Genomic DNA, 229,916 nt, shown 5'->3' on the forward strand with positions numbered 1-229,916 from the left:
CACCAGCGCCGGCACCAGCACCGGCGGCGGTGGCACCCGTACCGGTCTCGGCATCGATGTCGGCATCGATGTCGGACGACGGGCGCGGAGCCGGGACCTGGCCACCCGTCGTCCGGGCGCGGTACGCCGTCACCAGGTCCTCGGCGAGGATCCGGCTGGACCAGCCGTCGGAGACGATGTGGTGCATCGTGACGGCGAGCAGCGCGCCGCCCTCCCCGGCCAGCAGCGTCGCCCGCAGCAGCGGCGCGGTGGCCAGGTCGAAGGGCGCGCGGCCGGCGACGACCGCGCGGGCGAGGGCCTGCGCACGGTCGTAGCGGCCGGGGAGCCGGTCGGTGACGAACGCCATCGGCGGGTCGGTCTCGGCGGTGCGCCACAGCTCGCCGCCCTCGGTGGCGAAGGCGCAGCGCAGGGCCGGGTGGGCGGTCAGCACATCGCCGAGTGCGGCACGCAGCGCCGGTATGTCGACGGTCGGGGTGAACTCCAGGTCGACGGTGACGTTGTAGCGGTCGGACTCCGGTTCGCGCTGGCAGGCGAGCCAGACGTCCATCTGCTCGGAGGAGGCGGGTTCCCTCACTGCGGGACCGCCAGGTGCTCGCCGGCGGTGCCCGTACGCAGGGTGCGCACCAGGTTGGCCACCGTGCGCACCGAGTGGAAGTGGAGCGGGGTGAACTCGGCGTCCGTGATGGCCACGCCGAAGCGCTGCTCGCACTGGGCGCGCAGCTCCACGAAGCCGAGGGAGTCCAGGCCCAGCACGTCCTGGAGGCCGTCGTCGTCCCCGATGCGTTCGGTGGGCACGTCCAGGAAGAGGTCCTCGACGAGGATCTCCTTGAGGGTCGCTTCCAGGGTTTCGTCCAGTGTCTCGCCCGAACCGACTGTCATGACGTTTCTCCCTTGCGATAGGTGGATCGGTGCGGTGCGGGAACTTCCGTCGGCCGCTCCCGCTCCGCGGCCCTGCGGGCCAGTTCGGTCAGCGCGGGTACGGCCACGTGGTGGTCCCGGGCGCGGCGCAGCACCGGCTCGGTGAGCGCGGCGAGTTCGGTCGGCCGGACCCCGGCGGCGACGTCCCGGTGCAGGGAGGTGTCGGTCCGGCCGGGCAGGGTGTCCAGGGTGTGCAGCAGGTTCCGGTCGTCGACGACGACGGTGTCCGCGGCGGCGACGGCACAGGCTTCCCGGGCCGCGTCGCGCAGCAGGGCGGACAGCTCGGGCCGTCGGCGGACGATGCCGAGGGGGCCGTCGGCCGCGGTGGTGGCCAGCGCCAACGGCAGCAGGAGGACCAGCTTGCGCCACAGGACGCTCGCCGGATCCCGCTCCGGGGTGCAGCCGAGACCGGCGTCGGCGAGGACCTCGGCGAGCCCGCCGAGCCGCCGGCCGCCGGTGCCGGCACCCCTTTCGGGACCGTCCCCGGCGCGGTCGGGGTCGGTGGTGGCGAGGCTGACCTCCGCGTACAGGGAGTTCCAGGTGACCCGGCCGGGCGCGGTGCGTTCCGCCTCGATGAGGATCGCGCCGACGAGCTGGCGGGGCCCGAACCTGGTCCGCAGCGATCGCGGATGGTCGAGTCCGTTGAGCAGGGGGACGACCGAGTCCGGGGTCAGCCGTGGGGCGACCCGGGCCAGGGCGGCGTCCAGCGCGGGCGCCTTCACCGTCACCCACAGGACGTCGACCGGCTCGTCGAGCCGCTCCACCGCGCGCGCCTCGACGGCGAGGTCGCCGTGCAGTTTGCTGTGGACGTCGATCACGCCGCGGTAGCGGGCTCGTGAGGACTCCCGCATCACCAGCACGACCTCGTGGCCGGCACGGGCCAGCGCCGCTCCGAGGGCGAGCCCGACTCCCCCGGCGCCCAGAATCGCATGCCTCAACGCGCTTCCTTGATGCATCTCGTGACGAATGCCGCTGCCCGTCCAGCGGTGCGCGCACGGGTGTGCGCACAGATGTGCGCCGTGCGGCGGGCAGCGGTAGACAACACCGTGTGAATGATGGAAAAAGGCCGGCTACGGCCTTTGAGAGATCAGGCGGCCACGGGTCAGGTGGTCACCGATCCAAGGATCATCGGAGTTCGAAAAGGACTCTGACGGAATATGGAACCGGTTGGTCGACCGGTTCTGTCTCCCCCGTTGCGGCGTACATCATTCCCCCTGTCACGCCGGTTGATGTCGGCCTCGAACGCAACCCTTGAAATACTGCGTTCACAATCGACTCATCGACCGTAGAGGTGCCGAGTTTCGGCCGTCAACCCGCTTTTCGGCCAACCGGATGGCCGATGCAAGTGAATCGCGGGGCGGGTTTACACCCAGCGTTGAAGTGTTGGCCAAAGGTCATCCCGGTGCTGGCTGGCCGACATTCGACCCTTGACTGGCTCGATGGCCGCTGCCTACTCTCCGATATCGGCAGTCTGCCGCCAGGTGAGCAATCACCTCAGGGACCGAACCGGTTTGACCCGCCGGTGGAGCGTCCGTTTTTACGGGGGAAAACAATTGAAGCTTCACCTAGCCACGCCCATGGGCGTGGCCGTTCCACGGCTGCTCCGCATCCGGGGCGATCGACCGTGATCCGTCATGACACGGGGGAATTCTCTTGAGCGACGACGGCGTGAAAACACGTCCGGATCCGTATGCCGGGCCATCTTCGGGGCTGCCTTCCGGGCGGCATTCCGGACTGCCTTCCGAACCGCCCGTGACACCGTCTGCGCAGGCCATGGAAGACCAGGTCAGAGCCGCGTGGACCGAGGTCCTCGGGCATGACGACTTCGATGACGACACCCCCTTCATCGAGGCGGGCGGTCATTCCCTGAAAGCCACGCAGGTGCTCATGCGGCTGCGCCGGAAGCTCGGTGTCCGGCTGCCCAACCGGTTGTTCTTCGACCACCCCACCGTGCGCGAACTGGCGGTGGCGGTGGAACGTATCGCCGCCACCTCGCCCCGCGTGTAACCGGTCGCCGCCGATTCGACTCGGCATCGGCTCAACGTCAGCTCAATGCAGGCTCGACGTCGGCTCGACCGGAGCTCGGCATTCGACCGAAACAAGGAAGGCACTTCTCGTGACTGCTCCCCTTTCCCGTGACGGCCTCCAAGAGTTGGGTGAAAGCGTTTTCCGTCCCGCCGAATGGCAGGGCGCCGCGAACACCCCGCTCGATGCCGACACCGCCTTCAACGGATTCATCTCCACACATGTCGTTTTCGCCCTGGAGCAACTGGGGCTTTTCGCCTGGTTCGATGCGACCGACCGGCTAGACGTACGCGAGTACTGTTGGCGCCGACAGCTGGACGAAAGGGTTTTCCGCCAGTTGTTGTCGGCGGCGGAGGCTTTCGGGTATCTCGACGTCCTCGACGACCGGGTGACACCCACGCCGGCCTGGGGCGACCTCCGCCGGAAAATAGGGTTCTTCACCTGGGGCGTGGGCGGCTACCACGACGTTTTCGCCAACGCCGCGTCCATCGCGCGAGGGGAACGCGCTTTCGGCAAGGACGTGTTGCGCGACGAGGCCATGGTGGCGCTCGGCTCGGCCCAGGCCGACATGGCCCTGATGCGGAACCTGCTCGACGAGCAGATCGCCGCACTCGACTTCTCCGTCATCGCCGACCTCGGCAGCGGGATCAGCGAACGCGTGTGCCGCCTCGTCAAGTCCCGCCCCGGCGCCCGCGGTCTGGGCCTGGACATCAGCGCCTCGGCCACCGCGCTGGCGGCCGGCACCGTCGAGCGGCACGAGCTGGCCGACCGCGTCCAGCCGATCTGCGCCGACGTCCTCGACATCCTCTTCCGGGGCCGCCGCATCGAGGGCGCCGACCAGGTGGACGTCGCGATGAGCTTCATGTTCCTGCACGACCTGCTCGTCGACCCCACCACCCGGACGGACGTCATCCCGGCGCTGCGCAAGGCGTTCCCCCGCGCGCACACCTTCCTGCTCGCCGACACCACCGTCCGCCCGCGCGGGGAGAAGGACACGCTGCCCGTCTTCTCCAGCGGCTTCGAGCTCGCCCACGCGCTGATGGGCGTCCCGGTCTACACGCGCGAGGAGTACGAGGACCTCTTCCACGAGGGCGGGCTGCACCTGCGCCGCACGGTTCCCTTCGGCGCCCCCCACACCTACCTGTTCGTCCTGGAGGCCCAGTGATGAGCGAGCGATGTCCCGCCGGCCCCGAGATCGTGGAGGATCTGCCCATCCCCCTCGCCGTGGCCGGGCATCACCAGCCCGCGCCCTTCTACCTCACCGCCGACATGTTCGGCGGCCTGCCCGTGCAGCTCGCCGGCGGTGAACTCAGCGCCCTGGTCGGCAAACCGGTCGCCGCACCGCACACCCACCCGGTCGACGAGCTCTACCTGCTGGTCTCCCCGAACAAGGGCGGCGCCCGCATCGAGGTCCAACTCGACGGCGGACGCCATGAACTGCTCTCCCCGGCCGTCATGCGGATCCCGGCCGGCAGCGAACACTGCTTCCTGACCCTCGAGGCGGAGGTCGGCAGCTACTGCTTCGGCGTCCTCCTGGGGGACAGCCTGTGACCCCGGCCGCGGGACAGGCCGCCCCGGCCGCCGGCAAGGCGTTCAACACGAGTGTCCCCGGCGCCGACGACCTGATCCGGCTGCACCTGAGCGAGAGTCCCCACGGCGCCAGCAAGGCGGCCGTGCGGGCGGCCGAGCGTGAACTGGGGCGGGTCAACGTCTACCCGGACCCCGAGCGGCAGGAACTGGTGCGGGCGCTCGCCGCGCACTGGGGTGTCGGCCCGGACCACATCGCCGTCGCCAACGGGAGTGACGAGCTGGTCCTCGCCACCGCCCTCACCCTCGGCGACCGGAGCCTGCCCGGGCTCGTCACCGACGGGACGTTCCCCGGCTACCGGGCCTGTCTGGAGCTCACCGGGCGCGGCTGCACCGCCGTACCGCTGAGCGGCACCGCCGTCGACGCCGCCGCCTTCGCCGCGCGGCTGCCCGGACACGGGATCGGCTATCTGTGCAACCCGCACAACCCCAGCGGCGCGGCCCTCACCCGGCGGGAACTGGCCGCGCTGGTCGACGCCTCCGGCCGCAGCGGGGTCCCGCTGGTCTTCGACGAGGCGTACATGGAGTTCGCCGACCCGGACACCCCGCAGACCCGCGAACTGCTGGACGAGGGCGCGCCCGTCGTCGCGCTGCGCACCTTCTCCAAGGCCTACGGCCTGGCCGCGCTGCGCGTCGGCTACGCCGTCGGCCGGCCCGAGCTGATCGCCGGGCTGCGGGGGACCCTGCGCGCCCTGCCCTTCAGCGTGAACCGGCTCGCCCAGGCGGCCGCGACCGCCGCCCTCGGCGACCGCGACTTCGTCGACGGGGTACGCCGGTCCACCGCCGAGCGGCGGAGCTGGTTCATCGGCGAGCTGGACCGGCGCGGGCGCGCCCATCTGCCCTCCGTGACCAACTTCGTCGCCGTCGCGGCCCGGGACTGTGCCCGCGCGCAGGATCGTCTCGCCGCCGATTTCGGCATTCTCGTTCGCAATGCGGGACTGTTCGGATTTCCCGGCTACCTGCGTACATCGCTCGGCGAACAAAAGGACCTCGTACGGTTCCTCGACGCCCTGGACGAGATCGAAAGCACTCCCTGAATTTCCACCGGAACGCCCGGCGAAACGACCGACCGAACGAGAACGACTGGAGGCTTTTGGTGTTCCGCCAAGACCCGTTGAACACGATCCTCGCCCTGGGCTCCGGGTTCACCCCCACCGCCGTGCGGGTGACCGCGACCCTCCGCCTGCCCGACCTGGTCGAGCAGGGGCACCGGACCGCGGCCGCCCTGGCCGCCGAGACCGGCACCGACGAGCAGTCCCTGGGCCGCGTCCTGCACTACGTCAGCCTCCTCGGCCTCTTCGAGGAGACGACCGACAGCGCGTCGCGGCAGCGGACGTACGAGCTCACCGACGTGGGCCGGGTGCTGCTCGGCGACCACCCGAGCAATCTGCGCCGCTGGCTGGACTACGAGGACCCCAGCCGGCCCATGGAGGCCCGCTTCGAACCGGCCGTCGGCCGGCTCATGGACGCCGTGCGCACCGGTCTGCCGGTGTACGAGCAGGCGCACGGGCGGCCCTTCTGGAAGGACCTGGAGGCGCACCCCGACATCGAGAAGTCCTTCAACACGGGCATCGCCCGGATCGCGGACCGGCTCGTGCCGGAACTGGCCCGTATCTACGACTGGGCGTCGGTGGGGCACGTCGTGGACGTCGGCGGCGGCAACGGCTCCCTGCTGCTGAAGCTGCTCACCGAGCACCCGGCGCTGCGCGGCACGCTGCTGGAGCTGCCGAGCGTCATCGACGAGGCCGGCGGGGTCACCGCCCCGGTGTCCGACCGCTGCGAGCTGGTCGCGGGCAGCTTCTTCGAGCCGGTTCCGGCCGGCGGCGACGTCTACCTGATCGCCAACACCCTGCACAACTGGAGCGACCGGGACGCCGCCCGCATCCTCGGCCGCTGCTCGGCGGCGCTCGCCCCCGGCGGGCGGGTCGTGGTCGTCGAGCGGCTGCTGGACAGCGGCAAGGACCCCGTGATGGCGAGCTATGCCGACCTGCTGATGCTGGTCCTGCTCGGCGGCCGTGAACGCAGCATGGACGACCTGCGCGACCTCGGCGCCGGCGTCGGACTCACCCTCACCGACTCCACGAAGTTCGAGCTGCCCGGCCACTGGCTGGTCGAGTACACCAAAGAGGAGACCCGGTGAAGCGCTCGCTGAACCCGGACGAGCCCAACGCCCTGCTCTCCTACGACTTCGACCGGGGCAGCAACTACGAGAACGTCCTGCATCTCACCGACGCTCTCGGCGCCCTCGTCCCGGAGAGCGAGACGGAACACCCCGACCAGCGGTTCTTCCAGGTCACCCACCTCATCACCGAGTACGCCTGGGTACAGGTCCACTACGAGCTGCGCCGGGCCATCGGCCACCTGGACGACGACCGGTACCACCAGGCGGTCCGCATGTTCGACCGGGCCACCGGGCTCAGCGAGGTCACCGTCCAGGCGGTGCGGCTGCTCACCGACCACCTGCCGCAGCACAGCCTGCTGATGATGCGCAACGCGCTCCCCGAGGACGCCACCGGCCTGGACTCGCCCGGCTACCGCAACCTGCGGCGGGTGGCCCGTCCGGTCTGGAAGGCCTACGAGCAGGCGGTGGAGCGCGCCGGGCTGTCCCTGCAGGACGTGATCGCCCAGCAGGACGACGGCTACGACGGCCCCCGCTCGTCCGGGTCGCAGTCGCTGGCCCTGGTGCGGGAGGCGATGCTGCGGCTGGACGGCAGTGTCCTCGGCTGGAAGCAGCACCACCTGATCATGGTCTGGTCGCAGCTGGGCGGCCAGCCCGGGCTGCGCAAGGGGAACGAGGAGGGCGACGACGAGCTCGAGCTGCCGCAGAGTCTGGGCGGCCGGTCCCTGGCGACGCTGGAGGCCCGCTCGCAGCTGGCGCTCTTTCCGGAACTGTGGCGGGCGGCGGAGGACGCGTACTGGCTGCTCGGCACCCGGCACGACACCGACGCCCCGGTGCGCGGCGGCGGGAACGGCTGTCCGGTGCAGCACTGACCAGCACTGACCAGCCCTGACCCGTAGTGACCGGCACTGACCAGTGCTGACGCCGCTTCTCCGGCATCCCCCTCCTGGCACCGCCTCTCGCGAGCGGGCCGCCGACCGGTCTCGGTCAGCGGTCCGCTCGCTGCTGCGCGGCCAGGCCGAGCAGCCGGGCCGCGACCTCCTCGAAGCGTTCATGGAGGAAGAAGTGGCCGCCGGCGAAGGCCTCGCCGACGTGCGTGCGCCGGGTGTAGTGCCGCCAGCCGGCCATCACCTCGGGCGGGGTGTCCGCGTCGCCGTCGCCGTACCAGGCGACGAGGTCGCTCGGCAGGGGCCACGGCTCGGGGTCGGGGCGGTGGCCGGCGAGCAGCGCGAGGTCGCCGCGGATGACCGGCACGAACTGGTGCCGCATCGGTGACCGGCGCACCTCCATCGGGATCCGGCCGTTCTCCGCGAGCGCGTCGAGCAGGGCGTCGTCGTCCAGGGCGAGCAGGGGGCCGTAGGAGGAGGTACCGAGGAGGTGTGGCGGCCGGGCGGCGGCGACCACGACGAACTCGGGCGCGGGCCGGCCCAGGCCGTGCAGGGCGAGAGCCGTCTCGTAGGCGAGCAGGCCGCCCATGCTGTGCCCGAGCAGCGCGTACCGGCCCGGCGGGTCCAGCCGGAGGGCGAGGTCGGCGGCGGCCGCCCGCAGGGTCGCCGCCCGCGGCTCACGGGAGCGCAGGCCCTTGCCCGCGATCTCCAGCGGCCGGGCGCGCAGCCCGGCCGGCAGTTCGCGCCGCCAGCGCACGAAGCTGCGCGCGGAGCCGCCGGCGTGCGGCACGCAGTACAGGGTGAGCGGTTCCGGGCCCGTCACTTGTGGTGCTCGCCCGCGCGCAGCGACCGGATCCGGACCGTCAGCGGCAGTTCGTTGCGGGTCAGCAGGGACCGCAGGTGCCGCCGCATCTCCGCCTCGGAGGGCGGTACGGCGTCGTCGACGAAGACGTCGAGTTCGAGGACGGCGGAGTCGTCGTCCACGACGGCGATCCTGGTCGCGGCACGGACCACCCCGGGCAGCGACTCGGCGGCCCGGCGCACCGTCGCCGTCGACACCTTCTCGCCGCGCACCATCGCGAAGTCCGACGAGCGGCCGTGCACGTACACGTACCCGTCGTCGTCGACGTGTCCGATGTCGCCGGTGGCCAGCAGGCCGGGCTCGATCAGATCGCCGCGCTTGGACGGCGCGGGCTCGCCGACCCGCCTGCGGTAGACGGTGTCGGAGCGCACGAGCAGCTCCCGCTCCCCGGTGTCGGTGGGCCGGGTGAGCACCTCGACGCCGTCCAGCGGCAGCCCCACCGAGCCGTGCCGGTGCGGGGGCTCCCGGTGGGCGGCGAGGGTGGACACCCGTGGTCCGGCCTCGGTCAGCCCGTAGGTGATGTACAGGCCCAGCTCGGGGTTGAGTTTGAGCAGGCGGGAGACGTACGACGGGTCGAGGGCCTGGCCGCCCACGGTCAGCGTGCGCAGCGGCGCGGGCAGTTCGCCGCCCGCGGTGACCACGGACTTGATCAGGCTGGGGGTGAGCGAGGAGAGGGTGACGCCCCGGCCGGCGACCGTGGCCAGGTAGTCGGCCACCGAGAACGGCGGTCCCGCCATGACCAGCCGCGAGCCGTGCGCGAGGCCGCCGAGGACCTGGGCGACCAGCGCGTAGGAGTAGTAGACGGGCAGGCTGACCAGGGTGGTGTCGGCGGCGCGCTGGCCGAGGGAGCGGCCGTGGCGGCGGGCGTTGCGCAGCAGGGCGTCGATGCCGTGCAGGCATCCGGTGGCCATGCCGGAGGTGCCGGAGCTCATCAGGATCACGTGGCCCGGCCCGTGGTGCAGATACGGCCGGCCGGTGAAGAGGCCGACGTCGGCGCCGCCGGTGCGGGTGACGTCGGTGACGCCGTACGCGTCGGCCCGGACGGCCGCCCTGACCAGCGCGCAGGCGCCCAGTTCGCGCGCCACCTCGCGGACCCGGGACACCGGGGTGGACGGGGAGAGCAGCACGGGGGTGTGTCCGGCCAGCGCGACGGCGAAGAAGAACCGCAGCGCCCGGATGCCGTTCGGCAGCGCGATGACGACGACGGCGCCGGGCGGGGCCGGCAGGGCCGCGAACCGGTCGATCAGGGCGGGCAGCCCGGCCGGGCCGCCCGGATCCTCGGTGGGGGACAGCTCCTCGACACGGCCGAGGAAGTCGCCGACGACGGCGGGGTCGAGGAGCGGATCGGCCAGGTGCGGTGACGCCGCGCTCGGCGAGATCGCGCTCGGCGGTGCCGTGATCGGTGACGTCGCGCTCGGGACGGTCGTGTTCCGTGGGGTGGTGTTCTGCGAGGTCATGTTCTCCGGGGCCTCCGCGTGGGCGTCGGCCCACTGACGACCAGGCAGTGCGCCCGGTGCTTGCCTTCGTCGTCGACTTCGTGGGTGACGACCAGGACGTGTGCGGCGCTCGGCGGGTCGCCGAGCAGCCAGTCGCCGCACAGTGCTCTGGTGAGCGGCACGGCCGGGGTGAGGGGCATGGGCAGCATCGACACCGGCCCGTGGAAGCCGAACGCCGAGCAGACGACTCCGACGAGCGAGCCCGCTCCGGCGCCCGCGAACCGCATGGGGGAGATCCGGCCGCGGGGGACGGACTCGGCGAGCGCGCGCAGGGTGTGGCGCGTGGCCCGCTCGCTCACCCCGATGACCCCGACCTCCTCGGGACGGCTCGGCGCGGCGTCGCCGCAGTTCTCCAGGGCGGCCGCCACGGTCTCGGCCATCAGCCAGGCCACGGGGTCGGCGTACACCCCGGGGACGCGGCGCCCGACCGTGCCCGGGTCGTCGGTCTCGACCAGGGCGGAGCCGGTGATCACGGCTCCCGCGGGGCACCACTGCGCCGGGTTCACGCGGCGCCCCCGACCGCGGGCCGCGGCTCGTCGGCCGCCAGCAGCAGGCAGGTGTTGAAGCCGCCGAAGCCGAGGGTGAGGCTGATGCCGAGGGAGCCGGTGAACTCCCGGGGGCCGTCCGCGGCCAGCGGCAGGGCCAGTTCCGGCATGACGGTGCGGGTGTGCGGGAGCGGGGGCACGCTGCCGTGCCGCAGCGCGAGGAGCAGGGCGATGGCCTCCAGGGCGCCGGTGGCGCCGAGGGTGTGGCCGAAGGCCGGCTTGGTGGCGAACACCACCGCCTCCGACTTCGGGCCGAAGACGGTGCCGTAACACGCCGCCTCCGCCGTGTCGTTGGCGCGGGTGCCGGTGCCGTGGGCGTTGATCACCGCGATGTCCCGGGCGTCGGCCCCGGCCCTGGCCAGGGCGCGCCGGACGGCGAGGACCGCGCCGGCCCCGGTCTCGTCGGGGGCGGTCGGCCCTGTGCCGTCGTTGGACGCGCCCCAGCCGCGCAGCTCGCCCAGGATCCGGGCGCCGCGCGCGGTGGCCGCGGCCCGGGTCTCCAGCAGCAGGAAGCCGGCGCCCTCGCCGAAGAGGGTGCCGTCCCGGTCGGTGTCGAAGGGGCGGACGGTGCCGGACGCGGAGAGGGTGCCGAGCGCCCGGTGTCCGAGGAGCTTGCCCTCGGTGAGCAGGTCGATGCCGCCGCACAGACAGCGGTCCGCCTCGCCGCCGGTGAGCAGGGCCGCACCGGCCAGCACGGCGTCGGCGCCGGAGGAGCAGGCGGTGCTCACCGACGCGGACCGGGCCACGCCCAGCCGGTCGGCGACGGCGGACGTCAGGGTGTGCGGCGAGGTTCCGGCGGCGTCGTCCAGGTGCGGGCCGAGGCTGCTGCCGAGCACCAGCGTGTCGACGTCCCCGGCCGGGCAGCCCGCGTCGCGCAGGGCGGCGGACGCGGTGGTCACGGCGAGCGAGATCTGCCGCTCGGACGGAGCCTTGGTCGGCCCGCCGGTCGGCCCGCCGTCCGGACCTCCGTCCGTCAGGAGGGCGGCGGGCGGTCGGCCGTCACCCGCCGACTCCCGGATGCCGACGCGCCCGCTCGTCAGCTGCTGCCACACCTCGTCGAGACCGTCACCCAGCGCTGTGGTCCAGCCCATTCCGGTGATGCACACGGCCCGATCGCGGTCGGCTCTGCGGAAACCCCCCAATTAAATCCCCCCGGTGTTCCGATAAACGCTCTGAGCGAAGCTCTGCGGGACCCGCGTAACCCCGATTTGCCGATCGAAATTCTATTTGCATACAGCAATCGTATTTTAACGAAGGAGTTCTGGGGTGGCAAGGGACGCAGGTCGCGCTCACACCGGCGCCTGCCACGTCACGGTCGTCCCGTCGTCCCCGGTGCCCCCGGCGCTCCCGTCGTCGTGCACCGTGAGCCGTACGCCGGCCCGGCCGTCGGGCAGGGCGGCCGTCGCGTCGATCGCCACCTCGACGCGGGAGACGTCCGGGCGGCCGGACGCGGCGGCCAGCGCGCGGCGCAGGGCGGTGAGGAGATGCCCGGCGGTCCGCTCCGGGATCCGGCTCTCGACCGGACCGGTGAACCGGGTCGACGGCTGGAAGCCGAGGAGGGCGGCCGCGCCCGCCGTCTCGCGCAGCACCCGGCCGCGGAAGGTCGTCGGTGCCTCGGCGGGCGGCTGCTGGAGCGCGAAGATCGCCGTACGGACCTCCTGGATGGTCGACTCGAGTTCGTCCACCGCCCGGCCGAGGGTCTCGTCGACCTGTCGGTCGGTCTCCCGCGCGGTCCCGCGCCGGGCCGCCTGGAGCATCATCCCGGTGGCGAAAAGCCGTTGGACGACCAGGTCGTGCAGGTCACGGGCGATGCGGTCGCGGTCCTCGAAGACGGCGAGACGCTCGCGGCGGTGCCGGGCGTCGGCGAGGACCAGGGCGACGGCGGCCTGCGAGGCGAACTGGACGGCCAGCAGCTTCTCGACCTCCGTGTACGGGAGGTCGCCGCGCCGGCGGGGGAGCGCGAGCGTGCCGATGAGCTGTCCGTCGGCCTGGAGCGGCAGCATCATGCTGGGGCCGAAGCGGTGCCGGACATGGGTCGTCATCCGGGGGTCGGTCGCCGAGTCGTCGATGAACACCGGCTCACCGCCCAGGAGTTGGACGAGCACCGGGCTGCCCGGCCGGATGGTGGCGCCGACGATGTCACCCGCGTCACCGGGGTCGGCGATGCCCACACGGGCGTCGGGGTCGGCGGGCGTTTCGTCGGTGGCGGCGACGACGATCTCCATGCCGCCGTCCTCGGTGCGCTGCAGGACGACGCCCGCGGCGGCGTCGGCCAAATGGCGGGCCCGTTCGGCGACCGTCAGCAGCGCGTCGGCGGCGCTCCCGCCGGTGAGCAGCGCGGTGGTGACGGCGGCGGCACCCTCGATCCAGCGCTCGCGCCGGCGGGCCGCCTCGTACCGGCGGGCGTTGCCGATCGCCAGACCCGCCCGGGCGGCGAGGACGTGCAGCAGCCGGACGTCCTCGGCGGTGAACTCCCGCCCCCCGCCCTCCTTTTCGGCCAGGTGGAGGCGGCCGAACGGCTCGCCGTCCACATCGATCGGCAGCTCCCACGTGCCCGGCCCCTGGGGGACGTGCGGGGCCCGGGACGGACCGGCGGTGTGGACGCCGGTGCGGTCCTCGCGGCCGGGGCCGGTCGTGGTGAGGGTCGCGTACCGGGCGCCGGTCAGCTCGGCGGCGGCGTCCACGACGCGCTGGAGGGTGGCGCGCAGTTCGAGCTCGGAGCCGACGCCGAGGACGGCGCGCAGCGGGGGCGGCGGGCCGGTCACGGTGCCCGGTCCCCGGGCTCAGGCGCCCAGCGGGTCCAGGGTCAGCGGCTCGATCTTGCCCTCCAGCATGGCGCCCAGGCCCTGGGCGGCGCAGATGTCGGGCCGTTCCGCGATGTGTACCGGCATCCCCGTGGCCTGACGCAGCATCTGGTCGAAGCCCGGCAGCAGGGCGGAACCGCCGACCATCATGATCCCGCGGTCGGCGAGGTCGGCGACCAGGTCGGGCGGGCACTCGCGCAGCACCCTGCCGATGCCGTCGAGCACGGCGGTCAGCGGGGTCTCGATCGCGTCCCGTACGGCCGCGGTGTCGACCTGCACGGAACGGGCGAGGCCGGTGGCGACGTCCCGCCCGTGGATCTCGGTGGACGCGGGGCCCTGCGGGGTGAGGCCGTTGCCGGAGAGGGCGACCTGCAGGGGCCGGACGGACTGGCTGGGCAGCATCAACTCGTGCTCGTGGCGCAGGTGCTGGACGATCGCGTGGTCCACGGCCTCACCGCCCACCGGGATCCGCTCGGCGGTCACGATCGAGCCGAGGGAGAGGACGGCGACCTGGGTGGCGGCCGCCCCGCACACCATGATCATGGTGGCCTCGGGGCGTTCGACGGGCAGCCCGCAGCCGACGGCGGCGGCGATCAGGGTGTCGACGAGTTCCACCCGGCGGGCGCCGAGGCCCACCAGGGTCTCGATCGCGGCGCGCTGGGCGAGCGGGTCGGCGTCGTGCGGGGTGCAGGCGGCGGCGCGCAGGAACGGCTTGCGGCGCAGCTGACGGCGGACCTTGTCGCCGAGCAGATGGCGCAGCATGCGCTGCGCCATCTCGATGTCGACGACCGTGCCGCCGGAGACCGGTCGCACCACGCGGATGTAGTGCGGCGTGCGCCCCGTCATCTTCTCGGCGAACTCGCCGACCGCGATCAGCGCACCGGTGCGGGTGTTCACCGCCGCGGCGGACGGCTGGTCGACGACGAGCCCGGCCCCCTTCACGTAGACCCGCGTCCGCGCCGCTCCCAGGTCGACGGCGAAGTGGCAGCGGCGCAGCTGCTCCAGACTGGCGGTCATGGCAGGTCCTCCCGAGAGCACAGACCGTGGGGGCTCGCCGGGCCGGCGGGCCTCTCGTGCGTGGGCCGCCGGGCGGTCGGCCTCCTTCGCATAGTGCGGGGGCGGGGAGGGGGCCGCCTCTTCTGGTGGGCCGGGCGAGGCGCGCCCGGATGGGGGTTTTGTCTCACCTGTCCAAAGTAAGTATGAAATACAGTCAGGTCGGGGAGGCGCGCGGCCGGATCAGCCGATGATGCCCTGCCCCGGGATGGGGTCCGGGATCCCCTGCGGGTCGTACGTCTGCTTCACCGGCTCCGGTCCCGGCCGGACCGGACCGGACCGGGCCGGGCCGCACGGTTCGGCCTGACCTGCAGCGCGCGGCTGCCTACAGCGCGCGGGCCGCTTCCAGCACCGGGGTGAGGGAGGGGACCACCGCGTCACAGCCCGCCCCGAGCAGCGCCTGCTCGACGGTGGGATTGCGCGCGAGGCCGAGGAAGCGCAGACCCGCCGCCCGGGCGGCGGCGAGCTCGGCGGGCGTGGAGCCGATCAGGACGCCGGTCGAGGCGGGCGCGTCGAGCGGCCGCAGGGCGCGCAGCAGCCGGTCCGGGTTCGGCGTGAGCAGGCCGAGGTCGTCGTCGCGGCCGTGGACGCCGGCCGACAGCGGAAGCCGGTAGGACTCCAGACAGCGGTGGACGGCCGCCTCGCAGACGTCCGTGGCCACCCCGACCCGGCGCCCGGTGTCGTGCAGGGTGCGGACGAGGACCACGGAGTGGTGCGTCCTGGGCGCGTCCGGAACGGCGCTCAGCTCCAGCCGGTCGAGACGGTCCCGCAGCAGCGGGCCCAGCCGGTCCTGGGCGAAGGCCCGCAGTACGTCCAGCGGATGCACGAACAGCTCCCGGCCCGCGGCGCCCGGGTCGCCCGGCGGGCGGCCCGCCAGGGCGTCCTCGGGGTCGCGGTGCTCGGCGACGATCCCGAGCAGGTCGAGCGCGGCCGCCCGCGCGGTCGTCGCCGTGAACAGCCGGGCCAGCGGGCCGTCGAAGCCGAACAGCACGGTCTCGGCGTCGGCGAGCAGGTCCTGGAGCGGGCGCCCGGCACGGCCGGCCGGCCGGCGCACCTCGGGGGGCGGGGCGTAGTCCGGCGCGAGCGTGACCGCGCAGGTCACCGCCAGACCCGGTACCGGCCACCTGCCGAGCTGGGAGTTGACCGCCCGCTGCGCGCCGGCCGCCCGGCGGACGGAGTGGTGGCGGGTGATGCGCGAGCCCGCCGCCAGCAGATGCGCCAGCAGCCGCTCGCGCACGCCCGTGGTCTCCGCCCGCACGAACGCCACCGGGTCGTCGACCCGCCAGGTCAGCTCGACGGCGGCGATGAAGGCGCCCTTCCCGGAGCTCGGCAGGGAGATCCGGTCGACGGCGTGCTGCGGCGTCAGGTCGACCTCGTAGTACGTCGCCGGACGCGGCGGGCGGCCCTCGTAGGGCAGGACGGGGTCGAGGAGGGTGAGCGGGCTGTCGGGACGGGTGTGCACGATCGCGGTGCGGCCCGGCGCGGGGATGCCCAGCTGGCGGAGGTCACGGGTGAGGAAGGGCCCGCGCACCGGCTCCCGTACGTCGTTGCGGTCGTCCGCCGCGTCCCCCGCGCGCTCCTCCGGCGGCGGCAGCGGGCAGTACCAGGCGAGCGGCGGGGCGTCCGGGGCGTCGCCGAACAGGGGCCGGAAGCGATGCGGCCCGGAGGCGGCGGAGCTGTCGGCGAAGGCCGCGTAGAGGGCCGGGGGGACGGTGAGGAGAACCGGGGCAGCGCCCTGCGGGGGCGCGGGGGTCTCGGCCCCGTCCTGGAACGTCACCCGCAGACGCGGCGGTTCGGCCAGCTCGGCGAGCGGCCCGGGGAGTCCGCGCAGCGCGGCGGCGAGCACCGGGAGCAGATACGCCTCGGGCTGGATCCGCACGACATACCCGTTCGGGCGGACCCGGACCTCGTACTGCTGAGGCGTGAGATCGCCACGGGCGAGGACTTCGTGGACCGCGTATTCGAGGGTGATCCGAGCTTCGGGGCGCGCGATGAGATCGGCGCCGGCCTCGAAGAGAAGAGCGTGCCGCGCGCCGGTGCCTGTGCCTGTGCCGGTCACCGGCGGCTTGGCCCTGGGTGTGCCGGCCGCCGCCGGTTCGGCTGCCGGTGTGTCGATCACCGGCAGTTCGGCCACCGGTGTGCCGGTCTCCGGTCGTTCGGCTGCCGCTTGTTCGGTCTCGGGTCGTTCGGTCGCGGTGTGTTCGGCCTCGGGGGCGTCGGGTGTCAACCGTGGTGGCATCGGCTGGAGTTCGTCGGGCAGAGGGGTGGTCGGCAGGGCGGCGGCCGGGGCCTCGGGTTGGGGCGCGGGGGGCTCGATGCTTCCGCCCAGCCTGCGTACCGTTTCCGCGCTCACCGTCGCGAAGGCACCGGCCGTGCTGTCGGTCCCGCCTGTCTCCGCGCGGAACTCGCCCGTCGTGCGGCCCGCGCGTTCGTCGATCAACCCGCCGATCCGGTCCAGGAGTTCGCGGGTGCGGCCGCGTGTCGTGCGCGGCAGGGTGCGCAGCAGCAGGTCGCGTACGCCGGGGCGGAAGTCGTACGAGCCGGGCGGACCCGGGACGGTGGTCAGCATGCCGCTGAGGATCACCTCGGCCAGGTGCTGGGGGCGCGGGTCGCGGTTCACCGCACGCTGGACGAGGCGCATCACCGGAACCGAGGGGACGGCCAGGGCCAGATGGCCGGCCAGCCGGAACGCCTCCCGGGAGGCGGTGGCGCGGAAGCGCAGCACCAGGTCCTGGGCGGGCAGGGAGGCCGGGTCGGCGGCCTGTGGCCCGGTGGTCCCGGGCGGGGCGGGCGCCGGTGGCAGCCAGGCCACCGCACCCGGGGTGCGCGCGCCGCCCGGACTCGCGACCAGCGCCGCCCAGTTGGCCAGCCAGGGCGCGCCCGGCTCCAGCACGGGGATCGGGAGGGCCGCACCGGGCCGGGGCGCGGTCTGCGGGTCGTACGGGGTGAACGTGAGCGCGGAGAGCGGGGCCGCCCGGGTTGCGGAGAAGAGCAGACCCGGCTCGGCCGGGAGGGCCGTCGTGGACCACAGATGTTCCGGGAGCGGCTGGACGACGGCCAGCGGCATCCGGGTCGCCCAGTGCCGCAGGGTCCGGTACCAGCGCTCGCCCGCCGGTCCCGGTCGCCACTGCGGGCCCATGCAGTCGCTCACGATCAGGGTGACCGTCCGGCCGTCCGCGGGGTGGGGAACCTGCCGGGCCTCGCCGTCGGGCGTGGCCGGGTGCGGGGTGACCGTGCGGAAGACGCCCGACTGGGCGAGGACGGTGTGCAGTTCACGGATCAGGGGCCGCCAGACCGGCATCGTCGGGCCGGTGTCGTGGACGAGGTTGAGACGCAGCCAGCGGTCGCGCGCGGGACGCAGCACGGGCAGCCAGACGTCCGGGTGGGCGCCCAGCCGGGCGATGCGGTCGGCCGTCGCCCGCTCGTCGAGGAGGCGGGCCCGCGCCGAGGGCACCGTGCGCTTCAGCGGGCGCAGGGCCCGCTGGAGGGCGAGGGGATGCGGGAGCATCGCGGGCGCGGGCGCGAGGACGGGCCGGCTCCCGGCGCTGCCGCCGCCGGAGCCGTCACCCGGATCGGCGGCGGGCGCGGGCGTGGGGAGATGGAGCGAGACACGGTCGGCGGGGTCGCCGGGCGTGGATGTCGGCGACGTACTCCCCGCCGTACGGTCGGCGTCCGCAGGGTCGGGCCTGCTGCCGGTCCAGTCCTCGGGCGTACCGTCGGTATCCCGCTCGGCCCGTGCGGCCGCCGCGGCCGCCGCGTCCGGCCCGGTCGGCTCTGTCCGCCCCGATGCCTCCTCCGGGTCGCTCGACAGCCCTGCGAGCCACAGCAGTTCGGCCAGCTCGCGGGGGGTGGGCGCGGTGTCCGCCGCGGCCGTCAGCAGTGCGGTCAGCCGGTCCAGGGCGGACACGTCACCCCCCGGTGTCTCCTCAGAAGCCATCGCCGTCCGCCGTGGCGCCGAGGTACGGCATCAGTCGCTCCGCCAGTGCGTCGCGGGAGTCGGCGTCCAGACCGGCCACTCCGGTGAGGTAGAGCGCGTTCAGCAGCTGGTCGGTGGCGAGTTCGCCGTCGGCCGCGCGGGTCAGGAAACGGTCGATGAGGTGTTCCGCCTCGCCCGGCGGGGTGTCGAGGTGGGCCCGGACGATCTCGGTGAGCTGCTCGCGGCCGGGGCGGCGCAGCTTCAGCCGGACACAGCGGCGCAGGAACGCGGGCGGGAACTCACGCTCGCCGTTGCTGGTCAGGACGACGAACGGGAAGGCACGGCAGCGGACCCGGCCCCGGGTGACGGCGACCGGGTCGTCCGAACCGTCGGCCAGGACCCCGGCGGTGACCTCCTCGGCGGAGTGCCGGGCCGCGCGCATGAGTTCGGGGATCTCGTACTGGCCCTCCTCCAGGACGTTCAGCAGGTCGTTGGGCAGGTCCAGGTCGCTCTTGTCGATCTCGTCGACGAGGAGCGCGCGGGGGCGTTCGTAGGGCAGCAGGGCCGTGCCGAGGGGGCCGAGGCGCAGATGGTCCTCGACCCCGCCCCCGGCGTCCCCGTCCCGTTCGCGCCACGCCGCCTGCCGGGCGGCGTACAGCCGGGACAGCGGGTCGTACTGGTAGAGGCCGTCGGCCAGCGTGGAGCGGCTGGTGATGTTCCAGCGCAGCACCGGGCCGAGCCCCAGCTCGCGCGCCACCGCGTACGCCAGGGAGGACTTGCCGGTGCCGGGCGGACCGGTGACCAGCAGCGGGCGGCGCAGCACCAGGGCCGCGTTGACGAGTTCGACGCTCTCCGGGGTGGCGACGTACGAGCGGGCGCGGTGGACGCGGTCCGGGGAGACGGCCGCCTCGTCGTCGGTGTCCCGGGGTGGCGGCACGACGGGTTCGCCGTCGAACGCCCGCCAGGGCGGCGGCTCGGGCAGCCGGTCGATGCCGTGGTGCGGCTCGCTGTTCCCGGTGTAGACGGACCAGTGCGGCATGGTTCTCCGAAACTCTGGTGTGACTCGTGGGGCTCGTGTGACTGGTGCGGCTCGTGGCTCGGTTGTGGGGGCGGGGGGCGGGGCGGCTCAGGTCAAGGGGGAGTGGGGGTGGCCGGCCGCGTCGCCGTGCGGGTCGGCGAAGAGGCGCGGGTCGTCCCACAGCAACTGGATGTCGTGCGCCCAGTGGCCGTCCTCCGCGTCGGCCTCCTCGCGCAGTGCCAGTACCCGGCGCGGGAGTTCGACGGGCGACACACCGGAGACACAGGTGTCGAGCTCGTCCAGGAACGTCTTGCCCGCGCAGCCGTCCCCGCCGGCGCAGGACGCGTCGGGACCGCCCGCGCAGCCCTCGCGGGACCAGATGACCATCGGCGCGGGCGCGTTGAGCGAGGTGTCGAAGTGCGGGCGGGTGTGGGACGCGGCCGGGGCGGTCGCGAAGCCGGCGAGACAGGCGTCGTCCTGGCGCAGCCGCACCCGGAGCCGGCGGGGTTCCTCGGGGCTGCCGCACTCGACCCGGTGCACCCGGGCCCCGGGCGCCGCGTCGAGCCGGTTCCACACCCGGGTCAGCTGGTGCCGGACACCCGCCCTGCGGCGCGCCTGATCGGTGACGACGAGCGGGTACACACAGCCGAGCGGGGTGTCGTCGTCGGGCGTGCTCGCCCAGCGGTCGACGGGCAGGTCGATCCAGTCGCGGGGCAGCGCGAACGCGAGCAACTCGTCGCAGCCGGGCGTCAGATACCGGAAGGCGGCCTCGATCCGGTCCTGCACGAAGGCGCGCAGCCCGGCCTGCGGGACGGTTCCGGAGCCGACCGGATGCCGGCGCCCCCCGCTGTACGCGGACACCTCGACCCGGACGTGTCCGTCGCCCGCGCCGCTGTGCTGGAGGTCGACGAGGATGGGCGACCAGTCGGGTGCGGCGGCCGTCTCGGCGGCCGTCTGGACAGGCGCCCGGAACAGGGCCTCCACATGCGCGGTGAAGCGGGCGACGGTGGCCGCCGCGTCGCCGCCGTCGACCTCGCACAGCACGAACAGGGCCGCCGACCACAGCGAGTCGAAGCCCTCCTCGGGCGCGTCCGGGTCCAGCGGGCCCCGGGCGGACTCGTAGAGCCGCACGCGCCGCCCCGGATCGCCGTCCAGACCCGCGCGCACGGCACGTTCGACCAGTTCGCGCAGCCGGGCGCGGTCGGCGGTGCGGTGGTCCGAGGTGGGGACCAGGCCCTCCAGGTCGGGCCAGTAGCGGGCCATGACCTCGGTGGGCATCATCCGCCCGTTGTGCACACCCCGGTCACCGGCGGCCGCGGTGACCATGCCGACGACCTCACCGGTGTCCGCGAGGGTGACCGCGGCGCCGCTGAAGCCGGGGGCGAGCGGCTGGCCGCCGGGCTGCCAGGCCTCCAGCTGGATCCACTCGCGGTTGAGCAACTGCGTGGCGGTGATGCGGTATTCGGCGAGGGTGCCCTCGTCGAAGCCGACCGGGAAGCCGTAGACGACGAGCTTGCGGGGCCGGTCGGGCCGCCGGTCGTGGGCGGCGTCCACGGGGGCCAGCGCGGCCGGCGCGACCGGGACCTCGTGCGCCAGCTCCAGGACGGCCAGGTCGCCGAGGTCGGTGGTGCCGCCGCCCCAGCCGCCGTCGGCGACCACCCGGGCCGGTACGGCGGGGGTGCCGGGGCGTTCGGTGAACGTCACCGTCAGGGTCTCGGGATCGGCCTGCCGTACGACATGGGCGCAGGTCAGCACCCGGCGCGGGGTGACGAGGAAGCCCGCGCCCGCCACCTGGCCCGCGCTCTCGATCCGGGCGTGCCATTCGGCGCTGTTCATGTGGTGGGGGAGGCGGCGGGGGAGGAGGGCGACCAGGTCAGCCGCACCACGAGATGGCCCTCCGCCGTGCCCTTGGCGATGATCGCGCCGGTCTCCGCCGACAGCTTCACCCCGAACTCGATCTCCACCCCGTCGGGCCGCAACGTCCCGTCGCGGAACACCCGCAGCGCGGACTCGGCGGCCGCGCGCACGCCCTCCAGGGCGCCCTCGAAGGTGCGGGCCGCCTGGACGGTCCCGTCGCGGGCCACCAGCCGGGAACCGGGCCGCCCCTCCGTGACCGCCTCGACGGCGACCACGGCACCGTCGTCGGTCCTGAACTCCACCAGTCCGTCCACGGTGCCCCCGTAACCCCTCACCCATGTAGTCCTGCGGCTCTGCGCGCATCCATTGTCACGGACGGTACTGGAGATTGTCCTGCGTTCAGCGCGCCTCCGTGATCCGGATCACCCCCAGCTCCGCCAAGTCCTGCGGCCGGATCCGGAGTTGATGGGCCGTCGCCTCCACCTCCGCCGGGGGCCGCTTGAGGATCGCCGCCGCCGACTCCGGCGCGATCACCGAGAAGTAGCTGTCCGGGGTGGCCCAGGTGCGGCCGGGCGCGGCAAGGGCCAGCGCGCCGCCGGAGCCGCCCTCGCCGATGACCAGCGTGGTGATCGGCGTGCGGGCGGTGGCGACCACGCCGAACAGCTCCGCGATCGCCGCGCCGGCCCCCTGCCGTTCGGCCTCGGCGTCGTTGGCCGCGCCCGGGGTGTCCACCAGCGTCAGCACCGGGATGCCGAGCCGGTCCGCGAGGCGGATCAGCCGGGCGGCCGTGCGGTACCCGGCGGGCCGGGTGGCCGCCCCGGTCTGGGCGGCGTAGCCGACCGTACGGCCCCGGTGGACGCCGAAGCCGCACAGCATCCCGTCCGGATCGACCCCGCCGCACCGGTCCCCGGAGATCGCGAGCCGGTGGCTGAAGTAGGCGTCCAGGTAGGCCCGGGCGCGCGGCCGTTCCACCGCCCGAGCCCGCCGAACCGCCTCCCACCCGGTACGAGGCAGATCCGCGACACCGAGAGCGACGGGAACGGGCGCGGGTTCGCGAAGCGACCCCGACGGGGGCCCGGCCGGGGAACCACCCGCGCCGGGCACGGCGCGTGCTGCGTCGGTCAGCAGACGCAGCCATCGGCCCAGTACCTCCCGCAGTTCCGCCGGGGGCACCACCGCGTCCGCCGCTCCGGCCGCGACCTGCGCCTCGGCCGTGTAGGCGGCCGGGTCGGCGTCCGGCGGCCGGACCCGTGAGCCCGCGAAGCCGACCTGGGCGTCCGGCAGCGCGAGCACCACGTCGGCGCCCGCGCCCAGGGTGGCCCAGCCGCCGCCGGTCGTCGGGTCCCGCAGGACCGCGATCTGCGGCAGCCCGGCCTCCCGGGTGAGCGCCGACTGCCGGGCCACCCGCTGGAGTTGGGTGAGGGCGAGCATGCCCTCCTGCATCCGGCTGCCGCCCGTGGCGACCAACGGCACGACCGGCAGCCGGTGTTCACGGGCGTACGAGTACGCCGCCTCCAGCCGGTCACCGGTGCGCTCGCCCAGCGATCCGCCCAGGAAGCCGAACTCGAAGGCGATCAGCACGGCCCGCGTGCCCTCGACGCTGCCCGTGCCGCAGACGACGGACTCCGACTCACCGGTACGCCGGGCGGCGCGCTCACGCGAGGCGTCGTAGCCGGGCCAGCCGAGGGGCCCGTCGGGAGTGGACGCCCGCTCCCCGCCGGGCGGGTCGGGGAACCGGGTGAAGTCGTCGGCGACGAGGGCGACGACCTCGCGCGCGCTCGCCCGCCGCGTCGTCATGACGGCAGCGCCCGCTTCATGATCTTCCCCATGTCGTTGCGGGGCAGCGCGTCGAGATAGCGCACCACGCGAGGCCGCTTGTGCGGCGCCAGCCGACGGGCCACGTGGTCGGCCAACTCGCCCTCGGACGGCAGGGCTTCGGGATCCGCCGGCACGACCCACGCGACGATCCGCTCCCCGAGGTCCGCGTCCGGCTCCCCGGTGACGGCGGCCTCGCGCACTCCCGGATGCTCCAGCAGCGCGTTCTCGATCTCACCGGCCCCGATCTTGTACCCGCCGCTCTTGATGAGGTCGGTCGCCTTGCGCCCGACGATCCGGACATAGCCGTCGGGGTCGCGCACGGCCACATCACCTGTGCGGAACCAGCCGTCGGAGGTGAAGGCGGCGGCTGTCGCGTCGGGCCGGTTGAGGTACGCGGTGAACAGGTTCGGCCCGCGTACCTGGATCTCCCCGACGCTCTCCCCGTCGTACGCCTCGACGGCCGACCCGTCCTCGTCCACCAGCCGCAGCTCCACGCCGGGCAGCGGCACCCCGACGGTCCCCGCCCGCGCCTCCCCGTCCGCCCGGACGCTGGTGTTCATCAGCGTCTCCGTCATCCCGTACCGCTCGATCACCCGCCGCCCGGTCGCGGCCGCGATCCGCTCGTGGTCGTGCACGGGCAGCGCGGCCGAACCGGACACCAGCAGCCGCGCCCCGGCGAGCGCCTTGGCCAGTGCGGGGTCGTCGGGCAGCGCCTCGGCGATGCGGTGGTACATCGTCGGCACCCCGAAGAGCATGCTCGCCCCGGTGCTCAGCTCCCGCGTCACGCCCTCCGTGCCGAACCTGCCGAGATGCCGTACCGACCCGCCGCGCCGCAGCGGCCCGAGGATGCCCAGCACCAGCCCGTGCACATGGAACAGCGGCAGCCCGTGCACGAGGACGTCCTCCCCGGTCCACTGCCAGGCGTCGGCGAGCGCGTCCAGGGTCGTGGCGATCGCGCGACGCGGGATCACCGCGCCCTTGGGCGGCCCGGTGGTGCCGGAGGTGTAGACGACGAGGGCGGGATCCTCGTCACCGACGGCCGCCCCGACGCCGAGTCCGCCGACCTCGCCTGCCTCGCCGTCCACCTCGACATCGATCCGCTCCAGCTCCCGCAGCGCGGCGGGCAGTTCGTCGCCGGGGGCCGCCAGAACCACCCGCGGCGCGCTGTCGCCCAGGATGTGCCCGAGCTCCTTGTCGCCCGACTTCGGGTTCAGCGGCACGGCGGCCACCCCGGCGAGCAGGGCGCCCACCACCGCGACGGCGGTCTCCAGCGACGGGGTCGCCCACACGGCGACCCTCCCCTCCTCCCGCACCCGCGCACCGACGGCTCCGGCCGCCGAGGCGAGCTGCGCGTACGTCAGGGAACGCTCACCGAAGCGCAGGGCGGGGCGCCCGGACGGGTCGTCCGTCAGGGCCGGGAAGAGAGAGGACACGGAACGGGCTCCTTGAGTGGCTGCGGGACACGACAGGTCCGTTCATACCCCACGCGCCCAGCCCTCACCTGTCAGGCCGCCGCCTCCACCACGTCCGCGACGACGCAACTGACGTTGTCCGGCCCGCCGGCGCCGTTCGCGGCGCTCACCAGCGCGTGCACGGCGGCGTCCGGGGCCGGGGCCGTGCCGAGGAGGGCGCGGATGTCGTCGTCGGGGACGACGGTCGAGAGGCCGTCGGAGCACAGGAGGTAGCGGTCGCCGGGGCGGGCGTCGTGCAGACGCAGGTCGGGGGTGCCGGGGCTGCCGCCGGACAGGGCCTTCAGGAGCAGGGCGGGCCGGGGGTGGCTCAGGGCCTCCTCGGGGGTCAGCCGGCCCTCGTCGAGCAGTGACTGGACGACCGTGTGGTCGTGCGTGATGCGGAACAGGCCGCCGTCGCGCAGCAGGTAGGCGCGGGAGTCCCCGATGTGGACGAGGGCCAGGCGCGATCCCGTCCACAGCAGCGCGGTCAGCGTGGTGCCGGTCTCGTCGGTGCCGTCGGACACGTCCCGCACGGCGTCGCTCGCGCCCCGCACCGCGTCCTCCAGCAGGTTGAGCACCCCGCCCGCCGGTGCCTCCTCGGTGTCGAGGAACTTCAGCGCCTCGACGGCGGCGGTGCTCGCGGGCCCGCCGCCCGTCCCGAATCCGTCGGCCACGGCGAGGAGGCGGGCGCCCGCGTAGGCGGTGTCCTGGTTGGCGGGCCGGACCAGGCCCCGGTCGGAGAGGGCGCAGTAACGGAGTTCGAGCATGGCGGTGTCCCTTCGTGCGGTGTCCGAGAGGTGCTCCACGAGGAACGCGGCGAGATCCCGTCGCGCGGCCGTCTCCGCCTCGACCCGCGCCCAGTACGCGCGGATCTCCCGGGCGGCGGCCGCCGGGTCGTCGAGGGCGCGGATCTCACGGATCCGGGCCAGCGGCATGCCGAGGCGTCGCAGCCACGCCACGAGCCGGGCCTGCTCCAGCTGCTCCACCGCGTAGTGGCGGTACCCGGTGTCCGGGTCGACCCGGGCGGGCCGCAGCAGGTCCAGCTCGTCGTACAGACGCAGTGCCTTCGGCGACAGCCGGCAGGCCCGTGCGAAGGCGCCGATCGTCAGCGTCCGTATGCCCATGCCGGTCTCCCCGTCGCTGCCGCTGCCGCTTTCGTGTTCCCGCCACCGATGCTGGGGCTTCCCCGAGGGGGAAGGTCAAACGGGTTGTCCCGGTCGCGGGGACGGCCGTTAACCTGCGGAGGTACTACACAGACGTACGAATGCATCCGTACGTCTGTGCATCCATACGGACGTGCGGATGTGCAGGCGTACGAGAACGGAGTCCCGTCGTGCCCCGAGTCGCCCTCGTCACCTACGACCCCCGGCCGGAGCCGAGCAAGGACCGCGACCTTCCCGGGCTGCGGGCGGCGCTGGCGGCGGCCGGTGCCGAGGCGGACGTCGTGTGCTGGGACGACGCCGATGCCGACTGGGCCTCCTACGACCTCGCCGTCATCCGCTCGACCTGGGACTACAGCTGGCGTGCCGCCGAGTTCACGGCGTGGGCGGAGCGGTGCGGCAAGCTGACACGGCTGGCCAATCCGGCCTCCGTCGTGCGCTGGAACACCGACAAGCGGTACATCGGGGAGCTCGCGGCGGCCGGCGTGCCCACGGTCCCCACCCGCTATCTCGCCCCGGGCGACGCCGACGCCCCCGCGGGGCTGCCGGGCGACCACGAGTACGTCGTCAAGCCCACCTCCGGCGCCGGCGCCCGGTACGCCGCCCGCTACACGCCCGACCAGCACGAGGCGGCCGTACGGCACCTCGCGCGGATGCACGCCGAAGGGCTGACGGCGATGGTGCAGCCGTACATGCGGAGCATCGACACCGGTGGGGAGCGCGCCCTTCAGTTCTTCGGCGGGCGCCTGCTGCACGCCAGCCGCAAGCGGGCCGTCCTGGCCCCCGGCACCGCCTTCGACGCGGACAAGGTCGCCCACCCCGGCCTGGAGCCCTGGACCCCGACCCCGGCCGAGCTCGCCGTCGCCGAACGCGCCCTGGCCGCCGTACCGGACGCGCCGGAGCTGCTCTACGCCCGGGTCGACCTCGTGGACGGCGACGACGGGGAGCCGCGCGTGATGGAGCTGGAACTGGTCGAGCCGAACCTGTTCCTGTTCCTGCACCCGGAGTCGGTGCCGACCGTCGTGGCGGCGATCCTGGCGGCGGCCGCCACCCCCTGATCGCCCCCACTCCCGCGCCACCACCGGCCGTCGCTACTCCCGGACCCCCGTCCGTTGCAGCAGCCCCCAGGTGAACTCGGCGACGACCTCCCGTCGTACGCCCCAGCCGTCCGGGGCCGTGAAGGCCAGTCCCCAGCGGGTGGGGGCGGTGCCCTCCAGCGGGCGGGCCGGGGCGAAGGCGTGCGCGGCCTCGTCGACCGTGCAGGACCAGGGGGTGAGGTCGTCGAGGCTCGTCAGGCGCGGCGGCGCGGCTCCCGGGGCGCGGACCAGCCACTCGTTCCAGACGCCGCCGTTCGGCGCGAGGAGCACCTCGAAGCGCAGGTCGGGCCAGAGGGGCAGCGGCCAGAGCCAGGCCTCGCAGTCGAGGTCCCCGACGCGGCGGGGCGTCCGGGACTCCGGTTCGCCGAGGACCGAGCGGTAGCGGGCCAGCGAGCCCCGGGCGTGCGGGGAGTGGAGCATCGCCTGCCAACGCTTGTTGGCCTCCCGCATCTGCGCGAGGGAGATGCCCAGCGCATGGCGGGCGTCCTCCACCAGGTCAGGGTTGTGATCGGCCATGCGGCGCAGCAGGACCTGTTGAAAATCGAGCGCCGTGAACGAGCCGGTTAGGCGTTTCTGGGTCGGCATGCTCCCCATCCTGGCCCACCCGGCGCCCTGCTCCGGGCCACTGTGCGTTTCCCGACCATTGCCCGGCGCAACGCCGTATGACAGCCTGTGTTCGTCATGCCGATCGCCTGTTGAAATCTCGAACACAGGCACTGAGACGACTAACTAAGGGAGGGGGCCGGTTGTGGGACGACTCGTACCTGCCGTGACCCGAGCTCTCGACATTCTCGAGCTCTTCCTCGACGGGGACGGTTCGCTCTCCGCCCCCGACATCGTGCGCAAGCTCCAGCTTCCGCGCACCACCGTGCACGAATTGGTGACCACACTCTCGGCACGGTCGTACATCGTGGCCGTACCGGGACAGCCCGGACGCTACCGCCTCGGCGTACGTCCGTACCAGCTCGGCAGCCGCTACGCCGAGCAGCTCGACCTCGCCGCCGAGGGTCAGCAGGTCGCGCGCACCGTCGCTGAGACGTGTGACGAGACGGTCCACGTGGCGATCCTGGAGGGCACGGACGTCATCTACATCGCCAAGGTCGACTCCACGCACGCGGTCCGGATGGTGTCGGCCGCCGGCCGTCGTCTTCCGGCCCACTGCACGTCCGTCGGCAAGATGCTGCTGGCCTCGCTCTCCGAGCCGGAGCTCAGCGCGCGCATCCCCGACGACGCCGACCTGATCCGGATGACCCCGAACAGCATCACCGAGCCCGGGGCCCTGCGTGAGGCACTGGCGGAGATCCGGGAGCGGGGCGTCGCGGTGGAGAGCCGCGAGTCCAACCCGGACGTCAGCTGTGTGGCGGCACCGGTGCGCGACCGCACGGGCCAGGTCGTCGCCGCCCTGTCCATCTCCGTGCCGATGATCCGCTGGAGCGACGAGCGCCTGGTGGAACTGGAGCAGCTCGCCGCGAAGGGCGCCGCCGAGCTGTCCGAGCTGCTGGGCTACCGGAGCGTGGCATGACGACGTCGTCGTACGAGGTGGCCGTGCGGGCCGAGGCCACCCTCGGCGAGGGGCCGACCTGGGACCCGGTCACCGGCCGGCTGCTCTGGCTGGACATACTCGGCTCCCGCCTGCACGGGTACGACCCCTCGACCGGCCGCCGCACGGTCCGGGCGACCGACCAGCACGTGGGCGCGGCCAAGCCGCGCGCCGGGGGCGGCCTGGTCCTCAACCTCCGGGACGGCGTGGGCCTGCTCGACCCGGACGACAGCTTTCGCTGGCTGCACCACGAGCCGGTCCCCGGCCGCCGTGCCAACGACGCCGCCGTCGCGCCCGACGGCTCCCTCTGGTCCGGCACCATGCGCTACGACGAGGCCCCGGGCGGCGGCACCCTGTCCCGGGTCACCGGCGACGGCCCGCCCGAGCCGGTCCTCGACGACGTGACGGTCAGCAACGGCACCGGCTGGAGCCCGGACGGAACGCTGATGTACTACATCGACTCGCCGACGCGCCGGGTCGACGTCTTCGCGTACTCGGCGGACGGGCGGATCGGCGACCGCCGCACCCTCGTCGAGATCGAGGACGGCGCCGGCTTCCCCGACGGCCTCACGGTCGACGCCGACGGCTGCGTGTGGGTGGCGCTGTGGGACGGGGGAGCGGTACGCCGCTACACCCCGGCGGGCGATCTGGACCGGGTGCTCACCCTCCCGACCCCGAGGGTCACGGCCTGCGCGTTCGGCGGGGCCGACCTGACCGACCTGTACATCACCACCGCCCGGGTGGGCCTGGAGTCACCGCACCCGGTCGCCGGCTCGTTGCTGGTGATACCGAGTGCCGGGAAGGGACTGCCACAACCGGCGTTCGCGGGCTGAACGCGAACCCGGCAGGCGGCCGGACGAGGCGGGGCGGTCGGCCCGGCGCAGTGCGGGCTGTCGGGTCGGCGCAGGCGGGTGGACCGCCCCGCGCCACCCCCTCCGCCCGGGACTGCGCGGCACCGTCCGCTCGCCCCGCCCTCGCCCGCCCGTCCGCCCCGGGCTACTCCAGTCCCGCCCGTTTCAGCTCGTCCCCGGTCAGCGGTGGTCCGGTCAGGGCCGGTTTCCACGGCCCCAGCGCGGCCGCCAGCAGCACCGACGGAGCCAGCAGGACCTCGGGCCCCCGCTCCAGCGACGTCACGTCCGTCACCCGGCGGGCGATCCGGCCGTTGCCGGTGGCCGTGAGCATCAGGCGGCCGACATACGCGGCCACGAGCCGGTCCCGGAGCGTGGGTCCGCCCTCCGTCGCGCCCGGGCAGAACACGTCCTGGCCGACGGCGAGGTCCCACGCGGTGCTCACGGGCCGGGCCACCGCCTTCTGCACCCGCCGGGACAGCCCGGCGGAGCCCCATCCCCGCCGGCGCACCACGTCCCGCAGGATCACCGCGCTCTGGGCGGCGACGGCCAGACCGTGGCCGTAGAGCGGGTTGTAGGCGGCGAGGGCGTCGCCGACGACGGTCAGGTTCTCCGGCCAGGCCGGCATCCGCTCGTAGAAGTGGCGACGGTTGACGGTGGCCCGGGTGTATGCCACGTCAGACACCGGCTCGGCCTGCTCGAGGAGATCGCCGATGACCGGGTGGCGCAGTTCCTCGCGGGCGAAGCGGACGAAGTCGTCGTTCTCGGTGGAGGGTTCGCCGCCCCGGGTGCCGTTGAGGGTGGCGATCCAGTGTCCGTCCTCGATGGGCAGCAGGAATCCCGCCCGTCCCGGCCCCCCGGCACGCGGGTCGGGCTGCACGTTGACGATCGGATACCCGGACCGGGCCTGCTCCGGCGCGCGATAGAGACGACTGGCGTAGGCCAGCCCGGAGTCCACCTCGCGCCGCTCCACCTCGGGCAGCCCGAGCTCGGTCAGCCACCGCCCGACCCGTGACCCGCGCCCGGTCGCGTCGACCACCAGCCCGCCGGAAACCACCCACTCCGCGCCCGCGTCCGGGGTCGGCCCCGCGCCCGTGGCCGAGCCGGAGTCCGATGCCGGGCCGGAATCCGATGCCGGGCCGGAGTCCGGTGCCGGGCCTGCGGTCGAACTCGTCGTCGAGCGGGATACCCCGGCCGCCCCCGCTCCCGCTCCCGCCCCCGCTCCCGCTCCCGCCCCCGCCCCCGCATCCGCGCCCAGCGCTGCGGCAGCGGTCGGCGCCGGGCCGCCCCGGGCCCTCACCCGTACCCCCGTGACCGCCCCCGCGTCGCCCGCCAGGCCCAGCACCTCGACGCCCGAGAGCAGTTCGATCCGGTCGTCGGCGAGAACCTGGGCCCGGATCGTCGCGTCCAGGAGGTCGCGGCCGGCCAGGATCACGTGGTGCGACTCGGGCCACCGTCGGAACCAGCCCCGTGCGCCCATGACGACCATGTCCGTGGTGACCGGCGCCCGGCGTGCCCCGGCGGCCAGGAGGGCCGCGGTCACGCCCGGCAGCAGTTCCTCCACCGCCCGCACACCACCCGACCACAGCATGTGGGCGTGGCGGGCCTGGGGCAGGCCCTTGCGCGGGGCGGGGCCGTCGGGCAGGACGTCCCGCTCGACGACCACGACCCGGTCGGCGAGGCCGGCCAGGGCGCGTGCCGCGAGCATGCCCGCATGGGATCCCCCCAGGACTACGGCGGTTCTGGCGGGGTTGGAGGGTTCACTCATGCGTGGACATGCTCTCTGCCGGGGCGGCCGCGTGGGCGCGGACCGCCTGGAGGTCGACGGGGTGGCGAAGGACGCGGGACACGGCCTGGATCTCCCGCAGGAGGTAGGTGGTGTCCGGACGGGAGGACCCGGACGGGTCCGCCGAGGTGGTGGGGGAGGTGGCAGAGGCCGCGGAGGCGGCCGAGGGGGCGGCCTCCGGGGGCTGAGGCTGCCGCAGCGACCGCTCCCGGGCCTCGACCGCGTCCAGGAGCGTCACGGCGGCGGCGAGGGCCTGCGCCCGGCCGCGCTCGAAGCCGAGGGCGACGCCGGCGTCGTAGGACCGCGCGCGCAGGTCGTCGTCGAGGTACCGGGCGAGCTGCAGCAGCGCGTCGCGGATGAACGTCTCGCGCCGGATCAGCCGCAGTTCCGGCGTGGCGCGCAGGTCGAAGGGTTCGCGGGCGCCGGTGACGCTCCGCATCAGCCGGGACAGGGGCCGCAGGCTCCGGTGCCGGCGGCGGATCCGCCACCGCTCCTGGAGGTACTGCCCGGCGTGCGGGACGATGAAGCCGATCGCGACCAGGGTGGCGGCGATGCAGGCGGCCGACGGCGCGATGTTGGTGTTCAGCCAGTCCAGGTCGTGGCCGGTCCAGCGGGCCCCGACGGCGGTCAGTTTGGCCGCGCTGAACAGCAGGTTCGTCACATAGCCGGCCCCCAGGAACCGCAGTCCCCAGCGCAGCCAGGCGTCGAGGCCCTCGGTGCGGCTCCAGTTCCAGACGAGCCGGGCGGTGACCGAGCAGGCCACCGTGTGCGCGAGCAGGTAGAGCAGGATCTCCTCGCGCATGAAGGGCGTGTTGGCGTAGTACGTGTCCAGGTCCCGGATCTGTTCCACGGGGACGTCGGCGAGCGCGAAGAGCACCCACAGCGCGACGACCACCCCCGCGTAGACGGAGACCACCCAGCGGGTCGCCCGCCGGGTCTGGGCCGAGCGCTCGGTACGGCCGTTGCGCCAGGCGATGATCAGCAGCAGCCAGGACGCGGAGAGCGCGGTGAGCAGCGAGTACACCCAGGGCGCCGCGATGTTCGGCACGCCGGTGACCCGGTTGGTCCAGGCGATGGTCTTGGGGGCCGCGAACACGAACACGGCGCAGGCGAAGACCAGCAGACCGCCGACGGCGCGCAGCAGCGGGTCCCGCCAGAGCTTGAGGATGCTGGGCAGCTTGATGGCGAGGGCCGCGCCCAGGACCACGGTGGGCAGCCAGAAGGAGACGTACAGCCCGTGGCTCACCGCGCGGTGCCCCTGCGTCCGCGGTAGCCGAGGGTCCGCTGGACCGCGGCCGTCTCCCCGCCCGGCCCGGCGGCGGCCGGCCCCGAGTCGGACAGGTAGCGCCGGAAACGGGCCGCGAGACGGTGGCCGAAGTCGTCCGCCTCGGCCTCGTCGTCCTCCCGTGAGCCGTTGCGGGCGGCGACGGTCAGCGCGAGGGAGTCCCAGCCGGACCGTCCGGCCAGCGCGCCCGCGGCCATCGTGCCGACGCCGTGGTGGTGATGCCGGTGACCGGCGTGCAGGTGCCACAGCTCATGTCCGAGGATGACCAGCTGCTGCACGTCCTCGGCCCGTTCCTCGACGATGACCAGGTCGAAGTCCTGGAACTCCACCCACAGTCCGGTCACCTCGATCTCGTCGGGGAACCGCTCGAACCGCACCTCGACGGGCCGCCCGCCACGCCGTGCGGACATCTCCTCGCACAGCGCCCGGCACACGTCCCGTACACCGGCCGGCCGGCCGGGGCGGGCCCGCAGCGCGGCGGAGAGATCGCCGGTCAGCTCGCGCATGGCCGGTCCGGTTCTCGCGCGCCGCAGCGCCGAGCCGATCCGGGCCGCCCTCCCGCGCGCGCCCGCGATGTCCATCCGCTCCCCCTTCTCAACCGCCGTACGGCAGCGCGTTCGAGCCTACGCGGCCGGTTGTGCCCACGTCACGGGAAGTTTTCACGGGGCCGTCGGGGGCCATCGGGAAGCCATCGATAGAAAGCGCTGTCATAGATCCCGTCAAAACCATTGACGCGCGGGCGCATCGATTTTACGGTCCCGTTCGAAGTTACGAGCAGAATTCGAAATGTCGAACCGGTAGAACGACAGGGGCAAGGTATGGGACAACCTGGCCTGAATCGCAGGCAACTTCTCGCCGCCGCCGGCGGGTTGGCGGTGGCGGGCAGTTTCGGCTTCGCCGCCCTCGGCACGGGAGCCGACGCGCTCACCGCCGGGACACAGACCCGGGTCCGCTACTGGAACCTCTTCCAGGGCGGCGACGGCGCCAACCAGGTGGCGATGGTGGACGCCTTCCGCGACGGGCACCCGGACATCGCCGTGAAGGACTCCACCCTCGCCTGGGGCGGCCCCTACTACACCAAGCTCGCCATGGCCGCCGCCGGCAACCGCGCACCCGACCTCGGGGTCATGCACCAGGGCCGCATCCCCGGCTTCGCGCCCGGCCGCCTCCTGGACCCCTGGGACGTGGACCTCCTCGCCAAGCACGGTGTACGCGAGGCCGACTTCAACCCGGTGCTGTGGCAACGAGGGATCGTCGACGGCGAGCTGTACGCGCTGCCGCTGGACATCCACGTCCAGCTGAACTTCTACCGCAAGGACGTCTGCGAGAAGGCGGGACTCCTCGACACCGCCGGCCGCCTCCCCGCCGCCGGCTCCACCGACGAGTGGTTCGACATCCTGAAGGAGGCCAAGGGGCAGCTGAGGAAGGGGCAGCAGACACTCGGCCTGCACGCAGGCGACCAGAACTTCTGCTGGTGGTTCTTCGTCGCCTTCTACCAGCAGCTCGGCGGCACCTACTTCGACGACGACCACACGACCGTCACCTTCGACACCGACAAGGCCACCCAGGTCCTGGAGTTCTTCCGCAAGCACGTCACCGACGGCTACGTCACCGTCGGCGAGGCGGACGGCGAGGCGTTCCTCGCCGGTTCGCCGTTCACCTGGGAGGGCAACTGGTCGGTGCCGTACTTCAACGGCGAGAAGGTCGAGTACGGCGCCCAGCCGCTGCCCCCGGTATTCGGCACCCCGGCCACCCACGCCGAGTCGCACTCCTTCGTCCTGCCCCACCAGGCCGACCGCGGCGGGGACGCCGACGAGGGCGCCTACCGGCTCGCCGCCTACATGGTCACGCACGCCACCACCTGGGCCAACGGCGGCCATGTCCCGGCCTATCTGCCCACCTTCAAGGACCCGGCCTACCTGGAACTGGCACCGCAGAGCGAGTACTCACGCCCCGCCATGGACCACCAGGCCAACGAACCGCACATCTGGTTCGCCGGCTCCACCGGCGTCCTCGCCCAGCGCGTCGGCCCGATCGTGGCCGCCTCCAACCTGGGCTCGGCCGCCCCGGACGCGGCGGCCCGCCGGATGAAGTCCGCGCTGGCGCAGCTGCTGGCCATGAAGAACCCGATGGACGGCCGCACGGCAGCCCAGGAGCTGAAGGGAGCCGGCGCATGAGCACGCTCGCGCCCGCCCGGACACTGCCGCCGCGTACCGCGGTCGCCGCCGAATCCGCCCGCGCCCGCTGGGGCCGCCGCTTCCAGCACGGCGGCTGGTTCGTGGCCCCGTTCTTCGTCCTGTACGGACTGTTCGTCGTGCTGCCGGTCGTCCGCGGGCTCTACCTGAGCTTCACCGACGCCAACATCTCCGGCGACCACACCGGCTTCGTCGGCCTCGACAACTACCGCGAGGCCCTGAAGGACGACCTGGTCTGGGACTCCCTCTGGCACAGCGTGCAGTTCACGCTCTACGTCGTCCCGGTGATCGTCGTCGTGGCCCTGCTGATGGCGCTGATCGCCCACCACACCGTGCACTTCAAGTGGCTGTGGCGGCTGTGCTTCTTCGCGCCCTTCCTGCTGCCCTCCGCGGTCATCGGCAACCTGTGGTGGTGGCTGTTCCAGCCCACCAACGGCATGGTCAACCACGTCCTCGGCCTGGACACCCCGTGGCTAACCCAGAAGTCCACGGCGATGCTCGCGGTCGTCGTCGCGACCCTGTGGTGGACGGTCGGCTTCTCCTTCCTCCTCTACCTGGCCGCCCTCCAGAACATCCCCCACCACCTCTACGAGGCAGCCGAGCTGGACGGGGCGAACGCCTTCCAGCGGATGCTGCACATCACCGTGCCCAACCTGCGCAACATCACCGGCCTGGTCTTCGCCCTGCAGATCCTCGCCTCGCTCCAGGTCTTCGACCAGGCCGTGGTGATGTACCAGTTCGGACCGGGACCGGAGGAATCGACCCGCACCTTCGTGCAGTACACCCTCGAACAGGGCTTCACCAGCTACCGCGTGGGCTACGCCTCCGCGATCTCCTTCATCCTCTTCATCATCGTCGCGGCCGTCGCCCTCGGGCGGATGTGGCTGCTGCGCAACCGCGAGGAGGTCGCGACCCGATGACGACGCCGACGACGCCGACCACGCCGACCGTGCCCCCCGCGCCGCCGACGTCCCCGACTCCCGCGCTGCGCAAGCCGCGCGGCACCTGGACCCCGGCCCAGATCGCCCTCACGCTGGTGGCGGCGGCCCTCTCCCTGGTCTGGCTGGCCCCGCTCGCCTGGGCGCTGTCGACGTCACTCAAGACCCCCACCGAATCGGTGACGTCCCCGCACTGGATCCCGCAGGACTTCACCGCGGAGTCCTGGAAGGCGGTGATCGAGGCCGGCAACATCCCCAACTGGTTCGTCAACTCGGTCGTCGTGTCCGTCTGCGTCACCTTCATCGTCCTCGCGGTCGCCTCCCTCGCGGGATACGGGTTCGCGCGCACGGAGTTCCGCGGCAAGTCGGCGCTGATGGCGCTGACGATGGCGGGCCTGATGTTCTCCCCGGCGATCCTCGGCGTCCCGCTCTTCACCACGGTCCAGTCGCTCGGCATGGTGGACACCTACTGGGGCATGATCCTTCCGCAGTGCGCGCCGGCGGCGATGGTCTACATCCTCTACAAGTTCTTCCAGTCCCTGCCGAAGGAGCTGGAGGAGGCGGCCTTCATCGACGGCGCGGGCCGCTGGCGGATCTTCTTCACGATCGTCCTGCCCCTGTCGAAGCCGTCCCTCTCGGCGGTCGGCATCTTCACCTTCATCGCCTCCTGGAACAACTTCCTGTGGCCCTACATGGTGACCAACAACCCCGACCTGATGACCATGCCGAACGGCATCGCCACCGTGCAGAACGCCTTCGGCATCGTCTGGCCCCAGCTCATGGCCGGCGGACTGCTGGCCGGCCTTCCGCTGATCGTCGTGTTCGTCTTCTTCCAGAGCCAGATCGTGCGGGGCGTGGCCCACACGGGTCTGGCGGGCCAGTGATTCTCGGCCAGTGATTCCGGGCCGGTGAATCCGGGCCGGTGATTCCAGGACAGACCCGCCGCCGCCGACGGACGCAGCCGTCGGCGGACCGGCACCCTCACATTCGAAAGGCGTACATGCACACCGCACGTCTCACCCTCGACCCCGCCTTCACCATCGGCGAAGTCAACCCCCGCCTCTTCGGCAGCTTCGTGGAACACCTCGGCCGCTGCGTCTACACCGGCGTCTTCGAGCCCGGCCACCCGTCCGCCGACGAGGCCGGACTGCGGACCGACGTCCTGGAGCTGGTCCGCGAACTCGGCGTCACCGCCGTCCGCTACCCCGGCGGCAACTTCGTCTCCGGCTACAAGTGGGAGGACTCGGTCGGCCCGGCCGAGGACCGCCCGCGCCGCCTCGACCTGGCCTGGCGCTCGACGGAGACCAACCGCTTCGGTCTCTCCGAGTACATCGCCTTCCTGCGCAAGATCGGCCCGCAGGCCGAGCCGATGATGGCGGTCAACCTCGGCACCCGAGGCGTGGCCGAGGCCCTGGAGCTCCAGGAGTACGCCAACCACCCGTCCGGCACGGCCCTTGCGGAGCAGCGCATCGCGCACGGCGACAAGGACCCGTTCGGCATCCGGCTCTGGTGCCTGGGCAACGAGATGGACGGCCCCTGGCAGACCGGCCACAAGACGGCCGAGGAGTACGGCCGGCTCGCCGCCGAGACGGCCCGCGCCATGCGCCAGATGGACCCGTCCGTGGAACTGGTCGCCTGCGGCTCCTCCAGCCAGTCCATGCCGACCTTCGCCGAGTGGGAGGCGACGGTCCTCGCGGAGACGTACGACCTGATCGACTACATCTCCCTGCACGCCTACTACGAGCCGCAGGACGGCGACGTCGACTCCTTCCTGGCCTCGGCCGTGGACATGGAGTCGTTCATCGAGAACGTCGTCGCCACCTGCGACCACATCGGCGCGAAGCTCAAGTCGAAGAAGAAGATCAACCTCTCCTTCGACGAGTGGAACGTCTGGTACATCTCGGGGTGGCACGCGATCGAGAACTCCGGCGCGCGGGACTGGGCGGAAGCGCCCCGGCTGCTGGAGGACAACTACAGCGTCATGGACGCGGTCGTCTTCGGCTCGCTCCTCATCGCGCTGCTGCGGCACGCCGACCGGGTGACGGTCGCCTGTCTCGCCCAGCTCGTCAACGTCATCGCGCCGATCCTCACCGAGCCGGGCGGCCCGGCCTGGCGGCAGACGACGTTCTTCCCGTTCGCGCAGGCGTCCAAGCACGGCCGGGGCACGGTTCTCGACGTGCGGGTCGACTCACCGACGTATGTGACGGCCAAGTACGGCGAGGCGGACCTGCTGCACGCCACCGCCGTCCGCGCCGACGACGGCACGGTCACCGTGTTCGCCGTCAACCGCAGCCGCACCGAGGCGCTGCCGCTCCACATCGGGCTGACCGGCCTCGACCTGACCTCCGTCGTCGAACACAGTGTGCTCGCGGACGCCGACCCGGACGCCCGCAACACCCTCGCCGACCCCGAGCGGGTCGCCCCGCACCCGGCCGAGGGCACGGCGCTGACGGACGGCGCGCTGACGGCGACGCTGGAGCCGCTGTCCTGGAACGTGATCAGGCTCGCGTGATCGGGCCGGCCTGACCGGAAGCGGCGGAGCGCGGCCGGGCGTACGAGAGGGACCGGCGCCCGGCCGTCCGCGGGTGTGGGTAGTGGCGGTACGGAAAGAGGACGACGCGGATCGACGGCGGCGCACCCGGCCCGCTGGGCCTGCCGTGCGCCGGCTCGACCACCTCGCGGAGCCCTAAAGGGCACGCTCCTGAACGGAATCCCGGGATTCCGAGTGATCCCGATCATCGGCGGGGGCAGCCGCACACAGCGCCGCCTCGACCCGGCGGTTGCTGGTCATGGTCGCGGTGATGGCGGTCATGGTGAGGAGCAGGCCGGCGGCGGTGTAGAGCGGGGTGCGTACGTCGTAGGTGCTGGCCAGCCAGCCGCCGAGGAAGGCGCCGAACGGGGCGGCGCACATGGCGAGCATGCGGGAGGTGGAGGCGACCCGGCCCATCAGGTGGGCGGGGACGATCGTCTGTCGGAGGGAGGGGCCGAGCACCATCGTGGCGCCCATGCCCGCTCCGCAGACGGCGAGCGCGAGGCCGGCGACATACGGGTTCGGGGCGGCGGCAAGGCCCAGGATGGCGAGTCCCTCGACCGCGGCCGTGCAGGTCAGTGCGGTCCCGGTGCCGAGTCGTCGGCCGAGGAAGGAGGCGATGCCCGCGCCGAGCAGACCGCCGGTGGCCTCCGCCGTGAGGAGCAGGCCGAAGCCGAAGGTGTCGATGCCGAGACGATCGTGCGCGAAGAGGGCCAGTACGGTCTCCACGGCGAGGAAGGCGATGTTGCCGACCGCCGGACGCAGCGCGAGCCCGAGCAGCAGCTGATCCCGGAACACGTAGGAGGCGCCGGCCCGCGCCTGCCGCAGCAGCGACTCGCGGGCCTGCGGTGCGGGCCGGGGTGCGGCGGGCAGCGACCGTACGAGCAGCGCGGAGAGCGCGAACGAGACCGCGTCGGCGAGCAGCGGAACCGCCCGCCCGAGCGCGAGCAGGGCACTGCCCGCGGGCGGCCCGGCGAAGCCGGACGCGGCGGTCTGGGTGCCGCGCAGGCGGGAGTTGGCGCGCTCCAGGAGCGCGGGGTCGCGGCCGAGCAGATCCGGCAGGTAGGCCGTGGCGGCCGTGTCGAAGAAGAGTCCGCCGAGGCCGAGGAGGAAGGCGACGGCCGCGAGCAGTGGAATGCTCAGCACGTCGAGCGCGGCCGCTGCCGCCGGTATCGCGAGCAGCACGGCACGCGCCGCGTCCGTGACCCACATCGTGCGCCGGCGGTCCCAGCGGTCCACCAGCGCACCGCCGAGCACCCCGAAGAGCAGCCACGGCAGCGTTCCGGCGGCCGTGACGACGGCGAGCGCCATCGGATCCCGCGTCAACGTCAGCGCGAGCAGCGGCAGCGCGGCATGCGACACCCCGTCACCGAGCGAGGACACCGTCTGCGCGGTCCACAGCCGTCCGAACCCGGTCGGCAACTTCCGTGCTTCTGAGGTCACTTGGCGTTCCCTTCGGCCTGCTCGCGCGATGCCGGGTGGAACAGTGCGAAGACGAGTGACGCGTCCGGCAGCGACGGATCGGACAGCTCCCGGTATTCGTCCGCCAGTGCCTGCAGCCGCGCCCCCAGCTCGGCGAACTGCTCCTCGGTGAGCCGCAGATGCGCCATCCGTACGTGCCGCTCGGCATCCGCCGGCGCTGCCTCCAGGTCCGCCACCGCGTGCCGCATCAGCACATCCGGGCCTCCCTCGCCCGGATCCGGCAGCACGATCGACCGTGCGGCCATCGCGTAGTACCGCTCGGTGACCCCCCGGACCTTGCGCGTTCGTACCACTTTCACCAGGCCGGCCCGTTCGAGCAGCCGTACGTGGTAGCTGGAACTCCCCTTCGCGAGGCCCACTCGCTCGGCGATCTGCGTGATCGTCGCGGGCTCGAAGCGGAGCACGGCCATGATCCGGTGGCGCGTGAGACTGGAGACGGCGCGCAGCTGCTCGTCCGTGGTGACGTGGAGCGTCTCGGGAACATCATCGGTAGGCATGCCCCCAATGGTCAACACTTCTTGACCATTGCGCAAGGGGTTCTGCTCGGGCGTTCGGAATCGCCAGAAACCTTCGCTTCCCGGCCGGGCGCGCCCGACCGGCCGACCGGTCGCGCCCGTCCGGCGCCGGGCACCGGGTCACGCCCGACCCGTGACGGCAGGCGGCTGACGGCACAATGGGCCCATGAGGATCTCGGCACGGGCGGACTACGCGGTGCGGGCGGTACTGGAGCTCGCCGTACGGCAGGGCGGCGACCCGGTGAAGGCCGAGTCGATCGCCGCCGTGCAGGACATTCCGCACAAGTTCCTCGAGGGGATCCTCGGCGACCTGCGACGCGGTGGGATCGTCGACAGCCGGCGCGGCGGAGGCGGCGGCTACCGGCTGGCCCGCGATCCGGCGGCTATCACGGTCGCGGACGTGATCAGGGCGGTGGACGGCCCGATCGTGTCCGTACGCGGCGAGCGCCCGACCGGCCTGACGTACACGGGCTCGGCGCAGCCCCTGCTGCCGCTCTGGATCGCGCTGCGGGCGAACGTGCGGCGGATCCTGGAGGGCGTCACGATCGCCGACATCGCGGCGGACGCCCTGCCGGACCCGGTCCAGGCGCTCGCCGAGGAACCGGCGGCCTGGGAGAACCCGTGAGTCACGGCCACCACCCGCATCGCCCGACCCCGGGCGGCCGGCAGGGGCCCCGCCCGGCCCAATGCGTACAGATCTCCTATTTTCGAGCTTCGAAGAACCCGGAGCGGCCGCGATTCACCGCGTGACACGATCCTGGCCTGCCGGAGCGACAGGGCGAAAAGTCGCGACTCCGGCTGCACGGAAGGGGAGGGTCACATGGGCAGGTCGATCGTGCGCAGAGCGCGGCTGTGGGCCGCGGGGGCGATGACGGCGGCCGGTGTCGTCGGTCTCGCAGCGGCACCCGCGAGCGCGTGGACCGGTGGGAACGTCTGGGTCAACCTGGGCAGTTGGAACTGTCCGGCGGGCGGTTCCGTCGTGGGCGTGTACTGGGCGGTGGACGCCTACTCGAGCGGGCCGGCCGGCGGCGACTGGGGCGACAACGTCATCTATCCGCGGGTCCGGGTGGGGGCCGGTGCCCACAACACACTCAGCTACCAGACCATCTGCAAGAAGTGGGGCTGGTACACCTACCGCGGAGTCGTCGGCCAGCGGTCCCTCACGCCCTACAAGTCGGGTCTGAGCTACACCTACTAGGACCCGGCCCGCACCGGCGTGACAACCGCGGCCCGCACCTCGTACGGGTGCGGGCCGCGGTCGTCGGCGCCGTCCGGGCGGCGCGTCGGTCAGGCGGGGTGGCGGTCAGGCGGAGTCGACGCCGACGGTGATCGTCGCCTTGTAGCCGTCGGACACGCCGGAGCCGAGGGCGGTCAGGGTGAGCAGGCCGGAGGAGGCGCCCCCGTCGTCGTAGATGCTGTCGTCGGCGAGGGCCGTCTCCTTGGTGGTGTTCGCGGAGTACGGCGAGGTCGCCTGGATCTCCTCGTTGATGTCGGGGTCGAAGAACAGCTGACCGGTGTGGATGACCTCGCCGCCGGTGTACGAGTCGTCGGTGAGCGTCACCTCGGTGTGCACCCGCATATGGACGTGCACGGCCCGGGAGACGTAATGGCCGGGCCAGATCGAGGTGATGCTGCACTGCCCGTTCGCGTCGGTCAGCTGCCCGCCGCGCAGGAAGGTGCCGTTGTCCTCCTCCTGGTGGCCGTTGCCGCCGACGAAGCCGGAGTACTCGCCCAGGGCGTCGCAGTGCCAGATCTCGACCAGGGCGTCGGCGAGCGGCGCACAGTCGGCGGCCTGGTCGACGACGGTGAAGGTGTACCGGACCTCGAAGCCCTCCTTGTCCTCCCTGATGTCCTCGCGGACGAGGGCGCCGTCGAGGGAGTAGGGGCCTTCGGTGACCTCGGCGTTGAGGGTGCAGACGCCGCTGGTGGCGGAGGTGCCGGAAGAGGCCTCGGCCGCGGCCTCGGCGGACGCCGCCGTCCCACCGCTCGTGGTGTCGGCCGAGGCGAACCCGGCGACGGCGAGCCCGCCGGCGGCGGCGGCCGCCGTACCGCCGATCAGGACGCGGCGCCGCTTCATGGACTTGTCCAGCCGGTGCCTACCGGGCTGCTGGTTGTCGTCGGAGCTGATGGTCTCGTTGTGGTGCTCGGTGTTTCCCGTCATGTCGAGTGAAGTTAGGGGCGTATCTGAGGAAATCCTTTATGCGGGGCTGTGCAAGGCCTGGGGATGCAACGGTCAACCACCTTTGTTTCCATGCGAGTTCGGGCATCGCGCCGTGGCGGAGGCCGGCCGGCGGCGGGCGACGCGGGGGTGGGGCGGGGGTGGGGCGGCCCCTCCCTTCCTGACCCGGAGCGACCGGGTGTGAACGGGCCGTGGTGAATGGCCGGAGTTCGGCCTGGGCGCGCCCCACTGCTCTCCCTACGATGCGATCGCCCCGGTTCTTCACAGCAACTCCATTGATTCTTCACAGAGTTGCTGTGCCGAGCCGGGCGCGCATCCACCCCCCACCGATCCGAACGAAGGACAGAGACCATGGCAAGTGGGCTTCTCCTGGGCGGTGCGGTCGCCGCTCTCATCACCGCGGCGATACCCGCGCACAACTCGTCCCCCGTGTTCGACAACCCGCCCCCGGACAAGATCGTCATCGACGTCGCCACGGTGAACGGCTCCGGCTGTCCCGCGGGTACGGCGGCCGTCGCCGTCTCCGAGGACAACACCGCCTTCACCGTGACCTACAGCGACTACCTCGCCCAGGTCGGCGGAGGCTCCAACCCCACGGCGTTCCGCAAGAACTGCCAGCTCAATCTGATCGTCCACGTCCCTTCGGGCTTCACGTACGCCATCGCCAAGGCGGACTACCGCGGCTACGCCTCGCTCCAGACCGGCGCGACCGCCGTACAGCGGGCCTCGTACTACTTCCAGGGCTCGTCGCAGACCGTGTTCAAGAACCACAACTTCAGCGGCTCCCTGAACGACAGCTGGCAGGCGACCGACAGCACCGACTGGGCCCAACTGGTCTGGGCCCCCTGCGGAGTTCAGCGCAACTTCAACATCAACACCGAGCTCCGGGTGAACGCGGGCACGTCCTCGCCGAGCAAGGTCAGCTTCATGACCATGGACTCGACCGACGGCGACCTCAGTACGATCTACCACATGGCCTGGCAGGAGTGCCCGGGCAAGTGAGCCCGTCCCGACCCTCGGGTCACCTCGCCGCGTGGGCCACGAACCCGGCCCACGCGGTGCCCCCGGTGGGCGCGGAGACTCGCCCTGCCGGCGGACAGAGGGGGCGTGGGGGATGGGTGGCAGTCGCAGCGCGGTGGTCGTCGGCGGAGGCATCGGCGGGCTGGCCGCCGCGATCGGGCTGCGCCGGATCGGCTGGGATGTGACGGTCCTCGAACGCGCCCCCGCCTTCGCCGACGTGGGCGCGGGGATCTCCCTGCACGCCAACGGGATGCGGGCGCTGGACGCGCTCGGCGTCGGCGAGGCGATACGGGCCACCGTCCGGCCGGTGTACACGGGCGGCACCCTCACCCCCGACGGCCGCATGCTGTCCCGGATGGACGGCGCGGCCCTGGAGCGCCGGCTCGGGACGCCCGTCGTCGGCGTCCTCCGTGCCGACCTGCACCGCGTCCTGCGTGAGGCGCTGCCCGCGGGGTGGGTGCGCACCGGGGTGGAGGTGACCGACGTCGGCGGCGCGGGCGACGATGCCGAACTCGTCGTCGCCGCCGACGGTGTCGACAGTCGGCTGCGCGCCGAGCTGTTCCCCCGGCACCCCGGAGCGGTCTACAGCGGTTCGACGGTCCTGCGGGCCGTCACCGCGCGCCCGCTCCACGACCTGCCCGATCTCGAGCTGACCTGGGGCAGGGGCGCCGAGTTCGGGCACCTCCGCTTCGTCGACGGACGGGCCGAATGGCACGCGGTGCTCACCGCACCGCCGGGCGTCAGGCACGCCGACCCGCTCGCCGCGATGCGCCGGCGCTTCTACGGCTGGCACGATCCCGTCCCCGCCCTCCTGGACGCGACCCGGCCGCAGGACGTCCTGCACCACGACATCCACGAACTGGTCACCCCGCTGCCCGCGTTCACCGTCGGCCGGGTCGCGCTGCTCGGCGACGCCGCCCACGCCATGACCCCGAACCTCGGGCAGGGCGCCAGTCAGGCGCTGGAGGACGCGACCGTACTCGCCTCCTGTCTGGCGACCGGACCCACCACCGCGGCCGCGCTGCGCCGTTACGACGCGGTCCGCCGGCGGCGCAGCCGGTCCGTGGCCCGCGCCGCCCGCCTGGCCGGCCGGATGGGTCAGGGGCTGACCCACCCCCTCGCCGTGGCCCTCCGCAACGGCGCCCTGCGGCTGGCACCCTCCGGACCGACCCTGCGGGCCGCCCTGCGGCATGCCGACTGGACGCCACCACGGCTGCGGTGACGCCCAGTCGAACGGGGGATGTTCATGCCGTACGGGTCGTACGGGTCGTACGGGTCGTACCTGTTGTGCAGGTCGTGCAGGTCGTGCGGGTCGTACGGTGCCTGGCCGAGGTCAGTTCTCGACCCCGAGCGTCAGCGTTCCCGCGTACCCGGCGGACGTCGAGCTGCCCAGGGCCGTCAGGGTCAGCAGGCCCGAGGCGGCACCTCCCTCGTCGTAGATGGAGTCCTGGGCGAGGGTGGTGCGGGTGACCGTGTTGGTCGAGTACGGGGAGATCCTCGCGACGGCCGTCGTGATCGTCTCGTTGAAGAAGAGCTGACCGGTGTGGAGCTCCTGGCCACCGGTGAAGGAGCCGTCCGAGGTCAGGGTGACGTTCGTGTGGACCTTGATGTGGATGTGGATGCAGCGGCCCCGGTACCAGCCCGGGTAGACCGTGGTGATCGCCGCGACGCCGCTGGAGTTCGTGAGGACGCCGCCGCGCAGGAAGGTGCCGCTGTCCGGTTCGCTGTGGCCGTTGCTGCCGACGAAGCCGGAGTACTCGCCGAGGGCGTCGGCGTGCCAGATCTCCACGAGGGCGTTGGAGAGGGGCACGCAGGTGTCGTCGTCGACGACCGTGAGGGTCAGCTTCAGCGGGATGCCCGCCTTGCCCTCGGTGATGTCGGCGCGGACGTACTGTCCGTCGAGGTAGTAGGGGCCTTCGGTCATCTCCTTCGTGAGGGTGCAGACGGCCGCGGCGGCGACGGGGGCGGTGTCGGCCGCGTCGGCGGTGGGGGCCTCGGGCGTGGCAGCGGCGCCTACGGCCAGGGCCGCTGCGGTCGCGCCCGAGGCGACGAGTACGGTACGGCGCGCGACGGAGGGGCGCGCATCTGAGGTGTCTGTCATGAACACGACACCGTAGAAACGCTTCCTGTCGGCAGGCTGTCAGTTCGGCAAAGTGAGACGCCGTCAAGCTACTTGCCGGGCAAGTGTCGACACAAGGGCTGTCGCCCTCTTCGAAGAGGCGATCGGCGGTGCCGTTTCTCGAAGACTTTCGGGTGCGCGCGCGAACCATTGACGCGCAAGGGGTTCGATCCTACGGTCCCGTCCGACGACGCGAATGTCGTTCGGTATCACGAACGACTGATTCCCCCCTCGAAGGAGCGTCCGCATGAGCCGCACCTCTCGCACGCCCCGCACGCCCCACACATCCCGCAGGCCCCGCTCGTCCCGTAGGGCCGCACTGCTCGCCGTCCCGGCGGCGGTCCTGCTCGCCCTGATCCCGTCCACCGCCTCCGCGTACCCCAACCCCGGTACGGTCACCGGCTCCACCGTCGTGCACGACCCGACGATGATCCGCACCTCGGCCGGCCGCTACCTCCTCTACGCGACCGGTGGCGGCCTGTCCTACCGCACCTCCACCGACCGCATCGCGTTCAGCGCGGGCGGTGACGCCTTCTCCACCCGGCCGAGCTGGTGGTCCTCCTACGGCACCACCGAGGCCTGGGCGCCCGACATCTCCTACCAGGGCGGCAAGTACCTGATGTACTACGCCGTCTCCACCTTCGGATCCAACAGGTCCGCGATCGGACTGGCCGGTTCGAGCACCGGGCTCCCCGGCTCCTGGACCGACTACGGCACCGTCTACACCTCCACCACGTCGAGCGACTACAACGCCATCGACCCGAACCTCTTCGTGGACGACGACGGCAAGTGGTGGCTCTCGTTCGGGAGTTGGTGGACGGGGATCAAGATGATCCGGATCGATCCGGCCACCGGCAAGCAGCTCGCGTCCGACACCGCCCGGCGCTCGATCGCCTCCCGCCCCACCGGGACCAAGGCCGTCGAGGCGCCCTACATCGTGAAGCGCGGCGGCTACTACTACCTCTTCGCCTCCTACGACACCTGCTGCGCCGGCACCAGCTCCACCTACAAGGTGAAGGTCGGCCGCGCCACCGCCGTCACCGGGCCGTACTACGACAAGAACGGCGTCGCGATGACGAACAACGGCGGCACGGCGGTCCTGGAGTCGCACGGCAGCGTCATCGGCCCCGGCGGCCAGTCGATCCTGCACGACACCGACGGCGACCTGATCGTCTACCACTACTACGACGGCAACGACAACGGCACCCCCAAGCTCGGCATCAACCTCTTGAACTGGAGCAGCGGATGGCCCGTCGCCTACTGACCCTGCTGACCGCGCTGCTGCTCGCCCTGGCGATCGGACAGCCTTCGGCGAGCGCGGCCACCGTCACCAACCCGATCAAGGCGCAGAAGGGCGCCGACCCCTGGATCTCGTACCACGACGGCAACTACTACCTGGTGACGACGAGTTGGACGAACGTCATCACCCTGCGCAAGTCCGCCACCCTCGCGGGGCTCGCCACCGCGCCGAACATCCAGGTGTGGACCGGGGACGCCGCTTCGCGGTGCTGCAACATCTGGGCGCCGGAGATCCACTTCCTCAACGGCCGCTGGTACCTGTACTACGTCGCCGGGCAGAACGTCACCGACTACAACCCGACCCAGCGCACGCACGTCCTGGAGAGCGCGGGCTCCGACCCGACCGGCCCGTACACCTACAAGAACCAGCTCAACTCCGCCTGGATGCTGGATCCGACGGTCGCCACCATCAACGGCCAGCTGTACCTGTTCGGCAGTGCGAGCGGCGGGACGCAGAACCTCGTCGCGGCCCGGATGTCCAACCCGTACACCCTGGCCACCGGCTTCTCGACCATCTCCACGCCGACCAACTCGTGGGAGACGTCCGGAGGTTCGGTCAACGAGGGTCCGGAGATCCTGCAACGCGGCGGCAAGACCTTCCTGGTCTATTCGGCGAGCGGCTGCTGGACCCCCGATTACAAACTCGGCCAGCTCACCCTCACCGGCTCCGACCCGCTCGCGGCATCGTCCTGGACGAAGAAGTCCACGCCGGTGTTCCAGCGCAACGACTCCGCGGGCGTCTACGGCCCCGGCCACAACGGCTTCTTCAGCTCGCCGGACGGCACCGAGAGCTGGATCGTCTACCACGCCAACGACTCGGCCTCGGACGGCTGCGACAACGGCCGTACGACCCGGGCCCAGAAGTTCACCTGGAACTCCGACGGCACCCCGAACCTGGGCACGCCCGTGGCGCTGGGCTCGGCCGGCAGCGGCCCCTCCGGTGAACCTTCGGCCACCGCCACCACCTACCGGATCACCAACCGCAACAGCGGCAAGTGCCTCGACGTGGCCGGGAGTTCGACGGCGGACGGCGCCAACGTCCAGCAGTACACCTGCAACGGCGGCACGAACCAGCGCTGGCGCATCGAGGACCAGGGCGACGACACCAGCCGCCTGGTCAACGTGGCCACCGGCAAGGTCCTCGACACCGCCGACTGCTCCGCCGCGGACGGCGCCGACCTGCGTCAGTGGTCCTGGCTGAACAACACCTGCCAGCGCTTCCGCTTCCTCACCACCGACAGCGGATACGTCCGTATCGTCAACCAGTCCACGGGCAAGGTCGCCGACGTCGCCGACTGCTCCACCGCGGACTCCGCCGACGTACGTCAGTGGTCCTGGCTGAACAACACCTGCCAGCAGTGGAGGCTCGAGCCGGTGTAGCCGGTGTAGCCGGTGTAGCCGGTGCAGCCGGTGTGCGGTGAAGTTTCTGCCGCCGACCCGTTGCGCCCCGAGCAGCCATCGGCCGTTCGGGGCGCAACGGGTCGGCGGTGCGAAGTCCTATCCCGCCTGGCCCATGCCCGCCGCGTTCGGCCAGCTCTGGGCGTTCGGCCAGCCTGTCGCGGCGGCGGGGGAGAGGCCGTTGGTGCCCCGGACCTGGGCGGCCGTGAGGCCGCCGCGGGCCGGGACGCCGGGCGGGGTCGGGCCCATCGGAGGGGCGGGGGCCGGAGCCATGGCGGGGGCCATCGCCGCGGGGGCCATGGCGGGCGCCATCGCGGGGGCCATCGCGGCCGGTGCCATCGCGGCGGCCGGTGCCATCGGCGGAGCCGCGGCCGGGACGGGGGCCGGCGCGGGGGCCGGGGCGGGCACCGACTGGGGGAAGATCTGGGCCGCGGCCGGCATCGGCATCCCGGCGCCGTCGGACGGAGTGGCCTGCGCCATCGCCGGGGCCATCGGCGGGGCGGGCATCGCCATCGGGGCGCCGACGGCGGGCGCCGGCCCCGGCATCGCGACGCCCATGGCCTGAGCGGCGAGGTTGTGCATGCCGGACCCGTTGGTGACCAGCCGGTCCACCGCCGGCGTGCCCGAGCTGTAGCTGGTCCCGGTGCTCAGCTCGGGCACGGCGGCTCCCCTCCTGGTCCCGTAGAGCACCTGTTCCAGGCCGGACACCAGGCGACGAACGTCCACCTGGGGGCGCACCACGAGCCGCAGGAAGCGGCTGGACGAACCGATCTTGTTGCCGCACTCGCGGACCAGGATGCGGTGCTCGGCGAGCAGCCGGTCGCGGACCACGGTGCCCTCGGCGCCGACGGGAAGGCGCACGAAGAGGAAGTTCCCCTGGGAGGGGTAGACGGTCAGCCCGGGCAGCGCGCTGAGCTGACTCGCCATGTCGAGACGGTCCCGGCGCACCTGCATCAGGCTCTGCGCGTACTCGGGGCCGTGCTCCTTCAGCATGAACACCACGTACTCGGCGAAGGCGTTGAGGTTCCACTTCGGCAGCATCGAGCGGACCCGGCCGGCGAGCGACGGGTTGGAGACCATGTAGCCGAACCGGATGCCGTGCAGACCGAAGTTCTTGCCGAGGCTGCGCAGCACGATGACGTTGGGCCGGATCATCGCCTCCTGCACGACGCTCGGTTCCTGCTCCGCGTCCGCGAACTCCAGGAACGACTCGTCGATGACGATCAGGTCCAGGTCGGCCATGGCGTCCATGAACTGCACGAGCGCGTGCTTGTGCAGGAAGCCGCCGTCGGGGTTGTTCGGGTTGCAGATGACGGCGGCCCTGGTGCCGCGGGTCCGGATGAACTCGGCGTACTGCGCGAGGTCCAGGGCGAAGCCGCTGGACTCCTGGAGCGGGAACATGTCGACCCGCTTGCCGGTCTCCATGGGCTGGTCGGTCCAGCGGCCGAAGGTGGGGACGGGGACGGCGAGGGACTCACGCACCAGCAGGTGGTCGATCCAGGTGATCAGCTCGGTCGATCCGTTGCCCATCGCCACGGCCTGCGGCGGGAGTTGGAGCAGGTTGCACAGCTCGGCCGTGATCGTGTCGGCGCCGCTCGGGTAGTACGTGATGATGTCCCGCAGCCGCGCGGCCATGGTGTCCATCATGGCCGGGGTGGGGAAGTAGGGGTTGCAGGGGATACAGAAGTCCACCGGGCCGACTCCCTCGCCGCCCTCCCGCGTCAGCGCCGCCATCGACGGGCTGTGTGCCGCGGTGTTGCGGAACAACGAGGAGACGTTGTCGGCCATGGAACCTCCGTATGGGGCGGGCCCGGCGGGGACGACCGGGCCCGTCGTCATTGGGTGGCCCGCGCGGGGGAGCGCGGGCCGCCCTTACATACGAAGGTTTGGGTGGCGCTGTTCAACCGCTGAGGAATCGGTAAGAACTTGTGGGTCACCTGTGAAGGCGTCGTGACCCTCGGCACCCGGGGCGCATCGGAAAGGGCCCCGCCGGTGCCGGCGGGGCCCTGCCTGTCCTGAGCTACGGACCGGTTCTGAGCTGCGGATCCGTCCTAGCGCTGCGGACGCGTCACGAACCGGACTTGCGCTTGTTCCAGACGTCGAAACCGACCGCGGCGAGCAGCGCCAGGCCCTTGATGACCTGCTGCCAGTCGCTGCCGACGCCGAGCAGGTTCATGCCGTTGTTCAGCACGCCGAGGACGAGACCACCGATGATCGCGCCGAGGACGGTGCCGACACCGCCGCTCATGGACGCACCGCCGATGAACGCCGACGCGATCGCCTCGAGTTCGAAGTTCAGACCCGCCTTGGGACCGGCCGCGTTCAGCCGGGCCGCGACCACGAGTCCCGCCAGGGCCGCGAGCGCGCCCATGTTCAGGAAGACGAGGAAGGTGACCTTCTTGTCCTTGACGCCGGACAGCTTCGCGGCCGGCAGGTTGCCGCCGATCGCGTAGATGTGACGGCCGAAGACGGCGTTGCGCATGACGTAGCCGTAGCCGACCACCAGCGCGCCCAGGACCAGCAGGATGATCGGCGCGCCCTTGTAGCTGGCGAGCAGCATCGTGACGGTGAGCACCGCGGCGACGATGGCGACGATCTTGAGCAGGAACAGGTTGCGCGGCACCACGTCCAGCGAGAACTCCTGCTGGCGCTTGCGGTCGCGCACCTCCTGGAGCACCACCATGACGATCACGGCGAGGCCCAGCAGCAGCGTGATGTTGTGGTAGTTCGTGGTCGGGCCGACCTCGGGGAGGAAGCCGTTGCCCATCTTCTGCAGACCGTCCGGGAACGGGCCGAGGGTCTGGCCCTCCAGGAAGATCTCCGTCATGCCACGGAAGATCAGCATGCCGGCGAGGGTGACGATGAACGACGGTATGCCGAGATACGCGATGAAGAAGCCCTGCACCGAGCCCGCTATCGCGCCCACGATCAGGCACAGCACCACCGCGACGGGCCACGAGACGTCGTGCTGCACCGTCAGTACGGCCGCGAACGCGCCGATGAACGCCGTCAGTGAACCGACCGACAGGTCGATGTGGCCCGCGATGATCACCAGCATCATGCCGATCGCGAGGATCAGCACATAGCTGTTCTGGAGGACCAGGTTGGAGACGTTGCGCGGCAGCAGCAGGTCACCGTCGGTCCAGACCGCGAAGAGCGCGACGATCAGGCCGAGGGCGATCAGCATGCCGTACTGGCGCATGTTGCGGCGCAGGCCGTCCAGCACCAGCTGGAGCAGGCCGCCGTCGGCCGCCGGTCCGCCGCTCTTGCCGGGCGGCGCGGCTGCCGGGCTCTTGGTCACGTCGGTGCTCATCGCGATACCTCTTTGTCCTTCGTCATCTGACGCATCAGCACTTCCTGCGTGGCCTCGGCCCGCGGGAACTCGCCCGTGAGCCGCCCGGCGGCCATGGTGTAGATGCGGTCGCACATACCGAGCAGTTCGGGCAGCTCGGAGGAGATGAAGACGACCGCCTTGCCCTGGGCGGCCAGTTGGTCGATGACCGTGTAGATCTCGTACTTGGCGCCGACGTCGATACCGCGCGTGGGCTCGTCCAGGATCAGCACGTCAGGACCCGCGAAGATCCACTTGCTGAGGACGACCTTCTGCTGGTTGCCGCCGGACAGCTTGCCCACCGGCTCGAAGACGGTCGGCGCCTTGATGTTCATGGACTTGCGGTAGCCCTCGGAGACCTGCCGCTCCTCGTGCTCGTCGACGATCCCCCGCTTGGCCACCTTGCCCAGCGCGGTCAGCGAGATGTTGCGGTTGATCGTGTCGATGAGGTTGAGGCCGTAGTGCTTGCGGTCCTCCGTGACATAGGCGATCCCGTGGCCTACCGCCTCCGCGACGGTCTTCGTACGGATCTCCTTGCCGTCCTTGAGGACGGTGCCGCCCGCGTGCCGGCCGTAGGAGCGTCCGAAGACGCTCATCGCGAGCTCGGTGCGGCCGGCGCCCATCAGGCCCGCGATGCCGACGATCTCCCCGCGCCGCACCTGGACCGACACGTCGTCGACGACCTTGCGCTGCTGGTCGATCGGGTGGTGCACGGTCCAGTTGCGGATCTCCAGGGCCGGGGCGGCGCCCGACTCCGCCTCGTGCGGGGTGCGCTCGGGGAAGCGGTTGTCCAGGTCGCGGCCGACCATGCCGCTGATGATCCGGTCCTCGGTCGTCTCCGCCGACTTCACGTCGAGCGTCTCGATGGACTGCCCGTCGCGAATGATCGTCACCGAGTCCGCGACCTTGCGGATCTCGTTGAGCTTGTGGGAGATGATGATCGCGGTGATGCCCTGCTTCTTCAACTCCAGGATGAGATCCAGGAGTTTGTCGCTGTCCTCGTCGTTGAGGGCCGCGGTCGGCTCATCCAGGATGAGCAGCTTCACCTTCTTCGAGAGCGCCTTCGCGATCTCCACGAGCTGCTGCTTGCCCACGCCGATGTCGGCGACGCGGGTCTCGGGGTGATCGCTCAGACCGACCCGGCGCAGCAGCTCGGAGGCGTGCCGCAGGGTGTCGTTCCAGTTGATCAGCCCGCGCGTGGCGTGCTCGTTGCCGAGGAAGATGTTCTCCGCGAGGGAGAGGTACGGCACCAGCGCCAGCTCCTGGTGGATGATGACGATGCCGCGCTGCTCGCTGGCCCGGATGTCCTTGAAGGAGACGGTCTCTCCCTCGAACAGGATCTCGCCCTCGTACGTGCCGTGCGGATGGACGCCGGAGAGCACCTTCATCAAGGTGGACTTTCCGGCGCCGTTCTCACCGCAGATGGCATGGACCTCGCCCTGGCGGACGGTCAGAGTGACGTCCGACAGCGCTTTCACACCGGGAAAGGTCTTGACGATCGAGCGCATTTCCAGGACGGGTCCCGCCATGGTCGTGCCTTCCAATCCTTGAGGGTCGACGCTTACTTGAGCTGGTCGGCCGTGTAGTAGCCGCCCTCGACGAGGACCTTCTCGTAGTTGGTCTTGTCCACGCTCACCGGCTGGAGCAGGTAGGCCGGGACGACCTTGGTGCCGTTGTCGTACGTCTTGGTGTCGTTCGTCTCGGGCTTCTTGTCGTTGAGGACGTCGTCGACCATGGTCGTGGCGACCTTGGCCAGCTCACGGAGGTCCTTGTAGACGGTCTGGGTCTGGCCGCCCGCGATGATCGACTTCACCGAGGCCAGCTCGGCGTCCTGGCCGGTGAGGACCGGCAGCGGCTTGCTCGCGGAGCCGTAGTCGTCCGACTTCAGGGCCGACAGGATGCCGATGGAGATGCCGTCGTACGGCGAGAGGACCGCGTCGACCTTCTTGCTGCCGTACGACTTGGTGAGGATGTCGTCCATGCGCTTCTGCGCGGTCGCGCCGTCCCAGCGCAGGGTGGTGACCTGGGTGAGACCGGTCTGGCCGGACTGGACGACGAGCTTCTTGCTGTCGATGTACGGCTGGAGCACGCTCATCGCGCCGTTGAAGAAGTACTTGGTGTTGTTGTCGTCGTTGGAGCCGGCGAACAGCTCGATGTTGAACGGGCCCTTGCCGGACTTCAGGCCGAGCTTGTCGACGATGTAGTTGGCCTGGAGCTCGCCGACCTTGCTGTTGTCGAAGGACGCGTAGTAGTCGACGTTCTTCGTGCCGAGGATCAGGCGGTCGTAGGAGATGACCGGGATCTTGGCGTCGGCGGCCTGCTGGAGGACGTTGTTCAGCGACTTGTTGTCGATGGCCGCGACGATCAGCGCCTTGACGCCCTGCGTGATCAGGTTCTCGATCTGCGAGACCTGCTGGTCGGGGTCGTCCTCGCCGTAGACCAGCTTGGTCTTGTAGCCCTTGGCCTCGAGGTCCTTGACGACGTTGGCGCCGTCGGAGATCCAGCGCTCGGAGGACTTGGTCGGCATCGCGATACCGATGGTCCCGCCCTTGGCGCTGTCCGAGCCCTCGTCCTTGCTGCCACCGTCACCGCTCTGGCCGCAGGCGGACAGAGTCAGGGCGAGGGAGGCGGCTCCGGCTATGGCGGCGAGGGAGACTCTACGGTTGCGCATGATCATCATCCTTGATGTGTGTGCAGGGGTCGGTATCGCGGTGCGACGGCCGCTCCCGGAGCAACGCCGGGAAGAAGAGAAGAAGTGAAGAAGCGGTGTGTGGGATTCTGCGCGCCTGTGTCGGCTTCTGTGAAGCGGGGTTTCCGGAACGTTATGACTGGATGTCAAACCGCTTGAGATCACCCGGCAGGCGCGAGCCCAACGGCGCCATGTCGCCGTCCGCGCCATGACGGGCGAGGAGGTCGAGGGCGAGCCGTCCGCGCCGCACCCGTTCCCGGGCGGTGGAGAGCGCCAGATCCCGCAGGTGGTGGCCGTACGGGTAGATCCCCGGGGCCTTGGACAGGCCGAACTTCAGGTAGAGCGGTGCGCCGCGCCGGATCAGCTCGGCGACCTCGTACATCCGGATGTAACCGCCGAGATCGTCGGGGGCCTCGATGTACATGTCCATGGGAGCGCCGGAGGCCCGGCGGATCTCGGTCAGGTGGTCCAGGGTGAGGTCACTGGGCACGTTGACCGAGTCGGCGCCGAGCCGCTCGTACACCGCGTACGCCGCCGGGTTGACGGGACCGATGAGCGCGGAGACCTTCAGCGTGGTGTCGGCCGGGATGATGCCGGCCGCGCGGGCACGGTGCAGCGTCCACAGGACACCCTCGTCGGCGACGAGCAGGCACTTGACGCCCAGTTCCGTCGCCCGGACGGCGTCCTCGACGCATCCGGCGACGGCGTCGTGGCCGCGGGCGCGCAGCCCGCCGCCCCGCGAGTCGGTGCGGGTCGAGCCGCCGATGTCCCAGGTGCCGCGCGGCCCGGTGAAGAGGCAGAGCTCGATGTCACGCTCGCCGGTGGCGTCGACCATCTCGGTGATCTCGGCGTCGGTCAGCATCCACACGCCGCTGCCCTGGCTGATCCGGTGGATCGGCACGTCGAGGCGCGAGGCCTCCTTGAGGATGACGGCCAGCGCTTCGGGACCCTCGCACGAAGGGACCTCGGTGCGCCAGCGGCCGCCGCCCGGGAAGGTGTGGGCAGAGGCGTCGGCGGGGTCGAGGGCGGGCGCGCCCAGGCCGAGCGCGGTGAGCGCCTGCTCACCAGGTCGACGGGCTGCCGTGGCGGAAGCGTCGGTGGTCACATGCCGTCCTTCGTGTTCGATATTTCGGTCAAGGTTCGCGGCTCAGGTCGTGCGGAGTGTGGGTGTACGCCGGGGCGGGGACGGTCAGGTCGCCCCCGCACCGGCGTACGGCTCAGGGGCTTACGGCTTGAGCAGCACCTTGCCCACCTTCGGATCGCCTGATCCCACCAGGTCGATGGCCGCGGAGAACTCGGCGAGCGGCAGTTCGTGCGTGACCAGCGGAAGCGGGTCGAGCAGCCCGGCTCCGAACACCCGGACGGTGTGCGACCAGGCGTCCGGCGGCGCTCCGAAGACGGTGTGCACCTCCAGCTGTCGTACGACCAGGTCCGTCGGGTCGAGCCCGTCGGCGCCCGGTGCCGGGATCCCGGTGAGGACCAGCCGGCCACCGCGCCGGAGCAGCGAGGCGGCGGTCCGGGCGGCGGACGCGGACCCGGCGGTCTCGATGACGACGTCGAAGTCGTCCGGGAGCTCCTGGTCCCTGGTCCGGAAATCGGTGGCCCCGAACTGCCGGGAGAGCGCCTCCCGGTCGTTCCGGGTGCCGACGACCAGCAGCTCGGCGGGCGATCCCGCCTTCAGGAACTGGACGGCGAACATGCCCAGCGTCCCGGTGCCGACGACGGCCACCTTCTCGCCCGGCAGTGCGTGCGCCTTGATCGCGGCGGCCGCGATACAGGCGGCGGGCTCGAGCAGGGCGGCCGCGGTGAGGTCGGCGTCGTCCGCCAGGACGTGCAGCAGCCGGGCCGGCAGGGTGAGGGTGGCCGCCATGGCCCCCGGCTGGGTGAAGCCGGTCTCCTCGTACCCGTCCGTGCACAGCGTCGTCTCGCCCGCGTGACAGCGGTCGCAGACCTGGCAGTTGCGGAAGCCCTCACCGACGACCTTGCGGCCGACGAGCGACGCGGGGACCCCGGCGCCGACCGCCTCGACCGTCCCCGACCACTCGTGGCCGGGAGTCAGCGGGTAGCGGACGTAGCCCTCGGGCCGGTTGCCCTGGTACACCTCGCGGTCGCTGCCGCAGATGCCGGTGGCGTGGACGCGGACGAGCGCCTCGCCGGGTTCCGGCCGCCGAGGCTCGTGCGGGACGAGCCGGTGCTCGCCCGGCGCCTCGACGACGACGGCTGTACTCACTTGTCGCTGCCCTTCGGCTTGCGCTGCTCCCAGCCCTCGGCCCAGAGGTCGAAACGGGCCTGCTGCTGCGGGAACTCGGCGGCGGCGTCCACGTCGAGCTCGACGCCGAGACCGGGCGCGTGGGACAGCTCGAAGTAGCCGTCGACGACCTGGGGAGCCCCCTTGACGACCTTCTTGATCTCCGAGTCGGCGAAGTCGTTGAAGTGCTCGAGGATCTTGAAGTTCGGGGAGGTGAACCCGACCTGGAGCGAGGCCGCGGTGAGGACCGGGCCGCCGACGTTGTGCGGGGCGACGAGCACGTAGTGCGCCTCGGCGGTGGCGGCCAGCTTCCTGGTCTCCCAGATGCCGCCGATGTGGCCGACGTCCGGCTGGATGATGTCCACGGCCTGGCTCTCGAAGAGCTCGCGGAACTCGACGCGGTCGTGGATGCGCTCACCGGTGGCGACGGGGATGTCGACCTTCGCGGCGACCTTCTCGAGAGCCTTCAGGTTCTCGGGCGGGCACGGCTCCTCCAGCCACGCGGGCTTGAAGGGCGCGAGTTCGTTCGCGAGCCGGACGGCGGTGGCGGGGGAGAAGCGGCCGTGCATCTCCAGCATCAGCTCGGCGTCCGGCCCGATGGCGTCGCGCACGGCCTCGATGAGGGAGACCGCGTACAGGGTCTGCTGGTGGTCCAGCTCGAAGTGCCCGGTGCCGAAGGGGTCGATCTTGAGCGCCTTGTAGCCGCGCTCCATGACCCCCTGGGCGGCCTTGTGGTAGGCCTCCGGGGTCCGCTCGGTGGTGTACCAGCCGTTGGCGTAGGCCTTGACCTTGTCGGTGACCTTGCCGCCGAGGAGCTGCCAGACGGGCACGCCGAGGGCCTTGCCCTTGATGTCCCAGCAGGCCATCTCGACGACGGCGATGCCCGACATCACGATCTCGCCGGCCCGCCCGTAGTCGCCGTACTTCATCCGGCGCACGAGGTCCTCGACAGCGAATGGGTCGGAGCCGAGAATGTGGTTGGCCTCGGCCTCCTTCAGGTAGCCGATCAGCGCGTCGGTATGACCCAGCATGCGGGTCTCTCCGACACCCGTGATGCCCTCGTCGGTGTGCACCAGGACGTAGGTCAGGTTGCGCCACGGCGTCCCGACCACGTGCGTGCTGATTCCGGTGATGCGCACGGAAGTTACCCTTCGGCTGTTCGAGATTTCGTCACATGTTCGAAATGCTGGGCAGACAGTAAGGATTGCGCGAGGCGAGTGTCAATGGGTCGAACGGGTAACGGTTTCGACAGTTTCGGTACTCCTTTCGAAACTTGGCCCGCCGCGCTGTGGTCCAGGTCACTCGAAGTGTCGCGCCGGTATGGCCGGTTTCCCACACAACTTTCACAGGTGAACCCGGGAACGCACCTGTCCGGGAACTTAGTCTTCCCGCGTCATGGACTACTGCCACCCGTGCCGACGGCACCTCAACGGCGCCCTCGCCTGCCCGGGGTGCGGCGCGCCTGCTCAGCAGCTACGCGCGTATCCGCCCGGCGCGTCCGGCCCCGAGCCGTACGCGCGGGACGCGTCGGCGCACCGGACCTCCGGCGACCCGGACGGTCGCGGCGACCCGGATGACGACGGCGCTCACGGCGGCCGAGCCGATCTGGGCGCTCACGACGATCACGACGCTCACGACGGGCCTGTCGATCACGAAGCCGGGGGCGGCGAGCCGCAGGGCCGGGCCGCGCGCCGTCGCGAGCAGGGTCGGGGCGGTCGGCGCGGCCCCCAGGGCGCGGCCGACGCGCCGGAGGCGAGCCGCCGCGACCGCAAGGCCTCGGCCCACCGAAGACGCCGCAAACGCATCGTACTGATCACCGTCGGCTTCGCGCTCGCGGCCGGTGGCCTGAGCCTGGCCGAACTCGGCGTGGACGCACCGGGGTTCACCTCCCCCGGGAACCCGGCGGCGGCCGGGGGAGAGGCGTCCGAGGTCGACGGTTCGTCATCGGGGCCGAGCGCGTCCGCGCAGCCCCTGGACGACCGGACCGACACGGGCGGGGACAAGGCCTCGTCCTCCCCGAGCCCCTCCGCCTCCCCGTCGGCCTCGGAGTCCGCGAAGGACGCGTCGGCCACGCCGAGCCCGGACAAGGACGCCCAGTCGGCGACCCTCCCCGGCTCCCCCGGGTCGACCTCCGGATCGACCCCCTCGGACTCGGACTCCGGCTCGGACTCCACTGCCACCGCCGACCCGTCGGCGCCGGCCGAGTCCCCGGATCCGTCGCCCTCGCAGACGTGCACGCGCTTCCTGTGGTGGTGCTCGTAGGGCTCCGCCGGAGCCGGCCGTGCCGCGGCCGGACCCGCCGAGCGGCCGTCATGTGGGCCGTCCAGGAGGGCGTGCCGGACGCCCAGGTATGACCGAAACAGCTGTGCACTGAAGCGGGTTGGTCATGCTCCGGCCGCGCGACCCGTCGTCGGTCCACTGCCCCGTGCCCGGCCTCGGCCGGCCTTTCGGCCTGTGACCAGGGGCGATGTCCCGCCCCAGGTAAGCGCGTTATGGAACCGTGACGAGCTTCCCGTGCAACCCCCTTGACCGCCATGAATTGTTAGCGCTCACAATGACCTCCGCATTCACCAGTCGGCGACGACGTCAGCACGGGGAGGTACGAGCGGTCGTGCCCGCAACGTCCCCACTCACTTTTCCCACCGGTGTCGTCGGGCCCACCGGGATCCCGGAGTGAAGCCCGTGGCGCGGAACCGTCCGCCCACACCGCAGGACTTACCGGACTTACCGACAGACGAGCGTCAAGGAGGTGCGGCCGTGACACCCACCCGGCTCCGGCCGCCCACCATGGCCGACGTGGCGCGCCTGGCAGGCGTGTCCCACCAGACCGTGTCCCGCGTGCTGGGGGAGCACCCCAACGTGCGGGACGAGACGCGGGCCAGGGTGCTGCGGGCGATCGAGGAGATGGGTTACCGCCGCAACTTCTCCGCACGGGCCCTGGCGACCCGGCGCACCCGGACGCTGGGCGTGGTCGCCTCCGACACCACCCTCTACGGGCCGGCCAGCACGCTGTTCGCGCTCGAGGAGGCGGCGCGGGCCGAGGGATATCTCGTCTCGACGGTCAGTCTGCGCGAACTGACCATGGAGACGCTCTCCGAGGCGCTGGACCACCTCAGCGAGGGCGGGGTGGAGGGCGTGGTCGCCATCGCCCCGCAGCGGTCGGCGGTGGACGCCCTGGCCGAACTGCGCCATCCCTTCCCGGTGGTGGTCGTGGGCGGCGAGCCGGGCATGGACATCCCCCGCGTCGGTGTCGACCAGCGTCTGGGGGCGCGGCTGGCGACCGGCCACCTGCTGGCGGCCGGCCACCGCACGGTCTGGCACCTCGCCGGACCCGAGGACTGGCAGGAGGCGGCCGACCGGGCCGCCGGCTGGCGGGCCACCCTCGAAGCGGCGGGCGTCGAGCCGCCCATGCTGCTGCGGGGGGACTGGAGTCCGCTGTCGGGCTACCGCGCGGGCCAGGAACTGGCCGGCTGGGTGGGCCGGGGGCTGACCGCCGTCTTCGTCGCCAACGACCAGATGGCGCTGGGGGTGTTGCGGGCCCTGCGTGAGGCGGGCGTGCGGACTCCCCAGGACGTCGCGGTGGTCGGCTTCGACGACATCCCGGAGTCGGAGTTCTTCGCTCCGCCGCTCACCACCGTCCGGCAGGACTTCTCGACGGTGGGCCAGCGAGGCATCGCGCTGCTCCTGGAGCAGATCGAGGGCCGGCCGGCCTCCGACACGCCCCGGATCGCGATCGAACCCCAACTCGTCGTACGCGCAAGTACGTTCCCGAGCGCCGCTCAACCGGAGGGCGCTCCCCGCTGACCGACCCCGTCGGACCCCTGACCAGCAGTATGGCCGAAATGCCGAACAGTGATCGACAGGCTGGACGCAGTGCGGCCGGTTCATCGAGTACCAGCAGGTCCATCCCCGGGCCGGCTCTTCAAAGGAGAAGAACATGCTCAGCAGAAGAAACTTCCTCACCGCGGCGGTCGGCGTGGCGGCGGCGGGCGGCCTGGCGGCCTGCGCCAAGGAGGACGACGGCGCGTCCAGCAGCTCTTCCGGGGACGGCGGCAAGGCCATCACGCTCGGCTTCTCCCAGGTCGGCTCGGAGAGCGGCTGGCGCAGCGCCAACACCGACTCGGTGAAGGCGGCGGCCAAGGAGGCGGGTTACACCCTCAAGTTCTCCGACGCCCAGCAGAAGCAGGAGAACCAGATCTCCGCGATCCGCAGCTACATCACCCAGGGGGTCGACGTCATCGCCTTCTCGCCGGTGGTCGTCACCGGCTGGGACGCGGTGCTGAAGGAGGCCAAGGCCAAGAAGATCCCGGTGGTCCTCACCGACCGCTCCGTCGAGACCTCCGACGAGTCCCTGTACGTGACCCTGGTCGGCTCCGACTTCACCGACGAGGGCCGCCGCGCCGCCAAGATCCTCGAGAAGGTCATCGCGAAGGCCGGCCTCAAGGGCGCGGTGAAGATCGCCCAGCTGGAGGGCACCACCGGTGCCGCCCCGGCGATCGAGCGCGCCAAGGGCTTCAAGGAGGTCATGGACGCGAGCCACAAGGACGACTGGAAGGTCGTCGTCAGCCAGACCGGTGACTTCACCCGCGCCGGCGGCAAGCAGGTCATGGCGGCCTTCCTCCAGTCCAACCCGGACATCAACGTCCTCTTCGCGCACAACGACGACATGGCCATCGGCGCCATCCAGTCCATCGAGGCGGCCGGCAAGAAGCCCGGCAAGGACATCCTGATCGTCTCGATCGACGGCGTGAAGGACGGCTTCGTGGCCATGTCCGAGGGCAAGATCAACGCCATCGTCGAGTGCAACCCGCTCCTCGGCCCGCAGCTGATGGACGTCGTGAAGAAGGTCAAGGACGGCGAGACGGTCGAGCGCTGGATCAAGACCGAGGAGGGCGACTTCATGCAGGACCAGGCCGCGGCCGCGCTCCCGAGCCGCAAGTACTGACCGACGCACCCACCGGCAGGGAGCCTCCGGCCGACCGAGCCGTCGGTCCCGGGGCTCCCTGCGGGCCTGAACGAATCTCAAGAGGAGCGCTGCCATGGCAGAGCCACGGCCCGTCCTGGAAATGACGGGCATAGTCAAGGAGTTTCCGGGGGTACGGGCTCTGTCGGACGTCGACTTCCGGCTCTTCCCCGGCGAGATCCACGCCCTGATGGGCGAGAACGGCGCCGGCAAGTCCACCCTCATCAAGGTGCTCACGGGGGTCTACTCCCTGGACGGCGGCACGATCACGCTGGACGGTGAGGCCGTGCGGATCACCAGCCCGCTGGAGGCCCAGCAGGCCGGCATCAGCACCGTCTACCAGGAGGTCAACCTCTGCCCCAACCTGTCGGTGGCGGAGAACATCTTCATCGGGCGTGAACCGACCCGCATGGGCCGCATCCAGTGGAAGCAGCTGCGCCGGCAGGCGGCGGAGCTGGTGGACCGGCTCGGACTCGACATCGACGTCACCGCCCCGCTGTCCTCGTACCCGCTGGCCGTGCAGCAACTGGTAGCGATCGTGCGGTCGTTGGGCACCGGCGACGGCGCGGGCGGCGGCAAGGGGCCGGGCACCAAGGTGCTGATCCTCGACGAGCCGACCTCCAGCCTCGACCGCGACGAGGTCCTCCAACTGTTCGCGCTGATGCGGCGGTTGAAGGACGAGGGCGTCGCGATCCTGTTCGTCTCGCACTTCCTCGACCAGATCTACGAGGTCTGCGACCGGATGACCGTGCTGCGCAACGGCACCCTCGTCGGTGAGCACATGGTGCGCGACCTCGACCAGGTCGGCCTCGTCCAGCTCATGCTCGGCAAGGCCATGGGCCAGCTGGACGAACTCCACGAACACCAGCTGCACTCCGACGCGGGCGAGACCCTGCTCGTGGCGGACGGCCTCGGCCGGACCGGCGGCATCGCCCCGTTCGACATGGAGATCAAGAAGGGCGAGGTGATCGGGCTCGCCGGCCTGCTCGGATCGGGCCGGACCGAACTCGCCCGGCTGCTCTTCGGCGCCGACCAGCCGGACACCGGCAAGGTGTCCATCGGCGGCAGGCCGGTCTCGATGAGCGCCCCGAACGACGCGATCAACGCCGGTGTCGCCTTCTGCTCCGAGAACCGCAAGAGCGAGGGCCTGGTACCCGATCTGACGGTGCGCGAGAACATCATCCTGGCCCTGCAGGCCGCGCGCGGCTGGACCCGGCCCATCCCGGTCGCCCAGCGCGACGAACTCGTCGCCAAGTACATCAAGGCGCTGGACATCCGCCCCGCCAACCCCGAGGCCAGGGTGGGCCAGCTCAGCGGCGGCAACCAGCAGAAGGTGCTGCTGGCCCGCTGGCTGATCACCCAGCCGAAGCTGCTGATCCTGGACGAGCCGACGCGCGGCATCGACATCGGAGCCAAGGCGGAGATCCAGAAGCTCGTCGTATCGCTCTCCGAGGACGGCATGTCGGTGCTGTACATCGCGGCCGAGCTGGAGGAGGTACTCCGGCTCAGTCACACCATCGGAGTGCTGCGCGACCGCCGGCTGGTGGCGCAGATCGCCAACGGGCCCGAGATCACCACGAGCCGGATCCTGGAGACCATCGCGAGCGGAGAGCACCAGTGACCACCTCTTCGACCACCTCTTCCCGGTGGCGAGCGCTGACCCACCACCACCTGTTCTGGCCGGTGGCGGTCCTGGTCCTGCTGCTGCTCGTCAACGTTCCCTTCACCCCCGACTTCTTCTCGATCAAGATGGCGGACGGGCACCTCTACGGCAGCCTCGTCTCGATCGTGCTGTTCGGATCGCCCCTGATCCTGGTGGCGGTCGGCATGACGCTGGTCATCGCCACCGGCGGAATCGACCTCTCCGTCGGCGCTGTGGTCGCCATCACCGGAGCACTGGCCTGTTCGTACATCAGCGACCAGTCCGACCAGGGCGCCCTGTCCGGGGTGCTGCTCGCCATGGGCCTGGGCCTGCTGGCCGCGGTCGTCTGCGGTCTGTGGAACGGCTTCCTGGTCGCCAGGATGGGTATCCAGCCGATCATCGCCACCCTGATCATCATGGTCGCCGGGCGCGGTGTCGCCCAGCTGATCACCGACGGCCAGATCATCACCATCAACAGCGAGCCGTACAAGCTGATCGGCGGCGGCTACTGGCTGACCCTGCCGTTCTCCATCTTCGTGGTGGCCGCGGTCGTGGCCGTCACCGTGGTGCTGACCCGCCGCACGGCACTCGGCCTGCTGGTCGAGGCGGTCGGCGGCAACGCCGAGGCCAGCCGCCTGGTGGGCATCAGGTCCCGGCGCATCAAGATCATGGTGTACGCGTTCTGCGCGCTCTGCGCGGGCATCGCCGGCCTGATGATCAGCTCCAACACCTCGGCCGCGGACGGCAACAACGCCGGCCTGTGGATCGAGCTCGACGCGATCCTCGCCGTGGTGATCGGCGGAACCTCGCTCCTGGGCGGCCGGTTCTCCGTCGGCGGCACGGTGGTCGGCGCCCTCGTCATCCAGACCCTGACCACCACGATCTACACCATCGGCGTGCCGACCCAGACCAACCTGGTCTTCAAGGCCGCCGTCGTCATCGTCGTCTGCCTGCTCCAGTCCCCGAAGTTCCGCGCCAAGGTGTTCGGCGCCAGGTTCGGCGCCGGATCCGGCGTGAAGGGAAGCGGCAAGACGGCCGCGGCCCCGGCGGACCCCGCCGCGGCGTCCGAGGCCACCCCCAAGATGGAGGTGTCGTGATGAGCGCGACCACCCAGAGCCCCACGGCCTCCGACAGCCGTACCCCGTCCACGGCCTCGCGTCTGCTCGGCGACCGGCGGCTGCCCGTCGCGGTGACGGCCCTGCTCTTCCTGCTGATGTACGGCGTGGGCCTGAGCCGGTACCAGAACTACGGGTTCGGCGAGCCGCAGGTCTTCCTGAACCTGTTCATCGACAACGGCTATCTGCTGGTCGCCGCGGTCGGTGTCACCTTCGTCATCCTGTCCGGCGGCATCGACCTGTCCGTCGGTTCGATGATCGGCTTCACGACGATGTTCACGGCCTGGCTGGTGGAGCGCCAGGGGCTGCCGCTGCTGCTGGTGATCCCCATGGCGCTGGGCGTGGGCGCGCTCGGCGGTTTCCTGATGGGCTATGTGATCCACAACTTCGAGATCCAGCCCTTCATCGTGACCCTCGCCGGCCTCTTCCTCTTCCGCGGTCTGTGCCTGGTCATCAGCAAGGAGTCGATCTCCATCGGCGACTCCTCGGTGAGCAGCATGGCCCAGGCGCAGGTGTCGCTGGGGATGGGCTTCCTGTCCATCGGCGCGATCGTCTCGCTGGTCGTCCTCGCCGTGGCGTTCTACGTCCTGCACTACACCCGCTTCGGGCGCCGGGTGTACGCCATCGGCGGCAACGAGCAGTCGGCCATGCTGATGGGTCTCCCGCAGGGCGGCACGAAGATCGCCGTGTACACCGTGAGCGGGTTCTGCTCGGCGCTGGCCGGACTGCTCTTCACCCTGTACATCCAGTCCGGCGATCCGTTGCACGCGACCGGCATGGAACTCGACGCGATCGCCGCGGTGGTCATCGGAGGCACGCTGCTGACGGGTGGCTCCGGCTATGTGCTGGGCACCCTGTTCGGCGTGCTGGTGCTGGGCCTGATCAAGAGCATCATCCAGTTCGAGGGCACCCTCAGCTCCTGGTGGACGAAGATCGCCACCGGTGTGCTGCTGTGCGCGTTCATCCTGGTCCAGCGCTTCATGACGACCCGCAAGAAGACCTGAGGCGATGCGACGCTCCCGGCCCGGGCCGGGAGCCGTCGTCAGCGTGTCCCGGGCCGGCTCTCGGTCTTGAAGGTCACCCACACCGTCTTGCCCACGGGGTGTTCGGTGATGCCCAGGTCGTCCGCCAGTTCCCGGGCCAGGAAGAGGCCCCGGCCCGAACAGGCGTCGGGGGTCGGCGGGCACGCGGGCACGGGATGGTCACCGGTGTCGCGTACGGCGAGGCGGACCAGGGGGCCGTCGAGGGTGAGGGTCACGCAGTACTGCCTGCCGGGGGGCACCCCGTGCAGCAGGGCGTTCGTGGCGAGTTCCGACACACACAGCTCTATGTCGTCCAGCCTGTCGACGCGGTCCCAGTCGCTCAGCACCTGGTGGACGAAGACCCGGGCGGCCCGTACGGAGGCGCGCGAGCGGGGGAAACGACGTTGCCGTGACAGGGGCACGGGGGCACCTCCGGTGGTTCTGGGGCGTCCTGCGGCGAAACCTTACTGTTATTCGCGAAAGGTAACAAGGCAGTGAAGGGTGGCTGAGGGTGGCTGAGGGTGGCGGTTGGCGGATGAGCCAAGTCGCCTACCGTGTAGGGCGGCAGGGTCGAAAGAACGGTCGGCCGTACAGGAGGAGTCGTGGGTGCGAGCGGATGGGTCAGCGCATCGTTGCCGTATCTGACGCCACGGGGCACCGGGCAGGGCGACGCCTGGGCGGCCGAGGCCGCCGCGCAGGGGCGGCGTGGCAGCCAGCGCATCCTGCACGCCGGTGAGGTGCCCGCCCCCGCCGACGTGGCGACGCTGCTCGGCGTCCCCGAGGGCGAGCCGGTCGTCGTACGCCGGCGGCTGATCCTCCTCGACGACGAGCCCAGCGAGCTGACCGACACGTACTACCCGACGGCCATAGCGGCGGGCACCCGTCTCGCCGGGACCGCGAAGATCCCCGGCGGAGCGCTCACCCTGCTCGCCGAGCTCGGTCACGTCGGCGTCCTCGTGCGGGAGGACGTGACGGCCGGGATGCCGGACGAGGAGGAGCGCCAGGCCCTGCGGACCGCCCCGGAGGAACCGGTCCTGCGGCTCGTCCGGCTCACGCTGGACCACGCCGACCGGCCGATCCAGGTCGACCGTATGGTGATGCCTGCCCTACGGCAGAGGCTGCGCTACCAGATCAGGATCGGATGACCGTGCCCAAGGCAGACCCGGAAGCCGTCGACCGCCGCTCCCTGCACGAGCGGATCGCGGCCGATCTGCGCGACGACATCATGAGCGGAGAGCTCGCTCCCGGCGCCAACCTGCCCACCACCGCCCGGCTCAAGGAACGCTTCGAGGCGTCGAGCGCCACGGTCCAGAAGGCCCTTCAGCTCCTCAAGGACGAACGCCTGGTGGTCGGCCGGGCGGGCGCCTCCGTCACGGTCCGCGAGCACCGCCAGCGCACCGTCCGGCCCGCCGCGCTCATGCTGCCGGGCAGCCCCGGAGCGCCCTACCGCTGGCTCTCCGAGGCGGCCAAGCACGGCACGCACGCCCGCATACAACTCCTCGACGTGGCCGAGAGCCGGCCGCCCGCCGACGTACGCGCCGCCCTCGAACTCCCGGCGGACGGCATCGCGCTGCTCCGCGGCCAGATACTCCTCGTCGACGACGAGCCCGCCGAACTCGTGGAGTCCTACTACCCGCTGGACATCGCCCGGGGGACGCCCCTGGCCGAGCGCCGCAGGATCAGGGGCGGCACCCCCGCCCTGCTGACCGCACTCGGCCACCCGCCCCGCCGCAGCACGGACCGGGTCTCCGCCAGGGTTCCCACCCAGGCCCAGTACCAGGCCCTCCGCCTCACCAGCGGCATGCCGGTCCTGCGCACCCTGCGCATGATCCACAGCGACGGCGGCCGCCCCGTCGAGGTCACCGTGATGGTGAAGGCGGGTCATCTCTACGAACTGCAGTACGAGTTCACGGGTGAAGAGGCGGGAGACGCATGATCGTGCTTGCCCTGACGGGGCTGTTGGTGCTCGTCCTCGGCGGCTGTGCCTGTGTCTGGTGGGCGGCGCGAGGCGGCCCGCGCTGGGCGCGTGCCGTGGCCGTCGTGACCCTCGCGGCGGGCGAACTGGCCCGCGGAGCGAACCGCACGGACCGCAAGGGCGGGAATTCCGGCTCGGACGACTGAACCGCAGACACACACGAACATCCCCGCGCGGGCCGGGCGCAACGGACTCGTACCGGGCGAAGGCACACGGGCTCAGGCCCGGCGGGGTCCCGTGGGGTCAGGTCCCGCGCAGGTCCGGTGCGGTCAAGTCCGCCGGGGTCCCGTGGGGTCAGGCCGCGTCGGTCTCCGTGCTCAGCATGCGTCGCAGCAGCCCCCGCAGTGCCACCCGCTCCTCCTCCGCCAGCCCCGCCAGCGGCTCCCGCGCGAACCGCAGCGACTCGCGCAGCCCCTTGGCGATCTTCCGGCCCTCGGCCGTGGCCGCCGCCAGCTTCACCCGGCGGTCGGTCGGATCGGGACGCCGCTCGACCAGACCGCGGGACTCCAGACGGTCGACGATGCCGGTCACGTTGGACGGCTCACACTTCAGTTTCTGCGCCAGCTTCCGCATCGGCAGCGGCTCCAGCGAGAGCAGGCTCAGCAGCCGGGCCTGTGCGCCGGTGAGGGCGTGACCTGCCGCGGCTTCCTCGTAGTCCTCGTAGTAACGGGCCACGACCTCGCCGATCAGGCCGACGACCTCCATGGTCAGGGCATCGGGGAGAGGGGCCGGATGTGGGGTGGGCATGGATCCAGGGTACCCGGTTACTTGACATCCTGAAATATTCAGGAGCATGGTTGTTTCAGGTAGTGAAGCATTTGCGAGCACAGGAAAGGCAGCCCCCCATGACCGAGTCGGCCCTCCCCACCACCAGCCGCGAATGGCGTCTGCTCAGCCGCCCCGTCGGCTGGCCGAAGCCCGAGGACTTCGAGCTGGCCGAGGCGGAGATCCGGCAGCCCGGCCCGGGTGAGGTGCTGGTGCGCAACGCCTACGTGTCCGTCGACCCCTACATGCGCGGCCGGATGAGCGCGGCCAAGTCGTACGTGGCCCCCTTCGAGCTGGGCAAGGCCATGCAGGGCGGGGCGGTCGGCGAGGTCGTCGCCTCCGCCGCCGAGGGCGTCTCGGTCGGCGATCACGTCCTGCACTTCGGCGGCTGGCGCGAGTACGCCACCTTCGACGCCAAGCAGGCCGTCAAGGTCGACCCCGAGGCGGCGCCCCTGTCCACCTACCTCGGCGTCCTCGGGATGACCGGTCTCACCGCCTACGCGGGCCTGCTGCGCACCGGCTCCTTCAAGGAGGGCGACTCCGTCTTCGTGTCGGGCGCGGCCGGCGCCGTCGGCAGCCAGGTCGGCCAGATCGCCAGGCTGAAGGGCGCCTCCCGGGTCATCGGCTCGGCCGGCTCCGACGAGAAGGTCAAGCTGCTCGTCGAGGAGTACGGCTTCGACGCCGCCTTCAACTACAAGAACGGACCCGTCGCCGCGCAGCTGCGCGAGGCCGCTCCCGACGGTGTCGACGTCTACTTCGACAACGTCGGCGGCGACCACCTCGAGGCGGCCATCGGCTCGCTCAACGAGAAGGGCCGCATCGTGATCTGCGGCATGATCTCCGTCTACAACAACACCGAGCCGGCCCCCGGCCCGAAGAACCTCGCCCGCCTCATCGCGACCCGTGGCCGTATCGAGGGCCTCCTGGTCGGCGACCACTACGACCTTCAGCCGGAGTTCGTCCGCGAGGTCGGCGGCTGGGTCCGCTCCGGCGAGCTGAAGTACCGCGAGACGGTCGTCGAGGGCATCGAGAACAACCTGGAGGCGTTCCTCGGGGTGCTGCGCGGCGACAACACCGGAAAGATGATCGTCAAGCTCTGATCCCCGGTCCGTGACACCGCCCTGACACCGGTCGTCGCGTACGGCGAAGGCCGCACCCCTGGACGTGGGGTGCGGCCTTCGCCCGCGTCGGCTCTCGCGCCGACGCCCCTTCGGTCGTGTCGGCCGGTCCTCATGCCGGTCCTCATGCCGGTCCGGGCGACGGCCGTGCCGCCCGGCCACGCGACGGCCGTGCCGTCAGCCGGCGGCGAGGGCCGCCCTGTGCACCGCCGCCGCCAGTCGGTCGTTCTCCGGCGCGGACCCGCCCGGGAAGGCGAACCGGCGCCGTGTGTAGCCGTAGGCGAGCCCGCTGCGCGGATCCGCGAAGGCCTGGCAGCCGCCCGCCCCGCTGTGCCCGAACGCCCCGGCGCCGAGGAACGGGTGCCAGGTGTCGGCGGTCGCCTGGAAACCCAGCCCGTACGACCGGTGCGAACGCGCCACCACGTCGTAGCCCACCGAGTGCAGCTGCCCGAACTCCGCCGCCGTGTCCTCCTTCAGCAGCGGCACCTTCCCGCCGACCTCGCTGATCGCCGCCGCGTACAGCCCGGCCAGTCCGCGCGCCGAGGCCACCCCGCCCACCGAGGCCGGCCCCCTGGCCCGGATCAGGGGATCGTTGGGCAGGAGTTCCAGATCGGTCGGCTCGGCTGCGTGCCGGTTGAAGGCGACGGCGGCCAGGGTGTGCGGCCCGCCCGGCAGGGAGTCCAGCAGCGCCCGCTGCTCGGCGGTCGGCGCCATCGGCTGCGCGGTGCGGAACCGCGGCTCGTGCGCCGCGGGCAGCCCCAGGAAGAAGTCCAGCCCGTACGGGACGCGCACCCGCTCCTCGTACACCTCCTGGAGTGTGCGGCCCGTGGCCCGCCGTACGACCTCGCCGGTGAGCGCCCCGATGACCAGCCCGTGGTAGCCGAAGGCGGTGCCAGGTCGCCAGAACGGCCGCTGGTCGGCGAGGCGTTCGGCGATCTGCCGGTCGTCGGCCAGTTCCTGCGGAGAGAACCCGCTGTCCGTGCCGATCACCCCGGCCCGGTGCGCGAGCAGCTCGCGCAGGGTCAGCGCGCCCTTGCCCTCGGCCGCGAACTCCGGCCAGTAGTAGGTGACTTTCCGGTCCAGCTCCAGGGTGCCCTCCTGGACGAGGAGCGCGACCACCAGATGGGCGGCGCCCTTGGTGGAGGAGTAGACACCGTAGAGGGAGTCGGGGCCGGCGCCGTCGCCCGGCACCCACAGGTCGACGACCCGCCGTCCGTGTACATGGGCGCACAACTGGCCTTCGTAGTCGGGCCGCTCCTCCGCCACGAACGCGGCGAACGCCTCCCGCACCGCTTCGAATCCGTCGGCGACGCTGCCGTGGATCTCCTGCGTCGTCCGAGTCAATCGAGTCATTCGCTCTCCTCAACCAGCCCACTGCTTGCGTGTGCCATGGTGATCAACACCTGGCCGAGATCGTTGCTTCCGGAGATCGGTACGGCGAGGTGTACCTGTTCGACTCAACTGCATCAAGAGGGTGTTGGTGTCAGCGATGCCCCGGATGGCCTACGAGGGCCGCCGCGAGGGCGCGCCGCGCACGGCACGCGGGCCCGGGTCGGCCCCGGGCCGTGAAATGTGCACGACCGATAGAGTTCGGCCATGCGCGATCTAGGGGCGGGGTTCACGTACCTCCTGAAGGGCCAGCGGTGGGTGGCCCGGCACGGCAAGCAGTACGGGTTCGGTCTCGTTCCCGGCCTGATCACACTTGTCCTCTACGCGGCGGCCCTGGTGGCGCTCGCGGTGTGGGGCGAGGACTTCGTCGGGTGGTCGACACCGTTCGCCGACGACTGGACGAGCCCCTGGCGCGGACTGTTCCGCGGCTTCCTCGTCGTCGTGCTGTTCACCCTCGGACTGCTGCTCGCCGTCCTCACCTTCACCGCGGTCACCCTGCTCATCGGGCAGCCGTTCTACGAGAGCCTCTCCGAGAAGGTCGACCGGGACGTCTCGCCCGACGGTACGGCCCCCGAGTCCGGGCTGCCGCTCTGGCGCGAGCTGTGGATCTCCGCCCGCGACAGCCTGCGCATCCTGTGCCGCGCGCTGCTGTGGGCCGTGCTGCTGTTCGCCCTCGGGTTCATCCCGGTCGTCGGGCAGACGGTGGTCCCGGTGATCGGCTTCTTCGTCACCGGCTTCTTCCTCACCGAGGAACTCGTCGCCGTCGCCCTCCAGCGCCGGGGCGTCGACCTGCGGGCCCGGCTCGCCCTGCTCCGCTCCCGCAAGACCCTGATCTGGGGCTTCGGCACCCCCCTGGGGCTGGCCTTCCTGGTGCCGGTCGTCGCGGTGTTCCTGATGCCGGGCGCGGTCGCGGGTGCCACCCTGCTGGCCCGTGAACTGCTCGGCGAGGAGATCGACGAGGGCGACCGGGCCGACGGTGCCGACACCCCGAAAGAGGAGAACGCCACCTCATGACCGAGCTGCTCGCCGTCGCCCTCATCACTGTGCTGGCGGTCATCGCCCCCGGCGCCGACTTCGCGATGATCGTCCGCAACAGCTACCTCTACGGCCGCCGTACGGGACTGCTCGCGGCGACCGGAGTCGCCGCGGGCGTCCTCGTCCACGTCACGTACACGATGCTCGGCGTGGGCCTGCTGATCGCGTCGTCCACGTTCCTCTTCACCGTGATCAAGCTGATCGGCGCGGCGTACCTGATCTACATCGGCGTCCGTACCTTCCGCACCAAGGGCGAGGTCGAGGTCGACCTCACCGGCAGGACCGGGCTGACCCCGCTCGCGGCCCTGCGCGCGGGGTTCCTGACCAACGTCCTCAACCCGAAGACGACCCTCTTCGTCGTCTCCACGTTCTCCCAGGTCGTCAGCCCCGGCACGCCGGTCCAGGAGCAGGTCGGCTATGGCCTGTTCATGTCGCTGGCGCATCTGCTGTGGTTCGGCGTGGTCGCCGTCTTCTTCTCCCACGACCGCATGCGCACGCTGATGCTGCGCGGCCAGAAGGTCCTCAACAAGGTCATCGGCTCGGTCCTGGCGGGCCTGGGCGTCAGCCTGGCGCTGGCGCCCTCGCACTGACCCGGGAACCGGGGGCCGCGCGCACCTACCTCCCGGCCGCCACGGCCACGGCCAGGATCGCCCGTACCTGGGCGACGATGTCCAGCCGGTTCCGCACGAACTCCGGATCGGTCACGTCCTGGGTGTTGCCCGCCGCGAACTGGAGGACCGGCGTGTGCACATGCCCGCCCGGCAGGCTGTCGTGCAGCCCCAGCCGGTCGCGGAGCAGGGTGGCCCGGTAGGCGATCTCGTTGGAGAGGTAGTTCCCGCCGCCCCCGGCCCGTGCGGTCGACCCCGCCGTCGGCCCGTCCGGCCGGACGACGGCTTCGGTACCGCCCACCGGTATCTCGGTGACGCTCGTGTTGTCGTAGACCGGGAACCGGCCCGTGTCCGCCGCCACGATCGCCGTGTACGGCAGCGTCGTGGTCGTCCACTGCGGCTGCGCGGCGGGGTCGGTGACCGGGACCGTCTCCGTACGGCCGATGTTCTCGTTGTCGGGGAAGCCGCCGCGCCAGGCCCCGTTGGTGCGTTCCACGTCGAAGCGGCCGACGCGGCCCTGGCTGACGGTGGTGAACAGATCGACGTGCGGCAGATACGGCCGCAGGGCGCGTTCCACCGTCTGCTCCGCGAAGTCCTGCCAGCGCACCGGGAACACGGCGGTCTCGACCCGCGCCGGGCCGTCCGCGGTCCGGATCACCGTGCCGTCGAGGGCGAGCGCCGTCGCCCCCGAGGGGTTCGAGATCCGGATGTCCCGGTCCAGGGTGAACGGGTCGAAGCCGGTGACCAGAACGCGCTTGAGGCCCTTGGTCCGGTGCGCGAGGTGCAGGTCGCTCTGTCCGCGCGAGGTGCGCTCCAAGGCGTCGAGCAGGGCGGCCCGTTGGCCGTCGGTGACCGCGAAGCCGGGCTGCCAGGTGCGTACTTCGCTCGTCATGCCGAGCCGCGCCCAGTACAGCGGCCGGTCGTCGTCCCGGCTGAGGTCCCCGCCGACGGGGCCGCGCCCCTGGACCCGGTCCACCGCCCGCCGCCACAGGGCCGCGCCCTCGCGGGTGACGACCTGACGGGCCCGGGCGTAGGAGTGCGAGGCCTCCAGCAGCCGGGCGAGACGCGGAGCCACCGCGTCGAACCCGGACCGGGCGAGGATCTCCTGGGGGACGGCCTGCGCCAGACGCTGTTCCTCGACCGTGAGGGTGGGCACCGCCTCGGTGGCTGTGGCTGTGGCGGTGGCGGTGGCGGTGGGAATGGCGAGCCCGGCCGACAGGGCCAGAGCCAGAACGCCGACGCGAACGCGCAGGGAATGCGCGGAGTATGCGGGATACACGGAGTGCGGGTCCTTCCGTCGCTGTGGGGGAGAGCGTGGGGTGGGACGGCGGAAGTATCCCGTGACCGAAGTGGTCTACGCCATGGCGCCGGGGATCGCCGTCGCCGCCTCCCGCAGCGCGGTGACGAACGCCTCCGCCGCCGGGGCCGGTGAGCGCCCCCGTTCCGTGGCCGCGTACACCGCCCGCGCCGGGGCGTCCTCGTCGAGCACCGGCAGCAGCACGACGTCCGGGCGTACGGACGAGGCGGCGAGCGCCGGGACCAGGGCGACGCCGAGGCCCGCGGCGACATAGCCCTGCTTGGCGGTCCACTCGGCGACGACGTGCGCCACCCGCGGCCGGAAGCCCTCCCGCAGCGCCGCGTCGAGGAGGGTGCCCTCGGGCCGGGCGGAGCCGGACACCCAGTCGGCGTCGGCGAGTTCGCCCAGCCGCACCGGCCCCCCGCGGACCGCCAGGGGATGCCCGGCCGGGACGGCGACGTGGAGCGACTCGTCCAGGAGGTGACGCAGCGCGTACGACTCCAGCGCCGCGCGGCCCGTCGTGGACACCACCGCCAGGTCGAGGTGTCCGGCGCCCAGCCGCTCCAGCAGCGCCGGGGTGAGCCCCTCCTCCCTCGTCACGCGCACACCGGGACAGCGGGCCCGGAACGCGGCCAGGGCGCGCGGTACCAGCGCCGCGTCCGCCGACGCGAACGCCCCGAACCGCAGCCGCCCCTCCGCGCCCTCCCGCAGCGCGGCCAGCTCGCGCCGCGCACCGTGCAGGGCCTCGGCGACGGACTCCGCGTACGGCACCAGCGCCCGCCCGGCCTCCGTCAGCCGCACCCCCCGGGGCAGCCGGTCGAAGAGCGGGTCGCCGCCCAGGGCCGCCTCCAGCGAGGAGATCTGCCGGGACACCGCGGACTGGGTCCACCCCAGGGTCCGTGCGGCGACGGTGAACGAGCCGTGGCGGACCACCTCCAAGAACGCCCGCAGCCAGACGGTGGAGAGTTCGGGCAGGGCCGTGCGATGCGGATCCGGCATGACCGCCATGCTGGACATTCGCTTGTCGCATCGCAAGTCCCGTCCTAGCGTCGGGACATGGAGATCACCCTCGACAACCCCGCCGGTGCCCCCCGGCCCCTGAACGCCTACTACTCCCAGGTCGCCCGCGTCCAACAGGCGGACGGCGGCGCCCTGTTGTTCCTCTCCGGGCAGATCGCCGAGGGCGCCACGCTCGCCGAGCAGAGCCGGGGCGTCTTCGAGACGATCGACGCCCTGCTGAGGGCGCACGGGGCGGGCCTGGCGAACGTCGTCAACATCCGGACCTACCTCACGGACATCGACAGGCTCGCCGAATACGGCGCCGTACGCCAGGAGTTCCTCACCGGCACCCCGCCGACCAGCATGACCTTCGAGGTGTCCCGGCTGTTCCGGCCCGAGGCGCAGATCGAGATCGAGGTGGTGGCGGCGGTCCCCGCGGCCCGGCGCGGCGGCCCCGGCACCGCTGCCTAGGCCGGCCGGTCGGGGTCGTCCGCGCCCAGCAGCAGGAGGTCCCGGAACGCCCCGGGCATGCGCGGGGGTGCTCAATCGGTGGTTGCGCCCTTGATTCGCCCGCAGGCCGCCGAGGGCAGGATGGAAGGGTCCGTGCATCGCAACGAGGAGGCGCCGCCATGGCGGGAACCGAGGCGGGAACGGAAGCGGCCGTCGAGAAGGCCCTCGGCAGGCTCGACCTGGACGCCAAGACCCGGCTGCTGGCCGGCCAGGACAGGTGGTCGCTGCCCGAGCTGCCGGAGATCGGACTGAAGTCCCTCGTCATGTCCGACGGCCCCGTGGGCGTCCGGGGTGTGCGCTGGACCGCCGACGACCCGTCCGTCGCGCTGCCCTCCCCGACCGCCCTCGCGGCCACCTGGGACCCGGAACTCGCCCACCGCGCCGGCGTCCTCCTGGCCCAGGAGGCCCGCCGCAAGGGCGTCCACGTCCTGCTCGCCCCCACGGTCAACCTGCACCGCTCCCCGCTCGGCGGCCGTCACTTCGAGGCGTACAGCGAGGATCCCCACCTGACGGGGGTGATCGGCGCGGGCTATGTGAACGGCGTCCAGTCCGGCGGTGTCGGCACCACCGTCAAGCACTTCGTCGCCAACGACGCCGAGACCGACCGCTTCACCGTGGACAACCTGGTCGGCGAACGCGCCCTGCGCGAGCTGTACCTGGCCCCCTTCGAGGCCATCGTCGAGCACGCCCGCCCCTGGGGCGTCATGACCGCCTACAACACGGTCAACGGCACGACCATGACCGAGCACCACCACCTCGTGAACGAGGTGCTCCGCGACACCTGGGGCTTCGACGGCTTCAACGTGTCCGACTGGATGGCCGCCCGCGACACCGTGGGCGCGCTGAAGGGCGGCCTCGACGTCGCCATGCCCGGACCGCGGACCGTCTACGGCGAGGCCCTCGCGGAGGCGGTACGCGACGGCCGGCTCGACGAGTCCGAGGTCGACGCGGCCGTACGCCGCGTCCTGCGGCTGGCCGCCCGCGTCGGCGCCCTCGCGGACGCCGAACCGGCCGTCACCCGGCTGCCCGCCCCCGTCGACGGTGAGGCCCTGGCCCGCGAACTGGCCCGCCGCTCCTTCGTCCTGGTCCGCAACGAGGACGACGCGCTGCCGCTCAGGCCCGGCACCGTCGCCCTCGTCGGCGCGGCCGCCCGCGACGCCCGGGTGCTCGGCGGCGGCTCCGCGACCGTCTTCCCGGCCCGCACGGTCTCCCCGCTCGACGGCCTCACCGCCGCGCTCCCCGAGGGCACCCTCAGCTACGCGGTCGGTGCCGACCCCACCACCGAACTCGCCGTCGCCGACAAGGGCTTCGCGCTGCGGGCGATCTGCCGCGACGCCGCCGGAACCGTCATCGGCACCCGGTCCGCGCCGAGCGGCCAGATCCAGTGGATGGGCACGGACCTGCCCGAGGGCGTCACCCACGACCGCGTCCACACGGTCGAACTGACCGGCACCTTCACCCCGCGCGAGAGCGGCCCGCACACCTTCGGCATCAAGGGCACGGGCGGCTTCACCCTCACCGTCGGCGGGACGACGTACTACGACGACGTCCAGCGTCCCGCCGACGACAGTGACCCCTTCGAGGCGTTCTTCGGCGCCCCGGTGCCCCGCGCCGAGGCCCGGCTGACCGCCGGTGAACCGGTCGAGGTCTCCCTCACCCACGTCTTCGCGCTGCCCGAGGGCGTCCCCTTCAAGGCCATCGCCTTCGCCCTGGCCCACCAGGAGCCGCAGCGCGACCCCGACGAGCTGATCGCCGAGGCGGCCCTGGCGGCGCGGGCCGCCGACACGGCCGTCGTCGTGGTCGCCACCACCGAACGCGTCGAGTCCGAGGGCTTCGACCGCAAGGACCTCCGCCTCCCCGGCCGGCAGGACGACCTGGTCCGTGCCGTCGCCGCCGCCAACCCGAACACCGTCGTGGTCGTCAACGCGGGCTCCCCGGTGGAACTGCCGTGGCGCGAGGACGTCGCGGCCGTCCTGCTCACCTGGTTCCCCGGCCAGGAGGGCGGAGCGGCCCTGGCGGACGTCCTGACGGGCGCCCACGAACCCGGCGGCCGGCTGCCCACCACCTGGGGCTCCCTCGACGACGCCCCCGTCACCGAGGTCACCCCCACCGACGGCGCACTCGTCTACGACGAGGGCGTCTTCATCGGCTACCGCGCCTGGGAGAAGGCGCACCGCACCCCCGTCCACCCCTTCGGCCACGGCCTCGGCTACACCGACTGGACGTACGAGTCGGCCGACATCACCGGCTCCACGGTCACCGTGCGGATCCGCAACAGCGGCGCGCGGCCGGGGCGCGAGGTCGTGCAGATCTACCTCGCGCCCACCGGGACGGCCCCGGCGCCCGAACGCCCGGCCCGCTGGCTGGCCGGCTTCGCCGGCGTCGAGGCGGGCCCGGGGGAGAGCGCCGAGGTCACCGTGGAGATCCCGAACCGGGCCTTCGAGGTGTGGGACGAGGCGGACCACCGGTGGTCCTTTGTGAAAGGTTCGTACGAAATCCAGGTGGGCCGCTCGATCGCCGACCGCAGGATCACCGCGACGATTAACGTGTGAACCGGCGCCCGACGCCCCACTGACAGCCCCGGTCCGGGACCTGACCCCTGGACCGGGGCAACATCTTTTCCGACGCGCGCTCCCCGGGCGCCCCGCGGCCCCTACCTGACGGAGAAGCCGTACACCGTCTCCGACCGGTACGCGGCCCCCGGCCGCAGCTCGGTGCTCGGGAACTCCGGCCGGTTCGGCGAGTCGGGGAAGTGCTGGGTCTCCAGCGCGACGCCCTCGCCGGGCTCGAAGGGCTCGCCCAGATGGTCGGCGGTGTACAGCTGGAGCCCCGGCTCGGTGGTCGCCACCGTCAGCACCCGCCCGGACGCCGGATCGTGCAGCTCGGCCACCTCGACCGGGGTGTCCGTGACGCCCTTGTCGAGCACGAAGTTGTGGTCGTAGCCGGCGCCGACCTTGCGGGCCGCACGGAAGTCGAAGCGGCCGTCCGCCACCTCGGCGAACTCACCCGTCGGGATCAGGTCCGCGTCCACCGGCGTGTACCGGGAGGCGGCCAGCCGCAGCTCGTGGCCGCCCGCGCTCCCGCTCCCCGGACCGCCCAGGTTGAAGTAGCTGTGGTTGGTCAGGTTCACCACCGTCGGCGCGTCCGTGACCGCCTCGTACACGAACCGCAGCGCCCCCGACGCGTCGAGCGTGTACGTCGCCGTGACCTCGAGGCGGCCCGGGAAGCCCTCCTCGCCGTGCGGTGAGACCCGGCTGAGCCGCAGCCCGTGCTCGACCGGCCGGACGTCCCACACCCGCTTGTCGAAGCCGTGCGCGCCGCCGTGCAGGGAGTTCGGCGCGTTGTTCGGCTCCAGCGCGTACGTCACGCCGTCCAACGGGAAGCGGGCGTGCGCGATCCGGTTGGCGTACCGCCCGATCAGCGCGCCGAGGAAGGGCTCCGGGTGCGCGAGATAGCCCTCCAGGTCCGCGAACCCCAACACCACGTTCGCCGCGCGCCCGTCCCGGTCGGGGACCTCGACGGACTGCACGATCCCGCCGTACGAAAGGACCCGCACCCGGGTGCCCGCCCGCTCCAGGGTCCAGCGGTGCACCACAGTGCCGTCGGAAAGTGTTCCGAAGTGTTCGCTCATGAGCGAAACCCTAAATCACGAGGCCTTCGCGGTGACCCCCTGATAGGCCAGCTCAGCGAGCCGCGCCTGTCCGTCCTTGCTCGGGTGGAACCAGTCCCAGTGGCTCAACTGGTCGGTTCCGAACCTGAAGTCGTACACCGCCCCGCCGTCGAACCGGCACCGCACGTCCTTCGCGCAGACCTCCGCCAGCACCGAGTTGTAGTCCTCCACCCGCTTCTGCACGGTCTCCCGCCGCGCGGTCGCCGCCGCGTCCAGCGCGTCCGCGTCGCCCAGCATCGACGGACACAGACCCAGCTTCCACACCTGCTTGCCCAGCACGTTCGTCCGCCCCTGCGACCACAGGCGCTTGAGGTTCGGCACGCTCGTCACATACACCTGCGTCTTCGGCAGCGCGCGGCGCAGCGTGCTCAACGCGTCCTGGAACTCCGCGCGGAAGTCGGCCACCGACGTCATCGCCGCCGCCGACTCCCGGCACGCGTCGTTCGCCCCCGCCATCACCGTCACCAACTGCGGTTTCTCGGCCGCCGCCTGGGCCATCTGGGCCGGCACGTCCGCCATCCGCGCCCCGGTCGCCGCGTAGTTCCAGCTGTGCGTGGCCGCCTTCGCCGCGCCCAGCAGCCGGACGGCGAGGCTGTTCACCTCGGTGCTGGCGCCGGTGGCCCAGGACGCCTCGGGGCAGTCCGCGAGCACCGTACACGCGTCGAAGCCGCGCGTGATGGAGTCGCCCACCGCCGCCACGGAGGACGGGCTGGAGTCCCACAACGGGGTCGGCGACGGCGACGGCTTCGCCTCCCGGGCCCCGGTGCCCGAGGATCCCTCGGCATCGCCGCCCCCCAGTGCGTCACAGCCGGCCAGGCCCAGGACGGCCGCCGTCGTGCCCGCGAGCACGGCCCGCGCGTGCCGGTTCCGTTTCCGCATCCGCTGGTGTTCCCCTCGCTCCTCGAACATCGCCCCCCTATGACAACGCGCGGGAGTTCCCGGCGAATCACACCCACAAGATGGAACGCCTCACGCCCGCACAGGCGTCCTGCCGAGTGAATGGCGGAGGTTTCACGGCACTGGGACCGACGGTACGTCACACTCCTTGCGCCGCCGCACGGTAGCCTCGCCATCAACGCGGCTGCCTGCGACCGCAGCCATGCCGGCCTGCAAGACTGTCCCGCTCTGCCCGGAGGTCCCGGTGACGACACGTGGAGTTCTGTACGTGCACTCCGCGCCGCGCGCGCTGTGCCCGCACGTCGAGTGGGCCGTCGCCGGGGTGCTCGGCACGCGCGTCAACCTCGACTGGATCCGGCAGCCCGCCGCGCCCGGCACCTGGCGCTCGGAGTTCTCCTGGAAGGGCGAGGTCGGCACCGCGTCCAAGCTGGCCTCCGCGCTGCGCGGCTGGCACCTGCTGCGCTTCGAGGTCACCGCCGAGCCCTGCGCCACCGCCGAGGGCGAGCGCTACAGCTGCACGCCGGACCTGGGCATCTTCCACGCCGTCACCGGCATCCACGGCGACATCCTCATCCCCGAGGACCGGCTGCGCGCCGCCCTGCTGCGCAGTCAGCGCGGCGAGACGGACCTGGAGGCCGAACTCTCCAAGCTCCTCGGCAAGCCGTGGGACGACGAACTGGAGCCGTTCAGATACGCGGGCGAAGGAGCTCCGGTGCGCTGGCTGCACCAGGTCGTGTGAGACCGGAAAAGCCCGAAGACCGCAAAAGCCCGAAGACCGCAAAAGCCCGAAGGGGCCCCACCTTCGCAGGTGGGGCCCCTTCGGTTGTGTACAGGCGCCGCTCAGACCGTACGGAACGCCAGCACCACGTTGTGCCCACCGAACCCGAACGAGTCGTTCAGGGCGGCGATACGGCCCTCCACGGGCAGCTTGCGCGCCTCGCCCCGCACGATGTCCGCGGCGGCCTCGGCCTCGGGGTCGAGGTTCTCGACGTTGATGGTCGGCGGAGCGACCCGGTTGTACAGCGCGAGGACCGTCGCGACGGACTCCACGCCACCCGCGCCACCCAGCAGATGACCGGTCATCGACTTGGTCGCGGAGATCGCCATGTGGTCGGTGTCGTCACCGAACACCTTGCGCAGCGCCTTCAGTTCGGCCACGTCACCGGCCGGCGTCGAGGTGGCGTGCGCGTTGACGTGCACGATCTCCGCCGGGTTCAGGTCGGTGCTGTCCAGCAGGTTCTGGAGGGCGTGCGCGATACCGCGGCCCTCGGGCTCCGGCTGCACGATGTCGTGGGCGTCGGAGGAGATGCCCTGGCCGACCGCCTCCGCGTACACCCGGGCCCCGCGCTGCGCGGCGTGCTCGGCGGACTCCAGGACGATCACGCCGGCCCCCTCGCCCATGACGAAACCGTCGCGGGCGACGTCGTAGGGACGCGAGGCGCCCTGCGGGTCGTCGTTGTTCTTGGACATCGCCATCATGTTGCCGAACGCGGCGATGGGCAGCGGGTGGATCGCCGCCTCCGTACCGCCGGCGACCACGATGTCGGCGCGGCCCGTACGAATCATCTCGATGGCGTAGCCGATGGCCTCCGCGCCCGACGCGCACGCCGACACCGGCGTGTGCACGCCCGCGCGGGCGCCCACGAGCAGACCCACGTTGGCGGAGGGGCTGTTCGGCATCAGCATGGGCACGGTGTGCGGGGAGACGCGGCGGACGCCCTTCTCCTTCAGCACGTCGTACTGGTCGAGCAGGGTGGTGACGCCGCCGATGCCGGAGGCGATGACCGCGCCGAGCCGGTCGGGGTCGACGTCGCCCTCGCTGCCGTCCTCACCGGCCTTGCCGGAGAAACCGGCGTCCTTCCAGGCTTCCTGGGCCGCGATCAGCGCGAACTGCGCCGAGCGGTCCAGCTTGCGGGCCTGCGGCCGCGGCAGGACCTCGAGAGGCTCCACCGCGACGCGGGCCGCGATACGGACGGCCTGCTCGGCCGCCCACTCATGCTCCAGGACCTTGACACCGGACTTACCGGCGACCAGACCCTCCCAGGTAGAGGCTGCGTCGCCACCCAGCGGTGTGGTTGCGCCGATACCGGTGACGACCACGGTGCGATTGGTCGGGCTCACGGATTCTTTCTCCAACGTTACGAGGATTCAGCGGCGCCACCGCCGGGTGGCGGGGCAGTTCAGCCCAGGGGGCCGATGGATCAGGCCTGGTTCTTGAGGATGTAGTTCGTCGCGTCGCCGACGGTCTTGAGGTTCTTGACGTCCTCGTCCGGGATCTTGACCTCGAAGCGCTCCTCGGCGGCGACGACGACCTCGACCATGGACAGCGAGTCGACGTCCAGGTCGTCGGTGAAGGACTTGTCCAGCTGGACGTCCTCAACCGGGATGCCGGCGATCTCGTTCACGATGTCGGCGAGACCGGCGACGATCTCTTCCTGAGTGGCGGCCATTTGGCGCTCCTTCTTTGATATTCCAGAGGGTGTGGCATGGGGTGTCTCCCGCACCGGACCGGTTGATCCGGCACGGAGTGCCTAGGGGAGGGTAACGACAGTGGCGGCGTAGACGAGACCCGCCCCGAATCCGATGACGAGCGCGGTGTCGCCGCTCTTCGCCTCGCCGGTCGCCAGGAGCCGCTCCATCGCGAGCGGAATCGAGGCGGCCGAGGTGTTGCCGGTGGTGCGCACGTCACGGGCGACCATGACGGACTCCGGCAGCTTGAGAGTCTTCACCATCGAGTCGATGATCCGCTCGTTGGCCTGGTGCGGGATGAAGACGTCGAGTTCGTCGGCGGTGATGCCGGCGGCGTCGAGCGCCTCCTTGGCGACCTTCGCCATCTCGAAGACGGCCCAGCGGAACACCGCCTGGCCCTCCTGCGTGATCGCGGGGAACTTGGCGACCTCGCCGTCGCGGTAGTCCGTCCACGGCACGGTCTGCTTGATGGTCTCCGACTTGTCGCCCTCGGAACCCCAGACGGTCGGACCGATCGCCGGCTCCTTGGACGGGCCGACCACGACCGCGCCCGCGCCGTCGCCGAACAGGAAGGCCGTCGCGCGGTCCTCCAGGTCGGTCAGGTCGGACAGCCGCTCGACACCGATCACGAGGACGTACTCCGCGGAGCCCTCGACGACCATGCCCTTGGCGAGGGTCAGGCCGTAGCCGAAGCCCGCGCAGCCGGCCGAGATGTCGAAGGCGGCGGCCTTGTTCGTGCCGAGCTTGTCGGCGATCTCGGTGGCGACGGCCGGCGTCTGCTTGAAGTGCGAGACGGTCGACACGACCACCGCGCCGATCTGCTCGGCGGTGATCCCGGCGTCGGCGATGGCCTTGCCGGACGCCTCGACGGACATGGCGGCGACGGTCTCCTCGTCGTTCGCCCAGTGCCGGGTCTCGATGCCGGAACGCGAGCGGATCCACTCGTCGGACGAGTCGATCGTCTCGAGGATCACCTCGTTGGGGACGACCCGGACGGGCCGGTAGCCGCCGACCCCGAGGATCCGCGCGTACGGGGAGCCCTTGCTGGGCTTGATCTTCGCCATCAGGGCTCCTCAGGCGACGCCGTGCTCGGCGATGAGCTCGCGAGCGGCGTCGAGGTCGTCGGGGGTCTTCAGCGCCAGCGTCTTCACACCGGGCAGGGCGCGCTTGGCGAGGCCGACCAGCGTGCCGCCGGGGGAGACCTCGATCAGCGCGGTCGCGCCGAGCTCCTTGAAGGTCTCCATGCACAGGTCCCAGCGGACCGGGTTGGCGACCTGGCCGACCAGCCGCTCCAGGATCTCGGCGCCGGTGGCGACGGACTGCCCGTCGCGGTTGGAGACGTAACGGATCTTCGGGTCGGCCGGCGTGAGCTCCACGGCGGCCTTGGCGAGGGCCTCGACGGCGGGCGCCATGTGGCGCGTGTGGAAGGCGCCGGCGACCTTCAGCGGGACGACCTTGCGGACACCCTCGGGCTTGTCCTCGTTCAGCGCGGCGAGCTGCTCCAGCGTGCCCGCTGCGACGATCTGGCCCGCGCCGTTGATGTTCGCCGGGGTCAGCCCCAGCTTCTCCAGGTGCGCGACGGAGACCTCGGGGTCGCCGCCGAGCAGCGCGGACATACCGGTCTCGGTGATCGCGGCGGCGGCGGCCATGGCCAGGCCGCGCTTGCGGACGAGGGTCAGCGCGGCGGTGTCGTCGAGGACGCCGGCGAAGGTCGCGGCGGTGATCTCGCCGACGCTGTGGCCGGCGACCGCGCCGGGCGCGATGTCGCGGACGTCACCGAGTGCCGCGGCGGACAGGATTCCGGCGGCCACCAGCAGCGGCTGGGCCACCGAGGTGTCACGGATCTCGTCCGCGTCGGCCTGGGTGCCGTAGTGGGCGAGGTCCAGGCCGATGGCGTCCGACCACGCGGCGACGCGGGCGGCGGCACCGGGGAGTTCGAGCCAGGGGGTCAGGAAGCCGGGCGTCTGGGCGCCCTGGCCGGGAGCGACGAGTACGAGCACTCTCACACTCTCTCTTGTGGACGGCCAAAGCCGCCCGTGGGGACAGGGACGAAGAACGGCAGGGGGTTTTGTGGAGCCCCGACAAAAGCCTAGGTCTGGGGATCGCCGTCGACCAGGCGCCCCAGGATCAGCGCGATCCGGAGCGTGAACGCGGAGCGTACATCCGAAGGCGACCAACCGGTGACGTCAGTCACACGTCGAAGCCGGTAGCGCACGGTGTTCGGATGAACGAAGAGCATCCGGGCGGCCCCTTCGAGGCTGGACGCCTGTTCGAGATAGACGGCGAGCGTCTCCAGGAGTGCCGACCCGGCCTCTTCGAGCGGTCTGTAGATCTCCTCCACCAACTGCTCACGCGCACCGGGATCACCGGCGATCGCGCGTTCCGGCAGCAGATCGTCCGCCAGCACCGGCCGGGGTGCGTCCTGCCAGGCGGAACCGGCCTTGAGCCCGGCCGCGGCGGCCTGTGCGGACCGGGTCGCGGCGAGCAGGTCGGGTACGACGGGTCCGGCCACCACGGGTCCCGCGGCGAACGGCCCGATCAGCGACCTGGCGACGGCGAGCGGGTTGTCGCTGCCACCGGCGATCACTACCAGCCGGGAGCCGAGCACCCCGGTGAGGACCTGGAGCTTGGCGTGTCGCGCGGCCCGCCGGATCGCCTCGACGGTCAGCTCGGAGTCCCCGTCGGGCGCGGTCCCGAGGACCACACACACATGCTCGGGCGCGTTCCACCCGAGGGCCGCGGCCCGGCTCACCGCTCCCTCGTCGGCCTCACCGCTCAGTACGGCGTTCACGACGAGCGACTCCAGCCGGGCGTCCCAGGCGCCGCGTGCCTCGGCGGCCTGGGCGTAGACCTGGGCGGTGGCGAAGGCGATCTCCCGGGCGTACACGAGGAGCGCCTCGCGCAGCACGTTCTCGTCGCCGGGGGCCGCGACCTCGTCGATCGCGGACTCCATGACCTCGATGGTGGTGCGCACCATCTCGACGGTCTGGCGCAGGGTGATGGCCCGGGTCAGTTCACGGGGCGCGGTCCCGAACACATCCGTGGAGATGGCCTGCGGGGCGTCCGGGTGCCGGAACCACTCGGTGAAGGCGGCGATGCCCGCCTGGGCGACCAGCCCGATCCAGGAACGGTTCTCCGGGGGCATCGCCCGGTACCACGACAGTGTCTCGTCCATCCGCGCGATGGCCTGGGCGGCGAGACTTCCGGAGGACTTCTCCAGCCGCTTCAGCGTCGCGGGGTGGGGGTGGACGGCGTGCGCCGCGGGATCGGGGTGACTGGTTTCGGGTTCGGGCACGGGACAAGACTGCCTTATCGGGACGGGGGCGTGCGCCGCCGGGTCGCGGGAGGGCGCGGCACGCGGTCATCGCCCGGGCGGCGGCGGGTCTACCGTGGACGCGTGATGGACGTACGGCGCGCCGACGAGCGCTACCGAGGCGGGGACCCGGCCGCCGGGATCGACACCCGGCACGCCTTCTCCTTCGGCCCCCACTACGACCCCGGCAACCTCCGCTTCGGTCCGCTGATCGCCTGCAACGAGGAGCGCCTCGCACCCGGCGCCGGCTTCGACGAGCATCCCCACAGCCACACCGAGATCGTGACCTGGGTGGTCGAGGGCGAGCTCACGCACCGTGACTCGGCCGGCCACGAGAGCGTGATCCGCCCCGGGGACGTGCAGCGGCTCAGCTCCGCGGGCGGCGTACGGCACGTGGAACGCAACGACGCCGACGTGCCCCTGGTCTTCGTCCAGCTGTGGCTGGCCCCCTTCGACCCCGGCGGCGACCCGTCCTACGGGACGGTCCGCGGCATCGCCGACTCCACCCCGTACGCCGTCCCGGAGGCGGGCGCGATGCTGCACGTACGGCGCCTGGGCGCGGGGGAGCGGACGGCGGTGCCGGACGCGCCGCACGTCTACGTCCACGTCGTACGCGGCGAAGCCCGCCTGGACGGCGAGGAGCTGGCGCCGGGGGACGCGGCACGCATCACGGACGCGAAGGACGTGGAGGCGGTGGGCATGACCGACGCGGAGCTGCTGATCTGGGTCTTCGGCTGATCCGGGTCTTCGGTGCGGGGGGCCAGGAGGTCAGCCCCGGACCTCCGCCAGCACCGCGTCCGTGAACGCGGGCCAGGCCTCGACCGCCCACGGTCCGAACGCCCGGTCCGTCAGGGCGACCCCGGCGACGCCCGCCTCGGGGTCGACCCACAGGAACGTACCGGACTGGCCGAAGTGCCCGAAGGTGCGCGGCGATGAGGAACTCCCCGTCCAGTGCGGCGACTTGGAGTCGCGGATCTCGAAGCCGAGCCCCCAGTCGTTGGGGTTGTGGTGCCCGTACCCCGGCAGCACGCCCTTCGTCCCCGGGTACTGCACGGTCATCGCCGCCGCCACCGTCCGCGGATCCAGCAGCCGGGGCGCCTGCACCTCCGCCGCGAACCGCAGCAGGTCCTCGACCGTCGAGACGCCGTCCTTCGCCGGGGAGCCCTCCAGGGAGGTGCCGGTCATGCCCAGCGGCTCCAGCACCGCCTGACGCAGATACTCCGCGAACGGGATCTCCGTGGCCTTCGCCAGGTGGTCGCCGAGCTGCTCGAACCCGGCGTTGGAGTACAGCCGCCGCTCCCCGGGAGGCGCCGTCACCCGGTGCTCGTCGAAGGCCAGCCCGGAGGTGTGCGCGAGGAGATGGCGGACCGTGGCCCCGGGCGGCCCGGCCGGTTCGTCCAGCTCGATCGCCCCCTCCTCGTACGCGACGAGGGCGGCGTACGCGGCGAGCGGCTTGGTGACCGAGGCCAGCGGAAAGCGCCGGCCGACCGGGCCATGGGTCCCCAGGACCGTACCGTCGGCCCGTACGACACCCGCCGAGGCGGAGGGAACCGGCCAGTTCTCGATCAGCGCGAGGCTCTTGAGCGACATGCCGTCGAGCCTAAGCGTCCCGGAGCGGCGGCTCCATCAAGGGGTCCGGCTCGGACAGCCGCTCCCGTAGCAGGGCACGGCGTACGAGACTCATGCCCCGCACGCCGACCAGCGTGATCAAGCCGCGTCCCCCGGTTTTCTTACCGATTCCGCTTGCTTGGAGCGCACTCCAAGGCCATAGCGTGGAGGACATGACGGTGTTGCAGACCACGCCCGTGACCATCGAGCAAACCCCGAACCCGCCGGACGTCTGCTCCGCGCCACCCCCGCGGCACCCCCGTCCGGACGGGCAGGACAGTTACACGATCAGCGAGGTCGTCGCCTTCACCGGCCTCACCGCCCACACCCTGCGCTGGTACGAGCGGATCGGGCTGATGTCCCACATCGACCGCTCGCACACCGGCCAGCGCCGCTACAGCAACCGTGACCTGGACTGGCTCGACCTCGTCGGGAAGCTGCGGCTGACCGGTATGCCGGTCGCCGACATGGTGCGGTACGCCGAGCTGGTGCGGGAGGGCGAGAACACGTTCCGCGAGCGGTACGAGCTGCTGGAGGCGACCCGGCGGGACGTCCGGGCCCGGATCGCCGAACTCCAGGACACCCTCGCCGTGCTCGACCGCAAGATCAATTTCTATGCGGACGCCACCGGCGTCCAGTACCACGAAGTGGAAGGGACCGCCCGATGACCGACCACAGGATCCCGACGGCCCGACTCGGCGGACAGGGCCCCGAGATCGGTGCTCAGGGCCTCGGCTGCATGGGCATGAGCTTCGCCTACGGCCCCTCGGACGCGAAGGAGTCCCGGGCCACCCTGGAACGCGCCCTGGAGCTCGGCGTCACGATGTACGACACGGCGGACGCGTACGGCGCGGGCGAGAACGAGAAGTTCCTCTCCCCGTTCTTCAAGGCCCACCGCGACGAGGTCGTGATCGCGACCAAGTTCGCCCTGGCGGTCCCGCCGGACGACCCGACCCGGCGGATCATCCGCAACGACGCGCCCTACATCCGGCAGTCCGTCGAGGCGAGCCTGAGCCGGCTGGACGTCGACGTCATCGACCTCTACTACATGCACCGGCGCGATGTGAACGTGCCGATCGAGGACACCGTCGGCGTGATGGCCGAACTGGTGCGCGAGGGCAAGGTCAAGCAGCTGGGCCTGAGCGAGGTGACGGCCGCCGAACTGCGCGCGGCCCAGGAGGTCCACCCCATCGCCGCGGTGCAGTCGGAGTGGTCGCTGTTCAGCCGCGACATCGAGGCCCAGGTGGTCCCGGCGGCACGTGAACTGGGCGTGACCCTGGTCGCGTACTCCCCGCTCGGCCGGGGGTTCCTCACCGGCTCCTTCGCCGACGCCGACCAGGACCTCACCGCCGACGACTTCCGCCGTCAGCAGCCCCGCTTCACCGGCGACAACGCCGCCGCCAACGGGGCACTCCTGGACCCGATCCGCGCGATCGCGCAGGCCCACGGGGCGACGCCCGGCCAGATCGCGCTGGCCTGGGTCCAGCAGCAGTCCCGGGTCCACGGCCTGTCGGTCGTCCCGATCCCGGGCACCCGCAAGCCCACCCGGGTCGAGGAGAACACGGCGGCCACGGCCGTCGAACTGACGCCGGAGGAACTGGCGTCGCTGGAGCCCATCGCGGGCAAGGTGGCGGGCGACCGTTACCCGGACATGAGGTTCACCTCCGCCGGACGCGAGTGAGAGCCGGGGCCCGCCCGTTCGGGTCGGGCCCTAGAGCTCGGCCAGCAACTCGGCCTTCTTGGCGGAGAACTCCTCGTCGGTGACCAGCCCGGCCAGGTGCAGCTCCCCGAGGTGGCGGATCCGCTCGGCGATGTCGGCGGGGTCCCGGCGCGGCGCGACCACGGCCGCTGCCGGGACGGCCGCCGCCTGGACCGCCGCCGCGGATCCGCGCCCGCGGACCGCCGCGAGGACCGCCGCCGCGAACGGCAGCGACTCGTGCACCGGCCCGTACCCCAGCCCGAAGACGACGGTCGCCGGATCCTGGTCGGCCTGGGCCGGAGCGGCCTCGCCGCGCAGCAGCCGCAGATGCCCCTCGAACACCTCGGGCGACCGCCACTCGACCCCGGTCAGCGCGGACACGGCGAAGCTCTGGTCGCCGGCCTTCCACTTCGCCGACGACGCGCCCGTCCAGAACCACCGGAACCGCACGGTGCGCCCGTCGAACGAGGCCTTTCCGTCGTACGCCTTGAACGACAGCGGCGCCTCGGGCGCGTCCACGAGGAACCGTTCCGCCGGCCCGGAGTCGGTCAGCCGCGCCCGCAGCTCGTCGGCGTAGTACTCGGCGAGCGTCTCCCGTTCGGCGGGCAGCACCAGCCGGTACGGGTCGCACCCTTCCTTGAGCTGTCCCGCGGCCGCCTCCATCAACGGGTCGGCTCCCGGCCTCGGCTCCGCCTGGAGCACGACCGTTCCGCGCTTGCCGGCGGTCAGGGTCACCCGACCGATGGCCGCCAGCGGAATCCGGCGCTCGCCCAGTGCCGACAGCAGCTTGGGCGTGCGCAGCCCCCGTTCGTAGCGGATGAGGACGGAGTCGGACTCGAACTCCCAGGCGGCATGAAATCCGGCCAGTACGTCACCCATGCGGCTCATCGTATGCGGGACACCCATTCTTCGTCCCCTCCCCGCGCGCGCCGCAATTCCTGCGTCTCTACGCGCGTCCGGCCTCTGTCGTATCGGACAAACCCGCCGTGCAGGCGGCATCATCGTGGGCGCACTCCACCGAGCGGTACGCGCCAGTGCCGATCTCGGCGAAGTTGCGCAGGCTGTCCGTACCCGGTTCGAAGTAGCCGCCGTGGCCCTTGGCCTCCCGCGCCGACAGCACCCGCGCGCCGAACTCCCGCGCCATCGGGTCCTCGCCGTGTCCGAGACCGCCGACCTCCAGGTGCGGCACGTCCTGCACCCAGTCGTCGGCGTCCCGCATCGCCCACACCCGGGCGTCGGTGTCGAGCTGGGCCGCGTTCTCCACCCGCATCCCGGGGCTGCCGGCCACCGCGATGTCGGCCACCCGGTCCGGCATGGAGTGCGCGGCGACCCCGCACACCACCGAGCCGTAGCTGTGGCAGAACATCGAGACGGGCGCGCTGCCCGGCAGGGCGGTCAGCAGGGCGTTCAGCCGGACGGCGCCGCTCTCGGCGCGCATCGCGGTGGCCGAGTCGATGCCGAGGCCGTCGGGGGAGGTGTAGTCGGCCCAGGCGATCACGGCCGTGGGCGTCGAGGGGCTCGCCTCGCGCTCGGCCGACCAGAGGGCCTGGGCCATGCCGACCGGCGCCGAGTACTTGCGGTTCGTGCGCTGGAAGGTGAGCAGGTCGGTGTCGACGCCGGGGACGACGACGGAGATCCGCTCGGCCTTGTCGAGGCTGCCGAACACCTCGGCGACCCGGCCGGAGCCCTCCGGATCGAAGGCGAGGATCTGCCGGTCGGTGGTGCTCATCGACTCGTAGCGGTGCATGCGCCGGCCGGCCAGCTGCTGCCCCGAGGACGTGAGCCGGCTGTCGTGCATGCGGGTGCGCTCGAGCCGGATCTGCTGGAGCAGGGCCACCCGGTTGGCGCGGTAGCGCAGTTCGGCGGGGGCGCCGTTCATGTTGCCCACCGCGAGCGGGTAGTCGTGCACGAGCACGGCGCGCTGCGGGGCGGTCAGCGAGGCGAAGAAGCGGGCGAGCCGGGCGGGGGCGGAGCCGGGGTCCGGCAACCGGTGCCCGGCCAGCACGCCGTGCTCCCACTCCGAGCGCGAGGTCTGCAGCGCGGTGGTCTCCCGCTGGTGGCGCAGGGCCGTCCAGCCGGTGGTCGCCAGCATCACGAACACCACGGCCAGGGCGGCCAGTGCGCGCCAGACGTTGAGTTGCGGGGAGGTGTCGAAGGAAGTCACTGAAAGGACACACTAGGAGAACGAGAGGGTCTCGGGTGACCCAAGTGACGGGGATCACGTTTCAGCGGACGTGGCAAGGGTCATAAAGGCCTTTAGGCCTCTATGTCCGCCAGCCCTCGCGTATGTCCGTCAGGCCTCGCGCCAGTCGCCCAGCAGGGCGGGACCCACCCCGTCGAGATACAGGGAAGTCAGCGCGCGGATCCGGTCCAGGCTGAAGTCCGCGCCGGTGGACCACTGCCGTTCCGTCACCCGCATCACCCCGCTGAACACGGCCACCGCCAGCCGCGGCCGCGGATCGGCGTCCACGTCGAGTCCCTCACGCTCGGCGATCACCCGCGCGAGGTCCTCCTCCACCTCCACCGAGCGTCGCAGATGCGCGGCGAGCAGCACCGGCGTCGACTCGATCACCCGGTACATGCGCAGATACAGCTCCACGGGTACGACGGACTCGACGACCTCGTTGATCGAGTACCAGCCGTCCAGTACCGCCTGGCGCAGCGCCTCGAGCGGCGGCTCGTGCGGGGGGCGTGCGCGCACCGCCTCGACGAACCGCTCCACCGTCATCTCCACCAGGGCGAGCGCGGCCTCGTCCTTCCCGGCGAAATAGCGGAAGAAGGTGCGCTGCGAGACGTCGACGGCGGCGGCGATCTCGTCGACGGTGGTCCCGTCGTAGCCCTGCGAGGTGAACAGCTCCACGGCGGCGCGCAGCAGCGCGTCCCGGGTGCGCTGTTTCTTGCGCTCACGCAGAGTTTCCATGATGTGTCAGTTACCGACTTCTGAACTCGTTTGTCAATTGTCAGCGGCTGTCACTAACCTCGAACGCATGACCAGTCAGACCACCATCGACGCGACGGGACCGGGCGGGACACCGGCGGACCCGTCGGACGGACCGCCCGCCAAGGGGCTGCGCGGCCACCCGTGGTTCACCCTCATCACCGTCGCCGTCGGCGTCATGATGGTGGCCCTCGACGGCACCATCGTGGCCATCGCCAACCCGGCCATCGCCAGCGACCTGGGCGCCACCTTCGCCGAGGTCCAGTGGATCACCAACGCCTACTTCCTCGCCCTCGCGGTCTCCCTGATCACCGCGGGCAAGCTCGGTGACCGCTTCGGCCACCGCCAGACGTTCCTGATAGGCGTCGTCGGCTTCGCGGCCGCCTCCGGCGCGATCGGCCTCTCCGACAGCATTGCGCTGGTCGTCACCTTCCGCGTCTTCCAGGGACTGTTCGGCGCCCTGCTGATGCCGGCCGCGCTGGGTCTGCTGCGCGCGACCTTCCCGGCCGAGAAGCTCAACATGGCCATCGGCCTGTGGGGCATGGTCATCGGCGCGTCCACCGCCGGCGGCCCGATCCTCGGCGGTGTCCTCGTCGAGCACGTCAACTGGCAGTCGGTGTTCTTCATCAACGTGCCGGTCGGCGCCCTCGCCCTGGTCCTGGGCGTGGTGATCCTGCTCGACCACCGCGCCGAGAACGCCCCGCGCTCCTTCGACCTGCTCGGCATCGCCTTCCTCTCCGGCGCGATGTTCTGCCTGGTCTGGGCCCTGATCAAGGCGCCGACCTGGGGCTGGGCCGACGGCCTGACCTGGGCGTTCCTGGTCGGCTCCGCGGTGCTCTTCGCGGCCTTCGCCTTCTGGGAGACGAAGGTGAAGGAGCCGCTCATCCCGCTGGCCCTGTTCCGCTCGGTCCCGCTGTCGGCGGGTGTGGTCCTCATGGTCCTGATGGCGATCGCCTTCATGGGCGGCCTGTTCTTCGTGACGTTCTACCTCCAGAACGTGCACGGCATGAGCCCGATCGACGCGGGCCTGCACCTGCTTCCGCTGACCGGCATGATGATCGTCGGCTCCCCGCTCGCGGGCGCGGCGATCACCAAGCTCGGCCCGCGCATCCCGCTGGCGGGCGGTATGGCCGCCACCGCGATCGCCATGTACGGCATGTCCACGCTGGAGACGGACACCGGCAGCGGTCTCATGTCGATCTGGTTCGCCCTGCTGGGCTTCGGTCTCGCCCCCGTCATGGTCGGCGCGACGGAGGTCATCGTGGGCAACGCCCCCATGGAGCTGTCCGGCGTCGCGGGCGGCCTCCAGCAGGCGGCCATGCAGATCGGCGGCAGCCTCGGTACGGCCGTCCTGGGTGCCGTGATGGCCTCCAAGGTGGACGGTGACCTGCCCGCCAACTGGAAGGGCGCGGGCCTGCCCGAGCTCACCCCCGCCCAGCTGGACCAGGCCTCCGAGGCGGTCCAGGTCGGCGTGGCACCGGTGGCCAAGGGCACCCCCGAAGCGATCGCCGCGAAGATCACGGACGTCGCCCACGACACGTTCATCTCCGGGATGAGCCTCGCCTCGCTGGTCGCCGCCGGGGTCGCGGTCGTCGCCGTGTTCGTCGCGCTGCTCACCAAGCGGGGCGAGAACGCGGAAGCGGGCGCGGGCGTGGGTCATATCTGACGGAACTTCAACAACTTTCCCCTATCAGGGTGACAACGCTAAAGGTTCCTCGCATCCGGCACGCGCCGCAGGTCACAGTTAGTCAAGTCCTCCGGATGGGAGGACGGCCAGGGCCGCGGCGCGCTGCCGGAGGGGGACAGCGCGCCGACTGCCCGGCAACTGCGGGGAATGTTCCGCGTGTCGCGGGTACCCGAAGAACAACACATCCCCGGAATCCAGGGAGTTGTTCGATGGCCGGCTTCGGAAACGGCACGCGCAGGTACCCCCGCTCACGTGGCCGCATGGGGTCACGGACCGGGCCGGATCGCGCGACGCTCGGCATCGTCGGCCTCGTCTGCGCGGTCGCCGGATTCTTCGCGCTCGGGATCATCCTCGGCCCGGCGGCGATCGTCTGCGGCTGGCTGGCCATGGGCCGCAGCTGGGCGGGTTCCCGTCCGGTACCGGCCCTGGTCGCCGTCGCCCTCGGCGCGATCGACACCCTGCTGGCACTCATCTGGCTGACGGGAGCGACCGGCACGGGCAACGGGCTGCTGTAGCGCGGCCCCACGCCCCGCGGCCTACCGGGACGGCTGGTGGGTCGGCACGGCGGGCGGGGACCCGGGGCGCAGCGGCCCTTCGGTCCCGTCCCGCAGGGTCCCCTCGGGTCCGGTCCGCAGTGGCCCCTCGGGCCCGTCCCGCAGGGCCGCCACTTCCGCCCGCAGCGCCCGTACCTCATGCGTCAGGGCCAGGATCGCCTCCGTCTGGGCGCGTTCCTCGACGTCGTCCTTGTCGAACCGGGCGATGAACCACGCGGCGATGTTCGCGGTCACGACACCGAGCAGCGCGATCCCGGAGAGCATCAGCCCGACGGCGATGATCCGGCCCAGTCCGGTGGTCGGCGCGTGGTCCCCGTACCCCACGGTCGTCATCGTCGTGAACGACCACCACAGCGCGTCACCCAGCGTGCGGATGTTCCCGTCCGGCGACTCCCGCTCCACCGAGAGCACGGCGAGCGACCCGAACATCAGCAGCCCGACGACCGCCCCCACGACATACGTCGTCATCCGGATCTGCGAGGCCATCCGCGCCCGCCGCCCCACCAGCAGCAGTGTCGAGACCAGCCGCAGCAGCTTGAGCTGCTGCGCCAGCGGCAGCAACACCGCGCACAGGTCCAGCCAGTGCGTGCGCACGAACCGTCGCCGGTCGGACGTCAGCGCCAGCCGGACCACGTAGTCCACGGCGAACGCGCCCCACACCACCCACTCGACCGCGCCGCAGGCGGTGGTCAGCGTGTGGTCGGCCGAGGTGTCCACGATCGGCACGGCGTAGGCGACGGCGAACACCACGGCGAGGCCCAGCAGCGGGCGCTGGGTCCGGAGCTCCCACCGGCTCTGCGCCGATTGTTCTTGCATGCCCGCATCGTAAAGAACGAGTAAGGGGTGGTGAAGCCGCGGCTCCACCACCCCTTCGCACGCCTGGCGCTACGCGTCGCCTCCGGCCGCCCCCGGGTCCGCCGCCGACACGTCCAGCAGCTGGTACCGGTCGATGGCCTGCTTCAGCAGCGACCGGTCGACCTTGCCCTCCTTGGCCAGCTCGGTCAGCACCCCCACCACGATCGACTGCGCGTCGATGTGGAAGAAGCGGCGAGCCGCTCCCCGGGTGTCCGCGAAGCCGAAGCCGTCCGCGCCCAGCGACTGGTAGGTGCCCGGCACCCAGCGCGCGATCTGGTCGGGGACCGACCGCATCCAGTCCGAGACGGCCACGAACGGCCCCTCGGCCCCGGCCAGCTTCCGCGTCACGTACGGCACCCGCTGCTCCTCCTCCGGGTGCAGCAGGTTGTGCCGCTCGACCTCGACGGCCTCGCGCCGCAGCTCGTTCCAGGAGGTGGCGGACCAGACGTCCGCCTTGACGTTCCAGTCCTCGGCGAGGATCTTCTGCGCCTCGACCGCCCAGGGGACGGCCACACCGGACGCGAGGATCTGCGCCGGGATCGACCCCGAGGTGCCCTCGCTGAAGCGGTGGACGCCCTTGAGGATGCCCTCGACGTCCACGTCGTCCGGCTCGGCCGGGTGCTGGATCGGCTCGTTGTAGACGGTCAGGTAGTAGAAGACGTCCTCACCGTGCGGGTGCTCGGCGGAACTGCCGTACATCCTGCGCAGACCGTCCCGCACGATGTGCGCGATCTCGAAGCCGAACGCCGGGTCGTAGGCGACACAGCCCGGGTTCGTCGAGGCGAGCAGCTGCGAATGGCCGTCCGCGTGCTGGAGGCCCTCGCCGGTCAGGGTCGTCCGGCCGGCGGTCGCACCCAGCACGAAACCGCGCGCCAGCTGGTCCGACATCTGCCAGAACTGGTCGCCGGTGCGCTGGAAACCGAACATCGAGTAGAAGACGTAGACCGGGATCAGCGGCTCGCCGTGGGTGGCGTACGCCGAGCCCGCCGCGATCAGGGACGCCGTACAGCCGGCCTCCGAGATGCCGTCGTGCAGCATCTGCCCGGTCGGCGACTCCTTGTAGGCGAGCAGCAGATCCCGGTCCACCGCCTCGTACTGCTGGCCGAGCGGGTTGTAGATCTTCGCGCTCGGGAAGAAGGAGTCCATGCCGAACGTGCGGTACTCGTCCGGCGCGATCAGCACGAAGCGCTTGCCGAGCTCCTTGTCCCGCATGAGGTCCTTGAGGAGCCGCACAAAGGCCATGGTCGTCGCGATGGACTGCTGACCCGAGCCCTTCTTCACACTCGCGTACGTCTTGTCGTCCGGCAGCGCGAGCGGCTTCGAGCGCACGACACGGGTCGGGACGTAACCGCCGAGACCCTTGCGGCGGTCGTGCATGTACTGGATCTCCTCCGAGTTCCGCCCGGGGTGGAAGTACGGCGGGAGGCCGCCCTCCAGCTCCTTGTCGGAGATCGGCAGGTGCAGCCGGTCGCGGAAGCCCTTGAGGTCGGAGACCGTCAGCTTCTTCATCTGGTGCGTGGCGTTGCGGCCCTCGAAGTTCGGCCCCAGCGTCCAGCCCTTGACCGTCTTGGCCAGGATGACCGTCGGCTGGCCGGTGTGCTCCACGGCCGCCTTGAACGCCGCGTAGATCTTCCGGTGGTCGTGACCGCCGCGGCCCAGGTGCAGGATCTGGTCGTCGGTCATGCCCTCGACCATCGCGCGCAGCCGCTGGTCGTCGCCGAAGAAGTGGTCGCGGATGTAGGCGCCGGACTCGGTGGCGTAGGTCTGGTACTGGCCGTCCGGCGTCGTGTTCATCCGGTTGACGAGGGTGCCGTCGCGGTCCTGGGCGAGCAGCGGGTCCCAGGAGCGGTCCCAGATCAGCTTGATCACGTTCCAGCCGGCGCCCCGGAAGACCGACTCCAGTTCCTGGATGACCTTGCCGTTGCCGCGCACCGGCCCGTCCAGGCGCTGGAGGTTGCAGTTGACGACGAAGGTCAGGTTGTCCAGGCCCTCACGTGCGGCGATGGTCAGCTGGCCGAGCGACTCCGGCTCGTCCATCTCGCCGTCGCCGAGGAACGCCCACACATGCGACTTCGACGTGTCGGCGATCCCGCGCGCGTGCATGTAGCGGTTCATCCGCGCCTGGTAGATCGCGCCGATCGGGCCGAGACCCATCGACACGGTCGGGAACTCCCAGAAGTCCGGCATCAGACGCGGGTGCGGATACGAGGACAGCCCGTCCGGCGCCTTCGACTTCTCCTGGCGGAACGCGTCCAGGTTCTGTTCGCTCAGCCGGTCGAGCAGGAACGCGCGCGCGTAGATGCCCGGGGAGGCGTGCCCCTGGAAGAAGACCTGGTCGCCGCCGTCGCCCTCGTCCTTGCCGCGGAAGAAGTGGTTGAAGCCGACGTCGTAGAGGGACGCGGAGGAGGCGAAGGTGGCGATGTGACCGCCCACCCCGATGCCCGGCCGCTGAGCCCTGGACACCATCACGGCCGCGTTCCAGCGGGTCGCGTTGAGGATCCGGCGCTCGATCTCCTCGTTGCCCGGGAAGAAGGGCTCGGCCCGGGTGGGGATGGTGTTGACGTAGTCCGTGCTGCGCATCTCGGGCACGGCCACACGCTTCTCGCGGGCCCGTTCGATCAGCCGGAGCATCAGATAGCGGGCCCGCTCCCGGCCGCGCTCGTCGATCGCGGCGTCGAGGGAGTCGAGCCACTCCTGGGTTTCCTCGGGGTCGAAGTCAGGAACCTGACTCGGAAGGCCGCCAATGATGATCGGGTTGCGATCGGATCCGGAAGCCACGCTGTTCCTTACCTGTCAGAGGGCTGGGTGGGACGGTGTTTCTCGTTCGCGCCTCGCGGGTGCCTCGCGGGGTGTCTCGCTCACTCTCCAGTGCCTGCACCGCCCCCATCGTGTACCTAGGGGCCGCAAACGTCATCTCTACCCCGAGGTAACCGGCACTCGTTCGAATCTCGTACCCTTGGATGGTTCTCAAATACGCAAACAGGGCAGATAGGTGTGGTGTACGTCACCATCCGTCCGAATCGCGTGCCTGGAGTTGCGTCGACACGGCCAGGATCGTCACCGTTTCGGCGGTCCGAACCGCCGGGTACTTGCGCGATCCGTCCCGTCCGTGTGGACTACGGCCAATGCTTCGCGCACGCGCGTGGCTGAGTAATTCCCCAAAACATGATCAGGAGGCAACCCGTGAGCGCGACCGCGGACCACGCGGAGGAGCGGACCAGCCCTGCCGTCAGGCTGGGTTTCCAGCCCGAGCAGGTGGTCCAGGAGATCGGCTACGACGACGACGTCGACCAGGAGCTCCGCGAGTCCATTGAGGAAGTCATCGGCAGCGATCTGGTGGACGAGGACTACGACGACGTCGCCGACGCCGTGGTGCTCTGGTTCCGCGACGATGACGGAGACCTGACGGATGCGCTGGTGGACGCCACCACGTACATCGAAGAAGGCGGGTCGATCCTCCTCCTGACGCCGAAGACCGGCCGTACGGGATACGTGGAGCCGAGCGACATCTCCGAAGCCTCGACGACTGCGGGTCTGTCGGCCAGCAAGAGCGTCAGCGTGGGCAAGGACTGGAGCGGCAGCCGGCTGGTGACGCCCAAGGCCGCGAAGTCCAAGAAGTGACGTCCAGGGAGTGACGTCCGAAGAAGTGCTGTGAAGTGACGCCGGGCGGGCTGGGTCCTCGTACTCAGCCCGTCCGGCGGCCTTCGGTGGTCGCTGCGTAGGGTGGACTCACCCAGACAGCCCCACCGAAGGGACAACCAGGCGATGGCGATCCAGGTCGGCGACAAGGCCCCCGACTTCGAGCTCAAGGACAACCACGGCCGGGCCGTGAAGCTCTCCGACTTCCGCGGGGGCGAGAACCCCAAGAACGTCGTCCTGCTCTTCTACCCCTTCGCCTTCACCGGCGTGTGCACCGGCGAGCTGTGCGAGGTGCGCGACAACCTGCCGAAGTTCGCCGACCGGGACACCCAGGTGCTCGCCGTCTCCAACGACTCCATCCACACCCTGCGCGTCTTCGCCGAGCAGGAGGGCCTGGAGTACCCGCTGCTCAGCGACTTCTGGCCGCACGGTGAGGTCAGCCGCGCCTACGGCGTCTTCGCCGAGGACAAGGGCTGCGCGGTGCGCGGCACCTTCGTCATCGACAAGGAGGGCCTGGTGCGCTGGACCGTCGTCAACGCGCTGCCGGACGCCCGGGACCTCGGCGAGTACGTCGCCGCGCTCGACACCCTGTGATTCTTCGGCTCCAGGGCCTGCGTGGGGCGGGAACCCGTCACTAGGATCGACTCGTTGATCCGATATCCGACGTACCAGGGGCTCCCCGCCCCAGGACACCAATGGAGGACTTGTGGGAGTCAGCCTCAGCAAGGGCGGCAACGTATCGCTGACCAAGGAGGCCCCGGGCCTGACCGCGGTCATCGTCGGTCTGGGGTGGGACGTCCGCACCACGACCGGCACCGACTTCGACCTGGACGCCAGCGCACTGCTGCTGGACAGCTCCGGCAAGGTCGGCAGCGACGCCAATTTCGTGTTCTTCAACAACCTCAAGAGCCCCGACGGCTCGGTCGAGCACACCGGTGACAACACCACCGGTGAGGGCGAGGGCGACGACGAGGCGATCAAGGTCAACCTCGCCGGGGTCCCGGCCGAGATCGAGAAGATCGTCTTCCCGGTGTCGATCTACGACGCCGAGAACCGGCAGCAGTCCTTCGGTCAGGTCCGCAACGCGTTCATCCGCGTCGTGAACCAGGCCGGCGGCGCCGAGATCGCCCGCTACGACCTCAGCGAGGACGCGTCGACCGAGACCGCGATGGTCTTCGGTGAGCTGTACCGGCACGGTGCGGAGTGGAAGTTCCGGGCCATCGGACAGGGCTACGCGTCGGGTCTGCGCGGTATCGCGCAGGACTTCGGCGTCAACGTCTGAGCCACCCGCAGCAACCGAAGGTCCGACCGTCCGGCGCCGCACCGTTTACGGGCGGCGCCGGACGTGCAGGACAACCGAAGAGGAAGCACCTGAGCACCACCTAGGGGAGGACCAGCAATCATGGGCGTCACGCTCGCCAAGGGAGGCAATGTCTCCCTGTCCAAGGCCGCGCCGAACCTCACTCAGGTGATGATCGGACTCGGTTGGGACGCGCGCTCCACCACCGGAGCCCCCTTCGACCTCGACGCCAGTGCGCTGCTGTGCAACAGCGGGCGGGTGATGGGGGACGAGTGGTTCGTCTTCTACAACCAGCTCAAGAGCCCGGACGGCTCGGTGGAGCACACCGGCGACAACCTCACCGGTGAGGGCGAAGGCGACGACGAGTCGCTCCTGGTGGACCTCTCCAAGGTGCCACCCCAGTGCGACAAGATCGTCTTCCCGGTCTCCATCCACATGGCCGACGAGCGGGGGCAGACCTTCGGCCAGGTCTCCAACGCCTTCATCCGTGTCGTCAACCAGGCCGACGGACAGGAACTCGCCCGCTACGACCTCAGCGAGGACGCGAGCACGGAGACCGCGATGATCTTCGGCGAGCTCTATCGCTACCAGGGCGAATGGAAGTTCAGGGCGGTGGGGCAGGGGTACGCGTCGGGGTTGCGGGGCATCGCTCTAGACTTCGGAGTCAACGTTTCGTAAAACCGAGTACGGCGCGGGGGAGAACCACCCCCAAGCTTCGCTTGGGGGGACCCCCAGACACGATTGGGTAGCCAGTGCTTCTGAAAACCTTCGGCTGGTCGTTCGCGGTCACCGCGCTCGGCCTGGTCGCAGCGGTCTTCTACGGGGGGTGGGAGGCCTTCGGCATCGTGGCGATCCTCTCCGTCCTCGAGATCTCGCTGTCCTTCGACAACGCGGTGGTCAACGCCGGGATCCTGAAGAAGATGAGTGCCTTCTGGCAGAAAATCTTCCTCACGATCGGTGTTCTCATCGCCGTCTTCGGCATGCGGCTGGTCTTCCCCGTCGTGATCGTCGCCATCAGCGCCAAGATCGGCCCGATCGACGCCGTCGACCTCGCGCTCAACGACAAGGACCAGTACCAGCAGCTGGTCACCGACGCCCACCCGTCGATCGCGGCCTTCGGTGGCATGTTCCTGCTGATGATCTTCCTGGACTTCATCTTCGAGGACCGTGACATCCAGTGGCTGCGCTGGATCGAGCGCCCGCTGGCCAAGCTCGGCAAGGTCGACATGCTGTCGGTCTGCATCGCGCTGATCGTCCTGCTGATCACCTCCTTCACCTTCGCGGCCCACGCCCACCAGCACGGCGGCGCGCACGCCGACAAGGCGGAGACGGTGCTGATCTCCGGCATCGCCGGTCTGATCACGTACATGGTCGTCGGCGGGCTCTCCGGCTACTTCGAGGACAAGCTCGAGGAAGAGGAGGAACGCGAGCACGAGGAGGAGGAAGAGGCCGCGCGCACCGGCAAGAAGCGGTCGCCGGTCGTCCTGGCCGGTCAGGCCGCGTTCTTCATGTTCCTCTACCTCGAGGTCCTCGACGCGTCCTTCTCCTTCGACGGCGTGATCGGCGCCTTCGCCATCACCAACGACATCGTGCTGATGGCGCTGGGTCTGGGCATCGGCGCGATGTACGTCCGTTCGCTGACCGTGTACCTGGTCCGCCAGGGCACCCTCGACGACTACGTCTACCTCGAGCACGGCGCGCACTACGCGATCGGCGCCCTCGCCGTGATCCTCATGGTCACCATCCAGTACCAGATCAACGAGGTCATCACCGGCCTCGTCGGTGTCGTCCTGATCGGGTGGTCGTTCCTGTCCTCCGTGCGCCGCAACCGCGCATTGGCGGCGGCCGAGGGAAAAGCCCAGGGCTCGGACGAGAAGACTGAGGTCTCGTCCGGGGTGTGATCACCTTTCGAGCGAGGAACGCTCTGAGCGGGGCGGCCGGTGAGGACGAGTCCTCCACCGGCCGCCCCGCCGGTTTTCATCAGTGGACGTGGGGGCGGGAATGGGCATCTTCGACGGGCTCCTGGGCAGCCGGGCCGCCGATTTCGACTCGGGCAACGCGGCCACCAACGCGATCGAACTGACCAAGCGGCATCATCAGGTCTCCCTGACCAAACAGGGTGCCGCGACCGGCAACCTGCGCGTCAACCTGACCTGGCGGATGCGGACGTCCGACATCGGCGGACCGCAGCGGGAGAGCCTGCTGCGGCACCCCTTCAAGGCGCTGCGGCCCCCGGAGGTCGTCGGACACAGCCAGAGCATGGTGAACGTCGACCTCGACCTCGGCTGCCTGTACGAGCTGGCCGACGGGACGAAGGGGGTCGTACAGCCGCTGGGCGGCCTGCTGGGGGACGTGAACGCGGCACCGTACGTGAAGCTGAGCGGGGACGACCGGTTCGGGTCGGCGTCCGGCGAGACGATGTACGTCAACCTCGACCACCGGGAACAGATCAAGCGCCTGCTCGTCTTCGTCTACATCTACGACCAGACGCCGGCGTTCGACCGTACGCACGCGATCGTCACGCTGTACCCGAGCAACGGGCCGCGGATCGAGATAGGCCTCGACGAACGGCACCCGCAGGCCCGGTCCTGCGCGGTGGTGATGATCGAGAACGTGAAGGACGAGCTCATGGTGCGGCGTGAGGTGCGGTTCGTCTACGGGTTCCAGGCGGAACTGGATCGCCTGTACGGCTGGGGACTGACGTGGGGCCGGGGCTACAAGACGAAGGCCGAGAAGTAGCGCCCGAACCCCCGGCGGCTCACCGTCCGACGAACTGAGGGCCCTGCGGGGGGAGCCGGAAGGAGCCGTCCGGATAGCCGTAGCCGTAGGTCGGCAGACTGGCCGGGTAGCCGTACGCCGGCTGCTGCTGGGGGACGGCCGAGGTCGGCTGCTCGGGCGGCAGGGGCTGGGAGAGGCTGGGAGTCTGCGGGGCCGGTTCGGGAGCCGCGGCCGCTGCCTCCTCCGACTCGTCCACCGAGATGCCGAAGTCGGTGGCCAGGCCCTTGAGACCGTTGGAGTAGCCCTCGCCCAGGGCGCGGAACTTCCAGCCCTCGCCGCGCCGGTACAGCTCGCCGCAGATCAGCGCCGTCTCCTCGCCCGTCTCGGGGCGGATGTCGAACGTGGCCAGCGGCTCGCCGTCGGCTGCCGCGTCGTACAGCACGATGGTGAGGGAACGTACGCGGTCGAACGTCACGCCGTCCGCCGAAGCGACCAGCAGAATCTGGCCGACGCCGGACTCGACACCGGACAGATCTGTCTGGATGGTGTCCGTGAGGCCCTCGGCGACGCGCTTCTTGCCGAGCCGCCACACCTTCCCGGAAGGGTGCCGGGGCTGGTTGTAGAACACGAAGTCCTCGTCGGAGCGCACACGGCCGTCGAGGCCGAGGAGCAGCGCCGAGGCGTCGACGTCCGGGACCCCCTGCCCGGGGGTCCAGCGCAGCACGGCGCGTACCGTGGTGGCTTTCAGCGGGACGTTCGACCCCTTCAGCATCGCGTGCGTCATGCGGTCATCCTGCCTTCTCGGGCCTGCTCACGACAACGCGGGGTACACGGCAAGTCTCATCCGCGAGTTACCTGAAATTCATGCCGGGTGGGAACCTCTGACATGGATCCCTACGTACTATTACCGGCCACCTCATACCGAATCCACAGAGTTACCTTGCACCACGGGGGAGATTTATGCGTCATTTCGGGCACCTCGCCCCTGAGGTGCGACAGCGCCTCTTCTACCGGGAGCCGTGCGTCTTCGACACCGACTCGCCGGCCAGGCTGCTCTCCGCGGCCCTGGGCGCCACGCTGTACAGCCCGGCCACCCGGCCCCGGCTGGCGGACGACATCGTCAAGCAGACCGGGCGCGGCGTGGTGTCGATGGTGCTGTGCCTGGAGGACTCCATCGGAGACGAGGACGTCGAGGCCGGTGAGGAGAACCTGGTCCGGCAGTTCGCCGATCTGGCCGGGCGCAGGGCCACGGAGGGCGCGGAGCTGCCGCTGCTCTTCATCCGGGTGCGGACGCCCGAGCAGATCCCCGACCTGGTCCGGCGGCTCGGGTCCACCGTGGGGCTGCTCAGCGGGTTCGTCTTCCCCAAGTTCACCGAGGAGCGGGGCATCCCCTTCCTGGAGGCGCTGGCGGGCGCCGAGACGGCGAGCGGACGGCGGCTGTTCGGCATGCCCGTCCTGGAGACGCCCGAGCTGATGTACCGCGAGTCGCGGGTGGACGCCCTGGAGGGCATCGCCCGCGCCGTCGACAAGTACCGCAGCCGGGTCCTCGCGCTGCGCCTCGGCGTGACGGACTTCTGCTCCTCGTACGGGCTGCGCAGAGCGCCCGACATGACCGCCTACGACGTCCAGATCGTCGCCTCGGTGATCGCCGACGTGGTGAACATGCTGGGCCGGGCCGACGGCACCGGGTTCACGGTGACCGGTCCGGTGTGGGAGTACTTCCGGGTTCCCGAGCGCATGTTCAAGCCGATGTTGCGGCACAGTCCCTTCCTGGAGGGGCAGGCCGTCGAGCTGCGCGAGAAGCTGATAGAGCACGCGATGGACGGGCTGCTGCGCGAGATCTCCCTGGATCACGCCAACGGTCTGCTGGGCAAGACCTGCATCCACCCCTCGCATGTGCCGGCCGTGCACGCGCTGTCCGTCGTCAGTCACGAGGAGTACAGCGACGCGGCGGACATCCTGCGGCCGGAACGCGGCGGCGGGGGTGTGCTGCGGTCGCAGTACACGAACAAGATGAACGAGGTGAAGCCGCACCGCGCCTGGGCCGAGCGCACCATGCTCCGCGCCGAGGTCTTCGGTGTCGCGCACGAGGACGTCAGCTTCGTCGACCTGCTCGCCGCCGGAATACCCGGCTGAAGAACCACCTCACTCACAAGGGACGCATGAACAACGCAGTGAACAACGGGGACGACGGGATCTGGTCCGGGACGTGGGTCGCCGAGCGGCTCGGTGTCGAGCTGGTGGGCGACGACGCGCTGACGGGCCTGCTGGGGCTGGCCCTGCGCCGCAACCCCAAGCGGGCGCATCTGCTGGTCTCCAACGTCCTGGGCAAGCACGTCCCGCAGTCGCCGTCCGTGGTGCACGGCCACGGGTTCGCCCTCGGCCGCCGGGTGCGTGAGCTGCTCGGCGCCGAGGAGACGGCCGAGGCGGTCGTCCTCGGCTACGCGGAGACCGCCACCGGCCTCGGCCACGCGGTCGCCGACGGCCTCGGCACCGCCCCCTACCTGCACTCCACCCGCCGCCCGGTCGCCGGGGTGGCCCAGGCGGGCGGCTTCGAGGAGTCCCACTCGCACGCGACCTCGCACCTGCTGCTGCCGGAGGACCCGGCGCTGCTGGTCGGGGACGGGCCGCTGGTCCTGGTCGACGACGAGTTCTCCACCGGCAACACGGTCCTGAACACCATCCGGGCCCTGCACGAGCGCTATCCGCGGCGGCGCTACGTCGTCGTCGCCCTCGTCGACATGCGGTCGGCGGCGGACGCGGGCCGTCTGGACGACTTCGCCCGCGAGATCGGCGCCCGTGTCGACCTGGTCACCGCCGCCTCGGGGACGGTACGGCTCCCTGCGGGAGTGCTGGAGAAGGGCCAGGAGCTGGTCGCCCGCTACGAGGCTGCGGGTGTCGCGAGCGGTGATCGGTCGGCTGCGGGTGCGCGGGGAACCGCGCGACAAGCTTCGACGGACCCGCACCCGGAAGACGACCGCACCGGGCAGACGCGGCCCCGCGGCCGCACAACCCGTGTGGACCTGCACTGGCCCCGCGGCCTCCCCGACGGCGGTCGGCACGGGTTCACACCCAAGCACCGGGCCCGGCTGGAGACCGCCCTCCCCGCCATGACGGCCCGTCTCGCCGAGGCGATACCCGAGGACGCCTCACGCGTCCTCGTCCTCGGTTTCGAGGAGCTGATGTACGCGCCGCTCAGGCTGGCCCGCGAGCTGGAGCAGGTGGTGGCCGCCGAGGTGCGCTACTCGACCACCACCCGCTCGCCCGTCCTCGCCGTCGACGACCCCGGCTACGCGATACGCAGCCGAATCGTTTTCCCCGCGCACGACGACCCGGCCGACGGCCCCGGCGAGCGTTATGCCTATAACGTCGCGGGCAGTGGCTTCGACGCCGTCGTCGCCGTCGTGGACTCCGTGGCCGACACCCGGGAGCTGCACGCTCCCGACGGTCTCCTGTCCCAGCTCGCCGCGCACACCCCGCACGTCGTCCTCGCGGTCGTGCCGTCGTACGTCCCCGAGCCGCTGTACGCAGCCGCCTTGTCGGAAGAGAGACCCGCCATGCTGCCCGAGCCCCTCCGCGGCCCCGCCTTCTCCTCGTACCCGCCCGAGGAGGTCGGCTGGCTGCTCCAGGACCTCTCGGACGTGACGCTGGAGGCGCCGACCGAGGAGCGGGAGGAGGCCATCCAGAGCGGCGGCGCGCACTACGCCGAGTCGCTGCCCGTCGAGTACCAGCCCAGCGAGCAGTACCAGGAGCTGTTCCACGCGGCGCTGGAGACGTCGGCGGCGCGGATCGCGCAGGCCGTGGGCGTGGTCACGGAGACGGTGATCGCCGAGCGCTCCCCCCGGCCCGTGCTCGTCTCGCTCGCCCGGGCCGGCACCCCGGTCGGTGTGCTGATGCGCCGCTGGGCGCAGTTCCGGCACGGCCTCGACCTGCCGCACTACGCCGTGTCGATCGTGCGCGGCCGGGGCATCGACGCCAACGCGCTGCGCTGGCTGGCCGCCCACCACGACCCGCGTGACGTGGTGTTCGTCGACGGCTGGACCGGCAAGGGCGCGATCACCCGGGAACTGGCCGCGGCGATCGAGGAGTTCGAGGCGGGCGGCGGTGCGGCCGGCTTCGACGCGGAGATCGCGGTGCTGGCCGACCCGGGCTCGTGCGTGCGGACGTACGGCACCCGCGACGACTTCCTGATCCCGTCCGCCTGCCTCAACTCGACCGTCTCGGGGCTCATCTCGCGGACCGTGCTGCGGGCCGACCTGGTCGGGCCGAACGACTTCCACGGCGCGAAGTTCTACCGCGAGCTCGCCGGCACCGACGTCTCGGTGGCCTTCCTGGACGCCGTCGCCGCCCGCTTCCCCGAGGTCGCGGACGCGGTCGGCGGCGCGGTGAAGGAGCTGCTGGCCAGTGACCGCACGCCGAGCTGGGAGGGCTGGCGGGCCGTCGAGCGGATCAGCGAGGAGTACGGCATCCACGATGTGAACCTGGTCAAGCCGGGGGTCGGCGAGACCACCCGGGTGCTGCTGCGCCGGGTGCCGTGGAAGATCCTGGCGCGGGCCGGCGCGGGCGCCGACCTGGACCACGTACGGCTGCTCGCCGGACAGCGAGGGGTGCCCGTCGAGGAGGTCGGCGACCTGCCGTACACCTGCGTGGGGCTGATCCACCCGCAGTTCACCCGGGGCGCGACCGGTGCCGACGGCAAGGCGGTGACGGTCTGATGCCGGTTCTGGTGGCGAGCGATCTCGACCGTACGCTCATCTACTCGGCGGCCGCCCTGGCGCTGACCATGCCGGACGCGCGGGCGCCGCGGCTGCTGTGCGTGGAGGTGCACGAGGCCAGGCCGCTGTCGTTCATGACGGAGACGTCGGCGCAGCTGCTGACCGACCTGGGCGACCGGGCGGTGTTCGTGCCGACGACCACCCGGACGCGCAAGCAGTACCAGCGCATCAACCTGCCGGGCCCGGCGCCGAAGTACGCGATCTGCGCGAACGGCGGCCATCTGCTGGTCGACGGCGCGACGGACCAGGACTGGCACGGACGCGTGCTGGCCAGGCTGGCCGAAGAGTGCGCGCCGCTCGCGGAGGTGGAGGAGTACCTGGCGAAGACGGCGGACCCGTTCTGGCTGCGCAAGCAGCGGGTCGCCGAGGACCTGTTCGCCTATCTCGTCGTGGAGCGCGAGCTGCTGCCCGAGGAGTGGGTGAAGGAGCTGGCGGCCTGGGCGGAGAACCGCGGCTGGACCGTGTCGCTCCAGGGCCGCAAGATCTACGCCGTGCCGAAGCCGCTGACCAAGAGCGCGGCCGTGCGCGAGGTGGCCCGCCGCACCGGCGCGGAACTGACGCTGGCGGCGGGCGACTCGCTGCTCGACGCCGACCTGCTGCTGGTCGCCGACCGGGGCTGGCGTCCCGGGCACGGCGAGCTGGCCGAGGCCGCCTGGACGGCCCCGGCGATCACCGCCCTGCCCGAGCGGGGCGTGCTGGCCGGGGAGCGCATCCTGCGGGAGTTCCTGAAGAACTCCTGAGAATTCGCCGGGCGGCGGTCAGCCGCAGCAACCGCCGCCGCAGCATCCGCCGCCGCCCCCGCCGCCCGCCTTGGGCGCGGGGGCGGACTTCGTGCCGCCCACGGCCACCGTGGAGAGCAGTTTGACGGTGTCGTCGTGGCCCGCGGGGCAGTCGGCGGGGTCGGCGGACCGGGCCATCGGGCGGCTCAGTTCGAAGGTGTCGCCGCAGGTCCGGCAGCGGTACTCGTAGCGAGGCATGGCGTCAGACTAAGCCCCTATGCTCGGACCTGGTGTCAGCAGTTTCGGCTCTGTTCACTTCTGTCGATTTCTTCTGTGGAGAATTTGCGAAGAGCGCTGGTAATTTGAGAGCGCCGCGTTGAACTCCAAGGTCGGGAGGGTTCAAGGTTTGCGGCCGCGTCAACGGCAACCATGTCAGGCCCTCGTAAGTCTGTACGTCTGCCTGCGAGCAATACGGAGTGCGGAGGGAGACGCGTCGTGAGCGAGGCGGGGCAGGGGGACAAGCCCCAACAGCCTGACGAAACCATGCAGTTGAAGGTTCCACCGTCTTTCCGGGCGGACGAGACCATGCAGCTGCGGGTATCGGATATACCGGCGATGCCTGAAATGTCCGAGGGTGACGACGAAGGAAAGCCGCGTTCTTCGAAAAACCGGAGAAAAGCTCCACGCCCTTCCCTCTTTGTACGAATTTCTTCGTTTCTGGGTCCCCGGCTCGCCCCGCTCCTCGCCGTACTGGCCCCGTATGTGGCTCGTGTCACGCCCTACGCCCGCAAGCTCCGCCCGCAGTACCCGCGCCCGGGCCGTACCGACTGGCGGCGCTGGATACCCTCCTGGCGGCAGTGCCTCGGCGGCGTCCTCACGTCCATAGGCCTGAGCGGCATGCTCCTGGTCGTCGCCTACGCGGCCACCGACATCCCGGACAACATCAACTCGTACGCCACCCAGCAGGACAACGTGTACTTCTGGGCCGACGGGACGCCGATGGCCCGCACCGGCTGGGTGCAGCGGCAGGCGATGCCGCTGAAGGACATCCCCGAGGACGTCCGCTGGGCGGTGCTGGCCGCCGAGAACGCCAGCTTCTACAGCGACCCCGGCATCTCCTTCAAGGGCATCAGCCGCGCCCTGTTCCGCACCATCGGCCAGGGCGACACGCAGGGTGGCTCCACGATCACCCAGCAGTACGTCAAGAACGTCTACCTGAACCAGAACCAGACGGTGAGCCGCAAGTTCACCGAGGCCATGATCTCCCTCAAGCTCGACAACCAGATGAGCAAGGACGACATCCTCGAGGGCTACCTCAACACCAGCTGGTTCGGCCGCGGCACCTACGGCATCCAGCGCGCCGCCCAGGCCTACTACGGCAAGGACGTCGGCGAACTCAACGCCAGCGAGGCCGCGTTCCTCGCCTCCCTGCTCAAGGGCGCCGGCCTGTACGACCCGACCCTGAACTCCGCCAACCGCGCCCGGGCCGTGGAGCGCTGGTCGTGGACCCTGGACCGGATGGTCGACATCGGCAAACTGTCGAAGGCCGAGCGCGCCAAGTACACGAAGTTCCCCGAGCCGCTCAAGTCCAACCCGCTGTACGACACCGGTGAGCAGACCGACTACCTGGTGGAACTCGCCTCCCAGTACGCCAAGAAGGCCGGGAAGATCTCCGACAAGGACTTCGACCTCGGCGGCTACCAGATCTACACGACCTTCGACAAGAAGCGCGAGACCCAGCTCACCGACGCCGTCACCAAGGCCCGCAAGGACGCCCTGAAGGACGACCCGAAGAACGCGAAGACCGCCCACTACGGCGCCTCCTCGGTGGCCTCCGACGGGCGGATCCTCGCCGTCTACGGCGGCCCGGACCACCGTACGCAGGGCTACAACGAGTCCAACGCCACCACCGTCTCGGCCGGCAGCGCGTTCCTGCCGTTCGTGTACGCCGCCGGCCTGGAGAACGGGATCCACAAGACCCGCGACGGGGACACCACACCGGTCACCGGGGAGACGCTGTACGACGGCGACGACAAGGTGCCGGTGAAGACGCCCGAGGGGCCCTACTGGGACCGCAGCGGCAAGATGGTGGCCGCCAAGAACGACGACGGCGAGTCGTACGGGCAGATCTCCCTGCACCGGGCGATGGAGCTGTCGGTGAACACACCCTTCATGCAGCTCGGCATGGACGCCGGCCTCGACGTGGTGCGCACCACCGCCGAGAAGTCCGGGCTGCTCTCCTCCAGCATCGGGGCGCAGGTGCCCGCGCTGTCCATGGGCAGCTCCACGCCCAGCGCGATCCGCATGGCGAGCGGCTACTCCACCTTCGCCGCGGGCGGCAAGCACACCGAGCCGTACTCGGTGCGCCTGATCACCAAGAACGGCACCAAGCTCGTCCTGGACACCCCGGCCGTCGACCGCGCCTTCGGCGCCGACGTGGCCGAGGAGGTCAACTCCGCGCTCGCGGACTCCTTCAGCACCGCCCACCCGGACGACGTGCCCGCCTCGCAGGGGAACGCCGCCCGGTCCGGCTCGCTCGGCCAGGTGGCCGGGAAGGCCGGCACCACCCAGGACGACACCGCCGCCTGGTACGTCGGCACGGCCAAGGCCGTGTCCACGGCGGTCGTCGTCTACCGCATCGACCTGAGCAAGAGCCTCCAACCGCTTCCACTGAAGGGCATCGCCGGCACGACCGACGACAGCGTTCCCTACGGCATCTGGTCAGGTGCCATGAGCCCGCTCGGCTGACCACCGAGACGGGCACCCGCATCCCCGAAATCCGGAGAATGATCCGCACATGAAGTCACCGTCGGGCCGCCGCCGCAAGGCTCCGGCAACGCGCCACCCCGCCACCACGCATCCGGGGTTCCTGACGCTGGCGGCGCTCCTCGTCGTCGCGTCCCTGGTGGCCGGCTACCTGGTGCTCAACCGCACGACGAACACCGCGCCGACCGCGTCCTCGGGGGAGAACAAGAAGGCGTCGGCGGGGGCCACCAAGGAGCCGGAGTGGGACGGCAAGACGAAGGTCCTGGGGGACGGCTCCACCTCGTACACCGGACCGCAGACCGGGCAGCTGAAAGCGGTTCCGCTCAAGCCGGGGGAGAAGCCGCCCCAGTTCGTGGTCTTCTCCTGGGACGGCGCGCTCATGGGCGACGACGGTCTCTTCGAGCACTACCGGAAGATGGCCGAGGAGTACAACGCCCACATGACCTTCTTCCTCACCGGCATCTACCTGCTGCCCAAGAGCAAGAAGGACCTGTACTCCCCGCCCCAGCACCCCAAGGGCACGGCGGCCATCAGCTTCCCCACCGACGAGCACATCCGCACCACGCTGGAGCAGCTCGGCGAGGCGTGGAAGGAGGGGAACGAGATCGGCACCCACTTCAACGGCCACTTCTGCGGCGCCAAGGGCGGCGGCGACTGGAGCGTCGAGGAGTGGAAGAGCGAGATCGACCAGTTCTACTCCTTCGTGGAGAACTGGAAGACCAACACCGGCTACACGGACATCGACCCGCTGCCCTTCGACTTCAAGAAGGCGGTCGTCGGCGGCCGCGCGCCCTGCCTGGAGGGCCAGGCGAACCTGCTGAAGGCCGCCAAGAGCTACGGCTGGCGCTACGACGCCAGCTCCACCGGTGACTTCCAGATCTGGCCGACGAAGAAGAACGGCATCTGGGACTTCCCGCTCCAGCTGCTCCCCTACGACGGCGGCAAGTACCAGGGCCTGTCCATGGACTTCAACTTCCTCTACAACCAGTCCGACGGCGAGGTCGACGGCGACGCGGCCCAGTACCCGACCTGGGAGCAGGAGACCGTCGACGCCTACATGGCCGGCTTCAACCGCGTGTACTACGGCAGCCGGGCCCCCCTGTTCATCGGCAACCACTTCGAGGAGTGGAACGGCGGCATCTACATGAAGTCCGTCGACCAGGTCATCGAGAACGTGTGCACCAAGAAGGACGTCAAGTGCGTGTCCTTCCAGGAGTTGGCCGACTGGATGGACGTGCAGACGCCGGCGACGCTCGAGCGGCTGCGCACCCTGGATCCGGCGCAGAACCCGGACTGGTCGACCGTCGTGAAGTAACCAAACCTCAACCGAGTCCCCTCTTCACAACGGCCACACACGCCATGCAAAGATGCCCTTCCCGGCATCCCTCCGCCGGGGCAAGAGGGGAAACATCCGTGAAGTCAAGGAAATTGAGCGCGACTCGCCGCCGCGTCGCGATACTCGGGGCAGCCGCCACCTCGGTCGTCGCCGGAGTGGCTCTGCTGCCCAACTGGTCCGCCGGTGCCGCCGTCGTCGACGACCCCAAGGTCGACGCCCGGACGAAGGCCACCTTCCAGCGGCTGGCGGACGCGGTCTTCACCGACCGTACCGACGCCCTGGTCGCAGGCAAGCAGGGCGACCGGACGAAGCCGCTGACCGACGGCTTCTCCGGTGACGTCAAGCTGTCCTCCGGCACGGCCCGCACCGAGGACGCCGCCCTGTCCACGCTGGGCGACCGCAAGGACAAGCTGGCGAAGGCCGGCGAGAAGTACAGCAAGGCCAGCACCACCGTCACCCTGAACGCCACGCGCGTGACCGGCCGTACCGCCAAGGCCGCGGTCACCGAGAGCACGACGCTGACCTACGAGCAGGTCCGCGGCAACGAGCCGAAGAGCACCGGCTTCGAGGCCCACCACGAACTGACGTTCAAGGCCGACCGGCAGGGCAACTGGCAGCTGACGGACATCCGCGACACCGACCAGGGCGGTCTCGCGGTCAACGCGCTCACCAAGCCGGTGTCCGTCAAGACGGCCACGACGGCCGACGACACCATGCCGAACGCCGCGCGTGCCGCCACCACCCGCAACCCGGCCGCCGTCCCGAAGACCGGCACCGCCTATGACTACAAGGCGATGGCGACCTACGCCGAGAAGTACTGGAACGTCTACAACAAGGACTATCCGGACTACAACGGCCACGGCGCCGGCGGCGACTGCACCAACTTCGTCAGCCAGTCCCTGAAGGCGGGCGGCTGGAAGCACGTCCCCGGCTACGTGTACGACTACACCAGGTGGTTCGGCAACGCCGACATCCAGTCGGACTCGTTCGTCGGCGTCAACGAGTGGTCCTGGTTCGCCCAGAACTCCAAGCGCACCACCGCGCTCGCCAACGTCTACCAGCTCGAGGTCGGCGACGTCCTCCAGATGGACTTCGACCGCGACGGGTCCAAGGACCACACGATGATCGTCACCGCCAAGAGCGGCGGCGTGCCGTACGTGACCTACCACTCGAACAACACCCTGCGCCGGTCGGTGGCGAGCCTCGTCTCGTCGTACCCGACCGCGTACTTCTACGCCTACCGCACCTGATCCGGCCGGCCCGTCACTCCTCGGGGTGGCGGGCCCGCCAGTACGGGTTGTCGTGCGGCAGGGCGGACCCCACCCTGCCGTACATCCCGAAGACGAGCAGCAGGATCCCGATCACGAAGCTGAGCATGCAGTTCTGGATCTCGAAGGCCAGGAAGTTGTAGTCCGTCTCCAGCAGGGCCATGTTCAGGAAGCCGCTCACGACGAACAGGACACCGAGGGTCATGTTCAGCGTGGACGCGAAGTTCCCGCCGATCACCATGCCCACGAGCAGCAGCAGCCCGACGCCGACCGACAGCCAGCTGAGCGCGCCGTTGGTGTTGAGGCTCCACACCTCGTCCCCGCCGGTGTCGAAGAAGCCGATGTTGTCGACGATGCCGAAGATCCCGAAGGCGATCAGACCCAGGCCCATCAGCCCGGCGCCGATCCGGTAGACCAGGTTCAGACGGTGGTCGACGGGCAGGTGCTCGTCGAACCTGATGCGCCGCCTGGACCGGTCGTGCACTGCGTGTGTGGCCATCTCCGCCTCCCTGAGGGTGGATGCGCCGATGGAGGCCGTACGTACCTTCAATATCCGCCCGCCGGGCGCCCGCGGCAATGTCAGTGCCCCGTGCCGCGCTCCTCACGGATCCCGGACACCACATCCGCCACCGCCCGACGGACGGCCTCCGTCTCGGTCAGGAAGTGCCAGTAGTCGGGGTGCCGGCCCTCCAGCGTGCCGATCGCCCGCTCCAGCCGGGCCACCGAGTCGTCCAGCGGGCGCGCGTGCCGGGGATCGGGGGTGTTGCGCCCCGCCATCGCCAGCCGCTGGGCGTCCCGGATCGCGAACCGGGTCCGGTCGATTTCCGCCTGCGGATCCTTCTGCACGGCGTTCAGCCTGGTCAGCCGCTCACCGGCGGCCGAGACCGCCTCGTCGGTACTGTTCAGCAGGGCGCGCACCGTCGACAGCAGCGCGGTGGCGTCCGGCCAGCGCTGCGCGTCCCGCGCGACGCGCGCCTCCGCGAGCTTCGCCTCGGCCTGCCGGACGTGCTCCCCGGCCTGGTCGGGGACGTGCTGGAGGTCCTGCCAGCAGGCGGCCGAGAACCGCCGCCGCAGCTCGCTCAGGATCGGCTCCACCTGCCCCGAGCGGGTCGTCAGCGCCTGGGCCCGGGTCCGCAGCGACACGAGCCGGTGGTCGATCTCGGCGGCCCGCTCCGGCAGCCGCTCCGCCTCCACCCGGACCGCTTCGGCCTCCCGCGCCACCCGCTCCGCCCGCTCCAGCGTCTGCGGCACGCCGTGCTGCCCCGCGCCCTGGTTCAGCTTCGTCAGCTCGGGCGCCAGCGCCGCCAGCCGCGCCGCGAGCCCGTCCGCCCGCAGCCCGCTCTCCCGTACGGCGTCCAGCGCGTTCGAGGCGGCCAGCAGCGCCTGCCGGGCCCGCTCCACGGCGGGCGCGAGGCGGGCCAGCTGGGTCTCGGCCTTGCCGAGCAGCGGGCCCAGCCCGTCGGCGAACCGGTCCAGCTCCTGCTTGACGCGGTCCAGCTCGTCCTTGGCGCGGGTCAGCTCGGTGCGCGCCTGGGCGGCCGCCGAGGCCTCCAGGTCGTCCCGGTCGAGGTCATGGGCGTCGACGGCGTCGATGTACTGGTGGCTGGCCTCGTCGATCCGCCTGCCGACGGCCTCGAAGTCGGAGACGGCGCGCCGGGCGGCCGGCGAGTCGTCCACGGCTCTGATCGTCTCGATCGAGATCCGCAGGTCGCGCTGGGCGGTGTCCAGCTCGTAGAAGGCGGCCGCCGCCGCGTCCTTGGCGGCCTGGGCCTCGGCCCGCTGTCCCTCCGCCCGCCCGCCGAACCAGCGCCGGGTGCCGCCGTCGGCGAACGCGGCGGGCAGCGCGAGAGCGGCCACGAGGGGAAGGGCGACGAGGGCGAGGGTGTCCCGGAGGACATGCGGCCCCCGGCGCGCACGACGGTGCTGTGCGCGCGGCACCAACGGCGAATACGGCTGCGCTGGTGTCGCCGTCACATCCCTCTCCCGTGCTGTGATCCGCCCTGCCCGGTGTCATTCTCCCACCGGTTAAGGACGAACACACGGGTCGGTTAGTTCGCGTTCCGGACAGTGACTTTGCCGTCGGCGGTGCGGGCGCTCACGACGTGCGTGCTGGACTCGTCGCGCGGTACGGACACGTCCACCCCGCCGTCGTCGGTCTTCGCGGTCACCCGGTAGGTCGCCTCGGGCAGCGAGATCGTCACCGAACCGTCGTCGCTCACGGACTCCACCCGGTCCGGTACGGCGGACAGCGTCAGGCGGACCGAGCCGTCCGCGGTGCGCGCGTCCACCGTGCGCGAGGAGACCTCGGCGCGTACGGAGCCGTCGTCGCTGCGCAGCTCCAGCGCCCCGCTCGAGTCGGTGACGTGCACGGAGCCGTCCTCGGTGCGCACGCTCAGCGCGTCGCGGAAACCCCGTGCCCGGACGCTGCCGTCGTCGCTCGCGACCTTCACGGCGACGCCCCGGGGCACCTCGACACGGTGCTTGGCGGAGCAGTCGGCCACCATGCCGGAGCAGTGCATCCGCAGCGTCAGCCGGTCGTCCTTCATCGACCAGGTCACCTTCGGCTCCTTGCCGATGGTGACCGACCCCTGGAACCAGCGGGTGACGTCGACCTTGCCCGCCTCGGCCGTGTCCGACGCGACGATCTCGAGCGCCGAGTCGTCGGAGTCGATGGTGAGCGTGCGGCCCTGCAGGGCGAAGGCCCGGTGATCGGGATGCTCGTCGTCGTCGGCGGCGGCGCCGCAGGCGGTCGCGCCGGCGGCCAGGGCCACGACGGCCCCGGTGACGAGGAACGCGCGGGCCGAACGTGACGTACGTGCCATGGTGATCTCCCCCTGGGCTGCTTGGCGTTGCCCTGACGACACTAGGGAGCCGCCGCCCGCAGGAGGATCCGGCACGCTCCCGGATCCGGGGTGGGGCTAACCCCCGGATACGGGTTTGCGGGGCACGGCCCCGGGCAATGTAGGCTGTCGACTCGTCCCGGGTGCGTAGCTCAGGGGTAGAGCGCCTGCCTTACAAGCAGGATGTCGGCGGTTCGAAACCGTCCGCGCCCACCAGGTGAGCGAAAGGGCCCCCGGAGAGATCCGGGGGCCCTTTCGCATGCCCTGGGTGCGAGTGCCGCGGGTGCTGCGGGTGGTGCCGGTGGTGCCGGTGGTCCGGGTCCGGGTCGTCCCGGGCGGGGTCTAGACGTCGTCCCCCGGTGGGGTTTCCCGGGTGTGCTTGAGGTGCATGCGGGCCGCCACCCGGTCCGGGGTCGCGACCTCCGCCCAGAAGCGGTGACAGGTCACGAACACCGCGAGCTCGTGCTCCCGCTGCCGGAGCTTCTCCACCTCGGCCTGCTCGTCGGCCGTCCAGCCGGGGGACGCGGGGCGCTCGGTCTTGCGCCAGCCCGCGTCGTCGCTGAAGCCGTCCAGGGGCTCGACCGACCAGGGAAGTCGCTTCAGCAGGGCCGACAGCTCGGCCCTGACCTGATGCAGCTCCTCCTGACCGGCGCGCAGGTCGCTGGGAAAGTCATAGGTCGTAGCCACGCGGCAATGGTACGCCTGTTCGAATTTGGGTGGCGAGCTCCTTCTGAGTGTTCGTGTGAACGTACGTTCGATTGTTTCTCAGGTGTCCCGGGTGGCCGTCCGGCTCCGTTCGAGGACGGTGAGGCCCAGCCGGTCCGTCCCGTCCGGGTCGCCGTTGAGGCGGTGGACGACCACCCAACTGCCGTCTGCCGTCGCCCCGGTGAAGAGCGAGGCATGGCGTGTCGCCCCGTTGTGCCAGCGCAGCGCACCGGCCGTCGCCCAGGTGGGCGCGGGGTCCCCCAGCCGGCGCTCCACCAGCAGCCGGACGACCAGGTCGGCCACCGCGCGGGGCGTGGCCCACAGCCCGCCCGCCGGGAGCATCGCGCCGTCCATCGTCCACGGCCTGCGCGGCCGGCCGAACAGGCCCGGTGCAGGCAGCCGCCGCGCCGGGACGGGGCGTGCGGTCAGCTCCGTGACGTCCAGCGGACGCAGCACGTACGCGGTCACCAGTTCCTCGTAGGTCGTCCCGGCCGCGGCGGTGAGGGCCGCGCCGAGGACGGCGTACCCGAGGTTGGAGTACTCCTCCTCCTGGCCCGGGGGCCGGGTGGCGAGCGTGTCCAGGTCGGGGAGCAGCGCGTGCAGCGCGGAGCGGTCGAACGCCGCGTACGGGTCCCGGGGCGGGAGGCGGCCTGGCGGCAGCCGGGGGAGGCCGGAGGTGTGCCGGGCCAGGTGCAGGAGGGTGATCCCGGTCGCGGGGGCTTCGGGCAGCCAGCGCTCGACCGGGTCGTCGAGCGCGAGCACCCCGGCCGCGGCCATCCGGGTCAGCGCCGTGCCCGTGACGACCTTGGTGAGCGAGCCGATCTCGACGTAACGGTCGACGGCGTGACCGTCGGCGAGGGCGGGCGGGTCCGCGTGGGTGAGGACGCAGGTCGGGACGCGACGACGCACGAGGGGCCTCACTCGCCGCGCGGCGGGACCGCGCACGCCGGGGTGGCGCCGGGCAGGCGGTGGCGGTTGCGCGACACCCAGCGGTAGACCACGCGGGCGCAGCCCCGCACGCCGGGCAGCCGGAGGACGGCGGAGAGCGTGCGGTACGCGGCGGACGGCGAGGTGCCGAGCCAGCGGGCCAGCGCGTCGGCCCCGCCCGCGAGAACCGTGCCGCCGCGCAGCAACAACACCTCCCGGTCCAGCCGTTCGAGATACGGCGCGGTCGACTCGGCGGGCAGGAACTGCCACGGAACCGCTTCCAGCGCCGGTGCGGCGAGGTCGCGGATACGGTCGACGGACGCCTGGCAGAAGCCGCAGTCCCCGTCGTAGGCGAGTACCGGGGGCACGGGGCGCGGGCCGTGCGGAGCGGGGCTGATCACTGGTTTCCCTTCCACTCCCCACCCGGGGTGGGGGCACTGACTGGTTCCTCCCCGCAGCCTCGCACGGCGGCGGGCCACCGCCGGTGTCGGACCCTGGCTCTAGGGTGACGCGCATGAAGGAACGGGACGTGGAACAGGTGCGGTTGGTGCCTTGGTCCGAGGGAGACCTCTGGCTGCTCCGGCGGGCCAACAGCCCCGCGATGACGGAGCATCTGGGCGGGCCGGAGAGCGAGGAGAAACTCGCCGACCGGCATCGGCGCTATGTCGAGCCGTTCGCCGGGCGCATGTACCGGGTCACGCTCGCGGACACCGGCGAGACCGTCGGCTCGATCGGCTACTGGGAGCGCGAGTGGCGGGGCGAGACGGTGTGGGAGACGGGCTGGGGGATCCTGCCCGAGTTCCAGGGCAGAGGGCTCGCCGCGACGGCGGCCCGGGCGCTCGTCGACGTCGTACGGCAGCAGGCCGGACACGGCGGCCACCCGGCCCTGCACGCGTTCCCCAAGGTGGAGCACGCCGCGTCCAACGGGGTGTGCCGCAAGGCCGGGTTCACCCTGCTCGGGCAGGCCGACTTCGAGTACCCGAAGGGGAATCCGATCAGATCCAACGACTGGTACGTCGACCTGCGCACCGGGCCCGCCACCGCTACCGGGTAGCGTCCGCCAACTCCCTTACCAGGCGCGTGGCCACCGGCACCGGAACCCCGTGCCGCTCGGCCGCGCGCAGCAACCCTCCGCCGATCGCGTCGAGTTCGAGGGGCCGCCCCGCCTCGGCGTCCCGCTGCATCGAGGACTTCGTACCGGGGGCGAAGGAGTCGTAGCGGGCGAGTGCCTGGGCCGGGTCGGCGGGGGCGCCGCAGGCGCGGCTGACGGCGGCGGTCTCCTCGACCAGGGCGGTCAGTTCCTCGCGGTGCCCGGTGCGGACCTCGCCCAGCGGCAGACCGTACCGGGTGGTGAGCAGGGCGAACGGCGCGAGGAAGGCCATCTTCGCCCACAGGGCGGCCGTCTCGTCCGGCAGGACGCGGACGGCCGGGCCGGCCGCCTGAAGCACCCGCGCGAGCGCGTCGAGGCGCGGGCGCGGCACGGCGTCGCCGGTCAGGTCGATCTCCGCGAAGCCGCTCCCGTGCTCGATCACGCCCGGCGCGACCCGGGTCGACTCGACCCGGACGACGGCCGGGGCGACCCGGTCCGGGCGGTACCGGGCGCGCAGGGCCGCCGGGTGCTCGACGCCGTTCAGGAACGGCACGAGGAGGGTGTCCTCGCCGAGAGCCGAGGCGGGGACCCGGGCCAGGGCCGCGTCCAGGGCGGTGTGCTTGACGGTGATCAGCACCGCGTCGACGGGCGCGCGCAGCTCGGTGTCCGCCGCGACCCCGGCCGTGAAGTCGCCGAACGGGGTGCTGCGGACGCGGATGCCGTCGGCGCGCAGGGTCGCCGCCGTCTCCTCGCCGGCCAGGCAGGTGACCCGGTGGCCGGCGCGGGACAGCAGGGCCGCGAGCAGGCCGCCCACCCCGCCGGGGCCGAGAACGGCGACGCTGAGTATGTCCTTCGTCATGTGCTGTTGTCCCTCTCGTCGGTCGGCCCCGCGGGTGCGGTGGCCGCCTCGGAGGTGATCATGGCACGGGGGCGGGGTGCCGGGGGAGACTGGGAGACATGTGCCGGAGCATCAAGACGCTGCGTCCCCCCGCCCTGCCCGAGAAGGCGACGGAGGACGATGTGCGCGCCGCAGCCCTTCAGTACGTCCGTAAGGTGTCCGGCTTCCGGGCACCGGCCGAGCACAACCGGGAGGTGTTCGAGCGAGCGGTCGAGGTCATCGCCGCGGCCACGGCGGAGTTGCTGGACGGGCTGGAGGTGCGCGGAGCCGGCCGCGGCGCGGCAGCGCGCACCCAGGGCGCGTAGCGCACGTGGGGCACGTAGCCGCGTAGGCCACGTGGGGCCCGGCCGGTGGCGCGCTACGCCGTCGGCTGCCGTCGCATGACGTACGCCGCACCGGCCCCCGCGCCGAACAGCGCGAGCACCGACACCCCCGTCGCCAGCCACGTCGTGCCCAGCCAGTGCGCGCCGAAGTAGCCCAGGGCGGCGCTGTAGCCCGCCCAGGAGAGGCCGGCCAGGGCGGACCAGGGGAGGAACTCGCGGGGACGGCGATGGGCGGCGCCCGCGATGAGCGAGACGACGGATCGGCCGGCGGGGGCGAAACGGGCCAGCACGACCAGCGCGCCGCCGCCCCGGGCCAGCGCCTCGCCGAGACGTTCCTGCGCGGTGGTCAGCCGTCGGGAGCGGGAGATCGCCCGGTCCAGGCGCTCACCGCCGCGCCAGGCCAGCCGGTAGGCCACCAGGTCGCCCAGCACCGAGGCGGTCGTCGCGGAGAGGACCAGAACCATGATGTCCGGTACGTCGTGCGGTACCTGACCGGTCGCCGCACCCGAGCCCGCCGCCGCGGCGGTGGCCGCCGTGATGACGAGCACTCCGCTGGGCAGCACCGGCAGGAACACGTCGAGGAGGACCGACAGGCCCACCACCGCGTAGATCCATGGGCTGCCGAGCAAAGCCCCCACACTTTCGAACACCACTGACTCCCCGTGTCTCCCCCGTGACGGCCGACCGTGCCGCTGTGTCGCGGGGGAGCGGCAGGTGCGGCCAATGACAGCCATACAGCGTACGCCCGGGGTGTGACAGTAGATTCACGGGGGGCTCATGTGTTCGGTGCAGGACGTTCACCGAGAGCGTCCACCACGAGCTGATCCGTGGTCAGACACGTGCTGATCCGTGGTCGAACACGTGCTGATCCGCGGTCACCCGGGCGCCGTGAGGGCCCGGACGACCGCGGATCACGGTGTCGTCGCAACCGGGTCAGGCGGAAACCGTGGCCTTGCGCGCCGCGGGCTCCCGCTCGGTGGCCGGGCGGCCGGCGAAAGCGCGGTCGAGGCCGAGGGCGCCGGAGCCGGTGAACACCAGCAGCAGGAAGGCCCAGCAGAACATCGCGGAGGCCTCGCCGCCGTTCTGGATCGGCCACAGGGCGCTCGGCTGGTGCACGTCGAAGTAGGCGTACGCCATGGAGCCCGAGGCCAGGAGTGCGGCCGCCCGGGTGCCGAGGCCGAGCAGCACCAGGCTGCCGCAGACCAGCTGGATGACGGCCGCGTACCAGCCGGGCCAGGTGCCGGAGTCGAGCGTGCCGCCGTCGGTGCCCGCGGCGCCGCCGAGGACGCCGAAGAGCGAGGCCGCGCCGTGGCAGGCGAAGAGCAGGCCTACGACGATGCGGAAGAGGCCGACCGCGTAGGGCTGTGCGGTGTTGAGGCGAGCGGACATGGTGGGGGGTGCTCCTTCGGTGTCGGTCGGACCGGTCCCGGATGGGGGAAGGACCGGGTGGGGGCGGCGGTACCGAATGAGCGACATACGTTAGGCGCAGCTAATCGATGCTTGCAAGTTCAACTTCTAGCCACGGTCCGGGTTCCGTCCGAGGTTCCGCCCGGCCTTCCGCTTGCGGTTCCGTCCGGGGCTCTGCCTGGGGTTCTGCCCCGGGTTCGAGCTCCCTGACCGCCGTGCGCAGAGCGGCTCTCGCCACCGCGTCCGCATCCGAAAGTGTGACCGAATCCACCCCGGGGCGGGCGCCTGCCGCGGTGACCCAGTGCACGCCCTCCGTAGGTACTCCGAAGGCCAACCTCCTTGCGTGCGGCCTTCCTTGACGGTCTATCAGGTTATACGGGCGCGGGGTCACGTCCAGGCCTCCGGTCACATGGCCGTCCACCGTGTGGGGACGGCACTGCCCGGTCTTCAGCAGCCGCGCCAGCAGGCCGTCGGCGGTGCGTCGCACATCCGGTTCCGGAAGCCGCGCCTCTACGAGGGTCGTCACCCGGACGGCCGACCCCGGCACCTCCGGCGCGTGCGCCCGCCAGGCCCCGTCCTCCTCCCGCACCTCCAGCCGGGGCCCGAGCACCTCCACCACCCCCGCCTCCACCAGAGCGGCCAGTTCCTCGACGCGCCGACGTGGCGGGCCGATGGACAGGAACGCGTTGAGCGGGGTGTACCAGCGGTCCAGGTGGTCCCGGCGGGAGGCGCCGGTCAGACCGGCGTGGTCGACGATCAGCCTCAGCTCGTTGCGCAGGTCGCGCAGGACGTCCAGGGCCGCCTTCACGGGACCGTCCACATTGCCCCGGGCGGCCTCCTCCGCGTCCCTGCGCAGATGGCCGAGCAGCCAGTCCCGCCACTGCCCCGGATGCGCGAACCGCCGTCCCGTGTACGGCCGGGAGATCCGGTCCCAGCTCCAGCGGTCGGCCCGCGGTATCCCGAACCCGTCGAGCAGCACGGCCTCCCGGGCGTCGCGGTGCGGGACGGCCGAGAACTCCCGCACGAAACTCTCCGCGGAGCCGGGCCGCGCCGGCTCCCGCAGCAGGGCCGCGTAGTAGACCGTCTCCACCTCCTTCGCCACCAACGGCCATATCTCGGCCAGGAAGTCGGGCGCCTCACCGGAGTCCGCGCGCTTGCGGAAACCCGCGATCACCTCCGGGGTCAGCACGAGCGGGCGGTGACGGCCGTACGGCCCCTTCGCGTTGTCGCCACGGGCCTGGTACGGGATGCCGCGCCGGGAACCCGCGTACAGCCGCGGCTCATGACCGGAGGGCAGATAGCGCAGGGCCGTCCGCCCGGTGCCGACATCGGTGCCGGTGCCGGCGGGGGCGTGGGCGTTGGCGGGGACGAAGCGGCCGCCCCGGCCGGTGGTCAGCAGGGCCAGATGGTCGAAGAAGTTCAGGCCGAGACCGCGCAGCAGCACCGGTTCGCCGGGGGCGAGCGCGGCGAGGTCGACGTCGGCCGGGTTGGCGGGCGGGACGTGCCGCAGGCCGTGCTGTCGGGCGTAGGCGGTGTGGCGTCGCTGGGCGGTGTCGGCGACCACCGGCAGATGCCCCTGGGCGAGGACGACGGCGGACAGGCCGAGCAGGATCCGGCCGTCGTCCAGGGTGAGGACCTGGCGGCCGTCGGCGGCGTCGTCGAGCCGGACCGCGCGGGCCGCGTGCGTCTCGACGCGCACCGACGGCGGGGCCTGGCGCACGGTCCGGGCGAACACCCACTCCAGATAGCGGCCGTAGTGCGCGCGGGTCGGGTACTCGTCCGGGCCCAGCTCGCCGGCCGCCCACGCGTGCAGACTCGGACCCGGACGGATCGGTCCCGCGCAGTCCACGCTGTCGTCGGTGAACAGGGTCACCTGCGAGGCCACGGTGTTCATCAGCAGCTCCCGCGACTGCGCGGTGCGCCACACGCGACCCGGTCCCGGCGGGGCGGGATCGACGACGTGGACGGTCAGTCGCGCCCCGGGCGGAAGAAGGCCGGGCGCGGAGGCGCAGAGGCGTTCCAGGACGCTGGTGCCGCGCGGCCCGGCGCCGACGAGGGCGACGGAAACGGTGACCGACGGTGTCGCGTTCGCGTCCGGTGCGGGCTCTCCGACGCCGGCTTGGGCTGCGTTCACTGAGGGCAAGAGGGTGACTCCCGGGCGTGTGGGGCGCGATGGAGCGGACCGTCCGCGGGACCGCGGTGGAAGCGGACGGTCCGCATCATCATGCCGTCGGCCGTCACGGAAGCCAACGCGGGTCCCGGGTGCCCCGGTTGTCCCGCCTCAGGGAGTCCCCAGGAGTCCCCAGGAGTCCTCGGGAGTCCTCAGGGAGTCAGGTCGGACTCCTGCACCGTCGTCAGCGATCCGTCACCGCGGGCCTGCTCCAGCCGCAGCCGGGCCGAACGCCCGCGCAGGGTGAGGAACATGAGCTGGTTGCCGAACCACGGCCCGCCCTTCTTGCGCCAGCCGACGGGCGGCCGGGGACGGCGGCCGTGCCGACGCAGGCGGCGGCCGAGCGCCCGGGCCACGGCGCTCCAGCCGAAGCGGAAACCCACCCGGATCGACGCGGGGACGGAGTTGTGCACCGGGGAGCAGGTGAGCTGGAGCACCCGCGCGTCGGGGCCGCCGCCCTCGTGCCAGTACGGCTCCGCCACGTACGCGTGGTGCACGTCCCCGGAGAGCACGAGCACACTCGCCGGCGCCCCTGCCCCCGCCCCCGTCTCGGCGATCAGCTCCGCCAGCGCGGCGAAGGACTCGGGGAAGGCCGCCCAGTGCTCCAGATCCGCCCCGCGCCGCACCTTCTCCCCGATGCGGGCCCAGCGCGCCCCGCGTTCGCCCCGGCACAGCGCCGCGTCCCACTCCTCGGCGTCGTGCACCAGATGCGGCAGCAGCCAGGGCAGCGAGGTGCCGATCAGGAGGTGGTCGTAGGAGCCCGGACCGTCGAGGGTCTGTTCGCGCAGCCAGGTCCACTCGCCCGGGTGGAGCATCGAGCGCCCGTCCTCGTCGAGGACCCGCGCCGCCCGGCTGTCGACCATCAGCAGCCGCACGCGCCCGAAGTCGCGCCGGTAGCTCCACCGCACGGACGCCGGGTCCGCGTCGGCACGGCAGGCGAAGGCACGCAGTGCGTCGGTGCCGTCGGGGGCCTCGCGTACGGCGGCGTAGAGCGGGTCGGTGGCCAGTTCGGCCGGGGAGAGGTTCCCGAGGTGCTGGTGCACCCAGTACGACATCAGGCCGCTCAGCAGCCGCTCGCGCCACCAGGGGGTGGCCCGCATGTCGGCCAGCCAGGAGGCGGAGGTGTTCCAGTCGTCGATGACGTCATGGTCGTCGAAGACCATGCAGCTGGGCACGGTGGACAGCAGCCAGCGCACCTCGGGGTCGAGCCAGGACTCGTAGTAGAGCCAGGTGTACTCCTCGAAGTCCGCGACCTCGGCACCCGGCGCGTCGGTGAGGCCGCGGCGGGCGGCGATCCGCTCCCGGGTCGCGTCGGAGACCTCGTCGGCGTAGACCTGGTCGCCCAGCAGCAGCAGTACGTCGGGCCGTTCGGCCGCCGGATCGGCGGCGATACGCGCCGCCAGGCTGTCCAGGGCGTCGGGCCCCACGGGGTCGTGCCCGCCGGCCGGGGGCGCCGCCCAGCGGCAGGAGCCGAACGCCACCCGGACCTCGTCGCCGTCATCGCCGGCGCCGACCGCGGCGGGGGTGCGGATCTCCGAGGGCGGGAAGGGGGAGTCGGGCAGTGGCCACACGCGGGTGCCGTCGAGGAAGACCTCGTACCCCGTGGCCGTGCCCGCCGTCAGGCCCGTCACCTCGACGAGGGCGTAGTGGTGGCCCGCCACCTGGAAGGTGTGGGCGGTGCCGCCCGCACCGTCCGCGCAGCGCACCTCGGTGGCGCACGGACGGCTCGCCTCGACCCATACGGTCGCCGTCGAGCCGTCGGCGTATCTCAGCACTGGTCCCAGCCGCAGTTCGGCCACGCGATCGCCCTCCTCCGTCGCCCCGTACGGTACGGAACGACGGAGGAGAGTGGGGAGATCCCTGCGGTCACGAGTCGATCAGCAGCTCGATCAGCAGCTCGACAGGTAGCTGGTGAGCGCGCTCTTCTCGGCGGAGTCCACCGACAGGCCGTAGTAGTACTTCACCTGGACCCACGCGCGGACGTAGGTGCAGCGGTACGAGGTGACGGACGGCATCCACTCGGCCGGGTCCTGGTCGCCCTTGGACTGGTTCACGTTGTCCGTGACGGCGATGAGCTGCGGGCGGGTCAGGTCGTTGGCGAAGGCCTGGCGCTGGGCGGTGGTCCAGTTGCGGGCGCCGGAGTCCCAGGCCTCGGCGAGCGGGACCATGTGGTCGATGTCGACGTCGGCGGCGGCGGTCCAGGTGGCGCCGTCGTAGGGGGAGAACCAGCTGCCGCTGGTGGCGGCGCAGGCGGAGCTGGTGACGACGTTCGTACCGTCGCGCTTGAGGACCGTCTCCCGGGTGTTGCAGGTGCCGGAGATGGTGATCCAGTGCGGGAAGAGGTCACGGCTGTAGCCGGTGCGGACCTCGGTCGCCACGGTGAGCGAGGCGAGGTAGGTGCGGGCGGTCGCGGCGCTGACCGGGGTGGGGAGAGCGGCGGAGGCGGTCGGGGAGTTGAGCAGCCCGACCGAGGCTATGAGGCCGGTGAGGGCGGCGAGTATGCTCAGCCGTCCACGCGCGTAGAACTTCGACATGCGAACTCCATGGGGGAGGCGGGGTGTTGGAGCGCGAGCGAAGGAATGCTCGCGGCCGCACATTGCGGGGAGATGTGCGCCCGGTGAGAAGTTAGTGACGTGGGCATGACACGACAAGGTTTATGGCAGAACGATCTCGTACAATGGGAAACGCAGAAGGGGAGTAGCTCTTCGCCGGACCGTCGACATACTGCTCAGCTCGTCTGAGCCGGCGCCCGGAGGCGGACCCGTCACAGGGTCGGCCAGCGAGACCTTCGGCAAGCAGTGCACATCCGTGCCCCACGGCAGGGATGACATGTGTGCTGCCGTGCCGAGGTGTCTTTTTTTCCTGAAGTGTCAGGACTCTCGGCGGGGCGGCCCCCGACCGATTGAGGAACCTTGATCAGCATCACCGTGACGGCGCTCGTCTTCGGCGTCGTCTTCCTGGCCGAGCTGCCGGACAAGACCGCGCTCGCCGGCCTCGTCCTCGGCACCCGCTACCGCGCCTCGTACGTCTTCGCCGGGGTCGCCGCCGCCTTCGCGCTGCATGTCGCGCTGGCCGTCGCGGCGGGCAGCGTGCTGACCCTGCTCCCGCAGCAGCTCGTGCACGCGCTGACCGGTGTCCTGTTCCTGGGCGGTGCGGCGGTGCTGCTGCTGAAGAAGGACGAGGGTGAGGAGGAGGTCCGGCGGCCGGAGAACCAGTCCTTCTGGAAGGTCGCAGGCGCGGGCTTCATGCTGATCCTCGTCGCCGAGTTCGGCGATCTCACCCAGATCATGACGGCGAACCTCGCCGCCCGCTACGACGACCCGCTCTCCGTCGGACTGGGTGCGGTGCTGGCGCTGTGGGCGGTGGCCGGGCTCGGCATCGTCGGCGGAAAGGCGCTGATGAAGCGGGTGCCGCTGAAGCTGATCACGCAGATCGCGGCGCTGCTGATGCTGGCGCTCGGGGTGTGGAGCCTGTGGGAGGCGATCGCCGGCTGAGGCCGGGGCCGAGCTGAACGGCGGGTGAACGCTCCCCGGCGCCTCGCGGCCGGGGTGGCGGTGGACCCGCATTGTTTTGTACCGTAGAGAAACAAAGTGGCTCCCGCTCGTTTTCCCTGACCGGCGGGCGGGGCCGCCTTGTTCTCTTCCTACCTGGAGCTGCTGATGCCGGTCCTGACCGCCCGCGCCCTCCTGCTCGACATGGACGGCACCCTCGTGAACTCCGACGCCGTCGTGGAACGGGTCTGGCGGCGCTGGGCCGACACGCACGGGCTCGACGGGGACGACGTCATGAAGGTCGTCCACGGCCGCCAGGGGTACGCCTCGATGGCCGTGCTGCTGCCCGGCCGGCCGGTGCACCTGAACCACGCGGACAACGCGCGGATGCTGGCGGAGGAGACCGCCGACATGGACGGCGTCGTGCCGGTGCCCGGCGCGCCGGAGTTCCTCGCCTCCCTGCGGGGTGTCCCGCACGCGCTGGTCACCTCGGCGGACGTGCCGCTGTCGACGGCCCGGATGGCCGCGGCCGGACTGGCGCTCCCGGACGTGCGCGTCACCGCGGAGTCGGTGGGCGCGAGCAAGCCGGACCCCGAGGGCTTCCTCAAGGGCGCGGCCGAGCTGGGGATCGCCCCGGCCGACTGCGTGGTGTTCGAGGACTCCGGCGCGGGCATCGCGGCCGGCCGGGCCGCCGGGATGCGGGTCGTGGGAGTGGGACCGCGGGCCGCCGCGCACGGACCCGACGTGGTGGTCCGCGATCTGCGGCAGGTGCGGGTGGAAGCGGATGACTCCGGGGTGCGTATCCACGTGGCGTGAGGCGCCGGGGGCTACGGCTCCGTCGTCTCCGACTCCAGGCGGGTGCGGGTCTGTGCCCCGTAGGTGCCCAGGCCGTCCTCGGTCGTGCCGCGGGACCACTGGTAGTTGCGCAGGGCGTCCTCGACCTCGCCGGTGAACGTGCCGTCGGCCTCGCCGTTGTAGAGGAACAGCTGGCGCAGCCGCAGCTGGAGTTCGGTCACCTCGTCGCCCTTGTCGCCGCGCCGCAGGACGACCGCCTCGCCGGAGTCGTCCTCGTTGTCCGCCCCGTTGCCGGGCGCCAGGGAGCCGGTCACGCGGGCGGTCGGCGTGGCCTGCCCGGCGTCGGGCGACGGCGACGCCGAGGGTGAGGCACTCGACTCCGACGCGGAGGGCGAGGGACTCTCGCTCTCGGAGGGCGACGGCGAGGCCTCGGAGGCCGACGGGGACGCGGAGCGACTCGGCGAGGCCGACGCCGAGGCGGCGCTGGTCGACGCGTCCGGCACGGCCGCCCGTACGTCCTCGGGGGCGGCCCCGTCCCGCGTCGGCTTCTCGTAGGTGAACAGCCCGGAGGCGAATCCGGCCGCCGCCACCACGGCCACGACGGCCGAGGTCGTCGCGATCAGCAGCGTGCGGCGACGGCGCGGGCGGTGCGGTTCCTCGTCGTCGGGGTGTACGGCGCCGACGTCCGCCGCCTCGAACAGGCTCAGGTCGGTCGTGCTGGGCTCGGAGGCGGACGAGGCCAGGGGAGTGGGCAGCGCTGCCGTCATGTCCGGCGCCGGGCCTGCGGGGCGCACTGTGCGCAGGGGCATCGTCGCGTCGGCCGGAACGCCGGAAACACCGGAAACGCCGGGAAGACCGGGTGCGCCGGGAATCCCAGGAGTGCCGGGAACGGTCGGGAGCGGCATGGTCACGTCGGCCGCGCCGGTGGAGCCCATGGACCCGCCCTCGGCCTCGCCCCCGAACGCGCCCGCGGGTTCGCCCCCGCTCTCGGTTCCCAGCTCGACGTAGGGCCGTATCCGCAACGGATCGAAGTCCTCCGCGGCGGCCGCCTCCGTCGTGCGCGTGTCGCGCTGGGCCTCGGAGGCGCGCTGGGCGCAGGCGCAGGACGGGGTGTTGTCGAGCGCGCGGAGCGCTCCGCACTCCGGGCACGGCAGCCCCTGCTGCCCCGACTGCCCCTGGTGCCCCGTCGGATCGATCACGTGTTCGTCCCTCCCCATTCAAACTCCAGAGATTATGCAGATCCTTCACATGCCCCGCCGCCCGCGACCCCCGGAATGTCGTATTCCGTCAGAGCGCAAGACGACTACAAGAGGCCATAACGGGTCACACCGATCACGATGGAGGGGGTCACCAGAGCCTCGGGAGGCATCCATGGTCTTGGACGCGCACAGCAGGGCGGCGGATCCGCGTGCGGAACACGTGTCCGGAAACGTTCTCGTCTCCATCGGCGCCCTCCTGCTCGGCATGCTGCTCGCCGCCCTGGACCAGACGATCGTGTCCACCGCCCTGCCCACGATCGTCAGCGAGCTCGGTGGTATGGAGCACCTGTCGTGGGTGGTCACCGCCTACCTGCTGGCGTCGACGGCCGCGACCCCGCTGTGGGGCAAACTCGGTGACCAGTACGGGCGCAAGAGGCTGTTCCAGGCCGCGATCGTCATCTTCCTGATCGGTTCGGCGCTGTGCGGAATGGCGCAAAACATGCCACAGCTGATCGCCTTCCGCGCGCTCCAGGGCCTGGGCGGCGGCGGCCTGATGGTGCTGTCGATGGCGATCGTCGGCGACCTCGTCCCGCCGCGCGACCGCGGCCGCTACCAGGGCCTGTTCGGCGCGGTGTTCGGCGCCACGAGCGTCCTCGGCCCGCTGCTGGGCGGCGTGTTCACCGAGCATCTGAGCTGGCGCTGGGTGTTCTACGTCAACCTGCCCGTCGGCGTCGTCGCGCTCGCCGTCATCGCGACCGTCCTGCGCATCCCGCGCAAGTCGACGAAGCACGTCATCGACTACCTCGGCACCTTCCTCATCGCCGCGGTCGCCACCTGCCTGGTCCTGGTGGCCTCGCTCGGCGGCACCACCTGGGACTGGGCCTCGCCGCAGATCGTCGGCCTGGCGGTGCTGGGCGTGCTGCTGGCCGTGGCGTTCGTGGCCGTGGAACGGCGGGCGGCCGAACCGGTGCTCCCCCTGAAACTGTTCCGCATCCGCACCTTCACCCTCTCCGCGGTGATCAGCTTCATCGTCGGCTTCGCGATGTTCGGCGCGATGACGTACCTGCCGACCTTCCTCCAGGTGGTGCAGGGCGTCTCACCGACCCTGTCCGGCGTGCACATGCTGCCGATGGTGGCGGGCCTGCTGCTGGCGTCCACCGCCTCCGGGCAGATCGTCAGCCGCACCGGCCGCTGGAAGGTGTTCCCGGTCGCCGGCACCGGCGTCACCACGCTCGGCCTGCTCCTCCTGCACCGGCTCGACGAGCACAGCTCCACGGGCGCGATGAGCGCCTGCTTCTTCGTCTTCGGTCTCGGCCTCGGCCTGGTCATGCAGGTGCTGGTGCTGATCGTGCAGAACGCCGTCGGGTACGAGGACCTCGGCGTCGCCACCTCCGGCGCGACCTTCTTCCGCTCGATCGGGGCCTCCTTCGGCGTCGCGATCTTCGGCACGATCTTCTCGGGCCGCCTCGGCGACAAGCTCACGGATGCCTTCGAGGGCGTGCAACTCCCGTCCGGGGTCTCGGTGGACGGACTCGAGTCCGACCCGCGCGGCATCGCCGAGCTGCCGTCGACCCTGCGACCGCAGGCCCTGGACGCGTACGCGTCCGCCATCACCGACGTCTTCCTGTACGCCGCCCCCGTCGCCCTCGTCGGCTTCGTCCTGGCGTGGTTCCTCAAGGAGGACCCGCTGCGCGGCTCGGTCACCGCGCCCGACGTGACGGAGACCCTCGCCAGCAACCCGGTGGAACGGTCCTCGTACGACGAGGTGTGCCGGGCGCTGTCCGTCCTCGGCACCCGCGAGGGCCGCCGCGAGATCTACCGGAAGATCACCGCCCTGGCCGGCCAGGACCTCCTTCCCGCGTCGAGCTGGCTGCTGCTGCGGATCAAGCGGTACGGCAGTGTCGAGCCGAGCGTTCTCTCCGAGAACAGCACCGTCCCGCTGCCGGTGATCATCGAGGCCGTCCGTCAGATCGAGGGGCGCGGGCTCGCCGTACGCGAGGGACTCGACATGATGCTGACCGATGAGGGCCGCGAGGTCGCCGACCGGCTCGCCGAGGTCCGCGAGGAGTCGCTGGCCGAGCTGCTCGGCGACTGGTGGGGCCCGGACCGGCCCACCGACCTGGTCCAGCTCGTCAAGGAGCTGAACAGCGAGCTGTGCGGCTCGGACCGGGAACAGCCGCACGGCGGGCGGGTGGTGCCCGACCACCGGCTCACCTGAGGGCCTGGCCGAGCGGCTTGCCGAACCAGTGCTCGGCGTACGGGTCCGCGTTGTGCGGCGCGGTCTCCGCGTAACCCAGCCGGGCGTACAGGGCACGGGCCTCGACGAGGTCGCCGCGGGTGTCGAGGATCATCCGGGTGGCGCCGAGCGCGCGGGCGGCGTCCTCCGCGCCCCGGACGAGAAGCGCGGCGCCGCCCCGGCCGCGCAGTTCCGCCCGGACGAACACCCGGGTGAGCTCGGCGGTGTCGGCGTCCCGCAGCCGTACGCCCGCGGTGCCGGCCGGTTCACCGCCGTACCGCCCGACGAGCAACAGGCCGCCGGGCGGGGCGAGTTCGGCACCGGTGTGGGCGGCGATCTCCCGCTCCAGCTCCACCGGGTCGGTCCTGCGCCCCTCGTGCAGCAGGTAGTAGCGGTCGCTGACCTCGGTGTAGTACGCCCGCCAGAGGGCGCGGGCGACCGGGGCGTCGAAGGATTCGGCGGTGAGGGTCCAGGTCGGCGACGTCGTCATGCGGACATTGTCCGAAGACGGCCCGGCCGCCCCGCAACCGAATATGCGTCGGCACCCTCGTCCCGGTAAGTGCGCAGGCCGTTTGGGAGAGGCAGTCCGGGCAACCCGATGCGTGAACCGGCCCGTGGGGCCGACACATCGGAAGGCAAGGCATGTCCACAGGAGTGATCATCGCTCTGATCGTGATCGTGGCGGCCATCGTCGCCGTCGCGGCCGTTCTGGCCGTGCGGGCCCGCGGCTCGCACGGCGGACACGGTCTGAAGCGTCGCTTCGGGCCCGAGTACGACCGTGCCGTGGCCCGGCACGACGGGGACGTCAAGGCCGCCGAGCGCGAGCTCGACGCCCTCGTGGAGCGGCACGGCGGGCTGCGCGAGCGCCCGCTGGAGCCCGCGGAGCGGGAGAGGTTCGAGGCCCGCTGGACGGCCGCGCAGGAGCGGTTCGTCGACTCGCCCCGGGAGGCGGTCACCGAGGCCGACCGTCTGCTCGCCGAAGTGGCCGGCGCCCGGGGCTTCCCGGACGGCGACCAGTACGAGGAGCAGCTCGCCGCGCTCTCCGTCCACCACGCGCACCATGTCCAGGGCTACCGACGCGTCCACCGGGTCGCCCGCGTACGCGCCAACGGCGTCGGCACGCACGACGCGAGCGCGACCGGCACGTCCGGAGCACCGGGCACGGAGGACATGCGGGCCGCCATGGTCGACGCGCGCGCCCTCTTCGACGACCTGGTCGGTGGGGCCTCCCACGAGGCGGGCCGTCGTCGCACGCAGGAGCGCGTGAGCCAGAACGGCTCCCGCTCCGGCCACCACCTGCCGCGAGGTTTCCACCGTCACCAGGCGAAGGAGGGCTGACCGCCATGCCGGACCTGACACCGAACAAGACGCCGGACACGACGCGGGACACCGCACCGAACGGGACCCCGAACACGACGACGAACACGGCGCGTGACCCGGACCCGATCACCGGCCCGATCACGGACCCGATCACGGGCGGGACTCCGGAGAACCGCCGGCCGGCGGGCGACCGGGCCCGCGCGGCGAAGCCCGCCGACACCGCACGCACCGGCGAAGCCGTACGCAGCACCGACACCGCCCGCACCGGCGAGGCCGCCTCGCCGCGTGAGGCCGCTCTGCCGGGGGAGGCCGTCCTGCCGGGGGAGAGGGGACGGACTTCGGCGGAGCCGCGCGGTACGACAGCCGTGGGCGAGCCGACGCCGCTCGGTACCGACACCGGCGCGGGCGAACCGGCACCCGGCCGGGCGGCCGGCGCCGGCCGGGACGCGGGCCCGCTCAGTGCCTCCGGCGAAGGGGCGCAGCCCCGGCACCGGGACACGGGCGCGGTGGACACCGTCACGGGCCGCGAGCCGACGGCAGCCGCCGCCGAGCACCGCGGTCACGGCGCGTCCCTCCTGCCGGACGACGAGTGCGACCGGATCGCCTCCCGCATGCGGCACGCGGTCGTCGGGTTCGTCGACGGCCCGCGCGACGCCGTCGCGGAGGCCGACCAGGTGCTGGAGGAACTCGCCGCGCAGTTCACGGACGCCGTGGACCGCCGACGCCGCACCCTGCGCGGGTCCTGGCAGTCGGGGTCGGAGGGCGGCAAGGACCGCTCCGCGACGGCCGCCGCGACGGCCACCGACACCGAGCAGCTCCGGCTGGCCCTGCGGGACTACCGCGAACTGACCGAGCGGCTGCTACACCTCTGAGCCCTCGGCCCCCTCGGCCCTCACGGCCGACCCACCTGCCGCCGCCCGGCGCTCCCGCCACTCCCGTACGACCGCTTCGACGTCGTACGGCTTCATGCCCAGCGGGGGGCCGGGCGGCGGCTTGAACATCATGTCGCGCACTTTGACGTTGACGTCCGTGATGATCTTCCGGACGAGGCGTTCCGAAGGCGCCGCGTACGCCGCCGCGAGCGCGTCCTCCGCCTCCTTGCGCAGGGCGAGCGTCGGTGGCAGGACGGAGAGGCCCTCACGGGCCATCTTGCGCTTGATCCACCAGAGTTCGTCGTAGGCGGTGTCCTCACCCGCCGGCAACGGCTTTCCCGCTCCCGCCAGTTGGGCGAACTCGCCGCGCTGCTCCGCGTCACGGATCTGCTTGTCGACCCAGGACTCGAACGGGACACCCGGTGGCTTTCGCTCGGTCATGCGTCCATTGTGCCGGACGCGGTGGGGCCGGGCGATTTATCATGCGGCCGCTGTACAAGCACACTTAGGACCCAGCACGCCGACAGGCATGTCAAAGACATTTCAAGGGGAGCGCACGTGCTCGAACTCACCATGGCCACCGTCTCCGGGACGGAAGAGGGCGCCACGGCCGGCATGCTGATGGCCGATTCGCCCAGCGACCCGGGTGCCGTGCTCCGGGTGGGCCGGGACAAGTCCGTGTGCCGCCTCGCGACCCCCGACGACTGGCTGTTCGTCTCCCGGGTGCACCTGGAGTTCCTGTGCGGTCCCGAGGGCACCTGGCAGGTCTCGTGGCTGCGCGGGTCGCAGGACGAGCCGTCCTCCGAGGTGCGGCTGGTGAGCGGCCAGTACGCCCAGCCGCTCGCCTACGGCGGGACCATGCCGCTGGCGCGCGGCGGCTCCGGCGAGATCATCGTCCTCGACCGCACCGGGCCGCGCAGCGTCAACGTGGGCTTCTATCACGAGGCGTGACAATTCAGAGGGGAGGGGGAGGGCGGTGCCGCCGGGGCCTGTCCGCCCCGGTGGGTGCTAGGGCGCTTCTTTTGGATCAGCCCGGGTCCGCGGCGCCCGGCACGGCACCTCGCGGCGTTGTCGCACGACCCGCGTACACCCGGTACGCGGATCGTGCTCCGCCTTGCGATGCACCGCACCGGACACCGCGGCCTGATCCGACCCGATCCAAAAGAAGCGCCCTAGGCCAGCACGCGCGCCAGCGCGAAGCCGTCGTAGCCCTTCGCCCCCACCGTCTGGACGGCCGTGCCGCTCAGCCTCGGGTGCGAGCCGATCAGTTCGATCGCGGCGCGGGTGCCGATCACGTCTCCCGCGTCGCTGTCCGCGTCCACGACCCGCCCGCCCCGTACGACGTTGTCGACGACGATCAGGCTGCCCACGCTCGTGAGCTTCAGCGCCCACTCCAGGTAGTGGGCGTTGTTGACCTTGTCGGCGTCGATGAAGACGAGGTCGAACGGCGGCGGGTTCTCGTCGGCCAGCAGTGGCAGCGACTCCAGGGCCGGTCCGACCCGCACCTCGACCAGTTTGTCCAGGCCCGCGCGGGCGATGTTGCGGGTGGCGACCTCCGCGTGCCGGGGGCTGTACTCCAGCGAGATCAGCCGGCCGTCGGCCGGGAGCGCGCGGGCGAGCCAGATCGTGCTGTAACCGCCGAGCGTGCCGATCTCCAGGACCGTCCGGGCCCCCTGGATCTCGGCGAGCAGCTGGAGCAGCTTGCCCTGGTTGGCCGTGACGTTGACGGGCGGCAGCTCGGCGGCCTCGCTGTCGCGCAGCGCGGCCGCCGTCACCTCGTCGTCCGGGGCGAGATGGTCGGTGAAGTAGGCGTCGACGGCGTCCCAGGCCTGCGACTCGCTCATGCGCTCTGCCTCTCGTGTACCTGACATATCCGGCGGTATGTCTCGTCAGGAATGCTAAGTCGAGCCCCACCGATCCCCGGCCGGGGCTTTCAGCCGTTCGGCGCAGGGGGCGCGGCGGGAGGCGCGAAAGACGCGGAGGGCGCCGCACGTGGCGTGGGGGGCGTGCTGGGTGTGGGAGGGGGCGGAGTGGGGCGTGCGGAAGGCATGGGGGGCGTCCGGGGAGTCCGGGGTGGCGCGGGCGGCTTCGGCGGAACGGCAGCGGGAGCGGGGGGACGCACGGGAGGGGCGACAGGGGCAGGAGGAGCAGCGGGGGCGGGGGGAGCAGCGGGGACGGGCGGCCGCGCGGGTCGAGGGGGAGTGCGGCGCAGGGACGGCGGTCGCGGGGGCACCGGGGGCGCGGTGGGCGGGGCGGGCGCCGAGGACGCACCAGGAGGTGCGGACGATGCCGTGGGGCCGGCGGCAGCCGTCCCGGGTACCGCTGTCGAGCCCGGCGCTGCAGACCTCGGAGCGGCCGACCCTGGCGCCGCTGACCCCGACACCGCCCCAGGCCTCCCTACGGTCGTGCCGGGTACCGCTGTCGAGCCCGGCATCGGCCGAGGCCTCTCTGCCGTCGTGCCCGGCCCCGCCGCAGGCCCAGGCACCGGCCCCGGCACCGGCCCCGGCCGGTACGGAGGCCCCGGCACCGGCCCAGGCCCCGGCATCGCCGCAGGTGCTGGCCCAGGCTCCCGTACCGCTGGGCCCGGTATCGGCGTCGTTCCGGGTTCGGTGGTGGGTGCCGGGTGGAAGCCCGAGGCATGGCGGGGGCGGGGCAGGGTCGCCCGGCGGGCCCGGCCCCAGCGGACCCCCAGCACGACCGCGACGGTGTTCAGGACGGCAAGTCCGCCGACGACCGTCAGCAGCCACACCGGGATCCCGGCCAGCGCGAGCAGCCGGTCCTCGTAGATCACCTGCCGGTACGCGGCGTCCGTCGCCGCCCGGCGCAGCTCATGGTCCCCGGAGATCTCCGAGGGCCGCGGGAACTCCTGGGCGACGGCCGTCAGGAACGGTGTGCCCTTCGCCAGCGCGGCCAGCGGCCCCGTCGCCTTGTCGAGCGGCCCGGCGAACGTCACCCGGGGCCGTTCGCCGCCGATCCGCGAGGCCGGCTCCATGCGGTGCGCGGCGAGGACGTACAGGCCGAGCGACTGCGGGGTGGCCGCCAGCCGGGACAGCCGCATCGGGTAGACGAGGGTGTCGGCGGCGAAGGTGAGGTGCAGCGGCTCGAGCTCGCCGCGCAGCGCGGTCCCGCTGCTCTCGGGGGTCAGCCGGACCGCCACGTACTCCCAGCGCCGGTCGACGTACGGCTGGAGCGCGGTCTCGAGGCGGCCCGGGAGGGTGAAGTCGTTGGCGCGCAGCCACTCGTCGAGGTCCCCCGGATCGGTGGCGGTCAGCCGGGCCACGTCGAACGGGCCGAGCCGCTCGCGTCCGATCACGCCGACGCCGGGCCCCGCCCCGGGCGGCGGCGGGCCCGCCGCGTCGCCGCCCGTGGTCAGCGGCCAGTCGCCGTCCTGCGGCCAGAAGTGATGGCGGGTGCGGTGCACGGGGGCGGTGGCCGCGGCCAGCTGGTCGAACAGCTCCGGTGCGCCGAGCTCGACCGTCGCCCGGTGCGGCACGGGCATGATCCAGGCGGCCCGCTCGGCGTCCCCGTCGACCGTCAAACGCATCACGATCTGTTCCTGCGCGCCGTCCCAGCGCACGACGGAGACCTCCCGGCCGACCACGACCTCCCGCTGGTCGCCCGGGAGCAGCGCACCGCAGCCGCAGGCGTAGGCCGGCGCGACGAGCGAACCGAGCTGGATCGCCAGCAGAGCCAGCAGCACGGCCGTGATCCGCCCGCGTGACCGATTCCGCCACGCCAGCCGTCCCCGCAGGAAACCGCCCATGCCTCGTATCCCCTCCAGCACTCTCCGTACCCGCCAGCGCGCAATGCGGTGGCAACGACGGTACGGCTGAAGCCCCTGTTCCGTTCGCCGCCCTATCCAATTCCCGCCCCCTGACGGCCCGCTGACGATCCCGTTCCCGACCCGTGTGCGGACCCGCGTCCCCTGCCGTGTCGCGTCTCGCATCCCGGCCCGTGGAAACGGCGGGGCCCCCGGACCACTATCGTCTTCCGGACAAAAGGAGAGCGGACGTCAGGTGAAGTGGGGATGGCCTGCGTCTCTGTCCGGGGGCGATGCGAGCCTCATAGGGTGCGAGAGGACACTTCGCGCACGGGACGTGGGACGGACGCGGCGGGAGGCCGACGAGGCGTGGCGAATGCGGAGCACAGCGGGCGGCCGGCGGAGGCCTTCGGGGCGACGGCGGCCGACACGGCGAGGACACGTCTGCGCGCGGCCCGCCTCGGCCTCTGGCTGCTGGCGGCGGTTCTCGCCGTACGCCAGGTGGCCGTCGTCCTCGGCACGCCGCGCGGAGAACGGCTGACGGACCTGGAGACCTGGGTCGGACCCGACGGCGTGCTGCACGTCAACGGCTCGCTCTACGACTCCACACGCTTCACGGGAACCCCGTTCGGCGGGCTCGTCCTCAAGCCTCTCACCCGGGCGGCCGAACAGGCCCTGGGCTGGGGCTGGACCTTCGGCACCCTGCTGCTGGTCGCCGCCCTCGGCCTGGTCGTGGCCCGTGCGCTGCCCCAGCCGGTCACCAGACGGACGGCCCTGCTGGCCGCGCCCGTCACGATCAGCCTGCTGATGCTGTCGCTGCCGGTGCGCAACACCCTCTGGCTCGGCCAGACCAGCATCATCCCGGTGCTGCTGGTCCTGCTCGGCTGCTTCGTCGTACGGGACTGGCGGGCGGCCGGCGTCCTGATCGGTCTGGCGGCGGCCCTGCAGCCCACGGTCCTGCTCTTCGCCGCGCTGCTGTGGTTCACCGGCCGCCGCCGCGCCGCGGCCGCCACCGGCGCCTCGTTCACCGCGGTCACCGTGCTCGCCTGGGCGGCGATGCCGCACGACTCGTACACCTACTGGGTGCACCACATGGCGGGTGTCGGACTCGGCGGCGAGGCCGACGCGCTCGCCAACCAGTCCCTGCACGGCGCCCTGCTCCGCCTCGGCCTCTCCGGCCCGCTGGAGATCGGCTTGTTCCTGTCGCTCGGCGCGGCCGTCGCCGCGCTGGGCGTCCGCCGGGCGGTCCGCTACGCCCGCGACGGCCAGCTGCTGCTGGCGGTGGCCCTCACGGGCTGCGCGGCGATCGTCGTCTCGCCCACGACCTGGCAGCACCAGTTGCTGTGGGTGCTGCTGGCGGTGGTCGGCCGGGTCGGCAAGCGCGCCTCCGACCGCTATGTGTGGCCGGTGGCGGTGATCCTGGTGATGACCCTCCCGGCGAAGATGATGCTGCCGAACATGGCGGCCCTGTACCCCCTGCGCGACAACGCGGTGCTGCTGGCGGCCGTCGCGGCGGCCACGGTCGTCCCGTTCCTGCCGCGTACGTCGCCGTACTACCGCGCGCCCGTCCCCACGCAGTACGCGCAGCCGGTCCCCACGCGCTGGAGGCGCGTACCGCTGCTGCCCGTCCTGAAGCGGGTCCTGACCCGCCCGAACCTCCTCCTCGAGCTGCTGCTGATCCGCGTGACGTACGCGGCGTACCAGCAGGTCCGGCTGGGCGCGACCGGCGGCACCAACACCGGCGGACGGGCCCGCGCGGAGGCCCACGGCCGCCAGATCCTCGACATCGAGCGGTTCCTGCACATCGACATCGAGCACTGGGCCAACCACGCGGTGGTGAAGGTCGGGTGGCTGCGGGACTTCTTCGACTTCTATTACGAGTCGTTCCACTTCGTGGTGCCCCTGTCGGTCCTCGCTCTCCTGTACTGGCGCCGCCCGGTCGACTACCGCTGGGCCCGCGCCTCCCTGGGCTTCGCGACCCTGCTGGCCCTGGTCGGCTTCTGGCTCTACCCGCTCGCCCCGCCCCGCCTGATGCCGAACCTGGGCGTCATCGACACGGTCCACGGCGTCCAGGACTTCTCCAAGCCGGACTACGGGACGCTGACGGCGCTGACGAACCAGTACGCGGCGATGCCGTCCCTGCACTTCGGCTGGTCCCTGTGGTGCGGGCTGGTCATCGCGATCGTCGCCCCGAAGTGGTGGATGAAGGCGCTGGGCCTGCTGCACCCGTTCTTCACGGTGTCGGCGATCGTCGCGACCGGCAACCACTGGGTGCTGGACGCGGTCGGCGGCGCGCTGGTGGTGGGCGGCGGCTTCGGCCTGTCGTACCTGTTCATGGGGCCGCGGGCGCGGTCCGCCACGGCGACGGCGGCGCTGACGGCTCCGGCGGAGGGGGCGGCGGGTGCGGTCAAGTCCACCGAGTCCGCCGGGTCCGCGGCCCAGGAGAAGAACCCGGCGCCGAGCTGAGCGCTCTTGCGATCCGCGCCCGGCCGTCGAGGCCGGGCACCCCGCTGGGGACGCGGGTCCCCGCCCGATGCCCCGCTCCTCCGGCGACCGCCAGGGGATCGGGGGCAGGGGATCGGAGCCAGAGGGCCGGGACAAGGCGGGCGGTACACTCCGGCCAGGGGGGATCATGACGGATCGCGACTGGAACGACGACAGCGGTTACCGCGACGCGGTGCAGAAGGCCGAACGCGCGGAACGCGCCGGGTGGATGGCGATCGCCGGCACGACAGGCCTGATCGGCCTCGTGCTGATCGTCCTGGCCGTCGTCTGCGTGCTCGCGGTCATCGCGGGCCTCTATGTGGTGATGGCCGTCAATCGCTAGAGGCTGTTGTTCCCTTTCCTTTGTCTTTCATCTTTCTTTCATTTCGTCGTCTGCGCGGACGTCGATTCCGTCGACGGCGCACTTCTCAAGAGGCAGTTGACCGGCTTTGGTGCGTCAAATGGTCATTGCGTACAGCGATAGTTTCTTGACGCTGAGTGAAAGAGGGGTTTGAATTCGCTTACTTTTTCGAGATCTTCTGACTCTGGGGGGCGGAGTTCAGTGCTTTCGGCACGGGGCGGTTCAGGCACGTTCGGACGTCGTAGACACGGCAGACGCAGGGGGACGGGAACGGCGGCCGCGTTGGCCGTGTTGCTGGGGATGCTGGCGTTGCCCGCGCAGGAGGCTGTGGCAGCTTCCCCGGAGGCGGATTCCGCGCCTTCGACAGAGGGCCAGCAGGCGCTGGCCGAGGCGGAGGACTCCGGTCAGCGGGTCGAGGTGACGGGCGAGCGGACGGACCGGACGACGGTCTTCGCCAATCCCGACGGGTTCACCTTCACGCTGGAGCAGTCGGCGGTTCCGATACGCGTGGCCAAGGCGGGCGGTGGCTGGCAGGCTCCGGACGCGACGCTGGAAAAACGTTCCGATGGTTCGGTGGGCCCGAAGGCCGCCGCCGTGTCGATCGCATTCTCGGCAGGGGGCGACAAAGCGCCGCTGGCGCGGATCGAGGACCAGGGAAATTCGCTGGAGCTGGAGTGGCCGGGCAAGCTTCCGTCCCCTCGGTTGGACGGCCCGAGCGCCGTATACGCGGATGTGCTGCCGGGTGTCGACCTGCAAGTGACGGCGACGCCGGAGAGCTTCCAGCCGGTGTTCGTGGTGAAGACGCCCGAGGCGGCGGCGAACGAGGAGTTGAAGAAGCTCACCTTCGGGCTGAAGGCTCAGGGGCTGGACGTTCGCGAGGGCGCGGCGGGTAATCTCGCGGCCGTCGACGGCAGTGGCCGCACGGTGTTCAAGGCACCACCGGCGCGGATGTGGGACTCGGCCGGCGAGACTGCCGTGACGCCACAGACGCCAACAGCGGCCGAGACGCCGAAAGCGCGGGAGACGCCGAAGGCTGACGGGACGCCGGAGACTGCTGTGACGCCGGAGGCCCCGAGGGCCCCTGAGGTCCCGGAGACGCCGAAGGCGGCCGAGACGCCGGAGACGCACGAGACCGCCGGGGCTCAGCCCCAGTTGCTGCGGGCGCAGGCGCTGGGTGAGGAGCCGGTCGTGCCCTCCGACCCCGCCGAGGTGGCGCCGTCGGGTTCGGGTCTGGAGCCCGGTCAGGGTGACAAGGTCGCCAGGATGGACGTCGCTGTCACCAAGGACTCGCTGTCCGTCGTCCCGGACACGGAGATGCTCACCAGGACCGATGCCTCGGCCTTTCCGCTCTTCATCGACCCGACGGTGACCTGGGGCGAGTCGGAGCGCACCTTGCTGCGCAGTGACGGCTACGAGTCGTACGGCTGGAGCAACGGCGACGACGACCAGGGCAAGGGTGCCGGCAAGTGCGGTACCTGGAACGGCTATTACTGCGGTCCGGGGTATGTGCAGAAGCTGTACTTCGAGTTCTCGCCGGCGAGTCTGAAGGGCAAGAAGGTCCTGGACGCGACGTTCCGGGTGACGGAGCCGTGGGCGTTCCAGTGCGATCCGCGCTGGGTGGACCTGGTCCGTACGAACAACATCTCCTCCGCGACCACGTGGTCCTCGCGGCCGGCGGAGCTGGACCTGATGGTGGACCGGAACGTCTCGGCGGGCCGTGGTTCGCTGTGCGACCCGGACGCGCCGGACGCGCCGATCGAGTTCAACGACAACCCGGACGAGACGAACGAGAACCTCACCTCGACGGTGTCGAACTTCGCCGCGGGCAAGTTCTCCCGGCTGACGCTGGAGATCAAGGCGCACGACGAGTCGGACACCGCCGCGTGGAAGCGGTTCAAGAACGACGCCGTGCTCGCCGTGAACTTCGTCGGCCTGCCCGACAAACCGAGCGCCGTCGGTATCGTCACCGGCTCCGGCACGGTCTGCGAGACCACCGAGAGCGACCCGGCGGTCGTCTCCGACCCCACTCCGACGCTGGCCGCGACCGCGCAGACCAAGGCCGGTGGTGAGAAGGACGCCCAGCTGCGGATCGCCTACGACCTCGACAGCAAGAGCGGCAGCACCTGGGTGGACACCACACCGGGCAACGGCGACGCACGTCCCTCGACCGGCTACGTCGGTGACAACACCAAGGTGACGCTGACCTGGTCCACCCTCACGGACGGCACGCTCTACCGGTACCGAAGCTGGGTACGGTCGTACTACAACGGCGGCGCCAGCAATCTGCCCGGACCGTCGAACGCCACCACCACCGGCTGGTGCTACTTCAAGGTGGACTCCAGCGCGCCCAAGGCACCCGGCATCACCGTCGGCAGCCCCTACACGGCGTGCACGACCAACGACTGCACCGCTCACGGCGGGCCCGCGGTGAAGGGCACGTTCAAGTTCGGGCCCGCCTCCGGCGACACCAACGTCGCCTACCAGTACAAGCTCTCCTCGACGGCCGCGTGGTCGCCGGACCAGACCGGAGCCACGGTGTCGGTCGGCATCACGCCCACGAAGGCGGGCACGTACCGCCTGTACGTGCGGGCCAAGGACAACGTGGCCCGCTACGGTGCGCAGTCCGTCGTCGACTTCGTGGTTGCCGACGGTGAGAAGCCGGTCGGCCAGTGGCAGTTCGGCGAGGCCGACGGAACGGCGGTGGACTCCGCGACGTGGGACGGCGCGGACAACGCGACCCCGAGCGGCGGTGCGGTCCGCGACGACCGCGGCCGTCGCGGGCTGATCACGCGTGACGCCACCGGTGTGCCGCTGGCGACGCCGGTGACGGACAAGGGGCTGGCCCTCGACGGCAGCACCGGCTACGCGGCCACGGCCGGCACGGTGCTGGACACGGCGGGGTCGTACACGGTCGCCGCCTGGGTACGGGTCGACCCGGCCTCCACGAAGACCGTCACGGTCCTCAGTCAGTCCGCGGCGACGACGAGCCCGTTCACCAAGAAGTACAGCCCGTTCATCATCTCCTACGGCGGAAAGTGGAGCATGCGCGTGCTGGGCACGGACGGTGCCTTCCACGAGGCGGCGGCACCGAACGCGTCACCCAAGGGGGTGTGGACGTATGTGGCCGGTGTCCATGACGCCGTCGCCAAGAAGGTCCACCTCTATGTGAACGGCAAGCTGCAGGCCTCGGTCGACGCGGGGACCGCCTGGCACGCGGACGGCGCGTTCCAGATCGGCCGCCTGCTGTACGCGGACACCTACGTGGACTATTTCAAGGGCAGCATCGACGAGCCCACGGCGTGGCAGCGGGCCCTGTCCGCGGAGGAGATCGCGGACGACGCGCGGACGCTGACGTCGCAGGGGTACGCCGGGGTGGAACTGGTCGCCGACTGGTCGGCCGACCGGGGCGTCGACAGCACCGTCGCGGACACCACCTCGGGCTACGGCCGGTCGCTGACCCTCGGCGGCGGTGCCTCGCTGAACGGCGAGTCGATCGTGCTGGACGGAGTGGACGACGCGGCCACGGCGGCGGGTCCGGTGGTGGACGACACGGGGTCGTTCACGGTGACGGCGCTGGCGTCCCTGGATGCCACCGCGCTCGCCGGCAAGAGCGTCGGCTACACCGGCCAGGTGGTGGGACAGCGGACGGTCGACGGGTCGGCCTGGGGCTTCTGGTACGAGCTGACGGACAAGCAGACCGTGCTGGACGAGGAGACCCTGGAGGAGAAGACCGTTCCGGTGGGCTTCTGGCGCTTCGGCCGGCTCAACGCCAACGGCACCTTCAGCGCGGTGGCGTCCGACGAGGCCGCGATGGTGGACGGCATGGTCAGGATGACCGGTGTCTTCAACGCCCAGGACGGCACGATCGGTCTCTACCTGGGAGCCGTCCAGAACGGCGACGACGAGGCGTTCACGGCCAAGATCGGCTCGGGCGATCTCGCGGTCGGCAAGGACTTCGCCGGCAACGCGTGGGGGCACTACCTGCCCGGACGCGTCGCGGACGTTCGCCTGTGGGCGGGCGCGATGGCCGGATCCGAGCAGATCGAAGAGACCGTAGGCGACTGACGAGGCGGGGCAGGGGCGGCTCGCTCGGCGGGCTGCCCCTGCCCCGACTTTTCGGTACCGCTCCGCATCTCTCCGTACCGCTCCGAACCTCTCTGAACCCTCTCTGAACTCTTTCGACAGGACCGGGGGAAAATGACCATGATCTTTGGCAGGGGCACATCACATTGGCGAGGGGGTGGTGCCGGCCGGCACCGCTTCGGTCGGCTGCTGGTGCCGTCGCTGGCCCTCGCGCTCGTCGCACCTCTGGGCGCGGCACAACTGGCCCAGGCCGCGGAGACCTCCGGCCTGGGGCGGCCCGACGTGCCCAAGTCCCGGGTGAGCAAGGTCGAGACGGTCGACGGCCTCGGCGCGAAGGAAGCCCGGCGACGGGTCGCCCAGGACAACAAGGCCAACAAGGCGCAGGCCGATCGGGCCCGTGCGGAGCAGAAGGCGGTCTGGCCCGGGGCGGGCGAGGCGAAGCTCGCCCTCACGGGCGGCAAGGCGGGGAAGGCCGAACCGGGCGGAGTCCCGGTCACGTTGGCGCCGCCGTCCGGGGACAAGGCCGCGACCGCGGGGAAGGGCACGACCGCGGGCAAGGGCGTGGCGGCGGGCACGGCGCGTGTCACCGTGCTGGATCAGCAGGCCGCTCGCGCCGCAGGCGTCACGGGTGTGCTGCTGACCGCCGAGGCCGACACCGCGGGCAAGGCCGAAGTGAGCGTGGACTACAGCGGCTTCTCCTCGGCCCTGGGAGGCGGCTGGTCGCAGCGGCTGCGTCTGGTGCAGCTTCCCGCGTGCGCCCTGACGACCCCTGAGAAGAGCGAGTGCCGCACCCAGCGTCCGCTCGCGTCGGACAACGACCTGGCGCACCGGTCGGTTTCGGCGCAGGTGAGCATCGCCGAGTCCACGGACGGTGCGTCGACCCAGCTCATGAAGGCCGCGGGCAGCGCCGCCCCGGCCGCCACCGTGCTGGCCGTCACCGCCACCGCGGCCGGGTCCGGGGAGTCGCCCAAGGGCACCGGAAACTACTCGGCCACTCCGCTGTCGGAGTCCTCGTCCTGGGAGGCGGGCGGCAGTTCGGGCGCGTTCACCTGGTCGTACGACTTCACCCTGCCGCCCGCGGCGGCGGGCCCGCTGCCGCCGCTGTCGCTGTCGTACGACTCGGGCGGCGTCGACGGCCGCACCGCTACGTCCAACAACCAGGGCACGTCGGTCGGAGAGGGCTTCTCGCTCACCGAGTCCTACATCGAGCGCACCTACGGCTCGTGCGACGAGGACGGCCACGAGGACATCTCGGACCTCTGCTGGAAGTACGACAACGCGCGGCTGGTCCTGAACGGCAAGTCGACGCGGCTGGTCAAGGACGACGATGACGGTCAGTGGCGGCTGGAGGGCGACGACGCCTCCAAGGTGACCCGGTCCACCGGCGCGGACAACGGCGACGACAACGGCGAGTACTGGACCGTCGTCACCGGCGACGGCACCAAGTACGTGTTCGGTCAGAACAAGCTGGACGGCGCGGACGCCCAGCGCACCAACTCCACGGCCACCGTGCCGGTGTTCGGCGACGACTCGGGCGAGCCGGGCTACTCCGCGGGCGACGCCTTCGGCGACCGCTCGCTCACGCAGGCCTGGCGATGGAGCCTCGACTACGTCGAGGACCTGCGGGGCAACGCGGCCACCTACTGGTACACGAAGGAATCGAACTACTACAAGAAGAACAAGGCCGAAACCGCCAACGCCTCCTACGTGCGCGGCGGTTACCTGGACCGGATCGAGTACGGCCTGCGCAAGGGCGCCCTGTTCACCGACAAGGCGGACGCGAAGGTCACCTTCGGCTACGCCGAGCGCTGCACCGCCTCGGACTGCTCCTCCCTGACCAAGGACACCGCCGACAACTGGCCGGACGTGCCGTTCGACGCGATCTGCGCCAAGGACGACGACGAGTGCAAGGCGGTCGGCCCGGCCTTCTTCTCCCGCAAGCGGCTGACCGGGATCGACACCTTCTCCTACAACGCCACCAGTGCCGCGTACGACGCGGTGGACTCCTGGGACCTGGTCGAGCAGTACCTGGACGGCGGGGACATCGGCGACAGCTCCGACCAGGTGCTGACCCTGAAGTCGCTCAAGCGGACCGCGAAGGCGGGCGCCACGAGCGTCGCGCTGAACCCGGTCTCGTTCACCTACCAGATGCGGCCGAACCGCGTCGACGGCACGGACGACATCCTGCCCCTGACCCGGCCGCGGATCTCCACCGTCGTCTCGGAGACCGGTGCGATCACGACGGTGACGCTGTCGGCGGCGGAGTGCGTGCGCAGCCAGGTGCTGGGCGCGGCCCCGGACACCAACACCCGTTCGTGCTACCCGCAGTTCTGGCACATCAACGGTGGCGAGGACGCCTCGATCGACTGGTTCCAGAAGTACCGGGTGCTGGCCGTCGGCGTGTCCGACCCGACAGGCAACAACGAGGCGGTCGAGAACGCGTACTCCTACAGCGGTGCCGCCTGGCACTACAGCGACGACCCGTTCGCGCCGAAGGCCGAGCGGACCTGGTCGGAGTGGCGCGGCTACGCCCAGGTGACCGCGTGGACCGGCGCGACGGGCGTGACCCGCTCCCGCACCGTCTCCCTCTACCTCCAGGGCATGGACGGTGACGAGAAGAGCGACGGCACCGACAAGTCCGTCTCCGTCGCCCCCTTGTCGACGCCCGCTCTCGGGGCCGCATCCATCACCGACAGCGAGCCGTACTCGGGGCAGTTGCGCGAGCAGGTCACGTACGACGGCTCCACCGCGATCTCGGCGACCGTGAACGACCCCTGGTCGACGGAGACCGCCCGCCAGAGCGTGTCCGGCGCCGGCGACCACGTCGCCCGCTTCGTCCGCCCGCAGAAGGTGCACAGCTACACCTACCTGACGGCCTCGCAGACATGGCGCGAGCGCCTGACGAACACGACCTACGACAGCTACGGCATGCCCGTCACGGTCGACGACTCCGGGCAGGTCGGCAAGGCCTCGGACGAGACCTGCACCCGCACCTGGTACGCCCGCAACGCCGACGTCGGTCTCACCGGCCTGACCTCCCGCACCCGCACGGTCGCCCGCAGCTGCGCGACCGCGGACGCCTCCCTCGCCCTGCCCGCGACGATGAACCCGGCCGCCCCCGAGCGGGGCAGTGTGCTCGCCGACGTCGGCACCGTCTACGACACCGCGAACGCCACCACCTGGTCGGCGGCCCAGAAGCCCACCAAGGGCCTGGCGACCTGGACCGGCCGTCCCACCGGCTACACCGCGACCGCAGACGCGGCCGGCGACCGGCTCCCGTCCGGCTGGCAGACGGCCACCACCACGACGTACGACACCCTGGGCCGCACCCTCAAGGTCACCGACGCGGTGGGGAACCCCACCAGCACCGCCTACACGCCCGTCGACGCGGGGCCGCTGACCAAGACCGTCACCACGGACGCCAAGACGTACAACACGGTCACCTTCCTCGACCCGCGTCGCGCGGTGCCGCTGCGCACCTACGACGTCGGTCTCAAGAAGACCGAGATGGCCTACGACGCCCTCGGCCGGCTCACCGACGTGTGGTTGCCGAACCGGACGAGCGGCAGCCAGACCCCCAACCAGAAGTACGCGTACCACACGGACAGCGCCAAGCCGTCCTGGGTGTCGACTTCGACGCTGAAGAAGGACGGCGACACCTACAAGACCACCTACACGATCTACGACGCGCTCCTGCGCCCCCTGCAGACCCAGTCGCCCACCCCTGAGGGCGGCCGGCTGCTGACGGACACGCGCTACGACACGCGGGGCCTGGCCTACGAGACGTACGCCGACATCTTCGACAACACCAGCACGCCCAACGGCACGTACACACGGGCCGAGTACGGCGAGGCGCCCCAGCAGACGGGGACGGTGTTCGACGGGGCGGGCCGCGCGACGACCAGCACCCTCTACACCTACGGCATCAAGAAGTGGGCCACCAGCACCGGTTACACGGGCGACTCGGTCGCGACCACGGCCCTGGAGGGCGGTTCGGCGCAGCGCACGATCACCGACGTCCGCGGCCAGGCGACGGAGACCCGCGAGTACGCGAGCACGAGCCCGGCCGACGCCGCCTACGGCGGCAGCGCCGGCGCCGCGTACACGTCCACGAAGACGGACTTCGCCCTCGACGGCAGGAAGCTGACGCTCACCGGCCCCGACGGCGCCAAGTGGTCTTACGTCTACGACCTGTTCGGCCGTGAGGGCATCAGTACCGACCCGGACAAGGGCGTGACCCTCACCGAGTTCGACGCCCTCGACCGTCCGGTCAGGACGACGGACGCGCGCGGCACGGCCGTCGTGACCGACTACGACGTGCTGGGCCGGATCACCGGTACGTGGAAGACCTCCAAGACGGACGGCAACCAGCTCACCGGCTTCGTCTACGACACCCTCCTCAAGGGTCAGCTCACCTCCTCCACCCGCTACGTCGGCGGCAAGGCGGGCGCGGCCTACACGCAGACCGTCACCGCCTACGACAGCCTGAACCGGCCCACGGGTACCGAGCTGCAACTGCCGGACAGCGACCCGTTCGTGAAGGCGGGCGCGTCCGCCACGGTGGCATACGAGACGGGGTACAACGTCGACGGCAGCAAGAAGTTCAGCCGTGAGCCGGCCGTGGGCGGCCTGTCGTCCGAGATCGTCGAATACGGATACGACGACGTGGGCGACGTGACCTCGGTGGGCGGCGCGACCGGATACCTGCTGGACGTGGACTACTCGGCGCTGGCGCAACCGCAGCAGCTGACCCTGGGCACCGGCGGCACCGGCAACAAGAGCGTCTACGTGGCGAACACCTATGAGGAGGGCACCGGCCGCCTGACCAACAGCCATGTCACCGACCAGACCCACGGCTACATGCTCCAGGACCTCACCTACACCTACGACCAGACCGGTAACGTCACCGCGATCAGTGACCCGACCCTCCTGGGCGGCACCGGCTCCGCGGACACCCAGTGCTTCACCTACGACGGCCACCAGCGCCTGACCGAGGCCTGGACGCCCGCCTCGCAGAAGTGCACCGACACCAGGAGCGCGTCGAGCCTGTCGGGCCCGGCCCCGTACTGGTCGTCCTACTCCTACAACGCCGCGGGCCAGCGGTCCAGCGAGACGGTCCACAAGAGCACCGGCGACACCAGGACGACGTACTGCTACCCCACGACCCTCACCGCCCAGCCGCACACCCTGACCGGCACCACGACCAAGACCGACTGCGCCACCCCGGAGCGTTCCTACGACTACGACAAGTCCGGCAACACCTGGCACCGCCCCGGCGCGAGCGGAACACAGACCCTGGAGTGGTCGCCCGACGGCAAGTTGAGCAAGCTCACCGAGGGCGGCGTGGCGACCGACTACCTCTACACCACGGACGGCACCCTACTGATCCGCAGCACGCAGAACGGCGAGCGCGTTCTGTACACCGGCGCCACCGAACTCCACCTCCGCGCCAACGGGACCACCTGGTCGCAGCGTTACTACGGTGCCGAGGAACTGACGGTCGCCGTCCGCTCCAACCAGTCGGGCGCCAACAAGCTCACCTACCTCTCGGGCGACCAGCACCAGACCTCGACGCTGGCGCTCAACCCGGACACCGGCCAGACCTTCACCAAGCGCTACACCACGCCCTTCGGCGCCGACCGCGGCACGACGCTGAACGGCCCCTGGCCGGACGACAAGGGCTTCCTGGGCAAGACACGGGACGCCACGTCGGGCCTGACCCACATCGGCGCCCGTGAATACGACGCGTCCATCGGTCAGTTCATCAGCGTCGACCCGCTCCTGGAATCCGGCGAACTCCAGAGCCTCAACGGCTACACGTACGCGGTACAGAACCCGCTCACCCACAGCGACCCCACCGGCCTGGGCCTCGCCTGCGGCGGCAACGGCGACGACACGCCCTGCCCGACCCGCCCGGACGGCACCCCCGGCAACGGTCGCCCCAACGAGGCCGTCGACTATTCCAAGCCGCAGTCACCCCACCCGTGCAACAGCAACTGCGGCACGGCCAGTGGCGACACGTGGACGCGACAGGACGAGTTGGGCCGTCGGGCCGCGGCCGCCTACCGCGAGCAGTTGGTGCTCAACCCGGAGGTCATCCTCAACCCGAACGCCACCCAGCTCACGGCCATGTGGTTCATGGGCGTCACACCGTCCGCCTACTACTTCGACAAGAACGACAAGATGACCCAGGCCGTCCAGGATCACATCTGGATGCAGGTCGTGCGCACGTTCCTCTCGCACCGCAAGAACACGAAGATAGGGCAGACCATCAAGGGGCTCGACTACAAGACCAAGTACGGCGCGGCCATGAACGATCTTCCCCTCAAGGGAATGATGGTGGGCGAAGTGTCCGACGCCCTCATGCAGCTCGCCGGTGACAACGACCCGGACACGGCGGCGGGCGCCACCCGCGCGGTGCTCGGCTCCTTCAACATGAAGGCGACCGTGACCGGATACAACAAGCTGAACCGGCGCGGAACGGTGCAGTTCGAGATCACACAGAAGATGACCGTCGAGTCACTGACCCGTGGCGTGTCGAAGGAAGGGTACGAGAGCGGAGCGAAGGACCCGATGGCGTCGGGCATCTCCAACACCGCCCGCGCGGTCTTCCCCGGCGGCCAGAAACCGTTGTCGATGACGTTCCGATGGACCGAGACCGTTCCGATGCCGGCGCCCGGCCGGTGAGCTGATCACTCCGGCGCGCTTCTCGCGGCCAGCCGCTCCTGGAGTCGTGCGTGCCGGAACTGGTAGACGGGGCCCGTCGCCCGCAGCAGGTTGCGGCGACGGGCGTCCTCCAGGAAGTGCATCAACCGTACGGGGGTGCCCTCCTCGAAGTGGAGCTGTACCGCGGTGAGGGTGGTGGCGACGGCGAGGTTGCCGACGAGGACCGAGGTGGCACCGGTCCACAGGGCGGCCGTCAGTGCGAACATCGCACCGAGGAGCGGGTACTGCGCCCAGGCGATGATCGGGCCGATGTACAGCGCGAGGGCGAATCCGGTCAGCAGCCCCAGGAAGAGCCGCAGCCCTATGTGGTGCCGCCACACGTCCACCGGGCCCACTGACCGGGTGTCCACCACCTGGGGCCGGGCGAACTCCTCTCGAACCTTGTCGTAGCTACGGCCCGAGCCGACGGAGAGCAACGGGGTGCCGGAGAGGATCTTGTGTCCTCGGCCTGTCACCAGCAGCTCGGAGAAGCCGATGGGCAGCGTCACCAGGTACAGCAGCCAGATCGGCGGGCCGGGGTCGAAGACCAGCGGCAGCAGGAGGCAGAGCCCGGTACCCACGAAAAGCCACTGCCGGATGCCGGACCGGACCGTATCCGGGGTGAAGATGTCGCGCCAGCCGGCACTCGACAACGGCTGCGGCTCGCTGAACTCCGCGACGCGGCAGGCGATGCCGTAGCCGCCCCCGATCGCCGAGAGGGTACCGATCACGATCACCAGCGGAGTCGGGTACAGACTCCAGGTCATGACCACGCCGGGCGGCCCGCACACGACCGTGGAGACGATCCATACGGCGATCAGCCGCGGCCGGTGGCCCGTCCAGCCGGGAGTGTGCCACCAGCGCAGATCGCGGGCACCCTCCTGGGTGAGCCGGGCGGCTAGGTACCGGAGCGTGCGTTCGGCCGTCCTGGCGGAGTAGCGCGGGCGGGGGTGTCCGGGGCGCCGGGCGTAGGCGGCGACGACCGCGTGATCGAGGAGATGGTTCTCGACGGCGGCGCGAGTGGGAAAGCGGGCGCTGTCGAGCAGTTCGTCGACGGGATCGTCGTCGCCGTAGACGTCGCGGAGCAGGGCGATGGCCAAGGGCCCGGTGAGGGCGGCGGCCAGCGGCTCGGCGGCGGGCGAACCGGTCTCCGTGAGCAGCCGCCCGGTGAGCTGCTGCCAGGCGGGGGACGGAGTGGAAGGCAGCCGGTTCAGCAGATACCCGGCGGCGTCGGCGGGCCTGACCGGCTGGATCTCCACCGCGAGAGCACCGCCCAGCCGCGCCTTCTTCGCGGTGAGCACGGCCTCCTTGGCCCGGGAGACGAGCACCAGCCGGAAGGGCGCCGTCTCCAGCGCGCCGACCATGGCCCCGCGCAGCTTGCCGGTGACCTCGTCGAGGCCGTCGAGGAAGAGGGAGACGCGTCCCTGTTCGAGCAGCTGCCGGGCGCGGGCCCGCCCGCCCTTCCCGTGGAAGAGGGTGTACTGGCGGGTCAGCCGGTCGGCGGCCCAGTCGACGGCCGTGTCCTCGCCGGGATTCCACCCGTCGAGGGAGAGCAGCACGGGCACGGGCACGCGGGCCCGGTCGGCGGGTGCGGCCCGCGCGGCCCGATGGGCGAGCGCGTCGAGGAGCAGCAGCACGGCCGCGGCGGTCTTTCCGGCGGCCGGCGCTCCGACGAGCAGCAGCCGCCCGGAGGCCAACCCGCCGTAGACGGCGTGCAGTTCGGACAGCCCGCCGCCGTCACGAAGCCGGCCCCGGGTGGCCGGTCCGAGCCCCGGCAACGGCCCGAACCGCGCCCGCCCCGCTCCCTCCCCCGTGGCCCCGACGACCCGACCCGCCACCTTCCGCTCACTCACCCGCCACCGCACGGGCAGCGGCGCGGGCTCGAGCAGCCGCCGCAGCCCGGCCTCCTCCTGCCACTGCGCGCCGACGACCCGGGCGAGCTCGTCGGCGGTGGTGTCGAGGGGGTCCACGGTGGCGGCGGCGGTGTGGGCGACGTGGTGATGGATGTTCTGGGTGTTGTGGTCACCGACCTGGAAGGCGGTGGGCCCATGGAAGGCGTTGCCGGAGACGGAGTTCGCGTCGCGCGGACCTCTGTCGCCGGGGTCCGACTCGGCGCTGCCGGCCTCGGGACGGGGGCCGCTCATCCGCCGGACCCGAAGTGGTTCTCCTGCCGGTTGTGATCGCCGGTCTGCACGGCGGTGGGCCCGTGAAAGGTGTTCCCGCTGACGGCGCCGCCCTGCGGCCCGTCATCTGCACCGAACTCCTTGGTCAGCTGCACGAGTTGCTCGACGAGCCGATCCCGCTCCTCCTGCGCGAGGGCCTCCAGCAGTGAGGCGAACTCCCCTTGCCACAGGACCGCGTGCACGGCCCGCACCCGCTCCCGGTCGCCCTCGTCGACGGCGTTCAGCACGGCGGCGGTCCGGTCGAGCCGCTCGATCGCCTCCCGTTCGGCGTCGGCGTCCCCTCGCCCGACGAGCCGAGCGCACCGCACCCGGAACCAGGCCCAGCTGTCCGCCCCGGCCGACTGCACGACGGCCATCCCCCCACCGGCCGCAGCCGCGGTCAACGCCTCGCTCAGCATGTTCCGTCCCCTCCCCCTGGCCACCCCGGCCCGCTGAGTGCGCGCACGGGACAAAACGCATGGTACAGACGGCAGTTGGGGGTGGCGGAGCGTTCTGATCACCGGGAGGGGAGAATCACGGGATGGTCGGGGAGAGGGCGTCGGGGAAGAGGGTGTCGGGAGAGACGGTGTCGGGAGAGACGGTGTCCGGCAAGGCGGCGGTCGCGGTCGCGGTCGCGAACGCGAGGGCGTGGTTGGTGCGGCGGACGCCGGTCTTCTGGCTGACGCTCTCGGTGCTGTCGTGCGTGGGGGGCTTCCTCACGTGGTTCTGGGGAGCGTGGTCCGGCGGCCTGGACGTGGCGGAGACCTGCACGCTCCTGAAGGGCCAGAAGTACGACGACGCCTACCGCACGGAGCACTGGCGCGAGCCGTCGCAGCTCTTCCCGCTCCACAACAAGTGCAACGCCTCGTACGACCTCGTGCCTGCCTGGGTCAACCCCATGCTGGTCCTGCTGGCGTTCCTCGCCGTGGCCGGCCTGATCGCGGCGGTCTGGGCGACGGCCGTCCGGTTGTGGCGGCTCTGGCAGCGGTGTCGGCCGACCTCGGCGCTCTGAGCCGACGGCGAGGGTAGCTGCGTCAGCTCACCCTCACCTGGCGGTCACGTCGGCGGACGGGCGTGCGGGTGCGGAGGTCCGCCGCTGTCCCACGAGGCTCCGCAGCCGGCGCTCCGCGGGGTGTTCGACGCAGGTGTAGGCCAGGGCCGCGAGGGTGAGGCTGACGACCAGCACCCCCGCCCAGAACGCGACCGTCTCGCCGCCGGGCGCGGGCTTGCCCCACTCGAAGACGGCCACCCGGATCACGATCTCGTGCAGGAGATACCAGGCGAACGACCAGTGCCCCAGCCGGATCATCCAGGCCCCGCCCAGCCCGGTCCGCCGCCCGTCGAGGTCGGCACGGGCGGCGGCGCAGATCAGGGCCGCGAAGAGGGGCGCGGAGAGCAGCTGGGAGGCGGAGTAGGGGCTGTACCAGACGGCATCCGGCACCGCGCCCGACCACGGAATCAGCACCAGATGCCAGGCGACGACGAGCCCGAAGGCCACCGGCAGCGACACGGGCGACCGCCAACCGCGCTTGAGCGCGAGGCCCGCCACCACTCCGAGCACGAACTGAAGGGAGCGGGTCAGCGGCAGATAGTCGAGCGCCCAGGTGCGGGTGGTGGCCGACGCCCCGGACAGCGCGGGCCACAACAGCAGCGCACCGAGACCGACCGCGACCGCCGTCCACCCCCACACCCTGGCTCGTCGCTCGGCAAGCAAGGCCAGCAGCACAGGGAAGATCAGATAGAACCAGGCCTCGTCACTCAGCGACCAGGCGGCGGGATTACCCCCGGTGAAGATGACGGGCTGCGGGAACCAGGCGTGCACGAGCAACAAGGTCGCGCCCACCGCCTTGACGGACACGGCCCGGTCCATGAGCGCCCACCACACCCCGACGGACGCCCCGACACTGACGGCGAGCAGCGGCCAGATCCGCGCGAACCGCCGCCACAGGAACACCCGCGCGGACACCCCCGCACCGTCGTAGGTCCAGGCGAGCACGACCCCCGACAACACGAAGAAGAACGTGACCCCACTACGCCCGTACCAGACGACATCACTGACCCCCGGCACGATCCCGACCTGCCGCGACAGGTGATACAGCACGACGAGGAGCGCGGCCCAGAACCGCAGCCCGGTGAGGGAGGGCAGGCGGTCACGGGTGGGGGCCGGTGTGGGGGTCAACGGGGTCCTTCGTGGTTGAAAAGCGCGAGACTAACATCGCGGTTCGACGGCATCGCATGGGCACGGTCGACCGGAACCTCCAGTGACCACTTTCGGCCAGAGAGGCGACCGCGGCGACCGTGCGTAGGCAGGGAATCCCGAATCCCCGCGCTGCCCGAGCGCCGGCGGTCGGGACCGGGTGCTCGTACAGCGGCTCTCTGCGACTGTTGGCAATGCCACCCTCAGATTCTCTGCTCAACAAGCACTTGAGCAGAGAATCTGGGCTGAAGCCCGTCTGCTCCCAAGGGCCGCTACTGATGGAACGGCTGGTAGAAGCCGGCTCGACCGTCCCACGGTCTGCACGAGGGAACCCGTGCCGTCAACAGGGATCGCATACAAGCCAAGTGTGGTGTCAAGGGGCGACTGCGCATGGTGATAAATCCTTGACGCAAGGTGAGACGAGGGTTTGAATGCGCTTACTTTTTTGAAGATCTTGTGACTCTGGGGGCGGAGTTCTGTGCGGTTCGCACGGGGTGGGTCAGACATGTTCGGACGTCGTAGACGCGGAGCGGCGGGAGCGACGACAGCCGCAGCCGCGTTTGCCGTGCTGCTGAGCATGCTGGCGCTGCCTGCTCAGCAGGCTGCGGCTTCTCCTCCAGAGGCGGATTCAGCAGCCCTGACCGAGGGGCAGCAGGCGCTGGCCGAGGCGGAGGAGTCCGGTCAGCGGGTGGAGGTGACGGGGGAGCGTACGGACCGGACCACGGTCTACGCCAATCCCGATGGCTTCACGTTCACGATGGAGCAGTCGGCCGTTCCTGTGCGCGTGGCCAAGGCGGGCGGCGGCTGGCAGGCCCCGGATGCGTCTCTGGAGAAACGTTCCGATGGTTCGATCGGGCCCAAGGCCGCTGCCGTGTCGATCGCGTTCTCGGCGGGAGGCGACAAGGCGCCCCTGGCTCGGATCGAGGACCAGGGCAGTTCGCTGGAACTGGAGTGGCCGGGCAAGCTGCCCGCACCGCAACTGGACGGCCCCAGCGCCGTGTACGCCGAGGTCCTTCCGGGTGTCGACCTTCAGGTGACGGCAACCCCCGAGAGCTTCCAGCCGGTGTTCGTCGTCAAGACGCCGGACGCGGCCGCGAACGAGGAGCTGAAGAAGCTCACCTTCGGGCTCAAGGCTCAGGGGCTGGACGTCCACGAGGGTGTCGCCCACAACCTCTCTGCTGTCGACGGCAGTGGCCGTACGGTGTTCAGGGCGCCGCCGGCGCGGATGTGGGACTCGGCGGGAGAGGCGTCCGGCGAGTCCGAGACATCCGGTGCTCAGACTCAGTTGGTGCGGGCGCAGGCGCTGGGTGAGGAGCCGGTTGTGCCCTCCGACCCTGCTGAGGTGGCGCCGTCCGGTTCGGGTCTGGAGCCCGGTCAGGGTGACAAGGTCGCGAAGATGGACGTTGCTGTCACCAAGGACTCGCTGTCGGTCGTGCCGGACACGGAGATGCTCACCAAGTCCGATGCCTCGGCCTTTCCGCTCTTCATCGACCCGACGGTGACCTGGGGTGAGTCCGAGCGCACCTTGCTGCGCAGTGACGGCTACGAGTCGTACGGCTGGAGCAACGGCGACGACGACCAGGGCAAGGGCGCCGGCAAGTGCGGTACCTGGAACGGCTATTACTGCGGTCCGGGGTATGTGCAGAAGCTGTACTTCGAGTTCTCCCCGGCCAGCCTGAAGGGCAAGAAGGTGCTGGACGCGACGTTCCGGGTGACGGAGCCGTGGGCGTTCCAATGTGATCCGCGCTGGGTGGACCTGGTCCGTACGAACAACATCTCCTCGGCGACCACGTGGTCCTCGCGGCCGGCGGAGCTGGACCTGATGGTGGACCGGAACGTCTCGGCGGGCCGTGGCTCGTTGTGCGACCCGGACGCGCCGGACGCGCCGATCGAGTTCAACGACAGCGCGGACGAGACGAACGAGAACCTCACCTCGACGGTGTCGAACTTCGCGGCGGGCAAGTTCTCCCGGCTCACGCTGGAGATCAAGGCGCACGACGAATCCGACCCGTCGGCCTGGAAGAGGTTCAAGAACGACGCCGTGCTCGCGGTGAAGTTCGTGGCGGTGCCTGCCCTCCCGACCGAGGTGGGCGTGATCACCGGCACCGGATACGTCTGTTCCACCAGCTCGACCGACCCGGCCATCGTGTCCGATCCCACCCCGCTGGTGCAGGGGAAGCCGCGCACCGCGTCCGGAGGCTCAGTGGGAGCCAGCCTGCGCATCCGGTGGCGGACGGAGAAGTCCGACGGCTCGACGTGGACTCTCGCCCACACCGACCTGGACGGTCCGTCCACAGGCTATGTGGGGAACCTCGTCAAGCAGTCGCGCAGTTTGCCCACTCTCCAGGAGGGCGTGCTGTACCGGTTGAGAGCGCTGACCCTGTCGTACTACGAGGACGGCAGCAGCCGGCAGAACACCGGCTACACCACGCCGTGCTATTTCAAGGTGGATCCGACGGCACCCAAGGCACCGCAGATCACCGTGGGTACGCCCTACACGGCGTGCACGACCAACGAGTGCACGGCCCATGGCGGGCCTGCGGTGAAGGGCACCTTCACCTTCAAGCCCGCTACGGGTGACGCGAACAACGTCGCCTACCAGTACAGGCTCTCCTCCACGGCCGCATGGTCCGCTGACCAGACCGGTTCGACGGTGTCGGTGGGCATCACACCGCCCAAGGAAGGTACGTACCGCCTGTATGTGAGAGCGAAGGACAACGTCAGCCGCTACGGCGCGCAGTCGGTCGTCGACTTCCTCGTGGCCGACGGTGAGAAGCCGGTCGGTCAGTGGAACTTCACCGAGGCCGACGGTGCCGCCGTGGACTCCGCGACGTGGGACGGCTCTGACAACGCGGCCCTGGCCGGTGGCGCGGTACGCGACGACCGTGGCCGCCGCGGTCTGATCACACGTGACGCGTCGGGCGTGGCCTTGGAGACTCCGGTGACGGACAAGGGGCTGGCTCTCGACGGCAGCACGGGCTATGCGGCCACGGCAGCCACCGTGCTGGACACCTCCGCCTCCTATACGGTCTCGGCGTGGGTGCGGGTCGATCCCAGTGCCTCGCGGACGTTGACGGTGCTCAGCCAGGCGCCCGACAGTGCGAGCCCCTTCTCGAAGAAGTACATCCCGTTCGGGTTGTCGTACGCGGGTGGAGGGGCCAACACCTGGAGCATGAGCGTGATGGGTACCGACGGAACCCTTCGCAAGGCCAGTGCCTCGCAGGCGACGCCGCGTGGTGTGTGGACTCACGTCGTCGGTGTGCACGACGCCGAGGCGAAGAAGGTCAGCCTGTACGTCAACGGAGCACTGCAGAGCAGCGTCGACGCCGGGACGGCGTGGAAGGGATCGGGGCCTCTGCAGATCGGCAGGGGCATCTGGGCCGACGTCTACACCGACTACTTCAACGGCAGCATCGACGAGCCCACGACGTGGCAGCGGGCCCTGTCGGCGGAAGCGATCGCGGAGGAAGCGAGGACGCTGACCTCGGAGGCTTATGCCGGTGTGGAGCTGGTCGCCGACTGGTCCGCCGACCGGGGTTCCGGCACCACGATCGCGGACTCCACCTCGGGCTACGGCCGGTCGCTGACCCTCAGCGGTGGGGCCTCGTTGGACGGCGAGTCGATCGTGTTCGACGGGGTGGACGACGCGGCCACCGCGGCCGGGCCCATCGTGGACGACACGGGTTCGTTCACCGTCACTGCGCTGGCGGCCCTGGACAGTGACGTGCTCAAGGACAAGAGCGTCGGCTACACAGGTCAGGTGGTCGGGCAGCGGACGGCCGACGGGTCGGCCTGGGGCTTCTGGTACGAGCTGACCGGCAAGCAGACCGTGCTGGACGAGGAGACCCTGGAGGAGAAGACCGTTCCGGTGGGCTTTTGGCGCTTCGGCCGGCTCAACGTCAACGGCACGTTCAGCGCGGTGGCGTCCGACGAGGCCGCGATGGTGGACGGCACTGTCAGGATGACCGGTGTCTTCAACGCCCAGGACGGCACGATCGGTCTCTATCTGGGAGCCGTCCAGAACGGCGACGACGAGGCATTCACGGCAAAGATCGGTGCCGGTGACTTCGCGGTCGGCAAGGGATTCAGCAATACCGCGTGGGAGCACTACGTCCCGGGACGCGTTTCGGAAGTCCGGCTGTGGGCGGGCGCGATGGCCGGATCCGACCAGGTCGAGGAAACCGTGGGCGACTGACGTCACGTGGGCCGGGGCAGCTCGCCTAGCGGGCTGCCCATGGTCCCGCTTCCTGACTCTTCTGAACTTTTTCCGAACTTCTTCCATGGCACCCAGGGGCAGAAACGTGATCTTTGGCAGGGGCACCTCAAGAATGCGACGGGGTGGCGCCGTTCGGCGCCGAGGCGGCCGGCTGCTGGTGCAGTCGCTGGCCCTGGCGCTCGTCTTGCCCCTGGGCGCGGCACAGGTGGCACAGGCCGCGGAGTCCGGCGGACTGGGACGTCCGGATGTGCCGAAGTCCCGGGTGAGCAAGGTCAAGGAAGCTGACGGCCCGGGGGCGAAGAAGGCGCGAGAGCGAGTCGCGCGGGAGAAGAAGGCCAACCAGCAGCAGTCCGAGCGCGCCAGGACGGAGCGGAAGACCGTCTGGCCGGGCAAGGGTGAAGCGACGCTCGGTCTCGCCGTCGGCAAGGAGGCCGCTGCCGCACCGGGCGGCGTGCCGGTCACCGTCGTGCCGCCTTCCGGTGACAAGACTGCGGCTGCCGGCGACGTCCGCGTCACCGTCCTGGACCAGAAGGCCGCCCGCGCCGCGGGGATCACAGGTGTGCTGCTGAGCGCCGATGCCGACTCCGCGGGCAACGCCGACGTCAGCGTCGACTACAGCGGCTTCGCCTCGGCCGTGGGTGGTGGCTGGTCCCAGCGACTGCGTCTGGTGCAGCTTCCCGCATGCGCCCTGACAACCCCTGAGCGGGCTGAGTGCCGCATTCAGCGTCCGCTCGCGTCGGACAACGACATCGCGCAGCAGTCGGTCTCGGCGAAGGTGCGCCTCACGGAGTCAGCGGACGGCGCTTCGACGCAGCTGACGAAGGCCGCGGACAGCACCGCTTCCGCAGCCACCGTGCTGGCCGTCACCGCCACCGCAGCAGGCTCCGGACAGTCGCCCAGCGGTACCGGAAACTACTCGGCCACTCCGCTGTCGGAGTCCTCGTCCTGGGAGGCGGGCAGCAGCTCGGGCTCCTTCACCTGGTCGTACGGCTTCACCGTGCCCCCGGCCGCAGCAGGCCCGCAACCTCCTCTGTCCCTGTCGTACGACTCGGGCAGCGTCGACGGCCGCACCGCCACCAGCAACAATCAGGGCACATCGGTAGGCGAGGGCTTCTCACTCACCAACTCCTATGTCGAGCGCTCGTACGGATCATGCGAGGACGACGGTCACGACGATGTCCACGACTCCTGCTGGAAGTACGACAACGCGACGCTGGTGCTGAACGGCAAGTCCTCGCGCCTGGTGAAGGACGATGACGACGGCCAGTGGAGGCTCGAGAACGACGACGCCTCCAAGGTGACCCGGTCCACCGGCGCGGACAACGGTGACAGCGATGGTGAGTACTGGACCGTCGTCACCGGCGACGGCACGAAATACGTCTTCGGCCTGAACAAGCTGGACGGCGCGGACACCCAGCGCACCAACTCCGTCTCCACGGTCCCGGTGTTCGGTGATGACTCGGGCGAACCGGGCTACACCGCGGGAGACGCCTTCGCCGACCGCGCCCTCACCCAAGCCTGGCAGTGGAACCTCGACTACGTCGAGGACACGCGGGGCAACGCGGCCACCTACTGGTACACGAAGGAATCGAACTACTACAAGAAGAACAAGGCCGAGACGGCCAATGCCGCCTACACGCGAGGCGGTTACCTGAACCGGATCGAGTACGGCCTGCGCAAGGGCGCCCTGTTCACCGACAAGGCGGACGCCAAGGTCACCTTCGGGTACGCCGAGCGCTGCACCGCCTCGGACTGCTCCTCCCTGACCGAGGACACCGCCGACAACTGGCCGGACGTCCCCTTCGACGCCATCTGTTCGAAGGACGACGACGACTGTGACGCGACCGGCCCGACGTTCTTCTCTCGGAAACGCCTCACCGGGATCGACACCTTCTCCTACAACGCCACCTCCACCGAGTACGACGCGGTGGACTCCTGGGACCTGGTCGAGCAGTACCTGGACGGCGGGGACATCGGTGACAGCTCCGACCAGGTGCTGACCCTGAAGTCGATCCAGCGCACGGCGAAGGCGGGCACCGCCATCGCGATGGACCCCGCCTCGTTCACCTACCAGATGCGTCCCAACCGAGTCGACGCCACCGACGACATCCTGCCCCTGACCCGCCCCCGGGTCTCCAGCATCACCTCCGAGACCGGTGCGATCACGTCGGTGACGCTCTCGGGCGCGGAGTGCGTACGCAGTCAGGTACTCGGTGCCGCCCCGGACACCAACACCCGTTCCTGCTATCCGCAGTTCTGGCACATCAACGGAGCCGAGGACGCCTCGATCGACTGGTTCCACAAGTACCGGGTGCTGGCGGTCGGCGTCTCCGATCCGAGCGGCAACAACGAGGCCGTCGAACACGCCTACGCCTACAGCGACGCCGCCTGGCACTACAGCGACAACCCGTTCACGGAGAAGGACGAGCGGACCTGGTCGGAGTGGCGCGGCTACGCCCAGGTCACGGTGTGGACCGGCGCGACGGACGTGACCCGCTCACGGACCGTTTCCCTCTACCTCCAAGGCATGGACGGCGACAAGAAGAGTGACGGGACCGCCAAGTCCGTTTCCGTCGCCGCTCTGTCGACACCTGCCCTCGGCGCGGCTTCGATCACCGACAAGATCGAATACTCGGGGCAACTGCGCGAACAGGTCACCTACGACGGCTCCACAGCGATCTCGGCAACGGTGTACGACCCCTGGTCGCAGGAGACGGCCAGGCAGAGTCCGCCGGGCGCCGGTGACCACGTCGCCCGCTATGTCCGCACGCAGAAGGTGCACAACTACACCTACCTCACCGCGTCGCAGACCTGGCGCGAGCGCCTCACGAGCACCGCCTTCGACAGCTACGGCATGCCCGTCACGGTGGAAGACGCCGGGCAGGTCGGCAAGGCCTCGGACGAGACGTGCACCCGCACCTGGTACGCCCGCAACGCCGACGTCGGCATCAACGGCCTTGTCTCCCGCACCCGCACGGTCGCCCGCACCTGCGCGACCACGGACGCCTCCCTCGTCCTGCCCGCGGCCATGGACCCGGCCAAGCCCGCGCGAGGAGACGTACTCGCGGATGTCAGCACCGTCTACGACACCGCGAACGCCACCACCTGGTCCGCGACGCAGACGCCCACGAAGGGCCTGGCGACGTGGACCGGCCGCACCACCGGATACACCGCCACGGCGAACGCCGACGGCGACCGGCCGCCGAGCGGCTGGCAGAGGATCTCGGCCACGACGTACGACACCCTGGGCCGCCCGCTGAGTGTCAGCGACGCAACCACCAACCCGCCCAGGTACCTCGCCTACACCCCGACGGACGCGGGTCCGCTGACCAAGACCGTCACCACCGACCCCAAGACGTACAAGACGACCAGCTTCCTCGACCCGAGGCGCGCACAGCCGCTGCGCATCTACGACGCCAACCTCAAGAAGACCGAGCTCACCTATGACGCCCTCGGTCGTCTCACCCAGGTGTGGCTGCCGAACCGTGACAGCGCCAGCCAGTCCCCCAACCAGAAGTTCGCGTACCACCTGGACAACGCCAAGTCGTCCTGGGTCTCCTCCTCGACGCTCAAGAAGGACGGCGAGACCTACACCACCAGCTACACGCTGTACGACGCTCTCCTGCGGACTCTCCAGTCCCAATCGCCCACCCCCGAGGGCGGCCGCCTGCTCACGGACACGCGCTACGACACGCGGGGACTGGCCTACGAGACGTACGCCGACATCTTCGACACCACCAGCACGCCCAACACCACATACACCAGGGCCGAGTACGGTGAGGCGCCCACCCAGAACGAGACGGTGTTCGACGGAGCGGGCCGCCCCACGACCGCGAACCTGTATGTCTTCGGCGTCAAGAAGTGGTCCACCACCACCAGCTACACCGGTGACTCCGTCGCGACGACAGCCCTCGAGGGCGGTTCCGCCCAGCGGACGATCACCGACGTCCGCGGCCAGGCGACGGAGACCCGCGAGTACGCGAGCACAAGCCCGGCCGACACCGCCTACGGCGCCGGCACCGGTGCTTCGTACACCACCACGAAGCTCGCCTACGAACTGGACGGTCAGCAGAAGACGGTCACGGGGCCGGACGGCGCCGCATGGTCCTACGTGTACGACCTGTTCGGCCGTCAGACCGGCACGACCGACCCCGACAAGGGAACGACGGCCACCGAGTTCGACGTTCTGGACCGTCCCCTCAAGTCCACGGACTCCCGTGGCGCATCGGTCCTGACCGAGTACGACGTCCTCGGCCGTGTCACCGGCACCTGGAAGAACAGCAAGACGGACGCCAACCAGCTCACCGGTTACGTGTACGACACCCTTCTCAAGGGTCTGCCGACGTCCTCCACGCGCTACGTCGACGGCAAGGCGGGTGAGGCCGCGTACACCCAGGCCATCACCGCCTACGACAGCCTGGAACGTGCCACGGGCTCCGAATTGCAACTGCCGGCGAGTGACCCGTTCGTGAAGGCGGGCGCACCCTCCACCCTGGCCTACGAGACGTACTACAACCTCGACGGCACCGTGAAGCAGTCCAAGGAGCCCGCCGTCGGGGGGCTGGCGGCCGAGAACCTCGACTACGGATATGACGTCCTCGGCAACGTGACCTCGATCGGTGGCGCGACCGGCTATCTGCTGGACGTGGACTATTCGGCCCTCGCACAACCGAAGCTGCTGACACTGGGGCCGGGTGGCACCGCCAACAAGAGCGTCTATGTCGCCAATGACTTCGAGGACGGCACCGGGCGCCTGACACGCAGTCATGTCACCGACCAGACACACGGCTTCATGCTGCAGGATCTCAACTACACCTACGACCAGGTCGGCAACGTCACCTCGATCAGCGACCCGGCCACTCTGGGTGGCGCAGGCTCCGCGGGCACCCAGTGCTTCACCTACGACGGCCACCAGCGCCTGACCGAAGCCTGGACGCCCGCCTCCCAGAAGTGCGCCGACGCGGCGAGCGCGTCGAACCTGTCGGGTCCGGCCCCGTACTGGTCGTCCTACTCGTACAACAGCGCGGGCCAGCGGACCGGCGAGACGGTGCACAAGAGCACCGGCGACACGAAGACGACGTACTGCTACACCAGCACCACGCAGAAGCACACCCTGACCGGGACCACGACCAAGAGTGACTGCGCCGCTCCTGAGCGCAAGTACGAGTACGACGCGGCCGGCAACTCCTGGCACCGTCCCGGCAAGACAGCCACCCAGACACTGGACTGGTCTCCCGAGGGCAAGCTCAGCAAGCTCACCGAGAACGGGACGTCGACCGATTACCTGTATGCCTCCGACGGCACGCTGCTGATCCGCAACACGCAGAACGGTGAACGCGTTCTCTACGCCGGTGCCACCGAACTCCACCTCCGTGCCAACGGCACAACCTGGGCCCAGCGTTACTACGGCGCCGGTGGCGCCAACGCCGCCCTCCGGTCCAACCAGTCCGGCACCAACAAGGTCACCTATCTCACCGGTGACCAGCACAGCACCTCCTCACTGGCCATCAACCAGGACACCAGCCAGACCTACACCAAGCGCTACACCACACCCTTCGGTGCCGAACGGGGTACGCCGTTGTACGGACCCTGGCCCGACGACAAGGGTTTCCTGGGCAAGACGAGGGACACCACCACTGGCCTGACCCATGTCGGCGCCCGTGAATACGACCCCTCCATCGGCCAGTTCATCAGCGTCGACCCGGTTCTCGCTCCGAACGATCCGCAAAGCCTGAACGGCTACAGCTACGCCGGCAACAACCCGGCCACCTTCAGCGACGCCTCCGGCCTGTACTGCGACGGCTGCAGCGTCGACAACCCCGACAGTGCGTGGGCGACGGACAAGCACAACGGCCCCGGCTGCACCACCTCGAACTGCTACGACAAGTCCGGCAAGCCGATCTACTCCACGAGCGGGGGCGGAAAGGGCGGTACGGCCGGCGGTAACGGCTCCAACTCGACTTCGGGCACCACCAAGGTCGTGGTCGACGGAATCATCATCCCGACCAAGGACGAGCTGTACGCCATGGGGTTGGGAGGGGGCTACCCGGACTCGATCACCTACGCGGAGATGCTCTCGGGCTGGGCCCAACGCAAGTGCTTCGTCAGCGATGGCATCGAGGCCTTTTGCGACACGGCCAAGCGCGCTGGGTTGCTGCGCGGGAACGAGAACGACCCGTGGGGCGTCAAAGCGACCTATCACTGCCTCACCGGCCGCGGCGACTGCGCCGAGGCGATCATCTCCGACATCATCACGGTGGCCACCCTGGCCTTCGGTTCCACCGGCAAGGCCCTCATGGCGCGTGGCGCCTCACGGGCGGCCGCGGGCGAGGTGGAGGCAGCGGCCGCCAGTTTCCTCAAGGCGGCATGCAGCTTCTCGCCGGATACGCCAGTCCTGCTGAAGAACGGCAAGACGAAGGCCATCAGTGAGGTGAAACCCGGGGATGAGGTCGAGGCCGCTGACCCCGAAACCGGCAAACACAAGGGTTCGAGAACCGTCACTGACCGCTTCGTCCACGAGGACGACGACCTGGTTGATGTGACAGTCCGCACTGACGACGGTAGAACCTCGACCCTTCACACCACGTCCGACCATCCTTTCTGGAACGAAAGCCTCCGCACCTGGACACCCGCTTCCGACCTCCAGCGCGGACACTTGCTCGGCACTACGGTCGACACTCACGCCCAAGTCATTGACGTCACAGACCGGCCGGGCTCGGACGACATGTACAACCTGACCGTTGACGATCTGCACACGTATTATGTGCTGGCAGACGCCACGCCGATTCTGGTGCACAACGCGTGCGGGCCGTCTGGAGGGGGAACGATATTTTCCCACTTCACGGACGGAGGCGGAGTGCAAGGCATCGCAGGCGTGGATGTAAGTGGAATGGCCGTCGGAGATACGATGGAAGTGGGCAGTCTACGTTTCGGGACGGGATCGAACGACTTCATGGCCACTAGCCAAGGCGACAATTTCGTCACGGACCTGGGGCGCGACGCCACGGATGGCCAGCTGGGAAGGCTCGGTGTCTTCGGCGACAGGCGGAATTATGTTATCCAGTTCAGCCAAGAGGCGGCTTTTGGTCACGGCGTGAGACCGAAGATGAACCCCGGGAATAGCGCGAGTTACACCTTCCCAGGCGGAACATCATTCAATGGAGGATTCACCTACACCGTCACGAGGGTTAGGTAAATGGAGTTTTCTATGGAGATTGAGCGGGCGTTGGATTCCGTTGGAGCCCCGGACCTTGAGTCCCGTGTTCGAGCCGTCGAGGAGCTTGCGGCTTGTTCCTCGGCCATCGCAGAGCGGGTGGCTTCAGCGTTCGCGACGGACGAGGAAGCTCGCTTCCTGATCTTCGAGAGATTGGGTCGCTTCGGCTCGCTCATGGTTGCCCCCATGGAGCGTGTTCATCAGGAGGCGGGTGACGAAGGCCTGAAACTCATGGCGGCCTCGGCGCTGACCTATCTGGGGAGCAACGTCGGTGTCCCGTCCCTCATGGGCGTGCTCAAGGTGGGTAATCCACATCTGTGCATGGCTGCCACCTCCCTGTCTTCGGCCGATGTCTCCGAAGCCGCAGATCCGATCGAGCGTGCTCTTCTCGAGTGTGAACTCTCGGATGGTGAAACGTTGGTGTGTCTCGTCTCGTCTCTCCGGCGACTGAGAGACTCGCTGCCGGAGAGCGTTCGCCTCCGTTTGGCCGAGGTCGAGCCGGCCTGGCTGCGCGACTCGCTCCTCGACTGAATGGAGTTACGAGCTGATATCTCCCGATTCCGGCAATACGTGCAGAGCTGTGCAACCGGTGGGTAGACGCTGGGAGGGGAGGATGCCCCTCCGTATCGCGCGGCCTTTCCAGGTCTGGTCCTATGAGGTCTCCCATCGGCAGCTCGTTCTGCGCGGTCGCCCAGGTGGTGGCCAAGAGGGGGATATGGAGGTCGAGTTTCTGGATGTGTTGGGGATGAAGGTGAAGTCTCAGTATCGTGAGCTTCTGATCTCGTACGCGCCCGACACCGCCGAGATCGACGAGTTCGTGGGGATCCCGGAACAGCACAGGTCCAAGTACGCCAAGCTGCTCGTCACGGATGGGGCGGGGGACGGGTTCGTGGTCTGCCGGTCGCTGCGTATCAACGAAGGCTGAGATTCTCGCAGTCCGACCAGGCGGTCCTCCTGGTGGGTGCTGCGGGATTCCACGGGGGGTGGACATGCGTCGCTGGGAGAAGGCGTTGCTGGCGGTCGATCGCGTCTTGGGGACGGGCGAGCCGCCTTCCCGGGTGGAACTGGCTGCGGCTCGCCATCCCGTGCGCGTCGGGGTGACGACCGGAACTGTGATGGCGGTGTTGATCGCTGCGGTCTCGTCCGGTTTCGACGACCCAGTGATCCTGTTTCAGGCGACCCTGATGGGTGCGGGGCTGGGGCTGCTCCTCTGGGCGGCGTGCCGCAGTACTCGATGGCTGCATGCCCATTACGTGAGGACGGGCAGATACGAGGAGGTGCGGCAGAAGGCGCTACGGGCAAAGCCTCTCTCGCGGCGCGCGGTGACTCTGCAGATGCTCGGCACGTGGGTGGTCACATCAGGGATGTTCTGGCTGATAGCTCCCCATAAGGACCTTCCAAGGGGTTGGCTGTGGTCTCCCGCTTTCGGGGCGGGACTCCTGGCGATTTGCTACGCGGCCGCCTTGCTGAAGCAGAAGCGTTCTCGCCGGCGATTCTTTGTGGCCACGGCTGCGAATTTGGATGATCAAGCGGTTGCAGTGACGACACGTGAAGATTTCGTCGCATTCCTCGCTGCCGCTCTGACTGACCTTCGGGATCGGCCTGAGGAGTGGGAGAACCGCACGCTCGAGAACTTCCTCGAGGCGTGGGGCGCTTGGGTGGGTTCCCTGCCTGGATGGTGCGAGAACCACGGTAAAAAGACTCCGGACCAGCCTGACTGGAACCTCTTGGCCGCCATGGTCATGGCGGCACGAATATACGAATGAGTCGCAGCGGCATTCGCTCGGTTCCGCTGCGGTCACAGGGGGTTGCGGCCCCGCGCGCGGCAGTGGTTCGTGCACTCGAACCACACTGTCTTTCCGCCGGCGGCTGTCGGCGAAACGCCCCACCTGTCGACCAACGCGTCCAGGAGGAGCAGGCCTCGGCCGCCTTCCGACTCCGGGTCCGACTTCGCCGGGGCCGGGAGTAGTTCGCCGTAGGCGTCCGTCACCTCTGCCCTGACTCCCGTCTGCTGCTTCAGTAGGAGCAGGGTGCAACGGCTGTCCGGGACGTGGCGGATCACGTTGGCGATCAGTTCCGTCAGGGCCAATTCCACCGTTTCCGTCAGGTGTTGCAGCTCCCAGTTCTCCAGGTGCATGCGGGCGATCCGGCGGATGTGGCGCGCCGAGTGTTCGCCGACCGTCAAGGTCATGCGGTACTGCGTGGGGATGGGGGAGGCGTAGATCGAGGGGAAGTATCCGTTCACGGTACGAGGGTGAGCTGTGACAACTACTCTGGGCTATGGATTGAATACAACCCGTTGTGTTGTGGTGTCGTGGGAGGGCCTGCGTGACCCATATCAATGTTCTCGACCCCGGAGCTTCGCCGCTCGACTACTACGGGTTCGAGCTTCGGCGGTTGCGGGAGGCGGCTGAACTCACGCAGCGGCAGCTCGGGGACATCCTCAATTACACCGGCTCGTTGGTTGGACAGGTCGAGACGGCCCGGAAGGTGCCCACCGTTGAGTTCAGCGAGAGGGTCGATGCCGCCCTCGGAACCGGCGGTCTCTTCTCACGGCTGGTGGAGCTCGTGCTCCGTTCTCAACTTCCTTCCTGGTTTCAGCAGGTGGGTGAGTTGGAGGCGCGTGCCGTCGAGATCTGTTCTTTCCAGACCCACATGATCCTCGGCCTCCTCCAGACCGGCGCGTATGCGCGTGCGGTGCTCGGCGCGTTGGACCGGGGCAACCTCGACGACCGCACGGCGGTGCGCCTGGCCCGCCAGCGCATCTTCGAGAAGAAGGAGTCACCGGTCTTCTGGGCGGTCCTCAGCGAGGCCGCGCTTCATCAGGAGATCGGAGGCCGGGACGTCATGCGCGGCCAACTGGCGCACCTGTTGACCTTCGAGGACGACCCCCACGTCAACATCCAGATCCTGCCGTTCACGGCCGGAGTGCACGTGGGACTTCAAGGCTCGTTCGACGTCTACCGCTTCGCTGGCGACCCGACCATTGTCTACACCGAGGGGTACGGCAGCGGGCATCCCACCGCCAACCCGGACACGGTCAAGGACTGCTCGCTCCGTTACGATCATCTGCGGGCCGCTGCCCTCTCCCTCAGGGACTCGGCGGAGCTGATCCGGCGTGTAATGGAGGAACGTTATGGAGCTCAACTGGCGTAAGTCCACCTACAGCGGTGACCAAGGCGGTCAGTGCGTTGAGTGTGCGCCGATCGGACCCCTGGCCTGGCGTAAGTCGTCGTACAGCGGTGACCAGGGCGGTGATTGTGTCGAGATCGCCGAGAGTCCGGCGACCATCGCCGTCCGCGACTCCAAGACCCCGGCGGGCCCGATCCTCACTATCGAGCCCGCCGCGTTCTCGACGTTCCTCGCCTGGACCGGCGGTGGCGCTACAGGCGCTGAATGATCGTGCCGGTGGCCAGTGCGCCGCCCGCGCACATGGTGATCAGGGCGAACTCCTTGTCCGTGCGCTCCAGTTCGTGCAGGGCCGTGGTGATGAGGCGGGCGCCTGTCGCGCCGACGGGGTGGCCGAGGGCTATCGCTCCGCCGTTGACGTTGACCTTGGACAGGTCCGCGTCGAAGATCTGCGCCCAGCTCAACACCACTGACGCGAAAGCCTCGTTGATCTCGACGAGGTCGATGTCCTTCAGGGTCATGCCCGCCTTGCCGAGGACCGTGCGGGTCGCGTCGATCGGGCCGTCCAGGTGGAAGTGCGGGTTCGCGCCCACCAGGGCCTGGGCGACGATCCGCGCCCTCGGCTTCAGCTTCAGGGCGCGGGCCATGCGTTTCGACGCCCACATGATCGCTGCGGCGCCATCGCTGATCTGCGACGAGTTGCCGGCCGTGTGGATCGCCGTCGGCATGACCGGCTTCAGGCGGGACAGGGCTTCGAGGGAGGTGTCGCGCAGGCCCTCGTCGCGGTCGACCAGGCGCCACATGCCCTGGCCGGCCGCCTGTTCCTCCTCCGTCGTCGGGACCTGGACGGCGAACGTCTCGCGCTTGAAGCGTTCCTCGGACCAGGCCGTCGCCGCCCGGTCCTGGGAGAGGAGGCCCAGGGCGTCCACGTCCGAGCGGCTCAACCCCCGGTTGCGCGCGATGCGTTCCGCCGCCTCGAACTGGTTCGGGAGGTCCACGTTCCACTCCTCCGGGAACGGTTTCCCGGGGCCGTGCTTCGAGCCCGAGCCGAGAGGGACGCGGGACATCGCCTCCACTCCGCAGCTGATGCCCACGTCGATGACGCCCGCCGCGATCATGTTCGCCGCCATGTGGCTCGCCTGTTGCGAGGAGCCACACTGGCAGTCGACCGTCGTCGCGGCGGTCTCGTACGGGAGGCCCATCGTCAGCCATGCTGTCCGTGCCGGGTTCATGGACTGTTCGCCGGCGTGGGTCACCGTGCCGCCGACTATCTGTTCCACGGCGTCGGCGGGCATGCCGGTGCGGCCGAGTAGTTCGCGATAGGTCTCGCCCAGGAGGTAGGCGGGGTGCAGGTTGGCGAGCGCGCCGCCGCGCTTGCCGATGGGGGTGCGGACTGCTTCCACGATCACGGGTTCGGCGGCCATGGGTGCGGATCCCTTCGGAACTAGTACGTGTTCTAGTTCTCTGCTGTGTGCAGTCTGCTTACGTGATGTGCGTCACCGCAAGGGTCTTGCAGCCTCGAGGGTCCTGAACTACCTTCACGGCATCTGTTTCTGATGAACCGTCAGCTCGCATCGTCAGATGGCTGGAGCCGCCGATGCCCTGTCCAGCGCTTCCCGACGGGTTCGACTTCACCGATCCCGACCTGCTGCAACACCAAGTTCCGCTCCCGGAGTTCGCCGAGTTGCGCGGTGCCGAACCGGTCCGCTGGATCCCTCAGACGGGCAATGTCGCCGGCTTCCAGGACGAGGGGTACTGGGCGGTGACCCGCCACGCGGATGTGAAGTACGTTTCCACCCACCCCGAGATCTTCTCCTCCTACCTCAACACCGCGATCATCCGGTTCAACGAGCACATCGAACGGGATTCGATCGACGCTCAGCGGTTCATCCTGCTGAACATGGATCCGCCCGAGCACACGCGCGTACGGCAGATCGTGCAGCGCGGGTTCACGCCCCGGGCCATCCGGGCGTTGGAGGAGCGGCTGCGGAACCGGGCCACGGCGATCGTCGAGAGCGCCCGTGCGCAGGACGGTTCCTTCGACTTCGTCACGTCCGTCGCCTCGGAGCTGCCCCTGCAGGCCATCGCCGAGCTGATCGGCGTGCCCCAGGACGACCGCTCCAAGATCTTCGACTGGTCCAACAAGATGATCGGGTACGACGATCCCGAGTTCGCCATCACCGCCGAGGTCGGGCAGCAGTCCGCCGCCGAGATCCTCGCCTACGCCATGAACATGGCCGCCGAGCGGAAGCAGTGCCCCGCTCACGACATCGTCTCGACGCTCGTGGCCGCCGAGAACGAGGGCAATCTGAACTCCGACGAGTTCGGGTTCTTCGTGCTGATGCTGGCCGTGGCCGGGAACGAGACGACCCGGAACGCCACGACCCACGGGATGCACGCCTTCCTCACCCATCCCGAGCAGTGGGAGTTGTACAAGCGGGAGCGGCCCGGCACCGCCGCCGAGGAGATCGTGCGGTGGGCCACCCCCGTCATCGCCTTCCAGCGGACCGCCACCCAGGACACCGAGCTGGGCGGGAAGCTGATCAGGAAGGGGGACCGGGTCGGGCTCTTCTACTCCTCCGCCAACCGCGACCCCGAGGTGTTCGAGCGGCCCGACGAGTTCGACGTCACCCGGGATCCGAATCCGCACCTCGGCTTCGGCGGCGGCGGGCCCCACTTCTGCCTCGGCAAGTCACTCGCCGTGCTCGAGATCAACCTCATCTTCAACGCCATCGCCGACGCCCTGCCCGACCTGAGGCTCGTGGGAGACCCGCGTCGGCTGCGGTCCGCCTGGATCAACGGGGTGAAGGAGCTCCGGGTCAGCGCGGGGTGATCGGCGCGGTGATCAGCGCAGGGTGATCAGCGCAGGGTGGTCGGCGCTCGATGATCAGCACTCGATGATCGGCGCGATCACTCCTTGCCGGACACCGTCAGGGCCAGGACCGCCGAGGTCACGGCGGCCAGCAGCAGCGGGATCGCCAGGTCGTTGTGGAGCACCAGGACCGCGCCCAGCACCGCGCCCGCGAACATCGCGGTCACGGATGCCGTACGGCGTGGCGATCGCCGGCCTGTGCCGCCGCCCGCCCGGGACTCGGAGGCCAGGCCGGTCAGGGTCATCGTCACGACGGTGGTCGTGCTGAGGTCGCGCACCGCGAGTTTGCGGACGGTCGCGTTGCGCAGGCCCATCGCGAAGGCGGTCAGGGCGATGATCGTATAGACCGTGGCCGGGGCGTGGTCCGAGGTGGCGAACGCCACGGCCGCGGAGACGGCCATGAGGAGCGCCTCGGTGGCCAGCATCACCCGGGCCGAGGTGCGGCGTGCGCCCTCGCCCACCCGCCGCACGACCCGGCCGCCGATCGCCGCGCCCACCAGGAAGCAGACGAGCGAGGTCGTCGTGTGGGGGACCGAGAAGCCCGGGGCGCCGGCGGCGGCGAAACCGAGGACGACGACGTTGCCGGTCATGTTGGCGGTGAAGACGTGCCCCAGGCCGAGATAGGTGACCGCGTCGATCAGGCCGCTGATGCCGGTCAGCAGGAGGAGTACGGGGACCAGGCGGACGCCGCGTGCTTCCGGGTCCCGTGACGGCTCTGCGGGCTCCGGGGGCTCCGCGGGCTCCGGGGATTCTGCGGGCTCCGGGGGTTCCGGGGGCTCGGACGGGTGATCGGTGCCGGTCATCCGCTCAGTTGAGCACGGCGAGGTGAGGAAACGCCGAAGGCGGCGGCCCCGGGGATCGGGGGCCGCCGCCTTCGACGGTACGGGGGCGCTTGTTCAGCGCGGTGGCGTGGCTCAGTACCAGCCGTTGGCCTGCCAGAAGTTCCAGGCGGCGACCGGGCTGCCGTAACGGGAGTTCATGTAGTCCAGACCCCACTTGATCTGGGTCTTGGCGTTGCTCTTCCAGTCGGAACCGGCCGAGGCCATCTTGGAGGCGGGCAGGGCCTGGACGAGGCCGTAGGCGCCCGAGGAGGCGTTGGTGGCGGTGACGTTCCAGCCGCTCTCGTGCTTCACGATGTTGGAGAAGGCCTTGTACTGAGCCGCGTCCGGGATCATCTTGTGCGCGATCGCCTGGGCCTGGGAGGCGGAGGACGTCGTCGCGGCGTGGGCGGGGGCGGCGGACAGCGCCATCCCCGCGGTGGCGGCGGCCACGGCGATGCCGGTGAGGGCCTTCTTCGGGGAAGCGATGCGACGGATGACGGAGACGGACACGGAGAACCTTTTTCTTCGGGGACGTTGGCGGTCGCTTGCATGCCGGAGTCACGCGGTGCGTGGCCGCACCGCGTGGTTGCGGTAGGTGGCTGCATGCCGTGGTGCCTGAGCCCGTGGACTCGGTGGCACCCTGCGACGTCATCCAGAGAAACAGGATCGAGCGCCGTCCGCAAAGACCCCTTTTGCTAGTTGTGGTCGTATTCGGGGGGTCGGCGCTCCGTGTGAGCTGGCTCTCAATGCCCAGGTCAGAGGCCGTTATGGCATGGGCATGGCGTCCGGTTTGTCCGACTAGGTCGGGTAGTAGGTGATGTGAGTCATGTGGGGTGGTTCACCGGTCAACGGCCTTCTGAGCCCTTCCACGGGGCCTCGAATGTGACCGCGGTCTCGAAGGCCGCGCGCCGGGTGGCTCTGCGTAGCGCCCTGAGCACCGCCGGGCCGAGGGTGAGGGTCAGCAGGACCGTGACCACCGCCCTGCCCAGGTCCCAGCCCAGTGAGGTCGCCACGCAGTACGCGGCGAAGCGGGCCAGGTTCGCGGGCACCGTGCCGTCCGGGTCGAAGGCGACCCCCGAGGCCAGCGCGCCCATGAAGGGCCACCCGGCCATGTTCATCGCCGTGCCGTACGCGAAGGCGGCCAGGAAGCCGTAGGCCGCGAGCAGGGCCAGTTCGGTACGGCCACGGAGCCGGTCGCCGCCCGGCAGCAGGCCCGCACCCATCGTGAACCAGCCCATCGCCAGCATCTGGAACGGCATCCACGGGCCCACCCCGCCGGTCAGCAGCGCGGACGCGAACATCGTGACCGAGCCGAGGACGAAGCCGAAGCCCGGGCCGAGGACCCGGCCGCTCAGCACCATCAGGAAGAACATCGGCTCGATGCCCGCCGTCCCCGCGCCGATCGGACGCAGGGCCGCGCCCGTCGCCGCCAGCACGCCCAGCATCGCCACCGCCTTCGCGCCGAGCCCCGACTCCGAGATCGTCGCCGCCACCACCGCGACCAGCAGCACCAGCAGGCCCGCGAACAGCCAGGGGGCGTCCTGGGAGTGCGCGTTCAGCGCGGAGGTGGGCGGGGCGAGGAAAGGCCAGCCGAACGCGATCACGCCCACCGCGCTGACCAGCGCCAACGCGGCGAGCGACCGGGGGCCCAGGTGTACCGGACGCCGCCTGGGCATCGTCATCGCAGCTCCTCCCGCGAGGCCTCGCACAATGCCTCGCGCACCTGCGCGACCGTGAGCCACCCCTGCGGGGCCAGGATCTTCGTCACCTGTGGGGAGAAGGAGGGGGAGGAGACCACCACCTCCGCCGTCGGGCCGTCGGCGATGACCTCGCCCTCCGCGAGCAGCACCACCCGGTGGGCCAGTTCCGCGGCCAGCTCCACATCGTGGGTGGCCAGGACGATCGCGTGCCCGGCCGCGGCGAGTCCGCGCAGAAGGGCGACCAGGCGCGCCTTCGCCGCGTAGTCCAGGCCCCGGGTCGGTTCGTCCAGGAGGAGAAGCGGCGGGCGGGCGGTGAGGACGACCGCCAGCGCGAGGGTGAGGCGCTGGCCCTCGGAGAGGTCGCGGGGGTGGGTGCCGTCCGTGATGCCGGGGAGGAGGTCCGAGACCAGGGCCCGGCAGGTGCCGGGGGCGGCCCCCGCGTCCCGGTCGGCGGCCGCGCACTCGGCGGCGACCGTGTCGGCGTACAGCAGGTCGCGCGGCTCCTGCGGGACCAGACCGGCGCGGCGGACCAGGTCCCGCGGCGCAGTGCGGTGCGGCACGAGACCGCCCACGTGGACCGTTCCCGCCGACGGCTCGACGAGGCCCACGAAGGTGTTGAGCAGCGTCGACTTCCCGGCGCCGTTGCGGCCCATGAGGGCCACCGTCTCGCCGGGCAGGACGGTGAGGTCCACCTCGCGCAGCGCCTGGACCCGGGCCCGGCGCACGGAGAGGGAGCGGGCCTCGGCGGGGGCCGCGGAGGCGGACGGCGCGGGGGGAGGACGGCGGAAGCGACGGCGGGCGGGAGGATCCGCCGGCGGCTCGGCGGGGAGCCCGGCGGGGGGCGCCGGAGGCGTGTCCGCTCTCCGGGGAGCTTCCCGCCCTTCCAGGCGTTCGCGCAGGTCGCCGGCGCGTCGGCGGGCGTCCCGGACGGTCAGTGGCAGTGGGGACCAGCCCGCCAGCCTGCCCAGGCTCACCACCGGCGGGAAGACCGGGGACACGGCCATCATGTCCGCCGGGGTGCCGAGCAGCGGGGCCGCGCCCGGGGAGGGCAGCAGGGCGACCCGGTCGGCGTACTGGAGGACGCGTTCCAGGCGGTGTTCCGCCAGCAGCACCGTCGTACCGAGGTCGTGGACGAGACGGAGGAGGACGGCGAGGACCTCCTCGGCGGCCGCCGGGTCGAGCGCGGAGGTCGGCTCGTCCAGGACGAGGACGCGCGGGTGCGGGGTGAGGACCGAGCCGATCGCGACCCGCTGCTGCTGGCCGCCGGAGAGGGTCGCGATGGGGCGGTCACGGAGGGCGGCCAGACCGAGCAGGTCGAGGGTCTCCTCGACACGGCGGCGCATCACCGCCGGCGACAGGCCCAACGACTCCATGCCGTAGGCGAGTTCCTCCTCGACGGTGTCCGTCACGAAGTGCGAGAGCGGGTCCTGCCCCACCGTGCCCACGACGTCGGCGAGTTCGCGCGGCTTGTGGGTGCGGGTGTCGCGGCCGGCGACCGTCACGCGGCCGCGCAGGGTGCCGCCGGTGAAGTGCGGGACCAGGCCGGACACCGTGCCGAGGAGCGTCGACTTGCCCACGCCCGACGGGCCCGCCAGGAGCACGAGTTCACCCTCGGGCACGGTGAGGTCGACGTCCTGGACGGTGGGTTCGGTGGCGCCGTCGTACGTCACGGAGACGTTCTCGAAGCGGATCACGACGGCTCCTTGGAGAGGAACGCGGGCAGCAGGCCGAGGAGTACGGCCGCCGCCGGCCAGAGCGGGAGGGCGGGGGCGGTCAGCGGGACCACACCGGGGTGCAGGGCAGCCGGGTCGGCGGACGCGGCCACGGTGAGGAGGGCCGCGACCGCGGCACCGGAGGCGGCGGTGAGACATGCCCGCGGGGTCCAGCGGTCCGGGCGGTAGCGGGTGCGTGGGGAGCGGCGGCCGCCCAGCCGCAGTCCGGCGAGGGCCGCGACGACTCCGGCGAACAGCACCGGGAGGCCGTAGCTGCCGCCCGCCGCGGTGAGCAGGCCGTACGTTCCCGCGCAGACGCCGAGCAGACCGCCGAGCGTGAGGACGGCGGTCGTCCGGCGGACGGGGGCGGGAACGTCGGCGGTACGGCCGTAGCCGCGGGCGTCCATCGCGGCGGCGAGGGCGACGGAGCGTTCCAGGGCGCCCTCCAGGACCGGCAGACCCACCTGGAGCAGGCCGCGCAGACCCGTGTCCGGGCGGCCCCGGAGGCGGCGGGCGGCGCGCAGACGGTGGACGTCCGCGATGAGGTTCGGGGCGAAGGTGAGCGCCACGACCACCGCCACCCCCGTCTCGTACAGGGCGCCGGGGAGCGTCTTGAGCAGACGGGAGGGGCTGGCCAGGGCGTTGGCGGCACCCACGCAGACGAGAAGGGTCGCCAGTTTCAGGCCGTCGTAGAACGCGAAGAGCAGGCCCTCGGCCGTGACCGCGCCGCCGAGCCGGATGCCCTGCGCCCAGTGGGGGAGCGGGACTTCGGGAAGCGTGACGAGCACCCGCGTCCCGGGGATCGGGGATCCCAGGACGACGACGAACACCAGACGGATGACGAGGACGGCGAGCGCGAGCTTGAGGAACGCGGAGTAGGAGCGGGACCAGGGGGTGTCCGGGCGGCACGTGGTGACGACGTACGCGGAGACGGTGAGGAGGAGACCGAGGAGGAGCGGGTTGGTGGTGCGGGTGGCGGCGGTACCGAGACCGAGGGCCCACAGCCACCAGGCGGCCGGGTGGAGCGGGGTGCGTTGGCTGCGTGGTGTGCGTGGTGTGCGGGGGCGGCCGTCGGCCATCCGGCCGTCAGCCATCCCTGCGGGATCCTCGCCGCCGGGCCTGCCAGAACGCCGCCGCGCCCAGCACCGCCACCGCCGCCGCGCCCGCGTACAGGCCCACGGACGGTCCGCCGTCCTCGTTCCTCACCGACTTAGCCGATTCCTTCGCCGGTTGCGGCTCCGCGGCGGACGTCGGCTCGTCCGTCCCCGGCGCCTGCCCGGACACCTGCTCGCCGCAGCCCGTCTCCGGATACCCCGCGATCGCGCACAGCAGGGCGTTCGTGTCGTAGCGCAGCGGTTTGGCGACCGAGGCGAGGGCCTCGGCCGTCGTCGCGTCGGGCGAGATCCGGGCGCAGGCCGTGCGCGGTGACGGCGGGGTCTCGCCGCTCGGCGCGTCGGCCGCCGTACCGAAGTCGATGACCAGGGCCACCCGCTTCGTGCCGTCCCGCGCGGGCGTCTTCGCGCAGATCGTCGCGAAGGAGGCCGCGCCGCGCGGCTGCGACGCGTCCTGGGAGTCCGCGCTCACCGCGAACCGGAAGCCCTGGACGTCGCCGTCGGCCGGGCGGGCGGTGGACGGCCCCTGGGTGGCGTATGTCCAGCCGTCGCCGGAGCGGTCCCAGAAGGACCAGTAGCGGTAGCCGGCGGCCTGGGCCGACTGAACCGTGCCGGTCAGCGACAACAGCAGCGCGGCGAGGACGAGGGCGGCGCACCGGCGCGTCACGACTGCCGCTTCCTGCCACGGACGCTGATCAGGAAGCCGATGCCGATGCCGGCGACGAGGAAGACACCGACGATCCACCAGACGCCGTAACCGGAATCCGAGTCGTCCTTCTTGTCGGCGTCGGCGTCGGCGGCCTGATCGGCGGCCTTCGCCGTGGCCTGCGGGGTCGGACCCGTCGCGTCGAGCTGCGTGACGAGGTCGGCGCCGCCGAAGTGGCGGGGGTCGGCGCCCATGGCGTGGGCCGCGAAGATCAGCTGGGCGTAGGCGGCGGGGCCGCTCTGCTTCGCCCAGGCCGCGGAGTTCTGCTCCAGCCAGGCGAGGGGCTTCTTCGCCTGCTCGGTCCATCCCTGGGCGGCGAGGGCGACGACGGCGTCGGCGGTGTTGCCGTAGTCGGGCTGGTCCTCGGCGCCGGGGAGCGCGGACTTCAGGTAGCCGGCGTCGAGCACCGCCGCGGCGAGGTGGGCCGCGCCGTTGCGGGCGAGTCCGCTCGGGGTGCCCGCGGTGGCGGAGTCGCAGGTGGGGGCCGCCGACGTCTTGCCGGCCGTCGTCACGAACCCCTTGCCGAGGACGCCGAGCACACCCGCCGCCGTCGCGTCCGCGTTGGCCGCGAGAGCGCCCTTCTTGTCCGGCTGGTAGGCGAACGCGCCGCCGCCGGCCTTGTCGCACGGGATGGAGAGCTTCACGAGAGCGTCGTACGGCGACTTGCCGGCCTTCTTCACCTCCGAGGGCCGCTGCCCGACCGCCGCCATCGTGCCCGCCACCACGGAGGTCGAGTTCGCGTCGCTCGCGCCACCGGGGGTGTAGCCCCAGCCGCCGTCGGCGTTCTGGACCGACTTCAGCCAGCTGACGGCCTTCTCGGTCGCTGCCTGGTGGCCGCCCAGCGCGGCCAGTGCCTGGACGGCCGCCGCCGTGCTGTTGGTGTCCACCATCAGCTTGGCGTCGCACGCCTTGGCGGTGTCCGCGCGGAACGCGGCGAAGGCGCCGGACGCGCACTGCTGTCCGGCCAGCCAGGCCACGGCCCGGTCGGCGGGGGTGACGCCCGTGGTCCGCTGCGCGAGCAGGGCCAGCGACTGGCGCCAGACGCCGTCGTACGTCGGGTCGGTGGTGCCGTACAGGCCGTCGGGTATCGCCACCGACGGGGTGGGGGACGGGGTGGCGGCGACGGCGGGGACGGCGGCACCCAGCACGACGGTGGCGGCGGCCAGAGCGGCGGCGCTGCGGCGGATGTTCATGATCGGCGGGTGCCTCTCCCGGTCGGTGAGGTCACGCAGCCGGGCAGCACGGGACATCCCGGCGGCTCGGCTCCGTATACCTCGACGGTGCCGTGCGACGGCGGGCCTGCCGACGCACGTGAGCCGGTCACGGTCCCGTACCGGGCGATCCGGCTCTCACGGTTGCGGGTCAGCGCCGGAATTGCACCGGCTTCCCCCTGTACGGGCGTGATGACGACGCGGCCACTCTACCGGCAGGTAGCCGGGCGTCTGAGGGGCGGCTGTGAAAGCGCCCCGGACGGGGCGGAAGCCCCCGATATGTTGTGACCATGACGCATACGGGGAGGGTGTCGGGCGGGCTGACGACCGGGCTGCCGGCCGGGGTGCCGGGCGGGCCGCCGGGCCGGCTGCTCGGCTCGGGCCGAACGGCCGATGTGTACGAGATCGACGAGGCGTGGGTGCTGCGCCGCGACCGGGAGGGCTGGGAGGACTCGGCCACCCTCGCGGCCGTGATGACACACGTACGCCGGCACGGCTACCCCGCACCCGCCGTACGGCCCTCCGGCTCACCCGCCGACCTGGTCATGGAGCGGCTGAACGGGCCGACGATGCTCCACGCGTTCGGGGCGGGCACGCTGGACGCCGAGGAGGCGGGGGCCGTCCTCGCCCGGCTGCTGCGCGAACTGCACGCCCTGCCCGGACGGGTCTCGGCCGACGCCCGCATCCTGCACCTGGACCTCCACCCGGACAACGTGATCCTCACGCCCGACGGCCCCCGGGTCATCGACTGGGCCAACGCGGAGGAGGGCGACCCCGGGCTCGACTGGGGCATGTCCGCGGTGATCCTCGCCCAGGTGGCCGTCTCTCCCCAGCCCATCGCCGACCCGGCCCGGGCGATGCTGACCGCGCTGCTCGCCGACCCCTGCGACCTCACCGAGGAGGGCCTGGCGGAGGCCCTGCGGAGGCGGGCGGCCAACCCGACGATGAGCCGCGAGGAGACGGAACTCCTCGTACCGGCCGCCGAGTTGATCAGGACGACGGCGGGCCGCTGACTAGGCCGCCCGCCAGACCGTCATGTCCGCGGTCACGAACGCGATGTCCGGCAGTGCGGTCGACTTCACCTGGATCACGAGCAGTGCGATGTCCCCGGAGGGGTGCTTGACGCAGATCTCGCTGCCGGCCGCCGCCGCGGCGAGGGGAAGCCGGTGGCTCTTGGCGCCGGTGAGGACGATGCGGCACGAGTCGAGGGAGCCGCCGGGATCGCCGTACAGCATGTTGAACACGCTGGTGTCGCTCTCCAGCGCGCAGCCGGTCTGCTTGCAGCTGAAGCGGATGTCCCCCTTGCTGTCCTCGCGCCGGACCGGCTCCTTGACGTCCAGTGAGGTCTTCGCGTCCAGCCACTGGAGGGGATACGCGGTGGCCTGCGGCGTCTTGGGCACGGTCGGGGAGGAGCCCGACCCCTGCGATGTCCGGTCACCGGCCACCGAATCCGGCGCGGCTGTCGACGAGGACGCCGACGAGGACGCCGACGACCCTGCGGACCCGGACGGGCCGGGCGTCGAGGAGGCCCCGGTCGTGTCGTCCCGGTGGCGGAGCCGGTCCGCCGCCTCCACGACCGTCCACGCCAGACCGGTCAGCACCAGCGCGCCCGCGGTGACGGCGGCGGCCGTGACCAACGCGGTGCGCCGACGCCGGGCCGGCCGCCCGTCCGGCCGCGTGAGCTGCGACCGCACCGGCGCGATCAAGGGCATCGCGTTCGGGGCCATCGTGTGCGGAGCCATCGCGTGCGGGGCCATCGCGTTGGTGGGCACAGCGTGTTGGGGCGTCTCGTGCTGCGGCGTCTTGTGCGAGGGCTGCGGGATCAAGGGCAGCGTGTGCACCGGGGTGGGATCGGGGACCGGAGACGGAACCGACACCTCCGGCCCGGTGACCTCCCGCCAGACCGCCGGCCCGGCGCCGCTGTCCGCCTCTCCGCCCAGACGTTGCCTGCACCATTCGACGATCTCCGCCGGGGTCACCCGCTCCGCCGGATCGGCGGCCAGGCAGCGGGCGATCAGCGGACGGAGCGGTTCGGGCAGCAGGGACAGGTCGGGTTCCGAGTGCACGATCCGGTACAGCACGCTGACCGAGGGACCGTCCCCGTACAGCGGCTCGCCCAGGGCCGCGAACGCCGCCGTCTGACCGAGCGCGAACACGTCGGTCGCCGCGGTGACCTCGCCCGCGGTCGCCTGCTCGGGAGCCATGTACTGCGGTGTGCCGACGGCGAGGCCGGTGGCGGTGTTCGAGGTGACGTCGGAGGCCAGCGAGATGCCGAAGTCGATCACGCGCGGTCCGTCGGCGGCCAGCAGCACGTTCGACGGCTTCAGGTCCCGGTGCACGATTCCCGCACCGTGGATGGCCTGGAGCGCCTCCGCCACCCCCGCCATCAGCCACAGCACCGCGGGCACCGGCAGCGGCCCGCGCCGGGCGACGGCCTCCGCCAGCGAGGGCCCGGGCACGTACAGCGTGGCCAGCCAGGGAGGTACGCCGTCCGCGTCGGCGTCGATCAGCTCGGCGGTGTACGCGCCGCGGACCCGCCGGGCAGCTTTGATCTCCCGGCGGAACCGCCGCCGGAAGGCCGGGTCGTCGGCCAGTTCCGGGCGTACCACCTTGATCGCCAGTGGCCGGCCACCCTGCGTGTGCGACAGGTAGACCCGTCCCATGCCGCCCGCCCCGAGCCGGGCGGCGAGACGGTAACCGGCCACCATGGGCGGATCGTCCGCCTGGAGCGGCTGGAACGCCTCGGTCGCATGATTCATCGGCCCTCATCCCCCTCATGACCCTGGCCCCCCGGCCCCGGCCCCTGTTCCCCGTGATCCGACGACCCGGCGACCTGACGATCCGGTGATCCGATCAAGTCAGCAGCCTACGCGGGGTGTCGGTCCGCCGAAGGGGAGGAACAGCACCCGGGTCTCCAGCAGCCACACCCCGTCGACCTGGCGGAACGCGTCCTGGTAGTGCCCGACCTGGACGGGTGGTCCGGCGGGGACGACGCCGCCCTCGTAGCCGTCGACCCGGTACGTCGAGAAATACGAGGTGGCCAGGGCGGTGGCCGGTGCGGTCGGGGTGACGGTGACCAGGATGTTCGACATGAGGCGGCGCGAGAGCCGGTCGGCGGGACGCGAACCGAAGTACTCCCGCAGCGCCGCCCGCCCCTTGACCAGCCGCCCGCCCGCCGGCCACTCCCAGGTGCCGTCCTCGGTGAACAGCTCGGCCACCGAGGAGGGTTCGCCGAGATCCAGCCGGTGGACGAAATCGACGGCGAGGCGCTCGCAGGCGCGTTCGGCGAGCAGCCGCTGCAGGGGGTCCATGAGGGCGTTGGTATCAAGGAGCCCTCGTCCGCCGCGAGCGATTTACGCCGCCACGTACGTCACCGGGTCGCTCCCGGTCACCGCCTCCGCGCGTCCCTGCTTCACCAGGCGCCGTAGGTGGGCTTCGGCCTCCGAGACCGCGATGTTCCGTGAACCGTAGGGGATTTGCGGCCAGGGGCGGTTCCACTCCATGCGTTCCGCGAGCTGCCAGGGGGTGAGCGGGGTGGCGAGGAGGGCGAGCAGACCGGTGAGACGGTCCTCGTGGTGGGTGAGCAACTCCCGTACCCGGAAGGGCGCGTCGGTGAAGGCGTACTGGTGGGCCGGGAGGATCTCCGCGGGGGCGAGCCGGCCGACGCGTTCGAGGGAGTCGAGGTAGTCGCCGAGGGGATCGGTGACGGTGGCGTCGTCGGGATCCTCGTACAGGCCGATGTGCGGGGTGATCTCCGGCAGCAGGTGGTCGCCGGAGAACAGGCGTCCGTGGCCCGGGTGCCGAGCGGGATGGTCCTCCTCCAGGTGGAGGCAGACATGGCCGGGGGTGTGGCCCGGTGTCCAGATCGCGCGCAGCCGGCGGCCGGGCAGGTCGAGGAACTCACCCGGGACGATCTCGCGGTCGGGGAGGGCGGGCGCCAGGCCGGGGAAGGGGCGACGACGAGCGGGAGGCGTGCGGAGCGGGGCGATGTGCTCCTCCGGGGCGCCGGCGGCGGTGAGCTTGGCCGCCATGTACGTGTACCAGCGCTCGGGACGCGTCTCGCGGGTCCGCCGCACGATGGAGGTGTCCGCCGCGTGCATCGCCACCCACGCCCCGGAGGCCTCCCGCACCTGGCCGGACAGGCCGTGGTGGTCGGGGTGGTGGTGGGTGATCACGACTCCGTACAGCTCCGAGACGGACGTGCCGCACGCGGTCAGCCCGGCGGTCAGCGCCTCCCAGGACGCCGGGTCGTCCCAGCCCGTGTCGATCAGGACCGGCCCACGGTCGGTGTCGACGACGTACACCAGGGTGTGGCCCAGCGGGTTGTCCGGGATGGGCACCCGGAGCGAGCGGACACCGCCGCCGTGGTCGTACGTGGTGGGTTCGCCCTGACTGCTCTTCATCTGCCCTCCGTCACACGGCCATTGCCCACTATAACTAGAACTGGTTTCAATGGGTGCCCAAGTCGACTGATTCGATGGGGAGTTGGGCTGACCTGCGCAGATGTGAGCGTTGCCTGTCGCCGCCTGTCGCCGCCTGTCGAGCAAGTCGCAGATCGACCAGTTCGCTGTGGCATAGGCGCCCGCCCCATGGTGTCGGGGGCGGGCGCGCAGGACCCAGGTCGAGGGCCGCTACGGAATATTCAAGGTCAGAGGGCTGTTGTTCGCGGGCTTCTTGATCGGGACGTCCTTTTTCTTGGGCGTATTCACGTCGCCCTCATCGTCTAGGCAGGTCACCTTGGCGGTTGCCGTCGTGCCGTTGTTCGGAATTCCTGTGAGGGTGATCGTGTACTGTTCGGACTGCTCGTCTCCGGGCGTTTCGTCCGAGCCGGTCTTCCCCTTCTTCGGGGTTATTGTGACTACCGTCGGTGTCGCATCCTTTGCGCAGCTCGCTGTTCCAGTGATGACGACCTTCACTGTCGCTGCGGAGTGAGCCGTACCGATTGCCGCAACGGATGCGGCGAGCGCCAGCGAGGCCGTGACCGCAATGGAGCTGAGCGTCTTCCTTTTAATGCTGCTGAAATTCTTCATTTCAGACTCCTGAAACTGATTTCAGACGGATGTGCCGATCGTGCCGGACCGCGCGAGAAGCAGACCACGGCATTAAGTCACGAATATTCAACGTGCGCCGTCATGCGAGTCAATGCAGGGTCGGCCGTTCATCGCGCTGCTGATTGCCATTGGCGAGCCGGTTGACTCCGGCCCTTTAGTGCCAACTTTCTGGCGTGCCGATTGCCTCTCCAGCTGCGGCGTCCGTTAATTGAGCCTAGCCAGGGATGGGTGACGTGTCCACTTTTGGCTCGACGTACGTGATTGATAAATGAATCACCACGGCATTGAAGTTGAATATGCAATTTCGGTACCTATTGCTGGCGCTTTTGCGTCAGGCTCCCCCGCGCACGCCACCGCTGTCCGGTACTCGCGAACGGCGCCCCCGTCGTCCCGGAGCCTGAGTGCCCCCGCCGGAGGCTTCTTTGGCCCGCGGGTGACTGACAGGTGCCGAGGGAGGGGCGGTCTGGCGCAACGAGTTCAACGCGCCCCCGCCTGTGATCCCCAACGATGTCGACGCGATGTACCGCACGGCCCACCAGGTCCCGACGGCCCCCTGACGGCCCACGGGTTCGGGCCCCGCCCCTGATCATCGGGAAACCGCTGGTCAGGGGCATTCTCGTTTCCTCCGTGGACTACTTTGACCAGAACTGGTATCAGTTCCTGAAACACCGTCAGAAACGTAGACGAAGGCAGTGGTCATGGCCGAGCTCGTGGAACACGGACAGCTGTTCATCGGTGGGGAACTGATCGACCCCCTGGGCAAGGACGTCATCGAGGTCGTCTCGCCGCACACCGAGGAGGTCATCGGGCGGGTGCCGCACGCGTCGGCCGGTGACGTGGACCGGGCGGTCGCCGCGGCGCGGCGGGCCTTCGACGGGGGGCCCTGGCCCCGGTTGTCGCTCGACGAGCGGATCGCCGTCGTCACCCGCATCAAGGACGGCATCGCGCTGCGGCACGAGGAGATCGCCCGGGTGATCTCCTCCGAGAACGGCTCCCCGTACTCCTGGAGCGTCCTCGCGCAGGCCCTCGGCGCGATGATGGTGTGGGACGCGGCGATCACCGTCGCGCGTGGCTTCACGTACGAGGAGCGGCGCGACGGCGTGCTCGGGAAGATCCTCGTGCGGCGCGAGCCCGTGGGGGTGGTCGCGGCCGTCGTCCCCTGGAACGTCCCGCAGTTCGTCGCGGCCGCCAAGCTCGCGCCCGCGCTGCTCACCGGCTGCACGGTGGTGCTGAAGCCGTCGCCGGAGTCGCCGCTGGACGCGTATCTGCTGGCCGAGATCACGCGGGAGGCGGGGCTGCCGGAGGGTGTGCTGTCGATCCTGCCGGCGGACCGCGAGGTGAGCGAGTACCTGGTCGGGCATCCGGGCGTCGACAAGGTGTCGTTCACCGGCTCGGTCGCGGCCGGCAAGCGGGTCATGGAGGTGGCGTCCAGGAACCTGACCCGCGTGACCCTGGAGCTCGGCGGCAAGTCGGCGGCCGTCGTCCTGCCGGACGCGGACATCGCCACGTCCGTCCCCGGGATCGTCTCCGCCGCCTGGATGAACAACGGGCAGGCCTGCGTGGCCCAGACCCGCATCCTCCTGCCGCGCTCGCGCTACGACGAGTTCGCGGACGCCTTCACCGCCGCGGCGGCCGCACTGGTCGTCGGCGACCCGCTGGACCCGGCGACCCAGGTCGGCCCGTTGGTGGCGCGGCGGCAGCAGCGCCGGAACCTCGACTACATCCGGATCGGGCAGGAGGAGGGCGCGAAGATCCTCACGGGCGGGGGGCGTCCGCCGGGTCTGGAGCGCGGCTGGTACGTGGAGCCGACGCTGTTCGGTGACGTCGACAACTCCATGCGGATCGCCCGGGAGGAGATCTTCGGGCCGGTGATCTGCCTGCTGCCCTACGGCGACGAGTCCGAGGCGCTGAGGATCGCGAACGACTCCGACTACGGGCTCAGCGGCAGCGTGTGGACGGCCGACGTCGAGCACGGCATCGAGGTCGCCCGGCAGGTCCGTACCGGGACGTACTCGGTGAACACCTTCAGCCTCGACATGCTCGGGCCGTTCGGCGGCTACAAGAACTCCGGACTGGGGCGGGAGTTCGGGCCCGAGGGCTTCGGCGAGTACCTCGAGCACAAGATGATCCACCTGCCGGCGGGATGGGAGGGCTGACGGGCCATGGGAGATCGTTGGCACGTCGAGGTGGATCGGTCCCTGTGCATCGGATCCGCCCAGTGCGTCCACCACGCGCCCGACGGCTTCCGGCTCGACACCGCGCGTCAGTCCCATCCGGCCGACCCGGACATGGACGCCAACGAGCGGGTGCTGGCGGCGGCGGAGAGCTGCCCGGTGGAGGCGATCATGCTGACGCTGGTGGGCAGCGGGGAGGCGGTGTTCCCGCCGGAGGAGTGAAGAAATTTCCCGACAGGGTATTGCGTATGGTTTGGGGCGTTTTATCCTGGTAGTGGCCTACGAGGCGAATGAGGGGGTCCGACCGGAGTAGCCGACTTCTGCGTGACGCGAAGGCATCCGCCGAGGCCGACGTCGACGGACGGACCGAGGGACCTGAAGGTCGCGGGACAGGACCTGAAGGGAGCCCTCGTCGTCTCGTAGGTCCCTTCGTATGTCCTGCTCGTGTGTCCTACTCGTGTGTCCTGCTCGTGTGCTGTCCGGGGTCCGTCACGTCGATCAGCTTGCACACCGTCTCGATGTCGATCCGCACCTGGGCGATGGACGCGCGCCCCGACAGCCAGGTGATGAGCGCCGAGTGCCAGGTGTGCTCGATGACGCGGACCGCCGAGAGCTGCTCCGGGGTGGGATCGGTCAGGCCCATCGAGTCCAGGATGATCGCCGTCGTCTGACGGGAGACCTGGTCGACCTCCGGTGAGACGCTGCGGTCGGCGAAGGTCAGTGCGCGGACCATCGCGTCCGCCAGGTGCGGCTCGCGCTGGAGGGCCCGGAAGGCGCGCATGAGGGTCTCCGCGACGCGGTCCGCCGCCCGCTCGCCCGTCGGGGGCTTCTTCCGCAGCGTGCCGTGCATGTGATCCAGCTGGTCCTGCATCGTGGCGACCAGCAGGTGCACCTTGGAGGGGAAGTAGCGGTAGAGCGTGCCCAGGGCGACCTGTGAGGACTCCGCGACCTCCCGCATCTGCACCGCGTCGAACCCGCCCCGGCTGGCCAACTGCGCGCTCGCGTGCAGGATGCGGCGCCGACGCTCCTCCTGCCGCTGGGTGAGCGGGGAGTGGGCAGGGTGCTGAGTGCTGGCTTCCGCAGACATGGGTCCCGTTCCGTGACAGTCGGTGAGGCTCAGTGGGCGCACAGCTCGACGGGGCGGTCGGCCGTGGCGTGAATCACCTGATCCACTGCTCACAGCCCTCCTACCTGCCGGTAGATTCAGAGCCTCCCGAACGATCAAGTCTGAAACTTGTTCTAGATTAGCGTCCCGTCGTAGTCTCGCGGGACAATGCAGGCAGAAGGGGGCCCGGAGTGACCGCTGAGGCCAGTCAGGCAGGGCCCCGGCACGACCTCGCCGCCGACGGCGGGAGATCGCTCGACATCGCTCTCCTCACCTATAAGGGGAACCCGTTCTGCGGGGGCCAGGGTGTCTACGTACGGCATCTCTCGCGTGAGCTCGCCCGTCTAGGTCACCGCGTCGAGGTGATCGGCTCCCAGCCCTATCCGGTGCTGGACCCGGGCCACGACGACCGTCTCACCCTCACCGAGCTGCCCAGCCTCGACCTCTACCGTCAGCCGGATCCTTTCCGCACCCCGAAGCGCGGCGAGTACCGCGACTGGGTCGACGCCCTCGAGGTCGCCACGATGTGGACCGGCGGCTTCCCCGAGCCGCTGACCTTCTCGCTGCGGGCCCGCCGCCATCTCCGCGCGCGCAGCGGTGAGTTCGACATCGTGCACGACAACCAGACCCTGGGATACGGGCTGCTGGGGGACATCGGCGCGCCCCTCGTCACCACCATCCACCACCCCATCACCGTCGACCGGCAGTTGGAGCTGGACGCGGCCGAGGGACGGCGGCGCCGGTACTCCGTGCGCCGCTGGTACGCGTTCACCCGGATGCAGAAGCGGGTCGCGCGCCGGCTGCCGTCCGTGCTCACCGTCTCCGGCACCTCCCGCCAGGAGATCGTCGACCACCTCGGCGTCCGCGACGACCGCGTCCACGTCATCCACATCGGTGCCGACACCGACCTGTTCTCGCCGAACCCGGCCGTGGCCGTCGTACCGGGCCGGATCGTGACGACGTCCAGCGCGGACGTCCCGCTCAAGGGCCTGGTCTTCCTCGTCGAGGCGCTGGCCAAGGTGCGCACCGAGCACCCGCACGCCCATCTCGTCGTCGTCGGCAAGCGCCCGCAGGAGGGGCCGGTCGCCCAGGCGATCGAGCGGTACGGCCTCGAAGGCGCCGTCGAGTTCGTCAAGGGCATCTCCGACGCCGAACTGGTCGACCTGGTCCGCTCGGCGGAGGTCGCCTGCGTGCCGTCGCTCTACGAGGGCTTCTCCCTGCCGGCCGCCGAGGCCATGGCCACGGGCACCCCGCTGCTCGCCACGACCGGCGGAGCGATCCCCGAGGTCGCCGGGCGCGACGGCGAGACCTGCCTGGCCGTGCCGCCGGGCGACTCCGGCGCGCTGGCCACGGGTCTCGGACGACTGCTGGGCGACCCGGAGTTGCGGGCCCGGCTCGGTGCGGCCGGACGGCAACGGGTGCTCGAACGGTTCACCTGGGCGCGCGCCGCCGAGGGGACCGTGGCCCGCTACCGCGAGGCGATAGCCGACCGCGGTCGCCCACGGGTCGCCGAGGCTTCCGCGGCGTCCGCCGCCCCCGAAGCCGTCGAGTCCGTCGGTGCCGGGTCCGGTGCCGACACCGACGCCGTATCCGCAGCATCCGATCGCGATCGCGAAAGCAGGGCCACGTGCTGACCGTCGACTTCTCCCGGTTCCCGCTCGCCCCGGGCGACCGAGTCCTGGACCTGGGCTGCGGTGCCGGCCGGCACGCCTTCGAGTGTTACCGGCGCGGCGCGCAGGTCGTGGCCCTCGACCAGAACGCCGAGGAGATCCGCGAGGTCGCCAAGTGGTTCGCGGCGATGAAGGAGGCCGGCGAGGCCCCCGAGGGTGCCACCGCGACGGCCATGGAGGGCGACGCGCTCGCCCTGCCCTTCCCCGACGAGTCCTTCGACGTCGTGATCATCTCCGAGGTCATGGAGCACATCCCGGACGACAAGGGCGTTCTCGCCGAGATGGTGCGGGTGCTCAAGCCGGGCGGCCGGATCGCCATCACCGTCCCGCGCTACGGCCCCGAGAAGGTCTGCTGGACCCTCTCCGACGCCTACCACGAGGTCGAGGGCGGCCACATCCGCATCTACCGGGCGGACGAGCTGCTCACGAAGATCCGCGAGGCGGGCCTGAAGCCGTACGGCACCCACCACGCCCACGCGCTGCACTCGCCGTACTGGTGGCTGAAGTGCGCCTTCGGTGTCGACAACGACAAGGCGCTGCCGGTGCGGGCGTACCACAAGCTGCTGGTCTGGGACATCATGAAGAAGCCCCTCGCCACCCGGGTCGCCGAGCAGGCGCTGAACCCGCTCATCGGCAAGAGCTTCGTGGCGTACGCGACCAAGCCGCACCTGCCGCGACTCTCCGAGCAGGCAGCGAACGCCGGGCAGGCGGAGAAGACCGAGCAGGCGGACAAGGCCGAGCAGGCCGAGAAGACCGGGGCGGACGCCAAGTGACGACACCCCGGACAGAACACCTCGTCCTGCCCGGGGTCCTCACCGCGGAGCAGGCCGCCGAGACCGTCGCCGGCATCCTCGCCGTGCAGCGTGAGGACGGCGCGATCCCGTGGTTCCGGGGCCACCACCTCGACCCGTGGGACCACACCGAGGCCGCGATGGCGCTGGACGCGGCGGGCGAACACGAGGCCGCCGAGCGGGCGTACACCTGGCTGGCCCGGCACCAGAACGACGACGGTTCCTGGTTCGCGGCCTACGCGGACGGCGCCTTCGACGACGTCACCGACCGAGGGCGCGAGACGAACTTCGTCGCCTACATAGCCGTGGGCGTCTGGCACCACTACCTGTCCACCGGCGACGACACCTTCCTGGACCGCATGTGGCCGGCCGTCTACGCGGCCGTCGAGTACGTGCTGCGGCTCCAGCAGCCCGGCGGCCAGATCGGCTGGCGGCGCGACGACGACGGCACCCCGACCGCCGACGCGCTGCTCACCGGCTCCTCCTCCGTCCACCAGGCACTGCGCTGCGCGCTGGCCATCGCCGAGCAGCGCGAAGAGCCGCAGCCCGACTGGGAGTTGGCGGTGGGAGCACTGCGGCACGCCATCCGCCGGCACCCCGAGCGGTTCCTCGACAAGGACCGCTACTCGATGGACTGGTACTACCCGGTGCTGGGCGGGGCGTTGACCGGTACGGAGGCCAAGTCCCGGATCGAGGCCGAGTGGGAGCGGTTCGTGGTCCCGGGTCTCGGCGTGCGCTGTGTCGTCCCCAACCCGTGGGTGACGGGCGGCGAGTCGGCCGAACTCGCCCTCGCACTGTGGGCGATGGGCGAGTCCGACCGGGCGCTGGAGATCCTTCAGTCGATCCAGCACCTGCGCGACGCGGAGTCGGGCCTGTACTGGACGGGGTTCGTGTTCGAGGACGAGGCGATCTGGCCCCGGGAGCTGACCACCTGGACCGCGGGGTCGCTGCTGCTCGCCGTGGCGGCCCTCGGTGGTCACGAGGCCACCTGCGCCGTGTTCGGCGGGGAGCAGCTGCCGTCCGGGCTGTCCGGGCTCGAGGCGGACTGCTGCGCCTGACCTGTTCCCGGGACGGGTTTTCGGACCCGCCCCGGGAGCCGCCTCAGTGGCGGTGGACCCGGTTGGCGATCGCGTGACCGATGAACAGGTAGACGACCGCTGCCAGGCCGTAGCCCGCCACCACCCGTGCCCACGCCTCGTCGAACGTGAACAGGTCACGTGACCAGCCGGCCAGCCAGTTGGCCGCGTCATGCACGAACTGGACCAGGTCGTTGCCCCGGTTGGCGTCCAGCAGGTACATGAGGATCCACAGCCCGAGGATGACGGCCATGACGTCCGCGACCACCGCTATGACCGTTCCGGCGGAGTTGGAACCACTGCGATATCGAGACATGACTTCCGTCTGGCCCCGGAATCCCGGTTGAAACGTGGAGTGTTCGCTCTTCGTGCGCCCGTGGCTATGAGTTGAGCTCCGCCAGCACCCGGAGCGTCGTCCGGTCCGGGGCGAGGACCAGCAGGTCCGTCACCGGCCCCTTGCGCCAGGACTCCAGCCGCTCGGCGACGCGTTCGCGCGGGCCGACCAGGGAGATCTCGTCGGCGAAGGCGTCCGGGACGGCCAGCACCGCCTCCTCGCGCCGCCCGGCCAGGAACAGCTCCTGGATGCGCCGGGCCTCCTCCTCGTATCCCATGCGGGCCATCAGGTCGGCGTGGAAGTTGCGGGTGGCGTGGCCCATGCCGCCGATGTAGAAGCCGAGCATGGTCTTCACGGGGAGCAGACCCTCGCCGACGTCGTCACAGATCCGTGCCTGGGCGAGGGGCGCGACCCGGAAGCCGTCGGGCAGCTCCGCCACCGCCGGGCCGTACGCGTCCGGCCGGTCGGGCGACCAGTACAGCGGCAGCCAGCCGTCGGCGATACGGATCGTCTGGGCGACGTTGCGCGGACCCTCCGCGCCCAGCAGCACCGGCAGGTCGGGGCGCAGGGGGTGGGTGATGGACCTGAGCGGTCTGCCGAGGCCGGTCGCGTCCGGGCCGCGGTAGGGATGGGAGTGGAAGCGGCCGTCCAGTTCCACCGGCGCCCGGCGGCGCAGCACCTGGCGCACCACGTCCACGTACTCCCGGGTCGCGGTCAGGGGGGACTTGGGGAACGGCCGGCCGTACCAGCCCTCCACCACCTGGGGGCCGGACAGGCCGAGCCCGAGCATCATCCGGCCGCCGGAGAGATGGTCCAGGGTCAGGGCGTGCATCGCGGTCGTGGTGGGGGAGCGGGCGGCCATCTGCGCGACCGCCGTGCCCAGTTCGATCGTCGATGTGCGGGCGGCGATCCAGGTGAGAGCCGTGAAGGCGTCCGAGCCCCAGGACTCCGCCGTCCACACGGAGGCGTAACCGAGCCGTTCCGCCTCGCGCGCCAGCTCCACGTGGTCGGGGGAGGGGCCGCGGCCCCAGTAGCCGAGCGCCAGACCGAGCCGCATGCCCGCCTCCTGACGGTGTGTCAGACAAGGGAAGGCTGCGACTGTACGACAACGGCCCCCCGCCCGGAAGGGCGAGGGGCCGTGCGTGAAGCGGTGCGGGAGCCGGGGCTCAGCCGCGCTGGATGCCGGAGGCGTCCCGCAGGACACCGCGGCGGCCGTCCTGGGTCTGGGCGACCAGACCCTGGGCGCCCTGCTCGACCGCGAGGTACCAGGTGCCCGGCGCCAGTTCGGCGATCGGCATCGGCGCGCCGTCCTCCGCGTACAGCGGACGCGGCACCGGCACGGCGAACCAGAACGGGGAGAAGTCCCCGCCCGACGGCTGCGCCGGACCCGGCTGGGCGCCGAACGGCGGCTGACCCGGCTGGCCCTGCTGCGGCGGAGCGCCGAACGCCGACGGCTGCTGCGGGGCGCCCGGGTAGCCGTAACCGGCGGGCGGCTGCGCGCCGTACGGCTGAGGGGCGGCCGGCCTGGGGGCCGGCACGAGCGCGGCCTGCAGGGCGGGCACCAGCGGGGTGGCGACCGCGCCGGCGGCCAGCAGCAGCGCGGCGATCAGGCCCAGGATCAGACCGGAGCCCGTCTCGATGTCGGTGCTGCCGAAGGTGTCGCTGAACGCACCGAGCGGGTCGATGATCGTCCAGAACGCCGTCCACGCGGCGAAGACCGTCAGCGCCACACCGAACTGCCCCAGGTCGATGCCGGCCACCTTGCGCGGCTGCGGCAGCGCGCGGGCCACGACGATCAGGGCGGCACCGATGATTCCGCCGAGATACATGCTCATTACGAGGCCGAGGTTGTCCCAGGCGTTCGGGACGTCACTGCCGGAGCCGTCGAACGTGTCCAGGAACGACGCGATGAACAGCAATACCGCTGCTCCGATCACCACGCCGTCGCCTCGAGTGAGGGAGCGGATATTCACTTCAGGTCCTTCGTCAGTCGTCTCGTCATCGGTACACGCATACACATATCGGTAGAGGCGTCGCTGTCACCATGTCGCCGTCAGGCCCCTGTGTGAAGCGCGGGGGTGGCCCCTCATCGTAGGGACGACACTATCGTCACCACGATCGCGCTGTCCGCCGGGATGAGCGCCCTGATCACTACCCGCGCAGGAAACTCACGATTCCCTCAGAGATCCCCTGCGCCGCCTTCTGCCGCCAGGCGCCACTGGTCAGCAGCGCCGCGTCCTTGGTATCGCGCATGTTGCCGCACTCGATGAACACCTTGGGAACCGTTGACAGATTGAGACCGCCCAGGTCCTCACGCGTGACGAGACCGGTGCCGTCGCCGACGTAGTTGGACGGTGAAGTGCCCGTCGCCCGGGTGAAGTCGCCCGCGACGAGCTTCCCGAGGTCCTTCGACGGGCCGACGATGGCGCGGGTGTCCGCGCCGCCCTCGTGCACCGCGCCCGGCAGGATCACATGGAAGCCGCGCTGCCCGGCCGCGGCGCCGTCGGCGTGGATCGAGACGACCGCGTCGGCGTGCGCCGCGTTCCCGATCCGGGCGCGCTCGTCGACACACGGGCCGAACGGCCGGTCCCCGTCCTGCGTCAGCCGCACCGTGGCGCCCTGCTGCTGGAGCAGTGTGCGCAGCCGATGGGCCACGTCCAGCGTGAACTCCGCCTCGCTGTAACCGGAGTTCGTGGACGTACCCGTCGTGTCGCACTCCTTCCGGTTGGTGCCGATGTCCACCTGGCGATTGATGTCGGCGGTGTGCCGGTAGTTGGTGGGGTTGTGGCCGGGGTCGATGACGACGACCTTGCCCCGGAGCGAGGTTGCGCCGGAACCGGCCGGGGCCGGGGCGGTGCCCGTACCGACACCCGTCTTCCCGTCACCGCCCGCACCGCCGGCGCTCCCCGCACCGCCCGAGCCGTCCGAGCCGTTCGCGGGGGAGCTCAGGACACTCGGCGCCGCACCCGCACCCGTCCCGGGCCCGTCCGTCCCGCCGCCCCCGGTCCCGCCCAGCGCCTCGTACGCCAGCCAGCCGAGCAGTGCCCCGGGCACCAGCGCGGCGAGCGCCACGGTCAGCGGGCGGCGCAGCGGCGAGCGGCGCGGCCGCGGGGGACCGAAGGGATCGGAGGGATCGGAGGGATCGAAGGGACCGGGGTTCGAGCCTGCGTACGACACGCCTGCCACCCTAACGGCCACCCCGACGAGGTCTCACGGGGACGGCGGCCGGACGGATGACGGGCGTCCGGCCGGTCGCCTCCGCTCGGCGGTCAGGGTGCGGAGGTCCGGCGTGGGAGCCACGTCAGTGTCAGGACCGCTCCCGCCAGCAGCACGCCCGTACCGGTGCGGAAGGCCAGGGCGTACCCCTCCGTCAGTGCCTCCGGCGTGCCGCGTCCCGCGGTGCGCGCGGACGCGAGCGTCGACAGCACCGCCAGGCCCAGCGCGCCGCCCATCGTGCGGGAGGTGTTGACCAGGCCGGACACCAGACCCGTCTCGCCCGGTGCCGCGCCCGAGATGGCCAGCGAGGCGAGCGGGGTCGAGGCCAGGCCGGCGCCCAGCATCATCAGGACGCCCGGCAGCATGATCCCGGTGACGTAGCCGCCGTCCGCGCTCATCGTCGACTGCCAGGCGAAGCCGGTCGCCGCGAGCAGCGTGCCCAGCGTGGCCACGGTGCGTGCCCCGGCCGTGTGCATGAGACGGGGGGCGAGTTTCGCGGCGAGGACGATGGCCAGCGAGCTCGGCACGAGCGCCAGGCCGGCCTCCAGCGGGGTGTAGCCCAGGACGTTCTGTGCGTACAGCGTCATGAAGAACCACATGGAGAACATGGCCGAGCCGTTCACGAACATCGCCGCGTTCGCCGCCGACACCGCCCGCAGCCGGAACAGCCCGAGCGGCATCAACGGGTCCGCCGTCCGGGCCTCCACGGCGAGGAACAGGCCGATCGACGCGAGCCCGGCGGCCAGCGGGACGAGGGTGGCCGACGCCGTCCACCCCTCGGCCTCCGTCCGTGAGATGCCGTACGCCAGCGTGGCGAGGCCGGCCGTGACCAGCAGCGCGCCCGGCAGGTCCGGGCGGCGGCCGTCCCCGGCCCGGCTCTCGGTCAGCCACCACAGCGAGCCGGCCAGCAACAGCACACCGAAGGGGACGTTGATCAACAGGACCCAGCGCCAGGACATGAGGTCCACCAGCGCTCCGCCGACGAGCCCGCCCGCGGCCCCGCCACCCGCGCCGACCGCCGTCCACGTGGCGATGGCCCGGGCCCGCGCGGCGCCCTCCGGCACGGCGGAGGTGACGATCGTCAGCGTCGCGGGCGCGAGGATCGCCGCGCCCAGCCCCTGCACGGCCCGCGCGAGCAGCAGTTGCCGGCCGTCCTGCGCCAGGCCGCCGGCCAGCGAGGCCAGCGTGAACAGGGCGAGGCCGGTGAGGAACATCCGCTTGCGGCCGTAGAGGTCGCCCGCCCGGCCGCCGAGCAGCATGAACCCGGCGAAGGCGATCGAGTAGGCGTTCACCACCCAGTGCAGGCCCGAGGCGCTCATTGCGAGATCCGCCCGGATCGACGGCAGCGCCACGTTCACCACGGACATGTCGAGCACGACGAGGAACTGTCCGGCGCAGGCGAGTGCCACGAGCAGCCAGGCGGGAGCGGTGGGACGGCGGGATCTCCGGGCGCGGGTGGTGTCGGCGGTTTCCAGCATGGGCGTCATGGTCTCAACCGGGTTGCGCCCCTTGCATCGGGATTTGGACCTAGGGCGCGGGTGGGAGGCCGTCCCGGGACGGCGCTGGCTCAGGAGGCGGTGAAGTCGGCGATGTGGTCGGTGGCCCAGACGGTGAAGGAGCGGGCGGGGTGGCCGGTGAGTTCCTCGACGGTGCGGGTGAGGGCGACGGGCCTGCCGTCCGTGGACGCCCACCAGGCGAGGAGGGCGTCGGCGTAGACGGCGGGGATGTGCCCGTCGGTCTCCTTCTTCCACTCCTCGGCGGTGACGTGCTTGACGGCGATGGCACGGCCGGTGACGGCGGCGAGCCGGTCGATCTGCTCGGCGAACGTCAGGGACTCGGGGCCGGTGAGGGTGAACCGGCCGCCGCGGTGCCGGGGGTCGGTGAGGACGGCGTGGGCGGCCTCGGCCAGGTCGCTCTCGTGGAGGGGGTCGGTGTGGGCGCCGGGGAAGGGCAGGCTGACGGGCTGTCCGGCCCTGACGGGCCAGGCCCAGGACGCGGCGTTGGAGGCGAAGGAGCCCGGTCGCAGGAGGGTGGTGGCGATCGGGGAGGCGAGCAGCGCCCGCTCCACGGCCAGATGCGAGCCGGCCAGGGGGTCGTCCTTCGGCTCGGAGTCGAGCACGCCCAGGACGCTCGAGCTGGACAGCACCACGACATGGGTGACGCCGGCCCGGTGGGCCTGGTCGACGAACTCGGTGACGTGGTCGGGGGTCGCGTAGAGGAAGACGGAGGTGACGCCGGCCAGGGCGGCGGGGAAGGTCGCCGGGTCGGTGAGGTCGAGGGTGACCGTCTCGACGCCGGGAGGCGCGGCGAGGTCGGCACGGGCGGCCGAGCCGACCCGCACGGGTATGCCGTCGGCGTGCAGGAGGGCGAGCAGCCGGGTGGCGACCGCGCCGCGGCCTCCGGTGATCAGGATCATGACGGTTCCTTTTCCGAGTGCTGTGACTTCTTGGTGCCGCGAGGACTTCTCGGTGCCGCGAGGTCTGGGTGCTGCGGGTTCCGAGGTGCGGCGAACGTTGTTCGTGGCGAACGCTGTTTGTGGCGAACACTGTTCGCCGGTGCCGTCTCGACACTAGGGAGCGAACGCTGTTCGTGTCAAACACTGTTCGTGACGGTCGGGGTTCGTGGCGACCGGCGTTCGTGCCCGTCGCCCCTCCCCGTTACCCTCTCCACGTGACCCCCGAGCCGATCAGCCGCCGCGCGCGGCCCGCCAAGGCCCCTCTCAGCCGCGAGGCGATCGTGCGTGCCGGGCTGGCCATCCTCGACCGCGACGGGCTGGACGCGCTGACCATGCGCCGCGTCGCCAAGGAGCTCGACACCGGGCCGGCCTCGCTCTACGTCTATGTCGCCAACCGCGACGACCTGATGGCCGCGATGCTGGACGAGGCGCTCGCCCGGGTCCCGCTCACCGCGGAGGGCACCTGGCGGGAGCAGCTGCACGCGCTGGTCGCGGCGACCGTCGAGGCCATGAGCCGGCACGAGGGGCTGGCCGCCGTCGCCCTCGGCGCTATCCCCACCGGCGCCAACGCCCTGCTCGTCATCGACCGCATGCTCGCGCTGCTCAAGCAGGGCGGCCTCGACGACATCACCGCCGCCTGGGCCGTCGACCTGCTCCATCTCCACAGCGCGGCGGCCGCCGCCGAACAGAGCGCCTACCTCACCAAGGGGGGCAAGGAGGAGACCGTCGTGGCGGACGCCGACCGTCACTACGCGGCCCTGCCCGCCGACCGCTACCCGATGATCACCGCGCTGCGACCGGCCCTGTTCTCGCCCGGCGACCGTGACACCTGGGGCCTGGACGTGCTGCTCAGCGGCATCCTCCAGACCCCCGCCCGCTGAGACGCGGCGCCGCCCCCGGTCGGCTCCCGGCCGTCGCTTCCGCGGGGGAAACCTCCAGGGGAACCTTCAAGAGAAGATAAAGAAATCGTTAGTACGCCGAAGCATCGGAATAGTTGCCCATGCATACAGGTTCGGTCTCCATGTATCCCTGACGCACCGCCCCCGGAGGCCCCACCTCATGACGCACACGACGACCGGCCGGCCCACCCGCGAAGCGAGCGGAGCCGTGGTCCCGGTACTCGCCTTCGCGGGCATCGTGGTCGCGGTGATGCAGACCCTGCTCGTCCCGGTCATCAAGGACCTGCCCCAACTGCTGGGCACCGCGCCCAGCAACGCCACCTGGGTCCTGACCTCGACCCTGCTGTCGGGCGCCGTGGCCACTCCGATCATGGGCCGCCTCGGCGACCTGTACGGCAAGCGGCGCATGCTGATAGCCAGCCTCGCGGTGATGGTCGTCGGCGCGCTGGTCAGCGCCCTCACCAGTGACCTGATCACGATGATCGCCGGCCGCACCCTCCAGGGCTTCGCGATGGGCGCGATCCCGCTCGGCATCGGCCTGATGCGGGACATGCTGCCGCGCGAGAAGCTCGGCTCGGCGATGGCCCTGATGAGCTCCTCGATCGGCGTCGGCGGCGGCCTCGCCCTGCCGCTCGCGGCCCTGATCGCCCAGCACGCCGACTGGCACGCCCTGTTCTACGGCGCCGCCGGCCTCGGAGCCCTCGCCATCGCCCTCACCCTCCTCGTCGTCCCCGAGTCCCCGGCGCGTGCCGAGGGCACCTTCGACGTCGCCGGCGCGATCGGCCTCTCCACCGGTCTGGTGCTCTTCCTGCTGCCGATCACCAAGGGCAGCGACTGGGGCTGGACCTCCGGCACCACCCTCGGCCTCTTCGCCGCCGCGGCCGTCGTCCTCGTCCTGTGGGGCGTGATGGAGCTGCGGCTGAAGGCCCCGCTCGTCGACCTGCGCACCACGGCCCGACCGGCCGTCCTCTTCACCAACCTCGCCTCGATCATGGTCGGCGTCTCGTTCTACGTCGTCTCCCTGGTCCTGCCGCAGCTGCTCCAGCTGCCGAAGGCCACCGGCTACGGCCTCGGCCAGTCGATGGTCACCGCCGGTCTGCTCGTCGCGCCGCTCGGCCTGACGATGATGTTCACCGCGCCCGTCTACGCCAAGCTGTCCGCCAAGTACGGCCCCAAGTTCACCCTGATCCTCGGCATGCTGATCATCGCGATCGGCTACGGTGCGGGCCTCGGCCTGATGAGCGCCGCCTGGCAGAGCCTCGTCATCGCCGTCGTCCTCGGCGCCGGCATCGGCCTCGCGTACTCCTCCCTGCCCGCGCTGATCGTCGGCGCGGTCCCGGCCTCGGAGACCGGCGCGGCCAACGGCCTCAACACCCTGATGCGGTCCATCGGCACCTCGGTGTCCAGCGCCGTCATCGGCATGGTGCTGGCCAACACCGCGAACAACGTCGGCGGCGTCGCCGTACCGACCATGCACGGCTTCCGGGTCTCCTTCCTGATCGCCACCGCCGCCGTCGCGGTCGGCCTGCTCCTCGCCCTCTTCCTGCCCAGGCAGCAGCGCCCGTCGGCCGTGCCGCAGCTGCGCGCCAGCAGCGAGGAGGAAGACAACCTGAAGCACGCCGAGGAGGTCCTGCGGGGCTTCCGCGGCCGGGTCCTGGACGCCGACGGCGTCCCGGTCGCCCGCGCCAAGGTCACGCTCATCGACCGCCGCGGCCGCCAGGCCGGCGCCACCCTGTCGCAGGAGGACGGCAGCTACGCCCTCGCCGTCCCGGCCCAGGGCGCGTACGTCCTCGCCGCCAAGGCCACCGGCCACGGCCCGCTGGCGAGCTCCGCGACCCACGCGGGCGACGAGCGTCCGGTCGACCTGGACCTGGCCCTGCCCGGCGAGACGGTCAGCGCCTGACCCCGCGCGCGCCTCGGCCCGCCGTTTCCGCACCCCCTGTCGCCTCGGCGGCGGGGGGTGCGGCAGCATGGGCGGCCGTACGCACGGACCACCCGCGCGCATGGACAACCACCGCAACGACCACCACGCACGGACCCCGGAGGACCCCCTATGCCCGCGGCACCCAAGCCCGAGATCCTGGCCGCGTTCGAGGCGGCGAAGGGGTTCATGCCGGTCGACGAGGGCCTCGCCCTGTACGCGGCCGCCGTCGAGGCGGGTGCGCTCGGGCTGCCGCTGCTCGAGGTCGGCACCTACTGCGGGCGCTCCACGATCCTGCTCGCGGACGCGGCCCGGCAGACCGGCGTCAGCGCGCTCACCCTCGACCACCACCGGGGCAGCGAGGAGCAGCAGCCCGGCTGGGAGTACCACGACCCGGAGACCGTCGACCCCGAGGTCGGTCTGATGGACACCCTGCCCACCTTCCGCCGGACCCTGCACCGCGCGGGCCTGGAGGAGCATGTGGTCGCCCTGGTCGGACGTTCGCCGCGCATCGCCGCGTTCTGGAACTCGCCCCTCGGCCTCGTGTTCGTCGACGGCGGCCACACCGACGAGCACGCCACCTCCGACTACGAGGGCTGGGCACCGCACGTCGCCGAGGGCGGGCTCCTCGTCATCCACGACGTGTTCCCCGACCCGGTCGACGAGTTCACCGGCCAGGCCCCCTACCGCGTCTACCTCCGGGCCCTGGCCTCCGGCGCCTTCACCGAGGTCTCGGACACCGGCTCGCTGCGCGTGCTGCGACGCACGGGCGCGGGCATCTAGGGCGCGGTCACGACGGTTTCGCCTCGGGGCGGCGGCGACGGAGGTACGCCGCTGCCAGGACCACGAGGACCAGGGCGCCCGCGGTCCAGGCCCAGGGGTGACTGGAGACTCGGAGGGGCGAGGCCGGCGAGGCGTCGAGCGGGATGACGGCGACGTCGTTGGCCGGGGTGCGGTCGAACGGGTTGTACGTGCGGATGGTGCCCTCGGCCCCCTGGACCTGACGGTCGATGCGGACGTGGAAGTCGATCGCGGTGGTGCCCCCTTCGTGCCGCGCTTCGTAGAGGCCGTCGTGGCCGATCTCGCAGACGAACGCCCCGCCGGGCTTCTCCGGTCGCGCGCAGGCCCACTTCCCTTCGTCCCCCTCGAAGACGTACGGGATCGAGGTGACCGTGGTGCCCTCCGGCGGGACCACCTCGAAGCGGCCCTGGTCCTCTTCGCCCCGCACCCGGCCGGGACCGAGGTCCTCCAGCCCGAGTCGCACCTTCACCGTGTCACCGACCCGGCCCCGCACGGTCGCGGTGACCGGACGGTAGTCGACCTGCACGGTGGTGGTGATCCCGAGCCTGCCGTGAGTGTCGTCGAAGTCCTGGGCGGCCGTGCGGACCAGGGTGAGCGGGGCGCCGGTGCCGCGCACGGTGTGGTCGGCGGGGCGGGACGGCGGCGACGACCAGGTGTAGGTCACCTCGCCGCTCAGTCTCCCGGGCGGCGTGAGCGTGTAGACCAACGGCGCGCCGGTGCGGTAGGCGGCGCCCGCCGCGGCCTTCGTGGGGAAGGTGCACCAGGTGGAGGTGGGCGCGGGGCCCGCGTAGAAACAGTTGCTGTGCAGGGCGGTCAGCGTCACCCCCTCCGACACGTTGACCTGGAGGGCGACGCCCGCCTCCGTGGGGAAACGGGTGTTGTTGGCCAACCGTGCCGTGAGGTTCGCGGACTTGCCCGGTGCCAGCCCGCTCACGCCCTTCTCCTGCCCGGGCGCGGTCAGTGTCGGACCGCCCACGGTCATCCGGGTGGTGCCGGTGATGGTCGGCGCGTTGTCGGCGGTCGCGGTGTACGTCACCGTCCCGCTGTCGCCCGGCTCGACGCCGTCCACCCCGAGGAGGGCGAGGGGGTTGTAGCTCTCGCCGTCGCCGTTCTGCAAGTTGCCGTATTCGCAGGTGTAGATCGGGCCCTCAGCCTTGCACATGCCCCCTTCGCCGAGCCGGGCGACGCCTCCCAGGCCCGACGCGTCCACGACGACCCGGACGTTGCGGGCCGGTTCGCCGCCCTTGCTCCGCTCGACGAAGACGGGGACGGGGAAGCCGTTGTTCGAAGCCGCGGCCCCCTGGTCGGCGTTGTACATGACGTACGTCTTCGGCGTCTCGAACCGCATCACGACCTGCTCGGAGCCGTCGGCGGCGGCCGGTGCCACCGCCGTGGCGAACAGTGCCGCGACACTCGCCGCCAGCGCGGCAGGACGCCTGAGGATCCGTATCGGTAAAGACATGCGGGCACTATGCCAGCGCCGGTCCGGACCTCTGCGGCCACCCCTTGCAACCGGCCCTCACCGCAGGGTCCTTCACGCCCGGCCCGGCCGGCCTTCGCGGCCGGTCCTCACAGCCAGCCCTGCTGCCGAGCCTCCCGCATCGCCTCCATGCGGTTGCGGGTCCCCGTCTTCCCGATCGCGGAGGACAGGTAGTTGCGGACCGTGGACTCCGACAGGTGCAGCCTGGCGGCGATGTCGGAGACGGTCGCGCCGTCCACGGAGGCCTTCAGGACGTCGCACTCGCGGGCGGTGAGCGGGTTCGGGCCGGCGCTCAGCGCGGCGGCGGCCAGTGCCGGGTCCACGACCGTCTCGCCGGCCAGCACCCGGCGGATCGCCGCCGCCAGCTCCTCCACCGGGCCGTCCTTGACCAGGAACCCCGAGGCCCCGGCCTCCATGGCCCGGCGCAGATAGCCGGGCCGGCCGAACGTGGTCAGGATCAGCACCCGGCAGCCGGGCGCCTGGTCGCGCAGCTCGGCGGCCGCGTCCAGGCCGCTGATGCCGGGGAGTTCGATGTCGAGGAGCGCGACGTCCGGCCGGTGGAGGAGCGCGGCGTCCACGATCGCGTCCCCGGTGCCCACCTGCGCGACGACCTCGATGTCGGTCTCCAGCCCCAGCAGCAGGGCCAGCGCCCCGCGCATCATTCCCTGGTCCTCCGCGAGCAGCACCCTGATGGACTTGGCGGGGCGGTGGTCGTCGGGCATCTCGTTCACGGGCCAACCCGGCATCTCGGTCACGGGCCCAGGTTAGGGCCGGCGGCCACGGACGGCACGGTGTCCGCGGGCTGCGCGGCCGCGGCGGACCGTATCCCTTCGGGTTCGGTGGCCTTGTCGGTGTCGGTGTCGGTGCCGGTGCCGGTGCCGGTGCCGGTGCCGGTGGCGGTGCCCGGGTGTGGCATCGGGAGTTCGACCGGCAGTTCCGCCGTGACCGTGAAGCCGCCGCGTGGTCCCGGGCCCGCCGTCAGGGTGCCGCCCGCCGCCGCCAGGCGTTCGCGCAGGCCGGTGATTCCGGTGCCGCTGCCCGGCGCGCAGCAGCCGTCGCCGCCCGTGTCACCGTGGTCGCAGTCGCTGCTGCCTCCACTGCTGCTGCCGCCGTCGTCCGTCACCGTCAGCCGGACCCGCTCGGGAGTGCCCGAGACCGTGATCCCGCAGTGGCTCGCGTCGCTGTGCCGGACGACGTTGGTGACCGCCTCGCGCACCACCCAGCCGAGCAGGGCCGCGGTCCTCGGGTCCGGCGGCGGCCCCGACCGGCTCACCGACGGTTCGACGCCCGCCGCCGTCAGGGCCGAGCGGGCCCGGTCCAGCTCGCCGGCCAGGCTGCCCTCGCGGTAGCCGGTGACCGCCTCGCGGATCTCGGTCAGCGCCTGGCGGCCCACCGCCTCGATGTCGGTGACCTGGGAGAGGGCCGCGTCCATGTCGCGCGGCGCCAGCCGCCGGGCCGCCTCCGACTTCACCACGATCACCGACAGGGTGTGGCCGAGCAGGTCGTGCAGATCGCGGGAGAAGCGCAGCCGCTCCTCCTCCACCGCCCGGCGGGCGAGTTCCTCACGGGCGGCGCGCAGCTCCCGTACGGCCTCGGAGAGGGAGAGGATCGCGGCCGTCACCATCGTCGAGATCCAGGTGGCGTAGGCGATGGTGAGACCGTCCCAGCCGTCGCGGACACAGGCGACCGCGCCCGCCAGGACGGCGACGGCGGTACCGATGCTGCGCAGCTGGGGGCCGCGCAGTACCGCGCCGGTCGCGAGGCCGAACAGCGGGAGGAAGAGCAGCCAGCTGCCGCCGTAGCCGAGGGCGAGCCCGCAGGTCACGAGGCCCAGCAGCACCAGCGCCACCCGCGTGGAGGTGGCCTCGCGGGCCTCCTTCACGAAGGCGCGGAAAGCGACGTAGATGTAGAGCGAGTTGAACGCCAGCAGGCCCAGGCTGCCGATCCAAGGGTTGGCGTCGCCCTGGAAGACGTTGGAGAACGCGCCCATCCCCATCAGCAGCCACGGCAGCAGCGTGAAGCCGCTGGCCGGCGGGCCCGGGTCCTCGGGAATCCGCCCGGCCCGCAGGGCGCTGCGGTGCTCGGCCTTGAAGCGCTCCTTGTCCGCTCTCCAGTGCCGCCGGTGCTCCCGCGCCGTACGGAACGCCGAGCGCCAGGCGTCCCGGCGGCAGGTCGCCGCGCGGCGCCGGTCCTCGAATGACCTGGTCATATGTCCGTCCCCCGTTCCCGCGTCCTCCACGGTCGTGTGCCTGTCTTCGACGCTACGTTTCCGCGCCCGCTCGCGGCAGTGCCGGATGTACGCGGTCGGGCAGGACAAATGTCATCGGCACCCGTTTCTGACATGCCGTCAGGTGTCTTCACAACTTCCGGGGCCTGGGCTATACAGGGGGTCGCCGCACTGGAACGCGTTCTAGATCCGTTCTGGGCAGGGCGGGTTCCGCGGCCCCGTGACGGCCTCGGTGCGGCCGATCGGTGCGGACGGCCGTGCCGAGGTCTTGGAACCACGCGATCCATCCGATCCATCCGATCCATCCGATCGATCCGAGCGATCAGGAGCTCCATGCCCATCGACGCAGCCAAGGCGCTCGCCGCCGAACCCCGGACCGGCGAGATCACCTGGGACCGCCGGGACGTCCAGCTGTACCACCTCGGCATCGGCGCGGGCGTCCCGGCCACCGACCCCGACGAACTGCGCTACACGCTGGAGTCCCGGCTCCACGTACTGCCGAGCTTCGCCACCGTCGCCGGCTCCGGCTCGCCCGGCGTGATCAGCGGACTGTCCATGCCCGGCGTCGAGGTCGACCTCGCCCGTGTCCTGCACGGCGGCCAGCGGCTGGAGATCCACCGCCCCATCCCGGTGACCGGCCGGGCGACCGCCACCGGACGCATCGCCGCCGTGTACGACAAGGGCAAGGCCGCCGTCCTGGTCATGCGCACCGAGGTCGCCGACGCGGACGGGCCGCTGTGGACCAACGACGCCCAGATCTTCGTCCGGGGAGAAGGCGGCTGGGGCGGCGACCGGGGCCCCTCCGCCCGGCTCGAGCCGCCCTCCGGTGAGCCCGACAAGGTGGTCGAGCGGACCGTCCGCGAGGACCAGGCCCTGCTCTACCGCCTCTCCGGCGACTACAACCCGCTGCACGCCGACCCGGAGTTCGCGAAACTCGCCGGATTCGACCGGCCCATCCTGCACGGCCTGTGCACCTACGGCATCACGCTCAAGGCGGTCGTCGACACGCTGCTCGACGGCGACGTCGGCCGGGTGCGCGGCTACGCCACGCGCTTCGCCGGTGTGGTGTTCCCGGGAGAGACCCTGCGGATCCGCATGTGGCGCGGGGAAGACGCCGTCCGGGTGGCCGTGAGCGCCGTACAACGGGACGACGCGCCCGTCCTCGCCGACACGCTCGTCGAACACTCCTGAATCACCGGGACCGCCGGGACCGCCGGGTCACCTGAACCACTCGGACCACCGGGGTCGCTGAACCACTCGCACCACCACCTCCAGCAGCAGCTGAATTCACCTCCACAACCGCCCAGCATCCGAGGGGACCCGAGGGGAGCCGCACCATGCGCGCAGCCGTACTGCACGAGATCGGCCAGGACAAGCTGGAGGTCCTCGACGACGTCGAGGCGGTGGGCTTTGGCCCCGGACGGGTCAGGATCCGGGTGCGGGCCACGGGCCTGTGCCACTCGGACCTGTCCGCGATGGGCGGGGTGCTCCCGCAGCCCGCGCCCTTCGTGCCCGGCCACGAGGGTGCGGGCGAGGTCCTGGAGGTGGGGGAGGGCGTCACCCGGGTGAAGCCCGGTGACCGGGTCGTCGTCTGCTGGCTGCCGGCCTGCGGGGCGTGTCCCGCGTGCAAGCGCGGCCAGACCGAACTGTGCCTGGCCGGGTTCATGAACGCGGGCACCCCCAACTTCCGACGCCCCGGCGGAGACGTCTTCGGCTTCGCCGGCACCGGAACCTTCGCCGAGGAGGTCGTGGTCGACGCGGGCTGCGCGGTCCCGATCCCCGACGACGTCCCCTTCGACATCGCCGCGCTCATCGGCTGCGGAGTGACCACGGGCCTGGGAGCCGCCCTCAACACGGCGGACGTCGAAGCCGGTTCGTCGGTCGCCGTCATCGGCTGCGGAGGCGTCGGCATCTCCGCGATCCAGGGCGCGCGCCTCAAGGGCGCCGCCGAGATCGTCGCCGTCGACCCGGTCGCCTCGCGCCGGGAGGCCGCCCTCGCGTTCGGCGCCACGAAGGCCGTCTCGCCGGACGAACTGCCCGGAGCGAAGCAACTGGTCACCGGCGGCGAGGGGTTCGACTACGTCTTCGAGGTCGTCGGCCGCTCCGCCACCGCCCGCACCGCGTACGACAACACCCGGCGCGGCGGCACCCTCGTCGTCGTCGGCGCGGGCGCCCTGGACGACTTCCTCCAGCTCAACATGTTCGAGCTGTTCTTCGACGAGAAGCGGATCCTGCCCTCGATGTACGGCGGCGGGGACGTCCTGCGTTCCTACGAGCGGACGATCGCCCTGTGGCGGGCCGGCCGGATCGACCTGTCGGGCCTGATCACCCACCGGGTGGCGCTCACCGAGATCAACGAGGCGCTGGACCAGATGCGCACCGGGGCGGCGCTCCGTACGTGCATAGAGATCTGAGGGGTGACCGTCCGGATGGCACTGCCACTTGAGGGGCTGGCCGCGATCGTCACCGGTGCCGGGCGCGGCCTAGGCCGGGCCGAGGCGCTGGAGTTGGCGCGGCTGGGCGCGGCCGTCGTCGTCAACGACTACGGTCAGCCCGGCCGGGACGGGTCGGGCGAGGCGTCGGCCGGCCCCGCCGAGGAGGTCGCGCGGGAGATCCGGTCGGTCGGCGGCACCGCGCTCGCCCACACCGGGGACGTCGCCGACTTCGAACAGGCGCGTGCGCTGGTCGAGTTGACGATCCGTGAGTTCGGCAAGCTGGACATACTGGTCAACAACGCGGGCATCCTGCGCGACCGCATGGTCTTCTCGATGGCCGAGGACGAGTGGGACGCGGTCGTCCGGGTCCACCTCAAAGGGCACTTCAACACGACCCGTTTCGCCGCCGCCCACTGGCGGGACCGGTCCAAGGCGGCGGGCGGTCCGGTGTACGGGCGGATCGTGAACACCTCCTCGGAGGCGTTCCTCGCGGGCTCGGCCGGACAGCCCAACTACGCGGCGGCCAAAGGGGGAGTCGTCGGCCTGACGACGTCCACGGCGCTCGCGCTCGCCAAGTACGGGGTGACGGCCAACGCCATCTGCCCCCGCGCCCGCACCCGGATGACGGAGGACGTCTTCGCCGGGTTCGCACAGCCCGACGAGGGCGGCCTCGACCCGCTCGCACCCGAGCATGTGGCCCCGCTGGTCGGCTACTTGGCCTCGCCGGCCGCCGCTCGGATCAACGGACAGCTGCTCGTCGCGCACGGCGGCATGGTCGCCGTCGTCGACCGGCCGCGGGTGCGGGCGAAGTTCGACAGCAAGGAGGACGTGTTCGGCTACGAGGAGCTGGACGCCGTCCTCGGCGCGCACTTCGCGGACCGGCCCCGGGGGGAGACGTTCGCCGCGGCGGAGGTGCTGGGACTGCGGCGAGGGCAGGAGTAAGGGCGCTTCGGCGTCCCGTGGGAGGGCGGGCGGGACGTATGCGAAGGGGCTCCGATCGTCCACGGACGACCGGAGCCCCTTCGGTGTACGGCGTACCGTCAGACCGTTGCCTCGGCCCTGTCCTGGGCCCAACCGTCGGCCCAGCTGTCGGCCCTGTTCTCGGCCGGCTTGCGGTGCCGGCCGTGTGGGGCCGAGTCACCGTCCTGGGACGAGACCGGGCCCCGGTGCCGGCCGTGTCCGGCCGTCTCCTGGGAGTCGGCGGACAGCGGCTGCCTGGTGCTTGTGTCGCTCATCGGAAGAATTCACCCCGTCAACATGATCTTTCTTTACAGCCGGGCGATTTTATCCGGCGCACCGAGGGGCTGATCCAGGCGGCCACGCCAACCGCTGCTACTTCGTTACAAGTCGGCCGAGAGGGGCTTGCTGAAGGGGGACCGGACGGGCCACGGCGGGCGCCGGCCGCGGCGGTTCCTCGTATGGCGAGGCCGCTTCGGACGGCGACGGTGACGGCGCCGACGAAGGCGGTTCGGTGAGCGGTGCCGTCAGCGGTGCCACCCCGCACGGCTCCGCCTCCGTGGCGTACGGCAGCCGGAGAACGCCCTCCGGTGTCCACACTCCACTGCCCGCCAACCATCCCTCAGGTGCCCGGAGTTGATGCAACCGGCGATCGGCGGGACGCCATACGCCCACCCAGGTGCCGAAGGGGCCGTCGATGCGGAGCGCCACCGCGCAGGCCTCGGGGAGGAGCGCCTGGCCGGGCTGGCTCGCGAAGGGGGTGAGAGCGAGGTCCGGCGGGTGCAGCGACTCCGGGAAGCGGACCGGCAGCGTGCTGCCGAGGACTCCCCAGCCCAGCCGTGCCTCGCCCGGCGAGGGCGCGTCCGAGCGGATGAGCAGCAGCCCGCTGTCGGGGTCGGCGAGCAGCAGACGGTCGTCGCTGTCGGCGGCGATCTGCAGCAGGGGCGACACCTCGCCGCCGCGCTCCAGGTCCACGACGATCGTCTTGGTGCGGCCGCCGACCTCACGGTCCAGCGCGAGCATGCGGCCCGTACGGTCCAGCCAGACGCCGCCCGAGCAGCGGCCGGGGATCTCGGCGAGGTACTCGGGGCCGAAGGTGCCGCCCGCGACCAGCCACACGGTCGTCGTACGGCGGCCGACGCCGAGGGCGTACGCGCGTTCGCCGCACGGGGCCGGCGGGAGCAGGTGCAGCCGGGTGCCCTCGTCCGGGCACTCGACGGCGCCCAGCGGCAGCTCGCCCGTGCCCGGGCCGGTCGGATACAGCAGCGAGAACGCGTGCCGTCCCTCGATCGGCCGCCGGATCAGGACCCGGCCGTCGGCCATCGGCTGCACCTCGGTGCCGGGCTCCTCCGGCTGGTTGCCGGGCAGCGGTACGGCGTACGGCTCGGGGCCGTCCAGGGTCCATCGCTCGGGGAACCAGGAGTCACCGGCCCGGGCGAGCCGCGCGGCGTAGGCACCACCGGCCGTGATCACACAGTCCGCCGCGCGCCCACGGTCACCTGCGAACAGGTGGCCAGTGCCGCTTCCACGGTCACCCGCGATCACGCGATCGGGGTGGCTTCCAGGGCCGACCGTGAGGAGGTGGTCAGAGTCGCTTCCACGGTCACCCGTGAGCAGGTGGTCGGACTCGCTCTCACGGCCGGCCGTGAGCACACGGCCCGCGACGGCGTCTTGGCTTCCCCTGAACCCGGGGTCGTCCGTGATCGCGTAGTCCTCCGCGTGCTCCTCCGCGCACGGCGTGGGCCCGGCGGCACCGTCCTCGGGGTCACTCCCGTCCGCAGCGGTGGGCTCGATCGCACAGGCCGGCATCGTCATCGTTCGGTCACCTCCGGCGACGAAGCTAGTTTTCGTACGCACGGACCGGGGACCGCCGGGCGGCCTTCTTCCCTCATAAGAGTGGTGCAGAAGCGATTCGCCTGAGGGCGGTGGGAGGCGTGTGCATCGGCCACCCGTTGACTCCCGGTCGGCGGCCGAGGTGGCCGCGACGGCATCGGCGGCACCGGTACGTGCCGGTGAGACGGCCAGGTAGCCTTTCCCCGTGCCCCGTCTGTCAGAAGTCATCGCCGCGCTGGAGAACCTGTGGCCCGCCGAGCGGGCCGAGTCCTGGGACGCGGTCGGCACGGTCGTGGGCGACCCCGAGCAGGAGGTCACCCGGGTTCTCTTCGCCGTCGATCCCGTCCAGGAGATCGTCGAGGAAGCCGTCAAGCTCGGCGCCGGTCTGATCGTCACCCATCATCCGCTGTATCTGCGCGGGACGACGACCGTCGCGGCCTCCACCTTCAAGGGCCGTGTCGTGCACACCCTCATCAAGAACGACATCGCCCTGCACGTCGCGCACACCAACGCGGACACCGCCGATCCCGGTGTGAGCGACGCCCTCGCCGGTGCGCTCGACCTGCGGGTCGTCCGGCCCCTCGTGCCGGACCCGAGCGACCCCGAGGGGCGGCGCGGCCTCGGCCGCGTCTGCGAACTCGACCACCCGCTCACCGTCCGTGAGCTCGCCGCCCGTGCCGCCGAGCGACTGCCCGCCACCACGCAGGGCATCCGGGCGGCGGGCGACCCGGAGGCGCTGGTGCGGACCGTCGCCGTCAGCGGCGGCTCCGGCGACAGCCTGTTCGACCACGTCCGTGCGGCCGGCGTCGACGCCTTCCTCACCGCGGACCTGCGCCACCACCCGGCGTCGGAGTTCATCGCGGACCGCGCCCACGGCGCCCATTCACCTCTCGCGCTGCTCGACGCGGCGCACTGGGCCACCGAGTGGCCCTGGTGCGAGCTGGCCGCCACCCAGCTCGACGAGATCTCCGACCGGCGGGGGTGGGGCCTGCGGGTCCATGTCTCCCGTACGGTCACCGACCCCTGGACGGCCCACGCGGCGTCCAACACCACCTCTAGCTCAATGGGAGCCCCCAACTGAACGCCGCGCCCGCCGACCAGATCCGACTCCTCGACGTCCAAGCCCTCGACGCCCGTCTCCAGCAGCTCACCCACCTGCGGAGGTCCCTGCCCGAGCACGCCGAGATCGAGTCGCTGAACAAGGACCTCACGCAGCTGCGTGACCTCCTCGTCGCGGCGCAGACCGAGGAGAGCGACACCGCCCGCGAGCAGACCAAGGCCGAGCAGGACGTCGACCAGGTCCGTCAGCGCGCCGCCCGTGACCAGCAGCGGCTCGACTCCGGGGCCGTCACCTCCTCCAAGGACCTGGAGAACCTCCAGCGGGAGATCGTCTCGCTCGCCAAGCGCCAGGGCGACCTCGAGGACATCGTCCTGGAGGTCATGGAGCGCCGCGAGAGCGCGCAGGAGCGCGCCGCCGAGCTGACCGAGCGGGTCGGCTCCGTCCAGGGGAAGATCGACGACGCCCTCGCGCGCCGGGACGCGGCCCTGGAGGGTTTCGACAGCGAGGCCGCCAGCGTCGCCAAGGAGCGCGAGGTCATCGCGGCCTCCGTGCCCGCCGACCTGCTCAAGCTCTACGAGAAGCTGCGCGAGCAGCAGGGTGGCGTCGGCGCGGCCAAGCTCTACCAGCGGACCTGCCAGGGCTGCCGCCAGGAGCTCGCCATCACCGAGCTGGCCGAGATCCGCAAGGCCCCGTCCGACACGGTCGTACGGTGCGAGAACTGCCGTCGCATCCTCGTGCGTACGTCCGATTCGGGTCTGTAGTCGGTCCCGGCAAGTCCGGTCAGCGGCAGTTCCGTCAGCGGTAGTAAGGGGCGTACGTCGTGCGGGAGTTCATCGTCGAGGCCGACGGCGGGTCGCGGGGCAACCCGGGGCCCGCGGGCTACGGCAGCGTGGTGATCGACGCGGCGACGGGGGAGACGCTGGTCGAGCGCGCCGAGTACATCGGCGTCGCCACCAACAACGTGGCCGAGTACCGCGGCCTGGTGGCCGGTCTGCGCGCCGCCCGTGAGCTCGACCCGTCGGCCACGGTGCGGGTGCGCATGGACTCCAAGCTGGTCGTCGAGCAGATGTCGGGCCGCTGGAAGATCAAGCACCCCGACATGAAGCCGCTGGCCGCCGAAGCGGCCCGGATCCTCCCGCCCGGGCAGGTCACCTACGAGTGGATGCCGCGCGAGCGGAACAAGCACGCCGACCGTCTGGCGAACGAGGCGATGGACGCGGGCAAGCGGGGCGAGCAGTGGGACGCCGGGGCGTCGCGGGCCGAGCTCGACGCCCGTGGCCCCGTGACCCCGGCCGCACCCGAGCCGTCCGGCCCGCCCGGCGACGCCACGGCGGGCGCGGCGAAGGCCCGCGAGGCCCTGGCCCGGTCCCGCCCGGCCGCCGACCCGACCGCGGACGCCGTCCAGGAGAAGCCGATGACGACGACCGACGCCGATCTCCGCGCCGCCCGCACGGTCGCCACCTCGACTCCGGCTCCGGCTCCCGCTTCGGCTCCTGCTCCTCCTCCCGCTTCGGCTCAGGCGGCCGCCTCTCCCGTCGAATCCGCCCCCGCCACGCCCGCAGTCGCCCCCTCCGTCGGCTGGGGGGCGGCGCCCGATCTCGGGGCACCCGCCACCTTCGTGCTGCTGCGGCACGGCGAGACGCCGCTCACGCCGCAGAAGCGGTTCTCCGGCAGCGGCGGCACCGATCCCTCCCTCTCGGACGTCGGCCGGGAGCAGGCCGAGCGGGTCGCCGCCGCCCTCGCCCGGCGCGGGACCGTCCAGCACATCCTCGCCTCCCCGCTCGCCCGCACCCGCGAGACGGCCGCGGCCGTGGCCGCCCGCCTCGGCCTCGAGGTCACCGTCGAGGACGGACTGATCGAGACCGACTTCGGGGCCTGGGAGGGGCTGACCTTCGGCGAGGTCCGCGAGCGTCACCCCGAGGACCTGAACGCCTGGCTGGCCGACCCGGAGGCCGAGCCGACCGGCGGCGGCGAGAGTTTCGCGGCGACGGCCACCCGGATCGCGGCCACCCGGGACAGACTGGTCGCGGAGTACGCCGGCCGCACGGTGCTGCTGGTCACCCATGTGACGCCGATCAAGACGTTCGTACGGCTCGCCCTGGGCGCCCCGTCCGAGTCGCTGTTCCGCATGGAGCTGTCGGCGGCCTCGCTGTCGGCGGTGGCCTACTACGCGGACGGCAACGCCAGCGTCCGGCTGTTCAACGACACGTCCCACCTGCGGCCCTGAGCAGCGAGGCGGTCCGCGCGAGCGCCTCGACGCGCGGCCAGTCCCGCGCCGCGACCGCGTCCGCCGGGACCATCCAACTTCCGCCCACGCAACCGACGTTGGGCAGTGACAGGTACTCCGACGCGTTGTCCGGGCCGATCCCGCCGGTCGGGCAGAACCGGGCCTGGGGGAGCGGTCCGGCCAGTGACCTGAGGTAGGCCGTGCCGCCCGCGGCCTGCGCCGGGAAGAACTTCATCTCCCGCACCCCGCGTTCCAGCAGCGCCACCACCTCCGACGTGGTCGACACCCCGGGCAGGAAGGGCAGCCCGGACGCCCGCATCGCCGTCAGCAGGGCGTCCGTCCAGCCGGGACTCACCAGGAACCGCGCGCCGGCCGCCCCGCACGCCGTCACCTGATCCGGCGTGATCACGGTCCCGGCCCCGACGACCGCCTCCGGGACCGACCCGGAGATCTCCCGGATCGCGTCGAGCGCGGCCGGTGTCCGCAGGGTCACCTCGATCGCAGGCAGCCCGCCCGCCACCAGCGCCCGCGCCAGCGGTACGGCGTCGGCGGCGTCCACGACGACCACCACGGGTACGACCGGGGCCAGATCCAGTACCGAGGCAGCCGAAGAGGAGGGCAGGCGTGAGGTCATGCGCCTCATCCTGCCCCCGGTGCGCAGCATGCGCAAAGGTCATTGCATATGTTGCAACAACCCTTCGGTGGGGTGGTGCGTCAGTGCACCTCGTCCACCAGCACATCCAGGGTCCAGGCGGCCGCCCCGGCCTTCGCCTTCGCCGGCGCCTTCTCCTCCACCACGTATCCGAGGTCCCGCAGCGCCTCCACCAGCTCGGCGGGACCCGCGGGGTCGATGCCCGCCGTCAGCAGACTCCGTACGATCCGCCCCTTGGTCGCCTTGTTGAAGTGGCTGACTACCTTCCGGGTCGGCGCGTGCAGCACCCGCACGCTCGCCGTCCGCCCCGCCACCTCACCCTTCGGCTTCCAGGGCGCCGCGTACGCCGCCGACCGCAGGTCCAGCACCAGCCCGTGCCCGGCCGCCTCGGGCAGCACGGACGCCATCGGCGCACGCCAGTACGCGCCCAGCGCCCCCAGCCCGGGCAGCTTCACGCCCATCGAGCAGCGGTAGGACGGGATCCGGTCCGTCACCCGGACGGCACCCCACAGCCCCGAGAAGACGAGCAGCGACCTGGCGGCCCGCCTCTTGGCGGCCGCGTCGAGCGAGGCCAGGTCGAGGGCGTCGTACAGGACACCCGTGTAGATCTCCCCGGCGGGCCTGGCTCCCGCCGTGCGCAGCTCCGTGTTCTTCGCGACCTCGCCGCGCAGCCCCTCGCTCAGCCCGAGCACCTCGCGCGCCTTGTCCTCGTCGGCCGCGCACAGCTCGACCAGCTCGTCGAGGACGGCCTCGCGGGCGGCGCCGAGCCCCGGCAGGGAGAGCGCCTCCGGCTTGAGCGGGGCGCCACGCCCAAAGGACGCCTTGCCTTCGGAGGGCGGCAGCAGGACAAGCACGGGAAATCTCCTTCAATAGAGCTCTGCTGCGACAGCGTACGACGTGCCACGGGACGGCCCGGCCGAGGTCCGCGCCTGCCCGGGACCCGCCCGTCCGCTGCCGCCCGGCGGCATGAAACGGGGTCCGAAGGCGTTGCACCCCCAGCGGCCCGGACGGGAGCGCATGGGGGTGGCGAGTGAGCAGTGAACGTCGTCGTGAACAGGCGCTGTGGACGAGAGCCCGGCTGGGGCGCTGCGGCCCGCCCCTGGACCTCCTCACCGCGCGCTTCGACCGGCACGTCTACGCCCCGCACGCCCACGAGGAGTTCACCGTCGGCGTCTGCGTGGGCGGCTCGGAGATCATCGCCTACCGCGGGGGCCACATCCGTACCGGTCCGGGCTCCATCGTCGTCCTGGCCCCCGGCGAGACGCACACCGGCGGCCCGGGCAACGACACCGACGGCTACGCCTACCGCGCCCTGTACGCCGGCCCCGCCCTCCTCACCGAAGGCACCCTCGGCGGAGTACCGCACTTCCGCGAGCCCCTCCTCGACGACCCGGAACTGGCCGCCGCCCTGCGCCGGACGCACACGGAACTGGCCGCCTGCCCCGACCCCCTGGAAGCCGAGTCCCGCTTCCCCTGGCTGCTGACGGCCCTCGCCCGACGCCACTCCACGGCCCGCCCGGTGTGCGACACGATCCCCGGCGCCGAACACCTCACCCAGGCAGTCCGCACCCGTCTCGCCGACGAACTCCTCGCCCCGCCCTCCCTGGCGGACCTCGCGGCGGACCTCGGCCTGTCCCGCTACCAGCTGCTGCGCGCGTTCCGTACGACGACCGGGATGCCGCCGTACGCCTGGCTGGCCCAGTACCGCGTGGCCCGGGCCCGCGGCCTGCTGGAGTCCGGGCTGCGCCCCGCGGAGGTCGCCGGCCTCGTCGGCTTCGCGGACCAGGCCCACCTCACCCGCTGGTTCCGCCGCGTGCTGGGCGTGACCCCGGCCGCGTACCGCAACAGCGTTCAAGACACCTGACCGGGGCCCGGCCGACACTCCCCGTATGACTGCACGCGGCTGGTTCCTGTTCTCCCTGATGGGAGTGGTGTGGGGCATCCCCTACCTGATGATCAAAGTGGCGGTGGAGGACCTCTCCCCGTCCATGGTCGTGTTCACCCGATGTGCGCTGGGCGCGGCCCTCCTGCTCCCCTTCGCGCTGCGGCAACGGGGCCTGACACGGACGGTACGGGCGCACTGGAAGCCCATGCTGGCCTTCGCGGTCATCGAGATCATCGGCCCCTGGTTCACCCTCACCGACGCGGAACGCCACCTGTCGAGCTCCACGGCGGGCCTGCTGATCGCGGGCGTGCCGATCGTCGGAGTGACCCTCTCCCGCTTCTTCGGCGACACGGAAACGCTGGGCGTGCGGCGGGTGACGGGCCTGGCGCTGGGCCTCGCCGGGGTCGCGGTCCTCACCGTCCCGCACCTCACCGGCGGCGACACCCTCTCCCTGGTTGAGGTCCTGCTGACCGTCCTCGGCTACGCGACGGCGCCCCTGATAGCCGCCCGCCACCTCAAGGACGTCCCGTCCCTCCACCTCACGGCGCCCTGCCTGGCCCTGGCCGCCCTGGTCTACGCACCGGCCGCGGCCGTCACCCGGCCCGCGGAGCTGCCCGCCCCGTCCGTGCTGGCGGCCCTCGCGGGCCTGGGCGTCATCTGCACGGCGGTCGCCTTCGTCGCCTTCATGGAGCTGATCAAGGAGGCGGGGCCCACCCGCGCCACGGTCATCACCTACGTCAACCCGGCCGTAGCGGTGGCGGCGGGCGCCCTGTTCCTCGACGAACCCCTGACGGCGACGATCGTGGCCGCCTTCACCCTGATCCTGGCGGGCTCGGTCCTCGCGACGGCCTCGGGCCCGAAGAGCGACGCGCGCCCGGTAGCATGGTCGACACGGCAGACGAGCCGGGCGGACGGCCGCGTGGAGTCCCTCACGGGACTTCCCGAGGAACGTCCGGGCTCCACAGGGCAAGGTGGTGGCTAACGGCCACCCGGGGTGACCCGCGGGACAGTGCCACAGAAAACAGACCGCCGGGGACCTCGGTCCTCGGTAAGGGTGAAACGGTGGTGTAAGAGACCACCAGTGCCCAGGGTGACCTGGGCAGCTAGGTAAACCCCACCTGGAGCAAGGTCAAAAGGAAACACCCCGGTGTTTCTGCGTGGACGTCCGAGGGCTGCCCGCCCGAGTCCACGGGTAGACCGCACGAGGCCGGCGGCAACGCCGGCCCTAGATGGATGGCCGTCTCCCCGGCCGCCGCGAGGCAGCCGGGCGACAGAACCCGGCGTACAGCCCGACTCGTCTGCCGCTCTGGCCCATTGGTCAGCGAAGCTGCTGGTCAGAGCCCTTATTGTTGGAAGAGAGGGGTTGATCAAACCCCGTTCCGTACCCGTTCAAACGGGGTCGCGCGGCTACGAGCGTAGCCATCAAAGTAGCCGTAGTGCGCCAATTTGGAGAACGGCTGTGTGGGATTTGGGCAGCCATACACGCGTTGTCGAGTGGAGAGTGGCGCGGGATGTCGCCCGCGAGCGCGTCAGGCTTGATCAAGGTGATGAGTCCGGTGCATTGGGTGGTGAGGTGGGCAGGGTCGGGGTGAGTACGGTGAACGGGGGATGTGCGGCGAAGGTGGCGGAGCCGGGCATCGTGTCGATGGCGCACCTGTCCCGTGCGGGCCTCAATTTGTGACGAAGGACTGCAGAGTGGTGGCCGAAGTATCTTCGATTGGCTCGACGACCATGCGGGACAACATCGATTCCAGGGGGCCGTTTGACGCGGGGACGGCGACCTGCGCGCGTGCCAGGCAAACGGTGAGTCCGTCGGCCCGATCCCCGAGGAACTGGGCGAAGACGTAACGGAGCCGGCCGGGGCGGCGAGAACTAGGGACGTGTAAGCCGGATGCTGGAACTGGCGCGCTACCATCCCCCTGAGCCTGGCTCGGCGTGGTGGCAGGCGGTTCGGGGGAGTGGATGACATTCGCACAACCGAGGCGGGCAGATTTACCGTCTTCGGCGCGATCGCCGCGGCTGGCGATTCTGCGCCCTGACAGTGGCTTTCTTCGTCTGCTCGCTGAGGACCTCACCAAAGGCCGCACCAAGGAAAGGTCCTACTCCGAGTCCTGCCGTGACTGGCCCGAGGTCAAGTCACACCTCGCGATCCTGCTTGTTCCTTCCGACGAGCAGGGCGATGAACGCGACCGGGAGCAGCAGGAGCGGATCTGGGGCCTGGGTATCGTGCGCCCTGCTCGACAGACCGACCGAGACCGGAAAGTCGTCGTTACCCGTGCACGAAGCCTTCGAAGCCTGGTGCCTGTCTCAGGGCTCTGGTGCGCCGACGGCGAGTCAGACGCCGAGCTCTCCGAGTCGTTACCGGAAAGCGGTCCTGTCACGGTCGGCGCGGGCACCGTGTTCGCCAATCTGAGGCGGATCTCCCTTGATGTCGAGGCCGAAGTCCAGAGGCTGCTGCCTCTGCTCGACGAAGCCGAAGGCTGGAGCGAGGGAGAGCTCCGCTGGCGTGATGAGCGTGACGCCCTTCTGCTTTTCGCCAAGATAGCCGGGCTGACCCCGAGCGACTTCTCCGAGGTGCGTCGCTGGGACAGGACAGCCGCCCGGGCAGCCTTTGTCAGCGGGCTGACAGGGACTGAGATTCAGCCGATGTTCGACGATGTCCGTGGGCAGGCGGCGGAGAGGTTCCGTGGTGCCGGTGAGGGCGTCGTCCGCGCGTTCTCGAATCGCAAAGGCCGCCATAGTTATGACTTGGAAGCCACGTCGATAACCGATCAGCGGGTGGTCGAAGGCGGGGAGGGCTCCCTCGACGCCTACTACTACCACTTCGACACCCGGACGCTCGTCACGCTGCGCTACCTGCGTCCCGGCCCCAAGGGATTCCTCTCCCCTGACACCTGGCGCGGCCTGGACGAGTTCCGCAGCCGTGCTCACCGCCTGTCGACACGCGACTGGCGGAGTGCCGACGATTACGGCTTGCTGGACGACCCTCTCTTTCTCCGCGTTCATGAGCCGGAGCCCTTCACCGCCGCTCTGCACCGGACGAGTTCCGGTGCGATCTACCCCTACGGCCAGGTCGCCGGAGCGATCTCGGACGCCGGGGAGACCGGTCTCCCCGGCCTTTCCTTGCGCGTGCTCACCCGCCACCTGGCACACACCAGCTTTGCCGGGCTGGTGAGCGACGGTTGGCTCGGCGCGAGCGGCGTGCCCTTCCAAGTGGCCTTGGAATGGGTGGAGGCCTCGATCGACACGGCTGGCGTTGCTTTGCTGGTCGTGGACTTCAGCCTCCGGCAGCGTGGCAACGGCTCGGGGATCTAGGCGCTGACCCAGGCCATCAACAAGACACCATCAGTGGGAAGGCAATCATTCATGGCCACCTCGGGGGCGGACACACCTCGCCAGGTCACGCAGGTGCGCGAGCAGCTGCACGAGACATTCGACGGGGTGATAGACGACAGCGACATCGCCCACTTCCGAGGCGACAACTACGAACAGCGTTTTCTCTCCCGTGCTCTTGCAGCCCTCGCGGTACGACGCGTGGCCAAGTGCAGTGTGGCCGAGGCGGCTCGGTTCGTCACGGACGGCATCGCGGACCAGGGAATGGACGCCATCGCTCCCCTGCCAGACAGCGGGCGGGCTCTGCTCGTCCAGGCGAAGTGGAGCGACAAGGGCACGGCGACCTTCGACGTGGGCGCCGCCAAGGCGATGGTGGACGGTCTGAACCGTATCGAGAACGAGTTGTACGACCAGTTCAACCAGCGTGCCGGCGCGCTCGCCTTGGAGGCCCGGCCGTTCATCATCAACGAGCGAGCCACTCTGGTCATTGCGCTGATGGGCACTGTAGAGCCCTCTCCACCCGCGCGCGAGGTTCTCGACAACGCTCTCGCCGAGTTCAACAAGCATGGCGCCCGCATGAGCGTCGAGGTGCTGTACGCCGCGGACTTCCATGACCAGATCCATGCGGATCTTCGGCCGGAGCCGATCTGTCTGAAGGTACGCCTTGACGACTGGTACGAGCAGAAGGGACCACTCAAGGCTTATCAGGGCACGGTCTCCGCCGAGAGCGTCGCCGAGTGGTACGAGACGCACGGTACGGGCCTGTTCGAGCAGAATCTCCGGGCCCCACTCGGGACCACCGTCACCAATGCGGAGATCGGTCTGACTCTTACCTCCGATCCCACCAGGTTCTGGCACCTGAACAACGGCATCACCATGATCTGCGACTCGCTCACGGCGGAGAACGACAGCGCCAGGGCACCGCAGAGCAAGCCGACCACTCTCACCGTGACGGGGGCGAGCATCGTCAACGGCGCTCAGACGGTACGGGCTGTCGCCAGGTCCATGCACGACGACGGTGAGGCCGCAGCCAACGCCACGCTGAGCATCAAGGTCATCAACACGCAGAAGGACCGGGAATTCGGCGTCCAGGTCTCGCAGGCGGCGAACCGGCAGAACGCCATCGAGCAGCGCGATCACATCGCGCTGGAACCGGTGCACCAGGCGATCAAGGCCAACCTGCGCGCCGAACTGCGCAAGCAGTACGTGATCAAGCGCGGAGAGCCGGTTGCCGCGCCCGAGACCGGTTGCTCACTGGACGAAGTCGCTCTCGCACTCGCGTGCCTGCACCCGGATGCGGAACAGGCCGCCCGGGCCGCCAGTTCCACGGAGAACCTCTGGGAGCAGGGCTCCAAGGGCAGCCACACCCTGCTGTTCAAACGTGAACCCTCGCCGCAGAAGGTGTGGCGGTCCGTGCTCACGCTGCGCGCGGCACGGAGCGCGGTCTACGAACTGGGCAGTGGGCAGAACAGCCGCGAGGCGGCAACCGCGGAGCATGGTGGTTTTCTCGTCACCCACCTGATCTTCCAGCATCTCGGTGCCACGAGCATCGATGACCCCGACTTCGACTGGGACAGCGAGGTCCTGGAGAAGATCCCTGCCCTCGTACCGGATCTGTTGCGTCGGCTGACGCACCAGATCGTCGCTCGTTACGGGCCACGTCCTCAGATCAGGACCGCCTTCCAGACCGCGGAGATGTGCCGGGAGCTGGCGAAGCACGTCCTCGGCGACCTGGCCGATGGCGTTGCCGTTCCCGTACCTCCCGCGAAGGAGCGCAAGCAGCGTCGCCCGAACACCGTGCCGCTCCTGGTCGACCGCCGTGTGATCAAGGACGGAGCCCCTCTCCAGTACGTGGCTCAGAACGAGCCCGAGCGCGACGCCTTGGAAGAGTGGCTTGTCCAGGACGAACGGCGGCGTCAGGCGACCTGGGTCAATCACCGGACCAAGTCGATCCTGTGGGCGTACGACGAGCAGCAGTACTCGCCGTCCGGGCTGGTGTCGAAGATGTGGGCGGATGCCGAATGGGACGAGCGGCCGGTGGCCAACCAGGGGACGACTCGCTGGCTCCTCGCGGACGGCCGCAGCCTGTGGGACCTGGCGAAGGGCATCCACGGCGAAGAGGAAGAAGAAGGCGAAGCGTGACGCTACCGGCGGGCCGTCAGTAGGGGCCCGAGCCCTCCGGGCCGCGCAGCCGGGCGAGGAGATCGGCGATCTCGCGGGTCTCCTCGTGGTCCTCGCCGAGGAGTACGCACATGTCCTCGTGGAGGGCGTCGAGGACACCCTCGGCCTCGGTGCGGCGGCCCTCGGAGAAGAGGAGGAGGCCGATGCTTCGGCGCAGGTCGAGAGCGGTCTCGGAGGCGTCCCCGGCTGCGTCTGACACGACCTCCAGGACCTCCTGGAACTCCCGTAGGGCGACCGTGGCCTGACCGAGGTTGGCCCGGCAGTGGGCGGCGTGCTGACGGCACTCCAGGGTGTTTTCGTCGGCCGGTCCCGCCGTCCGGGCGTAGACGACTGCCAGCGCGTCGAACTCCGGCAGGGCACGCCGGAAGTCCTCGCCGGCCATGAGGACTGCCGCGCGCTGCCGCCGCAGGCCGAGTACACGGGGGTTGTGTTCGCCGAGAGTGGTGGCGGCCGTTGCGATCACGGCCTTGAGGACGTCCGCGGCCTGGGCGAACCGTCCGCTTTCGGCGAGGTCCGCGGACCGGGCGTAGGCGTCCCGGATGGCATCCCGGAGCGCGGTGTCGACCCGCCCGGGGACCGGCACGGGCGCCGTCGGCTCGGGTGCGGGCGAGGGTGCCGTGGTCCGCCGCAGGGGCGCGTTCGGCTGCCGGTAGACCACCGTCGGGTCGGGAACGACGGAGGGGGAGTCACCGTCGGTGAAGACCACGGGGACAGCCGCCGAGCCCGGTTGCGGCAGATGCGGCGACAGACGCTCGTAGACCGCGTACGCGTCGGCCGGACGCTGCTCGGGCACCTTGGCCAGCAGGTCGAGGATCAGCGTCTCCAGGTCCTCAGGCACCTCGGGCCGCAGGGTGCGCAATGGCTTCGGTGGCGCCTTCATGTGCTGGTGCAGAAGCTGGTACTCGTTGTCGCCGCTGAACACCGGCTCCCCGGCGAGGAGTTCGTGCAGCACACAGCCGAGCGCGTAGAGGTCGCTCAGCGGGGTGATCTGCGCGCCGTCGATCTGCTCGGGCGGCATGTAACGGCTGGTACCGATCCGGCTGCCGGTGGCCGTGAGCCGGGTGACATCCGTGCGCAACAGCTTCGCGATGCCGAAGTCCAGCACCTTGACCGTGCCGTCAGCGGCGATCAGGACGTTGTCCGGCTTCAGGTCGCGGTGCACGACCGGGATGGCGTGCGCGTACGACAGGACGGTGCAGATCTGCGCGGCGATCGACGCGGCCCAGCTCACCGGGAGCCGGGCCGCCGCTTCGTCCTCCGCGCCTGCCAGCAGCCTGCGCAGGGAGATCCCGCGCACGTATTCCATCACCAGGTACAGCCGGTCGTACGACGCCTCGTCCAACACCGCGTCGAACACCTGCGGCACCCCGTGATGCCCGATCCGAGCGGTGACGCGCGCCTCACGTTCGAAGCGGCGGGTGAACTCCTGCGCCTGCGCGGGCGACGCGACGACGTCGGGCCGGATGAGCTTGACCGCGATCTCCCGGTCGAGAACGGCGTCGTAGCCGCGCCAGACCGTGCCCATGCCGCCGGACTCGATCTCCTCGATCAGCTCGTAGCGGCCCTGCTCGCCGATTCTCCCTGCCTGCGACACGCGTTGCGCCCCCGTCGTCCTGATGTCCTGATGCCTCGTCAGTCGATCGCTGTACACGGTACCTATTGGCGGGGCGCGCGGCAGGTCCTACAGAGGTCCTACAGCAGGTGGTCGGCCTTGCCCGCCTTGATGTCGGTGATGAGGGTGCGCAGGGCTTCGAGGGAGTCGGTGAGGTGGTGATCCTCCTGGCCGTTGACGGCTATGTAGGCGTTGCCTTCGGCGTCGGTACCGAAGCGGAAGCAGTTGCTCGCGTCCTGGCAGAAGGGTGCTTCCCAGCTGATAGCAGACATGACCAACTCTCCTAAAGGCTCTGCGAAATGGCGTGCATGAGATCGAGGGTCTCCTCAGGCTTGAGCGCGATCCTCTGCATCTCGTCGAGTTGCAGACGGTACTTGCACAAGTGGGCACCTGAATAAAGGAATTCTCCTGCCGTGGCGCGGTCCAGTTGCACGGTGTCGAGTGGAGGCAGCTGGCCGAGGGCGTACAGGATCGACTGGCCTGAACCGGGGAACGCCCCTGCGGAGAAGGGGATGGCCTGGATTGTGACGTTGTCGCGGTCTGCGGCTGTTATGAGGTGACCAAGTTGGTCTCGTAGCACCGCGCGTCCACCTGCTTCGATCCGGAGGGCGGCCTCATGGATGATCAGCACGTAGTCCGGAGCCCCTGGCCGGTCGATGGCCTGGTGCCTTTGCACGCGGTGGGCGACCCTGGCCTCGAACTCCTCGGTGGGCAGCGGCGGGATGGCAGCTTGGAAGAGGGCGTGTGCGTATGCCTCGGTCTGCAGCTGGCCCGGCATGTGTGTCATCGTGCTGACACGCAAGCCTCGGGCGTGCCACTCCAACTCGGCGATGTCCAGGAATGTCGCGGGCAGGAGGTCGCGATACTCCTCCCACCAGCCGGTCGTGCGGTCGCCGCACATGGAGACCAGCGCGTCTACCAGAGCCTGGTCTGTGCACTCGTACCGGAAGGCAATGCGCCGGACACGCTCCGGGCTGACGCCGTGACGTCCCGCCTCGGTGCTGGTGATCACGGTTCGTTTCGTGTCCAGCAGCATGGCGGCCTGTTCGGTGGACAGTCCCGCCCCTTCCCGTAGCTTGCGAAGCTCTGCGCCCAGACGCTGCTGGCGTGCGGTCGGATTGCTCCTCGGCGGCATCGGTTCCCTCTCGTCGCGTGCGGCTCAGTTTGCCGCGAAGCGAAGTTCGTTCCAACGGACCTTCGGGACTTGGTAGCACATGTACCCCCGTTGTCCTACTGTGAGTACCGCGCACGCTACACACCGCAACGCCGGAAGCGCACCGCGTGAGCATGCCCGCCCGCCCTGGGACGGGTGTGTCCGCGACCAGGGCGGTAGGCCACCGGCGACCCCAAACCCCTCACAGAGTCGTGGAGTTCGCCATGCCCGAGATCCCCCTCGTACCCGCTCACTGGCGCTTCCCCGCCCAGCCCGCCTCCGTACGGCGGGCCCGGCACGCCGTCGCCGAAGTGCTGCCGGACGCCCTCCGTCCTCACCTTGGCGACGACCTGGGCCTGTTGACCTCTGAACTGGTCACCAACGCCATTCGCCACGGCGTGTACCGGGAGGACGAGGACCTCATCGAACTCGTTCTGTGGCCGGCCGACGGCCACTACTGGCTGGCCGTCTCCGACCCGGGTGCCGGCAAGCCCGCCCTGGCCCACCCGGACGCCGACTCCGAGAGCGGCCGGGGCCTGATCCTCGTCGAAGGCATCGCTACCGCCTGGACCGTCCGGCCCCGCCCCATGCGCGGAACGTCCGTGATCGCGGGGCTCTCGTTCCGCCAGGGAGACTGACCAGGGGGAGTGGTCGGCAGGGAGGGGACGGAAGGCCGGGTGGGTCAGGCCGCCTCGTCGTCGATGTTCTCCTCCCGGCGGATCATCCGCCAGGCCGCCCGGCGCGCACTCTGGTTGAGCGACTGCTTGAAGCTGTCGTCGTGGCTGAAGTACTGGCGTCCCATGTCGGCGATGGTGTCGATGTGTTCGGCCATCTTGTCCTCGAAGACCTCGTCGAAGACGAGTCCGAAGTTCTCCTCGTCATTGACGGCGGCGGCGCGGACCTTCGGGTCCGCCTTCGCCTCGGAGAACGGCGTGGTCACGTCCTGATCGCTGAAGTCGGTGCCGAACTTGTCGTTGAACTTCTCGATCAGCTCTGACAGGAGCGACTTCTCCTGCTCCTTGCCGCCGCCCGCGCCCTCGCCGAAGCCGCGCAGCTCCGCCGCTCCCTCGGAGGTCAGGGTGAGGTCGTGTTCGCCGGTCTTCTGGATGCGCAGGTGACTGAGGTCGACGTCCCCGATGTCCACACCGCCGTCACCGCGTCGCGGCAGCCGGTTGAGCAGGTGGCGGCCGTACAGGTAGAGGCATTCGAGGTCGGCGTCGCGGTAGGGCACGATCTGCGAGAGGAAGCCGTACTTCCGTACGTAGTCGTTGAGATCCGCGCGGAACTTCTCGGCGGCCTCGGCTGCTTCCTCGTCCGGGTCGCCTGCCTCGTCCCTGCGGTCCAGCAGGTCGGTGAACCGCCCGACGGCGGGGGCGAGTTGCCGGTACAGCTCCGCGTGGAGCCTCTCCCAGCGGGCGGCCGAGCCCGCCGCCTTCTCCTCGGCTGCCAGATAGGCGTCCGCGAACTCCCGCATCTCCTCCTCGACGAGGATGTCGGGCTGCATGACCTGGCTCTGCGCGATGTAGAGAAGGTTGGGGTCGGAGGGAAGGGTGTTCGCCTCCTCGAAGTACGGCCGGAAGGACTCCTTGATGTCCTCGGCGTCGTTGACGAAGTCCAGTACGGCGAGGTCCGCCTGCGACTTGCGGTCTGCGGTGCGGTTCAGCCGGGAGAGGGTCTGGACGGCGCCGATGCCCGCGAGTTTCTTGTTCACGTACATCGTGGTGAGCAGCGGCTGGTCGAAGCCGGTCTGGTACTTCTCGGCGACGACCAGGATGCGGTACTCGCGTTGCGTCGCCGTCCCGCCGGTGCGTACGGCCTTGTCGTCCTTGCGTGTGTACGCGAACGCCTTGGGCAGCGCGGACTCGGCGAGGCCGCCGTTCTCCTTCGGCTCGGTGGTCTCCTCGCCGTCGTACGTCAGGCTGCCGGAGAACGCGACCAGGACGCCAGGGTCGGCGTATGCGAGATCGTTGACGTACTTCCTGATCGCGCGGGCCATCTGTACGGCGCTGTGTCGGGAGGCCGTCACCACCATGGCCTTGGCGCGTCCGCCGAGCCGGCCGGCGGTGTGCGTGCGGAAGTGCTCGACGATCACCTGCGCCTGCTGTGCCACGGTGGAGTCGTGCGTGAGCGCGTACCGGGCGAGCAGCGGATTCGCCTTGGACGGGTCCACCTCGCGCTCGTCCGGGTTCTTGTTCACCAGCTTCCAGTACGTGTCGTACGTGACGTAGGTGCGCAGGGGATCGAGGATGAACCCTTCCTCGATGGCCTGGCGCATCGAGTACGTGTGGAAGGGGACGTACGCCGGCTTGCCGTCGACTGTGTCCAGGGTGCCGAAGAGTTCGAGCGTCTTGGCCTTGGGTGTGGCCGTGAATGCGAAGTAGGAGAGGTTGGAGGCCTTGCTGCGCTGGGTGGCCTTGCGGATGAGCTTGGCATCGGTGGTGGCTGCCTCTGCTTCCACCTTGATTGCCCCGGCGTCGTCGGAGTCGGAGTCCAGGCCGAGGTCACGCAGCGCCGCGCGCACGGCTGTCGCTGCGTCGCCGGACTGGGAGGAGTGCGCCTCGTCCACGATGATCGCGAAGTTGCGGCCCTGTATCTCGGTCGGACTGCGGCGCAGGTAGTCGATGAGGGCGGGGAAGGTGTGCAGCGTGACCGTGATGATCTTCCCGGTCTCGCGGGACAGCGCCTTGGCGAGCTGTTCCGACTTCGCGCCGTGCTTCTCGTCGATCTTCACGACCAGACCGGCGTTCTTCTCGAAACTGCCGACGGTTTCACGCAGTTGGGCGTCGAGATTGCGGCGGTCGGTGATGATCACGACCTTGTCGAAGACGGGCGCACCGGGCTTGAGTCCGGCAGCCAGGGCGTCGGGGTCGATCTCGGCGGGGTTGGTCGGTGTGTGCAGCGACGACAGGCGGTGGGCCAGCCACCCAATGGTGTTCGACTTGCCGGAACCGGCGGAGGCCATGCCGAGGTAGTTGTGACCGGCGCCGTGGCGGGCCGCGTGGCCGGTGAGCTTCTTGACGATGTCCCACTGGTGGTAGCGCGGGAAGATCAGCTTCTTCCGCGTCCGCCCGTCCGGGCCCTTCTCCTTGCTGAGGTGCACGAACCGCTCGATCAGGTCGAGCCAGGTGTCCCGCTCCCAGATCTGCTCCCAGAGGTAGGACGTCGCGTACGTCCCGGGGACGGTGGGCTCCGGATTCCCCGCGCCGCCGGGTTTCCCCGGGCCTTCCGAGCCTGTGTTGAACGGCAGGAACCGGGTGAGCTTGCCGCGCAGCTCGGGCGCGACGTAGACCACGTCGGTGTCGACGGCGAAGTTCGCGATGACGCGGCGCGCGAAGATCAGCTCGGTGGGGTCCCGCTTGAGTCGGTACTGCTCCTTGGCGTGCTCCGCCCCCTGCCGTGTGAGGGCGTTCTTCAACTCGGCCGTGGCGAGCGGAATTCCGTTGAGGAAAAGGGTGAGGTCCAGCTCGTTGCCCCTGTCCGCCTGCTTCGCTGCGTACTGCAACTCCTTGACGAAGGTCAGCCGGTTCGCCCGGTAGTCGTCCAGGACGGCGTCCGAGGCGACGAGCGACGGCTTGAAGTAGGCGAGCCTGATCAGGATGCCGTGGTCCTTCACGCCCTTGCGGAGGACGTCCAGGACGCCGTCGGTCCCGATCGCCTGGTCCACCCGCTTGGCGAACCCGGCCTGGGCGGCGTTGGCGTCGTCGCCGTAGAGGGCGATCAGTTCGGCCCAGTCGTCGGCCTGGGTCTTGCCGATGAACTCGGTGAGCTGGGCGGTGTCCAGGCCGAGTTGGGGTTGGTAGTCGTGTTTGTTTCCCTCAGTCCAGCCGCGTTCCAGCAAGGCGGCGACTATGGCGTTCCCGAAGGCTGCTTCGTCGTGGACGGACATGAGCGGCTATTCCCCCCGCTTTCCGGTGATCAGGTACGTGATGTCACGGCAGAACTTGTCGAAGGACGGTGAGTTGGCGCGGGCAAGGTCGAGGTCGATGGCGTGAGTCAGGGCCGGCTGGTCCACGCGGGGGCGGTACCGCACCCCGTCCTGGCGGTGGTGGGTCAGCCAGCCCTTGCAGTCGCGTCGTGTTTCGCTGTCGGCTGGGACTTCCAGGTCTTCGGTTAGCCCCGCCCGGCCGCCGAGTGAGGGCGCTGAGGCGAGGAACCATGCCTCGAACTCCCGGTTTGCCAGCACTACGGCCGTGCGGCGGTCCGGGCGGGCGTCTTCCGCCCTGGCCAGGAGCTCAGGCCCGAGGGCGGCCGGGCAGTCGTCGTCGGCGTCGATCACGACCAGGATGCCGCCCGGGTGATCGGCGGGTACGCGTCGGGCTTGTGCCTCAACGGCGGCTTCCAGCCCGCCCGGCCGGACGAGTTTGCCACGGTCGACCAGGAAGGGTTTCAGGATGTCCGCGTCCCAGATCTTCGCCTCGTGCATCAGCCGCCGGAGGAGGACGGGCAGCGCGCTGATCTCGCCCTCGCCCTCCACCACGGAGGCGATCGTGACTCTCGGCTGGTTCACTCCTCACCCTCCGGCTGCTTGTCCGGTCGGGCTGGGGGTTCGACGACCGCGCGTAGTTGGTCGGAGCGCAGCAGTTCTGCCGTGGTGGCCAGGCCGTCGGCGACGATCGACCGGCTTACGGGGTCCACCTCGCCGATCACTGTCACCCCGTGCTCGGCGGCGACCACGCGGATGGCCGACAGGTCGGCCTCTTTCCGGTCGAACAACTCCGCGCTCTGCGTGGTGGCAAGGACCTGTACGTGCTCGCTCGCTTCTGTGAGCGCGTCGTAGAGGGCACCGGCCGCGAGCGGGTGCAGCGCCAACTCGGGCTCCTCGATGGCGATGAGCGGAATCAAACCGTCGCGGACATTGGGCTGGAAGAGCGCGGTCAGCAGGCCGATGGCACGGATGGTCCCTTCGGACATGGACTCGGCCCGGAAGACGTGTGGTTCGGTTTCGCCGTCGGCGGCGAAGCTGATCCGCGCTGCGATGTAGTCGGCGGAGGGGTTCGTGGGACCGACCTCCACGACACCGGGCACGATCGCCCCCACGTACTGCGAGACGCGGTCACGTTCCTGCTCCCCGAGGGCGGCCAGGGCGGCGCCGAGGTCACTGCCGTTTTCTCCCAGGGTCCAGAAGACCGGGGACTTGGAGCGTGCCTCCCGGAGCACGGACAGGTCGGGGCTGTAGAAGAACATGTCCGTGAGAGTCCCGTAGAGGCTGGCGAACGGCTCTTCCTCGCTCGTTCGCGAAAGTTCCAGTACTCGATGACGACGCCCCTTCTCTACACGGTCTCGCGTCAGGAAGGACTTGATTTCGGCCCGACTCTCGGTGTCAGGGCGCTGCATCTCGCAGAACTCGTGCCGAATACGGACACCGGGTCCTGCGTCCCGGCCTGTCCCGGAAGCTGCCAGAGGGGCGAGGGTGATCTCGTACCGCCCCACCCAGGGCCCGCCGCCGTCGGCGATCGCGGGCAGCTGGAACTCCACGCCGATCGTGCAGGAGGCTGCCCGCTCAGGGACCCGCCGCAGCACCTCCTCCCACCCACCGCGCGCTGCCACGGCCTCGGCGGGGCCCTGCACGAGCGCGTCACGGACGAAGCGCAGAGCACCGAGGAAGTTCGACTTGCCTGCGGCGTTCAGCCCGAGCAGGACGGTGAACCGGCCGAGAGTCACGTCGCAATGAGCGATGGACTTGTAGTTCTCGATCCGGACACGGGTGATGAACGGCATCGGGCGGAGAGGCGCGGTGGGGCTCATGACGCGATCATTCCTCGATCCCTCGTCCACTGGCGGTGGACACGTCGATCTGACCGGTGACGGCAGCGGTGATGAGGGCTTGTCGGCGCTCGGCGAGAACCGACTTTTGACGCTTCAGCTTGTCGCTTAGGCTCCTCATGGAGTCCTGGATGCGAGCGATTTCTCGAACCATGTGTTTCCGCTCTTGCGAGTCCGAGGGCCAAGTCAGTGAAAAATTGCCGAGGTCCTCCATCCCGAGCGTTGGCTGAGCAGTGTCTGTGCT

General features: G+C 71.0%; 198 protein-coding genes, 1 tRNA gene, 1 other RNA gene, 1 pseudogene and 1 riboswitch (2 of these 202 only partly in view). Of the genes and pseudogenes, 94 read left to right on the forward strand and 107 right to left on the reverse strand.

The annotated features are described in order from the left end of the window. The 3 genes in view from OG933_RS29595 to OG933_RS29605 are tightly spaced (each overlapping or abutting the next) and all read right to left on the reverse strand, a layout consistent with a single transcriptional unit that may run on beyond the window. On the reverse strand, positions 1–574 hold the 5' portion of the coding sequence (locus tag OG933_RS29595) for a non-ribosomal peptide synthetase (RefSeq protein ID WP_405629729.1). The gene continues 3,554 nt to the left of window position 1, outside the view; 574 of the gene's 4,128 nt are visible here — the first part of the coding sequence; it begins with the start codon at positions 572–574; its stop codon lies beyond the left edge, outside the window. Beyond that, entirely contained in the window at positions 571–879 is a 309-nt protein-coding gene (locus OG933_RS29600) for an acyl carrier protein (RefSeq protein WP_020127001.1), read from the reverse strand. Before OG933_RS29600 ends, OG933_RS29595 begins: the two co-directional genes overlap by 4 nt. Beyond that, positions 876–1,856 (reverse strand): ketopantoate reductase family protein, encoded by a 981-nt coding sequence (locus tag OG933_RS29605; protein WP_405629732.1) that lies wholly within the window; start codon positions 1,854–1,856, stop codon positions 876–878. Before OG933_RS29605 ends, OG933_RS29600 begins: the two co-directional genes overlap by 4 nt. A gap of 814 nt (positions 1,857–2,670) precedes the next feature. On the opposite strand from OG933_RS29605, the gene OG933_RS29610 reads away from it, so the two are divergent. The 6 genes from OG933_RS29610 to OG933_RS29635 all read left to right on the forward strand — a co-directional run bounded on the left by OG933_RS29610 (position 2,671) and on the right by OG933_RS29635 (position 7,521). Next, complete coding sequence (locus OG933_RS29610) at positions 2,671–2,925, forward strand: acyl carrier protein (RefSeq protein WP_405629733.1); 255 nt, start codon at positions 2,671–2,673, stop codon at positions 2,923–2,925. Positions 2,926–3,034: 109 nt separating this feature from the next. Continuing rightward, positions 3,035–4,108 carry an SAM-dependent methyltransferase gene (locus tag OG933_RS29615; RefSeq protein ID WP_362529485.1) on the forward strand — a complete coding sequence of 358 codons (1,074 nt, stop codon included), beginning with the start codon at positions 3,035–3,037 and terminating at the stop codon, positions 4,106–4,108. After that, on the forward strand, positions 4,108–4,494 hold the full coding sequence (locus OG933_RS29620; protein WP_362529487.1) for a cupin domain-containing protein: 387 nt from the start codon (positions 4,108–4,110) through the stop codon (positions 4,492–4,494). Before OG933_RS29615 ends, OG933_RS29620 begins: the two co-directional genes overlap by 1 nt. Continuing rightward, positions 4,491–5,567, forward strand: a complete 1,077-nt coding sequence (locus OG933_RS29625; protein WP_362529489.1) for a histidinol-phosphate transaminase — start codon at positions 4,491–4,493, stop codon at positions 5,565–5,567. The genes OG933_RS29620 and OG933_RS29625 overlap by 4 nt, the downstream gene beginning before the upstream one ends. Positions 5,568–5,626: 59 nt before the next feature. Then, positions 5,627–6,670, forward strand: a complete 1,044-nt coding sequence (locus tag OG933_RS29630) for a methyltransferase (protein ID WP_362529492.1) — start codon at positions 5,627–5,629, stop codon at positions 6,668–6,670. Further along, positions 6,667–7,521, forward strand: a complete 855-nt coding sequence (locus OG933_RS29635) for a hypothetical protein (protein WP_020126994.1) — start codon at positions 6,667–6,669, stop codon at positions 7,519–7,521. Before OG933_RS29630 ends, OG933_RS29635 begins: the two co-directional genes overlap by 4 nt. A gap of 115 nt (positions 7,522–7,636) precedes the next feature. Here OG933_RS29635 and OG933_RS29640 read toward each other — a convergent pair whose 3' ends face one another. The 13 genes from OG933_RS29640 to OG933_RS29700 all read right to left on the reverse strand — a co-directional run bounded on the left by OG933_RS29640 (position 7,637) and on the right by OG933_RS29700 (position 25,474). Next, positions 7,637–8,359, reverse strand: a complete 723-nt coding sequence (locus OG933_RS29640; RefSeq protein ID WP_405629737.1) for a thioesterase II family protein — start codon at positions 8,357–8,359, stop codon at positions 7,637–7,639. Then, a complete protein-coding gene (locus OG933_RS29645; protein ID WP_405629739.1) occupies positions 8,356–9,855 on the reverse strand; it encodes a class I adenylate-forming enzyme family protein in 1,500 nt (499 codons plus the stop codon). The genes OG933_RS29640 and OG933_RS29645 overlap by 4 nt, the downstream gene beginning before the upstream one ends. After that, positions 9,852–10,367 (reverse strand): hypothetical protein, encoded by a 516-nt coding sequence (locus OG933_RS29650; RefSeq protein WP_362529501.1) that lies wholly within the window; start codon positions 10,365–10,367, stop codon positions 9,852–9,854. Before OG933_RS29650 ends, OG933_RS29645 begins: the two co-directional genes overlap by 4 nt. Before the next feature lie 29 nt (positions 10,368–10,396). Further along, positions 10,397–11,545, reverse strand: coding sequence for a beta-ketoacyl synthase N-terminal-like domain-containing protein (locus OG933_RS29655; RefSeq protein ID WP_405629741.1), 1,149 nt, complete (start codon positions 11,543–11,545; stop codon positions 10,397–10,399). Positions 11,546–11,728: 183 nt separating this feature from the next. After that, the gene (locus tag OG933_RS29660; RefSeq protein WP_405629744.1) at positions 11,729–13,204 is read right to left on the reverse strand and encodes a GAF domain-containing sensor histidine kinase; all 1,476 of its coding nucleotides are present in this window, start codon (positions 13,202–13,204) and stop codon (positions 11,729–11,731) included. Positions 13,205–13,222: 18 nt separating this feature from the next. Beyond that, entirely contained in the window at positions 13,223–14,260 is a 1,038-nt protein-coding gene (locus tag OG933_RS29665; protein WP_267020095.1) for a rod shape-determining protein, read from the reverse strand. A gap of 361 nt (positions 14,261–14,621) precedes the next feature. Beyond that, positions 14,622–18,233: an SAV_2336 N-terminal domain-related protein gene (locus OG933_RS29670; RefSeq protein WP_405629747.1), complete on the reverse strand. Its 3,612-nt coding sequence runs from the start codon at positions 18,231–18,233 to the stop codon at positions 14,622–14,624. Next, positions 18,223–19,251 (reverse strand): AAA family ATPase, encoded by a 1,029-nt coding sequence (locus OG933_RS29675; RefSeq protein WP_405629749.1) that lies wholly within the window; start codon positions 19,249–19,251, stop codon positions 18,223–18,225. The genes OG933_RS29670 and OG933_RS29675 overlap by 11 nt, the downstream gene beginning before the upstream one ends. 87 nt (positions 19,252–19,338) lie before the next feature. Continuing rightward, complete coding sequence (locus OG933_RS29680) at positions 19,339–21,066, reverse strand: trypsin-like peptidase domain-containing protein (protein ID WP_405629752.1); 1,728 nt, start codon at positions 21,064–21,066, stop codon at positions 19,339–19,341. Continuing rightward, positions 21,063–21,401, reverse strand: coding sequence for a CU044_2847 family protein (locus OG933_RS29685; protein ID WP_020126986.1), 339 nt, complete (start codon positions 21,399–21,401; stop codon positions 21,063–21,065). Before OG933_RS29685 ends, OG933_RS29680 begins: the two co-directional genes overlap by 4 nt. 85 nt (positions 21,402–21,486) lie before the next feature. After that, the gene (locus OG933_RS29690; RefSeq protein ID WP_405629754.1) at positions 21,487–22,884 is read right to left on the reverse strand and encodes a carboxyl transferase domain-containing protein; all 1,398 of its coding nucleotides are present in this window, start codon (positions 22,882–22,884) and stop codon (positions 21,487–21,489) included. Continuing rightward, entirely contained in the window at positions 22,881–24,338 is a 1,458-nt protein-coding gene (locus tag OG933_RS29695) for an acyl-CoA synthetase (RefSeq protein ID WP_405629755.1), read from the reverse strand. The genes OG933_RS29690 and OG933_RS29695 overlap by 4 nt, the downstream gene beginning before the upstream one ends. Before the next feature lie 71 nt (positions 24,339–24,409). After that, the gene (locus tag OG933_RS29700) at positions 24,410–25,474 is read right to left on the reverse strand and encodes a MerR family transcriptional regulator (RefSeq protein WP_405633559.1); all 1,065 of its coding nucleotides are present in this window, start codon (positions 25,472–25,474) and stop codon (positions 24,410–24,412) included. 215 nt (positions 25,475–25,689) lie between these two features. On the opposite strand from OG933_RS29700, the gene OG933_RS29705 reads away from it, so the two are divergent. Then, positions 25,690–26,574: a hypothetical protein gene (locus OG933_RS29705; protein ID WP_362529525.1), complete on the forward strand. Its 885-nt coding sequence runs from the start codon at positions 25,690–25,692 to the stop codon at positions 26,572–26,574. A 33-nt stretch (positions 26,575–26,607) separates the two neighbouring features. Here OG933_RS29705 and OG933_RS29710 read toward each other — a convergent pair whose 3' ends face one another. Then, positions 26,608–27,198, reverse strand: a complete 591-nt coding sequence (locus OG933_RS29710) for a hypothetical protein (protein ID WP_362529528.1) — start codon at positions 27,196–27,198, stop codon at positions 26,608–26,610. A gap of 163 nt (positions 27,199–27,361) precedes the next feature. Here OG933_RS29710 and OG933_RS29715 point away from each other — a divergent pair, with 163 nt between their 5' ends. Together OG933_RS29715 and OG933_RS29720 are read left to right on the forward strand one after the other, a co-directional pair. After that, complete coding sequence (locus tag OG933_RS29715) at positions 27,362–28,135, forward strand: IclR family transcriptional regulator (protein ID WP_028806358.1); 774 nt, start codon at positions 27,362–27,364, stop codon at positions 28,133–28,135. Next, the gene (locus tag OG933_RS29720; protein WP_405629759.1) at positions 28,132–28,986 is read left to right on the forward strand and encodes an SMP-30/gluconolactonase/LRE family protein; all 855 of its coding nucleotides are present in this window, start codon (positions 28,132–28,134) and stop codon (positions 28,984–28,986) included. The genes OG933_RS29715 and OG933_RS29720 overlap by 4 nt, the downstream gene beginning before the upstream one ends. 163 nt (positions 28,987–29,149) lie before the next feature. Here OG933_RS29720 and OG933_RS29725 read toward each other — a convergent pair whose 3' ends face one another. The 3 genes from OG933_RS29725 to OG933_RS29735 are packed head-to-tail and all read right to left on the reverse strand — an operon-like array spanning position 29,150 to position 32,653. Beyond that, entirely contained in the window at positions 29,150–30,769 is a 1,620-nt protein-coding gene (locus OG933_RS29725) for a pyridine nucleotide-disulfide oxidoreductase (protein ID WP_405629760.1), read from the reverse strand. Further along, on the reverse strand, positions 30,762–32,033 hold the full coding sequence (locus tag OG933_RS29730; protein ID WP_362529542.1) for an MAB_1171c family putative transporter: 1,272 nt from the start codon (positions 32,031–32,033) through the stop codon (positions 30,762–30,764). Before OG933_RS29730 ends, OG933_RS29725 begins: the two co-directional genes overlap by 8 nt. After that, positions 32,030–32,653 (reverse strand): toxin-antitoxin system, toxin component family protein, encoded by a 624-nt coding sequence (locus OG933_RS29735; protein ID WP_362529544.1) that lies wholly within the window; start codon positions 32,651–32,653, stop codon positions 32,030–32,032. The genes OG933_RS29730 and OG933_RS29735 overlap by 4 nt, the downstream gene beginning before the upstream one ends. 237 nt (positions 32,654–32,890) lie before the next feature. Here OG933_RS29735 and OG933_RS29740 point away from each other — a divergent pair, with 237 nt between their 5' ends. The 4 genes from OG933_RS29740 (at position 32,891) to OG933_RS29755 (ending at position 37,717) form a co-directional block, all read left to right on the forward strand. Further along, on the forward strand, positions 32,891–34,249 hold the full coding sequence (locus tag OG933_RS29740) for an extracellular solute-binding protein (protein WP_362529547.1): 1,359 nt from the start codon (positions 32,891–32,893) through the stop codon (positions 34,247–34,249). Further along, a complete protein-coding gene (locus OG933_RS29745; protein ID WP_362529549.1) occupies positions 34,246–35,187 on the forward strand; it encodes a sugar ABC transporter permease in 942 nt (313 codons plus the stop codon). Before OG933_RS29740 ends, OG933_RS29745 begins: the two co-directional genes overlap by 4 nt. Further along, the gene (locus OG933_RS29750; protein WP_405629765.1) at positions 35,184–36,089 is read left to right on the forward strand and encodes a carbohydrate ABC transporter permease; all 906 of its coding nucleotides are present in this window, start codon (positions 35,184–35,186) and stop codon (positions 36,087–36,089) included. The genes OG933_RS29745 and OG933_RS29750 overlap by 4 nt, the downstream gene beginning before the upstream one ends. A 116-nt stretch (positions 36,090–36,205) precedes the next feature. Next, positions 36,206–37,717, forward strand: a complete 1,512-nt coding sequence (locus OG933_RS29755) for an alpha-N-arabinofuranosidase (protein WP_362529555.1) — start codon at positions 36,206–36,208, stop codon at positions 37,715–37,717. Positions 37,718–37,891: 174 nt separating this feature from the next. Here OG933_RS29755 and OG933_RS29760 read toward each other — a convergent pair whose 3' ends face one another. Together OG933_RS29760 and OG933_RS29765 are read right to left on the reverse strand one after the other, a co-directional pair. Next, the gene (locus OG933_RS29760; RefSeq protein WP_405629768.1) at positions 37,892–39,178 is read right to left on the reverse strand and encodes an MFS transporter; all 1,287 of its coding nucleotides are present in this window, start codon (positions 39,176–39,178) and stop codon (positions 37,892–37,894) included. Further along, a complete protein-coding gene (locus OG933_RS29765) occupies positions 39,175–39,714 on the reverse strand; it encodes a winged helix-turn-helix domain-containing protein (RefSeq protein WP_362529560.1) in 540 nt (179 codons plus the stop codon). The genes OG933_RS29760 and OG933_RS29765 overlap by 4 nt, the downstream gene beginning before the upstream one ends. Before the next feature lie 184 nt (positions 39,715–39,898). On the opposite strand from OG933_RS29765, the gene OG933_RS29770 reads away from it, so the two are divergent. Both OG933_RS29770 and OG933_RS29775 read left to right on the forward strand, forming a co-directional pair. Continuing rightward, a complete protein-coding gene (locus OG933_RS29770) occupies positions 39,899–40,357 on the forward strand; it encodes an Rrf2 family transcriptional regulator (RefSeq protein WP_314221616.1) in 459 nt (152 codons plus the stop codon). 195 nt (positions 40,358–40,552) lie between these two features. Beyond that, positions 40,553–40,930, forward strand: a complete 378-nt coding sequence (locus OG933_RS29775; RefSeq protein ID WP_142264089.1) for a hypothetical protein — start codon at positions 40,553–40,555, stop codon at positions 40,928–40,930. A gap of 105 nt (positions 40,931–41,035) precedes the next feature. On the opposite strand, the gene OG933_RS29780 is transcribed toward OG933_RS29775, so the two are convergent. Then, a complete protein-coding gene (locus tag OG933_RS29780; protein WP_405629772.1) occupies positions 41,036–41,893 on the reverse strand; it encodes an intradiol ring-cleavage dioxygenase in 858 nt (285 codons plus the stop codon). 369 nt (positions 41,894–42,262) lie between these two features. Between OG933_RS29780 and OG933_RS29785 the strand changes: the two genes are divergently transcribed. Next, a complete protein-coding gene (locus tag OG933_RS29785; protein WP_362529568.1) occupies positions 42,263–42,913 on the forward strand; it encodes a DUF4360 domain-containing protein in 651 nt (216 codons plus the stop codon). Positions 42,914–43,025: 112 nt separating this feature from the next. Then, the gene (locus OG933_RS29790) at positions 43,026–44,153 is read left to right on the forward strand and encodes an FAD-dependent monooxygenase (RefSeq protein WP_405629775.1); all 1,128 of its coding nucleotides are present in this window, start codon (positions 43,026–43,028) and stop codon (positions 44,151–44,153) included. A gap of 111 nt (positions 44,154–44,264) precedes the next feature. On the opposite strand, the gene OG933_RS29795 is transcribed toward OG933_RS29790, so the two are convergent. Then, positions 44,265–45,032 carry an intradiol ring-cleavage dioxygenase gene (locus OG933_RS29795; protein WP_362529574.1) on the reverse strand — a complete coding sequence of 256 codons (768 nt, stop codon included), beginning with the start codon at positions 45,030–45,032 and terminating at the stop codon, positions 44,265–44,267. A gap of 265 nt (positions 45,033–45,297) precedes the next feature. Between OG933_RS29795 and OG933_RS29800 the strand changes: the two genes are divergently transcribed. Further along, complete coding sequence (locus OG933_RS29800) at positions 45,298–46,314, forward strand: arabinan endo-1,5-alpha-L-arabinosidase (protein ID WP_405629777.1); 1,017 nt, start codon at positions 45,298–45,300, stop codon at positions 46,312–46,314. Further along, positions 46,296–47,729 (forward strand): family 43 glycosylhydrolase, encoded by a 1,434-nt coding sequence (locus tag OG933_RS29805; protein WP_405629779.1) that lies wholly within the window; start codon positions 46,296–46,298, stop codon positions 47,727–47,729. The genes OG933_RS29800 and OG933_RS29805 overlap by 19 nt, the downstream gene beginning before the upstream one ends. 117 nt (positions 47,730–47,846) lie before the next feature. Here the strand turns inward: OG933_RS29805 and OG933_RS29810 are convergent, their stop codons facing one another. The 8 genes from OG933_RS29810 to OG933_RS29845 form a co-directional block, all read right to left on the reverse strand. Then, positions 47,847–49,535 (reverse strand): histidinol-phosphate transaminase, encoded by a 1,689-nt coding sequence (locus OG933_RS29810; protein WP_362524207.1) that lies wholly within the window; start codon positions 49,533–49,535, stop codon positions 47,847–47,849. 280 nt (positions 49,536–49,815) lie between these two features. Continuing rightward, a complete protein-coding gene (gene mmsB / locus OG933_RS29815; protein WP_142264082.1) occupies positions 49,816–51,060 on the reverse strand; it encodes a multiple monosaccharide ABC transporter permease in 1,245 nt (414 codons plus the stop codon). Next, the gene (gene mmsA / locus OG933_RS29820) at positions 51,057–52,607 is read right to left on the reverse strand and encodes a multiple monosaccharide ABC transporter ATP-binding protein (RefSeq protein ID WP_362264809.1); all 1,551 of its coding nucleotides are present in this window, start codon (positions 52,605–52,607) and stop codon (positions 51,057–51,059) included. The genes mmsB and mmsA overlap by 4 nt, the downstream gene beginning before the upstream one ends. Positions 52,608–52,639: 32 nt before the next feature. Beyond that, positions 52,640–53,749 carry a multiple monosaccharide ABC transporter substrate-binding protein gene (gene chvE, locus OG933_RS29825; protein ID WP_171397026.1) on the reverse strand — a complete coding sequence of 370 codons (1,110 nt, stop codon included), beginning with the start codon at positions 53,747–53,749 and terminating at the stop codon, positions 52,640–52,642. A gap of 151 nt (positions 53,750–53,900) precedes the next feature. Beyond that, positions 53,901–54,872 (reverse strand): hypothetical protein, encoded by a 972-nt coding sequence (locus OG933_RS29830; RefSeq protein WP_405629784.1) that lies wholly within the window; start codon positions 54,870–54,872, stop codon positions 53,901–53,903. 120 nt (positions 54,873–54,992) lie between these two features. Next, positions 54,993–55,997 (reverse strand): zinc-binding dehydrogenase, encoded by a 1,005-nt coding sequence (locus OG933_RS29835; RefSeq protein ID WP_054238146.1) that lies wholly within the window; start codon positions 55,995–55,997, stop codon positions 54,993–54,995. Further along, positions 55,994–57,154 carry a mandelate racemase/muconate lactonizing enzyme family protein gene (locus OG933_RS29840; RefSeq protein WP_362524201.1) on the reverse strand — a complete coding sequence of 387 codons (1,161 nt, stop codon included), beginning with the start codon at positions 57,152–57,154 and terminating at the stop codon, positions 55,994–55,996. The genes OG933_RS29835 and OG933_RS29840 overlap by 4 nt, the downstream gene beginning before the upstream one ends. Before the next feature lie 334 nt (positions 57,155–57,488). Beyond that, positions 57,489–57,800, reverse strand: coding sequence for a hypothetical protein (locus tag OG933_RS29845; RefSeq protein WP_405629787.1), 312 nt, complete (start codon positions 57,798–57,800; stop codon positions 57,489–57,491). An 81-nt stretch (positions 57,801–57,881) separates the two neighbouring features. On the opposite strand from OG933_RS29845, the gene OG933_RS29850 reads away from it, so the two are divergent. The 6 genes from OG933_RS29850 to yjfF all read left to right on the forward strand — a co-directional run bounded on the left by OG933_RS29850 (position 57,882) and on the right by yjfF (position 64,739). Next, entirely contained in the window at positions 57,882–58,277 is a 396-nt protein-coding gene (locus OG933_RS29850) for a hypothetical protein (protein ID WP_405629789.1), read from the forward strand. 495 nt (positions 58,278–58,772) lie between these two features. After that, complete coding sequence (locus OG933_RS29855) at positions 58,773–59,819, forward strand: LacI family DNA-binding transcriptional regulator (protein ID WP_405629791.1); 1,047 nt, start codon at positions 58,773–58,775, stop codon at positions 59,817–59,819. A gap of 133 nt (positions 59,820–59,952) precedes the next feature. Next, positions 59,953–60,960 (forward strand): ABC transporter substrate-binding protein, encoded by a 1,008-nt coding sequence (locus tag OG933_RS29860; RefSeq protein WP_020126951.1) that lies wholly within the window; start codon positions 59,953–59,955, stop codon positions 60,958–60,960. Positions 60,961–61,054: 94 nt separating this feature from the next. Next, positions 61,055–62,599 (forward strand): sugar ABC transporter ATP-binding protein, encoded by a 1,545-nt coding sequence (locus OG933_RS29865; RefSeq protein WP_362524194.1) that lies wholly within the window; start codon positions 61,055–61,057, stop codon positions 62,597–62,599. Beyond that, positions 62,596–63,717 (forward strand): ABC transporter permease, encoded by a 1,122-nt coding sequence (locus OG933_RS29870; RefSeq protein WP_362524192.1) that lies wholly within the window; start codon positions 62,596–62,598, stop codon positions 63,715–63,717. Before OG933_RS29865 ends, OG933_RS29870 begins: the two co-directional genes overlap by 4 nt. Further along, on the forward strand, positions 63,717–64,739 hold the full coding sequence (yjfF, locus tag OG933_RS29875; RefSeq protein WP_327182840.1) for a galactofuranose ABC transporter, permease protein YjfF: 1,023 nt from the start codon (positions 63,717–63,719) through the stop codon (positions 64,737–64,739). The genes OG933_RS29870 and yjfF overlap by 1 nt, the downstream gene beginning before the upstream one ends. Positions 64,740–64,777: 38 nt before the next feature. Here yjfF and OG933_RS29880 read toward each other — a convergent pair whose 3' ends face one another. Beyond that, complete coding sequence (locus tag OG933_RS29880) at positions 64,778–65,179, reverse strand: ATP-binding protein (protein ID WP_362524188.1); 402 nt, start codon at positions 65,177–65,179, stop codon at positions 64,778–64,780. Between the two features lie 180 nt (positions 65,180–65,359). Between OG933_RS29880 and OG933_RS29885 the strand changes: the two genes are divergently transcribed. Genes OG933_RS29885 through OG933_RS29895 form a run of 3 tightly spaced genes read left to right on the forward strand, consistent with a single transcriptional unit; the run spans position 65,360 to position 66,878 of the window. Beyond that, positions 65,360–65,902: a UTRA domain-containing protein gene (locus OG933_RS29885; protein ID WP_362524186.1), complete on the forward strand. Its 543-nt coding sequence runs from the start codon at positions 65,360–65,362 to the stop codon at positions 65,900–65,902. Then, entirely contained in the window at positions 65,899–66,693 is a 795-nt protein-coding gene (locus OG933_RS29890; protein ID WP_405629797.1) for a GntR family transcriptional regulator, read from the forward strand. Before OG933_RS29885 ends, OG933_RS29890 begins: the two co-directional genes overlap by 4 nt. After that, positions 66,690–66,878, forward strand: coding sequence for a hypothetical protein (locus OG933_RS29895; RefSeq protein ID WP_362524182.1), 189 nt, complete (start codon positions 66,690–66,692; stop codon positions 66,876–66,878). The genes OG933_RS29890 and OG933_RS29895 overlap by 4 nt, the downstream gene beginning before the upstream one ends. Positions 66,879–67,026: 148 nt before the next feature. Here the strand turns inward: OG933_RS29895 and OG933_RS29900 are convergent, their stop codons facing one another. Next, positions 67,027–67,479, reverse strand: a complete 453-nt coding sequence (locus tag OG933_RS29900; protein ID WP_362524180.1) for a MarR family transcriptional regulator — start codon at positions 67,477–67,479, stop codon at positions 67,027–67,029. 98 nt (positions 67,480–67,577) lie between these two features. Between OG933_RS29900 and OG933_RS29905 the strand changes: the two genes are divergently transcribed. Next, a complete protein-coding gene (locus OG933_RS29905) occupies positions 67,578–68,597 on the forward strand; it encodes an NADP-dependent oxidoreductase (protein WP_020126942.1) in 1,020 nt (339 codons plus the stop codon). 195 nt (positions 68,598–68,792) lie between these two features. On the opposite strand, the gene OG933_RS29910 is transcribed toward OG933_RS29905, so the two are convergent. Further along, on the reverse strand, positions 68,793–69,968 hold the full coding sequence (locus tag OG933_RS29910; RefSeq protein WP_362524177.1) for a serine hydrolase domain-containing protein: 1,176 nt from the start codon (positions 69,966–69,968) through the stop codon (positions 68,793–68,795). Positions 69,969–70,211: 243 nt separating this feature from the next. Between OG933_RS29910 and OG933_RS29915 the strand changes: the two genes are divergently transcribed. After that, entirely contained in the window at positions 70,212–71,018 is an 807-nt protein-coding gene (locus OG933_RS29915) for an EI24 domain-containing protein (RefSeq protein WP_405629801.1), read from the forward strand. Further along, entirely contained in the window at positions 71,015–71,629 is a 615-nt protein-coding gene (locus tag OG933_RS29920; protein WP_362524173.1) for a LysE family transporter, read from the forward strand. The genes OG933_RS29915 and OG933_RS29920 overlap by 4 nt, the downstream gene beginning before the upstream one ends. A gap of 25 nt (positions 71,630–71,654) precedes the next feature. Here OG933_RS29920 and OG933_RS29925 read toward each other — a convergent pair whose 3' ends face one another. Further along, complete coding sequence (locus OG933_RS29925; protein ID WP_405629804.1) at positions 71,655–72,926, reverse strand: pyroglutamyl peptidase; 1,272 nt, start codon at positions 72,924–72,926, stop codon at positions 71,655–71,657. Between the two features lie 75 nt (positions 72,927–73,001). After that, positions 73,002–73,943 carry a LysR family transcriptional regulator gene (locus tag OG933_RS29930; protein WP_405629807.1) on the reverse strand — a complete coding sequence of 314 codons (942 nt, stop codon included), beginning with the start codon at positions 73,941–73,943 and terminating at the stop codon, positions 73,002–73,004. A gap of 57 nt (positions 73,944–74,000) precedes the next feature. Between OG933_RS29930 and OG933_RS29935 the strand changes: the two genes are divergently transcribed. Both OG933_RS29935 and OG933_RS29940 read left to right on the forward strand, forming a co-directional pair. Continuing rightward, on the forward strand, positions 74,001–74,414 hold the full coding sequence (locus OG933_RS29935; RefSeq protein WP_362524165.1) for a RidA family protein: 414 nt from the start codon (positions 74,001–74,003) through the stop codon (positions 74,412–74,414). 158 nt (positions 74,415–74,572) lie between these two features. Continuing rightward, the gene (locus OG933_RS29940) at positions 74,573–77,005 is read left to right on the forward strand and encodes a glycoside hydrolase family 3 protein (RefSeq protein WP_405629811.1); all 2,433 of its coding nucleotides are present in this window, start codon (positions 74,573–74,575) and stop codon (positions 77,003–77,005) included. A gap of 101 nt (positions 77,006–77,106) precedes the next feature. On the opposite strand, the gene OG933_RS29945 is transcribed toward OG933_RS29940, so the two are convergent. Continuing rightward, the gene (locus tag OG933_RS29945; protein ID WP_405629814.1) at positions 77,107–78,084 is read right to left on the reverse strand and encodes an aldose epimerase family protein; all 978 of its coding nucleotides are present in this window, start codon (positions 78,082–78,084) and stop codon (positions 77,107–77,109) included. Between the two features lie 15 nt (positions 78,085–78,099). After that, positions 78,100–79,002 (reverse strand): SGNH/GDSL hydrolase family protein, encoded by a 903-nt coding sequence (locus tag OG933_RS29950; protein ID WP_405629817.1) that lies wholly within the window; start codon positions 79,000–79,002, stop codon positions 78,100–78,102. Between the two features lie 262 nt (positions 79,003–79,264). Between OG933_RS29950 and OG933_RS29955 the strand changes: the two genes are divergently transcribed. Beyond that, on the forward strand, positions 79,265–79,759 hold the full coding sequence (locus OG933_RS29955) for a DUF3145 domain-containing protein (protein ID WP_028806347.1): 495 nt from the start codon (positions 79,265–79,267) through the stop codon (positions 79,757–79,759). A 101-nt stretch (positions 79,760–79,860) separates the two neighbouring features. Here the strand turns inward: OG933_RS29955 and OG933_RS29960 are convergent, their stop codons facing one another. The 5 genes from OG933_RS29960 to OG933_RS29980 form a co-directional block, all read right to left on the reverse strand. Further along, positions 79,861–81,141: a beta-ketoacyl synthase gene (locus OG933_RS29960; RefSeq protein ID WP_020126932.1), complete on the reverse strand. Its 1,281-nt coding sequence runs from the start codon at positions 81,139–81,141 to the stop codon at positions 79,861–79,863. Between the two features lie 80 nt (positions 81,142–81,221). Then, entirely contained in the window at positions 81,222–81,470 is a 249-nt protein-coding gene (locus OG933_RS29965; protein WP_020126931.1) for an acyl carrier protein, read from the reverse strand. Positions 81,471–81,551: 81 nt separating this feature from the next. Then, a complete protein-coding gene (locus OG933_RS29970) occupies positions 81,552–82,553 on the reverse strand; it encodes a ketoacyl-ACP synthase III (protein WP_020126930.1) in 1,002 nt (333 codons plus the stop codon). Between the two features lie 9 nt (positions 82,554–82,562). Next, the gene (locus OG933_RS29975; RefSeq protein WP_142264059.1) at positions 82,563–83,489 is read right to left on the reverse strand and encodes an ACP S-malonyltransferase; all 927 of its coding nucleotides are present in this window, start codon (positions 83,487–83,489) and stop codon (positions 82,563–82,565) included. 89 nt (positions 83,490–83,578) lie between these two features. After that, positions 83,579–84,784, reverse strand: a complete 1,206-nt coding sequence (locus OG933_RS29980) for a CdaR family transcriptional regulator (protein WP_020126928.1) — start codon at positions 84,782–84,784, stop codon at positions 83,579–83,581. 105 nt (positions 84,785–84,889) lie between these two features. On the opposite strand from OG933_RS29980, the gene OG933_RS29985 reads away from it, so the two are divergent. Continuing rightward, positions 84,890–85,540 carry a pirin family protein gene (locus OG933_RS29985; protein ID WP_405633561.1) on the forward strand — a complete coding sequence of 217 codons (651 nt, stop codon included), beginning with the start codon at positions 84,890–84,892 and terminating at the stop codon, positions 85,538–85,540. A 30-nt stretch (positions 85,541–85,570) separates the two neighbouring features. On the opposite strand, the gene OG933_RS29990 is transcribed toward OG933_RS29985, so the two are convergent. Next, positions 85,571–86,392 (reverse strand): serine hydrolase domain-containing protein, encoded by an 822-nt coding sequence (locus OG933_RS29990; protein ID WP_362524153.1) that lies wholly within the window; start codon positions 86,390–86,392, stop codon positions 85,571–85,573. Between the two features lie 191 nt (positions 86,393–86,583). Here OG933_RS29990 and OG933_RS29995 point away from each other — a divergent pair, with 191 nt between their 5' ends. Together OG933_RS29995 and OG933_RS30000 are read left to right on the forward strand one after the other, a co-directional pair. Next, positions 86,584–87,078, forward strand: a complete 495-nt coding sequence (locus OG933_RS29995; protein WP_405629822.1) for a MerR family transcriptional regulator — start codon at positions 86,584–86,586, stop codon at positions 87,076–87,078. Next, positions 87,075–88,091, forward strand: coding sequence for an aldo/keto reductase (locus OG933_RS30000; RefSeq protein ID WP_267020151.1), 1,017 nt, complete (start codon positions 87,075–87,077; stop codon positions 88,089–88,091). The genes OG933_RS29995 and OG933_RS30000 overlap by 4 nt, the downstream gene beginning before the upstream one ends. A 30-nt stretch (positions 88,092–88,121) precedes the next feature. Here the strand turns inward: OG933_RS30000 and OG933_RS30005 are convergent, their stop codons facing one another. The 3 genes from OG933_RS30005 to OG933_RS30015 form a co-directional block, all read right to left on the reverse strand. Next, complete coding sequence (locus OG933_RS30005) at positions 88,122–88,997, reverse strand: DUF4429 domain-containing protein (protein WP_362265112.1); 876 nt, start codon at positions 88,995–88,997, stop codon at positions 88,122–88,124. Positions 88,998–89,055: 58 nt separating this feature from the next. Further along, a complete protein-coding gene (locus OG933_RS30010; RefSeq protein ID WP_405629823.1) occupies positions 89,056–90,273 on the reverse strand; it encodes an alpha/beta hydrolase in 1,218 nt (405 codons plus the stop codon). Positions 90,274–90,402: 129 nt separating this feature from the next. After that, positions 90,403–91,029: a TetR family transcriptional regulator gene (locus OG933_RS30015; protein WP_405629826.1), complete on the reverse strand. Its 627-nt coding sequence runs from the start codon at positions 91,027–91,029 to the stop codon at positions 90,403–90,405. 67 nt (positions 91,030–91,096) lie between these two features. Here OG933_RS30015 and OG933_RS30020 point away from each other — a divergent pair, with 67 nt between their 5' ends. Together OG933_RS30020 and OG933_RS30025 are read left to right on the forward strand one after the other, a co-directional pair. Beyond that, positions 91,097–92,713 carry an MFS transporter gene (locus OG933_RS30020; protein ID WP_362524143.1) on the forward strand — a complete coding sequence of 539 codons (1,617 nt, stop codon included), beginning with the start codon at positions 91,097–91,099 and terminating at the stop codon, positions 92,711–92,713. Positions 92,714–92,943: 230 nt separating this feature from the next. Further along, the gene (locus OG933_RS30025; protein ID WP_362524140.1) at positions 92,944–93,249 is read left to right on the forward strand and encodes a small hydrophobic protein; all 306 of its coding nucleotides are present in this window, start codon (positions 92,944–92,946) and stop codon (positions 93,247–93,249) included. Positions 93,250–93,270: 21 nt separating this feature from the next. Here the strand turns inward: OG933_RS30025 and OG933_RS30030 are convergent, their stop codons facing one another. Together OG933_RS30030 and aceE are read right to left on the reverse strand one after the other, a co-directional pair. Further along, a complete protein-coding gene (locus tag OG933_RS30030) occupies positions 93,271–94,104 on the reverse strand; it encodes a potassium channel family protein (RefSeq protein ID WP_405629827.1) in 834 nt (277 codons plus the stop codon). A 69-nt stretch (positions 94,105–94,173) separates the two neighbouring features. After that, on the reverse strand, positions 94,174–96,921 hold the full coding sequence (gene aceE / locus OG933_RS30035; RefSeq protein ID WP_362524136.1) for a pyruvate dehydrogenase (acetyl-transferring), homodimeric type: 2,748 nt from the start codon (positions 96,919–96,921) through the stop codon (positions 94,174–94,176). Positions 96,922–97,326: 405 nt separating this feature from the next. On the opposite strand from aceE, the gene OG933_RS30040 reads away from it, so the two are divergent. The 6 genes from OG933_RS30040 to OG933_RS30065 all read left to right on the forward strand — a co-directional run bounded on the left by OG933_RS30040 (position 97,327) and on the right by OG933_RS30065 (position 101,821). Continuing rightward, complete coding sequence (locus OG933_RS30040; RefSeq protein ID WP_020126915.1) at positions 97,327–97,764, forward strand: DUF3052 domain-containing protein; 438 nt, start codon at positions 97,327–97,329, stop codon at positions 97,762–97,764. 144 nt (positions 97,765–97,908) lie between these two features. Continuing rightward, positions 97,909–98,376, forward strand: a complete 468-nt coding sequence (locus OG933_RS30045; RefSeq protein WP_383472419.1) for a peroxiredoxin — start codon at positions 97,909–97,911, stop codon at positions 98,374–98,376. 112 nt (positions 98,377–98,488) lie between these two features. After that, positions 98,489–99,064, forward strand: coding sequence for a TerD family protein (locus tag OG933_RS30050; protein WP_362524133.1), 576 nt, complete (start codon positions 98,489–98,491; stop codon positions 99,062–99,064). Between the two features lie 120 nt (positions 99,065–99,184). Continuing rightward, the gene (locus OG933_RS30055; RefSeq protein WP_020126912.1) at positions 99,185–99,760 is read left to right on the forward strand and encodes a TerD family protein; all 576 of its coding nucleotides are present in this window, start codon (positions 99,185–99,187) and stop codon (positions 99,758–99,760) included. A gap of 74 nt (positions 99,761–99,834) precedes the next feature. Continuing rightward, complete coding sequence (locus OG933_RS30060) at positions 99,835–100,983, forward strand: DUF475 domain-containing protein (RefSeq protein WP_405629832.1); 1,149 nt, start codon at positions 99,835–99,837, stop codon at positions 100,981–100,983. Positions 100,984–101,083: 100 nt separating this feature from the next. Further along, complete coding sequence (locus OG933_RS30065) at positions 101,084–101,821, forward strand: tellurium resistance protein TerA (RefSeq protein WP_020126909.1); 738 nt, start codon at positions 101,084–101,086, stop codon at positions 101,819–101,821. A 19-nt stretch (positions 101,822–101,840) separates the two neighbouring features. On the opposite strand, the gene OG933_RS30070 is transcribed toward OG933_RS30065, so the two are convergent. Continuing rightward, positions 101,841–102,584: a TerD family protein gene (locus tag OG933_RS30070; RefSeq protein WP_362264876.1), complete on the reverse strand. Its 744-nt coding sequence runs from the start codon at positions 102,582–102,584 to the stop codon at positions 101,841–101,843. A 176-nt stretch (positions 102,585–102,760) separates the two neighbouring features. Between OG933_RS30070 and OG933_RS30075 the strand changes: the two genes are divergently transcribed. From OG933_RS30075 to OG933_RS30085, 3 genes are read left to right on the forward strand one after another with little or no spacing between them, the layout of a single operon-like run. Continuing rightward, the gene (locus OG933_RS30075; protein ID WP_362524128.1) at positions 102,761–103,936 is read left to right on the forward strand and encodes an HpcH/HpaI aldolase/citrate lyase family protein; all 1,176 of its coding nucleotides are present in this window, start codon (positions 102,761–102,763) and stop codon (positions 103,934–103,936) included. A 26-nt stretch (positions 103,937–103,962) separates the two neighbouring features. After that, positions 103,963–106,515, forward strand: a complete 2,553-nt coding sequence (locus OG933_RS30080; protein ID WP_362524125.1) for a phosphoribosyltransferase — start codon at positions 103,963–103,965, stop codon at positions 106,513–106,515. Next, positions 106,515–107,315: an HAD family hydrolase gene (locus OG933_RS30085; RefSeq protein ID WP_362524123.1), complete on the forward strand. Its 801-nt coding sequence runs from the start codon at positions 106,515–106,517 to the stop codon at positions 107,313–107,315. The genes OG933_RS30080 and OG933_RS30085 overlap by 1 nt, the downstream gene beginning before the upstream one ends. An 18-nt stretch (positions 107,316–107,333) precedes the next feature. Here the strand turns inward: OG933_RS30085 and OG933_RS30090 are convergent, their stop codons facing one another. Beyond that, on the reverse strand, positions 107,334–107,552 hold the full coding sequence (locus OG933_RS30090) for a zinc ribbon domain-containing protein (RefSeq protein ID WP_020126904.1): 219 nt from the start codon (positions 107,550–107,552) through the stop codon (positions 107,334–107,336). 285 nt (positions 107,553–107,837) lie between these two features. Here OG933_RS30090 and OG933_RS30095 point away from each other — a divergent pair, with 285 nt between their 5' ends. The 3 genes from OG933_RS30095 (at position 107,838) to OG933_RS30105 (ending at position 112,646) form a co-directional block, all read left to right on the forward strand. Next, the gene (locus OG933_RS30095) at positions 107,838–110,042 is read left to right on the forward strand and encodes a transglycosylase domain-containing protein (protein WP_362524230.1); all 2,205 of its coding nucleotides are present in this window, start codon (positions 107,838–107,840) and stop codon (positions 110,040–110,042) included. A gap of 49 nt (positions 110,043–110,091) precedes the next feature. Next, positions 110,092–111,375: a hypothetical protein gene (locus OG933_RS30100; protein WP_020126902.1), complete on the forward strand. Its 1,284-nt coding sequence runs from the start codon at positions 110,092–110,094 to the stop codon at positions 111,373–111,375. A gap of 98 nt (positions 111,376–111,473) precedes the next feature. Further along, positions 111,474–112,646, forward strand: coding sequence for an amidase domain-containing protein (locus OG933_RS30105; RefSeq protein ID WP_405629838.1), 1,173 nt, complete (start codon positions 111,474–111,476; stop codon positions 112,644–112,646). A 13-nt stretch (positions 112,647–112,659) separates the two neighbouring features. Here OG933_RS30105 and OG933_RS30110 read toward each other — a convergent pair whose 3' ends face one another. The 3 genes from OG933_RS30110 to OG933_RS30120 all read right to left on the reverse strand — a co-directional run bounded on the left by OG933_RS30110 (position 112,660) and on the right by OG933_RS30120 (position 115,486). Beyond that, positions 112,660–113,163 (reverse strand): DUF4383 domain-containing protein, encoded by a 504-nt coding sequence (locus tag OG933_RS30110; RefSeq protein WP_362524117.1) that lies wholly within the window; start codon positions 113,161–113,163, stop codon positions 112,660–112,662. A gap of 80 nt (positions 113,164–113,243) precedes the next feature. Further along, positions 113,244–114,638: a hypothetical protein gene (locus OG933_RS30115; RefSeq protein WP_405629840.1), complete on the reverse strand. Its 1,395-nt coding sequence runs from the start codon at positions 114,636–114,638 to the stop codon at positions 113,244–113,246. A 74-nt stretch (positions 114,639–114,712) separates the two neighbouring features. Further along, positions 114,713–115,486 carry a DUF4097 family beta strand repeat-containing protein gene (locus tag OG933_RS30120; RefSeq protein ID WP_362524113.1) on the reverse strand — a complete coding sequence of 258 codons (774 nt, stop codon included), beginning with the start codon at positions 115,484–115,486 and terminating at the stop codon, positions 114,713–114,715. Positions 115,487–115,645: 159 nt separating this feature from the next. Between OG933_RS30120 and OG933_RS30125 the strand changes: the two genes are divergently transcribed. After that, positions 115,646–115,720, forward strand: a tRNA-Val gene (locus tag OG933_RS30125). Positions 115,721–115,846: 126 nt separating this feature from the next. On the opposite strand, the gene OG933_RS30130 is transcribed toward OG933_RS30125, so the two are convergent. From OG933_RS30130 to OG933_RS30140, 3 genes are all read right to left on the reverse strand, one after another. Continuing rightward, entirely contained in the window at positions 115,847–116,191 is a 345-nt protein-coding gene (locus OG933_RS30130; RefSeq protein ID WP_405629843.1) for a hypothetical protein, read from the reverse strand. A gap of 78 nt (positions 116,192–116,269) precedes the next feature. Next, the gene (locus OG933_RS30135; protein ID WP_405629845.1) at positions 116,270–117,118 is read right to left on the reverse strand and encodes a serine hydrolase domain-containing protein; all 849 of its coding nucleotides are present in this window, start codon (positions 117,116–117,118) and stop codon (positions 116,270–116,272) included. 8 nt (positions 117,119–117,126) lie between these two features. Further along, on the reverse strand, positions 117,127–117,537 hold the full coding sequence (locus tag OG933_RS30140; protein ID WP_267020173.1) for a thiol-disulfide oxidoreductase DCC family protein: 411 nt from the start codon (positions 117,535–117,537) through the stop codon (positions 117,127–117,129). A 113-nt stretch (positions 117,538–117,650) separates the two neighbouring features. Here OG933_RS30140 and OG933_RS30145 point away from each other — a divergent pair, with 113 nt between their 5' ends. Then, a complete protein-coding gene (locus tag OG933_RS30145; protein ID WP_405629848.1) occupies positions 117,651–118,190 on the forward strand; it encodes a GNAT family N-acetyltransferase in 540 nt (179 codons plus the stop codon). Here the strand turns inward: OG933_RS30145 and OG933_RS30150 are convergent. Further along, entirely contained in the window at positions 118,180–119,085 is a 906-nt protein-coding gene (locus OG933_RS30150; protein WP_405629849.1) for a ketopantoate reductase family protein, read from the reverse strand. The genes OG933_RS30145 and OG933_RS30150 overlap by 11 nt on opposite strands. Before the next feature lie 98 nt (positions 119,086–119,183). Here OG933_RS30150 and OG933_RS30155 point away from each other — a divergent pair, with 98 nt between their 5' ends. Beyond that, positions 119,184–119,429 (forward strand): DUF2277 domain-containing protein, encoded by a 246-nt coding sequence (locus OG933_RS30155; RefSeq protein ID WP_362524099.1) that lies wholly within the window; start codon positions 119,184–119,186, stop codon positions 119,427–119,429. A gap of 53 nt (positions 119,430–119,482) precedes the next feature. Here the strand turns inward: OG933_RS30155 and OG933_RS30160 are convergent, their stop codons facing one another. The 5 genes from OG933_RS30160 to OG933_RS30180 all read right to left on the reverse strand — a co-directional run bounded on the left by OG933_RS30160 (position 119,483) and on the right by OG933_RS30180 (position 125,558). Beyond that, complete coding sequence (locus OG933_RS30160; RefSeq protein WP_405629851.1) at positions 119,483–120,097, reverse strand: DedA family protein; 615 nt, start codon at positions 120,095–120,097, stop codon at positions 119,483–119,485. 283 nt (positions 120,098–120,380) lie between these two features. After that, complete coding sequence (locus tag OG933_RS30165) at positions 120,381–120,836, reverse strand: DoxX family protein (protein ID WP_362524096.1); 456 nt, start codon at positions 120,834–120,836, stop codon at positions 120,381–120,383. Between the two features lie 100 nt (positions 120,837–120,936). Next, positions 120,937–122,988 carry an FAD/NAD(P)-binding protein gene (locus OG933_RS30170; RefSeq protein ID WP_405629853.1) on the reverse strand — a complete coding sequence of 684 codons (2,052 nt, stop codon included), beginning with the start codon at positions 122,986–122,988 and terminating at the stop codon, positions 120,937–120,939. A 188-nt stretch (positions 122,989–123,176) separates the two neighbouring features. Continuing rightward, positions 123,177–124,823, reverse strand: a complete 1,647-nt coding sequence (locus OG933_RS30175; protein ID WP_405629856.1) for an alkaline phosphatase D family protein — start codon at positions 124,821–124,823, stop codon at positions 123,177–123,179. A gap of 90 nt (positions 124,824–124,913) precedes the next feature. Continuing rightward, the gene (locus tag OG933_RS30180) at positions 124,914–125,558 is read right to left on the reverse strand and encodes an HNH endonuclease family protein (RefSeq protein ID WP_142264028.1); all 645 of its coding nucleotides are present in this window, start codon (positions 125,556–125,558) and stop codon (positions 124,914–124,916) included. Between the two features lie 378 nt (positions 125,559–125,936). On the opposite strand from OG933_RS30180, the gene OG933_RS30185 reads away from it, so the two are divergent. Both OG933_RS30185 and OG933_RS30190 read left to right on the forward strand, forming a co-directional pair. Continuing rightward, complete coding sequence (locus OG933_RS30185) at positions 125,937–126,518, forward strand: TMEM165/GDT1 family protein (RefSeq protein WP_020126884.1); 582 nt, start codon at positions 125,937–125,939, stop codon at positions 126,516–126,518. A 165-nt stretch (positions 126,519–126,683) separates the two neighbouring features. After that, a complete protein-coding gene (locus tag OG933_RS30190) occupies positions 126,684–127,331 on the forward strand; it encodes an HAD-IA family hydrolase (protein ID WP_362524227.1) in 648 nt (215 codons plus the stop codon). An 11-nt stretch (positions 127,332–127,342) separates the two neighbouring features. Here OG933_RS30190 and OG933_RS30195 read toward each other — a convergent pair whose 3' ends face one another. Continuing rightward, positions 127,343–128,506, reverse strand: coding sequence for a peptidoglycan-binding protein (locus tag OG933_RS30195; RefSeq protein WP_405633564.1), 1,164 nt, complete (start codon positions 128,504–128,506; stop codon positions 127,343–127,345). Positions 128,507–128,681: 175 nt separating this feature from the next. Here OG933_RS30195 and OG933_RS30200 point away from each other — a divergent pair, with 175 nt between their 5' ends. Then, entirely contained in the window at positions 128,682–130,727 is a 2,046-nt protein-coding gene (locus OG933_RS30200; RefSeq protein ID WP_362524085.1) for an MFS transporter, read from the forward strand. On the opposite strand, the gene OG933_RS30205 is transcribed toward OG933_RS30200, so the two are convergent. Beyond that, entirely contained in the window at positions 130,720–131,235 is a 516-nt protein-coding gene (locus tag OG933_RS30205) for a GNAT family N-acetyltransferase (RefSeq protein WP_362524083.1), read from the reverse strand. The genes OG933_RS30200 and OG933_RS30205 overlap by 8 nt on opposite strands. Before the next feature lie 152 nt (positions 131,236–131,387). On the opposite strand from OG933_RS30205, the gene OG933_RS30210 reads away from it, so the two are divergent. Further along, entirely contained in the window at positions 131,388–132,083 is a 696-nt protein-coding gene (locus OG933_RS30210) for a hypothetical protein (RefSeq protein ID WP_405629861.1), read from the forward strand. Positions 132,084–132,088: 5 nt separating this feature from the next. After that, complete coding sequence (locus OG933_RS30215) at positions 132,089–132,937, forward strand: hypothetical protein (protein ID WP_405629864.1); 849 nt, start codon at positions 132,089–132,091, stop codon at positions 132,935–132,937. On the opposite strand, the gene OG933_RS30220 is transcribed toward OG933_RS30215, so the two are convergent. Further along, positions 132,926–133,378, reverse strand: coding sequence for a DUF1992 domain-containing protein (locus tag OG933_RS30220; RefSeq protein WP_362524078.1), 453 nt, complete (start codon positions 133,376–133,378; stop codon positions 132,926–132,928). The two genes, OG933_RS30215 and OG933_RS30220, sit on opposite strands and share 12 nt — an antisense overlap. Before the next feature lie 117 nt (positions 133,379–133,495). Between OG933_RS30220 and OG933_RS30225 the strand changes: the two genes are divergently transcribed. Then, entirely contained in the window at positions 133,496–133,888 is a 393-nt protein-coding gene (locus OG933_RS30225; protein ID WP_020126876.1) for a hypothetical protein, read from the forward strand. A 221-nt stretch (positions 133,889–134,109) separates the two neighbouring features. On the opposite strand, the gene OG933_RS30230 is transcribed toward OG933_RS30225, so the two are convergent. After that, complete coding sequence (locus OG933_RS30230) at positions 134,110–134,781, reverse strand: O-methyltransferase (RefSeq protein ID WP_054238083.1); 672 nt, start codon at positions 134,779–134,781, stop codon at positions 134,110–134,112. Between the two features lie 89 nt (positions 134,782–134,870). Continuing rightward, positions 134,871–136,700 (reverse strand): DUF2330 domain-containing protein, encoded by a 1,830-nt coding sequence (locus OG933_RS30235; protein WP_405629867.1) that lies wholly within the window; start codon positions 136,698–136,700, stop codon positions 134,871–134,873. A gap of 366 nt (positions 136,701–137,066) precedes the next feature. Here OG933_RS30235 and OG933_RS30240 point away from each other — a divergent pair, with 366 nt between their 5' ends. The 4 genes from OG933_RS30240 to OG933_RS30255 all read left to right on the forward strand — a co-directional run bounded on the left by OG933_RS30240 (position 137,067) and on the right by OG933_RS30255 (position 150,312). Next, on the forward strand, positions 137,067–139,163 hold the full coding sequence (locus OG933_RS30240; RefSeq protein ID WP_405629869.1) for a bifunctional glycosyltransferase 87/phosphatase PAP2 family protein: 2,097 nt from the start codon (positions 137,067–137,069) through the stop codon (positions 139,161–139,163). Between the two features lie 166 nt (positions 139,164–139,329). Beyond that, positions 139,330–139,524, forward strand: coding sequence for a hypothetical protein (locus OG933_RS30245; protein WP_327182784.1), 195 nt, complete (start codon positions 139,330–139,332; stop codon positions 139,522–139,524). Positions 139,525–139,842: 318 nt separating this feature from the next. Continuing rightward, a complete protein-coding gene (locus tag OG933_RS30250; RefSeq protein ID WP_362524222.1) occupies positions 139,843–143,607 on the forward strand; it encodes a LamG-like jellyroll fold domain-containing protein in 3,765 nt (1,254 codons plus the stop codon). A 138-nt stretch (positions 143,608–143,745) separates the two neighbouring features. Then, entirely contained in the window at positions 143,746–150,312 is a 6,567-nt protein-coding gene (locus OG933_RS30255; RefSeq protein ID WP_405633566.1) for an RHS repeat-associated core domain-containing protein, read from the forward strand. 5 nt (positions 150,313–150,317) lie between these two features. On the opposite strand, the gene OG933_RS30260 is transcribed toward OG933_RS30255, so the two are convergent. The 3 genes from OG933_RS30260 to OG933_RS30270 form a co-directional block, all read right to left on the reverse strand. Then, the gene (locus tag OG933_RS30260) at positions 150,318–152,474 is read right to left on the reverse strand and encodes a hypothetical protein (protein WP_362524066.1); all 2,157 of its coding nucleotides are present in this window, start codon (positions 152,472–152,474) and stop codon (positions 150,318–150,320) included. Beyond that, positions 152,471–152,911, reverse strand: coding sequence for a hypothetical protein (locus tag OG933_RS30265; protein WP_405629874.1), 441 nt, complete (start codon positions 152,909–152,911; stop codon positions 152,471–152,473). The genes OG933_RS30260 and OG933_RS30265 overlap by 4 nt, the downstream gene beginning before the upstream one ends. A 115-nt stretch (positions 152,912–153,026) precedes the next feature. After that, positions 153,027–153,212: a hypothetical protein gene (locus OG933_RS30270; RefSeq protein ID WP_405629876.1), complete on the reverse strand. Its 186-nt coding sequence runs from the start codon at positions 153,210–153,212 to the stop codon at positions 153,027–153,029. Between OG933_RS30270 and OG933_RS30275 the strand changes: the two genes are divergently transcribed. Beyond that, entirely contained in the window at positions 153,196–153,504 is a 309-nt protein-coding gene (locus OG933_RS30275; protein WP_405629878.1) for a hypothetical protein, read from the forward strand. The genes OG933_RS30270 and OG933_RS30275 overlap by 17 nt on opposite strands. A gap of 33 nt (positions 153,505–153,537) precedes the next feature. On the opposite strand, the gene OG933_RS30280 is transcribed toward OG933_RS30275, so the two are convergent. Next, a complete protein-coding gene (locus OG933_RS30280; RefSeq protein ID WP_405629880.1) occupies positions 153,538–154,671 on the reverse strand; it encodes an acyltransferase family protein in 1,134 nt (377 codons plus the stop codon). 595 nt (positions 154,672–155,266) lie between these two features. On the opposite strand from OG933_RS30280, the gene OG933_RS30285 reads away from it, so the two are divergent. From OG933_RS30285 to OG933_RS30305, 5 genes are all read left to right on the forward strand, one after another. Then, positions 155,267–158,884 carry a LamG-like jellyroll fold domain-containing protein gene (locus OG933_RS30285; protein ID WP_405629881.1) on the forward strand — a complete coding sequence of 1,206 codons (3,618 nt, stop codon included), beginning with the start codon at positions 155,267–155,269 and terminating at the stop codon, positions 158,882–158,884. A 133-nt stretch (positions 158,885–159,017) separates the two neighbouring features. Then, positions 159,018–166,100 (forward strand): polymorphic toxin-type HINT domain-containing protein, encoded by a 7,083-nt coding sequence (locus tag OG933_RS30290; protein ID WP_405629883.1) that lies wholly within the window; start codon positions 159,018–159,020, stop codon positions 166,098–166,100. Between the two features lie 12 nt (positions 166,101–166,112). Next, a complete protein-coding gene (locus OG933_RS30295) occupies positions 166,113–166,649 on the forward strand; it encodes a hypothetical protein (RefSeq protein WP_405629885.1) in 537 nt (178 codons plus the stop codon). 220 nt (positions 166,650–166,869) lie between these two features. Then, positions 166,870–167,043, forward strand: a complete 174-nt coding sequence (locus tag OG933_RS30300; RefSeq protein WP_405629888.1) for a hypothetical protein — start codon at positions 166,870–166,872, stop codon at positions 167,041–167,043. A gap of 64 nt (positions 167,044–167,107) precedes the next feature. Further along, a complete protein-coding gene (locus tag OG933_RS30305) occupies positions 167,108–167,884 on the forward strand; it encodes a hypothetical protein (protein WP_405629890.1) in 777 nt (258 codons plus the stop codon). A 32-nt stretch (positions 167,885–167,916) separates the two neighbouring features. Here the strand turns inward: OG933_RS30305 and OG933_RS30310 are convergent, their stop codons facing one another. Then, positions 167,917–168,363 carry an ATP-binding protein gene (locus OG933_RS30310; protein WP_405629893.1) on the reverse strand — a complete coding sequence of 149 codons (447 nt, stop codon included), beginning with the start codon at positions 168,361–168,363 and terminating at the stop codon, positions 167,917–167,919. An 83-nt stretch (positions 168,364–168,446) separates the two neighbouring features. Here OG933_RS30310 and OG933_RS30315 point away from each other — a divergent pair, with 83 nt between their 5' ends. Continuing rightward, complete coding sequence (locus tag OG933_RS30315) at positions 168,447–169,274, forward strand: helix-turn-helix domain-containing protein (protein WP_405629896.1); 828 nt, start codon at positions 168,447–168,449, stop codon at positions 169,272–169,274. Then, the gene (locus OG933_RS30320; RefSeq protein WP_405629898.1) at positions 169,255–169,518 is read left to right on the forward strand and encodes a DUF397 domain-containing protein; all 264 of its coding nucleotides are present in this window, start codon (positions 169,255–169,257) and stop codon (positions 169,516–169,518) included. Before OG933_RS30315 ends, OG933_RS30320 begins: the two co-directional genes overlap by 20 nt. On the opposite strand, the gene OG933_RS30325 is transcribed toward OG933_RS30320, so the two are convergent. Further along, positions 169,502–170,671, reverse strand: a complete 1,170-nt coding sequence (locus OG933_RS30325) for a steroid 3-ketoacyl-CoA thiolase (RefSeq protein ID WP_405629900.1) — start codon at positions 170,669–170,671, stop codon at positions 169,502–169,504. The two genes, OG933_RS30320 and OG933_RS30325, sit on opposite strands and share 17 nt — an antisense overlap. Positions 170,672–170,844: 173 nt before the next feature. Between OG933_RS30325 and OG933_RS30330 the strand changes: the two genes are divergently transcribed. Next, positions 170,845–172,080: a cytochrome P450 gene (locus tag OG933_RS30330; RefSeq protein WP_362264944.1), complete on the forward strand. Its 1,236-nt coding sequence runs from the start codon at positions 170,845–170,847 to the stop codon at positions 172,078–172,080. A 77-nt stretch (positions 172,081–172,157) separates the two neighbouring features. Here the strand turns inward: OG933_RS30330 and OG933_RS30335 are convergent, their stop codons facing one another. The 7 genes from OG933_RS30335 to OG933_RS30365 all read right to left on the reverse strand — a co-directional run bounded on the left by OG933_RS30335 (position 172,158) and on the right by OG933_RS30365 (position 179,363). Next, positions 172,158–172,922: a YoaK family protein gene (locus tag OG933_RS30335; protein WP_405629903.1), complete on the reverse strand. Its 765-nt coding sequence runs from the start codon at positions 172,920–172,922 to the stop codon at positions 172,158–172,160. Positions 172,923–173,033: 111 nt separating this feature from the next. Beyond that, the gene (locus OG933_RS30340) at positions 173,034–173,450 is read right to left on the reverse strand and encodes a transglycosylase SLT domain-containing protein (protein ID WP_020126860.1); all 417 of its coding nucleotides are present in this window, start codon (positions 173,448–173,450) and stop codon (positions 173,034–173,036) included. Positions 173,451–173,785: 335 nt separating this feature from the next. Further along, positions 173,786–174,622: an ECF transporter S component gene (locus OG933_RS30345; protein WP_405629906.1), complete on the reverse strand. Its 837-nt coding sequence runs from the start codon at positions 174,620–174,622 to the stop codon at positions 173,786–173,788. Next, entirely contained in the window at positions 174,619–176,334 is a 1,716-nt protein-coding gene (locus OG933_RS30350; RefSeq protein ID WP_405629909.1) for an ABC transporter ATP-binding protein, read from the reverse strand. The genes OG933_RS30345 and OG933_RS30350 overlap by 4 nt, the downstream gene beginning before the upstream one ends. Next, positions 176,331–177,431 (reverse strand): energy-coupling factor transporter transmembrane component T, encoded by a 1,101-nt coding sequence (locus tag OG933_RS30355; RefSeq protein WP_405633568.1) that lies wholly within the window; start codon positions 177,429–177,431, stop codon positions 176,331–176,333. Before OG933_RS30355 ends, OG933_RS30350 begins: the two co-directional genes overlap by 4 nt. 7 nt (positions 177,432–177,438) lie before the next feature. Next, complete coding sequence (locus OG933_RS30360; protein WP_405629912.1) at positions 177,439–178,131, reverse strand: SCO2322 family protein; 693 nt, start codon at positions 178,129–178,131, stop codon at positions 177,439–177,441. After that, positions 178,128–179,363 carry a prenyltransferase/squalene oxidase repeat-containing protein gene (locus tag OG933_RS30365; RefSeq protein ID WP_405633569.1) on the reverse strand — a complete coding sequence of 412 codons (1,236 nt, stop codon included), beginning with the start codon at positions 179,361–179,363 and terminating at the stop codon, positions 178,128–178,130. Before OG933_RS30365 ends, OG933_RS30360 begins: the two co-directional genes overlap by 4 nt. Before the next feature lie 102 nt (positions 179,364–179,465). Next, a riboswitch (cobalamin riboswitch) is annotated at positions 179,466–179,562 on the reverse strand. A 109-nt stretch (positions 179,563–179,671) separates the two neighbouring features. Between OG933_RS30365 and OG933_RS30370 the strand changes: the two genes are divergently transcribed. Beyond that, positions 179,672–180,394: a phosphotransferase gene (locus OG933_RS30370; protein ID WP_405629915.1), complete on the forward strand. Its 723-nt coding sequence runs from the start codon at positions 179,672–179,674 to the stop codon at positions 180,392–180,394. Here the strand turns inward: OG933_RS30370 and OG933_RS30375 are convergent, their stop codons facing one another. The 4 genes from OG933_RS30375 to OG933_RS30390 all read right to left on the reverse strand — a co-directional run bounded on the left by OG933_RS30375 (position 180,395) and on the right by OG933_RS30390 (position 184,411). Further along, positions 180,395–182,140, reverse strand: a complete 1,746-nt coding sequence (locus OG933_RS30375) for a protein kinase domain-containing protein (protein ID WP_405629917.1) — start codon at positions 182,138–182,140, stop codon at positions 180,395–180,397. Positions 182,141–182,239: 99 nt separating this feature from the next. Continuing rightward, positions 182,240–182,692 carry a nuclear transport factor 2 family protein gene (locus OG933_RS30380; protein ID WP_405629919.1) on the reverse strand — a complete coding sequence of 151 codons (453 nt, stop codon included), beginning with the start codon at positions 182,690–182,692 and terminating at the stop codon, positions 182,240–182,242. Between the two features lie 42 nt (positions 182,693–182,734). Then, positions 182,735–183,784 carry an MBL fold metallo-hydrolase gene (locus tag OG933_RS30385; protein WP_362524021.1) on the reverse strand — a complete coding sequence of 350 codons (1,050 nt, stop codon included), beginning with the start codon at positions 183,782–183,784 and terminating at the stop codon, positions 182,735–182,737. Between the two features lie 228 nt (positions 183,785–184,012). Continuing rightward, the gene (locus OG933_RS30390) at positions 184,013–184,411 is read right to left on the reverse strand and encodes a hypothetical protein (protein WP_405629922.1); all 399 of its coding nucleotides are present in this window, start codon (positions 184,409–184,411) and stop codon (positions 184,013–184,015) included. A gap of 719 nt (positions 184,412–185,130) precedes the next feature. Between OG933_RS30390 and OG933_RS30395 the strand changes: the two genes are divergently transcribed. Next, positions 185,131–186,588: an aldehyde dehydrogenase gene (locus tag OG933_RS30395; protein ID WP_405629924.1), complete on the forward strand. Its 1,458-nt coding sequence runs from the start codon at positions 185,131–185,133 to the stop codon at positions 186,586–186,588. A 6-nt stretch (positions 186,589–186,594) separates the two neighbouring features. Continuing rightward, complete coding sequence (locus tag OG933_RS30400; protein ID WP_267020215.1) at positions 186,595–186,828, forward strand: ferredoxin; 234 nt, start codon at positions 186,595–186,597, stop codon at positions 186,826–186,828. Between the two features lie 229 nt (positions 186,829–187,057). On the opposite strand, the gene OG933_RS30405 is transcribed toward OG933_RS30400, so the two are convergent. Further along, the gene (locus OG933_RS30405) at positions 187,058–187,693 is read right to left on the reverse strand and encodes a TetR family transcriptional regulator (protein WP_054238061.1); all 636 of its coding nucleotides are present in this window, start codon (positions 187,691–187,693) and stop codon (positions 187,058–187,060) included. 209 nt (positions 187,694–187,902) lie between these two features. Here OG933_RS30405 and OG933_RS30410 point away from each other — a divergent pair, with 209 nt between their 5' ends. The 3 genes from OG933_RS30410 to OG933_RS30420 are packed head-to-tail and all read left to right on the forward strand — an operon-like array spanning position 187,903 to position 191,230. Beyond that, a complete protein-coding gene (locus OG933_RS30410; RefSeq protein WP_362524014.1) occupies positions 187,903–189,345 on the forward strand; it encodes a glycosyltransferase family 4 protein in 1,443 nt (480 codons plus the stop codon). Next, positions 189,339–190,154 carry a class I SAM-dependent methyltransferase gene (locus OG933_RS30415; protein WP_405629927.1) on the forward strand — a complete coding sequence of 272 codons (816 nt, stop codon included), beginning with the start codon at positions 189,339–189,341 and terminating at the stop codon, positions 190,152–190,154. The genes OG933_RS30410 and OG933_RS30415 overlap by 7 nt, the downstream gene beginning before the upstream one ends. Then, a complete protein-coding gene (locus OG933_RS30420; protein ID WP_362264971.1) occupies positions 190,151–191,230 on the forward strand; it encodes a prenyltransferase in 1,080 nt (359 codons plus the stop codon). The genes OG933_RS30415 and OG933_RS30420 overlap by 4 nt, the downstream gene beginning before the upstream one ends. 43 nt (positions 191,231–191,273) lie before the next feature. On the opposite strand, the gene OG933_RS30425 is transcribed toward OG933_RS30420, so the two are convergent. The 6 genes from OG933_RS30425 to OG933_RS30450 form a co-directional block, all read right to left on the reverse strand. Further along, entirely contained in the window at positions 191,274–191,564 is a 291-nt protein-coding gene (locus tag OG933_RS30425) for a hypothetical protein (protein WP_054238057.1), read from the reverse strand. A gap of 64 nt (positions 191,565–191,628) precedes the next feature. Then, entirely contained in the window at positions 191,629–192,639 is a 1,011-nt protein-coding gene (locus tag OG933_RS30430; protein WP_362524008.1) for an LLM class F420-dependent oxidoreductase, read from the reverse strand. Positions 192,640–192,748: 109 nt separating this feature from the next. Then, positions 192,749–193,555: a hypothetical protein gene (locus OG933_RS30435; RefSeq protein WP_362524006.1), complete on the reverse strand. Its 807-nt coding sequence runs from the start codon at positions 193,553–193,555 to the stop codon at positions 192,749–192,751. Positions 193,556–193,733: 178 nt separating this feature from the next. After that, positions 193,734–194,759, reverse strand: a complete 1,026-nt coding sequence (locus OG933_RS30440) for an N-acetylmuramoyl-L-alanine amidase (RefSeq protein ID WP_405629931.1) — start codon at positions 194,757–194,759, stop codon at positions 193,734–193,736. A 92-nt stretch (positions 194,760–194,851) separates the two neighbouring features. Beyond that, positions 194,852–196,285, reverse strand: coding sequence for an MFS transporter (locus tag OG933_RS30445; RefSeq protein WP_405629933.1), 1,434 nt, complete (start codon positions 196,283–196,285; stop codon positions 194,852–194,854). Positions 196,286–196,365: 80 nt separating this feature from the next. After that, positions 196,366–197,214 carry an NAD(P)H-binding protein gene (locus OG933_RS30450; RefSeq protein ID WP_405629936.1) on the reverse strand — a complete coding sequence of 283 codons (849 nt, stop codon included), beginning with the start codon at positions 197,212–197,214 and terminating at the stop codon, positions 196,366–196,368. Positions 197,215–197,468: 254 nt separating this feature from the next. Between OG933_RS30450 and OG933_RS30455 the strand changes: the two genes are divergently transcribed. From OG933_RS30455 to OG933_RS30465, 3 genes are all read left to right on the forward strand, one after another. Continuing rightward, positions 197,469–198,134, forward strand: coding sequence for a TetR/AcrR family transcriptional regulator (locus OG933_RS30455; RefSeq protein WP_054238052.1), 666 nt, complete (start codon positions 197,469–197,471; stop codon positions 198,132–198,134). A gap of 178 nt (positions 198,135–198,312) precedes the next feature. After that, positions 198,313–200,055, forward strand: a complete 1,743-nt coding sequence (locus tag OG933_RS30460) for an MFS transporter (protein WP_362523998.1) — start codon at positions 198,313–198,315, stop codon at positions 200,053–200,055. 150 nt (positions 200,056–200,205) lie between these two features. Then, the gene (locus tag OG933_RS30465) at positions 200,206–200,856 is read left to right on the forward strand and encodes a class I SAM-dependent methyltransferase (protein WP_327182749.1); all 651 of its coding nucleotides are present in this window, start codon (positions 200,206–200,208) and stop codon (positions 200,854–200,856) included. Positions 200,857–200,863: 7 nt separating this feature from the next. Here the strand turns inward: OG933_RS30465 and OG933_RS30470 are convergent, their stop codons facing one another. From OG933_RS30470 to OG933_RS30480, 3 genes are all read right to left on the reverse strand, one after another. Further along, positions 200,864–202,336 (reverse strand): hypothetical protein, encoded by a 1,473-nt coding sequence (locus OG933_RS30470; protein WP_405629940.1) that lies wholly within the window; start codon positions 202,334–202,336, stop codon positions 200,864–200,866. 107 nt (positions 202,337–202,443) lie between these two features. Then, positions 202,444–203,076 carry a response regulator transcription factor gene (locus OG933_RS30475; RefSeq protein ID WP_362265128.1) on the reverse strand — a complete coding sequence of 211 codons (633 nt, stop codon included), beginning with the start codon at positions 203,074–203,076 and terminating at the stop codon, positions 202,444–202,446. Positions 203,077–203,105: 29 nt separating this feature from the next. Beyond that, positions 203,106–204,563 carry a sensor histidine kinase gene (locus OG933_RS30480; protein WP_405629943.1) on the reverse strand — a complete coding sequence of 486 codons (1,458 nt, stop codon included), beginning with the start codon at positions 204,561–204,563 and terminating at the stop codon, positions 203,106–203,108. A gap of 351 nt (positions 204,564–204,914) precedes the next feature. Here OG933_RS30480 and OG933_RS30485 point away from each other — a divergent pair, with 351 nt between their 5' ends. From OG933_RS30485 to OG933_RS30495, 3 genes are all read left to right on the forward strand, one after another. Continuing rightward, on the forward strand, positions 204,915–205,772 hold the full coding sequence (locus tag OG933_RS30485; RefSeq protein ID WP_020126832.1) for a MaoC/PaaZ C-terminal domain-containing protein: 858 nt from the start codon (positions 204,915–204,917) through the stop codon (positions 205,770–205,772). Between the two features lie 146 nt (positions 205,773–205,918). Further along, the gene (locus OG933_RS30490; RefSeq protein ID WP_362523989.1) at positions 205,919–206,995 is read left to right on the forward strand and encodes a Zn-dependent alcohol dehydrogenase; all 1,077 of its coding nucleotides are present in this window, start codon (positions 205,919–205,921) and stop codon (positions 206,993–206,995) included. Positions 206,996–207,010: 15 nt separating this feature from the next. After that, on the forward strand, positions 207,011–207,958 hold the full coding sequence (locus OG933_RS30495; protein WP_405629946.1) for a 3-oxoacyl-ACP reductase: 948 nt from the start codon (positions 207,011–207,013) through the stop codon (positions 207,956–207,958). Positions 207,959–208,056: 98 nt separating this feature from the next. Here the strand turns inward: OG933_RS30495 and OG933_RS30500 are convergent, their stop codons facing one another. Both OG933_RS30500 and OG933_RS30505 read right to left on the reverse strand, forming a co-directional pair. Continuing rightward, positions 208,057–208,251 (reverse strand): hypothetical protein, encoded by a 195-nt coding sequence (locus OG933_RS30500; RefSeq protein WP_267020231.1) that lies wholly within the window; start codon positions 208,249–208,251, stop codon positions 208,057–208,059. Between the two features lie 97 nt (positions 208,252–208,348). Next, a complete protein-coding gene (locus OG933_RS30505; RefSeq protein WP_405629948.1) occupies positions 208,349–209,788 on the reverse strand; it encodes a hypothetical protein in 1,440 nt (479 codons plus the stop codon). Between the two features lie 223 nt (positions 209,789–210,011). Between OG933_RS30505 and OG933_RS30510 the strand changes: the two genes are divergently transcribed. Genes OG933_RS30510 through OG933_RS30520 form a run of 3 tightly spaced genes read left to right on the forward strand, consistent with a single transcriptional unit; the run spans position 210,012 to position 213,093 of the window. Then, entirely contained in the window at positions 210,012–210,887 is an 876-nt protein-coding gene (locus OG933_RS30510) for a Nif3-like dinuclear metal center hexameric protein (RefSeq protein ID WP_405629950.1), read from the forward strand. Beyond that, the gene (locus OG933_RS30515; RefSeq protein ID WP_405633571.1) at positions 210,884–211,627 is read left to right on the forward strand and encodes a zinc ribbon domain-containing protein; all 744 of its coding nucleotides are present in this window, start codon (positions 210,884–210,886) and stop codon (positions 211,625–211,627) included. The genes OG933_RS30510 and OG933_RS30515 overlap by 4 nt, the downstream gene beginning before the upstream one ends. A gap of 59 nt (positions 211,628–211,686) precedes the next feature. Continuing rightward, positions 211,687–213,093: a bifunctional RNase H/acid phosphatase gene (locus tag OG933_RS30520; protein WP_405629952.1), complete on the forward strand. Its 1,407-nt coding sequence runs from the start codon at positions 211,687–211,689 to the stop codon at positions 213,091–213,093. On the opposite strand, the gene eda is transcribed toward OG933_RS30520, so the two are convergent. Further along, on the reverse strand, positions 213,065–213,727 hold the full coding sequence (gene eda / locus OG933_RS30525) for a bifunctional 4-hydroxy-2-oxoglutarate aldolase/2-dehydro-3-deoxy-phosphogluconate aldolase (RefSeq protein WP_405629955.1): 663 nt from the start codon (positions 213,725–213,727) through the stop codon (positions 213,065–213,067). The genes OG933_RS30520 and eda overlap by 29 nt on opposite strands. 80 nt (positions 213,728–213,807) lie before the next feature. After that, complete coding sequence (yaaA, locus tag OG933_RS30530) at positions 213,808–214,599, reverse strand: peroxide stress protein YaaA (protein WP_405629957.1); 792 nt, start codon at positions 214,597–214,599, stop codon at positions 213,808–213,810. Positions 214,600–214,775: 176 nt separating this feature from the next. Between yaaA and OG933_RS30535 the strand changes: the two genes are divergently transcribed. The 5 genes and pseudogenes from OG933_RS30535 (at position 214,776) to OG933_RS30555 (ending at position 221,105) form a co-directional block, all read left to right on the forward strand. Beyond that, positions 214,776–215,609: a helix-turn-helix domain-containing protein gene (locus tag OG933_RS30535; RefSeq protein WP_405629960.1), complete on the forward strand. Its 834-nt coding sequence runs from the start codon at positions 214,776–214,778 to the stop codon at positions 215,607–215,609. A 25-nt stretch (positions 215,610–215,634) separates the two neighbouring features. After that, a pseudogene (locus tag OG933_RS30540) lies at positions 215,635–216,414 on the forward strand (DMT family transporter); the annotation flags it as partial. 115 nt (positions 216,415–216,529) lie between these two features. Continuing rightward, positions 216,530–216,931, forward strand: an RNA gene (rnpB, locus tag OG933_RS30545) — RNase P RNA component class A. Between the two features lie 661 nt (positions 216,932–217,592). After that, positions 217,593–218,945, forward strand: coding sequence for a hypothetical protein (locus OG933_RS30550; protein WP_405629962.1), 1,353 nt, complete (start codon positions 217,593–217,595; stop codon positions 218,943–218,945). 51 nt (positions 218,946–218,996) lie between these two features. After that, on the forward strand, positions 218,997–221,105 hold the full coding sequence (locus OG933_RS30555) for an AIPR family protein (protein WP_405629964.1): 2,109 nt from the start codon (positions 218,997–218,999) through the stop codon (positions 221,103–221,105). A gap of 16 nt (positions 221,106–221,121) precedes the next feature. Here the strand turns inward: OG933_RS30555 and OG933_RS30560 are convergent, their stop codons facing one another. The 3 genes from OG933_RS30560 to OG933_RS30570 form a co-directional block, all read right to left on the reverse strand. Then, positions 221,122–222,738 (reverse strand): protein kinase domain-containing protein, encoded by a 1,617-nt coding sequence (locus tag OG933_RS30560; protein ID WP_405629966.1) that lies wholly within the window; start codon positions 222,736–222,738, stop codon positions 221,122–221,124. A gap of 98 nt (positions 222,739–222,836) precedes the next feature. Next, the gene (locus OG933_RS30565; protein WP_405629968.1) at positions 222,837–223,028 is read right to left on the reverse strand and encodes a hypothetical protein; all 192 of its coding nucleotides are present in this window, start codon (positions 223,026–223,028) and stop codon (positions 222,837–222,839) included. Positions 223,029–223,039: 11 nt separating this feature from the next. Continuing rightward, positions 223,040–223,891, reverse strand: a complete 852-nt coding sequence (locus tag OG933_RS30570; RefSeq protein WP_405629971.1) for a helix-turn-helix domain-containing protein — start codon at positions 223,889–223,891, stop codon at positions 223,040–223,042. 242 nt (positions 223,892–224,133) lie between these two features. On the opposite strand from OG933_RS30570, the gene OG933_RS30575 reads away from it, so the two are divergent. After that, the gene (locus tag OG933_RS30575) at positions 224,134–224,547 is read left to right on the forward strand and encodes an ATP-binding protein (RefSeq protein ID WP_405629974.1); all 414 of its coding nucleotides are present in this window, start codon (positions 224,134–224,136) and stop codon (positions 224,545–224,547) included. 44 nt (positions 224,548–224,591) lie between these two features. On the opposite strand, the gene OG933_RS30580 is transcribed toward OG933_RS30575, so the two are convergent. The 4 genes in view from OG933_RS30580 to OG933_RS30595 are tightly spaced (at most 7 nt apart) and all read right to left on the reverse strand, a layout consistent with a single transcriptional unit that may run on beyond the window. Next, positions 224,592–227,795: a type I restriction endonuclease subunit R gene (locus tag OG933_RS30580; protein ID WP_405629977.1), complete on the reverse strand. Its 3,204-nt coding sequence runs from the start codon at positions 227,793–227,795 to the stop codon at positions 224,592–224,594. A 6-nt stretch (positions 227,796–227,801) separates the two neighbouring features. Beyond that, positions 227,802–228,416: a DUF4276 family protein gene (locus OG933_RS30585; RefSeq protein ID WP_405629979.1), complete on the reverse strand. Its 615-nt coding sequence runs from the start codon at positions 228,414–228,416 to the stop codon at positions 227,802–227,804. After that, on the reverse strand, positions 228,413–229,654 hold the full coding sequence (locus OG933_RS30590) for an AAA family ATPase (RefSeq protein WP_405629982.1): 1,242 nt from the start codon (positions 229,652–229,654) through the stop codon (positions 228,413–228,415). Before OG933_RS30590 ends, OG933_RS30585 begins: the two co-directional genes overlap by 4 nt. 7 nt (positions 229,655–229,661) lie before the next feature. Next, positions 229,662–229,916, reverse strand: partial view of a restriction endonuclease subunit S gene (locus OG933_RS30595; RefSeq protein WP_405629984.1) — the end only. The gene runs 963 nt beyond the window's last position; the window shows 255 of its 1,218 coding nt (coding positions 964–1,218); its start codon lies beyond the right edge, outside the window; the stop codon is at positions 229,662–229,664.

Origin of the sequence: Streptomyces sp. NBC_00016 (assembly GCF_045040885.1) — a bacterium.
Taxonomy (GTDB): Bacteria; Actinomycetota; Actinomycetes; order Streptomycetales; family Streptomycetaceae; genus Streptomyces; species Streptomyces coriariae.

What these genes read in the sequence shown, in the direction of transcription:
- OG933_RS30580 (WP_405629977.1), bottom strand. Translation starts at nt 227,795, where the DNA reads ATGTCCGTCCACGACGAAGCAGCCTTCGGGAACGCCATAGTCGCCGCC.
- OG933_RS29905 (WP_020126942.1), top strand. Translation starts at nt 67,578, where the DNA reads ATGACCGAGTCGGCCCTCCCCACCACCAGCCGCGAATGGCGTCTGCTC.
- OG933_RS30290 (WP_405629883.1), top strand. Translation starts at nt 159,018, where the DNA reads ATGCGACGGGGTGGCGCCGTTCGGCGCCGAGGCGGCCGGCTGCTGGTG.
- OG933_RS30330 (WP_362264944.1), top strand. Translation starts at nt 170,845, where the DNA reads ATGCCCTGTCCAGCGCTTCCCGACGGGTTCGACTTCACCGATCCCGAC.
- OG933_RS29750 (WP_405629765.1), top strand. Translation starts at nt 35,184, where the DNA reads ATGACGACGCCGACGACGCCGACCACGCCGACCGTGCCCCCCGCGCCG.
- OG933_RS30390 (WP_405629922.1), bottom strand. Translation starts at nt 184,411, where the DNA reads ATGAAGAATTTCAGCAGCATTAAAAGGAAGACGCTCAGCTCCATTGCG.
- OG933_RS30090 (WP_020126904.1), bottom strand. Translation starts at nt 107,552, where the DNA reads ATGCCTCGCTACGAGTACCGCTGCCGGACCTGCGGCGACACCTTCGAA.
- OG933_RS30190 (WP_362524227.1), top strand. Translation starts at nt 126,684, where the DNA reads ATGCCGGTCCTGACCGCCCGCGCCCTCCTGCTCGACATGGACGGCACC.
- OG933_RS29860 (WP_020126951.1), top strand. Translation starts at nt 59,953, where the DNA reads ATGCTCAGCAGAAGAAACTTCCTCACCGCGGCGGTCGGCGTGGCGGCG.
- mmsA (WP_362264809.1), bottom strand. Translation starts at nt 52,607, where the DNA reads ATGGCGGGACCCGTCCTGGAAATGCGCTCGATCGTCAAGACCTTTCCC.
- OG933_RS30095 (WP_362524230.1), top strand. Translation starts at nt 107,838, where the DNA reads ATGCAGTTGAAGGTTCCACCGTCTTTCCGGGCGGACGAGACCATGCAG.
- OG933_RS30490 (WP_362523989.1), top strand. Translation starts at nt 205,919, where the DNA reads ATGCGCGCAGCCGTACTGCACGAGATCGGCCAGGACAAGCTGGAGGTC.
- OG933_RS30085 (WP_362524123.1), top strand. Translation starts at nt 106,515, where the DNA reads ATGCCGGTTCTGGTGGCGAGCGATCTCGACCGTACGCTCATCTACTCG.
- OG933_RS30145 (WP_405629848.1), top strand. Translation starts at nt 117,651, where the DNA reads ATGAAGGAACGGGACGTGGAACAGGTGCGGTTGGTGCCTTGGTCCGAG.
- OG933_RS29810 (WP_362524207.1), bottom strand. Translation starts at nt 49,535, where the DNA reads ATGGCCGACAACGTCTCCTCGTTGTTCCGCAACACCGCGGCACACAGC.
- OG933_RS29985 (WP_405633561.1), top strand. Translation starts at nt 84,890, where the DNA reads ATGGACGTACGGCGCGCCGACGAGCGCTACCGAGGCGGGGACCCGGCC.
- OG933_RS30365 (WP_405633569.1), bottom strand. Translation starts at nt 179,363, where the DNA reads ATGAACATCCGCCGCAGCGCCGCCGCTCTGGCCGCCGCCACCGTCGTG.
- OG933_RS30405 (WP_054238061.1), bottom strand. Translation starts at nt 187,693, where the DNA reads ATGTCTGCGGAAGCCAGCACTCAGCACCCTGCCCACTCCCCGCTCACC.
- OG933_RS30475 (WP_362265128.1), bottom strand. Translation starts at nt 203,076, where the DNA reads ATGCCCGACGACCACCGCCCCGCCAAGTCCATCAGGGTGCTGCTCGCG.
- OG933_RS29990 (WP_362524153.1), bottom strand. Translation starts at nt 86,392, where the DNA reads ATGTCGCTCAAGAGCCTCGCGCTGATCGAGAACTGGCCGGTTCCCTCC.
- OG933_RS30200 (WP_362524085.1), top strand. Translation starts at nt 128,682, where the DNA reads ATGGTCTTGGACGCGCACAGCAGGGCGGCGGATCCGCGTGCGGAACAC.
- OG933_RS30395 (WP_405629924.1), top strand. Translation starts at nt 185,131, where the DNA reads ATGGCCGAGCTCGTGGAACACGGACAGCTGTTCATCGGTGGGGAACTG.
- OG933_RS30165 (WP_362524096.1), bottom strand. Translation starts at nt 120,836, where the DNA reads ATGTCCGCTCGCCTCAACACCGCACAGCCCTACGCGGTCGGCCTCTTC.
- OG933_RS29910 (WP_362524177.1), bottom strand. Translation starts at nt 69,968, where the DNA reads ATGACTCGATTGACTCGGACGACGCAGGAGATCCACGGCAGCGTCGCC.
- OG933_RS30100 (WP_020126902.1), top strand. Translation starts at nt 110,092, where the DNA reads ATGAAGTCACCGTCGGGCCGCCGCCGCAAGGCTCCGGCAACGCGCCAC.
- OG933_RS29785 (WP_362529568.1), top strand. Translation starts at nt 42,263, where the DNA reads ATGGCAAGTGGGCTTCTCCTGGGCGGTGCGGTCGCCGCTCTCATCACC.
- OG933_RS30430 (WP_362524008.1), bottom strand. Translation starts at nt 192,639, where the DNA reads ATGCGGCTCGGTCTGGCGCTCGGCTACTGGGGCCGCGGCCCCTCCCCC.
- OG933_RS29645 (WP_405629739.1), bottom strand. Translation starts at nt 9,855, where the DNA reads ATGACCTCGCAGAACACCACCCCACGGAACACGACCGTCCCGAGCGCG.
- OG933_RS30370 (WP_405629915.1), top strand. Translation starts at nt 179,672, where the DNA reads ATGACGCATACGGGGAGGGTGTCGGGCGGGCTGACGACCGGGCTGCCG.
- OG933_RS30505 (WP_405629948.1), bottom strand. Translation starts at nt 209,788, where the DNA reads ATGACGATGCCGGCCTGTGCGATCGAGCCCACCGCTGCGGACGGGAGT.
- OG933_RS29680 (WP_405629752.1), bottom strand. Translation starts at nt 21,066, where the DNA reads ATGAACAGCGCCGAATGGCACGCCCGGATCGAGAGCGCGGGCCAGGTG.
- OG933_RS29800 (WP_405629777.1), top strand. Translation starts at nt 45,298, where the DNA reads ATGAGCCGCACCTCTCGCACGCCCCGCACGCCCCACACATCCCGCAGG.
- OG933_RS29965 (WP_020126931.1), bottom strand. Translation starts at nt 81,470, where the DNA reads ATGGCCGCCACTCAGGAAGAGATCGTCGCCGGTCTCGCCGACATCGTG.
- OG933_RS30205 (WP_362524083.1), bottom strand. Translation starts at nt 131,235, where the DNA reads ATGACGACGTCGCCGACCTGGACCCTCACCGCCGAATCCTTCGACGCC.
- OG933_RS30245 (WP_327182784.1), top strand. Translation starts at nt 139,330, where the DNA reads ATGACGGATCGCGACTGGAACGACGACAGCGGTTACCGCGACGCGGTG.
- OG933_RS30305 (WP_405629890.1), top strand. Translation starts at nt 167,108, where the DNA reads ATGCGTCGCTGGGAGAAGGCGTTGCTGGCGGTCGATCGCGTCTTGGGG.
- OG933_RS30485 (WP_020126832.1), top strand. Translation starts at nt 204,915, where the DNA reads ATGCCCATCGACGCAGCCAAGGCGCTCGCCGCCGAACCCCGGACCGGC.
- OG933_RS30565 (WP_405629968.1), bottom strand. Translation starts at nt 223,028, where the DNA reads ATGTCTGCTATCAGCTGGGAAGCACCCTTCTGCCAGGACGCGAGCAAC.
- OG933_RS30215 (WP_405629864.1), top strand. Translation starts at nt 132,089, where the DNA reads ATGCCGGACCTGACACCGAACAAGACGCCGGACACGACGCGGGACACC.
- OG933_RS29790 (WP_405629775.1), top strand. Translation starts at nt 43,026, where the DNA reads ATGGGTGGCAGTCGCAGCGCGGTGGTCGTCGGCGGAGGCATCGGCGGG.
- OG933_RS30295 (WP_405629885.1), top strand. Translation starts at nt 166,113, where the DNA reads ATGGAGATTGAGCGGGCGTTGGATTCCGTTGGAGCCCCGGACCTTGAG.
- OG933_RS30070 (WP_362264876.1), bottom strand. Translation starts at nt 102,584, where the DNA reads ATGACGCACGCGATGCTGAAGGGGTCGAACGTCCCGCTGAAAGCCACC.
- OG933_RS30480 (WP_405629943.1), bottom strand. Translation starts at nt 204,563, where the DNA reads ATGACCAGGTCATTCGAGGACCGGCGCCGCGCGGCGACCTGCCGCCGG.
- OG933_RS30110 (WP_362524117.1), bottom strand. Translation starts at nt 113,163, where the DNA reads ATGGCCACACACGCAGTGCACGACCGGTCCAGGCGGCGCATCAGGTTC.
- OG933_RS30550 (WP_405629962.1), top strand. Translation starts at nt 217,593, where the DNA reads ATGACATTCGCACAACCGAGGCGGGCAGATTTACCGTCTTCGGCGCGA.
- OG933_RS30020 (WP_362524143.1), top strand. Translation starts at nt 91,097, where the DNA reads ATGACCAGTCAGACCACCATCGACGCGACGGGACCGGGCGGGACACCG.
- OG933_RS30030 (WP_405629827.1), bottom strand. Translation starts at nt 94,104, where the DNA reads ATGCAAGAACAATCGGCGCAGAGCCGGTGGGAGCTCCGGACCCAGCGC.
- OG933_RS30045 (WP_383472419.1), top strand. Translation starts at nt 97,909, where the DNA reads ATGGCGATCCAGGTCGGCGACAAGGCCCCCGACTTCGAGCTCAAGGAC.
- OG933_RS30065 (WP_020126909.1), top strand. Translation starts at nt 101,084, where the DNA reads ATGGGCATCTTCGACGGGCTCCTGGGCAGCCGGGCCGCCGATTTCGAC.
- OG933_RS29770 (WP_314221616.1), top strand. Translation starts at nt 39,899, where the DNA reads ATGAGGATCTCGGCACGGGCGGACTACGCGGTGCGGGCGGTACTGGAG.
- OG933_RS29620 (WP_362529487.1), top strand. Translation starts at nt 4,108, where the DNA reads ATGAGCGAGCGATGTCCCGCCGGCCCCGAGATCGTGGAGGATCTGCCC.
- OG933_RS30255 (WP_405633566.1), top strand. Translation starts at nt 143,746, where the DNA reads ATGATCTTTGGCAGGGGCACATCACATTGGCGAGGGGGTGGTGCCGGC.
- OG933_RS29710 (WP_362529528.1), bottom strand. Translation starts at nt 27,198, where the DNA reads ATGCCGACCCAGAAACGCCTAACCGGCTCGTTCACGGCGCTCGATTTT.
- OG933_RS30180 (WP_142264028.1), bottom strand. Translation starts at nt 125,558, where the DNA reads ATGTCGAAGTTCTACGCGCGTGGACGGCTGAGCATACTCGCCGCCCTC.
- OG933_RS29865 (WP_362524194.1), top strand. Translation starts at nt 61,055, where the DNA reads ATGGCAGAGCCACGGCCCGTCCTGGAAATGACGGGCATAGTCAAGGAG.
- OG933_RS30260 (WP_362524066.1), bottom strand. Translation starts at nt 152,474, where the DNA reads ATGAGCGGCCCCCGTCCCGAGGCCGGCAGCGCCGAGTCGGACCCCGGC.
- OG933_RS30500 (WP_267020231.1), bottom strand. Translation starts at nt 208,251, where the DNA reads ATGAGCGACACAAGCACCAGGCAGCCGCTGTCCGCCGACTCCCAGGAG.
- OG933_RS30005 (WP_362265112.1), bottom strand. Translation starts at nt 88,997, where the DNA reads ATGAGCCGCATGGGTGACGTACTGGCCGGATTTCATGCCGCCTGGGAG.
- OG933_RS30230 (WP_054238083.1), bottom strand. Translation starts at nt 134,781, where the DNA reads ATGAGCGAGTCGCAGGCCTGGGACGCCGTCGACGCCTACTTCACCGAC.
- OG933_RS29945 (WP_405629814.1), bottom strand. Translation starts at nt 78,084, where the DNA reads ATGAGCGAACACTTCGGAACACTTTCCGACGGCACTGTGGTGCACCGC.
- OG933_RS29745 (WP_362529549.1), top strand. Translation starts at nt 34,246, where the DNA reads ATGAGCACGCTCGCGCCCGCCCGGACACTGCCGCCGCGTACCGCGGTC.
- OG933_RS30120 (WP_362524113.1), bottom strand. Translation starts at nt 115,486, where the DNA reads ATGGCACGTACGTCACGTTCGGCCCGCGCGTTCCTCGTCACCGGGGCC.
- OG933_RS29690 (WP_405629754.1), bottom strand. Translation starts at nt 22,884, where the DNA reads ATGACGACGCGGCGGGCGAGCGCGCGCGAGGTCGTCGCCCTCGTCGCC.
- OG933_RS29740 (WP_362529547.1), top strand. Translation starts at nt 32,891, where the DNA reads ATGGGACAACCTGGCCTGAATCGCAGGCAACTTCTCGCCGCCGCCGGC.
- OG933_RS30000 (WP_267020151.1), top strand. Translation starts at nt 87,075, where the DNA reads ATGACCGACCACAGGATCCCGACGGCCCGACTCGGCGGACAGGGCCCC.
- OG933_RS29780 (WP_405629772.1), bottom strand. Translation starts at nt 41,893, where the DNA reads ATGACGGGAAACACCGAGCACCACAACGAGACCATCAGCTCCGACGAC.
- OG933_RS29600 (WP_020127001.1), bottom strand. Translation starts at nt 879, where the DNA reads ATGACAGTCGGTTCGGGCGAGACACTGGACGAAACCCTGGAAGCGACC.
- OG933_RS29720 (WP_405629759.1), top strand. Translation starts at nt 28,132, where the DNA reads ATGACGACGTCGTCGTACGAGGTGGCCGTGCGGGCCGAGGCCACCCTC.
- OG933_RS30015 (WP_405629826.1), bottom strand. Translation starts at nt 91,029, where the DNA reads ATGGAAACTCTGCGTGAGCGCAAGAAACAGCGCACCCGGGACGCGCTG.
- OG933_RS29920 (WP_362524173.1), top strand. Translation starts at nt 71,015, where the DNA reads ATGACCGAGCTGCTCGCCGTCGCCCTCATCACTGTGCTGGCGGTCATC.
- OG933_RS30025 (WP_362524140.1), top strand. Translation starts at nt 92,944, where the DNA reads ATGGCCGGCTTCGGAAACGGCACGCGCAGGTACCCCCGCTCACGTGGC.
- OG933_RS29755 (WP_362529555.1), top strand. Translation starts at nt 36,206, where the DNA reads ATGCACACCGCACGTCTCACCCTCGACCCCGCCTTCACCATCGGCGAA.
- OG933_RS30210 (WP_405629861.1), top strand. Translation starts at nt 131,388, where the DNA reads ATGTCCACAGGAGTGATCATCGCTCTGATCGTGATCGTGGCGGCCATC.
- OG933_RS30335 (WP_405629903.1), bottom strand. Translation starts at nt 172,922, where the DNA reads ATGACCGGCACCGATCACCCGTCCGAGCCCCCGGAACCCCCGGAGCCC.
- mmsB (WP_142264082.1), bottom strand. Translation starts at nt 51,060, where the DNA reads ATGAGCACCGACGTGACCAAGAGCCCGGCAGCCGCGCCGCCCGGCAAG.
- OG933_RS29765 (WP_362529560.1), bottom strand. Translation starts at nt 39,714, where the DNA reads ATGCCTACCGATGATGTTCCCGAGACGCTCCACGTCACCACGGACGAG.
- OG933_RS30265 (WP_405629874.1), bottom strand. Translation starts at nt 152,911, where the DNA reads ATGCTGAGCGAGGCGTTGACCGCGGCTGCGGCCGGTGGGGGGATGGCC.
- OG933_RS29675 (WP_405629749.1), bottom strand. Translation starts at nt 19,251, where the DNA reads ATGCCGCACTGGTCCGTCTACACCGGGAACAGCGAGCCGCACCACGGC.
- OG933_RS30155 (WP_362524099.1), top strand. Translation starts at nt 119,184, where the DNA reads ATGTGCCGGAGCATCAAGACGCTGCGTCCCCCCGCCCTGCCCGAGAAG.
- OG933_RS30285 (WP_405629881.1), top strand. Translation starts at nt 155,267, where the DNA reads ATGCTGGCGCTGCCTGCTCAGCAGGCTGCGGCTTCTCCTCCAGAGGCG.
- OG933_RS30055 (WP_020126912.1), top strand. Translation starts at nt 99,185, where the DNA reads ATGGGCGTCACGCTCGCCAAGGGAGGCAATGTCTCCCTGTCCAAGGCC.
- OG933_RS30220 (WP_362524078.1), bottom strand. Translation starts at nt 133,378, where the DNA reads ATGACCGAGCGAAAGCCACCGGGTGTCCCGTTCGAGTCCTGGGTCGAC.
- OG933_RS29935 (WP_362524165.1), top strand. Translation starts at nt 74,001, where the DNA reads ATGGAGATCACCCTCGACAACCCCGCCGGTGCCCCCCGGCCCCTGAAC.
- OG933_RS29725 (WP_405629760.1), bottom strand. Translation starts at nt 30,769, where the DNA reads ATGAGTGAACCCTCCAACCCCGCCAGAACCGCCGTAGTCCTGGGGGGA.
- OG933_RS30575 (WP_405629974.1), top strand. Translation starts at nt 224,134, where the DNA reads ATGCCCGAGATCCCCCTCGTACCCGCTCACTGGCGCTTCCCCGCCCAG.
- OG933_RS30425 (WP_054238057.1), bottom strand. Translation starts at nt 191,564, where the DNA reads ATGTCTCGATATCGCAGTGGTTCCAACTCCGCCGGAACGGTCATAGCG.
- OG933_RS29795 (WP_362529574.1), bottom strand. Translation starts at nt 45,032, where the DNA reads ATGACAGACACCTCAGATGCGCGCCCCTCCGTCGCGCGCCGTACCGTA.
- OG933_RS30075 (WP_362524128.1), top strand. Translation starts at nt 102,761, where the DNA reads ATGCGTCATTTCGGGCACCTCGCCCCTGAGGTGCGACAGCGCCTCTTC.
- OG933_RS30385 (WP_362524021.1), bottom strand. Translation starts at nt 183,784, where the DNA reads ATGAAGAGCAGTCAGGGCGAACCCACCACGTACGACCACGGCGGCGGT.
- OG933_RS30345 (WP_405629906.1), bottom strand. Translation starts at nt 174,622, where the DNA reads ATGACGATGCCCAGGCGGCGTCCGGTACACCTGGGCCCCCGGTCGCTC.
- OG933_RS30375 (WP_405629917.1), bottom strand. Translation starts at nt 182,140, where the DNA reads ATGAATCATGCGACCGAGGCGTTCCAGCCGCTCCAGGCGGACGATCCG.
- OG933_RS29895 (WP_362524182.1), top strand. Translation starts at nt 66,690, where the DNA reads ATGATCGTGCTTGCCCTGACGGGGCTGTTGGTGCTCGTCCTCGGCGGC.
- OG933_RS30150 (WP_405629849.1), bottom strand. Translation starts at nt 119,085, where the DNA reads ATGACGAAGGACATACTCAGCGTCGCCGTTCTCGGCCCCGGCGGGGTG.
- eda (WP_405629955.1), bottom strand. Translation starts at nt 213,727, where the DNA reads ATGACCTCACGCCTGCCCTCCTCTTCGGCTGCCTCGGTACTGGATCTG.
- yjfF (WP_327182840.1), top strand. Translation starts at nt 63,717, where the DNA reads ATGAGCGCGACCACCCAGAGCCCCACGGCCTCCGACAGCCGTACCCCG.
- OG933_RS30320 (WP_405629898.1), top strand. Translation starts at nt 169,255, where the DNA reads ATGGAGCTCAACTGGCGTAAGTCCACCTACAGCGGTGACCAAGGCGGT.
- OG933_RS30445 (WP_405629933.1), bottom strand. Translation starts at nt 196,285, where the DNA reads ATGACGCCCATGCTGGAAACCGCCGACACCACCCGCGCCCGGAGATCC.
- OG933_RS29890 (WP_405629797.1), top strand. Translation starts at nt 65,899, where the DNA reads ATGACCGTGCCCAAGGCAGACCCGGAAGCCGTCGACCGCCGCTCCCTG.
- OG933_RS30470 (WP_405629940.1), bottom strand. Translation starts at nt 202,336, where the DNA reads ATGTCTTTACCGATACGGATCCTCAGGCGTCCTGCCGCGCTGGCGGCG.
- OG933_RS30325 (WP_405629900.1), bottom strand. Translation starts at nt 170,671, where the DNA reads ATGGCCGCCGAACCCGTGATCGTGGAAGCAGTCCGCACCCCCATCGGC.
- OG933_RS30250 (WP_362524222.1), top strand. Translation starts at nt 139,843, where the DNA reads ATGCTGGCGTTGCCCGCGCAGGAGGCTGTGGCAGCTTCCCCGGAGGCG.
- OG933_RS30570 (WP_405629971.1), bottom strand. Translation starts at nt 223,891, where the DNA reads ATGCCGCCGAGGAGCAATCCGACCGCACGCCAGCAGCGTCTGGGCGCA.
- OG933_RS30495 (WP_405629946.1), top strand. Translation starts at nt 207,011, where the DNA reads ATGGCACTGCCACTTGAGGGGCTGGCCGCGATCGTCACCGGTGCCGGG.
- OG933_RS29915 (WP_405629801.1), top strand. Translation starts at nt 70,212, where the DNA reads ATGCGCGATCTAGGGGCGGGGTTCACGTACCTCCTGAAGGGCCAGCGG.
- OG933_RS29670 (WP_405629747.1), bottom strand. Translation starts at nt 18,233, where the DNA reads ATGGCTTCTGAGGAGACACCGGGGGGTGACGTGTCCGCCCTGGACCGG.
- OG933_RS30080 (WP_362524125.1), top strand. Translation starts at nt 103,963, where the DNA reads ATGAACAACGCAGTGAACAACGGGGACGACGGGATCTGGTCCGGGACG.
- OG933_RS30380 (WP_405629919.1), bottom strand. Translation starts at nt 182,692, where the DNA reads ATGGACCCCCTGCAGCGGCTGCTCGCCGAACGCGCCTGCGAGCGCCTC.
- OG933_RS29930 (WP_405629807.1), bottom strand. Translation starts at nt 73,943, where the DNA reads ATGCCGGATCCGCATCGCACGGCCCTGCCCGAACTCTCCACCGTCTGG.
- OG933_RS30235 (WP_405629867.1), bottom strand. Translation starts at nt 136,700, where the DNA reads ATGGGCGGTTTCCTGCGGGGACGGCTGGCGTGGCGGAATCGGTCACGC.
- OG933_RS29970 (WP_020126930.1), bottom strand. Translation starts at nt 82,553, where the DNA reads ATGGCGAAGATCAAGCCCAGCAAGGGCTCCCCGTACGCGCGGATCCTC.
- OG933_RS29900 (WP_362524180.1), bottom strand. Translation starts at nt 67,479, where the DNA reads ATGCCCACCCCACATCCGGCCCCTCTCCCCGATGCCCTGACCATGGAG.
- OG933_RS29950 (WP_405629817.1), bottom strand. Translation starts at nt 79,002, where the DNA reads ATGCGGAAACGGAACCGGCACGCGCGGGCCGTGCTCGCGGGCACGACG.
- OG933_RS29665 (WP_267020095.1), bottom strand. Translation starts at nt 14,260, where the DNA reads ATGACCGCCAGTCTGGAGCAGCTGCGCCGCTGCCACTTCGCCGTCGAC.
- OG933_RS30555 (WP_405629964.1), top strand. Translation starts at nt 218,997, where the DNA reads ATGGCCACCTCGGGGGCGGACACACCTCGCCAGGTCACGCAGGTGCGC.
- OG933_RS29995 (WP_405629822.1), top strand. Translation starts at nt 86,584, where the DNA reads ATGACGGTGTTGCAGACCACGCCCGTGACCATCGAGCAAACCCCGAAC.
- OG933_RS30590 (WP_405629982.1), bottom strand. Translation starts at nt 229,654, where the DNA reads ATGAGCCCCACCGCGCCTCTCCGCCCGATGCCGTTCATCACCCGTGTC.
- OG933_RS30450 (WP_405629936.1), bottom strand. Translation starts at nt 197,214, where the DNA reads ATGATCCTGATCACCGGAGGCCGCGGCGCGGTCGCCACCCGGCTGCTC.
- OG933_RS29775 (WP_142264089.1), top strand. Translation starts at nt 40,553, where the DNA reads ATGGGCAGGTCGATCGTGCGCAGAGCGCGGCTGTGGGCCGCGGGGGCG.
- OG933_RS30400 (WP_267020215.1), top strand. Translation starts at nt 186,595, where the DNA reads ATGGGAGATCGTTGGCACGTCGAGGTGGATCGGTCCCTGTGCATCGGA.
- OG933_RS29940 (WP_405629811.1), top strand. Translation starts at nt 74,573, where the DNA reads ATGGCGGGAACCGAGGCGGGAACGGAAGCGGCCGTCGAGAAGGCCCTC.
- chvE (WP_171397026.1), bottom strand. Translation starts at nt 53,749, where the DNA reads ATGCGCAACCGTAGAGTCTCCCTCGCCGCCATAGCCGGAGCCGCCTCC.
- OG933_RS29805 (WP_405629779.1), top strand. Translation starts at nt 46,296, where the DNA reads ATGGCCCGTCGCCTACTGACCCTGCTGACCGCGCTGCTGCTCGCCCTG.
- OG933_RS30355 (WP_405633568.1), bottom strand. Translation starts at nt 177,431, where the DNA reads ATGGCCGACGGCCGCCCCCGCACACCACGCACACCACGCAGCCAACGC.
- OG933_RS30465 (WP_327182749.1), top strand. Translation starts at nt 200,206, where the DNA reads ATGCCCGCGGCACCCAAGCCCGAGATCCTGGCCGCGTTCGAGGCGGCG.
- OG933_RS29735 (WP_362529544.1), bottom strand. Translation starts at nt 32,653, where the DNA reads ATGGACATCGCGGGCGCGCGCGGGAGGGCGGCCCGGATCGGCTCGGCG.
- OG933_RS30460 (WP_362523998.1), top strand. Translation starts at nt 198,313, where the DNA reads ATGACGCACACGACGACCGGCCGGCCCACCCGCGAAGCGAGCGGAGCC.